At 41.9% G+C, this 230,686-nt stretch carries 238 protein-coding genes, 3 tRNA genes, 1 other RNA gene and 4 pseudogenes (2 of these 246 only partly in view); 146 read left to right on the top strand and 100 right to left on the bottom strand.

The features are described from left to right. Positions 1–267: the 3' portion of an alternative ribosome-rescue factor A gene (locus EL144_RS05945; RefSeq protein ID WP_005704427.1), read on the top strand. It extends 30 nt beyond the left edge of the window; 267 of the gene's 297 nt are visible here — the last part of the coding sequence; its start codon lies beyond the left edge, outside the window; the stop codon is at positions 265–267. A 2-nt stretch (positions 268–269) separates the two neighbouring features. Then, positions 270–566, top strand: a complete 297-nt coding sequence (locus EL144_RS05940) for a DUF5377 family protein (RefSeq protein WP_005701900.1) — start codon at positions 270–272, stop codon at positions 564–566. Between the two features lie 26 nt (positions 567–592). On the opposite strand, the gene arsC is transcribed toward EL144_RS05940, so the two are convergent. Next, a complete protein-coding gene (gene arsC, locus EL144_RS05935) occupies positions 593–943 on the bottom strand; it encodes an arsenate reductase (glutaredoxin) (protein WP_005704429.1) in 351 nt (116 codons plus the stop codon). 73 nt (positions 944–1,016) lie between these two features. Between arsC and EL144_RS05930 the strand changes: the two genes are divergently transcribed. After that, a complete protein-coding gene (locus tag EL144_RS05930) occupies positions 1,017–2,075 on the top strand; it encodes an AI-2E family transporter (protein ID WP_005704430.1) in 1,059 nt (352 codons plus the stop codon). Positions 2,076–2,149: 74 nt separating this feature from the next. Here EL144_RS05930 and udp read toward each other — a convergent pair whose 3' ends face one another. Both udp and asnC read right to left on the bottom strand, forming a co-directional pair. Continuing rightward, positions 2,150–2,908 carry a uridine phosphorylase gene (udp, locus tag EL144_RS05925; RefSeq protein ID WP_005704431.1) on the bottom strand — a complete coding sequence of 253 codons (759 nt, stop codon included), beginning with the start codon at positions 2,906–2,908 and terminating at the stop codon, positions 2,150–2,152. 18 nt (positions 2,909–2,926) lie between these two features. Continuing rightward, positions 2,927–3,379 (bottom strand): transcriptional regulator AsnC, encoded by a 453-nt coding sequence (gene asnC, locus EL144_RS05920; RefSeq protein ID WP_005701896.1) that lies wholly within the window; start codon positions 3,377–3,379, stop codon positions 2,927–2,929. Positions 3,380–3,549: 170 nt separating this feature from the next. On the opposite strand from asnC, the gene asnA reads away from it, so the two are divergent. After that, positions 3,550–4,542 carry an aspartate--ammonia ligase gene (gene asnA, locus EL144_RS05915; protein ID WP_005704432.1) on the top strand — a complete coding sequence of 331 codons (993 nt, stop codon included), beginning with the start codon at positions 3,550–3,552 and terminating at the stop codon, positions 4,540–4,542. 56 nt (positions 4,543–4,598) lie between these two features. Here asnA and dusA read toward each other — a convergent pair whose 3' ends face one another. Both dusA and EL144_RS05905 read right to left on the bottom strand, forming a co-directional pair. Further along, positions 4,599–5,582, bottom strand: coding sequence for a tRNA dihydrouridine(20/20a) synthase DusA (gene dusA / locus EL144_RS05910; protein WP_005704433.1), 984 nt, complete (start codon positions 5,580–5,582; stop codon positions 4,599–4,601). Between the two features lie 3 nt (positions 5,583–5,585). After that, positions 5,586–6,977, bottom strand: coding sequence for a chloride channel protein (locus EL144_RS05905; RefSeq protein WP_005704435.1), 1,392 nt, complete (start codon positions 6,975–6,977; stop codon positions 5,586–5,588). A 229-nt stretch (positions 6,978–7,206) separates the two neighbouring features. Between EL144_RS05905 and EL144_RS05900 the strand changes: the two genes are divergently transcribed. The 32 genes from EL144_RS05900 to rplQ all read left to right on the top strand — a co-directional run bounded on the left by EL144_RS05900 (position 7,207) and on the right by rplQ (position 25,440). Next, the gene (locus EL144_RS05900) at positions 7,207–8,211 is read left to right on the top strand and encodes an ornithine carbamoyltransferase (protein WP_005704436.1); all 1,005 of its coding nucleotides are present in this window, start codon (positions 7,207–7,209) and stop codon (positions 8,209–8,211) included. 10 nt (positions 8,212–8,221) lie between these two features. Further along, positions 8,222–9,154, top strand: coding sequence for a carbamate kinase (arcC, locus tag EL144_RS05895; protein ID WP_005704437.1), 933 nt, complete (start codon positions 8,222–8,224; stop codon positions 9,152–9,154). 129 nt (positions 9,155–9,283) lie between these two features. Then, positions 9,284–10,813 (top strand): YfcC family protein, encoded by a 1,530-nt coding sequence (locus EL144_RS05890; RefSeq protein ID WP_005704438.1) that lies wholly within the window; start codon positions 9,284–9,286, stop codon positions 10,811–10,813. Positions 10,814–10,905: 92 nt separating this feature from the next. Continuing rightward, on the top strand, positions 10,906–11,373 hold the full coding sequence (locus EL144_RS05885; RefSeq protein WP_005704439.1) for an Lrp/AsnC family transcriptional regulator: 468 nt from the start codon (positions 10,906–10,908) through the stop codon (positions 11,371–11,373). Between the two features lie 310 nt (positions 11,374–11,683). Next, positions 11,684–11,995: a 30S ribosomal protein S10 gene (gene rpsJ, locus EL144_RS05880; protein WP_001181005.1), complete on the top strand. Its 312-nt coding sequence runs from the start codon at positions 11,684–11,686 to the stop codon at positions 11,993–11,995. Positions 11,996–12,011: 16 nt separating this feature from the next. Beyond that, positions 12,012–12,638: a 50S ribosomal protein L3 gene (rplC, locus tag EL144_RS05875; RefSeq protein ID WP_005704440.1), complete on the top strand. Its 627-nt coding sequence runs from the start codon at positions 12,012–12,014 to the stop codon at positions 12,636–12,638. 15 nt (positions 12,639–12,653) lie between these two features. Then, positions 12,654–13,256, top strand: coding sequence for a 50S ribosomal protein L4 (gene rplD, locus EL144_RS05870; RefSeq protein ID WP_005556240.1), 603 nt, complete (start codon positions 12,654–12,656; stop codon positions 13,254–13,256). After that, complete coding sequence (rplW, locus tag EL144_RS05865; protein WP_005704441.1) at positions 13,253–13,555, top strand: 50S ribosomal protein L23; 303 nt, start codon at positions 13,253–13,255, stop codon at positions 13,553–13,555. Before rplD ends, rplW begins: the two co-directional genes overlap by 4 nt. Before the next feature lie 20 nt (positions 13,556–13,575). Further along, positions 13,576–14,397, top strand: a complete 822-nt coding sequence (rplB, locus tag EL144_RS05860; RefSeq protein ID WP_005704442.1) for a 50S ribosomal protein L2 — start codon at positions 13,576–13,578, stop codon at positions 14,395–14,397. A gap of 25 nt (positions 14,398–14,422) precedes the next feature. Beyond that, entirely contained in the window at positions 14,423–14,698 is a 276-nt protein-coding gene (rpsS, locus tag EL144_RS05855; protein WP_005539416.1) for a 30S ribosomal protein S19, read from the top strand. A gap of 10 nt (positions 14,699–14,708) precedes the next feature. Beyond that, positions 14,709–15,041 (top strand): 50S ribosomal protein L22, encoded by a 333-nt coding sequence (rplV, locus tag EL144_RS05850; protein ID WP_005539363.1) that lies wholly within the window; start codon positions 14,709–14,711, stop codon positions 15,039–15,041. A gap of 16 nt (positions 15,042–15,057) precedes the next feature. Next, on the top strand, positions 15,058–15,765 hold the full coding sequence (gene rpsC / locus EL144_RS05845) for a 30S ribosomal protein S3 (RefSeq protein WP_005701881.1): 708 nt from the start codon (positions 15,058–15,060) through the stop codon (positions 15,763–15,765). A 13-nt stretch (positions 15,766–15,778) separates the two neighbouring features. Further along, positions 15,779–16,189, top strand: a complete 411-nt coding sequence (gene rplP, locus EL144_RS05840; protein ID WP_005539359.1) for a 50S ribosomal protein L16 — start codon at positions 15,779–15,781, stop codon at positions 16,187–16,189. Continuing rightward, positions 16,189–16,380 (top strand): 50S ribosomal protein L29, encoded by a 192-nt coding sequence (rpmC, locus tag EL144_RS05835; protein ID WP_005701880.1) that lies wholly within the window; start codon positions 16,189–16,191, stop codon positions 16,378–16,380. The genes rplP and rpmC overlap by 1 nt, the downstream gene beginning before the upstream one ends. After that, positions 16,380–16,637, top strand: coding sequence for a 30S ribosomal protein S17 (gene rpsQ, locus EL144_RS05830; protein ID WP_005539352.1), 258 nt, complete (start codon positions 16,380–16,382; stop codon positions 16,635–16,637). Before rpmC ends, rpsQ begins: the two co-directional genes overlap by 1 nt. A gap of 282 nt (positions 16,638–16,919) precedes the next feature. Beyond that, the gene (gene rplN, locus EL144_RS05825; RefSeq protein ID WP_005619403.1) at positions 16,920–17,291 is read left to right on the top strand and encodes a 50S ribosomal protein L14; all 372 of its coding nucleotides are present in this window, start codon (positions 16,920–16,922) and stop codon (positions 17,289–17,291) included. Between the two features lie 10 nt (positions 17,292–17,301). Further along, positions 17,302–17,613, top strand: coding sequence for a 50S ribosomal protein L24 (gene rplX, locus EL144_RS05820; protein WP_005704443.1), 312 nt, complete (start codon positions 17,302–17,304; stop codon positions 17,611–17,613). Positions 17,614–17,630: 17 nt separating this feature from the next. Continuing rightward, positions 17,631–18,170, top strand: a complete 540-nt coding sequence (rplE, locus tag EL144_RS05815) for a 50S ribosomal protein L5 (protein WP_005548784.1) — start codon at positions 17,631–17,633, stop codon at positions 18,168–18,170. 12 nt (positions 18,171–18,182) lie between these two features. Beyond that, positions 18,183–18,488: a 30S ribosomal protein S14 gene (gene rpsN, locus EL144_RS05810; protein WP_005701877.1), complete on the top strand. Its 306-nt coding sequence runs from the start codon at positions 18,183–18,185 to the stop codon at positions 18,486–18,488. A gap of 36 nt (positions 18,489–18,524) precedes the next feature. Beyond that, complete coding sequence (rpsH, locus tag EL144_RS05805) at positions 18,525–18,917, top strand: 30S ribosomal protein S8 (RefSeq protein WP_005701876.1); 393 nt, start codon at positions 18,525–18,527, stop codon at positions 18,915–18,917. A 15-nt stretch (positions 18,918–18,932) separates the two neighbouring features. Next, positions 18,933–19,466, top strand: coding sequence for a 50S ribosomal protein L6 (gene rplF / locus EL144_RS05800; RefSeq protein ID WP_005701875.1), 534 nt, complete (start codon positions 18,933–18,935; stop codon positions 19,464–19,466). Positions 19,467–19,479: 13 nt separating this feature from the next. Further along, a complete protein-coding gene (rplR, locus tag EL144_RS05795) occupies positions 19,480–19,833 on the top strand; it encodes a 50S ribosomal protein L18 (RefSeq protein WP_005701874.1) in 354 nt (117 codons plus the stop codon). A 15-nt stretch (positions 19,834–19,848) separates the two neighbouring features. Continuing rightward, the gene (gene rpsE, locus EL144_RS05790) at positions 19,849–20,349 is read left to right on the top strand and encodes a 30S ribosomal protein S5 (protein ID WP_005701873.1); all 501 of its coding nucleotides are present in this window, start codon (positions 19,849–19,851) and stop codon (positions 20,347–20,349) included. Positions 20,350–20,355: 6 nt separating this feature from the next. Further along, complete coding sequence (gene rpmD / locus EL144_RS05785) at positions 20,356–20,535, top strand: 50S ribosomal protein L30 (protein WP_005701872.1); 180 nt, start codon at positions 20,356–20,358, stop codon at positions 20,533–20,535. Positions 20,536–20,538: 3 nt separating this feature from the next. Next, entirely contained in the window at positions 20,539–20,973 is a 435-nt protein-coding gene (rplO, locus tag EL144_RS05780) for a 50S ribosomal protein L15 (RefSeq protein ID WP_005701871.1), read from the top strand. 3 nt (positions 20,974–20,976) lie between these two features. Further along, a complete protein-coding gene (secY, locus tag EL144_RS05775) occupies positions 20,977–22,302 on the top strand; it encodes a preprotein translocase subunit SecY (protein WP_005704446.1) in 1,326 nt (441 codons plus the stop codon). Between the two features lie 24 nt (positions 22,303–22,326). Continuing rightward, on the top strand, positions 22,327–22,440 hold the full coding sequence (rpmJ, locus tag EL144_RS05770) for a 50S ribosomal protein L36 (protein WP_005543607.1): 114 nt from the start codon (positions 22,327–22,329) through the stop codon (positions 22,438–22,440). 139 nt (positions 22,441–22,579) lie between these two features. After that, the gene (rpsM, locus tag EL144_RS05765) at positions 22,580–22,936 is read left to right on the top strand and encodes a 30S ribosomal protein S13 (RefSeq protein ID WP_005701869.1); all 357 of its coding nucleotides are present in this window, start codon (positions 22,580–22,582) and stop codon (positions 22,934–22,936) included. 15 nt (positions 22,937–22,951) lie between these two features. Next, positions 22,952–23,341, top strand: coding sequence for a 30S ribosomal protein S11 (gene rpsK, locus EL144_RS05760; RefSeq protein WP_005701868.1), 390 nt, complete (start codon positions 22,952–22,954; stop codon positions 23,339–23,341). A 29-nt stretch (positions 23,342–23,370) separates the two neighbouring features. Continuing rightward, positions 23,371–23,991: a 30S ribosomal protein S4 gene (rpsD, locus tag EL144_RS05755; protein ID WP_005701866.1), complete on the top strand. Its 621-nt coding sequence runs from the start codon at positions 23,371–23,373 to the stop codon at positions 23,989–23,991. 28 nt (positions 23,992–24,019) lie between these two features. After that, positions 24,020–25,009, top strand: coding sequence for a DNA-directed RNA polymerase subunit alpha (locus tag EL144_RS05750; protein WP_005701864.1), 990 nt, complete (start codon positions 24,020–24,022; stop codon positions 25,007–25,009). A gap of 41 nt (positions 25,010–25,050) precedes the next feature. Then, on the top strand, positions 25,051–25,440 hold the full coding sequence (rplQ, locus tag EL144_RS05745; RefSeq protein WP_005704447.1) for a 50S ribosomal protein L17: 390 nt from the start codon (positions 25,051–25,053) through the stop codon (positions 25,438–25,440). Between the two features lie 89 nt (positions 25,441–25,529). Here rplQ and EL144_RS05740 read toward each other — a convergent pair whose 3' ends face one another. Continuing rightward, positions 25,530–26,291: a glycosyltransferase family 2 protein gene (locus EL144_RS05740; protein WP_005701862.1), complete on the bottom strand. Its 762-nt coding sequence runs from the start codon at positions 26,289–26,291 to the stop codon at positions 25,530–25,532. A 98-nt stretch (positions 26,292–26,389) separates the two neighbouring features. Here EL144_RS05740 and waaA point away from each other — a divergent pair, with 98 nt between their 5' ends. The 12 genes from waaA (at position 26,390) to EL144_RS05680 (ending at position 37,411) form a co-directional block, all read left to right on the top strand. After that, complete coding sequence (gene waaA / locus EL144_RS05735) at positions 26,390–27,664, top strand: lipid IV(A) 3-deoxy-D-manno-octulosonic acid transferase (protein ID WP_032995299.1); 1,275 nt, start codon at positions 26,390–26,392, stop codon at positions 27,662–27,664. A 9-nt stretch (positions 27,665–27,673) separates the two neighbouring features. Next, on the top strand, positions 27,674–28,150 hold the full coding sequence (gene coaD / locus EL144_RS05730; RefSeq protein WP_005704449.1) for a pantetheine-phosphate adenylyltransferase: 477 nt from the start codon (positions 27,674–27,676) through the stop codon (positions 28,148–28,150). An 84-nt stretch (positions 28,151–28,234) separates the two neighbouring features. Then, positions 28,235–28,771, top strand: a complete 537-nt coding sequence (gene pyrR / locus EL144_RS05725) for a bifunctional pyr operon transcriptional regulator/uracil phosphoribosyltransferase PyrR (RefSeq protein WP_005704450.1) — start codon at positions 28,235–28,237, stop codon at positions 28,769–28,771. A 71-nt stretch (positions 28,772–28,842) separates the two neighbouring features. Then, complete coding sequence (locus EL144_RS05720; protein WP_005704452.1) at positions 28,843–29,769, top strand: peptidylprolyl isomerase; 927 nt, start codon at positions 28,843–28,845, stop codon at positions 29,767–29,769. A gap of 75 nt (positions 29,770–29,844) precedes the next feature. Further along, positions 29,845–30,708 (top strand): 16S rRNA (adenine(1518)-N(6)/adenine(1519)-N(6))-dimethyltransferase RsmA, encoded by an 864-nt coding sequence (gene rsmA, locus EL144_RS05715; RefSeq protein ID WP_005704453.1) that lies wholly within the window; start codon positions 29,845–29,847, stop codon positions 30,706–30,708. Between the two features lie 15 nt (positions 30,709–30,723). Next, on the top strand, positions 30,724–31,551 hold the full coding sequence (gene apaH / locus EL144_RS05710) for a bis(5'-nucleosyl)-tetraphosphatase (symmetrical) ApaH (protein WP_005704454.1): 828 nt from the start codon (positions 30,724–30,726) through the stop codon (positions 31,549–31,551). Positions 31,552–31,562: 11 nt separating this feature from the next. Further along, a complete protein-coding gene (locus EL144_RS05705; RefSeq protein ID WP_197718131.1) occupies positions 31,563–32,093 on the top strand; it encodes a GNAT family N-acetyltransferase in 531 nt (176 codons plus the stop codon). Beyond that, positions 32,090–32,728 carry a glucose-6-phosphate 1-dehydrogenase family protein gene (locus tag EL144_RS05700; protein ID WP_032995300.1) on the top strand — a complete coding sequence of 213 codons (639 nt, stop codon included), beginning with the start codon at positions 32,090–32,092 and terminating at the stop codon, positions 32,726–32,728. The genes EL144_RS05705 and EL144_RS05700 overlap by 4 nt, the downstream gene beginning before the upstream one ends. 123 nt (positions 32,729–32,851) lie before the next feature. Beyond that, entirely contained in the window at positions 32,852–35,440 is a 2,589-nt protein-coding gene (gene leuS, locus EL144_RS05695) for a leucine--tRNA ligase (RefSeq protein ID WP_005704457.1), read from the top strand. Positions 35,441–35,502: 62 nt separating this feature from the next. After that, positions 35,503–36,006 (top strand): LPS-assembly lipoprotein LptE, encoded by a 504-nt coding sequence (locus EL144_RS05690; RefSeq protein WP_005701850.1) that lies wholly within the window; start codon positions 35,503–35,505, stop codon positions 36,004–36,006. Further along, on the top strand, positions 36,006–37,040 hold the full coding sequence (holA, locus tag EL144_RS05685; RefSeq protein WP_005704458.1) for a DNA polymerase III subunit delta: 1,035 nt from the start codon (positions 36,006–36,008) through the stop codon (positions 37,038–37,040). The genes EL144_RS05690 and holA overlap by 1 nt, the downstream gene beginning before the upstream one ends. A 101-nt stretch (positions 37,041–37,141) precedes the next feature. Then, the gene (locus EL144_RS05680) at positions 37,142–37,411 is read left to right on the top strand and encodes a DUF5339 family protein (protein WP_032995301.1); all 270 of its coding nucleotides are present in this window, start codon (positions 37,142–37,144) and stop codon (positions 37,409–37,411) included. 48 nt (positions 37,412–37,459) lie between these two features. On the opposite strand, the gene mutT is transcribed toward EL144_RS05680, so the two are convergent. The 3 genes from mutT to secM form a co-directional block, all read right to left on the bottom strand. Continuing rightward, on the bottom strand, positions 37,460–37,864 hold the full coding sequence (mutT, locus tag EL144_RS05675; protein WP_005704461.1) for an 8-oxo-dGTP diphosphatase MutT: 405 nt from the start codon (positions 37,862–37,864) through the stop codon (positions 37,460–37,462). Positions 37,865–37,947: 83 nt separating this feature from the next. After that, entirely contained in the window at positions 37,948–40,647 is a 2,700-nt protein-coding gene (gene secA / locus EL144_RS05670) for a preprotein translocase subunit SecA (RefSeq protein WP_032995311.1), read from the bottom strand. Positions 40,648–40,725: 78 nt separating this feature from the next. Then, positions 40,726–41,043: a secA translation cis-regulator SecM gene (gene secM, locus EL144_RS05665; protein ID WP_005704463.1), complete on the bottom strand. Its 318-nt coding sequence runs from the start codon at positions 41,041–41,043 to the stop codon at positions 40,726–40,728. A gap of 91 nt (positions 41,044–41,134) precedes the next feature. Here secM and EL144_RS05660 point away from each other — a divergent pair, with 91 nt between their 5' ends. Together EL144_RS05660 and EL144_RS05655 are read left to right on the top strand one after the other, a co-directional pair. Continuing rightward, the gene (locus EL144_RS05660) at positions 41,135–41,446 is read left to right on the top strand and encodes a DciA family protein (protein WP_005704464.1); all 312 of its coding nucleotides are present in this window, start codon (positions 41,135–41,137) and stop codon (positions 41,444–41,446) included. A 38-nt stretch (positions 41,447–41,484) separates the two neighbouring features. Continuing rightward, positions 41,485–41,901: a MerR family transcriptional regulator gene (locus EL144_RS05655; protein WP_005704465.1), complete on the top strand. Its 417-nt coding sequence runs from the start codon at positions 41,485–41,487 to the stop codon at positions 41,899–41,901. A gap of 68 nt (positions 41,902–41,969) precedes the next feature. On the opposite strand, the gene uvrA is transcribed toward EL144_RS05655, so the two are convergent. Then, positions 41,970–44,801 carry an excinuclease ABC subunit UvrA gene (uvrA, locus tag EL144_RS05650; RefSeq protein WP_005704466.1) on the bottom strand — a complete coding sequence of 944 codons (2,832 nt, stop codon included), beginning with the start codon at positions 44,799–44,801 and terminating at the stop codon, positions 41,970–41,972. Between the two features lie 169 nt (positions 44,802–44,970). On the opposite strand from uvrA, the gene EL144_RS05645 reads away from it, so the two are divergent. After that, entirely contained in the window at positions 44,971–45,447 is a 477-nt protein-coding gene (locus tag EL144_RS05645) for a single-stranded DNA-binding protein (RefSeq protein WP_032995303.1), read from the top strand. A gap of 495 nt (positions 45,448–45,942) precedes the next feature. Here the strand turns inward: EL144_RS05645 and qatD are convergent, their stop codons facing one another. The 4 genes from qatD to EL144_RS05620 are packed head-to-tail and all read right to left on the bottom strand — an operon-like array spanning position 45,943 to position 50,497. Beyond that, positions 45,943–46,674, bottom strand: coding sequence for a Qat anti-phage system TatD family nuclease QatD (gene qatD, locus EL144_RS05635; protein ID WP_005704470.1), 732 nt, complete (start codon positions 46,672–46,674; stop codon positions 45,943–45,945). Beyond that, a complete protein-coding gene (qatC, locus tag EL144_RS05630; RefSeq protein ID WP_032995304.1) occupies positions 46,671–47,987 on the bottom strand; it encodes a Qat anti-phage system QueC-like protein QatC in 1,317 nt (438 codons plus the stop codon). The genes qatD and qatC overlap by 4 nt, the downstream gene beginning before the upstream one ends. Next, positions 47,987–48,727: a hypothetical protein gene (locus EL144_RS05625; RefSeq protein ID WP_005704472.1), complete on the bottom strand. Its 741-nt coding sequence runs from the start codon at positions 48,725–48,727 to the stop codon at positions 47,987–47,989. Before EL144_RS05625 ends, qatC begins: the two co-directional genes overlap by 1 nt. Before the next feature lie 3 nt (positions 48,728–48,730). Then, positions 48,731–50,497 carry a KAP family P-loop NTPase fold protein gene (locus EL144_RS05620; protein WP_005704473.1) on the bottom strand — a complete coding sequence of 589 codons (1,767 nt, stop codon included), beginning with the start codon at positions 50,495–50,497 and terminating at the stop codon, positions 48,731–48,733. Between the two features lie 505 nt (positions 50,498–51,002). On the opposite strand from EL144_RS05620, the gene EL144_RS05610 reads away from it, so the two are divergent. Together EL144_RS05610 and ygiD are read left to right on the top strand one after the other, a co-directional pair. After that, entirely contained in the window at positions 51,003–51,155 is a 153-nt protein-coding gene (locus EL144_RS05610; protein WP_005704475.1) for a hypothetical protein, read from the top strand. Between the two features lie 596 nt (positions 51,156–51,751). Next, the gene (gene ygiD / locus EL144_RS05605) at positions 51,752–52,537 is read left to right on the top strand and encodes a 4,5-DOPA-extradiol-dioxygenase (protein ID WP_032995305.1); all 786 of its coding nucleotides are present in this window, start codon (positions 51,752–51,754) and stop codon (positions 52,535–52,537) included. A gap of 278 nt (positions 52,538–52,815) precedes the next feature. On the opposite strand, the gene EL144_RS05600 is transcribed toward ygiD, so the two are convergent. From EL144_RS05600 to EL144_RS05560, 9 genes are all read right to left on the bottom strand, one after another. Then, entirely contained in the window at positions 52,816–53,184 is a 369-nt protein-coding gene (locus EL144_RS05600; RefSeq protein ID WP_005704478.1) for a rhodanese-like domain-containing protein, read from the bottom strand. A 305-nt stretch (positions 53,185–53,489) separates the two neighbouring features. After that, complete coding sequence (locus tag EL144_RS05595; protein WP_050332891.1) at positions 53,490–54,344, bottom strand: Dam family site-specific DNA-(adenine-N6)-methyltransferase; 855 nt, start codon at positions 54,342–54,344, stop codon at positions 53,490–53,492. 5 nt (positions 54,345–54,349) lie between these two features. Continuing rightward, a complete protein-coding gene (gene aroB / locus EL144_RS05590; protein WP_005704480.1) occupies positions 54,350–55,438 on the bottom strand; it encodes a 3-dehydroquinate synthase in 1,089 nt (362 codons plus the stop codon). 21 nt (positions 55,439–55,459) lie between these two features. Beyond that, positions 55,460–55,987 (bottom strand): shikimate kinase AroK, encoded by a 528-nt coding sequence (gene aroK / locus EL144_RS05585; RefSeq protein ID WP_005704481.1) that lies wholly within the window; start codon positions 55,985–55,987, stop codon positions 55,460–55,462. A 214-nt stretch (positions 55,988–56,201) separates the two neighbouring features. After that, entirely contained in the window at positions 56,202–57,626 is a 1,425-nt protein-coding gene (locus EL144_RS05580; protein WP_032995306.1) for a type IV pilus secretin PilQ, read from the bottom strand. Between the two features lie 9 nt (positions 57,627–57,635). After that, a complete protein-coding gene (locus EL144_RS05575; protein ID WP_032995307.1) occupies positions 57,636–58,031 on the bottom strand; it encodes a hypothetical protein in 396 nt (131 codons plus the stop codon). Beyond that, on the bottom strand, positions 58,031–58,564 hold the full coding sequence (locus EL144_RS05570) for a competence protein (protein ID WP_005704484.1): 534 nt from the start codon (positions 58,562–58,564) through the stop codon (positions 58,031–58,033). The genes EL144_RS05575 and EL144_RS05570 overlap by 1 nt, the downstream gene beginning before the upstream one ends. Then, positions 58,561–59,079 carry a PilN domain-containing protein gene (locus EL144_RS05565; RefSeq protein ID WP_032995314.1) on the bottom strand — a complete coding sequence of 173 codons (519 nt, stop codon included), beginning with the start codon at positions 59,077–59,079 and terminating at the stop codon, positions 58,561–58,563. The genes EL144_RS05570 and EL144_RS05565 overlap by 4 nt, the downstream gene beginning before the upstream one ends. A gap of 13 nt (positions 59,080–59,092) precedes the next feature. Continuing rightward, on the bottom strand, positions 59,093–59,896 hold the full coding sequence (locus EL144_RS05560; protein ID WP_005701812.1) for a type IV pilus biogenesis protein PilM: 804 nt from the start codon (positions 59,894–59,896) through the stop codon (positions 59,093–59,095). Positions 59,897–60,022: 126 nt separating this feature from the next. Between EL144_RS05560 and EL144_RS05555 the strand changes: the two genes are divergently transcribed. The 3 genes from EL144_RS05555 to gorA all read left to right on the top strand — a co-directional run bounded on the left by EL144_RS05555 (position 60,023) and on the right by gorA (position 65,015). Next, complete coding sequence (locus EL144_RS05555) at positions 60,023–62,584, top strand: penicillin-binding protein 1A (RefSeq protein ID WP_050332893.1); 2,562 nt, start codon at positions 60,023–60,025, stop codon at positions 62,582–62,584. Positions 62,585–62,691: 107 nt separating this feature from the next. Further along, the gene (locus tag EL144_RS05550; protein ID WP_005704490.1) at positions 62,692–63,537 is read left to right on the top strand and encodes a 23S rRNA (adenine(2030)-N(6))-methyltransferase RlmJ; all 846 of its coding nucleotides are present in this window, start codon (positions 62,692–62,694) and stop codon (positions 63,535–63,537) included. Between the two features lie 107 nt (positions 63,538–63,644). Next, entirely contained in the window at positions 63,645–65,015 is a 1,371-nt protein-coding gene (gene gorA, locus EL144_RS05545) for a glutathione-disulfide reductase (RefSeq protein WP_005704492.1), read from the top strand. A 120-nt stretch (positions 65,016–65,135) separates the two neighbouring features. Here gorA and crp read toward each other — a convergent pair whose 3' ends face one another. The 5 genes and pseudogenes from crp to coaBC form a co-directional block, all read right to left on the bottom strand. Continuing rightward, positions 65,136–65,780, bottom strand: coding sequence for a cAMP-activated global transcriptional regulator CRP (gene crp, locus EL144_RS05540; RefSeq protein WP_005701806.1), 645 nt, complete (start codon positions 65,778–65,780; stop codon positions 65,136–65,138). Positions 65,781–65,817: 37 nt separating this feature from the next. After that, positions 65,818–66,036 (bottom strand): YheU family protein, encoded by a 219-nt coding sequence (locus EL144_RS05535; protein ID WP_005701805.1) that lies wholly within the window; start codon positions 66,034–66,036, stop codon positions 65,818–65,820. 23 nt (positions 66,037–66,059) lie between these two features. Beyond that, a pseudogene (gene slmA, locus EL144_RS05530) lies at positions 66,060–66,644 on the bottom strand (nucleoid occlusion factor SlmA); the annotation flags it as partial. A 14-nt stretch (positions 66,645–66,658) separates the two neighbouring features. Further along, positions 66,659–67,114 carry a dUTP diphosphatase gene (gene dut / locus EL144_RS05525; protein ID WP_005701802.1) on the bottom strand — a complete coding sequence of 152 codons (456 nt, stop codon included), beginning with the start codon at positions 67,112–67,114 and terminating at the stop codon, positions 66,659–66,661. Between the two features lie 48 nt (positions 67,115–67,162). Continuing rightward, positions 67,163–68,362, bottom strand: coding sequence for a bifunctional phosphopantothenoylcysteine decarboxylase/phosphopantothenate--cysteine ligase CoaBC (gene coaBC / locus EL144_RS05520; protein ID WP_005704496.1), 1,200 nt, complete (start codon positions 68,360–68,362; stop codon positions 67,163–67,165). Between the two features lie 177 nt (positions 68,363–68,539). Between coaBC and radC the strand changes: the two genes are divergently transcribed. The 4 genes from radC (at position 68,540) to mutM (ending at position 70,713) form a co-directional block, all read left to right on the top strand. After that, positions 68,540–69,199 (top strand): RadC family protein, encoded by a 660-nt coding sequence (radC, locus tag EL144_RS05510; protein WP_005704497.1) that lies wholly within the window; start codon positions 68,540–68,542, stop codon positions 69,197–69,199. Between the two features lie 210 nt (positions 69,200–69,409). Further along, on the top strand, positions 69,410–69,646 hold the full coding sequence (rpmB, locus tag EL144_RS05505) for a 50S ribosomal protein L28 (RefSeq protein ID WP_005542826.1): 237 nt from the start codon (positions 69,410–69,412) through the stop codon (positions 69,644–69,646). 11 nt (positions 69,647–69,657) lie between these two features. Beyond that, on the top strand, positions 69,658–69,828 hold the full coding sequence (rpmG, locus tag EL144_RS05500) for a 50S ribosomal protein L33 (RefSeq protein WP_005704498.1): 171 nt from the start codon (positions 69,658–69,660) through the stop codon (positions 69,826–69,828). Positions 69,829–69,897: 69 nt separating this feature from the next. Beyond that, positions 69,898–70,713 (top strand): DNA-formamidopyrimidine glycosylase, encoded by an 816-nt coding sequence (gene mutM / locus EL144_RS05495; protein ID WP_005701798.1) that lies wholly within the window; start codon positions 69,898–69,900, stop codon positions 70,711–70,713. Here the strand turns inward: mutM and EL144_RS05490 are convergent. The 5 genes from EL144_RS05490 to rpmE are packed head-to-tail and all read right to left on the bottom strand — an operon-like array spanning position 70,710 to position 73,746. After that, positions 70,710–71,396, bottom strand: a complete 687-nt coding sequence (locus EL144_RS05490) for a glycosyltransferase family 9 protein (protein WP_050332896.1) — start codon at positions 71,394–71,396, stop codon at positions 70,710–70,712. The two genes, mutM and EL144_RS05490, sit on opposite strands and share 4 nt — an antisense overlap. Continuing rightward, positions 71,329–71,757 carry a glycosyltransferase family protein gene (locus EL144_RS11555; RefSeq protein WP_005704500.1) on the bottom strand — a complete coding sequence of 143 codons (429 nt, stop codon included), beginning with the start codon at positions 71,755–71,757 and terminating at the stop codon, positions 71,329–71,331. Before EL144_RS11555 ends, EL144_RS05490 begins: the two co-directional genes overlap by 68 nt. Positions 71,758–71,761: 4 nt before the next feature. Next, positions 71,762–72,790 (bottom strand): glycosyltransferase family 9 protein, encoded by a 1,029-nt coding sequence (locus tag EL144_RS05485; protein WP_005704502.1) that lies wholly within the window; start codon positions 72,788–72,790, stop codon positions 71,762–71,764. Further along, positions 72,787–73,473 (bottom strand): glycosyltransferase family 25 protein, encoded by a 687-nt coding sequence (locus EL144_RS05480; protein ID WP_005701794.1) that lies wholly within the window; start codon positions 73,471–73,473, stop codon positions 72,787–72,789. The genes EL144_RS05485 and EL144_RS05480 overlap by 4 nt, the downstream gene beginning before the upstream one ends. Positions 73,474–73,533: 60 nt before the next feature. After that, positions 73,534–73,746 (bottom strand): 50S ribosomal protein L31, encoded by a 213-nt coding sequence (gene rpmE, locus EL144_RS05475; RefSeq protein WP_005701793.1) that lies wholly within the window; start codon positions 73,744–73,746, stop codon positions 73,534–73,536. A gap of 257 nt (positions 73,747–74,003) precedes the next feature. Between rpmE and EL144_RS05470 the strand changes: the two genes are divergently transcribed. Then, complete coding sequence (locus tag EL144_RS05470) at positions 74,004–74,852, top strand: glycosyltransferase family 25 protein (protein WP_005701792.1); 849 nt, start codon at positions 74,004–74,006, stop codon at positions 74,850–74,852. Between the two features lie 26 nt (positions 74,853–74,878). Beyond that, the gene (locus EL144_RS05465; RefSeq protein WP_005704503.1) at positions 74,879–75,808 is read left to right on the top strand and encodes a capsular polysaccharide synthesis protein; all 930 of its coding nucleotides are present in this window, start codon (positions 74,879–74,881) and stop codon (positions 75,806–75,808) included. A gap of 125 nt (positions 75,809–75,933) precedes the next feature. Here the strand turns inward: EL144_RS05465 and EL144_RS05460 are convergent, their stop codons facing one another. The 4 genes from EL144_RS05460 to EL144_RS05445 form a co-directional block, all read right to left on the bottom strand. Next, positions 75,934–76,632, bottom strand: a complete 699-nt coding sequence (locus tag EL144_RS05460) for a CTP--phosphocholine cytidylyltransferase (RefSeq protein WP_005704504.1) — start codon at positions 76,630–76,632, stop codon at positions 75,934–75,936. Then, positions 76,629–77,045: an EamA family transporter gene (locus EL144_RS11550; protein WP_232010651.1), complete on the bottom strand. Its 417-nt coding sequence runs from the start codon at positions 77,043–77,045 to the stop codon at positions 76,629–76,631. Before EL144_RS11550 ends, EL144_RS05460 begins: the two co-directional genes overlap by 4 nt. A 468-nt stretch (positions 77,046–77,513) precedes the next feature. After that, positions 77,514–78,431 carry a choline kinase family protein gene (locus tag EL144_RS05450; RefSeq protein ID WP_005701787.1) on the bottom strand — a complete coding sequence of 306 codons (918 nt, stop codon included), beginning with the start codon at positions 78,429–78,431 and terminating at the stop codon, positions 77,514–77,516. Positions 78,432–78,447: 16 nt separating this feature from the next. Continuing rightward, complete coding sequence (locus EL144_RS05445) at positions 78,448–79,158, bottom strand: hypothetical protein (RefSeq protein WP_050332897.1); 711 nt, start codon at positions 79,156–79,158, stop codon at positions 78,448–78,450. A 309-nt stretch (positions 79,159–79,467) separates the two neighbouring features. Between EL144_RS05445 and priA the strand changes: the two genes are divergently transcribed. From priA to EL144_RS11545, 13 genes are all read left to right on the top strand, one after another. After that, positions 79,468–81,666, top strand: a complete 2,199-nt coding sequence (priA, locus tag EL144_RS05440; protein ID WP_050332899.1) for a primosomal protein N' — start codon at positions 79,468–79,470, stop codon at positions 81,664–81,666. 103 nt (positions 81,667–81,769) lie between these two features. Next, positions 81,770–82,624, top strand: a complete 855-nt coding sequence (ftsN, locus tag EL144_RS05435; RefSeq protein ID WP_050332900.1) for a cell division protein FtsN — start codon at positions 81,770–81,772, stop codon at positions 82,622–82,624. Positions 82,625–82,828: 204 nt separating this feature from the next. Beyond that, positions 82,829–83,395, top strand: a complete 567-nt coding sequence (locus EL144_RS05430; RefSeq protein WP_032995308.1) for a TetR/AcrR family transcriptional regulator — start codon at positions 82,829–82,831, stop codon at positions 83,393–83,395. A 37-nt stretch (positions 83,396–83,432) separates the two neighbouring features. Further along, on the top strand, positions 83,433–84,629 hold the full coding sequence (gene acrA / locus EL144_RS05425) for a multidrug efflux RND transporter periplasmic adaptor subunit AcrA (RefSeq protein ID WP_005704512.1): 1,197 nt from the start codon (positions 83,433–83,435) through the stop codon (positions 84,627–84,629). A gap of 13 nt (positions 84,630–84,642) precedes the next feature. Beyond that, a complete protein-coding gene (acrB, locus tag EL144_RS05420; RefSeq protein ID WP_032995309.1) occupies positions 84,643–87,741 on the top strand; it encodes a multidrug efflux RND transporter permease subunit AcrB in 3,099 nt (1,032 codons plus the stop codon). 42 nt (positions 87,742–87,783) lie between these two features. Beyond that, a complete protein-coding gene (locus EL144_RS05415) occupies positions 87,784–88,584 on the top strand; it encodes a class I SAM-dependent methyltransferase (protein ID WP_032995316.1) in 801 nt (266 codons plus the stop codon). A 421-nt stretch (positions 88,585–89,005) separates the two neighbouring features. After that, entirely contained in the window at positions 89,006–89,953 is a 948-nt protein-coding gene (gene corA, locus EL144_RS05410) for a magnesium/cobalt transporter CorA (protein WP_005704515.1), read from the top strand. A 14-nt stretch (positions 89,954–89,967) separates the two neighbouring features. Further along, positions 89,968–90,528 (top strand): YggT family protein, encoded by a 561-nt coding sequence (locus tag EL144_RS05405; protein WP_005704516.1) that lies wholly within the window; start codon positions 89,968–89,970, stop codon positions 90,526–90,528. Between the two features lie 9 nt (positions 90,529–90,537). Then, positions 90,538–90,831: a DUF167 family protein YggU gene (gene yggU, locus EL144_RS05400; protein WP_005704517.1), complete on the top strand. Its 294-nt coding sequence runs from the start codon at positions 90,538–90,540 to the stop codon at positions 90,829–90,831. Positions 90,832–91,007: 176 nt separating this feature from the next. Further along, positions 91,008–91,667 carry an NAD(P)H-dependent oxidoreductase gene (locus tag EL144_RS05390; protein ID WP_005704520.1) on the top strand — a complete coding sequence of 220 codons (660 nt, stop codon included), beginning with the start codon at positions 91,008–91,010 and terminating at the stop codon, positions 91,665–91,667. A gap of 69 nt (positions 91,668–91,736) precedes the next feature. Beyond that, positions 91,737–93,710: an LTA synthase family protein gene (locus tag EL144_RS05385; RefSeq protein WP_005704521.1), complete on the top strand. Its 1,974-nt coding sequence runs from the start codon at positions 91,737–91,739 to the stop codon at positions 93,708–93,710. A 205-nt stretch (positions 93,711–93,915) separates the two neighbouring features. Continuing rightward, complete coding sequence (locus EL144_RS05380) at positions 93,916–94,824, top strand: IS4 family transposase (RefSeq protein WP_232010649.1); 909 nt, start codon at positions 93,916–93,918, stop codon at positions 94,822–94,824. Between the two features lie 64 nt (positions 94,825–94,888). Then, a complete protein-coding gene (locus EL144_RS11545; protein ID WP_232010648.1) occupies positions 94,889–95,065 on the top strand; it encodes a hypothetical protein in 177 nt (58 codons plus the stop codon). Positions 95,066–95,160: 95 nt separating this feature from the next. Here EL144_RS11545 and EL144_RS05375 read toward each other — a convergent pair whose 3' ends face one another. From EL144_RS05375 to rluD, 3 genes are all read right to left on the bottom strand, one after another. Continuing rightward, positions 95,161–95,760 carry an NAD(P)H-dependent oxidoreductase gene (locus EL144_RS05375; protein ID WP_005704953.1) on the bottom strand — a complete coding sequence of 200 codons (600 nt, stop codon included), beginning with the start codon at positions 95,758–95,760 and terminating at the stop codon, positions 95,161–95,163. A 187-nt stretch (positions 95,761–95,947) separates the two neighbouring features. After that, a complete protein-coding gene (pgeF, locus tag EL144_RS05370; RefSeq protein ID WP_005704954.1) occupies positions 95,948–96,685 on the bottom strand; it encodes a peptidoglycan editing factor PgeF in 738 nt (245 codons plus the stop codon). Between the two features lies 1 nt (position 96,686). Further along, positions 96,687–97,661 carry a 23S rRNA pseudouridine(1911/1915/1917) synthase RluD gene (gene rluD, locus EL144_RS05365; protein WP_005704956.1) on the bottom strand — a complete coding sequence of 325 codons (975 nt, stop codon included), beginning with the start codon at positions 97,659–97,661 and terminating at the stop codon, positions 96,687–96,689. A gap of 106 nt (positions 97,662–97,767) precedes the next feature. On the opposite strand from rluD, the gene EL144_RS05360 reads away from it, so the two are divergent. Beyond that, on the top strand, positions 97,768–98,562 hold the full coding sequence (locus EL144_RS05360; RefSeq protein WP_005704957.1) for an outer membrane protein assembly factor BamD: 795 nt from the start codon (positions 97,768–97,770) through the stop codon (positions 98,560–98,562). A 40-nt stretch (positions 98,563–98,602) separates the two neighbouring features. Here the strand turns inward: EL144_RS05360 and EL144_RS05355 are convergent, their stop codons facing one another. The 3 genes from EL144_RS05355 to EL144_RS05345 form a co-directional block, all read right to left on the bottom strand. Then, entirely contained in the window at positions 98,603–99,181 is a 579-nt protein-coding gene (locus tag EL144_RS05355; RefSeq protein ID WP_005704958.1) for a 5-formyltetrahydrofolate cyclo-ligase, read from the bottom strand. Between the two features lie 15 nt (positions 99,182–99,196). Beyond that, positions 99,197–99,380: non-coding RNA, 6S RNA (gene ssrS, locus EL144_RS05350), on the bottom strand. Positions 99,381–99,471: 91 nt separating this feature from the next. Then, positions 99,472–99,780 (bottom strand): cell division protein ZapA, encoded by a 309-nt coding sequence (locus EL144_RS05345; protein WP_005701766.1) that lies wholly within the window; start codon positions 99,778–99,780, stop codon positions 99,472–99,474. A gap of 130 nt (positions 99,781–99,910) precedes the next feature. Between EL144_RS05345 and EL144_RS05340 the strand changes: the two genes are divergently transcribed. The 8 genes from EL144_RS05340 to rplS all read left to right on the top strand — a co-directional run bounded on the left by EL144_RS05340 (position 99,911) and on the right by rplS (position 106,552). After that, positions 99,911–100,459: a YecA/YgfB family protein gene (locus EL144_RS05340; RefSeq protein ID WP_005704959.1), complete on the top strand. Its 549-nt coding sequence runs from the start codon at positions 99,911–99,913 to the stop codon at positions 100,457–100,459. 12 nt (positions 100,460–100,471) lie between these two features. Continuing rightward, on the top strand, positions 100,472–101,773 hold the full coding sequence (gene pepP / locus EL144_RS05335) for a Xaa-Pro aminopeptidase (protein ID WP_032995420.1): 1,302 nt from the start codon (positions 100,472–100,474) through the stop codon (positions 101,771–101,773). Positions 101,774–101,787: 14 nt separating this feature from the next. Continuing rightward, positions 101,788–102,993 (top strand): 2-octaprenyl-6-methoxyphenyl hydroxylase, encoded by a 1,206-nt coding sequence (ubiH, locus tag EL144_RS05330; protein WP_005704961.1) that lies wholly within the window; start codon positions 101,788–101,790, stop codon positions 102,991–102,993. Between the two features lies 1 nt (position 102,994). Beyond that, complete coding sequence (locus EL144_RS05325) at positions 102,995–104,239, top strand: FAD-dependent monooxygenase (RefSeq protein ID WP_005704962.1); 1,245 nt, start codon at positions 102,995–102,997, stop codon at positions 104,237–104,239. A 219-nt stretch (positions 104,240–104,458) separates the two neighbouring features. Continuing rightward, positions 104,459–104,707 carry a 30S ribosomal protein S16 gene (gene rpsP / locus EL144_RS05320; RefSeq protein WP_005704963.1) on the top strand — a complete coding sequence of 83 codons (249 nt, stop codon included), beginning with the start codon at positions 104,459–104,461 and terminating at the stop codon, positions 104,705–104,707. A 24-nt stretch (positions 104,708–104,731) separates the two neighbouring features. Continuing rightward, positions 104,732–105,259: a ribosome maturation factor RimM gene (rimM, locus tag EL144_RS05315; RefSeq protein ID WP_032995421.1), complete on the top strand. Its 528-nt coding sequence runs from the start codon at positions 104,732–104,734 to the stop codon at positions 105,257–105,259. Between the two features lie 64 nt (positions 105,260–105,323). Next, positions 105,324–106,076, top strand: a complete 753-nt coding sequence (gene trmD, locus EL144_RS05310) for a tRNA (guanosine(37)-N1)-methyltransferase TrmD (protein ID WP_032995424.1) — start codon at positions 105,324–105,326, stop codon at positions 106,074–106,076. Between the two features lie 125 nt (positions 106,077–106,201). Further along, the gene (gene rplS, locus EL144_RS05305; RefSeq protein WP_005701755.1) at positions 106,202–106,552 is read left to right on the top strand and encodes a 50S ribosomal protein L19; all 351 of its coding nucleotides are present in this window, start codon (positions 106,202–106,204) and stop codon (positions 106,550–106,552) included. Positions 106,553–106,706: 154 nt separating this feature from the next. Here the strand turns inward: rplS and mreD are convergent, their stop codons facing one another. From mreD to EL144_RS05290, 3 genes are all read right to left on the bottom strand, one after another. Next, on the bottom strand, positions 106,707–107,198 hold the full coding sequence (gene mreD, locus EL144_RS05300; RefSeq protein WP_005701754.1) for a rod shape-determining protein MreD: 492 nt from the start codon (positions 107,196–107,198) through the stop codon (positions 106,707–106,709). Beyond that, a complete protein-coding gene (gene mreC / locus EL144_RS05295) occupies positions 107,198–108,259 on the bottom strand; it encodes a rod shape-determining protein MreC (protein WP_005704966.1) in 1,062 nt (353 codons plus the stop codon). Before mreC ends, mreD begins: the two co-directional genes overlap by 1 nt. Before the next feature lie 64 nt (positions 108,260–108,323). Then, a complete protein-coding gene (locus EL144_RS05290; RefSeq protein WP_005701752.1) occupies positions 108,324–109,379 on the bottom strand; it encodes a rod shape-determining protein in 1,056 nt (351 codons plus the stop codon). A 258-nt stretch (positions 109,380–109,637) separates the two neighbouring features. Here EL144_RS05290 and rnr point away from each other — a divergent pair, with 258 nt between their 5' ends. The 4 genes from rnr to glpQ all read left to right on the top strand — a co-directional run bounded on the left by rnr (position 109,638) and on the right by glpQ (position 115,872). Further along, positions 109,638–112,049 (top strand): ribonuclease R, encoded by a 2,412-nt coding sequence (gene rnr / locus EL144_RS05285; RefSeq protein ID WP_050332946.1) that lies wholly within the window; start codon positions 109,638–109,640, stop codon positions 112,047–112,049. After that, positions 112,046–112,783, top strand: a complete 738-nt coding sequence (gene rlmB / locus EL144_RS05280) for a 23S rRNA (guanosine(2251)-2'-O)-methyltransferase RlmB (protein WP_005564538.1) — start codon at positions 112,046–112,048, stop codon at positions 112,781–112,783. Before rnr ends, rlmB begins: the two co-directional genes overlap by 4 nt. A 332-nt stretch (positions 112,784–113,115) precedes the next feature. Continuing rightward, entirely contained in the window at positions 113,116–114,558 is a 1,443-nt protein-coding gene (gene glpT / locus EL144_RS05275) for a glycerol-3-phosphate transporter (RefSeq protein ID WP_005704972.1), read from the top strand. Positions 114,559–114,789: 231 nt separating this feature from the next. Beyond that, a complete protein-coding gene (glpQ, locus tag EL144_RS05270) occupies positions 114,790–115,872 on the top strand; it encodes a glycerophosphodiester phosphodiesterase (RefSeq protein ID WP_005704973.1) in 1,083 nt (360 codons plus the stop codon). 143 nt (positions 115,873–116,015) lie between these two features. Here glpQ and ilvC read toward each other — a convergent pair whose 3' ends face one another. Continuing rightward, positions 116,016–117,494, bottom strand: a complete 1,479-nt coding sequence (gene ilvC / locus EL144_RS05265; protein WP_005704974.1) for a ketol-acid reductoisomerase — start codon at positions 117,492–117,494, stop codon at positions 116,016–116,018. A 610-nt stretch (positions 117,495–118,104) separates the two neighbouring features. On the opposite strand from ilvC, the gene ilvY reads away from it, so the two are divergent. Next, positions 118,105–119,754, top strand: coding sequence for an HTH-type transcriptional activator IlvY (gene ilvY / locus EL144_RS11770; RefSeq protein ID WP_407923676.1), 1,650 nt, complete (start codon positions 118,105–118,107; stop codon positions 119,752–119,754). On the opposite strand, the gene aroE is transcribed toward ilvY, so the two are convergent. The 3 genes from aroE to EL144_RS05245 are packed head-to-tail and all read right to left on the bottom strand — an operon-like array spanning position 119,749 to position 121,657. Further along, positions 119,749–120,549, bottom strand: coding sequence for a shikimate dehydrogenase (aroE, locus tag EL144_RS05255; RefSeq protein ID WP_005704977.1), 801 nt, complete (start codon positions 120,547–120,549; stop codon positions 119,749–119,751). The genes ilvY and aroE overlap by 6 nt on opposite strands. Before the next feature lie 3 nt (positions 120,550–120,552). After that, positions 120,553–121,104: a Sua5/YciO/YrdC/YwlC family protein gene (locus EL144_RS05250; RefSeq protein WP_005704979.1), complete on the bottom strand. Its 552-nt coding sequence runs from the start codon at positions 121,102–121,104 to the stop codon at positions 120,553–120,555. 4 nt (positions 121,105–121,108) lie between these two features. Next, positions 121,109–121,657 (bottom strand): DNA topoisomerase family protein, encoded by a 549-nt coding sequence (locus EL144_RS05245; RefSeq protein WP_032995449.1) that lies wholly within the window; start codon positions 121,655–121,657, stop codon positions 121,109–121,111. Positions 121,658–121,822: 165 nt separating this feature from the next. Here EL144_RS05245 and rmuC point away from each other — a divergent pair, with 165 nt between their 5' ends. Together rmuC and glpE are read left to right on the top strand one after the other, a co-directional pair. Continuing rightward, a complete protein-coding gene (gene rmuC, locus EL144_RS05240) occupies positions 121,823–123,439 on the top strand; it encodes a DNA recombination protein RmuC (protein ID WP_005704981.1) in 1,617 nt (538 codons plus the stop codon). Positions 123,440–123,688: 249 nt separating this feature from the next. Further along, a complete protein-coding gene (glpE, locus tag EL144_RS05235; RefSeq protein WP_005704982.1) occupies positions 123,689–124,015 on the top strand; it encodes a thiosulfate sulfurtransferase GlpE in 327 nt (108 codons plus the stop codon). Here glpE and EL144_RS05230 read toward each other — a convergent pair. After that, positions 124,012–124,326, bottom strand: a complete 315-nt coding sequence (locus EL144_RS05230) for a DUF5389 domain-containing protein (protein ID WP_032995425.1) — start codon at positions 124,324–124,326, stop codon at positions 124,012–124,014. The genes glpE and EL144_RS05230 overlap by 4 nt on opposite strands. 41 nt (positions 124,327–124,367) lie before the next feature. Here EL144_RS05230 and EL144_RS05225 point away from each other — a divergent pair, with 41 nt between their 5' ends. The 4 genes from EL144_RS05225 to EL144_RS05210 all read left to right on the top strand — a co-directional run bounded on the left by EL144_RS05225 (position 124,368) and on the right by EL144_RS05210 (position 130,284). Further along, positions 124,368–125,237 carry a rhomboid family intramembrane serine protease gene (locus EL144_RS05225; protein WP_005704984.1) on the top strand — a complete coding sequence of 290 codons (870 nt, stop codon included), beginning with the start codon at positions 124,368–124,370 and terminating at the stop codon, positions 125,235–125,237. 63 nt (positions 125,238–125,300) lie between these two features. Continuing rightward, complete coding sequence (locus EL144_RS05220; protein ID WP_032995427.1) at positions 125,301–126,056, top strand: DeoR/GlpR family transcriptional regulator; 756 nt, start codon at positions 125,301–125,303, stop codon at positions 126,054–126,056. A 309-nt stretch (positions 126,057–126,365) separates the two neighbouring features. Further along, positions 126,366–129,140, top strand: a complete 2,775-nt coding sequence (locus EL144_RS05215; RefSeq protein ID WP_005701732.1) for a TonB-dependent receptor domain-containing protein — start codon at positions 126,366–126,368, stop codon at positions 129,138–129,140. 28 nt (positions 129,141–129,168) lie between these two features. Further along, positions 129,169–130,284 (top strand): DNA primase family protein, encoded by a 1,116-nt coding sequence (locus EL144_RS05210; protein ID WP_005704988.1) that lies wholly within the window; start codon positions 129,169–129,171, stop codon positions 130,282–130,284. Positions 130,285–130,448: 164 nt separating this feature from the next. On the opposite strand, the gene EL144_RS05205 is transcribed toward EL144_RS05210, so the two are convergent. From EL144_RS05205 to EL144_RS05165, 10 genes and pseudogenes are all read right to left on the bottom strand, one after another. Further along, positions 130,449–131,237, bottom strand: coding sequence for a tyrosine-type recombinase/integrase (locus tag EL144_RS05205; RefSeq protein ID WP_407923677.1), 789 nt, complete (start codon positions 131,235–131,237; stop codon positions 130,449–130,451). Between the two features lie 287 nt (positions 131,238–131,524). Next, the gene (locus EL144_RS05200; protein WP_005704990.1) at positions 131,525–132,466 is read right to left on the bottom strand and encodes a hypothetical protein; all 942 of its coding nucleotides are present in this window, start codon (positions 132,464–132,466) and stop codon (positions 131,525–131,527) included. Positions 132,467–132,469: 3 nt separating this feature from the next. After that, positions 132,470–132,919 (bottom strand): hypothetical protein, encoded by a 450-nt coding sequence (locus EL144_RS05195; protein WP_005704991.1) that lies wholly within the window; start codon positions 132,917–132,919, stop codon positions 132,470–132,472. Continuing rightward, entirely contained in the window at positions 132,900–133,502 is a 603-nt protein-coding gene (locus EL144_RS05190) for a hypothetical protein (protein ID WP_005704992.1), read from the bottom strand. The genes EL144_RS05195 and EL144_RS05190 overlap by 20 nt, the downstream gene beginning before the upstream one ends. Positions 133,503–133,802: 300 nt before the next feature. Beyond that, a complete protein-coding gene (locus EL144_RS05185) occupies positions 133,803–135,626 on the bottom strand; it encodes a DNA primase family protein (protein WP_005704995.1) in 1,824 nt (607 codons plus the stop codon). Beyond that, positions 135,616–135,936, bottom strand: coding sequence for a hypothetical protein (locus EL144_RS05180; RefSeq protein WP_005704996.1), 321 nt, complete (start codon positions 135,934–135,936; stop codon positions 135,616–135,618). Before EL144_RS05180 ends, EL144_RS05185 begins: the two co-directional genes overlap by 11 nt. Next, positions 135,929–136,123, bottom strand: a complete 195-nt coding sequence (locus tag EL144_RS11535) for a host cell division inhibitor Icd-like protein (protein ID WP_032995428.1) — start codon at positions 136,121–136,123, stop codon at positions 135,929–135,931. The genes EL144_RS05180 and EL144_RS11535 overlap by 8 nt, the downstream gene beginning before the upstream one ends. A 45-nt stretch (positions 136,124–136,168) precedes the next feature. Further along, positions 136,169–136,306: pseudogene (locus EL144_RS11530) on the bottom strand (host cell division inhibitor Icd-like protein); the annotation flags it as partial. Between the two features lie 247 nt (positions 136,307–136,553). Then, positions 136,554–136,745: a helix-turn-helix domain-containing protein gene (locus EL144_RS05170; protein ID WP_005704999.1), complete on the bottom strand. Its 192-nt coding sequence runs from the start codon at positions 136,743–136,745 to the stop codon at positions 136,554–136,556. 410 nt (positions 136,746–137,155) lie between these two features. Further along, complete coding sequence (locus EL144_RS05165) at positions 137,156–137,518, bottom strand: Mor transcription activator family protein (RefSeq protein WP_005705000.1); 363 nt, start codon at positions 137,516–137,518, stop codon at positions 137,156–137,158. A 356-nt stretch (positions 137,519–137,874) separates the two neighbouring features. Here EL144_RS05165 and EL144_RS11260 point away from each other — a divergent pair. After that, positions 137,875–137,944: transfer RNA gene (locus EL144_RS11260), tRNA-Cys, on the top strand. A gap of 49 nt (positions 137,945–137,993) precedes the next feature. On the opposite strand, the gene EL144_RS05160 is transcribed toward EL144_RS11260, so the two are convergent. The 5 genes from EL144_RS05160 to rpsU form a co-directional block, all read right to left on the bottom strand. Continuing rightward, positions 137,994–139,235 (bottom strand): tyrosine-type recombinase/integrase, encoded by a 1,242-nt coding sequence (locus EL144_RS05160; protein WP_032995430.1) that lies wholly within the window; start codon positions 139,233–139,235, stop codon positions 137,994–137,996. Positions 139,236–139,424: 189 nt separating this feature from the next. Further along, positions 139,425–139,501 (bottom strand) — tRNA-Ile (locus EL144_RS05155). A 142-nt stretch (positions 139,502–139,643) separates the two neighbouring features. Beyond that, complete coding sequence (gene rpoD, locus EL144_RS05150) at positions 139,644–141,515, bottom strand: RNA polymerase sigma factor RpoD (protein WP_005705002.1); 1,872 nt, start codon at positions 141,513–141,515, stop codon at positions 139,644–139,646. Between the two features lie 71 nt (positions 141,516–141,586). Then, positions 141,587–143,365 carry a DNA primase gene (gene dnaG / locus EL144_RS05145; RefSeq protein ID WP_050332949.1) on the bottom strand — a complete coding sequence of 593 codons (1,779 nt, stop codon included), beginning with the start codon at positions 143,363–143,365 and terminating at the stop codon, positions 141,587–141,589. A gap of 122 nt (positions 143,366–143,487) precedes the next feature. Further along, positions 143,488–143,703, bottom strand: coding sequence for a 30S ribosomal protein S21 (gene rpsU, locus EL144_RS05140; RefSeq protein WP_005701713.1), 216 nt, complete (start codon positions 143,701–143,703; stop codon positions 143,488–143,490). Between the two features lie 224 nt (positions 143,704–143,927). Between rpsU and tsaD the strand changes: the two genes are divergently transcribed. The 3 genes from tsaD to EL144_RS05125 all read left to right on the top strand — a co-directional run bounded on the left by tsaD (position 143,928) and on the right by EL144_RS05125 (position 145,842). Beyond that, positions 143,928–144,956, top strand: coding sequence for a tRNA (adenosine(37)-N6)-threonylcarbamoyltransferase complex transferase subunit TsaD (gene tsaD, locus EL144_RS05135; protein ID WP_005705005.1), 1,029 nt, complete (start codon positions 143,928–143,930; stop codon positions 144,954–144,956). Between the two features lie 71 nt (positions 144,957–145,027). Beyond that, positions 145,028–145,261 carry a hypothetical protein gene (locus tag EL144_RS05130; RefSeq protein WP_032995431.1) on the top strand — a complete coding sequence of 78 codons (234 nt, stop codon included), beginning with the start codon at positions 145,028–145,030 and terminating at the stop codon, positions 145,259–145,261. 2 nt (positions 145,262–145,263) lie between these two features. Further along, positions 145,264–145,842: a thymidine kinase gene (locus EL144_RS05125; RefSeq protein ID WP_005705008.1), complete on the top strand. Its 579-nt coding sequence runs from the start codon at positions 145,264–145,266 to the stop codon at positions 145,840–145,842. 185 nt (positions 145,843–146,027) lie between these two features. Here the strand turns inward: EL144_RS05125 and ligA are convergent, their stop codons facing one another. Together ligA and zipA are read right to left on the bottom strand one after the other, a co-directional pair. Continuing rightward, positions 146,028–148,043: an NAD-dependent DNA ligase LigA gene (gene ligA, locus EL144_RS05120; protein ID WP_005705009.1), complete on the bottom strand. Its 2,016-nt coding sequence runs from the start codon at positions 148,041–148,043 to the stop codon at positions 146,028–146,030. A 104-nt stretch (positions 148,044–148,147) separates the two neighbouring features. After that, a complete protein-coding gene (gene zipA / locus EL144_RS05115) occupies positions 148,148–149,167 on the bottom strand; it encodes a cell division protein ZipA (RefSeq protein ID WP_032995432.1) in 1,020 nt (339 codons plus the stop codon). Positions 149,168–149,311: 144 nt separating this feature from the next. Here zipA and cysZ point away from each other — a divergent pair, with 144 nt between their 5' ends. Together cysZ and cysK are read left to right on the top strand one after the other, a co-directional pair. After that, positions 149,312–150,142, top strand: coding sequence for a sulfate transporter CysZ (gene cysZ, locus EL144_RS05110; protein WP_005705011.1), 831 nt, complete (start codon positions 149,312–149,314; stop codon positions 150,140–150,142). 117 nt (positions 150,143–150,259) lie between these two features. After that, positions 150,260–151,207: a cysteine synthase A gene (gene cysK / locus EL144_RS05105; RefSeq protein ID WP_032995433.1), complete on the top strand. Its 948-nt coding sequence runs from the start codon at positions 150,260–150,262 to the stop codon at positions 151,205–151,207. A 73-nt stretch (positions 151,208–151,280) separates the two neighbouring features. Here the strand turns inward: cysK and EL144_RS05100 are convergent, their stop codons facing one another. The 6 genes from EL144_RS05100 to serB all read right to left on the bottom strand — a co-directional run bounded on the left by EL144_RS05100 (position 151,281) and on the right by serB (position 155,931). Further along, positions 151,281–151,862, bottom strand: coding sequence for a uracil-DNA glycosylase family protein (locus EL144_RS05100; RefSeq protein WP_005705013.1), 582 nt, complete (start codon positions 151,860–151,862; stop codon positions 151,281–151,283). Between the two features lie 196 nt (positions 151,863–152,058). Next, complete coding sequence (gene ychF / locus EL144_RS05095; protein ID WP_005705014.1) at positions 152,059–153,150, bottom strand: redox-regulated ATPase YchF; 1,092 nt, start codon at positions 153,148–153,150, stop codon at positions 152,059–152,061. Positions 153,151–153,175: 25 nt separating this feature from the next. Next, entirely contained in the window at positions 153,176–153,769 is a 594-nt protein-coding gene (locus EL144_RS05090) for a hypothetical protein (protein ID WP_005705015.1), read from the bottom strand. A gap of 10 nt (positions 153,770–153,779) precedes the next feature. Then, complete coding sequence (gene pth, locus EL144_RS05085; protein WP_005705016.1) at positions 153,780–154,364, bottom strand: aminoacyl-tRNA hydrolase; 585 nt, start codon at positions 154,362–154,364, stop codon at positions 153,780–153,782. Between the two features lie 120 nt (positions 154,365–154,484). Beyond that, positions 154,485–154,976 carry a YajQ family cyclic di-GMP-binding protein gene (locus EL144_RS05080; RefSeq protein WP_005701698.1) on the bottom strand — a complete coding sequence of 164 codons (492 nt, stop codon included), beginning with the start codon at positions 154,974–154,976 and terminating at the stop codon, positions 154,485–154,487. Between the two features lie 10 nt (positions 154,977–154,986). Beyond that, on the bottom strand, positions 154,987–155,931 hold the full coding sequence (gene serB / locus EL144_RS05075) for a phosphoserine phosphatase (protein WP_005705019.1): 945 nt from the start codon (positions 155,929–155,931) through the stop codon (positions 154,987–154,989). Positions 155,932–156,007: 76 nt separating this feature from the next. Here serB and EL144_RS05070 point away from each other — a divergent pair, with 76 nt between their 5' ends. Continuing rightward, positions 156,008–156,685 carry a YtjB family periplasmic protein gene (locus tag EL144_RS05070; protein ID WP_005705020.1) on the top strand — a complete coding sequence of 226 codons (678 nt, stop codon included), beginning with the start codon at positions 156,008–156,010 and terminating at the stop codon, positions 156,683–156,685. Between the two features lie 96 nt (positions 156,686–156,781). On the opposite strand, the gene rpsT is transcribed toward EL144_RS05070, so the two are convergent. Further along, positions 156,782–157,045 carry a 30S ribosomal protein S20 gene (rpsT, locus tag EL144_RS05065; RefSeq protein ID WP_032995439.1) on the bottom strand — a complete coding sequence of 88 codons (264 nt, stop codon included), beginning with the start codon at positions 157,043–157,045 and terminating at the stop codon, positions 156,782–156,784. A gap of 268 nt (positions 157,046–157,313) precedes the next feature. Here rpsT and murJ point away from each other — a divergent pair, with 268 nt between their 5' ends. From murJ to serA, 11 genes are all read left to right on the top strand, one after another. Continuing rightward, complete coding sequence (murJ, locus tag EL144_RS05060; RefSeq protein ID WP_032995440.1) at positions 157,314–158,885, top strand: murein biosynthesis integral membrane protein MurJ; 1,572 nt, start codon at positions 157,314–157,316, stop codon at positions 158,883–158,885. A gap of 83 nt (positions 158,886–158,968) precedes the next feature. Continuing rightward, entirely contained in the window at positions 158,969–159,907 is a 939-nt protein-coding gene (gene ribF, locus EL144_RS05055; RefSeq protein ID WP_005705024.1) for a bifunctional riboflavin kinase/FAD synthetase, read from the top strand. Between the two features lie 39 nt (positions 159,908–159,946). Then, a complete protein-coding gene (gene ileS / locus EL144_RS05050; protein WP_050332951.1) occupies positions 159,947–162,769 on the top strand; it encodes an isoleucine--tRNA ligase in 2,823 nt (940 codons plus the stop codon). Positions 162,770–162,854: 85 nt separating this feature from the next. Continuing rightward, positions 162,855–163,349 (top strand): signal peptidase II, encoded by a 495-nt coding sequence (gene lspA / locus EL144_RS05045; RefSeq protein WP_005705028.1) that lies wholly within the window; start codon positions 162,855–162,857, stop codon positions 163,347–163,349. Further along, positions 163,349–164,293 (top strand): 4-hydroxy-3-methylbut-2-enyl diphosphate reductase, encoded by a 945-nt coding sequence (ispH, locus tag EL144_RS05040; protein WP_005705029.1) that lies wholly within the window; start codon positions 163,349–163,351, stop codon positions 164,291–164,293. Before lspA ends, ispH begins: the two co-directional genes overlap by 1 nt. Before the next feature lie 286 nt (positions 164,294–164,579). After that, on the top strand, positions 164,580–164,906 hold the full coding sequence (locus EL144_RS05035) for a helix-hairpin-helix domain-containing protein (RefSeq protein ID WP_005705031.1): 327 nt from the start codon (positions 164,580–164,582) through the stop codon (positions 164,904–164,906). A gap of 109 nt (positions 164,907–165,015) precedes the next feature. Beyond that, complete coding sequence (gene rdgB, locus EL144_RS05030; protein ID WP_032995441.1) at positions 165,016–165,615, top strand: RdgB/HAM1 family non-canonical purine NTP pyrophosphatase; 600 nt, start codon at positions 165,016–165,018, stop codon at positions 165,613–165,615. 40 nt (positions 165,616–165,655) lie between these two features. Further along, positions 165,656–165,979 (top strand): YbjQ family protein, encoded by a 324-nt coding sequence (locus tag EL144_RS05025; protein ID WP_005705034.1) that lies wholly within the window; start codon positions 165,656–165,658, stop codon positions 165,977–165,979. Positions 165,980–165,992: 13 nt separating this feature from the next. Then, a complete protein-coding gene (gene hemW / locus EL144_RS05020) occupies positions 165,993–167,147 on the top strand; it encodes a radical SAM family heme chaperone HemW (RefSeq protein ID WP_032995442.1) in 1,155 nt (384 codons plus the stop codon). 112 nt (positions 167,148–167,259) lie between these two features. Then, the gene (gene rpiA, locus EL144_RS05015; RefSeq protein ID WP_005701681.1) at positions 167,260–167,916 is read left to right on the top strand and encodes a ribose-5-phosphate isomerase RpiA; all 657 of its coding nucleotides are present in this window, start codon (positions 167,260–167,262) and stop codon (positions 167,914–167,916) included. Positions 167,917–167,939: 23 nt separating this feature from the next. After that, positions 167,940–169,172 carry a phosphoglycerate dehydrogenase gene (serA, locus tag EL144_RS05010; RefSeq protein ID WP_005705037.1) on the top strand — a complete coding sequence of 411 codons (1,233 nt, stop codon included), beginning with the start codon at positions 167,940–167,942 and terminating at the stop codon, positions 169,170–169,172. A gap of 55 nt (positions 169,173–169,227) precedes the next feature. Here serA and ypfJ read toward each other — a convergent pair whose 3' ends face one another. After that, a complete protein-coding gene (gene ypfJ, locus EL144_RS05005; RefSeq protein ID WP_005705038.1) occupies positions 169,228–170,055 on the bottom strand; it encodes a KPN_02809 family neutral zinc metallopeptidase in 828 nt (275 codons plus the stop codon). Positions 170,056–170,193: 138 nt separating this feature from the next. Between ypfJ and lysM the strand changes: the two genes are divergently transcribed. Next, on the top strand, positions 170,194–170,637 hold the full coding sequence (gene lysM, locus EL144_RS05000; protein ID WP_005701678.1) for a peptidoglycan-binding protein LysM: 444 nt from the start codon (positions 170,194–170,196) through the stop codon (positions 170,635–170,637). Positions 170,638–170,718: 81 nt separating this feature from the next. Here the strand turns inward: lysM and plsY are convergent, their stop codons facing one another. Continuing rightward, the gene (gene plsY, locus EL144_RS04995; protein ID WP_005705042.1) at positions 170,719–171,315 is read right to left on the bottom strand and encodes a glycerol-3-phosphate 1-O-acyltransferase PlsY; all 597 of its coding nucleotides are present in this window, start codon (positions 171,313–171,315) and stop codon (positions 170,719–170,721) included. Between the two features lie 99 nt (positions 171,316–171,414). Here plsY and folB point away from each other — a divergent pair, with 99 nt between their 5' ends. From folB to EL144_RS11345, 3 genes are read left to right on the top strand one after another with little or no spacing between them, the layout of a single operon-like run. Beyond that, on the top strand, positions 171,415–171,774 hold the full coding sequence (gene folB / locus EL144_RS04990; protein ID WP_005705043.1) for a dihydroneopterin aldolase: 360 nt from the start codon (positions 171,415–171,417) through the stop codon (positions 171,772–171,774). A 14-nt stretch (positions 171,775–171,788) separates the two neighbouring features. Beyond that, complete coding sequence (gene mltF / locus EL144_RS04985) at positions 171,789–173,252, top strand: membrane-bound lytic murein transglycosylase MltF (protein WP_005705045.1); 1,464 nt, start codon at positions 171,789–171,791, stop codon at positions 173,250–173,252. After that, complete coding sequence (locus tag EL144_RS11345; protein WP_005705047.1) at positions 173,221–173,367, top strand: hypothetical protein; 147 nt, start codon at positions 173,221–173,223, stop codon at positions 173,365–173,367. The genes mltF and EL144_RS11345 overlap by 32 nt, the downstream gene beginning before the upstream one ends. A 51-nt stretch (positions 173,368–173,418) precedes the next feature. Here EL144_RS11345 and dsbB read toward each other — a convergent pair whose 3' ends face one another. Together dsbB and nhaB are read right to left on the bottom strand one after the other, a co-directional pair. Beyond that, positions 173,419–173,958: a disulfide bond formation protein DsbB gene (dsbB, locus tag EL144_RS04980; protein ID WP_005705048.1), complete on the bottom strand. Its 540-nt coding sequence runs from the start codon at positions 173,956–173,958 to the stop codon at positions 173,419–173,421. 42 nt (positions 173,959–174,000) lie between these two features. Beyond that, a complete protein-coding gene (nhaB, locus tag EL144_RS04975) occupies positions 174,001–175,551 on the bottom strand; it encodes a Na(+)/H(+) antiporter NhaB (protein WP_005705049.1) in 1,551 nt (516 codons plus the stop codon). A 204-nt stretch (positions 175,552–175,755) separates the two neighbouring features. On the opposite strand from nhaB, the gene fadR reads away from it, so the two are divergent. Beyond that, entirely contained in the window at positions 175,756–176,481 is a 726-nt protein-coding gene (gene fadR, locus EL144_RS04970) for a fatty acid metabolism transcriptional regulator FadR (RefSeq protein ID WP_005705050.1), read from the top strand. A 101-nt stretch (positions 176,482–176,582) separates the two neighbouring features. Here fadR and EL144_RS04965 read toward each other — a convergent pair whose 3' ends face one another. Beyond that, a complete protein-coding gene (locus tag EL144_RS04965) occupies positions 176,583–177,797 on the bottom strand; it encodes a pyridoxal phosphate-dependent aminotransferase (protein WP_005705051.1) in 1,215 nt (404 codons plus the stop codon). A gap of 116 nt (positions 177,798–177,913) precedes the next feature. On the opposite strand from EL144_RS04965, the gene EL144_RS04960 reads away from it, so the two are divergent. The 8 genes from EL144_RS04960 (at position 177,914) to EL144_RS04925 (ending at position 186,873) form a co-directional block, all read left to right on the top strand. Then, positions 177,914–179,221 (top strand): isochorismate synthase, encoded by a 1,308-nt coding sequence (locus EL144_RS04960; protein ID WP_050332953.1) that lies wholly within the window; start codon positions 177,914–177,916, stop codon positions 179,219–179,221. Further along, positions 179,212–180,918: a 2-succinyl-5-enolpyruvyl-6-hydroxy-3-cyclohexene-1-carboxylic-acid synthase gene (menD, locus tag EL144_RS04955; RefSeq protein ID WP_005705055.1), complete on the top strand. Its 1,707-nt coding sequence runs from the start codon at positions 179,212–179,214 to the stop codon at positions 180,916–180,918. Before EL144_RS04960 ends, menD begins: the two co-directional genes overlap by 10 nt. A 51-nt stretch (positions 180,919–180,969) precedes the next feature. After that, positions 180,970–181,719 (top strand): 2-succinyl-6-hydroxy-2,4-cyclohexadiene-1-carboxylate synthase, encoded by a 750-nt coding sequence (menH, locus tag EL144_RS04950; protein WP_005705056.1) that lies wholly within the window; start codon positions 180,970–180,972, stop codon positions 181,717–181,719. Positions 181,720–181,815: 96 nt separating this feature from the next. Continuing rightward, a complete protein-coding gene (rpsO, locus tag EL144_RS04945) occupies positions 181,816–182,085 on the top strand; it encodes a 30S ribosomal protein S15 (protein WP_005540508.1) in 270 nt (89 codons plus the stop codon). Positions 182,086–182,301: 216 nt separating this feature from the next. After that, the gene (metK, locus tag EL144_RS04940) at positions 182,302–183,456 is read left to right on the top strand and encodes a methionine adenosyltransferase (RefSeq protein ID WP_005705057.1); all 1,155 of its coding nucleotides are present in this window, start codon (positions 182,302–182,304) and stop codon (positions 183,454–183,456) included. A 64-nt stretch (positions 183,457–183,520) separates the two neighbouring features. Next, the gene (locus EL144_RS04935; RefSeq protein ID WP_032995453.1) at positions 183,521–184,021 is read left to right on the top strand and encodes a SprT family zinc-dependent metalloprotease; all 501 of its coding nucleotides are present in this window, start codon (positions 183,521–183,523) and stop codon (positions 184,019–184,021) included. A gap of 160 nt (positions 184,022–184,181) precedes the next feature. After that, a complete protein-coding gene (locus EL144_RS04930; protein ID WP_050332955.1) occupies positions 184,182–185,420 on the top strand; it encodes an HAAAP family serine/threonine permease in 1,239 nt (412 codons plus the stop codon). An 88-nt stretch (positions 185,421–185,508) separates the two neighbouring features. Further along, on the top strand, positions 185,509–186,873 hold the full coding sequence (locus tag EL144_RS04925; protein ID WP_005705061.1) for an L-serine ammonia-lyase: 1,365 nt from the start codon (positions 185,509–185,511) through the stop codon (positions 186,871–186,873). A 69-nt stretch (positions 186,874–186,942) separates the two neighbouring features. On the opposite strand, the gene EL144_RS04920 is transcribed toward EL144_RS04925, so the two are convergent. From EL144_RS04920 to ansB, 12 genes and pseudogenes are all read right to left on the bottom strand, one after another. Beyond that, the gene (locus tag EL144_RS04920) at positions 186,943–187,650 is read right to left on the bottom strand and encodes a membrane protein (RefSeq protein WP_012772000.1); all 708 of its coding nucleotides are present in this window, start codon (positions 187,648–187,650) and stop codon (positions 186,943–186,945) included. 150 nt (positions 187,651–187,800) lie between these two features. Beyond that, positions 187,801–188,187: a hypothetical protein gene (locus EL144_RS04915; RefSeq protein WP_005705063.1), complete on the bottom strand. Its 387-nt coding sequence runs from the start codon at positions 188,185–188,187 to the stop codon at positions 187,801–187,803. Between the two features lie 30 nt (positions 188,188–188,217). After that, the gene (locus EL144_RS04910) at positions 188,218–189,348 is read right to left on the bottom strand and encodes a WD40 repeat domain-containing protein (protein ID WP_032995443.1); all 1,131 of its coding nucleotides are present in this window, start codon (positions 189,346–189,348) and stop codon (positions 188,218–188,220) included. Between the two features lie 83 nt (positions 189,349–189,431). Further along, a pseudogene (locus EL144_RS04905) lies at positions 189,432–190,577 on the bottom strand (WD40 repeat domain-containing protein). 64 nt (positions 190,578–190,641) lie between these two features. Next, on the bottom strand, positions 190,642–191,853 hold the full coding sequence (locus tag EL144_RS04900; RefSeq protein WP_005705069.1) for a WD40 repeat domain-containing protein: 1,212 nt from the start codon (positions 191,851–191,853) through the stop codon (positions 190,642–190,644). Between the two features lie 3 nt (positions 191,854–191,856). Continuing rightward, complete coding sequence (locus EL144_RS04895; protein ID WP_032995444.1) at positions 191,857–193,926, bottom strand: alpha/beta hydrolase; 2,070 nt, start codon at positions 193,924–193,926, stop codon at positions 191,857–191,859. After that, positions 193,919–195,244, bottom strand: coding sequence for a DUF4123 domain-containing protein (locus EL144_RS04890; protein WP_126379403.1), 1,326 nt, complete (start codon positions 195,242–195,244; stop codon positions 193,919–193,921). Before EL144_RS04890 ends, EL144_RS04895 begins: the two co-directional genes overlap by 8 nt. Positions 195,245–195,771: 527 nt before the next feature. After that, positions 195,772–195,972 carry a hypothetical protein gene (locus tag EL144_RS04885; protein ID WP_032995376.1) on the bottom strand — a complete coding sequence of 67 codons (201 nt, stop codon included), beginning with the start codon at positions 195,970–195,972 and terminating at the stop codon, positions 195,772–195,774. Between the two features lie 146 nt (positions 195,973–196,118). Next, positions 196,119–197,315 carry a WD40 repeat domain-containing protein gene (locus EL144_RS04880; protein ID WP_005704780.1) on the bottom strand — a complete coding sequence of 399 codons (1,197 nt, stop codon included), beginning with the start codon at positions 197,313–197,315 and terminating at the stop codon, positions 196,119–196,121. Next, positions 197,315–199,480, bottom strand: coding sequence for an alpha/beta hydrolase (locus EL144_RS04875; protein ID WP_005704779.1), 2,166 nt, complete (start codon positions 199,478–199,480; stop codon positions 197,315–197,317). Before EL144_RS04875 ends, EL144_RS04880 begins: the two co-directional genes overlap by 1 nt. Continuing rightward, positions 199,473–200,798 carry a DUF4123 domain-containing protein gene (locus tag EL144_RS04870; RefSeq protein WP_111297438.1) on the bottom strand — a complete coding sequence of 442 codons (1,326 nt, stop codon included), beginning with the start codon at positions 200,796–200,798 and terminating at the stop codon, positions 199,473–199,475. The genes EL144_RS04875 and EL144_RS04870 overlap by 8 nt, the downstream gene beginning before the upstream one ends. A gap of 164 nt (positions 200,799–200,962) precedes the next feature. Next, positions 200,963–202,012, bottom strand: a complete 1,050-nt coding sequence (gene ansB / locus EL144_RS04865; protein WP_005701650.1) for an L-asparaginase 2 — start codon at positions 202,010–202,012, stop codon at positions 200,963–200,965. Between the two features lie 297 nt (positions 202,013–202,309). Between ansB and EL144_RS04860 the strand changes: the two genes are divergently transcribed. The 7 genes from EL144_RS04860 to EL144_RS04830 all read left to right on the top strand — a co-directional run bounded on the left by EL144_RS04860 (position 202,310) and on the right by EL144_RS04830 (position 208,878). Next, the gene (locus EL144_RS04860; protein WP_005703463.1) at positions 202,310–203,464 is read left to right on the top strand and encodes a bifunctional tRNA (adenosine(37)-C2)-methyltransferase TrmG/ribosomal RNA large subunit methyltransferase RlmN; all 1,155 of its coding nucleotides are present in this window, start codon (positions 202,310–202,312) and stop codon (positions 203,462–203,464) included. Between the two features lie 21 nt (positions 203,465–203,485). Next, positions 203,486–204,040 carry a type IV pilus biogenesis/stability protein PilW gene (gene pilW / locus EL144_RS04855; protein WP_005703462.1) on the top strand — a complete coding sequence of 185 codons (555 nt, stop codon included), beginning with the start codon at positions 203,486–203,488 and terminating at the stop codon, positions 204,038–204,040. A 218-nt stretch (positions 204,041–204,258) separates the two neighbouring features. Beyond that, positions 204,259–205,329, top strand: a complete 1,071-nt coding sequence (locus EL144_RS04850; protein WP_032994995.1) for a RodZ domain-containing protein — start codon at positions 204,259–204,261, stop codon at positions 205,327–205,329. 10 nt (positions 205,330–205,339) lie between these two features. Beyond that, the gene (gene ispG, locus EL144_RS04845) at positions 205,340–206,443 is read left to right on the top strand and encodes a flavodoxin-dependent (E)-4-hydroxy-3-methylbut-2-enyl-diphosphate synthase (protein ID WP_005703458.1); all 1,104 of its coding nucleotides are present in this window, start codon (positions 205,340–205,342) and stop codon (positions 206,441–206,443) included. 24 nt (positions 206,444–206,467) lie between these two features. Further along, positions 206,468–207,745 (top strand): histidine--tRNA ligase, encoded by a 1,278-nt coding sequence (gene hisS / locus EL144_RS04840; protein ID WP_005703457.1) that lies wholly within the window; start codon positions 206,468–206,470, stop codon positions 207,743–207,745. Between the two features lie 10 nt (positions 207,746–207,755). After that, positions 207,756–208,370, top strand: coding sequence for a YfgM family protein (locus tag EL144_RS04835; protein WP_005701643.1), 615 nt, complete (start codon positions 207,756–207,758; stop codon positions 208,368–208,370). A gap of 55 nt (positions 208,371–208,425) precedes the next feature. Continuing rightward, positions 208,426–208,878 (top strand): methyltransferase family protein, encoded by a 453-nt coding sequence (locus EL144_RS04830; protein ID WP_005701641.1) that lies wholly within the window; start codon positions 208,426–208,428, stop codon positions 208,876–208,878. 9 nt (positions 208,879–208,887) lie between these two features. Here the strand turns inward: EL144_RS04830 and hda are convergent, their stop codons facing one another. From hda to EL144_RS04800, 6 genes are all read right to left on the bottom strand, one after another. After that, complete coding sequence (gene hda / locus EL144_RS04825) at positions 208,888–209,592, bottom strand: DnaA inactivator Hda (protein ID WP_005701639.1); 705 nt, start codon at positions 209,590–209,592, stop codon at positions 208,888–208,890. 115 nt (positions 209,593–209,707) lie between these two features. Continuing rightward, positions 209,708–210,955, bottom strand: a complete 1,248-nt coding sequence (locus tag EL144_RS04820) for a nucleobase:cation symporter-2 family protein (protein ID WP_005703455.1) — start codon at positions 210,953–210,955, stop codon at positions 209,708–209,710. 125 nt (positions 210,956–211,080) lie between these two features. Further along, positions 211,081–211,707: a uracil phosphoribosyltransferase gene (upp, locus tag EL144_RS04815; protein ID WP_050332721.1), complete on the bottom strand. Its 627-nt coding sequence runs from the start codon at positions 211,705–211,707 to the stop codon at positions 211,081–211,083. A 108-nt stretch (positions 211,708–211,815) separates the two neighbouring features. Then, complete coding sequence (gene ppiD / locus EL144_RS04810; RefSeq protein ID WP_005703452.1) at positions 211,816–213,663, bottom strand: peptidylprolyl isomerase; 1,848 nt, start codon at positions 213,661–213,663, stop codon at positions 211,816–211,818. A gap of 127 nt (positions 213,664–213,790) precedes the next feature. Next, positions 213,791–216,208 carry an endopeptidase La gene (lon, locus tag EL144_RS04805; protein ID WP_005703451.1) on the bottom strand — a complete coding sequence of 806 codons (2,418 nt, stop codon included), beginning with the start codon at positions 216,206–216,208 and terminating at the stop codon, positions 213,791–213,793. A gap of 205 nt (positions 216,209–216,413) precedes the next feature. After that, a tRNA-Ser gene (locus EL144_RS04800) sits at positions 216,414–216,503 on the bottom strand. Positions 216,504–216,670: 167 nt separating this feature from the next. Between EL144_RS04800 and dauA the strand changes: the two genes are divergently transcribed. Both dauA and EL144_RS04790 read left to right on the top strand, forming a co-directional pair. Further along, positions 216,671–218,416, top strand: coding sequence for a C4-dicarboxylic acid transporter DauA (gene dauA / locus EL144_RS04795; RefSeq protein WP_005703450.1), 1,746 nt, complete (start codon positions 216,671–216,673; stop codon positions 218,414–218,416). Between the two features lie 36 nt (positions 218,417–218,452). After that, positions 218,453–219,088: a bifunctional 4-hydroxy-2-oxoglutarate aldolase/2-dehydro-3-deoxy-phosphogluconate aldolase gene (locus EL144_RS04790; RefSeq protein WP_005703449.1), complete on the top strand. Its 636-nt coding sequence runs from the start codon at positions 218,453–218,455 to the stop codon at positions 219,086–219,088. Positions 219,089–219,152: 64 nt separating this feature from the next. Here EL144_RS04790 and EL144_RS04785 read toward each other — a convergent pair whose 3' ends face one another. After that, on the bottom strand, positions 219,153–219,800 hold the full coding sequence (locus EL144_RS04785) for a Fe-Mn family superoxide dismutase (RefSeq protein WP_005703448.1): 648 nt from the start codon (positions 219,798–219,800) through the stop codon (positions 219,153–219,155). Between the two features lie 147 nt (positions 219,801–219,947). Continuing rightward, complete coding sequence (locus tag EL144_RS04780; RefSeq protein ID WP_032994983.1) at positions 219,948–222,212, bottom strand: NADP-dependent malic enzyme; 2,265 nt, start codon at positions 222,210–222,212, stop codon at positions 219,948–219,950. A 225-nt stretch (positions 222,213–222,437) separates the two neighbouring features. Between EL144_RS04780 and rsuA the strand changes: the two genes are divergently transcribed. The 11 genes and pseudogenes from rsuA to ccmI all read left to right on the top strand — a co-directional run. Continuing rightward, on the top strand, positions 222,438–223,139 hold the full coding sequence (rsuA, locus tag EL144_RS04775) for a 16S rRNA pseudouridine(516) synthase RsuA (RefSeq protein ID WP_005703446.1): 702 nt from the start codon (positions 222,438–222,440) through the stop codon (positions 223,137–223,139). A gap of 4 nt (positions 223,140–223,143) precedes the next feature. Then, the gene (locus tag EL144_RS04770) at positions 223,144–224,337 is read left to right on the top strand and encodes a Bcr/CflA family multidrug efflux MFS transporter (protein WP_005701626.1); all 1,194 of its coding nucleotides are present in this window, start codon (positions 223,144–223,146) and stop codon (positions 224,335–224,337) included. Positions 224,338–224,545: 208 nt separating this feature from the next. After that, positions 224,546–225,181, top strand: a complete 636-nt coding sequence (gene ccmA / locus EL144_RS04765) for a cytochrome c biogenesis heme-transporting ATPase CcmA (protein ID WP_005701625.1) — start codon at positions 224,546–224,548, stop codon at positions 225,179–225,181. A gap of 4 nt (positions 225,182–225,185) precedes the next feature. Further along, a complete protein-coding gene (gene ccmB / locus EL144_RS04760; RefSeq protein WP_005701623.1) occupies positions 225,186–225,851 on the top strand; it encodes a heme exporter protein CcmB in 666 nt (221 codons plus the stop codon). Between the two features lie 10 nt (positions 225,852–225,861). Next, positions 225,862–226,602, top strand: a complete 741-nt coding sequence (locus EL144_RS04755; RefSeq protein ID WP_005701621.1) for a heme ABC transporter permease — start codon at positions 225,862–225,864, stop codon at positions 226,600–226,602. Between the two features lie 15 nt (positions 226,603–226,617). Then, positions 226,618–226,824, top strand: coding sequence for a heme exporter protein CcmD (ccmD, locus tag EL144_RS04750; RefSeq protein WP_005701619.1), 207 nt, complete (start codon positions 226,618–226,620; stop codon positions 226,822–226,824). After that, the gene (ccmE, locus tag EL144_RS04745; RefSeq protein WP_005703442.1) at positions 226,821–227,336 is read left to right on the top strand and encodes a cytochrome c maturation protein CcmE; all 516 of its coding nucleotides are present in this window, start codon (positions 226,821–226,823) and stop codon (positions 227,334–227,336) included. The genes ccmD and ccmE overlap by 4 nt, the downstream gene beginning before the upstream one ends. Continuing rightward, a pseudogene (locus EL144_RS04740) lies at positions 227,221–228,951 on the top strand (heme lyase CcmF/NrfE family subunit); the annotation flags it as partial. The gene ccmE and the pseudogene EL144_RS04740, both read left to right, overlap by 116 nt. 31 nt (positions 228,952–228,982) lie before the next feature. Next, positions 228,983–229,528, top strand: coding sequence for a DsbE family thiol:disulfide interchange protein (locus EL144_RS04735; protein ID WP_005703440.1), 546 nt, complete (start codon positions 228,983–228,985; stop codon positions 229,526–229,528). Continuing rightward, complete coding sequence (locus EL144_RS04730; RefSeq protein WP_005703439.1) at positions 229,528–230,013, top strand: cytochrome c-type biogenesis protein; 486 nt, start codon at positions 229,528–229,530, stop codon at positions 230,011–230,013. The genes EL144_RS04735 and EL144_RS04730 overlap by 1 nt, the downstream gene beginning before the upstream one ends. Then, a protein-coding gene (ccmI, locus tag EL144_RS04725) for a c-type cytochrome biogenesis protein CcmI (RefSeq protein ID WP_005703437.1) crosses the window boundary here: on the top strand, positions 230,010–230,686 show its 5' portion. The gene runs 244 nt beyond the window's last position; the window shows 677 of its 921 coding nt (coding positions 1–677); the start codon lies at positions 230,010–230,012; its stop codon lies off the right edge, out of view. The genes EL144_RS04730 and ccmI overlap by 4 nt, the downstream gene beginning before the upstream one ends.

The following is a 230,686-nucleotide window of genomic DNA, read 5'->3' as shown; positions in this document are numbered from 1 at the left end:
CCGTCTCAACATGTGCAAGGGACGCTGACCTATCAGCATCAACGCGGTGTCATTAAAGATAACGCGATCCAAGCGTTATTACATGATAAATTATTCCGCCAGCGTGTAGAGCGCAATAAAAAAGGCAAAGGCAGTTATCAACGTAAAGCAAAACATATCAATCGTTGGTACGAAAAGCCCGATAATAAGATTTCTTCTATAAGAGATTTTATTATCGGGTTTTTTCATTCATTTAGCTTATGCAACATATTGATATTTGTGAGGTAGTTATGACAGCAAAAACAGAAATTCTATTTAATAACACATGGAATGTGCGAATTAGTGATCCGGGCGAAGAAGGGGCCCAAAGTCATTTCTTTGAGACCATTTATATTACCTTGGAAGCACATATTGACGGCGATGATGTGCAATATGAATTTACCCGCAAAGTGGAAGATCAAATTAAAATTAAAAAAGTCTTTACCGATTTAGATGAATTATTTATTTACCTTAGTGAACAGATTTCCCCCGTGGCAATTGGGCATTTAGGCATTAAAATTGGCAATTTAGGCATTGCCAAAGAGTAAAAGTGCGGTTGTTTTTCCAAATGTTTTTATAAAATCGTCAACACGGATTCCGGTGGGCGCCCGATTTTGGCCTTGTTGCCATGAATGACAATCGGACGTTCCAACAACGCAGAATGTTGGGAAATGGCTAGTAGTAAATTTTTTGCGCTAAGTGTCGGGTTGTCTAAATCAAGTGATTGATATAACTCGTCTTTGGTGCGCATCATTTGACGAATATCAGTGATGCCTAATTTATCGGCAATTTCTTGTAATTTTTCTACGCTATAATGCTGTTGTAAATAAAGCTCAACTTGCGGTTGAATATGGTGGCTTTCCAGTAATGCCAAGGTTTCACGGCTTTTGGAACAGCGTGGGTTGTGATAGATAATAACAGACATACAAATTCCTCTTGGTGTGTGATTTAAGCTAATTTTACCTTATAATCAGCCAAGTTTTATAGAGGTATTCATTATGATTGAAATGTTAAAAAATTGGTATAACCGACGCTTTAGTGATCCGCAAGCCATGGGGTTGGCGGCGATTTTGCTATTCGGATTTATTGCCATTTATTTTTTTAGCGATCTAATTGCGCCCCTATTGGTGGCGATTGTGCTGGCGTATTTGTTGGAATGGCCGGTGCGTTTATTAAATGAGAAGCTGAAATGCCCGCGTTTATTGGCAACGACTTTAGTTATTGGTACGTTTACCGGTTTGGTGTTTTTAGTGGTGTTGGTGTTGCTCCCAAACTTATGGACACAGATGGTCAATTTATTAAGTGATTTGCCACACATGTTTAATAAATTTAATGAATGGTTGTTATCCCTACCGGAACGCTATCCTGACCTTATCGATACAAAAACCGTGGAATCGATTTTCGGCTCGGTGAAAGAGAAAATTCTAGGGTTGGGTGAGTCCGCATTGAAGCTGTCTTTGGCCTCTCTCATGAACTTGGTAACGCTTGGGATTTACGCGTTTTTGGTACCTTTGATGGTGTTTTTTCTGTTGAAAGATAAACGTCAGTTAATGGATGGTGTAAGTCGTTTCCTGCCTCGCAACCGTACTTTGGCATCGGCTGTTTGGGTGGAAATGCAACAACAAATTTCTAATTATATTCGAGGTAAGTTAGTGGAGATTTTTGTTGTGGCGGCAGTGACTTATATGATTTTCCTGATTTTTGGTCTAAATTACCCGTTATTACTGGCTGTTGCGGTTGGGATTTCCGTGTTGGTACCTTACATCGGCGCTGTGTTGGTCGCTATTCCCGTGGTGTTGGTAGCGATTTTTCAATTTGGTGATACCCACACATTTTGGTATATCGTTATTGCCTTTGTGGTGAGTCAATTATTAGACGGAAATTTACTCGTGCCGTTTTTGTTCTCTGAGGCAGTTAACTTACATCCTTTAGTGATCATTATTGCCGTACTCATCTTTGGCGGTTTGTGGGGGTTTTGGGGCGTGTTTTTCGCCATTCCATTGGCAACGTTAGTTAAGGCGGTGGTCAACGCATGGCCTTCTAATGAAACCACCTGATAAAAACATCATAGAAAATGACCGTACTTTGAATGAGAAAAGCAAAGTGCGGTCATTTTTTTAGGTATTTTTTGTTAAACCAACAATCCTGCTGCTTTCACTACGGCGTGGATAGCTTTTTCTTCCGTTGATTTAATGGTTTCTTCATTCGGAATTTCCTGTTGGGTGCGATTTACAATAGCGCCCGCAATCATACCTGCGCGTAAGCCAATGGCTGAGCACATGGTAAATAAGGTAGCGGATTCCATTTCATAATTCATTACATGAAGTTCTTGCCATTGTTTGAGAGAGCCTTGGAAGTGGCGATAGATTTTACCGGTGAACGTGTCATAGCGTTCTTGTCCTGGATAGAATGTGTCGGATGAAGCGGTGATGCCTACATGAACTTTATTACTTGCGTCTTCTGTAGCCACTTTATAGAGCGCATTGGTACATTCAAAGTTCGCTACTGCCGGGTATTCCAACGGTGCAAAATGGCGGCTTGCGCCATCTAAGCGCACCGCGCCGGTGGTAATCAATAAATCACCCACATTAATGTGCGGTTGAATAGCACCGGTAGTGCCAATACGTAAGAATGTGCGTACGCCGAGTTGTGCCAATTCCTCTACCGCAATAGAGACGGATGGGCCACCGATACCGGTAGAGCAAACAACGACGGCGTGTTCATCAATATAACCGAGCCAAGAGGTAAATTCACGGGTAGAGGCAAGGAATTTTGGACGATCCAACAAACGTGCAATACGTTCAACCCGCTCAGGTGCTCCTGGGACAATGGCCAATTTGGCTCCATCTAACATGGCTTTGGTTAGACCAAGGTGAAATACTTCAGACATACTATTCTCCTTTATACTTTAAGGTTTGATACCACGCAAAATTGGATTTTGCATGGAAATTAAGGTTTCGGTGGATTGAATTTCATCAATCAATTGAATCTTGGCTGACAGCACCAAATGCAATTCAGCAATGGTATGCGTCATGACTTTAATGAAAATTGAGTAATTACCCGTAGTGTAATAGGCCTCGACTACTTCATCAATGGCCTCTAGCTTCTTAATGACTTTCTCGTAATCTTTGGCGGATTTCAAAATAATGCCGATAAAACCGCATACGTCGTAGCCCAACTTACGTTCGTTAATTTTGACTTTTGTCCCTTCAATGACGCCCGATTGACGCATTTTTTCCACTCGAACATGAATTGTACCGGGGCTGACGCCGAAGTTCTTCGCCATTTCAGCATAAGGTGTACGTGCATCTTTAGTAAGTACACGCAATATTTGCTGGTCTAAATTATCGATATTATGCATAACATGCTCCCTTTTTGAAAATTTTTAATAAACATTATTGATTTTTGTTTATTTTATAAATTATATCGAATTTTATTTGAGTCGTGTCGAATATTGTTGCCTTAAATTTAAGGAGGATGCAGAATTTAGTGAATTCAAGTCAAAATATTAAATAATATAGGATTAAAACAATGAAAAAGACATTTATTTTGCAACAACAAGAGATTAGTTTTGTAAAAAATACATTTACCCAAAACCTTATCGAACAACTTGGCATCATCGAAGTTCAAGGTCCAATCTTAAGCCAAGTGGGCAATGGTATGCAAGATAACTTATCAGGTATCGAAAAAGCGGTACAAGTTCATGTAAAACAAATTCCAAATGCTGTGTTTGAAGTCGTGCATTCTTTAGCCAAATGGAAACGTCACACTTTAGCGCGTTTCCACTTTAAAGAAGGCGAGGGCTTGTTTGTCCATATGAAAGCGTTGCGTCCGGATGAGGACTCTCTTGACCCAACCCATTCTGTGTACGTGGATCAATGGGACTGGGAAAAAGTGATTCCGGAAGGACGTCGCAACTTTGCTTATTTAAAAGAAACCGTTAATTCCATTTATCGCGCCATTCGTTTAACCGAATTAGCTGTCGAAGCGCGTTTTGACATTCCTTCCGCGTTGCCAAAACAAATTACCCTCGTACATAGTGAAGATTTGGTAACACGCTATCCTGATTTAAGCAGCAAAGAGCGTGAAAACGCTATTTGTAAAGAATACGGCGCGGTGTTCTTAATTGGTATCGGTGGCAAGTTGTCTGACGGCAAACCGCATGATGGTCGTGCACCGGATTACGATGACTGGACAACCGAGTCGGAAAACGGCTACAAAGGCTTGAACGGTGATATCTTGGTTTGGAACGACCAACTCGGCAAAGCCTTTGAGCTTTCTTCTATGGGTATTCGCGTTGATGAAGCCGCATTACGTTTACAAGTTGGTTTAACTGGTGATGAAGATCGTTTAAAAATGGATTGGCACCAAGAATTGTTGCAAGGCAAATTACCGTTAAGTATTGGTGGTGGCATTGGTCAATCCCGTATGGCAATGTTCTTGTTACACAAGCGTCATATTGGCGAAGTGCAATCCAGTGTCTGGCCGAAAGAAATGTTAGAAGAATATCAAAACATTCTTTAATCTAAAATGAACAAGTGCGGTGGGTTTTGGAAACGTTTTTAAAACCCACCGCACTTTTACTCTTCCACAAAGCCTAATGCGGTTTCTACCACCTCAATTCCTGCGCCTTCTTTATAAGCATTTTCACTCAAATACCGGCGCCATTGACGGGCGCCTTTGCAGTTTTGGAAAGCCCCGAGCATGTGACGGACGATGTGGTTGAGATAGACGCCCTGGCTGAGTTGGCTTTCAATGTAAGGCAACATACTTTCTACGGCTTGGCGCGGCGTAATTATCGGCGCGTTAGGATCAAACAGTGCCTGATCGATATGACCTAGTAACGATGGGTTTTGATAGGCTTCGCGTCCCACCATGACACCGTCCACGTGCTGCAAGTGCCGTTGTATTTCCTCAATCGTTTTGATTCCACCGTTAATGCTGATGAGTAAATCGGGGAAATCCCGTTTTAGTTGATACACCCGTTCGTAATCCAACGGTGGAATTTCGCGGTTTTGTTTTGGGCTGAGACCGGAAAGCCAGGCTTTACGCGCATGGACAATGAATTCTTGGCAACCGGCCTGTTTGACGGTTTGCACAAAATTATAAAGAAAATCATAGCTGTCAAAATCGTCAATACCGATACGGGTTTTCACGGTGACGGGAATTTGCACCGCACTTTGCATTTGTTGTACGCATTCGGCAACTAAATCTGCTTTTGCCATTAAGCAAGCGCCGAACATGCCGTTTTGTACACGGTCGGAAGGACAACCGACATTCAGGTTGATTTCTTGATAGCCGCGCTGTTCCGCTAATTGGGCACAATGTTTCAGTTGTGCAGGGTCGCTACCACCGAGTTGTAATGCCACAGGATGTTCTGCTGCATCAAAATCAAGGTGATCATATTTGGCGTGAATGATCGCCTGTGCAGTCACCATTTCCGTGTAAAGTAAGGCGTGGCGGGAAAATTGGCGATGAAAATAACGGCAATGGCGCGTTGTCCAATCCAACATGGGGGCGACGGCAAAGCGGCCGCGATAAAAGTGCGGTTGATTTTGAGGCATTTTTTATGAACTTTCCTTCCTGTTTTTTTGTATTTCTTCTTGAATCCGATGGCGAAAACGCCCCGCCGCAAAATGGTAGAACGGCTTTGGACTAAATTGGCGTGAAATAATGGAGGAAATCAGACAGCAAATCAATAGCCAAATAAGCACCGGTTGACAGCCCGTCATTTCCATCACGATGACGCTGGCGGTGACCGGTGATTGGGTGACACCGGCTAAAAAAGCTGCCATGCAAAGCAACACGAGCAACCGTTGGTCTATTAAGCCGTCGCTGAAGGAGGCCACTTTTACGCCTAAGCCTGCACCGATGGTTAAGGAAGGGGTGAAAATCCCCCCTGCGATACCCGTCCAATAAGAGCCTACCGTGGCGAATAATTTCATGATACCGATATCTGGTTGTAGCGCTTCTCCGTCCAAAGCTTGGGTAACAACATGATAGCCTGTGCCGTAGGTTTGTCCTTGAGTGTAAACACCAAGTGCGGTCAAAATCAGACCTAAAATAAAAGCGGTAATAATTGGGTGGCGATGAACTCCATGACGGAAAATAGCAGGCAATGTGTCGGCAATGCCTTTTGCCAATAAACGGGCGAAGATACCGCCGGAAACACCGCCGACTAAGCCGCACAGCAAGACCCATAAATATAGGTAAGGAATATCGGTGGCACCGTGATATTTCGGAAAGTAAGGGTTGTTGCCGTCGATGGCTACTAAAATAAAGCCTGCCGCCAGCACGCCTAATAATACGCGCCGTTCCCAGCGTAGTAATACACCACGTCCCAGTTCTTCAATTGCAAAAATGACACCGGCCAGGGGCGCGTTAAATGCAGCAGCCAAACCGCCGGCAGCTCCCGTTGCCATGAGCTCGTTGGCCGTTAATCCGTTAAATGCGATACCGTATCGACGACAAATATTACCCCACCATAACATTACTGCCGCACCCACTTGTACAGACGGCCCTTCCCGCCCAACAGACGCACCAATGAGCATGGCAAGAAAAGTTAGGGGAATTTTCCACAGGGTTTGTCCGAAGGCGACCAAGCGATGTTTATCGGCATGATTGGGCAAGCTGATAGAGGCGATGACTTGCGGGATGCCGCTGCCACCTACATAGGGCGTGTATTTCGCTACAAACCATGTCAACAATGCCAAGCCGCTTGGCAAAATGAACCACACAGCAGTCGGGTAGCGCTGTGTCCAATAGGCGTTCCATGCCAACCCTAAATCAGCCAATTTGGCAAAACCTAAGGAAAATAAGGAGACGAGCGCCGCGCCGATTAGTAGGCAGGAAAATTCAACGGTTTTGTGAGAGATTCGGTAACTTTGGCGTAATTTCTTGTGTAAAACATACCGCACTTTGGCGGTTGTATGGCGTAAAAAGGTGATGAAAGCGTCCATTACGTTCGATCTTTCCTCATTGAGGATTTTTGTTGCTTATAAATTGCTAAAGCAGAATTTTATACCAATAAAAAGGGAGTTGTTAGTTATAAATTCAAAATCTTTACACTTGAGTAGAAAATTAGCAACTATATTTCTTGGGGCTTCTCTTAAAATAATGGCATTCGCAATGCTATAGGTCGTATGTCGAATAAACATCAATAAATTCATCACATTCAAGGAGATTATTATGGCTTTCAATCTTAAAAATAGACACTTATTAAGTCTTGTCAATCACTCAGAACGTGAAATCAAATATTTGTTAGATTTATCCCGTGATTTAAAACGGGCGAAATATGCCGGCGCTGAACAACAAAAATTAAAAGGTAAAAATATTGCGTTAATTTTTGAAAAAACTTCCACGAGAACCCGCTGCGCTTTTGAAGTTGCTGCTTATGACCAAGGCGCGCAAGTGACCTACATCGATCCAAACTCTTCTCAAATCGGCCATAAAGAAAGTATGAAAGACACTGCCCGAGTGTTAGGCAGAATGTACGACGCCATTGAATATCGTGGTTTCAAACAAGAAATTGTGGACGAATTGGCCGAATATGCCGGTGTGCCGGTATTTAATGGCTTAACTGACGAATTCCACCCAACCCAAATGTTGGCAGACGTGTTAACCATGATTGAAAACTGCGATAAACCATTAAGTGAAATCAAGTATGTGTATATCGGTGATGCGCGTAATAACATGGGAAATTCCTTATTATTAATCGGCGCCAAATTAGGCATGGATGTACGCATTTGCGGGCCAAAAGCCTTGTTGCCTGACGCCGAATTGGTAGAAATGTGTGAAGGCTTTGCAAAACAAAGTGGCGCACGTATTACCGTCACCGATGATATTGATAAAGCAGTGAAAGGTGTAGATTTTGTGCACACCGACGTATGGGTTTCCATGGGCGAACCGCTAGAAACGTGGGGCGAACGCATTAAATTATTATTGCCATATCAAGTGACACCTGAATTGATGAAACGCACAGGTAATCCGCGCGTCAAATTTATGCACTGCTTACCGGCATTCCATAACAGCGAAACCAAAGTGGGTCGTCAAATTGCAGAAAAATACCCTGAATTGGCAAACGGTATTGAAGTCACCGAAGATGTCTTTGAATCTCCGATGAATGTGGCATTTGAACAAGCGGAAAACCGCATGCACACCATTAAAGCCGTGCTTTATTCTAGCTTAATTTAAGAGGTGGCATATGAGAATTGTTATTGCATTAGGCGGAAATGCCTTATTGCGTCGCGGCGAGCCGCTGACTGCTGAAAACCAGCGATTAAATGTGCGTATTGCTTGTGAACAAATCGCCAAAATTTACCCTAATAATGAATTAGTCATTGCGCACGGTAACGGCCCTCAAGTAGGCCTGTTAGCGCTACAAGGGGCAGCTTATAAAGATGTTCCGACTTATCCGTTAGACGTGTTGGGCGCGGAGTCCGTGGGCATGATTGGTTATATGATTCAACAAGAACTGGGGAATTTGGTGCCTTTTGAAGTGCCGTTTGCTACTTTGCTTTCACAAGTAGAAGTAGATATTAACGATCTGGCTTTTAAAAATCCAACCAAACCGATAGGCCCGGTATATTCCAAAGACGAGGCAGAACGGTTGGCGAAAGAGAAAAACTGGAGCATCGCACAAGACGGCGACAAGTATCGTCGCGTTGTACCAAGTCCATTGCCAAAACGGATTTTTGAGATTCGTCCGGTTAAATGGTTGTTGGAAAAAGGCAGTATTGTTATCTGCGCCGGTGGTGGCGGTATTCCGACTTATTATGATGAACAACATAATCTGCAAGGCGTAGAGGCGGTTATTGATAAAGATTTGTGTTCCGCATTGTTAGCCGAAAATTTGGAGGCAGATTTATTCATTATCGCCACCGACGTGTCAGCAACCTTTGTGGATTGGGGTAAACCAACACAAAAAGCTATTGCATTAGCACCACCGGATGAGATTGAAAAAATGGGCTTTGCTGCCGGTTCTATGGGACCGAAGGTACAAGCTGCAGTGAATTTTGCTCGTAATACCGGTAAAGATGCGGTGATTGGCTCGCTTTCTGATATTGTGGATATTGTCAAAGGCAAGGCGGGTACCCGTATTACTAAGAAAGCAACGGAAATTTCCTACTATTCATAATGATGTACACAATAAGAAAAACACTTTGAGAATATCAGCAGTTCAAAGTGGAATGTGCGGTCGGTATAGCGATTAAGACGTTATGCCGACTCGCCAAACAAAAACTGTTGTATTGACGAGGAGTCTGTTATGGAAGCGTCTAATCAAAAAAAGACCTTTAATTTCCCATCAGCGTTTACTATTTTATTCTTTATTTTAATCCTTGCTGTGGGATTAACATGGGTTATCCCATCAGGTTCATATTCTAAATTGACTTATAATATGACCGATAAAGTATTTGTGGTAAAAACCTACGGCGAGCAAGACAAAACTTATCCGGCTACTGAAGAAACCCTCAATAATCTTAATATCAAAATTAAACTGACGAATTTCACCGAGGGGGTAATCAAAAAACCTATTGCTATTCCGGGCACTTATCAACGTATTGAACAACATTACAAAGGTATCAAAGATATTCCTATCAGCATGGTGGAAGGAACCATAGAAGCGGTGGATGTGATGGTGTTCATTTTCGTGCTGGGCGGTATGATTGGTGTCATTAACAGAACGGGCTCGTTTAACGCGGGGTTAATGGCTTTAGCTCGGCGCACGAAAGGCAATGAATTTATGATTGTATTCAGTGTTTCCGTGTTGATGGTGTTAGGGGGGACCACTTGTGGTATCGAAGAAGAAGCGGTTGCATTTTACCCTATTCTGGTGCCGGTATTTTTAGCCCTGGGGTATGATGCCATTATTTGTGTTGGGGCCATCTTCTTGGCTTCCTCCATGGGAACGGCGTTTTCCACAATTAACCCATTCTCTGTGGTTATCGCTTCCAATGCTGCCGGTATTCAATTTACCGAAGGGATTGGGTTCCGTGCCATTGGGTTAGTATTAGGGGCAACTTGCGTTATTGCTTATTTATATTGGTATGCTAAGAAAGTGAAAGCGGATCCGAGTTTTTCCTATACTTATGAGGATAGAGAAGAGTTTTATCATCGTTATATGAAAAACTTTGATCCAAATACGGTACTTGAGTTTACCTTAAGAAGAAAACTGATCTTAATTCTCTTCTGTATTGCCTTCCCAATCATGATTTGGGGGGTAATGGCAGGTGGTTGGTGGTTCCCGCAAATGGCGGCTTCATTCTTGTCTATCGCCATTATCATCATGTTTATCAGTGGGTTGAAAGAAAAAGACATTGTGGAATCCTTTACCGAGGGGGCTTCTGAATTAGTTGGCGTATCCTTAATTATTGGTTTGGCACGTGGTGTTAACTTAGTGCTTGAACAAGGCATGATTTCCGACACCATTTTGGACTATATGTCTAACTTGGTCAGTGGCATGCCGGGTAGCGTCTTTATTCTCGGTCAATTGGTAGTCTTTATATTCTTAGGTCTTATCGTGCCGTCTTCCTCCGGTTTGGCAGTGCTTTCCATGCCGATTATGGCTCCGCTTGCCGATGCTGTAGGCATTCCGCGTGATATAGTGGTTTCTGCCTATAACTGGGGACAATACGCCATGTTATTCTTGGCACCAACAGGTTTGGTATTGGTCACATTACAAATGTTACACATACCATTTAATAAATGGGTCAAGTTTGTTATGCCAATGATTGGTTGTTTGTTGGTGATTGGAGCAATCTTATTGGTTATTCAAGTGTCCTTGTATAGCGTTTAAAAGTAATTTTCATAAAGGCCACCGATATCACAGTTTTTAATCGGTGGCCTTGTTATAATGCGCACGCTTTTCTTTTCTAAAAAGGATTTTTTATGTTTAAGAAATTATTCGATAACATTGATACGCGCATTCTAAAAGCTTTGCAACGCAATGGACGCTTGCAGAATAATGAATTAGCCAAAGAAGTTGGGCTCTCTAACTCGGCCTGTTTACGTCGTGTGAATAATTTAGAAGAAAACGGTGTGATTGATGGCTATGTTGCTTTATTAAATCCGAAGAAAGTAAATTGCAATTTAATTGTTTATGTTCAAGGCACATTTTTTGAAGAGGATCCGGAACTAAAAGAGCGGTTCATTTTTGAGATAAAATTAATCCCACAAGTATTGGAGTGTCATTTAATGGCGGGGAGTTACGATTTTCTGCTAAAAATGTGTGTTGCTGATTTAGACCAATTCAATACCATCAAAAACACCTATCTCACCAAAAATATCGGAATCAAAACCCTCAAATCCGAAGTCACCCTAAAAACCATCAAAAACACCACTGAGCTATCCTTATAAGACGCTAAAAGTGCAGTTGTTTTTGGGCGTGTTTTTATTGAGCAAACTGACCGCACTTTTAGGTAATGATAAATATAGAGAAAATACTTGCAAAGCGTGGTGAGTTTGGGTAGAATTTGCGGGCTTTTTATAGAAGCCGTTTAGTGTAATCATTTATTAAACGGGTGTTGCGATAGGTAACACTAACAATGTTCTCGATTTGGGAACTATATAAACAGGTAGCTTGCACCTCCTTTTCTTGTTGTTTTGATGTAAGAATTGTGATGGTGTTAGTTTTTTTATTAGCTAAATTTATTGGAGCTCTGGTCTCATGCAGAACCAAAGAATCCGTATCCGCCTTAAAGCATTTGATCATCGTTTGATCGATCAATCTACAGCGGAGATCGTTGAAACAGCTAAACGTACTGGTGCACAAGTTCGTGGCCCGATTCCTTTACCAACTCGTAAAGAGCGTTTCACAGTATTGATTTCTCCACACGTAAATAAAGATGCGCGTGATCAATATGAAATCCGTACTCACAAACGTTTAGTTGATATTGTTGAGCCAACAGAAAAAACTGTTGATGCTTTAATGCGTTTAGACTTGGCTGCCGGCGTTGACGTGCAGATCAGCCTAGGTTAATTAAGAGGTTATTACAATGATTGGTTTAGTCGGTCGTAAAGTCGGTATGACCCGTATCTTCAATGAAGATGGCGTGTCTGTACCGGTTACCGTTATCGAAATCGAAGCCAACCGCGTAACTCAAGTTAAAACTCTTGAAAACGATGGCTATACTGCAGTTCAAGTTACCACTGGCTCTAAAAAAGCAAGTCGTGTAACGAAGCCTGAAGCGGGTCATTTCGTGAAAGCTGGCGTTGAAGCTGGTCGCGGTTTATGGGAATTTCGTACTGAAGGTGAAGAATTCACTTTAGGTCAAGAAATTAACGTTGACATCTTTGCAGATGTTAAAAAAGTTGATGTTACCGGTACTTCTAAAGGTAAAGGTTTCCAAGGTGGTGTTAAACGTTGGAACTTCCGTACTCAAGATGCTACCCACGGTAACTCTTTATCACATCGTGTTCTCGGTTCTATTGGTCAAAACCAAACTCCGGGTCGTGTGTTTAAAGGTAAAAAAATGGCAGGACACTTAGGTGCTGAGCGTGTAACCGTTCAATCCCTTGAAGTTGTTCGTGTAGATGCTGAGCGTAAATTGCTATTAGTAAAAGGTGCCGTTCCGGGTGCTACTGGTAGTGATGTTATCGTTAAGCCGGCAGTTAAAGCATAGGTCTAGGAGATAGAGATGGAATTACAAGTTGTTGGTGCTAATGCACTCACTGTTTCTGAAACTACCTTCGGCCGTGAGTTTAACGAAGCGTTGATTCACCAAGTTGTTGTTGCTTATGCAGCAGGTGCTCGTCAAGGTTCTCGTGCACAAAAAACTCGTGCTGAAGTGTCTGGTTCAGGTAAAAAACCTTGGCGTCAAAAAGGTACAGGTCGTGCTCGTTCCGGTGATATTAAATCACCAATTTGGCGTTCTGGTGGTGTCACTTTCGCAGCGAAACCACAAGATCACAGTCAAAAGGTGAACAAGAAGATGTACCGCGGTGCAATCAAAAGCATTCTTTCTGAGCTTGTTCGTCAAGATCGTTTAGTTGTTGTTGATAAATTTGAAATTGATGCACCAAAAACCAAAGTATTAGTACAAAAATTAAAAGAATTAGCACTTGAAGATGTGTTAATCATCACAGCAAGTTTAGATGAAAATCTATTCTTGGCAGCACGCAACTTATACAAAGTAGATGTTCGTGATGCTCAAGGTATCGATCCGGTAAGTTTAATTGCTTTCGATAAAGTAGTTGTAACTGTGGATGCTGTGAAGCAAATTGAGGAGATGTTAGCATGAGTCAAGAACGTTTGCTAAAAGTGCTTAAAGCACCACATGTCTCTGAGAAAGCAACAAATAACGCTGAGAAGTCAAACACAATCGTTTTCAAAGTCGCTTTAGATGCGAATAAAGTAGAAATTGCTAATGCAGTAGAGCAACTTTTTGACGTGAAAGTGGATTCTGTTCGTACCGTTGTGGTGAAAGGTAAAACTAAACGCCGTGGTGCTAAGATGGGACGTCGCAGTGACTGGAAAAAAGCTTATGTTACACTTCAAGAAGGACAATCTTTGGACTTCGTTGAAGGCGCAGCAGAGTAATTACGGAGGAGTAGAAGATAATGGCTATCGTTAAATGTAAGCCGACCTCCGCTGGTCGTCGTCATGTTGTTAAAGTTGTTAACCCTGAGTTGCATAAAGGTAAACCTTTTGCTGCGCTTTTAGATACTAAATCTAAAACCGGTGGTCGTAACAACTATGGTCGTATTACTACTCGTCACATTGGTGGCGGTCACAAACAACACTATCGTTTAATTGATTTTAAACGTAATAAATTAGACATTCCTGGTGTTGTTGAACGTTTAGAATACGATCCGAATCGTTCTGCAAATATTGCTTTAGTGCTTTATAAAGACGGTGAACGTCGTTATATCTTAGCACCAAAAGGTTTGGCTGCAGGTGATCAAATCCAAGCGGGTGCACATGCGCCAATTAAAGTTGGTAACTCATTACCAATGCGTAATATTCCGGTTGGTTCTACCGTACATAATGTTGAATTAAAACCAGGCAAAGGCGGTCAAATTGCTCGTTCAGCTGGTGCTTATGTACAGATCATTGCCCGTGAAGGTAATTATGTGACTTTACGTCTCCGTTCTGGCGAGATGCGTAAAGTGTTAGCTGAATGTTCTGCCACCATTGGTGAAGTAGGCAACTCAGAGCATATGCTTCGCGTATTGGGGAAAGCTGGTGCTAATCGCTGGAGAGGTGTACGCCCTACAGTTCGTGGTACTGCAATGAACCCAGTAGATCACCCACACGGTGGTGGTGAAGGTCGTAACTTTGGTAAACACCCAGTAACACCTTGGGGCGTTCAAACTAAAGGTAAGAAAACTCGCCATAACAAACGTACTGATAAATATATCGTACGTCATCGTGGTAAATAATTTTAATTAAATAAGAGGATAAGCCATGCCACGTTCTCTCAAGAAAGGTCCTTTCCTTGACCTACACTTGTTGAAGAAGGTAGAGAAGGCGGTGGAAAGCGGGGATAAAAAACCAATTAAAACTTGGTCCCGTCGTTCAATGATCATTCCATCAATGATTGGATTGACCATCGCAGTCCATAATGGTCGTCAGCATGTTCCTGTTTATGTTTCTGATGAAATGATCGGTCATAAATTAGGCGAATTTGCACCGACTCGTACTTACCGCGGTCACGCTGCGGACAAGAAAGCTAAGAAGTAAGGGGTAAAAGATGGAAACTATTGCAAAACATCGTTACGCTCGCACTTCAGCGCAAAAAGCTCGCTTAGTTGCGGATTTAATCCGTGGCAAGAAAGTGGCTCAAGCATTAGAAATTCTTACTTACACGAATAAAAAAGCATCTGCTTTAGTGAAGAAAGTTCTTGAGTCAGCGATTGCTAATGCTGAGCACAATGACGGTGCAGATATCGATGATCTTAAAGTTGCGAAGATTTTCGTAGATGAAGGTCCAAGCATGAAACGTGTTATGCCACGTGCTAAAGGTCGTGCAGATCGTATTTTAAAACGTACAAGCCACATTACTGTGGTTGTGTCAGATCGTTAATCGTAGAGGAATAACAATGGGTCAAAAAGTACATCCACATGGTATTCGCCTAGGTATTGTAAAACCTTGGAGCTCTACTTGGTTTGCGAATACACAAGATTTCGCCAACAATCTTGAAGGCGATTTCAAAGTACGTCAATTCTTAAATAAAGAATTAGCGAATGCTTCAGTTTCACGTATCACTATTGAGCGTCCTGCAAAAAGTATTCGTGTTACTATTCACACAGCTCGCCCGGGTATCGTAATTGGTAAGAAAGGTGAAGATGTTGAGAAATTGCGTAATGCAGTGGCAAAAATTGCCGGTGTTCCTGCTCAAATCAACATCGCTGAAGTGAAAAAACCTGAATTAGATGCAAAATTAGTTGCAGATAGTATTGCTTCACAATTAGAACGTCGTGTAATGTTCCGTCGTGCTATGAAGAAAGCGGTACAAAATGCAATGCGTTTAGGCGCTAAAGGTATCAAAGTTGAAGTTAGCGGTCGTTTAGGCGGTGCTGAAATTGCTCGTTCTGAATGGTATCGTGAAGGTCGTGTACCTCTACATACATTGCGTGCGGACATCGACTATAACACTGCAGAAGCTCATACTACATACGGCGTAATCGGCGTTAAAGTATGGATCTTCAAAGGTGAGATTCTTGGTGGAATGGCTGCGCTAGCGCAACCGGAACAACAACCTGCCGACAAGCCTAAAAAGGCTCCGCGCGGTAAAGGTCGTAAGTAAGGAGAATCGCTAAATGTTGCAACCAAAACGTACAAAATTCCGTAAAGTTCACAAAGGCCGTAACCGTGGTATCGCGGGCGGTACAGAAGTTAGCTTCGGTACTTTCGGTTTAAAAGCAGTTGGTCGTGGTCGTTTAACTGCACGTCAAATTGAAGCCGCTCGTCGAGCGATGACTCGTGCAGTAAAACGTCAAGGTAAAATCTGGATTCGTGTATTCCCGGATAAACCAATTACTGAAAAACCATTAGAAGTCCGTATGGGTAAAGGTAAAGGTAACGTTGAGTACTGGGTAGCCTTAATCCAACCGGGTAAAGTTCTCTATGAAATGGATGGTGTGTCTGAAGAGATCGCGAGAGAAGCGTTTGCATTAGCAGCTGCTAAATTGCCGGTTAAGACCACTTTCGTAACTAAGACGGTGATGTAATGAAAGCTCAAGAATTACGTACAAAAAGTGTTGAAGAGCTGAATGCTGAATTAGTAAACCTTTTAGGTGAACAATTCAAGTTGCGTATGCAAGCAGCCACCGGTCAGCTTCAACAAACCCATCAGTTAAAACAAGTGCGTCGTAGCATTGCACTAGTAAAAACTGTTCTAACCGAAAAGGCGGGTGAGTAATGACTGATAAAATTCGTAGCGTGCAAGGTCGTGTAGTAAGCGACAAGATGGAAAAATCTTTCGTTGTTGCGATTGAACGTAAGGTTAAACACCCACTTTATGGTAAGTTTATCCGTCGTACAACCAAGTTACATGTGCACGATGAAAATAACGAGGCTAAATTAGGTGATTTAGTGGAAGTTCGCGAATGTCGCCCAATTTCTAAAACTAAGTCATGGACTTTAGTTCGTGTAGTTGAAAAAGCAGTAATTGCTTAATTGATTACAAAGAATAAATTAAAAGCCAATAGTGCAAACTGTTGGCTTTTTGTTTTCTAAAATAATTTAAATTTTGACCGCACTTTCCTCTTAAGGAAGTTGTTATAAAATCATTCATAAGAATTTTAATCTTATTAAGATAAGCTCTCTTGTTATAAGCAAATTTTCATTGCTTTTCATTTATAATTTTGCTAAACTCCGCCACCTCTCCGTCATACACTTTATGTGTTACGGATAGGTTCGTCCCGTAAGGGTGGTTTTTTAATTTAACGGAGCACTAATATGATCCAAGAACAGACTATGCTGGATGTTGCTGATAATTCAGGCGCTCGCAGCGTAATGTGTATCAAGGTTCTAGGTGGATCGCATCGTCGTTATGCTGCTATTGGCGACATCATCAAAGTTACTGTAAAAGAAGCAATTCCGCGCGGTAAAGTAAAAAAAGGTGATGTACTAAAAGCAGTTGTTGTGCGCACCAAGAAGGGTGTTCGTCGCCCAGATGGATCAGTTATTCGTTTCGATGGTAACGCTTGTGTGATTTTAAACAATAACACTGAGCAACCAATCGGTACCCGTATTTTTGGACCAGTGACTCGTGAACTTCGTTCTGAGAAATTCATGAAGATCATTTCTTTAGCTCCAGAAGTACTGTAAGGAGAATGTAATGGCTGCAAAAATCCGTCAAAATGATGAAGTAATTGTGCTTACTGGCAAAAGCAAAGGTAAGCGCGGCAAGGTAACAAAAGTGTTATCTAATGGTAAAGTGATTGTTGAAGGTGTAAATATCATCACTAAACATGAAAAACCGGTACCTGCTTTAGGTAAAGAAGGTGGTTTAGTGAAAAAAGAATCTGCGATTGATGTTTCAAACGTTGCTATCTTTAACCCAACAACAAATAAAGCTGACCGTGTAGGTTTTAGATTCGAAGATGGTAAAAAAGTACGCTTCTTCAAGTCTAATAATGAAATTATTTAATAAACTGGAGTAATGCGATGGCGAAACTGCATGATTACTACAGAGATCAAGTAGTAAATGAATTGAAAACTAAATTCAACTACTCATCTGTCATGCAAGTCCCACGAATCGAAAAGATAACCCTAAATATGGGTGTGGGTGAAGCATTGACCGATAAAAAATTGCTAGATAATGCAGTTGCTGATCTAGCAGCGATTAGCGGTCAAAAACCTTTAATTACTAAGGCCCGTAAATCTGTTGCTGGCTTTAAAATCCGTCAGGGATATCCAATCGGTTGTAAAGTAACACTACGTGGTGAACGTATGTGGGAGTTCTTAGAACGTTTAATTACAATTGCTGTTCCACGTATTCGTGACTTCCGCGGTTTAAGTGCGAAATCATTTGATGGTCGTGGAAATTACAGTATGGGTGTGCGTGAGCAAATCATCTTCCCTGAAATCGACTATGATAAAGTAGATCGTGTACGTGGTTTAGATATTACTATTACCACTACGGCTAAGAATGATGAAGAAGGTCGAGCACTGTTAGCTGCCTTTAATTTCCCATTCCGTAAGTAAGGCAGGTTACAAATGGCTAAACAATCAATGAAAGCACGCGATGTAAAACGCGTGAAATTGGCTGAAAAATTCTATGCTAAACGTGTGGAATTGAAAAAGATTATTTCTGACGTTAATGCCTCTGACGAAGATCGTTGGAATGCGGTGTTAAAGTTACAAACTTTACCACGTGATTCTAGCCCTAGTCGTCAACGTAACCGTTGTCGTCAAACTGGGCGTCCTCATGGCGTTCTTCGTAAGTTTGGTTTAAGCCGTATTAAGGTTCGCGAAGCCGCTATGCGCGGTGAGATACCGGGTCTTAAGAAGGCAAGTTGGTAATTTACCACTTTAATTTGGAATCGGAGTAAAAGCACAATGAGTATGCAAGATCCTATCGCAGATATGTTGACCCGTATTCGTAACGGTCAAGCTGCGAATAAAGTTGCGATCAGTATGCCTTCATCCAAGCTAAAAGTGGCAATTGCCAATGTATTAGCTGACGAAGGTTATATCGAGAGCGTTAAAGTAATTGCAGGTGTAAAACCTGAACTGGAAATTACATTAAAATATTTCCAAGGAAAACCGGTTGTAGAAAGTATTCAGCGTATCAGTCGCCCTGGTTTACGTATTTATAAGCGTAAAGACGAATTACCAAAAGTAATGGGTGGTTTGGGTATTGCCGTTGTATCTACATCCAAAGGTGTAATGACTGACCGTGCAGCTCGCCAAGCGGGTTTAGGCGGTGAGATCATTTGTTATGTAGCTTAATAGAGAGGTAGGAAAATGTCTCGTGTTGCAAAAGCACCTGTTAGTATTCCTGCCGGTGTTGAGGTAAAACTTAACGGACAGTTACTAACAATTAAAGGTAAAAATGGTGAGTTATCTCGCTCTATTCATCATTCAGTAGAAGTCAAACATGAAAACAATGAATTAACATTTTCACCACGTGAAGGAGTTGAAGGTAGTAATGCTCAGTCAGGTACTGCCAGAGCACTAGTTAATTCTATGGTTATTGGTGTTACTGAAGGGTTTACAAGAAAACTACAATTAGTAGGTGTAGGTTATAGAGCTCAAATTAAAGGAAATGCTGTTGCTTTAAGTCTTGGATTTTCTCACCCTGTTGAGCATGTTTTACCTGCAGGGATTACTGCTGAGTGTCCTTCTCAAACTGAAATTATTTTGAAAGGTTCAGATAAACAGCTAATCGGTCAAGTTGCTGCAGATATTCGTGCTTATCGTCGCCCAGAACCGTATAAAGGTAAAGGGGTACGTTACGCTGATGAAGTGGTGCGTATGAAAGAAGCTAAGAAGAAATAATTAAGGTAACACTATGGATAAGAAATCAGCTCGTATCCGTCGTGCAGCTCGTGCGCGTCACATGATGAGAGAGCAAGGTGTAACTCGTTTAGTTGTTCACCGTACTCCACGTCATATTTATGCACAAGTAATCGCACCAAACGGTTCAGAAGTGCTTGCTGCTGCTTCAACTGTTGAAAAAGCAATTAGTGAGCAAGTGAAATATACCGGTAATAAAGATGCCGCAGCTGTTGTAGGTAAGATTGTAGCAGAGAGAGCATTGGCAAAAGGCATTAAAGATGTCGCTTTTGATCGTTCCGGTTTTAAATATCATGGCCGTATCCAGTCTTTAGCGGATGCTGCTCGTGAAGCTGGTCTACAGTTCTAATTGAGGTAATTTGAGATGGCAAACATCGAAAAACAAGCTGGTGAACTGCAAGAAAAGCTAATTGCGGTAAACCGCGTATCTAAGACTGTAAAAGGTGGTCGTATCATGAGCTTTACTGCGTTAACTGTAGTAGGCGATGGTAATGGTCGTGTAGGTTTTGGATATGGTAAAGCACGTGAAGTTCCAGCAGCTATTCAAAAAGCAATGGAAAAAGCACGTCGTAACATGGTTAATGTGGCTTTAACCGAAGGTACATTACAACATCCTGTTAAAGGTACTCACACTGGTTCTCGTGTTTTTATGCAACCAGCTAGTGAAGGTACTGGTATCATCGCCGGTGGTGCAATGCGTGCAGTGCTAGAAGTAGCAGGTGTCCGTAATGTACTATCAAAAGCGTATGGTTCAACTAATCCAATCAACGTTGTTCGTGCTACGATTGATGCTTTAGCAAATATGAAATCACCAGAAATGGTTGCTGCTAAACGTGGTAAATCTGTTGATGAAATTTTGGGGTAATTGATAATGGCTAAAACTATTAAAGTAACGCAAGTTCGTAGTTCTATTGCTCGTTTACCAAAGCATAAAGCTACACTACGTGGTCTTGGTCTTCGCCATATGCATCATACTGTTGAGTTGGTTGATACTCCAGCGGTACGTGGAATGATTAACCAGGTTTCATATATGGTTAAAGTGGAGGAGTAATAGATGCGTTTAAATACTCTATCTCCGGCTGAGGGGGCTAAGCATAGTGCTAAACGTCTTGGTCGTGGTATAGGCTCTGGTTTAGGTAAAACTGGTGGGCGTGGTCATAAGGGGCAAAAATCTCGTACTGGTGGCGGTGTTCGTCGCGGTTTCGAAGGCGGTCAAATGCCTTTATATCGTCGTTTGCCTAAATTTGGTTTTACTTCAATGAAAGCGGCAGTTACAGCAGAAGTTCGTTTAGACGATTTGAATAAAATTGAAAATGGCATTGTAACTTTAGAAACATTAAAAGAAGCGAATCTTCTAACTAAGGATATTCAGTTTGTTAAAGTTATTTTAGCAGGTGAAGTGAAAACTAAACTAGTTATTCGCGGTTTACGTGTTACTAAAGGTGCACGTGCAGCAATTGAAGCTGCCGGCGGTTCAATCGAGGAATAGTTAATGGCTAAACAACCAGGTTATCAAGCTAGAAGTACTCAGGGCGGTACAAGTGAACTTAAGCGTAGATTGCTATTTGTTTTAGGTGCACTTATTGTTTTCCGAATTGGGTCATTCATTCCGGTTCCTGGTATAGATGCTGCTGTATTAGCTCAATTAATTGAACAGCAAAAAGGCACCATCATTGATATGTTTAATATGTTTTCTGGTGGTGCGTTGAGCCGAGCCTCAATTTTTGCGTTGGGGATTATGCCTTATATTTCGGCATCAATTATTATTCAATTGTTAGCAACAGTTCATCCGGCACTTGCAGAATTGAGAAAAGAAGGTGAGTCTGGTCGTCGCAAAATCAGCAAATATACACGTTATTCAACAGTTGTACTTGCTACTTTACAGGCGGTAGGGATTTCAACTGGATTACCTAATATGTTACCTGGTCTTGTTCCAAATTTAGGATTCGGGTTTTACTTTACGGCGGTAATTAGTTTAGTAACTGGAACTATGTTCTTAATGTGGCTAGGCGAGCAAATTACTGAACGAGGTATAGGCAACGGTATTTCTTTAATCATTTTTGCAGGCATTGTAGCAGGATTGCCTGCTGCAATTGGTCAAACAATTGAGCAAGCGCGTCTTGGTCAGATGCATGTACTTGTTCTTCTTTTAATCGCTGTTATTGTGTTTGCGGTAACTTACTTTGTTGTCTTTGTTGAGAGAGGACAGAGAAGGATTAAAGTTGAATATGCAAAGCGTCAGCAGGGTAGACAAATTTTAGGTGGTCATTCAACTCACTTACCATTAAAAGTTAATATGGCAGGCGTTATACCGGCAATTTTTGCATCTAGTATAATTCTTTTTCCTGCAACATTAACTCAATGGGGTGGGCAAGGTTCTAGCTTGGAATGGCTAACTGATTTATCAATGCTACTACATCCGGGTCAACCTTTGTACTTGGTTGTATATGCTGCAGCAATTATCTTCTTTAGTTTCTTTTATACTGCAATGCAATATAATCCTAGAGATACAGCAGATAATTTGAAAAAATCTGGTGCATTTATACCTGGAATTAGACCAGGGGAGCAAACATCTCGATATATTGATAAAATTATGACTAGACTTACGCTAATTGGTGGTCTTTATGTCACATTCGTGTGTTTGGTTCCTTATGTTATGACATCAGCTTGGAATGTGCAGTTTTATTTTGGCGGCACATCTTTACTGATTGTTGTAGTGGTAATTATGGATTTCATCGTTCAGATTCAAAGTCATTTAATGTCGACTAAATATGAATCTGCGCTGAAAAAAGCAAACCTTAGAGGTTTTGGGCAATAGCCCATTTATATAAAAGGATAAGCAATGAAAGTTCGTGCGTCCGTTAAGAAATTATGTCGTAACTGTAAAGTTGTGAAGCGCGAAGGGGTTGTTCGTGTACTTTGTAGCGATCCTAAGCATAAACAACGTCAAGGTTAATTGATATTTTTTCTTGCAAAGAACCGGTTGAGTAATTATACTACTCAGCTCATTTATTTCCTTGGCACTCTGTTTGAGTATCCTGAAAACGGGCTTTTCAAGATCAGAGTGTCAAACTACTTAACAATAGGAGTGCATAGTGGCCCGTATTGCAGGCATTAACATTCCTGATCACAAACACGCTGTGATTGCTTTAACTGCAATTTATGGTATTGGTAAGACTCGTTCAAAAAGCATTTGTGCTTCTGCGGGTATTGCTGAAGATGTTAAGATCAGCGAATTGTCTGAAGAGCAGATTGATAAACTGCGTGACGAAGTTGGTAAATTTACCGTTGAAGGTGACTTACGTCGTGAAGTAACACTTAACATTAAACGTCTATTAGACTTAGGTTGTTATCGTGGTTTACGTCATCGTCGTAGTTTGCCGGTACGTGGTCAACGTACTAAAACTAATGCGCGCACCCGTAAGGGTCCTCGTAAGCCGATCAAAAAATAGTCGGGGTAAATTAAGATGGCAAAAACACCAGTTCGTGCACGTAAACGTGTAAAAAAACAAGTTGTAGATGGCGTTGCACACATTCACGCATCTTTCAATAATACAATCGTTACTATTACTGACCGTCAAGGTAATGCCTTAGCATGGGCAACTGCCGGTGGTTCAGGTTTCCGTGGTTCTCGTAAATCTACTCCGTTTGCTGCACAAGTTGCTGCAGAACGTTGTGCCGAAGTTGTAAAAGAATTCGGCTTAAAGAACTTGGAAGTTATGGTAAAAGGACCGGGTCCTGGTCGTGAGTCAACCATCCGCGCATTAAATGCGGCTGGTTTCCGTATCACGAATATCACTGATGTGACTCCGATTCCTCATAACGGTTGTCGTCCACCGAAAAAACGTCGTGTTTAATGACGTCATAGGATAGTTGGAGAAAGAAAATGGCAAGATATTTGGGTCCTAAACTCAAGCTCAGCCGTCGTGAAGGTACTGATTTATTTCTTAAATCAGGCGTTCGTGCGATTGATTCAAAATGTAAAATTGATACTGCACCAGGTCAACATGGTGCCCGTAAACCACGTTTGTCTGACTATGGTAGTCAGTTACGTGAGAAACAAAAAGTTCGCCGTATGTACGGTATTTTAGAACGTCAATTCCGTAACTATTACAAGGAAGCTAACCGCCTAAAAGGTAATACTGGTGAGAATTTGTTAGTATTATTAGAAGGTCGATTGGATAATGTTGTTTATCGTATGGGATTTGCAGCAACTCGTGCTGAAGCTCGTCAGTTAGTGAGTCATAAAGCAATTGTTGTAAATGGTCGTGTGGTAAATATTCCATCTTTTCAAGTTTCAGTTGATGATGTAGTTGCTGTTCGTGAAAAATCTAAAAAACAAGCACGTATTAAAGCATCATTGGAATTAGCAGAGCAAAGAGAAAAGCCAACTTGGTTGGAAGTTGATGCTGCTAAAATGGAAGGTGTATTCAAACGTGTTCCTGAACGTTCTGATTTATCAGCAGACATTAATGAACATCTGATCGTTGAGCTTTATTCTAAATAATAGAGCTTAGAAGCAAAGAGAGGATAAAATGCAGGGTTCTGTTACAGAATTTTTAAAACCACGCTTAGTTGACATTGAACAAATTAGTTCTACACAAGCTAAGGTAGTCTTAGAGCCATTAGAGCGTGGTTTCGGTCATACTCTAGGAAATGCATTGCGCCGTATTCTTCTATCTTCAATGCCTGGTTGTGCTGTAACTGAAGTAGAAATTGATGGTGTGTTGCACGAATATAGTAGTAAAGAAGGTGTTCAAGAAGATATTCTTGAAGTGCTTTTAAATCTAAAAGGTTTAGCTGTAAAAGTACAAAATAAAGATGATGTTCTTCTAACGCTTAACAAATCTGGAATTGGCCCTGTTGTTGCTGCAGATATTACCCACGATGGTGATGTTGAAATTGTAAATCCGGAGCATGTAATTTGCCACTTAACTGACGAAAATGCATCCATTAATATGCGTATTCGTGTACAGCGTGGTAGAGGATATGTGCCTGCATCAGCTCGTGCTCAAAATCAAGATGAAGATCGTCCGATTGGTCGTTTATTAGTAGACGCTTGTTATAGTCCTGTTGACCGTATTGCTTACAATGTTGAAGCAGCACGTGTTGAACAACGTACTGATTTAGATAAATTGGTTATTGAACTAGAGACAAACGGGACTATTGATCCTGAAGATGCAATTCGTCGTGCTGCAACAATTTTAGCAGAACAACTAGATGCATTCGTTGATTTGCGAGATGTTCGTCAACCTGAAATTAAGGAAGAAAAACCAGAATTCGATCCGATTCTGCTTCGTCCTGTTGATGATTTAGAGTTGACAGTTCGTTCTGCTAACTGTTTGAAAGCAGAAACAATTCACTATATCGGTGATTTAGTACAACGTACAGAAGTTGAGTTATTAAAAACGCCTAATCTAGGTAAGAAATCACTTACTGAAATTAAGGATGTACTCGCTTCAAGAGGCTTATCACTAGGTATGCGCCTTGAAAATTGGCCACCAGCAAGTATTGCTGAAGACTAGTTTGGTCGTAGGTTTAAGATTTTTCTGAGAAGGATAAGGTTATGCGCCATCGTAAGAGTGGTCGTCAACTCAACCGTAATAGCAGTCATCGTCAAGCGATGTTCCGTAATATGGCAAGTTCTTTGATTGGTCACGAGATCATTAAAACGACTTTGCCAAAAGCAAAAGAATTACGTCGAGTAGTTGAACCGTTAATTACTTTAGCAAAAGTTGATAGTGTGGCAAATCGCCGCTTAGCTTTTGCTCGTACACGCAACACTGAAACTGTTGCTAAATTATTTAATGAATTAGGTCCACGTTTTGCACAGCGTGCTGGTGGTTACACCCGCATCCTTAAATGTGGTTTCCGTGCAGGCGACAATGCACCAATGGCTTACATTGAATTAGTTGATCGTCCGGAAGTTTCTTTTGAAGAAGCAACAGCGGAATAATCGTTAATTTAGTTAAACTTAAAAAGGCTGAATATTTTCACATTCAGCCTTTTTGTTATCAATACTAAGAGAATTCTTATTAAATAAAATTATCTATTTCTTGTTCTGACCCATAAGTCAGCATATTTTACAAAAGTAGAATGTGCTGAAAGTATAGCCAGTAATAAGCCTGCTTTACCATCTAAGAATCCCAAACGAATAAAATACATTTTTACAAAACAGCCTATAGCATGGCTGATTCCTTGCCATAATGTCGCTTTTTTACCTGCTTTTTCTCGTTGGTCCGCCCACGCTTTGGCATATCCGGCAGATTTAACTAAGTAATGATGAATATTTTGGTAAGTATAATGTAATAAATCACCATTCAGTTTTTGAATATTGGTGTTTATAGGCAGTTCTACTTTCTCATGAACCAGTTGATCGCCATACTGAGTAAAGTCCTTACGATATAAACGAATAACATAATCGGGATACCAGCCGGAGTAGCGAATTTTACTTCCAAAAATTTCACTTAATCGCGGAATTTTGTAGACGGTATTGGGCGTATCTTGAGAAATTGCTGTCAGAATGGATTGACGTAGCTCAGGGGTTACCCGTTCGTCGGCATCTAGCCATAAAACATAGTCAGAGGTCACATGCTGTTGTGCTAATTGCCGCTGTTTGCCGAATCCAGGCCAATCGGTATTTTGGTAGAATTTTGCGCCGTATTGTTCGGCAATTTGTTGGGTTGCATCGGTGCTACCGGAATCTAAAATAACAATTTCATCCACCCAATCTTTTACAGTATCCAAACATTGTGCAAGGTAGTGCGCCTCGTTTTTAACAATCATCGCAACGCTGAGAGTAGGCATATTTTTATCCTTTGTGAATCAGTGACAAACGCTTATACTAGGCGCTTGTTTGTCTTTATTAATTTTTTGCAATTCTAACATAAGCCGACACATTTTCTATGTTACGTTTTTTCTATACCTGCTTGATGTATTTTGTTCAGCCAATGCTATGGCTTTCAGTGTTTTTACGTGGTTTTAAAGCTCCAAATTATCGCAAGCGTCTAGCTGAGCGCTATGGCTTTTATGGCAATATCCGACCTCCGCGGCCCAATGGTGTCTTAATTCATGCAGCATCCGTTGGTGAGGTGATTGCTGCTATTCCTTTAATTAGGCGGATTCAGCAAGATTATTCGCAACTGGCTATTACGGTAACAACGATGACTCCTACCGGTTCCGATCGCGTAAAAGCTGTTTTTGGCGACAGTGTGACACATGTGTATTTGCCTTATGATTTGCCGGATGCCGTCTCCCGTTTTATTGGATTTGTACAACCGCGCTTAAGCATTGTCATCGAAACTGAAATTTGGTTTAACCTGATCCATCAATTCGCGCATCGAAATATTCCGTTTATCATTGTGAATGCCCGCTTATCTGTACGTTCTGCTACGCGTTATGGTTGGTTTAAAGAACAGTTAAAACCGGTATTGGATAACATTACGTTAATTGCCCCACAAGATGAGGTAAGTTGGCAACGTTATGCGCAATTAGGCATTGCGCCCGAACGATTAATATTAACCGGTAATATTAAATATGACTTAAATGTGACTGATGGATTACTTCATAACATTGCAACATTAAAAGCACAATGGAATACACAACGACCTATCTGGATTGCCGCCAGCACACACGAAGGCGAAGATGAAATCATCTTAAAAAGTCACCGCACTTTATTACAGCAATATCCTGATTTGTTGCTGATTTTGGTGCCGCGTCATCCGGAACGTTTCAATTCAGCGGCTCAACTGATTGAACAAGAAGGCTTTTGTTTTATCCGGCGTAGTAGCCATGAGATACCTGCAGAAGAAACACAAGTCTTGCTTGGAGATACTATGGGAGAACTCATGTTGTTATACGGTATGGCAAATGTGGCGTTGGTCGGTGGCAGTTTAGTGGCGCACGGTGGGCATAATCCATTAGAACCTTTGGCATTCAAATTGCCGGTTATTAGTGGGAAACATACATTTAACTTTCCTGAGATTTTCGTTAAATTAATTAAGCGGCAAGGTGTGTTAATTACGGAAGAAACTCCACAAGCAGTGGCCAAAGCCGTAGCAACCTTTTTACAGTCACCTAAGCTTGGTGAACGTTATGGCCAGGCCGGTTATGTCGTGTTAAATGAAAATCGCGGCGCGTTACAACGCGTAATGGATTTATTAAAACCTTATTTGAACTAGGATGAAGTAATGACAACGGTAATCTATCCCGGTACATTTGATCCGCTTACGAACGGGCATTTGAATATTATTGAGCGAAGTGCGGTGATTTTTTCAAATGTTTTAGTAGCGGTGGCCGAAAGCCCAAGTAAAAAGCCTTTATTTACTTTAGACGAACGTGTTGAATTGGTACGTCAATCGGCGGAGCATTTGTCGAATGTTAAGGTTATTGGGTTTAATAATTTGCTTGCGCATACCATCGCTGAATATGATGTCAAAGCGATTATTCGAGGGGTACGTAGTACGACGGATTTTGAATATGAAGTGCAGTTAGCCCATCTTAACCGACTCCTCACCCATGGCGTGGAAAGCATGTTTTTCCCTCCGGTGGAACAGTGGTCTTATGTCTCTTCCACCATGATCCGCGAAATTTATCTACACAACGGTGACATGAGTCAACTTGTCCCGCCAGTCGTGTTAAAAGCGTTGCAAGAGAAACGGAAATAGCATTCCTTAGCAGAGAACAGTAACAACAATAGGGCATTTATGCTATTTTAATCCTACTTTTCCTTAACCCGAGAGCCACAACGTATGGAAAAAATCATTATTGACGAGAATCAGTTTTTAAGAACGATTTCCCGCATTTCTCATGAAATTATTGAAAAACACCAAACCTTGGATAATTTAGTCATTGTTGGTATTAAACGTCGAGGTGCAGAAATTGCCGAGCTGATTAAAAATAAAATTAAAGCCCTAACGCAGACGGATATTCCGGCGTTTGATTTAGACATTACGTTTTATCGCGATGATTTACAACCGGCACAGGCGGCACAAGCGCCGGTTTATAGTGGTGCTTCTGATTTTATTAATATTCAGCATAAAGAAGTCATTTTGGTGGATGATGTGTTGTTTACCGGCCGGACAATTCGGGCTGCCTTGGATGCGTTGGTGGATTTTGGACGGGCGGCAAAAGTGGAGTTGGTGATTTTTGTGGATCGTGGGCATCGCGAGTTGCCTATTCGTGCTGATTATGTGGGTAAAAATGTGCCGACCAGCCGTAGCGAAAACATTCAAGTGCGCACAATGAAGTTTGACCAATGTTATGAAGTGGCTTTACTGTCCAAATAAAGTTTGTGAACTTTTGTCAAAATTGATAATCTAACCAGTAATTTCAATCTTATAACGGAATATTAACGAATATGAATTTGAAGTCAGTTTTCTTTTCCGCAGTAGGTATTTTAGCGCTTGTTGCAAATGTGCAAGCTGAGGAAAAAGTGGTTGCGACAGTGAATGGCATTCCTGTGTTGGAAAGTCAGGTGCAAAGCGCGTTAAATAAGAAAACCAACAATCGACAAGCAGCATTAAATAAAGTTATTGATGATATTTTGGTTGATCAGGCTGTGCAAGAATCCGGAGTGAAAGTCAACAACGCCCAAGTGGATAAAATCATTGAAGGCATTGCGGCGCAAAATGGCTTAACCTTTGGTCAGTTATTGGATGCGCTCGATTATCAAGGCATTAGTTATCGTGCTTATCGTCAACAAATTGCACAGCAAGTGATGATGTCTGAAGTACGTAATCATGCGATTAGTCAAAGTGTGGATATTTCTCGTGAGCAAGTGGAAGCATTGGCGAAGAAAATGTTGGATGAGGCTAAAGCGAAAGGTTCTGTGGCGAAAGTCTCTGATACACAATATGAAGTTCGTCATATCTTATTGAAATTAAATCCATTATTAAATGATGCTCAGGCTAAAGCACAGCTTGAACAAATTCGTGCGGATATTATAGCCGGTAAAACGACCTTTGCCGATGCTGCATTGAAATATTCCAAAGATTACTTGTCCGGCGCCAATGGTGGTAGCTTGGGGTATGCCTTCCCGGAAATGTATGTCGGCCCGTTTAATCAAGCCATTCGTACTACCAAACCGGGCGTTATTAGCGCTCCGTTTAAAACAGAATTCGGTTGGCATATTTTAGAGGTGACGAATACTCGCCAAGGGGATCGTACGGAAGATGCTTATCGCCAAAAAGCTTATGAGCAAATCGTGAACCAACAATTGCAAGATTCTGCCCGCGATTGGGTGCAAGCGTTGCGTAAACGAGCAGATATTAAATACTTAAATTAATCATCATCCCGGCCCAATGGTCGGGATTTTGCTTTATAATACGACCGCACTTTTTATTTTTATAAGACAGCATCAATGAATTCAAAAAAACACTTGGGCCATACGGCGCGTAAACGGTTCGGGCAAAATTTCTTGCACGACAACAATGTTATTCAAAATATCGTGGCGGCAATTTACCCACAATCTAACCAATTTTTAGTGGAAATCGGCCCGGGCTTGGGCGCGTTGACCGAACCGGTGGCGGAGCAGGTTGAGCGCCTGACCGTATTAGAGCTTGACCGTGATTTGGCGGAGCGTTTACGCCATCATCCGTTTTTACATCAGAAACTTAGCGTCATTGAAACCGATGCCATGCAGTTTGATTTTTCCGGCCTTTATGAACAAGAACATCTGGCCGAGAAAGGCCAAAAAATGCGTGTGTTCGGTAACTTGCCGTATAATATTTCCACGCCGTTAATGTTCCACTTGTTTAAATATCACCACATTATTCAAGACATGCACTTCATGTTGCAAAAAGAAGTGGTGAAACGCTTGTGTGCAGCCCCGAACAGCAAGGCGTACGGAAGATTGACCATTATGGCGCAATATTTCTGTCAAGTGATGCCGGTATTGGAAGTGCCACCGAGTGCCTTCAAACCTGCACCGAAAGTGGATTCTGCCGTGGTTCGGTTAATTCCACATGCCACATTGCCACACCCGGTGAAAGATTTATATTGGCTGAATCGCGTCTGTTCGCAGGCATTTAATCAGCGCCGCAAAACACTACGTAATGCTTTGTCGGGTTTATTTTTATCGGAAAATCTGACCGCACTTAACATCGATTTAAACGCGCGTGCGGAAAATCTCAGTATCTCCGATTATGCGCGTTTGGCGAATTGGTTGGCAGATAATCCGCCAGCAGATGTGAACAAAGATGATGTGATGGATTCGGAGGCATAAAAAGAGCGGTCAAAAATGGCGACATATTTAGTGGGAGACCTACAAGGTTGTTATGACGAGTTACAAATATTATTGGATCGAGTGAACTTCGATCCTGCGCAGGATAAACTTTATTTAACCGGTGATTTAGTGGCGCGCGGCGATAAATCGTTGGAATGTCTGCGTTTCGTCAAATCCTTAGGACATGCTGCATACACGGTATTGGGCAACCATGATTTACACTTAATTTCCACTGCACTTGGGATTAAAAAAATCAAGCCTCGCGATCGTGTTGCACCGATTTTTTCCGCGCCTGATTTTTTTGAATTGATTAATTGGTTACGTGAACAGCCTTTACTTATCCATAATGAACAGCTGAATTTCGTCATGACGCACGCCGGTATCTCGCCCGATTGGGATTTAGCAACCGCCAAAGCCTGTGCTAATGAAGTGGAAAATGTGCTACGCCATGGCAATTATCTCTATCTCATTGAAAATATGTATTCGGAACAGCCCGATCGTTGGTCGCCAAATTTACAAGGACTCGATCGCCTACGCTACATTGTCAATGCTTTTACCCGTATGCGTTTTTGCTATTGGGATCATCGTTTAGATTTCGCGTGTAAACTGCCTATCAAGGATGCTCCGAAGAACCTTGCACCCTGGTTCTCCTTGGATAATCCGCTGTATCAAACCGAAAATCTCGTTTTTGGCCATTGGGCAAGTTTAGTGGATGAAACCACCCCACCGAATATTTATGCCCTCGATACAGGTTGCGTTTGGAACAACCGTCTCACTATGTTGCGTTGGGAAGATAAGCAATATTTCACCCAAAGTGCGGTCAAAAATTACAGTGATTTTTAAAGGTGGTTATCATGCCGGATGAATCCTTCCTCACAAAAGAGAAACTGATTTTACGCCGTCCAAATTTAATGGATAAAATGGCTATTCTTGAAATGATTAAAGAATTTCAGCTTGATAAGAGTGAAATGGATGGTTGTTTTATTGATGAAAAACTTGATTACGAGCATTGGTTGGAGAGTAATCTGAAGTCGGAACAAGGAGTTGACTTACCGGAAGGTTTTGTCTCTGCGGTTCAATTTGTTAGTTTTGATGAAAAGGGGCATGCAATAGGCTTTCTTCACCTGCGTTTATCCTTAAATGAATTCTTGAGACAGTTTGGCGGACATATTGGTTATAGCATTCGACCGTCTGTTAGAAATAAAGGATATGCGAAGGAGCAATTAAGGTTAGGACTTCAGCGGGCAAAAGAGATGTCAATTTTTGATGTACTTTTGACTTGCCATACAACAAATATTGCAAGTCAGAAGGTTATCTTGGCTAATGGTGGTATTTATCAGGATACTCTTCATGAAACACAACGTTACTGGATCAAAAATAAATGAATCAATCTAAACTGACTTCTCAATCTTGCGATCTCTTCAATATTCCCTTCTTTCAATTCGCCCAAATGAAGAAATTTTGTCCGCAGGACATTCCTCGTATTAAGGCCGATTACAAGGCCCATTGGGATACGTGGAAAGCCACGATTTTACAGGTTGCCGCCGAGTTAGGTACGCCATTTGCCAAGCCGCATATTGAAAGTTGGACGAATGGTTGGCAGGTGCGCGGGCATTTCTTTGCCTATTTTAAATATGAATATAACCTCAATTCCGCGGCGATTTTGTCGGTGTTGTTAAATCGCCGTCGTTTATCCGTAAGTTTGGATTGGCATTGTTATCGTGCCGATCGGTCGCAAATTAACGTGCAACAATATAACCAATGGTTGGAGAATTTTGATTTTGCGCGTTTTGCCGAGCTGGATATTTGGCGAGGTGATGAAAGTGAATACGATGATTTCCGTAAAGTCAGTGAACTTAGGCAACAGGATTTAACGTTGCGTTCGGACGACAATTTTTGGTGTATTGGACGAAACGCGGAAAAAAACGAGTTGGATAAGCTGGATGCCACCCAATTTATTGCGGAGAGTATTCGTGGCTTATTGCCGTTATATGAGACTTGCCATCAGGTTAAGCCGTAAAAAAATATCCGAAATTCCCACCGCACTTTCTGTTATTTTTCCCCATTTTACGCTATTCTATGCCGTATTTTCTAAGCTAAAAACCCGCTATAAAGTGCGGTCTATTTTTAAGGTGATTTTTTTATGCAAGAACAATATCGTCCTGATTTACTTGAACCGGAAGTGCAAAAATTCTGGCAGGACAATAAAACTTTTAAAGCAGTACAAGATAACAACAAAGAAAAATACTATTGTCTTTCAATGTTCCCTTATCCGTCAGGCCGTTTGCATATGGGGCATGTGCGTAATTACACCATCGGCGATGTGGTTTCCCGCTATCAACGTATGAAAGGAAAAAATGTGTTGCAACCTTTTGGTTGGGACGCTTTCGGTTTGCCGGCAGAAGGGGCAGCAGTGAAAAATAACACGGCTCCGGCTAAGTGGACGTATGAAAATATTGCCTATATGAAGAAACAACTTCAGATTTTAGGCTTTGGTTTCGACTGGGATCGTGAAATTGCTACGTGTAAACCGGAATATTATAAATGGGAACAATGGTTTTTCACGGAGCTTTATAAAAAAGGCTTGGTGTATAAAAAAACCTCTACCGTGAACTGGTGTCCAAATGATGAAACGGTGTTGGCGAACGAACAGGTGCACGAAGGTTGCTGCTGGCGTTGTGATACCCCGGTGGAACAAAAAGAAATTCCACAATGGTTTATTAAAATCACTGATTACGCTGAGCAGTTGCTAAATTGCTTAGATGATTTACCACAATGGCCGGATCAAGTAAAAACCATGCAACGCAACTGGATCGGCCGTTCCGAAGGGGTAGAAATCACTTTTGATATTAAAGACACCAACAAGAAATTAGCGGTTTACACTACCCGTCCGGATACGTTCTACGGCGTGAGTTATGTAGCGGTGGCGGCTGCTCATCCACTGGCAACACTTGCGGCGCAAAATAATCCTGAACTAGCAGAGTTCATTCAAGAAGCGAAAAACACTAAAGTTGCGGAAGCGGACATTGCCACCATGGAGAAAAAAGGCATGCCGACAGGGCTTTATGCCATTCATCCGTTAACCGGTGAACAAGTGCCGGTGTGGGTGGCGAACTTTGTGTTAATGCACTATGGTACTGGCGCGGTGATGGCAGTACCGGCTCACGATCAACGTGATTTTGAGTTCGCACAAAAATATCATTTACCGATTAAACAGGTTATCGAACCGATTAACGGCGAAGCGATCGATTTAACCAAACAAGCTTTTACCGAACATGGCAAACTGGTTCACTCCGGCGAATTTGATGGCTTGGCATTTGATGCCGCGTTTAATGGCATCGCCAATAAATTGGAGTCCATGGGCAAAGGCAAACGCCAAGTAAATTACCGCTTACGCGACTGGGGCGTTTCCCGTCAACGTTATTGGGGCGCTCCAATTCCGATGCTAACCTTGGAAAATGGCGATGTAGTGCCGGTTCCAATGGAAGATTTGCCGATTATTCTGCCGGAAGACGTGGTGATGAATGGCGTGAACAGCCCGATTAAAGCGGATCCTGAATGGGCGAAAACGACCTATCAAGGCAAACCGGCATTAAAAGAAACCGATACCTTCGATACTTTCATGGAATCTTCTTGGTACTACGCCCGCTATACCTGTCCGCAATATCAACAAGGCATGTTAAACAGCGAAGAGGCGAACTATTGGCTACCGGTGGATCAATATATCGGCGGTATCGAGCATGCGACCATGCACTTATTGTATTTCCGCTTCTTCCATAAATTATTGCGTGATGCAGGCTTGGTAAATAGCGATGAACCGGCGGATAAATTATTGTGTCAAGGCATGGTGTTAGCGGATGCTTTCTATTACACCAGCCCGACCAACGAGCGTATCTGGGTCTCACCGACCAAAGTCACATTGGAACGTGATGACAAAGGTCGTATCGTGAAAGCCGTAGATGATGAAGACCATGAATTGGTACATGCCGGCATGACCAAAATGTCAAAATCCAAAAACAACGGTATTGACCCGCAAGAAATGGTGGAAAAATATGGCGCAGACACGGTACGTTTATTTATGATGTTCGCCTCCCCGGCAGAAATGACCTTAGAATGGCAGGAGTCCGGTGTTGAAGGGGCAAAACGTTTCTTGGCTCGGGTGTGGAATTTGGTGTTTGAATACAACAAAAATCCGACAAAAACAGCTGTAAATCCGACTGCACTTTCAATCTCACAAAAAGCCTTGCGCCGCGATGTGCACAAAACCATTGCGAAAGTGAGTGATGACATCGGTCGCCGCCAAACCTTCAATACCGCCATCGCTGCGGTCATGGAATTAATGAACAAATTGACTCGTGCGCCGTTGGATGACGAGCAAGATCGCGCCATTATGGCGGAAGCGTTGAGCGCGGTAGTCAGAATGTTATATCCAATTACGCCGCATATTTGTTTCCGTTTGTGGCAGGAATTGGGTAATCAAGATGCCATTGATTTTGCCCCATGGGTAGAAGCCGATGAGCAGGCCATGGTGGACGATGAAAAACTGATTGTGGTGCAAGTCAACGGCAAAGTGCGTGGCAAGGTCACCGTGGCGGCAGATGCTGATGAAGATACGGTGAAAACCATGGCCTTCGCCGATGAGAATGTAAAACGCTTCCTCGACGGTATGCAAGTGGTGAAAGTGATTTATGTGGCTGGTAAATTACTCAATGTTGTGGTGAAACCACAGTAATTTAATGGAGAAAATGACCGCACTTTGGTGTAAAAGTGCGGTCGGTTTTTAAGGTGAATTTTATGCTAAAACCCATCAAAACCTTATTGTTGACCGCCGGTGTGTTGGCGCTTTCCGCGTGTGGATTTCATTTCCAAAACGGCGAACTGATTCCTCAAGAATTACAAACGTTAAAATTGGAAAGTAGTGACCCTTATAGTGATATGGCTTTATCCATGCGTCGTCAGTTACAGCTCAATAACGTGAATTTAGTGGAAGATAAGACGGATGTCCCGGTATTGCGCTTAAATAAAATTTCGACCAAAGATCAAGTGGTATCGATTTTCAAACAAGGCCGTGAGGCGGAAAAACAGCTGATTTTAGAAGTGGAAGCCAGCGTGAAATTGCCAAATAAAGACAGCTTCCCAATCAGTACCAAAGTTAATCGCACATTCTTTGATAACTCCCGTGCAGCATTGGCAAAATCGGCAGAAAAAGACGTGATTTGGCAGGATATGCGTGAGCAGGCTGCGCGTCAGTTAATTAACAAAATGGTTGCCTTACAGCACCAAATTCATGGCAACTAATGAATCGTATTTTTCCTGAACAGCTTTCTCTCTCGTTAGCGCGTCAACCCGCGGCGCTTTATTTTCTAGCGGGAGAGGATCCGTTATTACTTGAAGAAAGTCAGGATGCTATTCAACAGGCCGCGTTTAAACAAGGATTCGACGAAAAATGGGTGCTGGAAATTAATTCCTCCACCGACTGGAATGTGTTGTTTGAACGTGTGCAATCTATGGGCTTATTTTTCAATAAGCAACTCATTATCTTAGATTTACCGGAAAATCTAACCGCACTTTTGCAGAAAAATCTGTTGGAATTCGTTTCCTTGTTACACCCTGATGTGTTGCCGATTTTTCGCCTAGCCAAACTGACTAAAACCGCTGAAAATCAACCATGGTTTATCGCTGCTAATCAATATGCTCCCGAAGCCGTATTGGTGAATTGTCAAACGCCGAATGTGGAACAGTTGCCACGTTGGGTGAGTAATCGGGCAAAAAGTTTGGGTTTAAGCATTGACGAAGATGCGGTGCAACTTTTGTGCTACAGCTATGAAAATAATTTACTGGCGCTGAAACAAGCTTTGCAATTATTGGACTTGCTTTATGCCGACCGTAAATTGAGTTTTGCCCGCGTGAATGCGGTGGTGGAGCAGTCTTCCGTATTTACCCCGTTTCAGTGGGTTGATGCGATTCTTTCCGGCAAAGGCAACCGCGCCCGTCGCATTTTAATCGGATTAAAAGATGAAGATGTGCAACCGATTATTTTGTTACGCACCTTACAGCGGGATTTGATGACATTGTTAGAGATCAGCAAACCGGAACAACCGGCCAAACTTGATGATCCTTTGCCGACAGCGCAACTACGAGAGCAATTTGATCGTCTTAAAGTGTGGCAAAACCGTCGTCTGTTATTTAGCCAAATCATACAACGTTTAACCTATCGTAAACTTTATCTCTTTTTCCAACAGCTTGCTGATGTCGAGCGCAGCGCTAAGCAAGAATTTAGTGATGACATCTGGCAGCAATTAGAGGCATTGTCTGTGAGATTTTGCATCTGAAATAACTAGCAAGCATTTAATTGTGTTTTTTTAGAGCAAAATGAGTATAATAAACCGTCACTTAATCCGAAGTGGCGTTTAACCAGACAATGGAGAAACACATGAAAAAAGTATTATTAGCAGTATTATTATCCGGTTTTGCACTATCAGCTTCTGCCGCAACATCCCCAACCTGCGAAAAATATTTTGCCGATTTAGATGATTTTGTGAAAATGGCGCCAGCAGATCAACAGGCGGCATTGAAACAACAAAATGAAGAGACCAAGAAAAAATTTGAAATGATTCCGGAAGCTGCCCGCGATCAGGCTTGTACCCAGGCTGCTGACGCGCTTAAACAAGCTAAGGCTGCAATGAGCTCTGCAGGTAAATAATTTTTATTGCCCAATAAAAAGACCCGATAATTTCGGGTCTTTTACTATCTAATGCTCAGATTCCGCTAATAATCGTTGAATTAATTTTGCATTTGCCGGTGGAAATTGTCCCGCATCCAATTCATTTTGAGGCAGCCAAAAACCTGCTTGACCTTCCCGCCCAAAGGGTTCGCCCACCCATTCATTAACTAGATAAAAATAGAATGAAATCACTTTCGTCGGGTATTCAAATTCAAAGCGTTCAAATAGCTCTGCTTGCAACACCATAATACCGATTTCTTCTTCTAGTTCACGTTTTAGCGCCTGTTCGGGCGTTTCGTTTTTATCGACTTTACCGCCCGGAAATTCCAAGGCTTGCGCGAAATCTTGTCCTTCCAAACGTTGGGTTAAGTAAAGTTGTCCGAATTCATTACGAATAATCCCTGCTGCGACTTGTACAAGCGGTTTCTTCATTTTGTGTCCTTTTAGCGACGTTGAATAGCAAAAGTGCGGTCGAAAAACGAATAATTTTCTGACCGCACTTAGGTTACCTCGGATTAGTGTTTGGCACGACTGCCGTGGCAATGTTTATATTTCTTGCCTGAACCGCATGGACAAGGCTCGTTACGGCCGATCTTATGATGTCCTTCCGTATTGCTTTGATTGCCCTGAGATTCCTCATTATTATATTGCATGGTAGCGGCTTCCCGTTGCGCCAGCTCCTGACGGATTCTTTCCGCTTCTTCCATTTCCTCTTGGGTGCGGACTTGAACACGACTCAAGGTGGTAATCACGCTTAATTTCAAGGCATCCAACATTTCTGTGAACATTTGGAAGGATTCTTTTTTGTATTCCTGTTTCGGATCTTTTTGTGCATAACCGCGTAAATGAATACCACGACGTAAGTGATCCATTGCGGATAAATGTTCTTTCCAGAGTTCGTCCAAGGTTTGCAACATCACACCTTTTTCGAAATTACGCATGGTTTGCGCACCGGCCAGTTCTTCTTTACGTTTATATTCATCAGTTGCCGATTGAATAATGCGTTCACGTAAGGTTTCTTCGTGCAGATGATTGTCTTCATCCAACCATTTGGTAATTGGCAAATCTAACGCAAAATCTTGTCTTAAGCGTTGTTCCAATCCCGGTACATCCCATTGTTCTTCAAGAGATTGCGGCGGAATGTATTGATCGATAATGCTGTTGAATACGTCTTGACGAATGACTTCGATAGTGTCTGAAATATCATCGTTTTCCAATAATTCATTACGTTGTTCGTAAATGGCATGACGTTGATCATTTGCCACATCATCGAATTCAAGCAAGCTCTTACGACCATCAAAGTTATGGGCTTCCACTTTCGCTTGGGCGGAGGCAATCACTTTGGCCAATAATTTGGATTCCATGGCCTCACCGGGTTGGCTGAAGGCTTTGCGCATCATATTTAATTTGCCTTCGTTGAGGTAAATACGCATTAAAGCATCGTCTAAAGACAAATAGAAGCGGGACGAACCCGGGTCACCTTGACGGCCGGAACGACCGCGCAATTGGTTGTCGATACGACGGGACTCGTGGCGTTCGGTACCGATAATGTGCAAGCCACCGGCTTGTTTTACAATGTCATGACGTTCTTGCCATGCCGCTTTGATGGCATCAATTTGTTCCTGTGTCGGATTTTCTAATTTATCTATTTCCGCTTTCCAGTTGCCGCCCAACACAATGTCGGTACCACGGCCCGCCATGTTGGTGGCGATGGTAACGGCGCCCGGGTAGCCTGCGTTGGCCACAATTTCCGCTTCCTGTGCGTGGAATTTAGCGTTCAACACGTTGTGCTTGATACCGGCGCGCTCTAAGGCTTTAGAGAGTAGCTCGGATTTTTCAATGGAGATTGTCCCGACCAAAACAGGTTGGTTCCGTGCCACGCAATCTTTGATGTCGTCAATAATGGCGTTGAATTTGTATTCTTCCGTTTCAAACATCACATCGGTACGATCATCACGAATCATCGGACGGTTGGTTGGAATTACTACGGTTTCTAATCCGTAGATTTTTTGGAATTCAAAGGCCTCCGTATCCGCCGTACCGGTCATTCCTGCTAATTTTTCGTATAAACGGAAATAGTTTTGGTAAGTGATGGATGCCACAGTTTGGTTTTCGCTTTGAATACGCACGCCTTCTTTGGCTTCGATAGCTTGGTGTAAGCCGTCGGACCAGCGACGACCTGCCATCGTACGGCCGGTGTGTTCGTCCACAATGACGATTTCGCCGTCTTTTACAATGTAATCCACATCACGTTCAAATAAGGTATGGGCGCGCAATGCCGCCATCACATGGTGTAACAAGGTAATTTTAGATGGTGAATAAAGGGATTCGGTGTCTTTCATGAAACCGTGTTGAATCAACCATTGCTCGCATTTTTCTTGACCACGCTCGGTTAAGTGCGCTTGTTTGGTTTTGAGATCTAAAGTGTAATCACCGGTGCCCTGATATTCTTCGGTGTCTTCCTTATCTTGCTTAATCAGATTCGGAATGAGCTTATCAATGGCAATATAAAGCTCGGAACTGTCTTCCGCCTGACCGGAAATAATTAACGGCGTACGCGCTTCGTCGATTAAAATGGAGTCCACCTCATCCACCAAGGCATAGTAAAGATCTTTTTGGAAACGTTCTTGCGGTGCGTGCGCCAAGTTGTCACGCAAATAGTCAAATCCCAACTCACTGTTGGTGGCATAAGTAATGTCAGCTGCGTAAGCCGCGCGTTTTTCCTCCGGTGACATGCCCGGCACATTGACACCGACAGTCATGCCTAAAAATTCAAATAACGGACGATTGGTTTCCGCATCGCGGCGGGCAAGGTAGTCATTCACGGTAACCACGTGCACCGCTTTGCTCGGTAGAGCGTTTAAGTAACATGGCAAGGTGGCGGTTAAGGTTTTCCCTTCACCGGTACGCATCTCGGCAATACAACGACTGTTTAACACCATCCCGCCGACTAACTGTACGTCAAAGTGACGCATACCAAGCACACGCTTACTGGCTTCACGCACCGTGGCGAAGGCTTCCGGAATTAGGCTTTCTAAGGTTTCGCCTTGCGCCAAACGCGCACGGAATTCTGCGGTTTTTGCTTTTAATTCATCATCACTCAAAGCTTCAAATGTCGGTTCTAATTTATTGATTTTTGAGACGGTTTTGTTTAAACGACGTAAGATACGATCATTACGACTACCAAAAATTTTGGTTGCAATAGTTCTAAGCATAATTTCTTCTTTTTTAAAAACGGATAAAAGGGAATCGTTTAACATTCATTAAACGACGATAGCTATAAGGTTGTGAAATTAAATGAGCTCAGGGCCGGCGCGGATTGGCGCGTTAATGATGAAATACGAACGCACAAAGTGCGGTTCGTTTTTCGTAAGAATTTCAGCCTCAATCGGCGCATTTTGCGGTTGGAATTGTTGCTGTTGGGTTTGTTTGAGTAAGGAGACCGCGGTTAAAATCTGCGGCACATTTTGTTGTTGGGCGTTTTGATAATTTTCGTTAGCCACGTTTGCTTGGTATTGCCATGCCTGTGAGGCAGGTAAAGCAAAAATCGCAATCATACTGAGTAAGAGTTGCGACCAAAAACTGTGTTTGCTTTTATTTGAAATCATCATAACGGAATTGAATTTAAAAAATTGTCGGTATTGTAGCGGAAATTCGCTACAATGTCATAAATATTAGGGCGAAAAGGCGGAAAACAAGGCGATGCAATACAATCGGGCAGTGAATATCAGCGAATTGTTACAAGATTCTGCACTTGCGAAAGTGATGCAAAAAGGCATTTGGTTGAATGAATTAAATCAGCAATTCAAGCGTCTTTTCCCGTCACAATTTGAGGGATTGTATGGCATTGCGAATATCGACCAAACTACCTTGAGCATTGAAGTCGCCAATTCAGCTGTACGCCAAGGGCTACTTTTCAAACAGCGGGAATTGCTTAAATTAGTTCAACGACAACTGCCGCAAGTGACACAATTAAAGATTTACGTTAACCCGGAATTTAGCGCAAAACGTTAAAAGTGCGGTCATTTTTTGGGGGCGTTTAGGGAGAACACATGAAAATAGGGAAGTTAGCTGACGCAGTAGGGTGTAGCGTAGAAGCCATTCGGTTTTATGAGCAAAAAGGACTGATGCCTCGCCCGTCACGTTCCCTTGGGGGCTTTCGCTTATATAACGATGACCACTTGCAACGCTTGTCTTTCATTTGTTATTGCCGATCGTTGGATATGTCCCTTGAGGAAATTAAATTACTGTTAAGTTTGGAAAGTGCAGGCGTTCAACAAAAAATCGAAATTAACGCTCTTATTGATCGTCATATTCAAGATATCGCCAAGCGAATCCACCGCTTACAGCATTTGCGCATGAATCTGTTGCAATTGAAACAGCAATGCGGTGAAATCAACCCACAACAAAGTTTGTTCCAGATTTTGCAACGTAGCCATGCCAAATTCAGACCGATAAAAACGTCATAAAAAAACACCGCACTTTAGATTCACGTTTAAAGTGCGGTGTTTTTTCTAGGTGTTTTCCTTGTGGCTTTTTAACCTTTCGCCAGAATACCTTTTAGGAAGCGCGCGGTATGCGAACCTTCGACTTTAGCGACCTGCTCCGGCGTACCGGTGGCGATAATTTGTCCGCCACCGCTACCGCCTTCCGGGCCGAGATCCACAATCCAGTCAGCGGTTTTAATCACGTCTAAATTGTGCTCAATGACCACGATGGTATTGCCTTGATCGCGCAAGCGGTGCAACACGGAAAGCAGTTGTTTGATGTCGGCAAAGTGTAACCCGGTAGTCGGTTCGTCCAGAATATACAGGGTTTTACCCGTATCCCGCTTGGAGAGTTCTGTCGCCAATTTCACCCGTTGCGCTTCACCACCGGACAGGGTAGTGGAGGATTGCCCTAAGCGAATGTAAGATAAACCCACGTCCATTAGAGTTTGCAGTTTGCGCGCAATCATCGGAATCGCATCGAAAAATTCCCGCGCCTCTTCCACGGTCATATCCAACACTTGATGAATGGTTTTGCCTTTGTAGCGAATTTCTAAAGTTTCGCGGTTGTAGCGTTTACCCTTACATTGGTCGCATGGCACGTACACATCCGGCAGGAAGTGCATTTCCACTTTGATTACGCCATCGCCCTGACAGGCTTCGCAACGTCCACCGCGTACGTTAAAACTGAAACGTCCCGGGTTGTAGCCGCGTGCTCGGGCTTCCGGTACGCCGGCGAACAGCTCACGAATCGGGGTGAACACGCCCGTGTAGGTTGCTGGGTTAGAGCGCGGTGTACGGCCAATCGGGCTTTGGTCAATATCAATAACTTTGTCGAAAAATTCCAAACCTTCGATAGATTTATACGGCGCTGCTTCCGCATTTTCCGCACGGTTTAACGCGTTTTGGGCAATCGGGAACAAGGTGTCGTTTATCAACGTGGATTTGCCTGAACCGGAGACGCCGGTGATACAGGTAAATAAGCCGACCGGAATCTCTAAGTTGACATTTTTCAGGTTATTGCCTGATGCGCCGAATAGCTTGAGCGTTTTTTTCTTATCAAGTGCGGTACGTTTTTTCGGTATTTCGATTTTTTCTGCGCCGGATAAGAATTTGCCCGTAAGCGAGTTTGGATTTTGCATGATGTGTTGCGCCGTACCTTCGGCAATGACATTGCCACCATGTACCCCTGCGCCCGGGCCGATGTCGATAATATGGTCGGCGCTTAAAATCGCATCTTCATCGTGTTCCACCACAATCACAGTGTTGCCGAGATTTCGTAAGTGAATCAAGGTGTTGAGCAAGCGTTCGTTATCCCGTTGATGTAACCCGATAGACGGTTCATCCAACACATACATCACGCCGACCAAGCCTGCGCCGATTTGGCTGGCAAGACGAATGCGTTGTGCTTCACCGCCTGAAAGGGTTTCGGCGGAGCGGGAAAGGGAAAGATAATTCAAGCCCACATTTACCAAAAATTGTAACCGCTCTTTGATTTCTTTCAGAATCTTCTCGGCGATTTGCGCTTTTTGTCCGCTCAGTTGTAGCTCTCCAAAAAAGCTCAAGGCTTCTCCGATGCTTTTCTCCGATACATCAGGCAGATTGGTTTGCTCAATATAAACGTTGCGTGCCTCTGGGCGCAGGCGCGAACCGCCACAATCGGCACAAGGGCGATTGCTGATGTGTTTGGCAAGTTCTTCCCGCACAGACATGGATTCCGTTTCTTTATAACGGCGCGCCATGTTGTTTAAAATGCCTTCGAATACATGGCGACGCAACACGACATCGCCGCGATCGTTCATGTATTGGAATTCGATTTCTTCCTTGCCGGAACCGTGCAAAATAATCTGTTGGATTTTTTTCGGCAGTTCTTCAAAAGGCGTTTCAATATCGAAATGGTAGTGCTTCGCCAATGACGTGAGCATTTGGTAATAATAGAAATTGCGACGATCCCAGCCTTTGATAGCACCATTAGCAAGGGAAATGCTTGGATTTTGCACCACGCGTTTTTCATCGAAATATTGTTGTACGCCCAAACCGTCACAAGTCGGGCACGCACCGGCGGGGTTATTAAAGGAGAAGAGACGAGGTTCCAGTTCCGGTACGGAATAGCCACAGTGCGGACAGGCAAAGTTAGCAGAGAACACCAGTTCTTCTGCCTTCGGATCGTCCATATACGCGACGACCGCCGTGCCACCGGAAAGCTCGAGCGTGGTTTCAAAGGATTCCGCTAATCTTGTAGCTAAATCCGACCGCACTTTAAAGCGATCCATCACCACTTCGATAGTGTGTTTTTTCTGTAATTCCAGTTTCGGTGGATCGGATAAATCACAAATCTCACCGTCAATACGGGCGCGAATGTAGCCTTGCGCAGCAATTTGTTGCAATAATTTAACGTGTTCGCCTTTGCGCTCTTTTACTACCGGCGCCAACAACATCATTTTGCTTTCCTCAGGCAGGGAAAGCACTTTATCCACCATTTGGCTGATCGTTTGCGCTGTGAGTGGCACATCGTGATGAGGACAGCGCGGCTCGCCCACGCGAGCAAACAACAAGCGCAGGTAATCGTGAATTTCGGTAATGGTACCCACTGTTGAACGGGGGTTGTGCGAGGTGGATTTTTGCTCAATAGAAATGGCCGGTGAAAGCCCTTCAATATGGTCTACATCGGGTTTTTCCATTAATGACAAAAATTGACGCGCATAGGCAGACAAGGATTCTACATAACGGCGTTGCCCTTCGGCATACAGCGTGTCAAAAGCTAAAGAAGATTTGCCTGAGCCGGATAACCCGGTAATGACGATTAATTTATCACGAGGAATGGTTAAGTTAATATTTTTCAGATTGTGGGTTCTTGCCCCACGAATATCGATGGTATCCATAATAGATTTTATAAATGAAAGAAGTGTAAATTTGCGACAATTATCGCATATTCCTAAATAACTGTGCAAATATCCAGTTAATTTTGTTGAAGGCGTGGATTTATTCCGAATTTTCAGGCAGAATAGAGCAAATTTTTTTACAGCAAAATTGAATAAAGAAGAGGATATTATGGCTGGAGTAAATAAAGTCATTATTGTTGGTAACTTAGGTAACGATCCTGAAATTCGTACCATGCCGAACGGCGAAGCGGTTGCCAACATTACCGTTGCCACCAGTGAAAGCTGGAATGATAAAAACACCGGCGAACGTCGTGAAGTGACCGAATGGCATCGCATTGTGTTCTATCGCCGTCAGGCGGAAGTGGCGGGCGAATACCTACGAAAAGGCTCTAAAGTTTATGTTGAAGGGCGTTTAAGAACCCGCAAATGGCAAGATCAAAACGGCCAAGATCGCTACACCACGGAAATTCAAGGCGACGTTTTACAAATGTTAGACAGCCGCTCTGATCGTCAATCCGGCGGATACGCGCCGGCAGCACAACCAAGCTACCCAAGCCAATCACAAAGCGCGCCACGTTCCACCCCGGCAAGTAAACCGGTAGCCGAAGCACCGATGGATAACTTTGATGATGATATTCCGTTCTAAGGAACGAAGTACAAAAATGATAAAGGGTCTGATGTTATGTCAGACCCTTTGTTTTTTGTGGCATAAAGTCGGTGTATTTTTAACGTAAAAGTGTGGTCATTTTTCTGTGTGTTTTTCCAACTTAAATATCGTAAGTTTTGAACGCATAAATAAACGGTTGCAAGGAATCTTTGAACAACAGCACCAACAATGTCATTACCATGCCAGTCTCCATAGCAAAAACAACATAATAATCAGAATGGGATTACGAATTGCCCGTTTTTATAATATGGTAAATGAGCAAAACGACTCTCATCAGGTAAAACACCCAAGTGGCTAGAGTGAATTTTAGTTTTTTCAAAAAATGTCTCATTGTTGATTAAATAAATCAAATCATTAGGAGAAGTGTCCCAATGGTTTTGAGGTTGAATATAAAGGATATTATAAGAGGGGATAAGGGATTAAGGTTATTTGGGGAAAGGGAGAGTTTTTATGGGGATAAGAAGAGGTTGTGGTTTATATATATTTTGAAATTGATCTAAATAGATTTTGTCTCAACATACTTTCAGCTTCTGAAATATTCATCCCCCACATATCTGCTAATATTGCAATGGCAATATTGGCATTCCAGGGGAATAAAGCTTGTGTTTTAAAATTCCCAAAAGGTCCATCAGTTTCAACTAATATTTTTTCTATTGGCATGATTTGGACCAACTCATAACCCTTTTTACTGCTTAACATTGCGGGTCCTACAGAAAAATAGCAGCCCATTTCAATCGCTCGTTTTAACTGTTGCTTTGTGCCTGAAAACCAATGAAGGATTGGCAAGTTATCATTTACTTGACTTAATTCATCTAGTACAGCATTTGCACTCATCTTAGAATGTATACTTAATATTTTTCCGCCAGATTTTGCTGAGCTTCTTAAAATATGGCGAAAGACCTTTAATTGTGTTTCCCAATGTGTTTTAAACTCTTTTCCGCCATCCAAACCAATTTCACCCACATAGCGAGTTTGGTTTAATAATGCATCAAACAATTCCAATTCTTGCCAACGTTCATGAGCCAGTTGGGGATGCAATCCCAAGGCGGTACGAATACGAGGACAATCTTTTGCTAATGAACTTGTTCCATACCACGCTTTTGGTGTGGTTGTAACAGATAAGACATAAATATTTTCATCTTTACATCGTTTTGCAACGTATTGTGGATTGGTATATAAATCCAAATGGCAATGCATATCCATCATAATATTTGGTTCTCTATTAAAAGTTGCTCCACTTCATCCAACCCAGTCATAAAAACATTTGCAAACTGATTTAATTGTTGAGTGGGTAGTGAGCCACTTTGTAAAACCCATTGATTGATGTTGCGATGATTTTTTTGACGAATAGCACTTATTAAAGCAAATAAATCATCTCTTCTGTCCTGATTTATTAAAATTTGCCGAATATCATTAAATTCATATTGGGCATCATTGGTAATACCAGCATAATGCAATGACGCTCTACGAATCAGGCATGGAACACAAACCCCGCATTGTTGATTTTTGCGTTTCCAATGGCTACACGAAACAGTATCAGGGATAATTTGCTGTAATAATGGTAAATTTTTGCATTCTGCTATCATTTGCCCTTTAGTTTTAAATTGATAAGGATTTCTTAAAGTGAAAGGAATATTGACCGCAGTGAAAAATTTTTGTATTTCTTGGATAAAATAAGGGTGAGTGGTACGGGTACTTAAAGCGCCTACTCTGCGTACTGTTAAAGGTGCATTGATTGAAATTACCCCATTTTCAGGCACTAAAATATCAATCTTTTTTTGCGCGACTTCCTGTAATGCATAAGCTGATACAATAGCAAATGCCAAAAAATTTAAACTTCTGGTTAGCATTGTGATTTCAGTGCTTTTTCCATTATTTGAATGTGGTTGTGCAATCGCATTAAATTGGGAAAATTGATTAATATAACCATTTTGGTTAAGTTGCTGAATAATGGCTTGCTGACGTGATTTATCACCTTTATAAGAATGACTAACTAAAACCGGTGAATGTCCCTGCTCCAATAAATCAATTACCCCAATTGCTGAATCCAACCCACCTGAAAATAAACAAACGCAGTCTTTATTTCTTAAATCTACCAATTTGGTTCTGCCACTTAATTTATAGGGCTGTGGAGGTAATTGTCCGCCTGCCTGAAAATCAAATTGCCAAATATCACCACTTAAAAAGTGTAAAATCTGTTCTAAATGAACTTTGTTTGCTTGCCAAATATCTGGCTGGCACAATGGTAAAGTGATAGAAAAGGAACGACACCAGCCATTTGCAGTATCTTTTCGCAAAATAAAAGTATCTGCTGCTGTAACTGCCATAGCAATAGTTAGAAAATCCATTACTTGATTATTGAGTTCAACACCTAATCTTCTTACTCTATCCAAAACCATATTACCAATATGAGCAATTTGTAGACTTTTATCGCCCATACCATAAAGACGAATAGGTAAAACACCATTAGGCAAATTTTTTAATTGCTCAATATCGTGATGAAAAAATAATTGATTCATCAATAATCCTCCCATTCTTCCCAAATTTCCAAAATAGCTTGGTTTTGAATTTCTTGCATTTGTTCGGTTGTTAATTGACAAACATCATCCGTAAATTTAGGGGCAAGTGTAATATCCACCACCTCATGAACTAATTGTCTCAAATCATTTTCAACGTTTGAAATTTGAACAAGATCGTCACCTTTATTCCACGCCTTACCAGCATCGTGTACAATTTGCAGAAAAATACTTTCAGTTAAATAACAAATCATCATCTTAGCAATAACTTCAACTGAAATACTGTGTTCATCAAAAGTAGTCATCCCTTCCAATGCTTCTGATAAAGCAATATTCATCGCGGAACGAATTTTGTCTGAATCACCGTGATGATCAACCAAAAGTTCGGTAATTTGATTGATGACCTCATCGCAAGACTGACCATTTAAACTATTTAAATTAACTGAATATTGTTGTTGCAGGCTGTCTGAAAAAATCTCAAACAAACCCGCACCTGCCTGGGTAATTTTCCCTAGTCTTTGTACGGAAGTATGCTTACCACCGCTGGCTTTTCGGGCATAATGACCAAGTGCTTTACGCACATCCTCACGCCCGCCTCCTCCTATAGCCCTACCGATTGCTTGACGCAATCCCTTTAATCTCTGTGGATCTGGCGTTTGAGTCGTTGCTTGGCTGTCATCAACCCAAGCCGGTAACAAAGGTGAACGACCATTTGGTCCTACACTAGATTGTGAAGTACCCATTGTTTACTCCTGATACCAAGTTTCGTTTTTTAATCTTGTATTAAACCACGGATAATTAAAACCTTTATTTTTCAATTCAATAATAAAACGATTTAAAATTTTTGCACCGCCTTCTGAAAACTTAGCTAATAAACAAGCCCCCATAAAACCATTTGGACTTTTAGCCCAGTTATCCACTTTTCTTAATTGTTCCACTAACGCGTCCATAACAGAGATTTGTTCATCCATTGTTAGTTGTTGAATGGCATCTTTGGTACCTTGTGAGCCTGTTCTTGATGTGGTTGTAAGTAAAATGTTTAAAGCATCTTGGGCTTTTTGAGAAAGTTGAGCGGTATAAGTATTTAGCGGTATGGTTTCTCTGGATAAATAGATCGCCGCGCGCAAATCAACATTGGATAATTTTGGCTCTAATTTTGCCCATTCTTTGATAAATGTTTGAATGGGCTTATTTTCAGAGAGTTTTGATAAATTTTGCTCATTGTTATTTTCCAGCTCTTTTAATAATTCAGGTTTACCCTCTTCTTCATTAATACGCTGATAAAAATTTGTTACCACATCAGAATCCACACATCGCTCAAAAATCACCAATTTGGTAATAATCGCTTCCTCTAACGGTATTTGACGCTTGTTTGCGATTTTGGCACGCATTTTAATAGTATTTAAAATACGTTTTACAATTCTAGGATTACCGTGAATATTAGGTGAATTTGCTAATAGAGGAGCTATTCTGTTTGCGCGTTCAAAATCTGACAATAGAGCTTGATTATGTCGCTCTTCAATAGTTTTGGCCACTTCTTCTGGATTTAAAGATTGACTTTTCCAAGATTGTTGCAAATGAGTTTCTAAAAATTGGCGTAAGCTTGCTAATTTTTTGGTTGGTATTTTTTGATGAATGGCGTACAGCATATATAAATATGCACGAATTTCAAGCACACCTGCTTTGGGTACACGAATAGGAATCTGAATGAGCTTGTCCAAATAATCAATTTGATGACGATACGACAAATCTTTGTAATGTTCGGCAACTGAATGGCGAATCATTTCCTCGTCAGCCGCGATAATAAAAGCTGTACGATTTAAGAATAAGAATAAACGAATTGCCTCTAATGTTTGAATAGCATTAGCAGGTAGACAACGGTCAAGGTTATCAATCACAATAACCAACTTTTTACCTAAATCCCGTAATATCTCACCATATTCTTTTCTAAACTCATCGATTTGTTGTGGTGGAGTTTGCTGTTTTAGGGGTTTTATAAGTTTTTTTCCTGAATCAACAATTTCTTTTCCTATTTCTACAACTTGCTTACTTTCTATTTCATCTTGAATTCCATCCAAGGCATTTTGAGCCGTTCCAAATATTTTGGAAACCAAACCAAAAGTAGGAAAACCTGCAGCTAAAGCAGCCCCCTCCGCAAGAAAACCAGCCAAACGTAGACCATTAATTCTGACTAATAAATTTTGGGATTTTTTCAAGATGGTTTCTTCATCTTTGGCAGCTTGAATTAAATGGTTTGCAATAGTTTCCAAAAGAGCTGTTCTGGCATCATCAAATCCCTGATAGAGCCAAGCATCAAATTTAATTATAATCCACTCATCAGGCTTGATTTGTTGCTCAATCAAATTTAACAAAGAGGACTTACCTGCTCCCCAGTTACCAAAAATACCTATTGAAACTGGTAGCATAGCCTCAGATTCCAATATTTCAGTAACAATTTGGGATACCTCACCAAAATTGAGATAGTCTTCTTTAGATTCAGTATCTGACCACATTAAATTACCCTCATTTATAAAATATAATTTTTTACATTCTACACATTTTTAACAAACATTTTTAATGTTTTTTATAATGATAAAGTATGTAGGAAGTTAGAGTAAAAAACACTGTTTGCTATGTACTGCGCCCAAATTTTGAGCTTGTAAAGTGCCTGGCAAATTCAGATTCGGAAGGTGACAAATGATTTTAATATTTGCCTGTTTAAGTTTAGGGTAAGTTTACTCGTCCAACAAATTACCCAGCGCTACAGGCACTTGCTTTTCAATCAACAAATCCATCATCAGTGGAATGAGCAAAAATCATAAGACAAGATAAATGGAACCCCAAGAGTCTCATCTTTCAAGGCTTTGACTTTACGAATGTCGGTGCGCATACGCTTGAAGTAGATTTGTAATGAATTGTTGTTGCCTAAACAGCCGTTGTTTAACCTTGGTAAGGAATGTAAGGGAAAAGGCTGGATTGAGTTTAGCGAAAGTGCGGTGGGTGAATGGGAAAAAAATTATGCATTTAACCGCCGAGGGTAAAGAGAAAGCCAAACCTGTTTGGCTAGTGACACAGTTGTTTGAGGATAAAACCTTTGCAAAATTTGGCGAGAAAATGGCCGCTCACCTGTTTACCTTGTTGGCGGAGTTTTGCACGGTTTGCCGTAAATAAATTGATAAAATGGATATGATGGTGTGATGTCTCTAGAAAACCTTGAAACCACCTTTGAACCAATAATGTTTCGTTCGCTCAACCCCCTTGCCTTGCAACATAAAAAAACAGCTGTTCGTCATATTTGGCTTGGAAACAGAGTAAAATCAAAAAGGGTCTGATGTTATGTCAGACCCTTTGTTTTTTGTGGTATAACGTCGGTGTATTTTTAGCGCAAAAGTGCGGTCATTTTCTATGTGTTTTTCCAACTTAAATATCGTAAGTTTTGACCGCACTTTTTTATTGTAATAAGAAAATAGGGCATTTTAGGACGCAAGTACGCAATCACCGGATACTACGATATTTCCAACGTAAGAGGGTTTTGTAAGGTGTTTGATCATTGATTAATCCTTAGGAAAATTGGCATAAGCGTGGACGCTTGCGCCATCGGAGGTCGTCTGAAACTTACTTTCAGACGACCTCTTTTTTAATTTTGTAGTAAATCCAAAGACTATTTCATTGTTTCCTATTTGGAAAATATGTTGTTCATGAAGTGAGATTTATTGCTGAATAATTTATCCGTACAATCCGCCTCATTAGATATTGAGGAGAAAATGATGAAAAAAATGCCTGTATTGTTTGTTGGGCATGGTAGCCCGATGAATGTGTTGGATAAGGAAAATCCTTTCAACCAAAATCTTAGCCTGATTACACAAAAATTTGCCAAGCCAAAAGCGATTTTGATGATTTCGGCGCATTGGTACAGCAGCCGTTTGCAGGTGACATCGGGCGAATATCCAGAAATGATTTACGATTTCTACGGATTTCCTGAAGAACTCAGCCAAGTGCAATATCCGGCACCCGGTTCGCCTGAGTTGGCGGAACAAGTGCGGTCATTATTACAGCCGGAAAATGTCGAACTGAATCCGATGCGTGGTTTTGATCATGGTGCATGGGCAGTGTTGAAGTTTCTGTATCCTGATGCCGATATCCCTGTGGTGCAACTTAGTCTTAACCGTTTACAACCGGCAGAGTGGCATTTCAATTTAGTGAAAAAGTTATCTACTTTACGCGAACAAGGCGTGTTAATTATCGGCAGCGGCAACATTGTGCATAATTTAAGAGCGATAAGCTGGGAACATATAGATCAAATCGGTGCGGGCTATGATTGGGCGTATGCATTCCGTGATCAAATTAATCACGCAATGACCACGCAAAATGACGATGAATTGGTGCATTATGAGCAATTTGGCGAAAATGCGGCACTTTCTGTACCAACGCCTGATCATTATTTGCCGCTCTTGTATGTGATGGCACTGCGCGAGCATGATGAAAAGGTGGAATTTTTCAATGATAATTTGATTGCAGGTTCATTGAGTATGACTTCACTTTTAGTGGGATAAAAAGTCAAAATCACAGTGATTCAAAAATGCTTTCGAATCTGACCGCACTTTATTGTTCAAAAGGCCTAGGAATTTGATATAAAAGGCTATCTGACTTTTTCATGGCTATGGTGTACAGTTTTGGGGATTATAGTCTTCCGCATCGCTATGAAAATATTGTGTTTACCCGGTATGTAGCGGTTTATTGAAAGAAAGTATATATGAAAAATCCCCTAAATATTCCGATTGGAGATTTAGGGGATTTTACAAAAGTCTAGAGTTTTTAGATTAGGTAATGTTTATTTCAACCCTTTTTTGAGCAAGTCTTCATAACCGCCATGGTTGGTGACATTAGTGTAGCCCGCTTTTTTCAGCTCGGTCAGAGCAACTTCTGCACGGCGACCGCTACGGCAATAAAGGTTGATCGGAGCATCTTTGTCTGGGCTAACCGCTTTGATTCGTTCAACAATTTGGTCGTGCGGAATATTGATTGAATCTTGTAAATGGCCATCGTTAAATTCTTCGGCAGAACGTACATCAATCCAAATACCTTTTGCTTTTTGCGCTTGAACCGCACTTTGTTCAGCCTTAGGCGTAGAGTCCGCAGAAGCAACCAAGGGCGCCGTAATAGCAACAGCGGAAAGGACAGTAGTTAATAATTTTTTCATTATTTAATTTCCTATTAGATAGTAATGAGTTTAAGGGTTGTATTCGATTGGCGGTTATATTACTCATAAACATGAAGATAATAAACTGTAAATTAAGCAAAAAGTGAGAAATCCTGATGGCGCGCCTTTCCTAACCCTAAAACATCAATTTCGTTTAATTTAGATTGTCACTATTTTTATGAATAACTTCAGTTTGTTTATTTTTTAGCCAGATACAAGCACGCGTTAGGAAGCGCGCACTATCTGGGAGAGTAGTTAAATAAGACCAGTGTATTTTTAACGTAAAAGTGCGGTCGATTTTCGGATTATTTTTTTGTTTTAAACAACGCAATTAATTCTCTCACCTTAATTCGCTTATGCGGCGATTGGCTGATAGAGCGTTGTACTTTTAGGCGACGGATTTTGGCACCTTGGTAGATTTCGCGGGTGAAAGGGGTGTCGTGGTTGGAGATCAGCACTTGAATGTTGCGCTGTTCCGTGGTGTGTTTGGCAAGCGTGGCAAGTTCCTGTTGGTGATTGATGGAAAATAGCTTGCCGGAATAATTGGTAAAGTTGCTGTCTTGTGAGAGTGGGGCGTAGGGTGGGTCGCAGTAGATGACGGAATTTTCATCCGCCATTTGAAAGGTTTGTTGAAAATCGGCGCAAATAAAGACCGCACTTTGCGCTTTAGCGGCAAAGAAACGTAATTCTTCTTCCGGAAAATAATGGGTTTTGTAATCACCGAAAGGCACGTTAAATTCGTTTTTAGAGTTGTAGCGACATAAGCCGTTAAAGCCGAAACGGTTTAAATACAGAAACAAGACGGAACGTTGGAAAATATTCGTGCTTTGATTAAATTCATCCCGTTTGGCGTAGTAGTAGTTTTCCGTGTTGGCTTCAGGGTGAAAAAAAATCGGCTTGGCTGCCAAAATATAGGCATCAACGTCTTGTTTTACGATGTTAAACAAATTGATTAAATCGGGGTTGATATCCGCCAGAATATAACGTTTGAAATTGCTGTTGAGAAATACCGCTCCGGCTCCCACAAAAGGTTCTACCAAGCATTGTTTTCTTTTGGGAAATAATCGGTTGATCTCATCGGTGAGCCGAAATTTTCCCCCCGCCCATTTTAGGAAAGGGCGGCTTTTAGTTTTTACAACGGGTTTAGCGGGTTCAGGCATGTTGATTAGTCAAATTGGGAACAACAATGAATGGCGTCAACCACAAGATCTTGGTCTATTTCGGTGGCAACGTAGGCCTGTCCAAGGGCTTTTAGTAAGACGAAACGAAGTTTGCCGTTCAATACTTTTTTATCACGCATCATAAGCGGTAAATAATCCTGTGCGGTCATGCCATCCGGTGAAACGGTAGGTAAATTGGCGCGCGCTAAGAGCTTTTCTAAACGTGCCACATCAGCCGACGTTAAATCACCTAATTTTTCCGATAACACTGCGGCCATCATGCAACCTGCCGCCACCGCTTCACCGTGTAACCAGTTTCCATAACCTAGGTGGGTTTCAATGGCATGGCCGAAAGTGTGGCCAAGATTTAGTAAGGCGCGATCGCCTTTTTCCGTTTCATCTCGGGCGACAATATCGGCTTTTAGTTGGCAACAACGGGCAATACATTGTTTTAAGGCTGTTTGGTCTAAAGCTACCAGTTCATCAATGTGTTGTTCCAGCCAGTCAAAGAACGGTAAATCTAAGATTGCGCCGTATTTAATCACTTCCGCCAACCCGGCATTGACTTCCCGTTTCGGCAATGTGTTTAGGGTTAGCGTATCCACGATGACGGCCGTTGGTTGATAAAACGCACCGATCATATTTTTGCCGAGTTCATGGTTTACGGCAGTTTTGCCACCGACGGAGGAATCCACTTGTGCCAATAAGGTAGTCGGGATTTGAATGAAGCGCACACCGCGTTGATAGCTTGCCGCCGCAAATCCGGCCACGTCTCCGATTACGCCGCCGCCTAGGGCGACAATAGTGGTATCGCGGCCGTGATTCGCTTTTAAAAGTGCGGTGAAAATGAGGTTTAAAGAGTCGAGAGTTTTGTATTGCTCGCCATCGGGTAAGAGAACATGTTCAACGATACAACCGATTTTTTCTAATGTTTCGGTGACGGTGGTTAAATAGTAGTGTGCAACGGTAGGATTGCTGACGATCATTACCTTATTGCCTTGTTTTAGCGGATAACAATCGGTGTTTGTTAATAAACCGGCACCGATATAAATCGGGTAGCGACGTTCTTTCAATTCAACATTTACACACAGCATTTGATAGGCCTTTTACGTTATTTAACCGTTGTAGTTATCAATAAGATCGATGATTTGAGTTGCCATCACTTTAGCGCTTTGTTCATCTGTCGGGAGAGTAATGTCGGCTACTTCTTCATAGAGCGGATTGCGGACTTTCGCCAAGTCTTCCAACACCTGGCGCGGGTCTTCAACATCTTGCAATAATGGGCGTTTTTTGTCCCGTTGAGTGCGTTGATATTGTTTTTCTACCGTGGTTTCCAAATACACGACAATGCCACGTGCGGAGAGGTGATTGCGGCTTTCCTTAGATAAAATCGCGCCACCGCCGGTGGACAGAACGATGCCTTGACGCAGGGTTAATTCGTTGATGATGCGTTCTTCTCTTTTCCGGAAACCGGCTTCACCTTCAACATCGAAAATCCAGCCGATATCTGCGCCGGCGCGTTCTTCAATTTCGGCGTCGGTATCAACGAAATCCATGCTTAATAATTGTGCTAACTGGCGACCTATAGTGCTTTTTCCTGCACCCATTGGTCCCACCAAAAAAATATTACGTTTTTCTGCCATTGTTATCGTCTTAAACTTATATGGTCGGAAAGAATGTGATCTTTTATAAAATAAGAAACGACCGCAAATAATACAATGTGGCCGCATGAGAGTTTTTTTTGAATAGAGTTGAAAAGATCACCCCAAAATTGCCGAGATTATCTCAATAAACGCCCCTCTTTTTCAACCTAAACAGGATATTTATTTCGCCTATTAATAGGAAATGCCAAATTAACTACGATTTTGTTGGATTTTTATGCGTGTTTTGTGTGGGGAGCATTTTAGTTTGCTGTGTTATGCCTTGCTTTTGTTTAAAGGATTCTAAGGTTTCTCCTTGACGTAAAATATGCGGTGTGACAAAAATCACCAATTCCCGTTTTTGATGACGTTCGCTTTCTTTGCTAAACAAGTGTTTTACGCCCGGAATGTCTCCCAACAAGGGCACTTTGTCCACGTTTTTAGTGATGGTATCGTGAAATACGCCACCTAACACGATGGTTTCTCCGTCTTTAGCAAAGACTTGGGTGTTGATTTCCTGTTTATCAATGGAGACGACTTCGCCCAAACCATGTGCTACTCGGCTACCGGGCGCATTTTGACTGACCACTAAATCCAACAGAATTTGTTTATCTTGTGAAATATGCGGTGTTACTTCCAAGCCTAATACAGCCTCACGAAATTCCACGCTTTGTGAGCCGCTTTTTTCATTCACCAAAATATACGGCAATTCCGTCCCTTGCTTGATGCTGGCGGCTTTTTTATTGGTTGTGAGCAATCGCGGGCTGGCAATAATTTCTACATTGTTTTCCCGTTCAAGTGCGGTCAATTCTAAGTCCAAAAGTCGTCCGTTTATTTTCGCCACCTGTAGTGCGACGGAGCCGGCGGGGGTGGTGGCTGTAGGGAAGTTGACGTTTAATTGATTGGTGATATTGTCAAAGCCGTTACCCGCCAAACTTCCGCCGATACGATGCGCATTTTCGGTGGGGTTAAAAATGCCCCAGCGTACGCCTAATTCTTTTAGACTTTCGCCGTTCATGGTGACAATTCTGGCTTCAATGGCGATTTGTTCAATGGGCTTATCTAATTCTTTAATCAGTTTTTTCAGGTTAGCGATGGATTTCGGTTCGTCTTGAATTAATAACAAGTTACTGCGATCGTCAAAAGTGAGGCTACCGTTTGGGGAAAGTAACGAACCGCTACCGCCGGTGAGCGATTTCATCACTTCCGAGGCTTTGGCAAAATGCAATTTAATGGTGGCGGTGGTGAGTCGCGTCGGTTCTTCCGTCATCACGGCAGGAAGGATAAAGGGTTCGTCCATTTTGGTGGCAAATTTAGCGGAAGTATCGGGTTTGCTTAAATAATAAATCCCATTTTCCTGCCACAAATCCAACTGCTTAATTTTAGCAACGGAGCGAAACAGCTGATCCAAATCGACGTTTTCCAGTTGGAGCGAAACCGTGCCTTGCAATTCATCATCAATAATCAAATTGACATTTTGCGCCAACGCCAATTGTTGCAAAGTGGGTACCAAGGGCGCTTGTTTCAGCCGAATGGAAAATACCTGATTTTGTTCTGCATGAACGGAAAGGCTCATGGCAAAACTCAAAAAACAACTGAAAAACAGACCGCACTTTACGCGGTAGGGCAGAGGTAATTTCATAAGGATTCCTTAAAATTTAAGCTGAAATGGGGTGGTCGCTTTGCAATGGGGATCATTGTCCCAACGTAAAAAATCGATGTGTTGTTTGCCGATGTTTTCAATTTGAATGTGTTCTGATGAGATGATATCGCCCGCTTTGGCTAGGCTGACTTGATTTTCGGAAAATAACATGAGCTGCCAATCGGTTTTGTGTTGTAGCACGCCGATGACTTGAATTTGTGCAAATGCGGTTTGCGGAAAAATCGTTGAATGTGTGGGGTGACACGTTTGGCTTGGCGCACGGTCTTGTTTTTCCACAGATGTTTGGGGGATAGCCTGACGGCGGGCTTTATCAAAGGGATCATTGGCGATGCCCGAATGACTTAATATCAGTCCCATCAGTAACCATAAAATTCGTCTTAACATTAGTTTTCCTTGGTATTTAATTGCAATAAAAGTTCGCTGGAAATGGTGTTGCCGTTGTTTTGTCCGCTGAGTTTTTGAATTTGCCATTCCACCAATTCCAGTTCGTCGTTAGCGTTTAAAAGTGCGGTCAAAAATTGGCGTAAATCGTTAAAATGTCCTTCTAGGTGCAGTGCCAACAAGGGTTTTTGGCGAAAGTCCCATTGGCTATGTTCAATATGTAATTGTTGGGCAAGTTGTTGTATTTGTTGGTTTATGGGGGGGAGTTTGCCCGCCAATTGCGGCGTGAGTAACTGCTTAGCCGCTTTTTCTTTCAGCGCCGCTAAGATTTTTTGTTGATGACTTAACGTTGCCTGCTGCGTTTGCTGTTGTGTCATCAGATGTTCTAATTGTGAGCGCTGTTGCCAATAATGTTGCGCGGGAAGATAAAGCAACAATGCACCTAGAGCGCATAGCAACGCCATTTGCTGTCGGGGCGAAAGTTGGTACCAATGGTTCAACGCATTGGCTACTGCGGTTTTATCAATTAATTTCATGGCTGTGCCTGCAATGTGAGATCAAACTGAAACCGCATTTCTTGTTGTTGCGGTTTAAATTCTGTGAGTTTCACCTCTCGAAACAAGGCTTGGTCACTGAGAAAGCGGTTAAGCCGGGAAAATTCCTCTTGGTTGACGCTGTGACCGGTAAGCGTTAAATGCTGTTCCGAGAGGGATAATGCAGATAATTCACCTTGTGTGAGTGGTAACTCAGCTAATTGATTTAACAGTGAAAAAACGATTTCCTTAGCTATGGGCTGAGATTCCTTGTCGCTGTTTTGATGATCTCTTGCCTGCTGAATGTGTTGCTGTGTAAGTTGTAGCTCACGTTGCAACGCACGGTGTTCAAGTTGCAATTTTTCCGCTTGTTCTGCGTACTGTTCGGCGACATGGTGTAGCGTTAACCACCCACCGGTGCAAATTACTGCACCTACGGCAAGTATTGTGAATAACGCCTGAGTTTGTCGGCGGCGTTGTTGAACCCGCCACGGCAGTAAATTAATGTCTTTTTTCATTCGTAAGTCCGCACTAAGAAAACGAACGAAAAAGTTCATCATCTTCTTTATGTATTTCTTGTTGCCACAAGGCATTGCCGAGCGCAATTAACGGCAAATGGGTTTCCACCGGGCGCCAATGTTTTGGGACCACAGAATCATTTCGGACCATTTGATAATAGAAAATCTGTTCCGGCTGTTCGTCATAACGTTGGCAATATTGCGCTAAAAGTGCGGTCAAATTTTTGTCCGTTTGGAACAGGGTTTGGGTTTGTTGCAATTTATGTTGCACCGCCAATGCACCTAGTGCGTCCTGATATAACAGCACGGCGTTTGCCGGGAACGGCTTGCCCAGCACATATTCCGTTGCACGCAATATCGCCTTGGCGGTGTTGTCCAACACGTCAATTTGTAAAGGCGCAAATTGATGTAAATAATCTTTCGCGATTTGTTGTCTAATGGCAAAAATCTCTAGCCGAAAACCTTGTTTTAACGGCGTGGCAGCGTAGTCATACCAAATTTCATTAATGGGAATCGGTAGTTCGTTGGTTAAGGTGAAATGACATTGTTGTTCACATTCCGCCGGCGTGAGATTATGCGGCAGAATTAACGTTTTCTGCCAAATTTGGTGTGGCATGATAGATGTTATGTATTTATACGATGCACTTCTGCGTAAATAATTTGAGTGACGATTTAAGGCGCTGGGTAAATCCAGCAGATCTATGTCGTCGAGATGTAAACATTGTGCTTGGTTTTGCTTGTCGAACCACACGAGATCCACATTTTGGTTGTGATACCACAAGCCTATTTGAATAGAAGGTGTATGTTTTATGAACATAATTTTTATCCTAATTTACAATATTTCCGAGTTTTCGCTTTTGATTTGATTGAGTAATCTTTATACTTATGAACTAACTCTATTTTTAATTCCCTTAATTACCTTAAAATAAGTGAGAAATTTTCGATGCGGATCGCAAAATTAATATTAAGTACCCTATTAACTTTATTCATTTTGGGTTGCATTGCCGTGGGGGTAGTGTATATCCAACTCAAATCTGACTTGCCTGATGTAGAGAGTTTGAAAACTGTAGAATTGCAACAGCCAATGCAAATTTATACGTCAGATGGCAAATTAATTGGCGAAGTGGGAGAACAACGTCGCATTCCGGTGAAACTGGAAAATATTCCTGAAAAATTGATTCAAGCCGTGTTGGCAACGGAAGATAGCCGTTTTTATGAACACCATGGTCTCGACCCGATTGGGATTATCCGTGCATTGATGGTCACGATTAATAAAGGTGGCGCGTCCCAAGGGGCGAGTACTATTACTCAACAATTGGCGCGTAACTTCTTTTTAACGCCGGAAAAAACGTTGATTCGTAAGGCGAAAGAAGCCATTTTAGCGATTGAAATTGAAAACGCGTTAAACAAACAAGAAATTTTAGAGTTGTATTTAAATAAAATTTATCTTGGCTACCGTTCTTACGGCGTGGCCGCAGCGGCAAAAACCTATTTTGGCAAAGAATTAAACCAATTGACCTTATCTGAGATAGCCGTCATTGCCGGCTTGCCAAAAGCGCCTTCCACGATGAACCCGCTATTCTCACCAAAACGAGCGCTAGAGCGTCGTAATATCGTATTAGCCCGTATGTTGGATCAGAAACACATTACCAAAGAAGAATATGATGCGGCGCTTAAAGAGCCTATCGTCGCCAGCTATCATGGTGCACAAATGGATTTTCGTGCGGATTATGTGACAGAAATGGTGCGTCAGGAAATGGTGAAACGCTTTGGTGAAGAAAATGCGTATACCAAAGGCTATAAAGTATATACCACAGTGCTTTCTAAAGATCAGGAAACTGCGCAAAAAGCGGTGCGTGACAATTTAATCGCTTACGATATGCGCCATGGTTATCGTGGTGGTGCGCCATTATGGAAAAAAGATGAAACCCCTTGGGATAATGAAACTATTATTGGTTTTTTGAAAAAATTACCGAATTCCGAACCTTTTATTCCGGCGGGTGCTGTAGCGGTGAGTAAAAGTGGTGCTGAGTTATTATTAGCCTCCGGCGAAAAAATGACATTGCCAAGTAGCGCTATGCGCTGGACGGGGCAAGCCAATCCGGTAAAAGTAGGTGACCAAATTTGGATTCGTAAAAATGATAAAGATGAATGGGTTTTAGGGCAGATTCCTCAAGCCAACTCCGCTTTGGTGTCGTTAAACAGTGACAATGGTGCTATTGAAGCGATTGTCGGTGGTTTTAGTTTTGAACAAAGTAAATTTAATCGAGCCACCCAATCTTTGGTACAAGTAGGTTCTTCCATTAAACCGTTTATTTATGCAGCGGCCTTAGAAAAAGGCTTAACCCTATCTAGCGTACTGCAAGATACACCGATTGTATTGAAAAAACCGGGGCAAAAAGAATGGCGCCCGAAAAACTCACCTGATCGTTATGATGGTCCGTTACGTTTACGCGTGGGATTAGGTCAATCAAAAAATATGATTGCGATTCGTTCCATGCAAATGGCCGGAGTAGACTTCGTGGCGGATTTCTTGCAACGTTTCGGCTTCAAACGGGATCAATATTTCGCCAGTGAGGCTTTGGCGCTTGGCGCTGCTTCTTTCACACCGCTTGAAATGGCGCGTGGCTATGCGGTGTTTGATAACGGCGGTTATTTAATCGATCCTTATATTATCAATAAGATCTTAGATAATGCCGGTAAAGAAATTTTTGTGGCGAACCCGAAACTGGCTTGCCCGAGTTGTGATAACGTTCCGGTAATTTACGGTGAAACGGAAAAATTAGACGGCTTTAAAAATACCGATTTGACGCCGGCTGATGAGTTTGCCAAAACCGATGATTCTACCAATGGTGAGGAAACTGACCAAGGTGAGAGCGTGCCGGATATTCCAGAATTACAGCCGCGAGTGGATGCTGTAAAAGAAGATAATCTGAATCTTATGGCTGACGCGAAAACCAATTCTTCCGAAACTCAATATGCGCCTCGCGTGATTAGTGGTGAGTTGGCGTTCTTGATTCGCAGCGCACTAAACACGGCCATTTATGGTGAACAAGGCCTTGGCTGGAAAGGAACCAGTTGGCGTATGGCAAATGAGATCAAACGTAAAGATATCGGTGGTAAAACCGGTACAACCAATAACTCCAAGGTGGCGTGGTATGCCGGTTTTGGCGCGAATTTAACCACTGCCGTTTATATTGGTTTCGATGATAATAAATTCAGTTTAGGCCGTGGCGAAGCCGGTGCAAAAAGTGCGATGCCAGCGTGGATTAGCTACATGAAAACCATCTTAAAAGATATGCCTGAACGTGAATTACCAACCCCGACGAATATCGTTGAGAAACATATTGACTTGCGTTCCGGTCTATTGGCCAACGGTGGACGGGTGGAATACTTTATCAAGGGCACCGAACCGACCCGTGCTTATGTAGAAGAACGCGGCTATTATGTGCCAAGCGAGTTATTGGACGGTTCAACAGGCGGACAACCAGAAGAATTATTCTAGTCCGATTCATTACCACTAGGCCCGGCAAGCGTCGGGCTTAGTCTTTTTCCGCTAAAAGTGCGGTGCTTTTTACCAACGTTTTTTTAAGACTGTTATAAGTAGGATTTATGCTAAGTTATCGTCATAGTTTTCATGCCGGCAACCATGCGGATGTATTGAAACATATCGTGTTAATGCTGATTATTGAAAGTTTACAACAAAAAGAAAAAGGCTTTTATTATTTGGATACGCACGCCGGTGCGGGGCTTTATCGCCTATTTAGTCAAGAGGCGGAGAAGACTGCCGAATATGCGGAAGGCATTGGGCGTTTATGGCAGCGCGATGATTTGCCGACAGAAGTTGACCGTTATGTTAAGCTGATTCGAAAGCTTAATTATGGTGGGAAAGAATTGCGCTATTATGCAGGCTCACCGTTATTGGCCGCCAATTTGTTGCGCCCACAGGATCGAGCGTTGATGATGGAATTGCATCCAAGCGATTTTCCTTTGTTACGCAATAATTTCAAAGCGTTTGAGAATGTCACTGTGAAAATTGGCGATGGTTTTCAGCAAGTCAAAGCCACATTGCCACCGAAAGAGCGTCGTGGCTTGGTGCTGATTGATCCGCCTTATGAATTGAAAGAAGACTATGATTTGGTCGTGAAGGCCATTGAAGAAGGCTATAAGCGATTTGCTACGGGCGTTTATGCCATTTGGTATCCGGTGGTGCTACGACAACAAACTAAACGAATGATTAAGGGTTTGGAAGCCACTGGTATTCGTAAGATTTTGCAAATTGAACTGGCGGTGCGTCCTGATTCTGATCAACGTGGCATGACAGCGAGTGGCATGATTGTGATTAACCCGCCGTGGACGTTGGAAAAACAAATGAAATCCATTTTGCCTTATTTATCCACCGTACTTGCCCCCCAAGGTACGGACAGTTGGTCGGTGAATTGGATTACTCCGGAATAATTCCGTTGATTGAGATAATACCGATTAAACCGATTTATTTATTCAGTTTGCGTGAAAAACGCGGTTTATTAGAGAATAAGCCGCATTTTGTTGATTAAGGACAGACTATGACAAAACATTATGACTATATTGCCATCGGTGGTGGCAGCGGCGGTATCGCTTCCGTTAACCGTGCCGCAAGTTATGGCAAAAAATGTGCCATTATTGAAGCAAAACATTTAGGTGGAACCTGTGTCAACGTGGGCTGCGTACCGAAAAAAGTGATGTTTTATGGCGCGCAAATTGCTGAAGCTATCAATCATTATGCGCCGGATTATGGCTTTGATGTGGATGTGAAAGAATTTGATTTCGCTAAGTTGGTGGAAAGCCGACAAGCCTATATTTCCCGCATTCATACTTCATACGATAACGTGTTGGCAAAAAATAACGTAGATGTGATTCGTGGTTTTGCCAAATTTGTCAATAAAAATACCCTTGAAGTGACTTTCGCTGATGGCACCACCGAACAGGTAACGGCAGATCATATCTTGATTGCTACAGGTGGACGTCCAAGTATTCCAGCGGTCAAAGGCGCGAAATACGGTATTGATTCTAACGGCGTTTTTGCTTTAACCGAACTTCCAAAACGTGCAGCTGTTGTCGGCGCAGGTTATATTGCCGTCGAGTTGGCCGGCGTCTTGAACAGCCTCGGTGTGGAAACCCATTTATTTGTGCGTAAACATGCGCCGTTGCGTAATTTTGATCCAATGATGGCAGAAACTTTGATTGAATCCATGCAACAAGAAGGCATTACATTACACACCCATGCAATTCCAAAAGAGGTAGTGAAAAATACGGATGGCTCGGTGACGCTTAATTTAGAGGATGGTCGTGCGCAAAGGGTAGATTGCCTGATTTGGGCTATTGGACGTGAGCCGGCTACCGATAAAATTAATTTACAAGCGGTTGGTGTAGAAACCAATGAGCGCGGTTTCATTAAAGTGGATAAATACCAAAACACCAATGTGCCGGGCATTTACGCTGTAGGCGATATTATTGAAGGCGGTATTGAACTCACACCGGTGGCGGTCGCAGCAGGACGTCGTTTATCCGAACGCCTGTTTAACAATAAACCGAACGAACATTTGGATTATCGTTTGGTGCCATCCGTGGTATTCAGCCACCCGCCAATCGGCACCGTCGGATTAACCGAACCGCAAGCCATTGCGCAATATGGCGCGGAAAACGTGAAAGTGTATAAATCTTCCTTTACCTCCATGTACACTGCGGTTACTCAACATCGTCAGGCTTGCCGCATGAAATTGGTATGTGTTGGCAAAGAGGAAAAAATCGTAGGCTTACATGGTATCGGTTTTGGCGTAGACGAAATGATCCAAGGTTTTGCTGTTGCTATTAAAATGGGCGCGACAAAAGCCGATTTCGACAACACCGTTGCCATCCACCCGACCGGTTCGGAAGAATTCGTCACAATGCGTTAATTGATGCTTATTAAATAAAAAAGGTCTGAATTTTCAGACCTTTTTTGTATTCTTAGATTGGTATTTTTAGTACAAACTTCAGTGAGTTAACTAAAGTGCGGTCATTTCTAACCACGTTTTTTAACGGGTGCCGTAAACGACAATAGTCTTGCCGTGAGCGGATATAAGATGTTGATCTTCCAACATTTTTAAAATTCGGCCAACGGTTTCGCGTGAGCAGCCTACCATTTGGCCAATTTCCTGACGGGTGATTTTAATTTGCATCCCATCCGGGTGTGTCATGGCTTCCGGCATTTTGGCTAAGTTTAATAAGGTTTGCGCAATGCGACCGGTGACATCTAAGAATGCCAAATTGCTCACTTGGCGCGAGGTGTTTTGTAAGCGTCTGGCAAGTTGCGCAGTTAAATACATTAAAATTTCAGGGTTAGCCTGAATGAGTTGGCGGAATTTGCGATACGAGATTTCAGCCACTTCACAGGCGCTTTTGGCTTTGATCCATGCAGAACGAAGCTGACCTTCTTCAAATAAGCCTGCTTCACCAAAGAAATCCCCTTGGCCTAAATAAGTGAGAATCATCTCTTTTCCATCTTCGTCTTTCACCATAACGGAGACGGAGCCTTGGATTAAATAATAAAGTGTTTCGGCTTTTTCGCCGGCGTTGATTAATGTGCTTTTAGATGGATATTTATGAATATGGCAATGTGATAAAAACCAGTCCAACGTTGGATCTGTGGGTTGTGTAGCTTGTGCGTTTTGTTCCTGCACGTGAAACCTCCATCTAAATAGGGAAAAACTAAAAAGCTTATTTGAAAAAGTCCGTTTTGTCTTTTATATCAATAGATTTGTGTAGTTCCGACCAAACAATCACCGCGCTTCCTTGGCGGATTCTGTTTAGTAATGCTTTCTTTTTTTGTTCGAAAGTCTGTTCATGTAAACCGTAATCAGTTCCCTCGCGCAAGATAACACTTTCCACAATATTGATTAAAGTTTGTTCTTCCAGTTCTTGCCAAGGAATAATCACGCCATCTTACCTAAATAAATAAATTATGCAAATAAGCTTTCAATAAGCTGCCATTGTTGATTAAAACCTTGATTTGGTGAGTGTCGGAAATTTGAACGTACATAACGCATAAATTGCCCTTCGCATAAGGTCACCAAGTGGGCTGCGATGATGCGTTCGTCAATGTCAAAACCACGCCCCTCACGCAATTTTCGCATTTGCAGAATATTCACGAATTGCAATTCCAAACGGTCGAAAAATTTTGCCACGCGTACCTGCAGTTGCGCATCTTCAAACATTAAGGCGTGGCCGGTTAATACGCGGGTTAAGCCGGGGTTTTTACGGGCAAAATCCAAGATCATTTGCAGAATATCTTTCACCCGTTGTATGGTGTTGGTTTCGTTTTTCATGGATTGTGAAATACGATTAAGCAGGGTGCTTTCAATGTTGTCGATTAAGGCTTCAAAGATCTTAGTTTTGCTCGGGTAATAACGGTACAGTGCTGCTTCTGACACACCCACTTCCGCGGCCAGCCGTGCAGTGGTCATGCGCTCCATACCGCGTTCGGAATGCAACATATGCGTGAGTACCGTCAACACTTGTTGGCGACGTTCTTTGATGCTGCGTTTGTTTGCCTGTTCCATTAGTGTTTACCTGAATGGCCAAAACCACCCTCGCCACGGTCGGTGGCGTTAAACTCGCTAACGATATTGAATTCTGCTTGCACCACTGGCACAAAAACCAGTTGAGCAATGCGATCACCCACTTCAATTTTGAACGGTTCGGTACCACGATTCCACACAGAAACCATGAGCGGACCTTGATAATCGGAGTCGATTAATCCCACCAAATTGCCCAACACAATACCGTGTTTATGCCCTAAACCGGAACGTGGCAAAATTACAGCCGCTAAATTCGGATCGGCAATATAAATGGAAAGCCCCGTTGGAATTAATTGAGTTTCACCCGGTTGAATTTCAATACCTTTATCAAGTAATGCGCGTAAATCCAAACCTGCAGAGCCTTCGGTGGCATAAGTTGGAAGCGGAAATTCTGTGCCGATACGGTTATCTAAAATTTTTACGTCAATTTTTTTCATGTGTCATGTTTTCCTTTAAAGAAATCTGTCATTTTTTTGCTGCACTTTTTATTGGCGATAACGCGCAACAATTTCACTCACCAACGCATCCGCTAATGTGTTTTTTTCTGCAAGCGGTAAGGTCTTCTCACCATTTTGCCAAAAGAGTTGCAACGCATTGTGATCCTGCCCGAACACTTGCCCGCCGGAGACATCATTGGCGCAAATCATATCTAAATTTTTGCGTTTAAGTTTGTCCTTGGCGTAATCGGCAACATTCTGTGTTTCGGCGGCGAAACCAACGGTGAATGGGCGATTTTCCGTTAAATGACCGACATCGGAAATAATGTCGGGATTTTTAATGAGTGTTAACGTCATTTCCTCGCCGGATTTTTTGATTTTTTGCTCGGCGACTTCCGCTACACGGTAATCTGCCACGGCCGCGCAGCCAATAAAAATATGATTTTTAACCGCACTTTCTAAGGCAGTTTGCCACATTTCTTGCGTGGAAGTGACATCAACGCGGTTGACATTGTTAGGTGTGGCAAGGTTTACCGGGCCGGCAATCAAGGTGACATTTGCCCCGCGTTTTACGAAGGCATCCGCAATGGCAACGCCCATTTTGCCGGAACTGTGATTGGAGATGTAGCGCACCGGGTCAATGGCTTCGCGGGTCGGACCTGCCGTGATAGCGACATTCAGGCCGACTAAATCTTGTTGAGTAGAAAAATGGTGGCAAAGTGCGGTGAAAATTTCCGATGGTTCGGACATTCGTCCGGCGCCCACATCGCCACACGCCTGTTCGCCGCTATTCGGCCCGATGGTTTGAATACCTCGGGATAAAAGTGCGGTCAGATTTTGCTGCGTTATGGTTTGGCGATACATTTGTTGGTTCATCGCCGGTGCCAGCAAAATCGGCGCGTTGGTGGCAAGGCAAATCGTAGAAAGTAAATCGTTCGCCATGCCGACAGTTAAACGGGCAATAAAATCGGCACTTGCAGGAGCAATAAGTACCGCATCCGCCCATTTCGCCAATTCAATATGCCCCATCGCGAGTTCGGCTTGCGGATCTAACAGGGATTGCGCCACGGCATTGCCGGAAATGGCTTGCAAGGTGAGCGGTGTGACAAATTCCGCTGCGGCAGGGGTGAGAACCACTCTGACTTGCGCCTGGGCTTTGCGTAATAAACGGATTAATTCGATTGTTTTATAAGCGGCAATACCACCTGTAATGCCTACTACAATACGCTTATTTTCTAGGTTAAACATAATGAAATCCCATGATTTGACCAAGTCGGAGATGAACCGGGCTATTTTACTTGAATTATTATTTAATAAAAAATCTTATTTTGCGATCCGTCTTCCAACTTTAGCGTGTTATTTCACTATGACGTTTAACATTATGAATTAATTGTCAATCCATAGGTTATGAGACGAAATAAAAAGATGAATGAACCATTAATGCCAAGAGAAAAATTGTTACAATACGGCGCGGCGGCGTTAAGCGATGAGGAGCTATTGGCCATTTTTTTACGTACGGGCATTAAGGATTGCCCCGTCATGCAATTGTCCCACAATGTGTTGCAACATTTTGGCTCTTTACGTGGCTTAATTACGGCAAGTCAAAAGCAATTTTGTGCCGTAAAAGGCATTGGTGTTACCCAGTTTATTCAGTTACAGGCTTGTACCGAAATGACTAGGCGTTATTTGCTGGCGGAATTAAAGGAAGAACATTGTTTCACTTCAAGTGATGCGGTGAAAATGTATTTGCAAACCGAGCTGGAGGGTTTGGAACGAGAAGTCTTTTTAGTGTTGTTTTTGGATACGCAACATCGTTTAATCAAGCAGGAAAACCTTTTCCTTGGCACCATCAATCAGGCCATGGTGTATCCGCGGGAGATCATTAAAGAAGCCTTAGCCTGCAATGCAGCGGCGCTTATTTTGGCGCATAATCATCCTTCAGGTGTGGCTGAACCGAGCTTTTCCGATCGAAATATTACACAAAAAATCAAGCAGGCGGCTGAGTTAATGGAGATTCGGGTATTGGATCATTTTGTGATTGGTCGCGGCTGTTATTTTTCCTTTGCGGAACAAAATCTTCTCTAAAACCGACCGCACTTTTGGATAAATTTTGGATTTAATACAAGCAAATTCAGTATTTAGGCTTGAGAATACAAGATAAAGTGAGTATAATGCACGACCTTTAATATAGTATGCGGGTCGGGTTATGCGACCTGACGAGGTCATTCAAAAAGTTTATTTTTGAAGTATTCCGAACCGTAAGCTCGAGCTTATATTTCATTATTGGAGATTAATATGTCTAGAGTCTGTCAAGTAACAGGCAAGCGTCCGGCAGTGGGTAACAACCGCTCACACGCAATGAATGCGACTCGTCGTCGTTTTCTTCCTAACCTTCACACTCACCGTTTCTGGGTTGAGAGTGAGAACCGTTTTGTAACATTACGCTTAACCGCAAAAGGTATGCGTATTATCGATAAAAAAGGCATTGATGCAGTTTTAGCTGAAATCCGTGCTCGTGGCGAGAAAATCTAAGGAGCTAACAAATGGCAGCAAAAGGTGCTCGTGAGAAAATCCGTTTAGTTTCTACCGCAGAAACAGGTCATTTCTACACAACAACAAAAAACAAACGTAATATGCCTGAAAAAATGGAAATCAAAAAATTTGATCCGATTGTGCGTAAACACGTTGTTTACAAAGAAGCAAAAATCAAATAATTTTGCACGAATTGAAAAGCCCGACATTGCTCGGGTTTTTTTGTATCCTGAAAATACTGGAGGAAGATAATGCCCGAACTACCCGAAGTTGAAACCGCTCTACGTGGTGTGAGTCCTTATTTAAAAGATTATATTATTGAAAAAATTGTGGTACGTCAGCCAAAACTTCGTTGGGCGGTGTCGCCTGAATTAACGGAATTTCATCATGTAAAAATTTTAGATCTCACTCGTCGCGCCAAATACCTCATCATTCATAGCGAACAAGGTTATATCATCGGCCACTTAGGGATGTCGGGGACTGTGAGAATCGTACCGCATGACAGCCCTATTGATAAACACGATCATTTAGATATTGTAATGAACAACGGCAAATTACTACGCTATAACGATCCGCGTCGTTTTGGTGCTTGGTTGTGGACGAAGAAATTGGACGAATTCCATTTATTTCTAAAGCTCGGTCCTGAGCCATTATCTGATGAATTTAACGCAGACTATCTTTTCAAAAAATCACGCAAAAAAATGACCGCACTTAAAACCTTTTTAATGGATAATGCCGTGGTGGTTGGTGTTGGCAATATTTACGCCAATGAAAGTTTATTTTTATGTAGCCTGCATCCTATGAAGCTTGTTGCCAATCTGACGCGCAATCAATGTGAACGCTTGGTAGATACCATCAAATCCGTGTTAGCTAAAGCCATAGAACAAGGTGGAACCACACTAAAAGATTTTCTACAACCTGATGGCAGACCGGGTTACTTTGCTCAAGAATTGTTGGTTTACGGTAATAAAGACAAACCTTGTCCAAGGTGCGGTACAAAAATTGAAAGTTTAATCATCGGACAACGAAATAGCTTTTATTGCCCGATGTGTCAGAAGAAAAGTTAGGGGATATTATTTTCCATATTTTGGAATAAGCCATTTACCCATTCTGCTGCTTTATCCATGGGAAAATCACAGGTGTGATTATTTGAATTACTTTCTGTGTTGCTTAGAATGGCTTTGTAAGGAATATGGCTATTTCCTCGTGGTTGCCAACGGAAAAAATTCTGCATATTTCGTGCATAGAACGCTAACACTTTTTTCTGTAACGCTGTTGCAATATGAATGCTTCCTCCATCAACTCCGATAATTAAATCTGCGGATGACGCGAGTTGAATATATTCTTGAATTGATGTCTTAGGTGATAGCTTAATTTTAATCTTATCTGAACAATAGGATATTAATTCTTCAAAATAAATATTACGATCCACTGTATTTGTTAATACAAAAATAGCTCGTTCTAATAGATCCGGAGCCAGTTGATTAAGGATCTCAGCAAGTTCTTTTGCCGGAATTTGTCTAGTACTTCCCTGTGGGGCCAGTAAAATTCGGGGTTTATCTCCCCCCCACAGAACATCAAATCTTATGCTTTCTTTGTTTTCTAATACATATTCCGCTTTCTTGGGATCTAAGTAATCGGAAAGAATTGTATTGTTTAAATAATCAGAAATGTGCGTTGTATCATTTTGCGTAGTTTTTAACTGTTTCTGTATTATAGTGTTTTTTGTCTTTTTTATTGAAGATAACAATATATTTAGGTGACAGTAACTTCTCTAAAATAACAGATTTAGTTGTATATGTTGGCTGAAAATCTAAATATAAATCCCATTTATTACATTGAGTAATATAAGTAGAGGGTTTATCTTCAAGCAATTTATCCACTAAACCGGAATAAGCAAAAATATCTCTATTTCTCTCTGTTACAATGGCACCAATCACCAGATCTGGATTTGCTGATTTTAGTTGATTTAAATGAGCAGTATGTGCAACAGCGCAGCCTATAGTATCACCAATCGGTTTTAGCAAAACCGATTTGATTACTGTTAAATCAATTTTTGCTTCTTTTCGTTTTCCTGCTAATTTAGCAATGAATTTTCTTGTTATTAACATGAAATTAATTTAACCATTCTGCTTTAATTTCTTCCGGATTCAATTCATTAATGTTTTCTTTATAGAAAAGAATATGGGTCTCATTACTGCAATTAGGATTCCAGTGCTTAAATGCGATAGGATCTTTTTTGTACATTGCAATAATAGGCTTATTGAAACCGGAGGCAATATGTACGGTTGATGTATCTGTTGATATTAATTGAACCGAGTGACGAATTAACTCAATAGTATGGAAAATTGTTGTTGTATAATGAATATAAATATTTTTATATCCTTGAGTAAGTTCTTTCAATAAAGGGGTTACTTCCGGATAGCTTAATAATATGAATTGTTTATCTTTTTTGGTTTCTGTAAGATAGCGTAAATAGCGTTTAATATTTTCATTGTTTACTTTCTTAGCTCTATATGCCCCAAAGAAATTTACAGTAATATAGTTAGAGATATTATTTTCTTGTAAAAAATTATGAATTTCAACCGCACTTTTTTCATCATAAGGAATATCATAAGTGGTATCTACATTTGTTATTCCTGCTAATTCTAAAGATTGTTGATAGATTTTAGAAAAATGTTCATCATTTTCTAAACTGTGAGTAAAGATTTTATAATTTGATTTTTTATAACCAATATAATTTTTAGCATTAATTAATCTTAGTAAAAGGAGATCTCGGTTTTTTATTGCTAGTGTTGGGTCAATTACTACATCATATTTTTCTTTTGCAAGGACTAAACCGGATTTAATATAGTCAAGAATACTGCGTTTCTTTACAAAGTAAAGTTGATCAATATGAGGATTTTGTTTAAATAAGTAGGCATCTTTTGTTGTACAAACTACGCCAATTTTTATTTCAGAGTTGAATTTCTTAATTTCTCTGAAAATAAAAGAGCTCACAATGTAATCGCCAATTTTCCCGTCTTGACGTAAGAAAAGAATTTTCTTCGGAGAAAGTGCGGTAGAATTTTTAGGCGTTTTTTTATCTAAGATAAGTTTTCCTATCGTTAGACGTATAGTTTGGAGCATGAGTTTAATGTTCATTGGTTATATCTATTTTTAATTTGATCAATTTCTGAATCCGTATCAAGACCTCTAAAAATACATGGAGGCTCTACCCCATAAGCATTCACTTTAGTTTTTTGTATTAGTCCGGTTAGATAATCAGCCGGCATTCTTATTGGATAAGCATAATTCAGTAGCTTTTGGGCACCGGAAAGGGTTATTAAGTAGGCTGTTGCGTATATTATGCATCGTTTAGAGTTTTTAGAAGGGCTACGGTAATGCGCTAATCGGTATCCTTCAATTAATTTCTTTTTAAAGGGATATGATTTGACTTTACCATGATCTAAGAAAACAAGTTCGTAGCTGTGATGAATTTTAGAGATAATATCTTTAATAATTTCCTTAAAGAATTGAGAAACAATAGCGTCATCTTCAAGGATAATTGCAGATGATATATTATTCTTCGCCATATGCTCATAAATCTTGATATGGCTAGTAGCACAACCGATTTCTCCAAGGGTTAATGGATGAGGATTATAAGTTTTATAAAAACTATAATCCACCTTAGAAAGTGCTTCTTCACTTAATTCTTTTCCATAAACCGCATCAAAAAATTCAAATTGCAATCCAAGCCCATTTAAGCGCTTTGCCATGAATTCACGACGGGGAGAGTTTTTTAAACTGATAATGAAGATTGGTGGGAGATTGTATGCGCTATTCATAACACATTACCTTAAGTTGAATAGAAGTAACCCCCGCAATTGCGAGGGCTAAAATTCAGATTATTTTGTGCCTGGAATTTTGAAACGGCTGTTAAAGCGTTCAACACGACCACCGGTATCAACAACGCGTTGTTTACCTGTATAGAACGGGTGGCAGTTACCACACACATCAAGATTGATGTTTTTACCTAAAGTTGAACGTGTTTTAATTACGTTACCGCAAGAACAAGTTGCAGTAACTTCTTTATATTCAGGATGAATACCTTGTTTCATAGAAAACCTCAAATTTGAAGCCATGCCGCTATCAAGCCAATCGCAGAAGCAATCCTTGACACCGCATGAGATTAATATTTATGCCATTACAAAATGACACCCTTGTGTGTAGGGTTGCAAATTTTACAGAAAAAATTAGTGTAGTTCAAGTTGTGAACTGACTCACAACTTTGGTTTTTTGTGTATATTAAGATTCATTTTATTACCCCCAATATAGTAAGATAACCCACAATCTAAGACTAACTTAATACCTCTGTATGCATTTTATTGAAAATAAAAACTTTGTTATCAGCATTCCCACTGCGGATAAACGTCGAAATCACATCATCCAACAATTTGGTCAGAAGAAAATTCCCTTTGAATTTTTTGACGCGTTTACCCCTTCTGAGCGACTCAATGACCATTTACAGCGCTATCTCCCAAATGTTGCTGCCACACCTAGGCTTACCATGGGAGAAAAAGGCTGTCTAATGAGCCATTTCATGTTGTGGAAAAAGTGTGTTGATGATGGTTTAGATTACATTACGCTTTTTGAGGACGATATTTTGCTTGGTGAGAATGCCGAACAGTTTCTTGCTGAAGATGAATGGCTTAAAGTGCGGTTCAATTTTCAAGAGATTTTTGTCTTGCGTTTAGAAACCTTTTTGATGCCCGTTAAGATTGAAAAACAGCAAGGAATTTTACCTTTTCAACAGAGAGAAATTGATATTTTGAAATCAAAACATTTTGGTACGGCGGGATATGTGATTTCTCATGGTGCAGCTAAGTATCTAATTGAAGTGTTTGAAAAATTTTCCTCAGAAGAAGTTAAACCCATTGACGAAATTATGTTTAATCAACTGATTGATATTTCTGGGTATCAGGTATATCAACTTAATCCGGCGATTTGTGTGCAAGAATTGCAGTTAAATCAAGAAAATAGTGTATTAGAGAGCGGGCTTCAGAAAGAGCGCAAAAAGAATACAGTCAGCCATACAAAGAAAACGTTAAAATACCGCTTAACTCGGATGAAAGAAAATATTCTAAGAGCGTTGAATAAGAAGAAATGGGAAGAGCGGCAGTATATTAAAGGACTGCAGGGTAAAAACATTATTTTGTTTATATAGATGATTACTAAAACTAGGTGTTGCTTATGTATATTTTAAAAAAAATACTTTTAGAGTTTATTTCTTTGTTTGGGATCTCTAAAGCTAATAGAAAGGCAATTAGGAAATATATGTCAATTTTATTAAGCCTTGAGCAGGAGAAAATTCGTAGAAATAAAAGATATTTAAATAAGTATATAAATATAAAAATTAATAAAAATTTAGACTATTTTAAAGGAGATCTTCCAGTTTGGCAGCTTTGGTTGCAAGGTTATGATAACTCGCCTCAGATAGTAAAAAATTGTATTAATTCAGTAAGATTTTTCTGTAAAAATAGAAAAATAATTCTTTTAACTAAAGATAACTTAAATCAATATGTATCTTTGCCTGGATGTATAATTAAAAAATATAATTTAGGAATTATAACCCATACCCATTTCTCTGATCTTGTTAGGGTTGCATTGCTTTGTGAGCATGGTGGGACTTGGATAGATAGTACAGTTTTATTGACAGGTGAAATACCTAAAAAAATTTTAGAAGCTCCTTTATTTATGTTTTCATCACCAAAGGGTGATTTTTATTATAAGACACATTTGATTTCAAGTTGGTTTATTCATTCTTCTAAGAAAAACAATCTGTTAATTAGTTTAAGGGATAGCTTATTTTCTTATTGGGAACATGAGAATAACTTAAGAGACTATTATCTTGTACATTTGATTTTTAGAAATATCATTGATTTTTCAGATGATCTGAAGAAGGAATGGAATAGTCTTTATCACTTGCCCAATAATAACCCACATACATTACAGTTAAAATTAGGAGATTGCTTTAATATGAAGGAATATTTAGAAATAAAAGAATTAACATTTATTCATAAATTAACTTATAAATTTAAACCTTTATCTATAAAATTAGATGATAACTTAACGTATTGGGACCTTTTATCTTCAGATAGAACATTTAGCAAGATTTTTTAATAAATTACCTGATTTCTATTTTTAAAGTAAATTTGTCAGTTAATTAAATTAATTTACATCTACTCTCCTTTTCTATTTGGGTATTGAAATTAAAATAATAATTTTCCATGGTGTTTCTCCAAAATTTATCTTTTAATTATTTCTTTTATTTTCTCATAATCTGAAATATCATCTATTTCCACTGCTTTATTTATTGGTAATAAATTAACTTCTACTTTTATCTTGCCTTCGTTAATCAACTTTAATGGGATGTTATCCCAGTATAACTTTTTATCTTGTAATATTTCATCATTTAAATAATTATTTATCTGATTTTTTATAGTGTTACAATCTTCTTTATTCCAATATGATATCCCTAATAGTGAAGGGAGTTCGAGATCACTAATAGCAATAGTCTTAATAAATCTGTTATTGCTATCAAGAAGCGGTATCCATTCCTTGTTTGATGATTTGTCTCTTAAGATAGTATAGTATGTGCTATTTTTTAAATAGCAAAACGGATTTTCTAATAATACTACATCGGCATCAATTACAAAGGTATTATTAAAATGATTTATTGCTAAGTAAAATGAATAAATACTGTTATATTTTTTGTAGTATATATTATGTATTAGGTTACAATTATATTTGTCAGATAAATAAGAGAATAGATTAGCCTGATGGCCTGTTACTATATGTATTTCGTTAATCCCAATATCTTGTAAATATTTAATTGTTTTCTCAATATTTGGGGTTTCATTTATTTTAAATAATGCCTTATGATTATTTTTTGTTAATTCTTTAAATCTAGAACCGAGTCCTGCTGCAAGAATAATTGCATTCATTTTTTTTGATCCTTTATGCATAAAAGTGTTCCTATAAATATTAGTGTGGAGCAAATTATATATTTTAATTCATAATTTCCATTTAATATATTTAGGATGGTAATAGAAAAAATAGCAGCGCTTATGTTTAGAGACATTGATTTTACAGCGCCTATCTTAGATATAGATATATAATAAAATAGGTATGATATTAAACCAATAATAGAAAGAAATATGATTGGATAACTATTATTCAGATGGTTAACTATTGATAGATTATTTTGTGAGTTAAATTTAGATATCAGAAAAAAGGCAATAAAAAGAAAGGTGGTTGATGTTATTTGTCTAATCATCAGTGCCTCTTCTGGGTTGCGATAATTCTTTACCCCATATTCACAGATTATTCCTTCTATAGCCCAGCATAATGCACACATCAATGCGGGCAACCATATGTAACCTCTTTCATTGCTTAATATTAATATTGCAATGCATAGGAGAATAAATGTTATCATATCTTTTGTAGTATATTTTTTATTTACTAATATAACTGAAAATCTAGCTACTATTGGATATGACATTGTTAATATAGTGGTTATTTCTACAGAAGAAAGAAGAATAGATAATATATAAAAAATAAACCTAATGATGCTCCAATTATAGATGACAAAACAAATAATAAGTCAGTTCTTCTTGGTTTAAAATTAATAGCCGATTTTTTATCGTAAAAGATTAGAAAAATAATAAGTAGCCAAATAACCGAACTAGAATCATTATATAGAGCACTGATTATAGTAAATATTATAATATTATTTCCTTCAGGTTGAATTAGTATAGAGAAAAGCAATGTGTTTAATGACCAAAGCAATCCAGATAATAAGGCAAGAAGCACTCCCAGATTAACTTTATTTTTCATAAATATACTTAACCTTATATTCTTTAATTAAATGTTTTGCATTTTTTAGTCTATTTTTTGCATAATTAGGAAAAGACTCGCCATTATTTTCTTTAATAATAGTCCACAAATACCATAGTAAGCATTGGCTAATTTTATACATTAATATTCTTTGTAAGAAATTTTTATTTTCAGGTGGATGACTAATTCTAGATAAGTAATAATTAAGGAAATCTATTTCATCTTTGCAGTTGAAATTGGCTTCATAGAAGATAGATGCGATATCCCAAGCAGGATCGTTCATGCCGGAGTATTCCCAGTCAATAATATAAAGTTGATTAGATTGTTTATTTAATACAAAATTCTCTGGGACTAAGTCGTTATGACATGGGCATAACTTAGTGTTTAAATATTCTACCTCATCCAAAAATGCTAAAAATGAATCTTTTATTTGTAAGAATGATTCGTCTAATTTATAGTTATTTTGATTTATTAAGTTCAAATATTTTAAAAACTCGCTCTTAACGATAAATGTATTTTTAAACTTAATATCTGAGGTATGTAATTCTGCAACTTTATCAGCTATTAAATAAAAATTTCTTCTTGTGGTTTTGGGAGATAATGTTTCAGCATTATTAATATATTTACTTATTTTTATACCAGATTTATTATCAAAATATATTATATCTGGACTGATAAATTTTCGAGCTGTTATAGTGCTATTGTAAATTTCATTATCTCTATTAATAAATAACTCGGTTGCTTTTCCAGAAATTCTTGCAACAAATTTCCCCTTTCTTGTATTTAGGAAGAAGTTAGTATTGGTCATGCCTCCAATAAGGGAAAATTCTATGACTTCGTTTTCTTTAATTTTTAAGGATTCTAGTAAAAGATTATATTCTTTTATAAACTTCTTTTTGGTATTCATACATGTATTTATTATTTTAAGATACTTTTATTCCTACTGTATTTTGATCTAATGGTATTTCTCGATCTTTAGGTCTATCTTCATAGCTATAGGATTTGGGGATCATAAAGTCATCCCCATAGTAGGAACTTAAGTGTTTTTGTATATTATTAGGTCGATAAAATTCCTGATTCAAAAAAGTTGTTTTCTCTAACTCAAAATTATCATATTCTATATAGCTTACATTATATGAACTTTTATTATTTTCATCAAAACAATAACAGGTTTTTTTATTTTTTATACTCTTGAATATAAAAAAATCAATAGAGACACTATCTTTGTATTGTATAGTGTATTCTGCAGTGAAATTGTTTAAGTATGAAATATTGCTATTAATAATAAATTTTCGTAAAAGTTTGAATCCTCTTTTTTCTAGGTATTGAATAAAATCCTCAATTAAATTATTTTCTTCTATACCAAAGTCAATATCTGTATCATTTTGTAAAATATTATTTTCTCTGTAATAACCAAGAAGGGTTCCAAATTCTAGCCATATTTTGATCGGTTTTTTATATTCTGATATTACTTCAGATAATATCTTTAATGCTTCAGGGGCATAGTATAAGAAACGTTTACTTTCTAGGTTTTTTTTATTTTCTCTGATTTTATTTCTTATTTCTTTTCTTTTTTGAGAGTTGAATGGGTGACACATAGATATAAAAAAGGTCGAATTGAAAAAATTTTTCATTTTAGTGAGTTAACCTATTTCTTGAGTTAAGTTTTTTTGCATGGATAAGATATTTAATTAACATATTAATATGGTTTAGCAAATGACACTATTTTGCTCTTCCGAGGAAGAACATTAAAAATATGTAATTGGATAAACTGAACTTAAGTAACATACCATTTTTACTTATATTTGTCTATTTTTGAACATATGGTAAATGGTGGCAATAGAATCATCTTTGCAAGTACTATGTACTTTTTAATATAATTTGTCTCATCTACCTATATAATATCCTTAATAAATTTTACATTCTCTGTGAACAAAGATCTTATGCCATTTGCCCGAATCGCACTTCCGGTGCCGCTACATCGCTATTTTGACTATGTCTTCCCTGCGTCAATGAAGGTTGTTGTTGGGGGGCGGGTGCTTGTGCCGTTTGGGACGCAGAAGCGGGTTGGCGTTGTAGTTGACGTAGTGGAACAGACGGAAGTGCCTGAAGAACAGTTGAAGCCTGTGTTAGCCTCTCTGGATGAAACTTCGCTGTTTTCACCGGAAATTTGGCTGTTCTTAAATTGGGCAGCAAATTATTATCATGCGCCTTTGGGAGAAGTGTTATCCCAAGCATTGCCGGTGAAGCTACGTCAAGGTGAAAGTGCGGTGGAAAAACAAATAATTTTTTGGAAACCGACCGCACTTGGTGAACAAGCGTTGGTGCAAGGTTTGCTAAAACGCTCGAAAAAACAGCTTGAAGCATTGCAGGCGGCAAATGATGGGATGGAAAAAGGCAACAACCCATTTGGTAGCGGCATTTGGTCGGCGTTGAAAGCTAAAGAATACATTACCGAAATCGCTCAAGAACTGGAAATTCAAACCTGGCAACAACAATTAGCCGGTGAACCAATCGTGAATAAAGCCGATCGATTAACACTCAACAAACAACAAGCGTTGGTGTTTAGCCAATTGAAATTTACCCAAGGGTTTGCAGCATGGTTGTTGGACGGCGTGACAGGTTCTGGCAAAACAGAAATCTATCTGCAATTTATTGAAGAGATTTTAAATCAAGGCAAACAAGTGTTGGTCTTGGTGCCGGAAATCGGGCTAACGCCACAAACGGTAAGTCGTTTCCAAGCCCGTTTTAACGTGGTGATTGATGTGTTGCATTCCAATTTAAATGACACGCAACGATTACACGTGTGGCAACGTGCGCGTAGCGGGCAAAGTGCGGTCATTATTGGTACGCGATCAGCGCTGTTTACGCAATTTGCCGATTTAGGCGCGATTATTATCGATGAAGAACATGACGCTTCTTTTAAGCAGCAAGACGGTTGGCGTTATCATGCTCGCGATTTGGCGGTGGTGTATGCAAAACAACTGAATATCCCCGTTTTAATGGGGTCGGCAACACCCAGTTTGGAAAGTCTGAATAATGTGCAACAGGGAAAATATCAGCGTTTATGTCTGTCAGAAAAAGCCAATCATTCCACCGCACTTCAACAGCAAATTATTGATTTAAAACATCAGTCAATGCGCAACGGTTTATCGGAAATCCTGTTAAAACGCATGCAGGCGCATTTAGAAAAAGGCAATCAAGTCTTGTTATTTCTAAATCGACGCGGTTTTGCACCGGTGTTGCTGTGTCATGAATGCGGTTGGATGGCGGAATGTCGCCATTGTGATAAGCCTTACACATATCATCAACAACATAATGTCTTGCGTTGTCATCATTGCAGTGCGCAAAAGCCGATTCCGCGCCAATGCGGCAATTGTGGTTCTACCCAATTAATCACCACCGGCTTAGGCACGGAGCAGTTAGAAGACACCTTAAAAGCGGTTTTCCCAAATTACGGCATTGCCCGTATTGACCGTGACACAACGGCGCGCAAAGGAAAATTAGAAGGTTATTTAGCGGATATTCAACAGGGCAAAAGCCAAATTCTTATCGGGACGCAAATGTTGGCGAAAGGACACCATTTCCCAAATGTCACCTTAGTCGCATTGGTAAATGTGGATAGTGCTTTGTTTTCATTGGATTTCCGTGCGGAAGAACGGCTAGCTCAACTTTATATGCAGGTGGCAGGCCGTGCGGGGCGAGGGGCGCAGCAGGGGGAAGTGTTATTGCAAACCCATTATCCCGAGCATCCGCTATTACAAAGTTTATTGAAGCATGGCTATGATAATTTTGCCCAACAAGCATTGGCGTTGCGTCATAAAATGGGATTGCCGCCTTTTAGTTCGCAAGCATTATTTAAAGCCCAAAGTCGCCATAGCGAGGATGCGGAACAGCTATTGGCGCAGTTTGCCGAGTATTTTTATGGCGTTAAGCAACATACTGCACCTGAGTTACAAATTCTCGGTCCTATCACTGCGCCGTTCAGCAAAAAAGCGGGGCAATATCGTTGGCAATTATTGTTGCAACATCCTTCCCGCCCGATTTTGCAGCAAGTGTTAAATGAATTTCAGACAAGCGAGTTAAATAAACCTGCTCAAGTGCGGTGGATTTTAGACGTGGATCCGCTAGATTTAGGCTAGTTTGGGCTTTGTTGTAGTCAATAAGACAATTTTTCAGTAGAATTAGCGGAATTTTTTATTGTCATATAGTTAATTATTTTAGTTAGATTAAACAGGTTTTATTGTGGCTCAACGTGATTACGCCACCCGTAGCGGTGCAAAGAAAAAGAAGAAACAGAAAAAAAGTAACAAATCCTTGCTATTTATTATTGCTGCCATTGTGGTAGCTGCTTTTGGTCTTGGGCTTTATTTATTAAAAGAAAAAGCGCCGGAGCCTGTTGTTCAACCTGTTGAAACGACAGAAAAAACACAACCGAAAAGTGTGTTGCCAAATCGTCCGGAAGAAGTGTGGAGCTACATTAAAGCCTTAGAAACCCGCACTGTGCCTATTGATGATAATCCGAAGTCATTAGATAAAAATATGCGTCTAACAGAAGAACAACGCAAGATTTTACTAGCCATGGAAGAAGAACAAAAACAAGCGGAATTGGCGCGTAGCAAAGCAGCTGAAACCCAGGCAACAACAACGCAACAAGCGGTACAACAGCCAACTCAACCACCTCAACAAGTCGCACAGCAGGTGGTTCAACCACAAGTGAAACCGCAAGTGGTAGAAGCTAAAAAAACAACATCGCCAAAAGAAGAGAAAAAAGCGGAGCAAATCGTAAAAAGCGAGCCCCAGAAGAAACCTGAACCGGCACCACAGCCTCAGCCGCAGCCACAGACTTCACAACCGACATCACAACAAACCTCGAATAACGGGGAACGACGCTACGGCTTGCAATGCGGTGCATTTAAAAATAAAGCGCAAGCCGATGCATTACAGGCTAAATTAAGTGCACTTGGCTTAAATGCCCGAGTCAATGCAAGTGCCGATTGGAACCGGGTCGTGGTCGGCCCTGCAGGTGACCGAAATGCAGCAGTGAAAATGCAGGAAAAAGCCAAAAGCGTGATTAACTGTGTTGTCATAGGAATGTGATGAATAAGATTGCGATAAAAGTGCGGTGATTTTTCACCGCACTTTTTTATTTTTAGCTTGCTAAAAAATAAAAAATCAATAAAATGAACGAACGTTCATTCAGTGCTATTGTATTTACTGTATGTGACCTACCTAAATGTGCGAATTAAACGAAATTTTAACCGCACTTCTAACGATTAACCCAAATTATAGTAGTTAATTTATATGCCTCAGTCAGAAACAGATATGATCGAGCGAATTTTTACCGCCACGAATGATCTGATGGCGACAGTTGGTTTGCCAAACTTGTCCATGCACAAGATTGCCAAAGAAGCCAAGATTTCGCCGGGAACAATTTATATTTATTTCAAGAATAAAGATGAATTATTGGCACAGTTCGCACGATATATTTTTAAATCTTTCCAAGAAACCTTGGGAAAAGATTACGATGAAAGCCAATCGTTTTTCCATCGCTATCGGCGAATGTGGTGGAATATTTGGCATTCTTTGGAACAAGATCCAACGATTGTTGCCAATATGGGACAATACGAATTTCTGCCCGGATTTTATGAAATTTGCAAAGAGTGGGAGCACCAAGGCATTTGGCATGATTTTTGTACAAAAGCTGCAGAGGCGGATGAGATCTGTGATTTGCCGCCTCACTTACTGTTTGCCATCTCGTTGGAAAGCGCGCTCAATATTGCATTTAAATGCAAACAATTTGCTCAACGGGTTTCAATGGATATGCTGGAGTCGGTTATCGAACGTACTTGGCGTGCCATTCAAAAATAATAACTTTAGTTACAGATAATATTCACGGAGTTTTTTTATGAGTCAAACTCAAACCAATAGACCAAAGCGTTCTCACGTTTTTTTGTTGAAACTGACTTTAGGTATATTTGTACTCATTTTTATCGCAATGATTGTGATGAATTATATGAAATCAAAAGGCATTGCGGATTTCTTGGCAAATCAAGGTGAAACTCCCTCACCGGTAACGGCAATGACCATTACTACTCAACAATGGACGCCTGTGATTGAAACCACCGGTTTGGTTCGTCCGAATCAAGGTGCGATGTTAAGTGCGCAAAGTGCGGGTACAATTTCAAAAGTTTTGGTGACAAATGGCCAAAATGTGAAAAAAGGCGATTTGTTGGTTGAGTTGGATAGTTCCGTAGAACGTGCCAGTTTACAAGCTGCCGAAGCGCAAGTGATTTCATTGCGCCAAACTTACCAACGTTATGCCAATCTGGCGAAAAGCGGTGGTGTTTCCCGTCAAGAGTTAGACAATGCGAAAGCGGCCTATGATGCGCAAGCGGCTAACGTGGAATCCTTAAAGGCTACCATTGAACGTCGTCAAATTGTTGCGCCCTTTGATGGTAAAGCCGGTATTGTGAAAGTTAATGTCGGTCAGTATGTGTCAAACGGCACAGAAATTGTACGTGTAGAAGATCGTAGCTCCATGAAAGTAGATTTTTCTATTGCACAGAATTTATTGGATGAGCTGCGTATTGGTCAAAAAGTTACTGCGACCGCAGATGCCCGTTTAGGGGAAACTTTTGCAGCGAAAGTCACGGCCATTGAACCTGCTATCAGCTCTTCAACCGGCTTGGTGGATATTCAAGCGACGTTTGAGCCGGAAGATGGTGCAAAATTATTGTCCGGTATGTTCACCCGTTTGAATGTGGCATTGTCGACGGAATATGACCAAATCGTCGTGCCGCAAGTGGCGGTGAGCTATAACATGTATGGCGAATCACTTTATATTTTGACCGCACTTTCTGATGAGGAAAAAGAGAAATTTGCTAAACAAGGCGATGTGAACAAAATGTATCGCGCCAAACAAATTACTGTATTTACGAAAGACCGCCAAGGTATTTACGCCCAGTTAAAAGGCGATGAAGTGAAAATCGGCGATAAAATCATCACCGGCGGTCAGCAAAACTTAAGTAATGGTGCACTCGTTATTGTGAGTGATAAAGAGGGCGTTGGCACCACGCAACCGGCAAGTAAAACCAATCTCTAATTAGGAATAGCGAATGAAATTTACCGATATATTTATTCGACGTCCTGTTCTCGCAGTTTCGATTAGCTTGTTAATCATTATTTTAGGATTACAGGCAATTTCGAAACTGGCAGTGCGTGAATATCCTAAAATGACCACAACCGTAATTAAGGTTTCAACTGTTTATCCCGGTGCCGATGCAAACTTGATTCAGGCGTTCGTGACATCCAAAATCGAGGAAGCGGTGGCTCAAGCGGACAACGTGGACTATATGTCTTCCAGTAGTAGCCCAAGTAGTTCAATCGTGACGGTAAAAATGAAATTAAATACTGACCCGAATGCGGCACTTGCCGACGTGTTGGCGAAAGTGAACTCTGTGCGTTCTGAGTTACCGAGTGGAATTGAAGATCCGGCGGTGACCTCTTCCACCGGCGGTTCGGGGATTATGTACATTAGTTTCCGTTCCAATAAATTGGATGCCAGCCAGGTGACCGACTATATTCAACGTGTGGTGAAACCGCAGTTCTTTACCGTTGAAGGGGTGGCAAGCGTGGATATTTTCGGTGCGTCCGAATATGCCTTACGCATTTGGTTGGATCCGAAAAAGATGGCAGCACAAAACTTATCTGCCGCCACTGTTAGGTCTGCTTTATCCGCTAATAACGTACAAACGGCGGCAGGGAATGACAATGGTTTTTATGTGGTATATAAAAACAAAGTGGACACCACCACAAAATCAGTGAATGAGCTCGGTAATCTGATTGTTTCTTCCGATGGCGATAAACTCGTACGATTACGTGATGTCGCGGATGTCGAGCTAAATAAATCGAGCGATGCTGCCCGTGCGGTAGCCAATGGTTCTGATTCCGTGGTGTTGGCGGTGAACCCTACTTCTTCTGCAAACCCGTTAACCGTGGCGGAAAAAATCCTTCCGTTATATGAAAGCATCAAAAATAACTTACCGGATGCTATTCAAACAGATATTTTATATAACAGTACCATCGCCATTAATAACTCCATTAATGAAGTGGTGAAAACGATTATGGAAGCAACCCTGATCGTATTGGTCGTGATCACTATGTTTATCGGTTCCTTCCGTGCGATTTTGATTCCGGTGATTACCATTCCGATTTCCCTTATCGGGGTAATCATGATGTTGCAATCCTTGGATTTCTCTATCAATTTAATGACCTTGTTGGCCTTGATTTTGGCGATCGGGTTGGTGGTGGATGATGCTATTGTGGTATTGGAAAACGTTGACCGCCATATTAAACTCGGTGAAACCCCATTCCGTGCAGCAATTATTGGTACCCGCGAAATTGCCGTACCGGTTATTTCCATGACTATCGCCTTGATTGCGGTCTATTCTCCGATGGCGTTAATGGGCGGGATTACCGGTACGTTATTTAAAGAATTTGCGTTAACGCTCGCCGGTGCGGTATTCATTTCCGGTATCGTAGCATTAACTCTTTCTCCGATGATGACCAGTAAGTTGCTGAAAGAACATGATAAACCAAGTAAATTGGAAGAACGTGTTAACAGTACATTAACCAAAGTCAACAACGCTTATTCTTATGTCTTGGATTTGGTGATGGCGAATCGTAAATGTATGTTGGCATTTGCGGGCGTTATTTTTGCCACATTGCCGGTGTTGTTTAATTCACTTTCCAGTGAACTGACACCGACAGAAGACAAAGGTGCATTCTTAGCCATCGGTTCTGCACCGTCTAACGTGAACGTAGATTATGTACAAGCAGCTATGGCGCCGTATCAAAAAATCTTAACGGATACGGAGGAAGTACAATTTGCGATGACCATTTCGGGTGTGCCGAGCACAAGCCAATCCCTAAACGTGGTCACGTTAAAAGATTGGAACGAGCGTTCCAGAAGTCAAGCGGAAGTGTTGCAAGAGTTAAACAACAAAGCCAAGGCCATTCCGGAAGTGTCCGTCAGTGGTTTCGCCTTCCCTGAAATTGATACCGGAGAACAAGGGCCTCCGATTGGTTTTGTCATCAGCACCTCAAAAGGTTATGCAGATTTGGCTAATGTTGCCGGCAAGTTTTTAGATGCTATGCAAAAGTCAGGCAAATTCGTTTATACGGATTTGGATTTGAAATTTGATACGGCACAAATGCATATCAAAATTGATCGTGAAAAAGCAGGATCTTACGGTATTACCATGCAACAAATTAGTGCCACGTTAGGAAGCTTCTTATCTGCTGCTACCGTTGAACGTGTGGATATTGAAGGTCGTGCTTATAAAATTATTTCACAGGTGAAACGTGAAAACCGTTTATCACCTGAAAGCTGGAATAGTTACTATATTTCTGCTTCTAATGGAACCTCTGTGCCGCTCAGTAGCTTAGTGACTATGACATTGGAACCGCAACCAAGCTCCTTACCGCGTTTTAGCCAGTTGAATTCTGCGGTGATTAGCGCTGTGCCGATGCCGGGTTCTTCCATCGGGGACGCTATCCAATGGCTACAAGACAATTCAAAAGAATTGTTACTGCAAGGTTATAACTACGACTTCAAAGGTGAAGCTCGTCAGTTGGTACAAGAAGGTAATGCGTTAGCGGTGACTTTCGTGTTGGCAGTGGTTATCATCTTCTTAGTGTTGGCGATTCAGTTTGAATCCATCCGTGACCCGATGGTAATTATGATTTCCGTGCCACTAGCGATCAGTGGCGCATTATTGGCGTTAAACGCATTCGGTTTTGTCGGCAAAGCCGGCGCTACACTGAATATTTACTCTCAAGTAGGCTTGATTACACTGGTCGGCTTAATCACCAAGCACGGTATTTTAATGTGTGAAGTGGCAAAAGAAGCACAGCTCAATCACGGTAAAAACCGTATTGAAGCTATTACCGAAGCGGCCAAAGTGCGTTTGCGTCCGATTTTAATGACCACTGCTGCGATGATTGCCGGTCTGGTTCCGTTACTTTACGCCACCGGTGCCGGAGCAGTCTCCCGTTTCAGTATGGGGATCGTGATTGTTTCAGGCCTGGCTGTTGGTACGTTGTTTACTCTGTTCGTGTTGCCGGTGATTTATTCTTATGTTGCAAGCGAACACAAACCACTACCGGAATTTGATGAAAACATTAAACCGATTGAAGGTGAAATTAACCATTAATCCCGAATGTTTGTAGAACTTACCGCACTTTTAGAATATGCCATGACCATTTACGACATTGATTTCAACCAGCTTTACAAACAACATCTCATTGCCTGTAACCATTACAATTTGCCACCTGAAAAATGGGACAAGAAAGCAGTCAAGATGGCGGAAAATCTGGTGGGGAAAGCCAGCCGTTATAATCAACAATTACTGGAAGCTATGCAGGTGCAACCTGATGAAACCGTGCTCGATATCGGTTGTGGCCCGGGTACGTTCGCCATTCCTTTGGCACAGCAAGGCAGCCAAGTATATGCCTTGGATTACAGCACGGGGATGTTGGATGTATTGGCGGAATATAAACAAAAACTGCAACTGGCGAATTTAAAACTGATTCGTCGTTCTTGGGCCGAGGATTGGAACGATGTGCCGCAAGTGGATGTAATTTTGGCATCGCGCTCTACGTTAGTGGATGATTTAGACGACATGATCGAGAAACTCTGTGCCAAAGCGAAAAAACGGGTGTATCTCACTTCCGTGACGCAACGCCATTTTTTGGATGAGGGTGTATTTGACGCTATTGGACGTGAAGACATCGGTTTCCCGACTTATATTTATTTGCTGAATCGGCTTTATCAAAAAGGCATTCAAGCGAACCTGAGCTTCATTGAAACAGAATCCGGTCGCTTTATGGGAGAAACCTACGAGGATTTGCTCGGTTCCGTAGAATTTTCTCTTGGACCGTTAAATGAAAAAGAAAAGCAGGGCTTAACGGCATTTTATCGCCAAAAACAACAGAACAACGAATCTATCAAACACGGCCAGCGCAAATGGGCGTTGATTTGGTGGAATGTCGCGTAAAAGTGCGGTGAGATTTTGCGGTGTTTTTTGAACCTGAACGTGTTATTCGGCGAAGGTGATTTTTTCTCCTTCGCCTTGACGAAGCAGCCTTTCAGGCGTAACATTGCGCGCGATTTAGTAACAAGAGGACACACACTTTGGACAGTCACAGTCGATACCGAATAGAGTTTTCACTGTAACTATCGCCCGTCTCACTTATCGGCGATGGTTTCGTTGGTAAGTTTCGTTTACCTTTCTCTTTTTCGGCATCTTTTCCGTCAGACGAAAATTTGCAACACCTTCATCATTACCGCTTTCTTTTTAGTCGTTGAAAAACACGCGTAAAAACGACCGCACTTTTGATCGCCAAACTTGGTAATGATTTATTCGTTTGATTGTTTGTTCATTGCGTTGTGCGTAGTCCAATCCGGAGTATGACAAAATGATAAATGCCTTTGCCCTTGAAGATGCTCGCTTAGTTCGTATCGACGAATCCACCGAGCCGTTAAACACCGCCATTTGGCTTGATTTAATTGAACCGACCGTAGAAGAACGGGAAACCTTGCAGGAAAGTTTGGGCCAAAGTTTGGCATCTTTCTTGGAGTTAGAAGACATCGAAGCATCCGCGCGTTTTTTTGAAGACGAAGACGGTTTGCACTTGCACTCTTTCTTTTATTGTGAAGATGAAAACGATTATGCGGATTTGGCCAGCGTGGCGTTTACCGTGCGTGACGGTCGTCTGTTCACTTTACGTGATCGTGAATTACCGGCGTTTCGTTTGTATCGTATGCGTTCCCGCAATCAGCGTTTAATTGAATGTAATTCCTATGAATTATTGTTGGATTTGTTTGAAACCAAAATCGAGCAGTTGGCGGATGTGATTGAAAACGTGTATGCGGATTTGGAAAAATTAAGCCGCGTGGTGTTAAACGGAACCCAAGGAGAAGCCTTTGATGAAGCCTTGGCAACCTTAACGGAACAAGAAGATACCAGTTCCAAAGTGCGTTTGTGTTTGATGGATACGCAACGCGCGCTCAGTTTCTTGGTACGTAAAACCCGTTTGCCGGCTAATCAGTTGGAACAAGCGCGTGAAATTTTACGAGACATTGAATCTTTGCAGCCGCATAATGAATCCTTGTTCCAAAAAGTGAACTTCTTGCTTCAAGCGGCCATGGGTTTTATTAATATTGAGCAGAACCGAATCATCAAAATTTTCTCCGTTGTGTCGGTAATTTTCCTACCGCCGACTTTGGTGGCCTCTAACTACGGTATGAACTTTGCCGATATGCCTGAACTTGGGTTAAAATTCGGTTATCCGATGGCGCTGGGGTTAATGGCGCTGGCGGCGTTTGCGCCGTACTGGTATTTCAAACGTAAAGGTTGGTTATAATTTAAGGAAACATAATGAATTCAATCCAATTTCTGATTTCTACCGCAATTAGCGTGTATAGCTTTATTTTAATTTTACGTGTGTGGTTTCAAGTGGCTAAAGTGGATTTTTACAATCCGTTATCGCAAGCCTTGGTGAAGGCGACACAGCCGGTGGTTAGCCCATTAAGTAAATTTGCCCCGACCATAAAAGGCATTAATACTGCCGCGTTATTGGCGTGTTTTATTTTAGGCGTAGTGAAATTCCCACTATTAAATTTCTTTGGTACGATTGGTGGCGCTTCCTTGTTTGAATACGCCGTTATAGGCGTGTTAAGCGTGCTGCATAGCATTGGTGAAGCAGTCTTTTACGTGTTGTTGGTGGGGGCAATTTTAAGTTGGTTTAACCGTGGTGCAGGGCAGGCACAATATATTTTGTATCAACTGAGTGAGCCCGTATTACGTCCTATCCGTAAAATTTTGCCAAACACCGGCATGATTGATTTCTCACCAATGGTTGTTGTTTTTGTGCTGTATTTACTCAATCGTGTGTTGTATGACATTTTCAATGGGCTTTGGGTTGCCGCAGCCTTTTAAGGAAACATCATGGCGGCAGTGGAACAAATTGGCGCGGATTTGCGCCTGAGAATTTTTTTACAACCGAAAGCCGCCAAAGATCATATTGTCGGTTTGCATGATGACGAATTAAAAATCAGCATTACCGCCCCGCCTATTGATGGGCAGGCCAACGCCCATCTTCTCAAATTTTTAAGTAAACTCTTCAAAGTGCCGAAAAGCAGCATTGTGTTAGAAAAAGGCGAACTTAATCGCCATAAACAGGTTCTAATTCCTAATCCTAAAATAATTCCGCCTCCAATTGAACCTTATTTGAAGCCGTAAGTGCGGTGACAAAATCCAACGGATTTTGAACGTTGGCTTTGCCAACAGCCCCATAGGAACGAACAAGCGAACTTGATTGGATTGTGCGTAATTTTCCAAACGTTTTTACTGGACAAAATAATAAATAAGCGGAAAATTTAGCCATTCATTTTTACATTGATTACAAGGAGAATTCAATGCACGTCACCAAACAACAAGTATTAGATGCCTTCCATTTTCGTTGTGCCACAAGGTATTACGACCCCACCCGTAAAATCAGCAAAGAAGATTTTGACTATATTTTAGAACTTGGTCGTCTATCACCAAGTTCCGTAGGTTCCGAACCTTGGCAATTTTTAGTTATTCAGAATCCTGAATTGCGCCAAGCCTTAAAACCCGTCAGCTGGGGCATGGCAACGCAGTTGGACAATGCTAGCCATGTAGTGGTGATTTTGGCCAATAAAAATATGCGTTACGATTCCGAGGATTTTCGTGCCAACCTTGTACGTCGCGGTTTAACGGAAGAACAAATTCAAACTAATATGGCGATTTATCAACGTTTCCAAACAGAACACATAAACGTTTTAGAAAACGACCGCACTTTATTTGATTGGGCAAGCAAACAAACCTATATCGCCCTTGCCAACATGATGACGGGGGCTGCCTTGATCGGCATTGATAGCTGCCCAATCGAAGGCTTTAATTATGCGGAAGTCAACCGTATTTTGGCGCAAACCGGTGCTTACGATGCCGAAAAATACGCAGTATCTGTGGCCGTAACATTTGGCTATCGCGCTAAGGATATTCGTCCGAAAGGCCGCAAGCCGCTTAATGAAATCGTTCATTGGATCGAATAATCTTTCATCAAATCCGCTCGTCACTTTAGTAGCCTAAAAGAGCGGATTTTTTACATTTTGGAGACTGAAATGTCACGACATTTATTTACGACAGGTAAACCTCGTTCGCTGCTGTTCCCGATTTTTTTCTTTTCTTTGATTAACCTTATTGTGTTCACCTTGTCCCGTCTTGGTCTGTCTTTATGGCAACTGAATCGCGTCAATGCGGTTGGCGGCTGGGGCCAGTTATTCTTGCAAGGCTTGCGCATGGATGTGGTATCCCTGTGTTATTTATTTGGTGTGCCGGCATTATTGACTGTATTGCTTTATCATCAAAACGCGTTAGGGCGCATTTGGCAGAGCATTTTACGCTTCTGGTTGACGGCTGGCAGTGTATTCATTTTGTTTATGGAACTGGCCACACCGGCGTTTATTGAAACCTATGATTATCGCCCGAATCGCCTGTTCATTGAATATTTGATTTACCCGAAAGAAGTGTTCTCCATGCTGATGGAAGGACATTTAAGTGCGGTCATTTTTAGCCTCGTTTTTACGTTTATTGCGGTGGTGGTGTATTGGAAACTGGCCGGTTGGGCGGTACGCAATATCACGCCAATGCGTTGGACGTGGCGCCCTGTGGTGGCGTTATTGGTGATTGCCTTGAGTTTTCTCGGTGCGCGTTCCAGTTTTCAACACCGGGGAATCAACCCGGCCATGGTGGCGTTTTCCTCTGATGCCATGGTGAACTCTTTGGTGCTGAATTCAGGCTATTCTGTGATTTATGCGGCACAACAGTTTAAAGACGAAGGTACCTCTTCCGAAGCCTACGGCAAAATGGATGTAGAAGAAATGCTCTCCATTGTAAAAAACAGCGGAAGCCGTCCGGCAGAGGCCTATGTTTCCAAGGAAATTCCAACCTTGACCCGTAACCAGGCCACCTACCAAGGCAAACCGAAAAATATCGTGATTATTTTGGAAGAAAGTTTTGGGGCACAATTTATCGGCACGCTAGGTGGTTTGCCACTGTCGCCGGAATTTGACAAGTTGGCACAGCAAGGCTGGTTGTTTGATAATTTATACGCCACCGGCACCCGTTCTGTACGCGGTATTGAAGCGGTTACCGCTGGTTTCACTCCAACGCCGGCACGTGCTGTGGTTAAACTCAACAACAGTCAACGCGGTTTCTTCACCTTGGCGCAATTATTAAGTCAACGGGGTTACGATACTTCCTTTATTTACGGTGGGGAAAAGCATTTCGATAACATGGCGGGCTTTTTCTACGGAAACGGCTTTAAGCGCATTATCGACCAAATGGACTATCAAAATCCGACCTTTACCGGTACTTGGGGCGTGAGCGACGAAGACTTGTTCACCAAAGCCAATGAGACTTTCACGCAATTACACAAAGAAGGCAAACCATTCTTCAGCTTGGTATTCAGCTCCAGCAACCATGATCCATTTGAGTTCCCGGACGGCAAAATCGAGCTGTACGAACAGCCTAAAGCCACTCGCAACAATGCGGCAAAATATGCGGATTATGCGATTGGACATTTCTTCAAATTGGCGAAGGCATCCAATTATTGGCAAGACACTATTTTCTTGGTGATTGCCGACCACGACTCCCGTGTTGCTGGCGCCAGCTTGATGCCGATTAAGCATTTCCACATTCCGGCATTGATTTTGGGTGAAGGCATCGAACCGCGTCGTGATAACCGTTTGGTTAGCCAATTTGATATGCCGACTACCTTGCTTTCCTTGGCAGGGATTAGTGGCGATTACCCGATGATCGGTTATGACCTCACCAAACCGAACGATCCAAACCGCGCCATTATGCAGTACGACCAAGTACAGGCACTTATGCGCGGCAATGATGTGGTGATTCAATTTCCGAAAGTGGGCGCCAAAACCTACCGCTACGACAAAGCCACTGAAACCTTAACGGAAGCGGAAGTGCCGCAAAGCATGGTCAAAGAAGCCTTAGCTCACGCGCTGTTGGGTAGCTATTTGTATAAGCACCGCTTATACACAACGCCGGAAATTAAACAGGCGGAAAGCAAGCGCTAATTTTGAAATGAAAAGTGCGGTTGAAATTCACGATGGATTTTAACCGCACTTTTTTCTCGGTTATGGTTTAGGTGTGTTTTTTGGGGCTGCGTGAATCATCTAATGTGTGTTTTTATGGTTATTAATCTGCACCCGTTGGGAAACCACAACTGTTCGAAACCTGAGAAAAAGGTAAAATCACCTTATTAACAGAGAGAGGTGAGCGATGAAACTCAGAGAAATCTTAAGCTATATTCCGAAAGAACAGTTAAGAATGTTTGCATTGGAATATCAAGTTGACCGTCAAGTGAAAAAATTAAGCGGTGAAGTGATGTTTTATTTACTGCTATTTTCATCATTAAATGTACGACATAACAGCTTAAGAACATTAGAGCAATTTTACAGTTCTCCGACCTTTACCGGATTATTTGATAAACCGATAAAGCATGCAAAATATAATTCGATTGGCGACCGATTAAGAACCATTAATGCGGATTATTTTAAAGCAATTTTCGAGTCAGTATTAAGTCGATATAGTGACAGTTATTTAAAACCGAAAGATAACATTATCGCTTTTGATTCCACAATCGTGACGCTTTCAAGTAAGTTATTAAAAACGGGAATGAAAGTGGGGAGCTATCAGGGAGTAAACGGAATCAAGTTCAGTGTGGCGTTTTCGAGCGTACCGGTAAAATCAAAACTGTTTACGCAACGGGTTTATTCCTCGGAAGATGTTGCGCTCAAAGAGCTGATTGTAGAATGTCCGTTGAGCCGGGACAATATCTTATTGTTTGATATGGGAATTCAGTCAAGAAATACGTTTGATGAATTTACCGATAAACATTTTACCTTTGTGACCCGGATTCGTGAGATAGCGCGTTATCGGGTCATGAGTGAAAATCCGGTAGAAATCCGGGAGACGGCAAGTATGGTTATACAATCGGATTATAATGTCAGATTATTTAATAAGGAAAATAAAGAAACCCGACATATTTTTCGATTAATTATCGCGAGATTAAAAGAGAAGGATGAAGAGATTTACTTTCTGACAAACCATGCGGATTATTCGGCAACGGAAATAGCTGAGTTATATAAGAGACGTTGGGAAATCGAAGTTTTTTTTCAAATTTATTAAGCAACATTTAGACTTCAGCCATTTACTTTCACGTAATGAAAATGGCATGAAAGTGGAGATGTATATGACGTTAATTACGGCGATTTTATTAATTGTTTATAAGAAAGAGAACGGTTTATCCGGTTATAAGATGGCGAAGTTAAAATTAGCCATTGAAATTGAAAGTCTTTTAATTAAAGAGATAGTTTTAATTTGTGGCGGAGACCCAAGCGGGGTTGACCGTCTTTGGGTTCCAAGTTAAGGTTTCGAACAGCTGTGGTTAGGAGACGCGCGCCATCAACAGGATGGTTCAAGTGTCCATGCTTAGTTCAAAAAGCACCAGCGTGGACGCTGGCACTATTGGAGGTAAAATTTTGAGAGGTATAGCTTGTCGCTTAGCTTGTCTAAAAATGACTGACGCGCTTGGGCGGTGGATTTATCCATGCCACCAAAGTTGATCCAACGACCACTGCCCACACCTATGCCTTTTAGCGTATGGCCGATCATTGTTTTACCAATGACATTGCCACAGAAGAATTTTAGATACCACGTCGGTGCGGTGGAAGTGGTGATAACCACTGCTTCGCGAATTTGCGTCAGACACCCTTTTATGCCTGTTGGTGTAGGGTTATAAGCAAGCGTTTTCAGAAATACTTTGTCTTCAAAACCTTTAACAATGGCAGGCATATCCGCCCACCAAATCGGAAAAATGAATATCAAGCGGTCGGTTTTTTTGAGAATTTCCTGATAGTGCAGTACCAGTGGGTCGAGGGCTTTACCTTGATTAAATAGGGCGAGTTCTTCTTTAGTGTAGGCGGGGTTGAAGCCGTCGGCGTAGAGATCAATGAGTTTGTATGCTTCGCCTTTGCTTTCCAGTAACTCGCGTACGCGTTGCAATATGGCGTGGTTGAAACTCTGTTCGTAAGGATGGGCGTAGATGATAGTGGTAAAGGACATAGTTGCTCTCCTGTCGAATTTTTGGATATGGATTTTCCCTCTTTTGACATTTGACTCAGGGGATAAAATCCTTCATATTTCTGTTTAACCTCTCTGATAGCGCGCATTTCCTAGTGTGTGCAGTGATGAATTTATTGATATAAAAGGCATGCGTTGGAAAACGTGCACCACCTTGATGCCTGATCTGTTAATCCTCAATCCAAATCACTGACGCCATTCTTCCAGTGGCATTATCTCTTCGATAAGAAAAGAAGTTCTCCGTTTCAAGATAAGTGCAGTGTTCGCCGCCACTGATTTGGGTAATACCGAGAGCGTTGAGACGTTGCATAGCGATTTGGTAAAGGTTGCCGAGGAATTTGTCTTTCGCTTTCGGATCTGCGATAAAGGCGGATGTGGCTTGGGGATCTTGGGCAACAAATTGATCGATAACGTCTTGCCCCACTTGGAATGCCGTTGGGCCAATAGCCGGTCCGAACCACGCTAAGATGTCTTCATGCGGGCATTCAAATTTAGCGACGGTTTGTTCCAATACGCCATCGCATAATCCACGCCAACCGGCATGGGCAGCGGCCACTTCCGTGCCTTGTTTATTAGTGAATAACACGGGCAGACAATCGGCAGTCATCACCAAACACACTTGATTTGGTTGGTTGGTGTAAACCGCATCGGCATTGATATCTTCTCCGTCATAAGGCAGGGTTAATACGCGCGTGCTATGAGTTTGCTTTAAGAACAACGGCATTTGCGGCAAATGGAATTTCTCCACCAATAAAGTGCGGTTGATTTTCACGGCGTTTTTATCATCCCCTACATGATCACCCAAATTAAAACTGTCATAAGGCGCAAGGCTCACACCGCCATGGCGCAGGGTAGTGAATGCCTGAATCTGTTGAGGTGCGTTCCAGTTCGGTTTGATGGCTTGCATATTAATAATCCAATTCGTCTTTGTGTAACACGTAATCCGCTTTCAGCGCGGTGATTAATGCCACAAAATCTTCCGGTAACGGCGCGTACCATTCCATCATTTCACCACTGATCGGGTGTTGTAAACGTAACATTATAGCGTGCAACGCCTGACGCTTGAAATTTCGCAGGACGTTCATCAACTCCTCGCTTGCATTTTTCGGTGGGCGGGGACGGCCGCCGTAGGTTTGATCGCCTAATAACGGGTGGGCAAGATGCGCCATATGTACACGGATTTGGTGGGTACGTCCGGTTTCTAAACGTAAACGTAGGCGGGTGTAATCGCGGAAGCGTTCCATAATACGATAGTGGGTGACGGCAGGTTTACCCATAGGATGTACCGCCATGTGCGTGCGTTTGGTAGGGTGGCGTGCCATAGGCTCATCTACGGTACCGCCTTTGGTCATAATGCCGCAGGCAACGGCTTCATATTCGCGGGTGATTTTGCGTTTTTGCAGATCACGTACTAACTGGGTTTGCGCGGGAATGGTTTTGGCGACGACCATTAAGCCCGTGGTGTCTTTATCTAAGCGATGTACAATGCCAGCGCGCGGCACTTCGGCAATTTGCGGGTAATGATAAAGCAGAGCGTTGAGCACCGTACCTTTGGGGTTGCCTGCGCCGGGGTGAACCACCAGATCTTTCGGTTTGTTAATGACGAGAATATCATCATCTTCATAAACGATATTTAACGGAATATTTTCCGGCTCGAAACGGGTTTCATCTTCAATTTCTACGGTAATCTCGATGTGTTCATCGCCGTAAACTTTGGTACGCGGCACATTTTGCACGACCCCATTGACCAGCACTAAATCGTCCTCGATCCAAGTCTTCAAACGGGAGCGGGAGTAGTCGGGGAACAATTCCGCCAAGGTTTGGTCTAAGCGTTGCCCCATTTGTTGTGGTTGCACGGTTGCCGAGAGAGTAATTTGTGCCATAAATAAAAAATCCGTTAATCAAGTTTGCTTATTTAGCAATGTTCTATACAATATCGGGCAATTGTAACTCATTTCTCATTTTTCGTAAAAATAAGGATTCTATTCAATGCGTAAACTTAAATCCTTTGCATTGCTTACCGCTATGGCGTTGGCGGTGACCGCATGTTCCGGTTCAAAGCAAGATGTAGAACAAGCGCCGGAGCAAACCTTATACAGTATCGGGCAAAACTATTTGCAAGAAGGGGATTATAGTCAAGCAATCCGTTATTTAACGGCAGTAAACAATCGTTTCCCGGGTAGCTCTTATAGTGAACAGGTGCAATTAAATTTGATTTATGCTTACTATAAATCACAAGATTACACCGAAACGTTAGTTACCGTTGACCGCTTTATTCAACGTTTTCCTAACAGCCGCCATTTAGATTATGCCTTGTATATGGCGGGGTTAACCAATTCCGCGTTGGGTGATAATTTCTTCCAAGATTTCTTCGGTGTGGATCGTGCAACCCGTGAGAATACGTCCATTAAAACCGCATTTGCCAATTTCCAAACCTTGGTGCAACACTTCCCGAATAGCCCTTACACGCCTGATGCGTTGGCACGTATGGCATATATTAAAGCTAGCCTTGCGCGTCATGAACTAGATATTGCGAAGTTTTATTTCAAACGGGATGCTTACGTGGCGACAGCCAACCGCGTGGTTTCTATGTTGAAGCTGTATCCGGACACACAAGCCACATTAGATGCGTTGCCGTTAATGAAAGAATCTTATGAAAGAATGAATTTAAAACAGTTGGCGGATCAAACAGCGCAAATCATTGCCGCCAATGAAGGCAAAAAATTTGATGAGCCGGAAAAACCAAAAGAGCCGGAACTCAAAGCCCCTAGCGCAACGCAATAACCGAACAAAAAAACCTCCGACAAGTCGGAGGTTTTATTTTTTAGCCCACAAAGATTCGCTCTAACGGCATATCCCAGCTTTCAACGGGTAAAGCATCCACCTGCTGACATTGATGCGCTAAACCTACTGGAATGAAACGTTGCTGTTGCCAATGTTGCAACGTACGATCGTAAAATCCCCCTCCCATGCCTAGACGGTTTCCCTGCTTATCAAAGGCGACCAACGGCGTGAAGATCACATCCAATTGCTCAAGCGGAAGCACATTTTGTACATTTAAGTGCGGTTCAAAAATCCCGTATTTATTTTGTTTCATAGGCGTGTCGGGCAAATAACGCAAAAATAGCAAATGCCCTTTACGAAATGGGTGCAACACCGGTAAATAAACGTTTTTGCCCTGTTGCCATAATTGTTCAATGAGCGGTTGTGTAGCAATTTCGCCATCCACGGCAAGATACAGGGCAATATTGCGCGCTTGATGTTGTTTAATGAACGAAAGGGCTTGTTGGGTAATGCGTTGGGCGGCTTGTTGTTGCTGAAGTGCGGTCAAATTTTGGCGCGTTTTTCGAATGTGTTGGCGAAGTTGCTGACGCAGTTCAGCGGTTGAGGGCAGTGTTTGCATAGATATTGTATCGGAGAGGAACCCGAGGTGCCGTTGTAGGTGGTCGGTCCTTGAACCCTACGGTTCAAGGGAATTGGTTGAAATCATTTTTAGGCTTCTTAGTCGAGCTAAGCCTGCACACCAATGACAGGAAACCAATTCATAAAATTAAAAGTATCGGCTCAGGGACGTAACCCACTGGCGAACACCTCAGGAAATTCTTTTATTTAATACTACTCGAAATTACACTTAATGACTAGCAATAATTCATTTTGTCACATTACTTTTAGTTATCCGAAATGCCTATAAAATCAATAGGAATTGAGCTTTTGACCGGTGATATTTTCAAGTGAATGATCGAGTGGTCGGAGGATTTTATTTTTCAAGACATCTTCAATTAAATGCGTTTTTTGTTGCTCTTGCATCAACTCAAAACTTAAATTTAAGGCAACGATGGAAAGCACTTTGTCAACTTGCAAAATTCCGGTACGTTCTTTCATTTCTGACACGCGTTGATCTAATTCGCGGGCGGCATTACGCAATGCTTCGTGTTGTTCTTCCGGACAATTTAAGCGTAACAACTGTCCCAATACGGATAATTCAATACTTTTAGATGACATTTTTTGCCCCAAACTCGTTAATTAAAACTGTGCGCATTATGCCATAGGCGGGAAAACTTGCCAATTTCTAAACTGGTTGCCTACCGTGAAGAGTGATAAACTAAGGGCAATTTCAACAAGGATAATTTCAATGACAACAATTTCTTATCAAAATCTGAATCAACAACTCCAACAAGCCGGCATCCCGCTTTCTGCTGCTGAATTACACGGTTTTTTAAGCGGCTTAATTTGCGGTGGGATTCAAGATCAAAGTTGGCAACCGTTGCTTTATCAATTCACGAATGATAACCACGCCTATCCAACCACACTTTTAACGCAAATTACCGACATTTATCAGCAAACCCGCCGAGATTTGGCTGATAACGAAAGTTTTGATTTCGAACTTTGCCTGCTGGAAACGGATAATGTGTTTGAATTGGCGGATGGCTTGGCGGAATGGTCGAACCACTTTTTGCTCGGTTTAGGATTGGCACAACCGCATTTGGATAAAGAAAAAGGCGACATTGGTGAAGCGGTGGACGATTTACATGACATTTGCCAGTTAGGATACGAAGAAGATGATGATCCGGAGGAACTGGCACAAGCGGTGGAAGAGATCGTGGAATATGTGCGTACCATCGCCACCTTGTTTTTTACCCATTTCACCAAACAAGAAGACAAACAACCGACGTTACATTAATAAGGACACAATATGGATCTCGCATACATGGCGGCGTTACCTAAGGAAGAATTTGCTCAACGCCGTGCCAAGGTTTTTGAACAAATGCAGGACGATTCCCTGTTTTTAGTATTTTCCGATATTGAACGCCGCCGCAATGACGGCTGTGATTATCCTTTCCGTCAAGACAGCTATTTCTGGTATTTAACCGGTTTTAATGAGCCGAATTCGGCATTGTTATTGCGTAAACAGCAGGGTGAACAGCAGGCGATCATTTTTGTACGCCTGTCCGATAAATTACTGGAAATTTGGAATGGACGCCGTCTTGGCGTGGACAATGCACCGCAAACCTTGTTGGTGGATGCCGCTTACGCCATCGACGAGTTTGTACCGCAGTTTAAAAATTTAGCGCAAAAACAGACCGTACTTTATTATGCACCGAAGCAACAGCCTTGGGGCGATGCCTTCCTGGAACAAAGTGCGGTGGATTTTTTGAGTGTTTTTAATTGGAAGCCGATGCTCGGTGAAATGCGCCTGTTCAAATCGGAAAATGAAATTGCGCTGATGCAACAAGCGGGGCAAATCAGCGCGCTTGCACACATTAAGGCCATGCAACAAACCCGCCCGAACCGTTTGGAATATGAGGTGGAAAACGATATTCTGCATGAATTTAATCGCTTCGGCGCGCGTTATCCTTCCTATAACAGCATTATTGCCGGTGGTGAAAACGCCTGTATTTTGCATTATTCGGAAAATGATATGCCGTTGCGCGACGGCGATTTGGTGCTTATTGATGCGGGCTGCGAATTTGCCATGTATGCAGGCGATATTACCCGTACTTTTCCAGTGAATGGCAAATTTAGCGAGGCGCAAAAAGCGATCTATGAGATTGTGCTACAAGCGCAAAAACGTGCCATTGAATTGTTGGTACCAGGCAGTTCCATTGCGAAAGCGAACGAAGAAGTCATTCGTATTAAAACCGAAGGTTTAGTGCGTTTAGGCATTCTGAAAGGCGACGTAGATGAATTAATCGAACAAAAAGCGTATCGTGAATTTTATATGCACGGTTTAGGGCATTGGCTTGGCTTGGATGTACATGATGTGGGCGAATATGGTGAAAATCGTAACCGCACTTTGGAGCCGGGCATGGTGATCACCGTAGAGCCGGGATTGTATTTATCTAAAGGCGCTGATATTCCGGAGCAATACAAAGGCATTGGCATTCGTATTGAAGACGATTTGTTGATCACTGACTACGGCAACAAAAATCTCACCTCTGCGGTGCCGAAAGAAATTGCCGACATTGAAAAATTAATGGCGGATGCGCAGGCTTAAGGAAGGAAGAGGCGATGAAGTATGATGTGGTGATTGTTGGCGGGGCGATGTCCGGTGCAACTTTAGCATTGGCGTTGGCATCACTGACGCGAGGTCGAATGCACATTGCGGTGATTGAAAAACAGCCACTACAGTCTCCGTCACAAAACGGACAAAAAAACGGTTTTGATGCCCGTCATATCGCCTTATCTGCCGGTAGTTGTCGTCATTTCAGCCATATTCAATTACCGTCCCAACATTCTCTGTGGGATTACATTCAACCTATTACCACGCCTATTAAGCAGATTCACATTTCCGACAAAGGCCATAGCGGCATCGTAGAATTTAACGCGTCGGAATTCCACCTTGAACAGTTGGGCGCCACGATTGCTTTAAATCAAGTGGGGCAATATCTACTCAATGCCATTGGACAATATGCCAACATTGACTATTTTGCGCCACATTCCGTACAGCAGATTGAACGTTGTGCGGAGCAGGTTGAGATCACCTTGGATAACCATCAAAAATTAAGTACGAAATTAGTTGTTGGTGCAGACGGAAGTCGTTCGGCGGTGGCAAGTGCGGTCAATATTTCACAAGAAATTTTGCATGACTATGGTCAAACCGCCATTATTGCCAATGTGGAAACGCAACAACCTCATCACCATCGCGCTTTTGAACGTTTTACTGCCGAAGGCCCCATTGCATTGTTGCCGATTGGCGATAATTTGATGTCATTGGTATGGTGCGTCCGTGATCCGGAGCCTTTATTGGCACTCGATGACAAGGCATTTTTAAATGCCGTACAACGTACGTTTGGATGGCGCTTAGGTAAATTTACCCGTTGTAGCCGCCGTTTTAGTTATCCGCTGAGTTTATCGCGCGCTTCGCAACACATTCAGGAGCGTGTTGCCTTGGTGGGCAATGCCGCGCAGACGCTTCATCCGGTGGCGGGACAAGGGTTTAATTTGGGTATTCGCGATATTATGCAGTTGGCCAATATGCTAAGTGGCGCCTTTATAGCGGAACAAGACCTGGGGGCCTATTCGGTTTTGCAAGCCTATGAACAACATCGTCAACAGGATCAGCGTCAAATGATTCATTTCACTGATAATCTATTATCAATTTTTGCCAATAACTTATTGCCGTTACAAATTGCGCGTAATTTGGGGTTAATGGCGCTTGCTCAATCTTCTTGGTTACGTCAGGCCTTTGCAAAACCGACGCTAGGGTGGATTTAATATGAAAACATTTGATGTGGTGATTATTGGCGGTGGCATGACAGGCTTGGCGCTTGCTGCCGCGTTGCAATCAAGCGGGTTAAGTATCGCAATTATTGAGTCTAATCCGCCAAAAGGGTTTTCCCTTGAGCAATTCAGCCCGCGTGTCAGTGCGTTAAATCTTGCCAGCAGCCAATGGTTGGAGGAATTGGGCGCATGGCAACGTATCGCACAACAACGGGTTGCGCCTTATGATGCTATGTATGTGTGGGAACGGGATAGTTTCGCCAAAATTGAATTCAATACACAGGGTTTAGGTGTACCACAACTGGGACATATCGTAGAAAACGAGTTAATTCGTCAGGCGTTATGGGAACGGGTGGCACAACAAAAAACACATGAAATTTTACTCAGAACCGAATCCGGTTCGGTTGTTCGCTCCGTTAGCCGCGCTGACGTTCAAAATCCGGTGGATTTTGTGACTGCACTTCCGCGCAGTTTAGGCGTCACTGATCGTAATGCTATTCTGACCTTGGAAGATGGACAAATGTTGTCGGCAAAATTAGTGGTGGGCGCAGATGGTGCGAATTCTTGGGTACGCAAGCAAGCGGATATTCCGCTGACGTTTCGTGATTATGGGCATTCTGCGTTGGTGTGTCATGTGCAAACGGAGCAACCGCACACGCATTGCGCGCGCCAAGTGTTTAGCTCGGATGGTGTGTTGGCATTTCTGCCTTTGGCTCAGGAGCATTATTGTTCTATCGTATGGTCTTTGCCACCGGAACAGGCGGATTATTTGCTACATTGTGAGACATCCGAATTTAATAAAAAACTCACTGTCGCTTTCGATCATAAATTGGGTTTGTGTCAGCTACAAAGTAAGCGCTACACGTTTAAATTAACCGCTCGCTATGCCCGTAACTTCGCGCAAAATCGGATAGCATTAATTGGCGATGCCGCCCATACCATTCATCCATTGGCGGGGCTTGGCGTAAATTTAGGTTTTCAAGATGCGAAAATGTTGGCGCAAGCTATTTTAGCCAATGAACAATTAGGCGTGGATTTTGGCGAATACCGTTATTTACGCCATTATGAGCGTAACCGAAAGGTTGAAGCGGCCAAGATGTTGCTTGTTATGCAAGGCTTAAAAGACTTATTTAGCGGCGATCATCCGCTGAAAAAATGGGTTCGCGGTTTAGGGTTGAGTGCGACCGATAAAATGGGATTGGTAAAAGAGCAGTTGATTAAGCAAGCATTGGGTCTGTAAAAACGTCATAAAAAATGACCGCACTTTATCGCCGATTTGCTTTAAAAATTCCTTTCTAATAAAGCCCGAACATGGATTTCATCTTGCTTTTTACAGGGAAAAGAGTACAATCCACAGGCTTTTTGTCTATATATACAGAGAAAAAAGTAAGTTTAACTCTCATTTAACTTTCGATATTTGAGGGTTTTCTTTTTGTAATCAAATTATTAGAGGAAGGTTATGGTAACCATTCGTTTATCTCGTGGCGGAGCTAAAAAACGCCCATTTTACCAAATCGTAGTTGCTGACAGCCGTTCACCACGTGACGGTCGTTTCATTGAGCGTATTGGTTTCTTCAATCCAATCGCACAAGGCAATGCAGAACGTGTTCGTATCAATTTAGACCGTGTTAACCACTGGGTTAGCCAAGGTGCTTCATTGTCCGATCGCGTTGCGAGTTTAGTAAAAGAAGCGCAAAAAGCCGCGTAATTTTACTTTTTTGAGGTGATGAATATGCAACAACAAAGAATCGAAACTGTCGGCAAATTAGGTTCGACTTATGGTATTCGTGGTTGGTTACGTATTTACTCATCCACAGAACAAGCTGAAAGTATCTTTGATTATCAACCTTGGTTTTTAAAAATCAAAGGGCAGTGGCAGCAGACCGAACTGGAAAACTGGCGTCATCATAATCACGAACTGATCGTTAAATTAAAAGGCGTGGATGATCGTGAAGCAGCGCAAGTCCTGGGCAATGTGGAAATCGGTGTCGATTTATCGGTATTTCCACAACTGGAAGAAGAGGATTACTACTGGCACGATTTAATCGGTTGTGCGGTGGTGAATTTGGAAGGTTATGCCATGGGAACCGTAACCGAAATGATGGAAACCGGTTCCAATGATGTATTGGTGGTAAAAGCCAACGTAAAAGATGCTTTCGGAAAACAAGAGCGGTTAATTCCGTTTTTGTATGAACAAGTAGTTAAAAGAGTCGATCTCGCCACTAAGACAATTACAGTGGATTGGGACGCTGGTTTCTAATCTCAGGTATGCCGTAGCGCTTTGCGGTAACATTAACATAAGGCTCAAAAGTTAAGGCTAAATTATGTGGATTGGGGTAATAAGTCTGTTCCCTGAAATGTTTAAAGCAATTACGGAATACGGGGTAACCGGCAGGGCTGTTAAGCAAAGTCTGTTGCAAGTGCAGTGCTGGAATCCAAGAGATTTCACACACGATAAGCACAAAACCGTGGATGACCGTCCTTATGGCGGAGGCCCGGGAATGCTGATGATGGTGCAACCGTTAAAGGATGCTATTGATTCGGCGAAGGCTGCGGCAGGCGAAGGTGCAAAAGTGATTTATCTCTCGCCACAAGGTCGTAAACTCGATCAGCAAGGCGTAGAGCAATTAGCGCAGAATCAGAAATTGATTTTGTTATGCGGCCGATATGAAGGCATTGACGAGCGTTTGATTGAAACGGTTGTTGATGAAGAATGGTCGGTAGGTGATTATGTCCTCACCGGCGGTGAATTACCGGCAATGACGTTAATTGACGCAGTTGCCCGTTTTATCCCCGGAGTGCTTGGTAAACAAGCTTCCGCAGAGGAAGATTCGTTTGCTGACGGGTTACTGGATTGCCCGCATTATACGCGCCCTGAAGTGCTTGACGGATTAACCGTGCCACCCGTGCTGATGTCGGGACACCATGAGGAAATTCGCAAATGGCGGTTAAAACAATCGTTATTGAGAACATGGTTACGACGCCCTGAGCTACTGGAAGGCCTAGCTCTGACTGACGAACAACGTAAGCTGTTAAAACAGGCGCAAGCCGAATATCGGCAGTCTTTTGCAAAATAGTTTAATCAAGATACAAGTGGCAAACTGAAGGCAGTACATCTAGTACGACGAAGCGTAGTCACGCGGTAAATTGATTAAAATATGAAGCAAGATATCAGTTAATTCTAGGATTAAGGATTATTAAAATGTCTAACATCATTAAACAACTTGAACAAGAACAATTAAAACAAAACGTACCTAGCTTCCGTCCGGGCGACACATTAGAAGTTAAAGTATGGGTTGTTGAAGGTAGCAAACGTCGTTTGCAAGCGTTCGAAGGCGTGGTTATTGCAATTCGTAACCGTGGCTTGCATTCCGCATTTACTGTGCGCAAAATCTCCAACGGTGTTGGCGTTGAGCGTGTATTCCAAACCCACTCTCCGGTTGTAGAGAGCATCGTAGTGAAACGTAAAGGTGCTGTACGTAAAGCAAAACTTTACTACTTACGCGCGCTTTCCGGTAAAGCGGCTCGTATTAAAGAGCGTTTGGGTGAATAATTTCGCAAACCAAAAGAAAAGGCTTGGGTTTCCAAGCCTTTTTTGTTTGTAAATAAAAGCTACCTTAAGGAGCGTGATTAGGAAAGTCTGATTGGGGATAAAGTGCGGTCAAAAAATTAATTGGATTTCAAAAAATGCTAAGCCGGGACAGGGCTTATTCGCCTAAATTCAATTGACGGCGGACTTTTCTCAGCAATAAGAAAACCCAAGGCCATAACACACCGCTAGCCAGTGAACCAAAGATTTCCTGCCAGTTAAAAGTAGCACTATGAAGCAGAAATTCGATGAAGAAGATACTTAAGCGAATGGCAAAGACGAAAGCGACAATCAATAAACTTTGCATCCATAAAGACATATTACGCAAAATTAAGTGGCCGGCAGTGATTAAGTAAGCAAACATGGACATCACTAGGGCGTGTACACCAAGCGTGGAGCCGAGTACCATATCCCAAATAATACCGATAATAAATGCCCAACCAATACTAACTTTATGGGGAATGGATAATGCCCAGTAAGTAAAAACCAGTACGATCCATGCCGGTTTGAAACTTTGGAATCCCACTGGCCAAGGGGCAATTTCCATAACCAAGGCGATAATAAAAATAGAGCTAAGAACTAAGCATTGAAAGATAAAACGACCTTGCATTAGTCTTCCTCTTTATGTTGTTCATTAGACATGACGGGCGCCGGTACATTTATCTCACCGGACGTGTCTGCTGGCGGATCTTGTGGTGTATCATCTGTTGGCGGAGGATTGTTATTATCATTGTCTTCCGGTACCACAGTCTTTTTCACTTTATTGGCTTCATTTCCTTGATTATCAAGGCGTTGTTTTACTGTTTTGCGCACATCTTCCGGTGTGAGGGATTTCACTTTACGCATATCTTCATTGGTTGGCCATAATAAGAGCACATAACGTAATTTATCAATAGATGCCAATGGCTTGGCGGTGACGGTGGCAAAATAATTCTGACCATCTCGAGAAACAGATTCTACGATGGCAACAGGGTAACCTTCTAAAAAACGCCCTCCTAGCCCGGAAGTGACCAGCAAGTCACCTTTGATGATGTCCACAGAACGAGGCACGTTATCTAACGTCAATTCATCACTGTGTCCTGTTCCATTGGCAATTAAACGTACATCGTTGCGTAATACCTGTACTGGAATGGCATGGGTAACATCGGTAATTAATAGAATGCGGCTGGTATTTTCACCTACGGAAATAATTTGTCCTACTACACCTTTTTCATCAATTACAGGCTGACCGACATAAGCGCCGTCTTTTTGACCTTGGTTAATGACCACTTGTTGACGATAAACATCTGTTTCTGCAGTGAGAATTTCGGCAATTTTTTTATATTCATCAATGCGCAATGGTGAATTTAGTAAAAGACGTAGGCGTTGATTTTCAACTTTAAGTTGATCTAATAACAACAAATCTGCATTTTTTTCCCGTAATTGTTCTTTTAATACCTTATTTTCGATTTGCAGTTTGTTAGTGTCCACCAAGTTATCAGAAACCTCATCAAGTACGGTACGAGGTGTGTTGGCAAGATAATAAAGGCTCCCCACCGCAGTTTCTAGAAAACCGCGGGTTTGGATCATTGTGTTGGTCTGACCGTCAGATAGGATTAAACCGATGGATGCGATGATTGCAAGAAAGAGTTTTAATCCTAGAGGGGGGGGGGTACCAAAAATAGGTTTCATTATCGACAATTCCAACGAAATAAAAGTGCGGTAAAAATTGACCGCACTTTTATATTTAGCTTAATTAGATTTCATCGCTGAAAATATCACCGCCGTGCATATCGATCATGTCGAGAGCTTCACCGCCCCCACGAGCCACGCAGATTAACGGATCTTCCGCAACAATGGCCGGTACGCCGGATTCTTTCGTTAATAGTACGTCAATATTACGTAATAATGCACCACCGCCGGTTAATACCATACCGCGCTCGAAAATATCAGCGGCGTGTTCAGGTTGACATTCTTCTAATGCGGTGCGAACAGCCGCGACAATGCCGCTTAATGGCTGTTGGATGGCTTCTAAGATATCACGGGAGGTTAAGGTGATAGAACGTGGCGCACCTTCCGCAATATTAGAACCGTGAATTTCCATTTCTTTGATTTCATCGCCTTCTTGAATGTAGGCGATACCGATTTCTTGTTTAATACGTTCGGCAGTCGGTTCACCGATAATGGAACCAAAGTTTTTACGTACATAAGACACGATGGCTTCATCGAAACTGTCACCACCGATGCGTACGGAAGAAGAATACACAATGCCGTTTAAGGAAATCACCGCGACTTCTGTCGTACCACCACCGATGTCGATAACCATGGAACCTATGGCGGTGGAAACCGGTAATCTCGCACCGATTGCCGCGGCCATCGGTTCTTCAATTAAATACACTTCGCGAGCGCCAGCACCGATTGCAGATTCTTTAATAGCACGACGTTCCACTTGGGTGGCTCCGGCAGGAACGCAAATTAATACGCGCGGGCTAGGGCGCATGAAGTTACCACTGTGTACTTGTTTGATGAAATATTGCAACATTTTTTCGGTAACGAAGAAGTCGGCGATAACACCGTCTTTCATTGGACGAATAGCCTCAATGCTTTTCGGTGTACGCCCTAACATTTGTTTAGCCTCTTTACCTACGGCAGCAATGCTTTTGAGGGAGCCGCTGCGATCGCGACGAATAGCCACAACGGAAGGTTCATCAAGTACAATGCCTTGGCCTTTTACATAAATTAGCGTGTTTGCCGTACCAAGGTCGATGGAAAGATCATTAGAAAATAAACCGCGAATTTTTTTAAATAACATAGGAATTCCGTTAAACTGAATTGAAAAAAGAATGCTCACTTTTGAGCGTCAAAAAATTGTGCTAAATGTACCAAAAAATGAGAGGTTATAACAGAAAATTTTGCCTGAATACGGCAAAAAATCTGCTTGGTAAGGTTGAAATAATATTGAATCTGCAGATTTTTACCTTTGATATACATGAGTTGCTACATCATTTCCCTTGCTTTAGTCAAAACAGGGTGTAAACTGACCGCACTTTAATGTTAATGATCAAAAAATATGGCGAGAAAAACTCGAAAATCCCCCCCAAAAGATCCGAATTACGCAAAAGAATTAGCGAAATATGACAATCCGATTCCAAGTCGTGAATTTATTTTGCAGATTATCCGTGAGCAAAATTCTCCTATGAGTAGAGAGGAAATTTTTGCTGCCTTGGGCATTTCCGAAGGAGAACAACAAGAAGCCATGCGTCGTCGTTTACGCGCCATGGAAAACGACGGGCAGTTGGTGTTCACCAAACGCAAATGCTATGCCCTACCGGAAAAGCTAGATTTGCTTAAAGGCATGGTGATTGGGCATCGAGAAGGTTTTGGTTTTTTACACGTTGAAGGAAAAAAAGAAGACTTTTTTATTCCCAACGTACAAATGCAAAAAGTCATGCACGGCGATTATGTGTTGGCACAACCAAATGGCTTTGACCGCAAAGGTCGTCCGGAAGTGCGTATTGTGCGCGTATTGGAAGCCAATAAAAAACAAATTGTCGGCCACTTTTTCTTCGAACAAGGCATCGGTTATGTGGTGCCGGACGACAGTCGTATTACTCGCGATATTTTAATCCCTGATAACGCTCGTCTTGGTGCTCGCATGGGGCAAGTTGTTGTGGTGGAACTCCATCCGCGCACAGCGCCGTTCTTCCAGCCTATCGGCAAAATCACCGAAGTGCTCGGTGACAATATGGCTAAAGGCATGGAAGTAGAAATTGCCATTCGCAAGCATGACATTCCTCATGTATTCCCAAGTGCGGTGGAAAAACAACTTAAAAAATGGGCTGAAGACGTGCCTGAAGAGGCTAAGCGTGGCCGTGTAGATTTGCGTGACTTGCCCTTAGTGACCATTGACGGCGAAGATGCATGTGATTTTGACGATGCGGTATTTTGCCAAAAACAAAAACAAGGCAAAAGTTGGAAGCTTTGGGTGGCTATTGCTGATGTAAGCTATTACGTTCGACCGAAAAGCGTATTGAACACGGAGGCCTATAATCGAGGCAATTCCGTCTATTTCCCAAATCGCGTCGTGCCGATGTTACCGGAGAAACTCTCCAACGGCTTATGCTCGTTAAATCCACAAGTGGATCGCCTATGCATGGTGTGTGAAATCACGCTCTCTGATAAAGGCAAAATGACAGATTACCAATTTTACGAAGCGGTGATGAATTCCCATGCCCGTTTAACTTATAACAAAGTGGCAAAAATACTGGAAAAAGACACCGCACTTTGTGAACGTTACGCCTCGTTAGTGCCTCATTTGCAAGATCTGCACGATATGTATCAGACGTTGGTGAAAGCCCGCCAACAGCGCGGCGCCATCGAATTTGAAACCATTGAAAGCAAATTTATTTTCAATGCTTTAGGTCGCATTGAGCGGATTGAGCCGGTCGTGCGTAACGATGCCCATAAAATCATTGAAGAATGTATGATTTTGGCAAATATTGCGTCTGCTAACTTCATGGAGAAACATCAAGAACCGGCGCTATACCGCATTCATGCCGTACCAAGTGAAGAAAAACTCACGGCATTTCGCAGTTTCTTGGCGGAATGTGGCTTGAGTCTATCCGGTGGGAATAAACCGACACCGACGGATTATGCGCAGCTACTTGAACAGATTAAACCACGCCCGGATCACGAATTGATTCAAACCATGTTGCTACGTTCTATGAGTCAAGCGATTTATAGCGCCGACAACATCGGGCACTTCGGTTTGGCGCTAGAAGAATATGCCCATTTCACCTCGCCGATTCGTCGTTATCCCGATTTGACGTTACATCGTGGCATCAAATATTTATTGGCGAAACAAAAGGGCTCTAAACGTAAAACTACCGACACCGGTGGGTATCATTATCAACTTGATGAAATGGATGTCTTTGGCGCGCATTGCTCTTCGACGGAGCGCCGTGCCGATGATGCCACCCGTGAAGTCGCCGATTGGCTAAAATGCGAATACATGCAAGACCATGTGGGTGAAGAATTTGAAGGCGTCATTTCTTCCGTCACCGGTTTCGGCTTTTTTGTCCGTTTAAATGATTTGTTTATTGATGGATTAGTGCATATTTCCGGTTTGGCTAATGATTACTACTTATTCGATATGCCGAAACAACGCCTTATCGGCGAAAACAGCGGCATGATTTTCCGTATCGGTGATGCCGTGAAAGTACGGGTGGACGCGGTGAATCTGGAACAAAAACAAATTGATTTTGCCCTGATTGACAGTGAACGTAAACCAAGACGCAGTGGCAAAACGGCGAGAACCAAAGCGAAGAAAGCCGAAACCGAAGCCTCTAAAAAGTCACCGAAAAAGCAACCCGTTGAAAAGAAAAAAACGAAACCACAGAAAAGTGCGGTCAAAAATAATGGCGTTTCTAAAACGAACCCGCAAGCCGCAGCTAAGAATAAGAAGGCGAAGAACAAAGCATGAGTGAAACCATTTATGGTATCCACGCCGTTAAGGCGTTTGTGACCCATTATCCGGAGCGTTTAATTGAAGTCTGGGTGCTAAAAGGGCGCGATGATCAACGTTTGCAACCGTTAATTAATGAAATTCAGCGGTTGGGGATTTCCGTTCAATTTTTAAACCGTCAAACTTTGGATAAAAAAGCCGAAGGCGAAGTGCATCAAGGCATTATTGCGCGCGTGCATTCCTTACCGGAATTAAACGAGCATGATTTGGATCGTTTGCTGGAACAGCAAAAAGCACCTTTATTGTTGGTATTGGACGGCGTGACGGATCCGCATAACTTGGGTGCCTGTCTGCGTACTGCCGATGCAGCGGGCGTGAATGCGGTGATTGTGCCGAAAGATAAATCGGCGCAATTGAATTCCACCGCGCGTAAAGTGGCGTGCGGTGCGGCGGAAAATGTGCCGCTTATTCGTGTGACCAACCTTGCCCGCACCTTGCGTGAATTGCAGAAACGGCATAATGTGTGGGTTGTCGGCACCGCGGGCGAAACTACGGAAACTCTGTATCAAACCAAACTGACCGGCGCATTAGCCCTGGTGATGGGCGCGGAAGGCGAGGGAATGCGTCGTTTAACCCGCGAACACTGCGACCAATTAATCAGCATTCCAATGATGGGTTCCGTTTCTTCTCTCAATGTTTCCGTTGCCACCGGCGTATGTTTATTTGAAATCGTGCGGCAGCGCTTAAAATAATGCCATCCAGCATGAATAAGACGGAAACCTTTTCGTCTTATCGTTTCATATTCTCCTCAAAAAACACCTTGAAAAACAACCGCACTTTTTCTTTGCCAAAAAACTAAAACTAATTATTTATTCCCATATTCCCCTACATTTTATGCGCAAAAAGGAATATTTCTTTTGGGTTTTTGCGCTTTATCATTTCGCATACAATCAAATGACAGGTATTTTTGTGATACTTCTCACAAAATCCCATAAATATTCTTTTCTGTTTTTGGATTTCTTTTATTATTCCATCGTGCTCTTCATAAAAGACAATTTGACTTAATGAACATTTGGAGAATTTTATGTTTGGTCCATTTAAACCGGCTCCACACATTGCGGAGTTGCCGGCAGACAAAATTGATTCCACCTATAAACGTCTTCGTTGGCAGGTATTTGCCGGGATCTTTTTTGGCTACGCTGCTTATTATTTTGTGCGTGCAAACTTTGACTTGGCGCAACCGGGCTTAATTCAAGCCGGTTTATACACAAAAGCTGAGTTAGGTGTTATCGGTTCTGCGGCAGGTTTAGCCTATGGTTTATCAAAATTCGTGATGGCGGGGATGTCAGACCGTTCTAACCCGCGTGTATTCTTACCGTTCGGTTTATTACTCTCCGGTTTATGTATGACCTTAATGGGCGTGTTCCCATGGGCAACTTCCGGCATCGCCATTATGTGGGTGATGATCTTCTTAAACGGTTGGTTCCAAGGAATGGGCTGGCCTCCATGTGGTCGTACCATGGTGCACTGGTGGTCTAAATCCGAACGAGGCACTATCGTGTCCATTTGGAATACTGCGCACAACATCGGCGGTATGATGCCGGGTGCGATGGTGTTATTGGCAAGTGCGATTTTCTTCAGTACACACGGTGTGGAAGCGCAAGCCAAAGACGTATGGCAACAATCCTTATACTATCCTGGTATTGCTGCCATGATCTGTGCAATTCCGGTGTATTTCATTATGCGTGATACCCCACAATCTTGTGGTTTACCCTCCATCGAAAAATGGCGCAACGACTACCCGGATGACTATAACGAAAAAACTTACGAAAATGACTTAACCGCAAAAGAAATCTTCGTAACTTATGTATTGAAAAACAAATTGTTATGGTACATCGCCATTGCGAACGTGTTCGTTTACTTAATCCGCTACGGCGTATTGAAATGGTCTCCGGTTTACTTGAGTGAAGTCAAACACTTCAACATCAAAGGTACCGCATGGGCATACACCATTTATGAATTGGCGGCCGTTCCGGGTACATTACTTTGCGGTTGGGTATCTGACCATGTATTCAAAGGTAAACGTGGCTTAACCGGTTTCATCTTCATGATTTTAACCACCGCAGCGGTAGCCGCATACTGGATGAACCCTGCAACACCGGAAGCTGAGCTTGCAAACTACAGCGCATGGTATGAAAACCCATACCAATTAACCGACTTTATTTTGATGACCTTAATCGGTTTCTTAATCTACGGCCCCGTAATGCTAATCGGCTTGCACGCCCTTGAACTTGCACCGAAAAAAGCGGCAGGTACCGCAGCAGGGTTCACCGGTTTATTCGGTTACTTAGGCGGTACCGTGTCTGCATCAGCAGTTATCGGTTGGGCAGCCCAACACTACGGCTGGGACGGCGGTTTTTACGTGATGATCGGCGGTGGTATCTTAGCGGTTATCTTACTCTTCATCGTGATGATTGAAGAAGGCAAACACAAAGCGAAATTAGGCGATACCTACGGTACTAAATAATTAGCAAAATAAGGCGACAGGCAAAAATGATTGGTCGCCTTTTTTGTAACTAAAATTCAACTACAGGAGTTTTAAACCTACCAAATTAACTTGCCTTCCCCTGCTTGCGGGGGAAGGTGGTGCCAAGCGACGTAAGGGGGCCACATCCCCTTCGGCACTTCCCTCCGTAAACGGAGGGAGGGATATAAAAAACAAGCCCAAAATCAACCGCATCTTCAAGGAGAAATGCTTATGAAACTTAAAACGTTAGCCCTTAGCTTAATTGCAGCAACCGTTTTAGCCGGTTGTAGCGCAAATTATCACAAAGGTTATGATATGGATAAAATTATTATTGCCCATCGTGGCGCCAGCGGCTATTTGCCGGAGCATACACTGGAATCAAAAGCCCTTGCCTTTGCCCAACACGCGGATTATTTGGAGCAAGATTTAGCGATGACAAAAGACGGTCGTTTAGTGGTAATTCATGATCACTTCTTAGACGGATTAACTGATGTGGCGAAAAAATTCCCGAATCGTCACCGTAAAGATAGTCGCTACTATGTGATCGACTTTACACTGAAAGAAATTCAAAGTTTGAATATGACAGAAAACTTTGAAACCAAAGATGGCAAACAAGTTACCGTTTATCCGGGACGTTTCCCGCTTTGGAAATCCCACTTCAAAATTCATACCTTTGAAGATGAGCTTGAATTTATTCAAGGGTTAGAAAAATCGACAGGCAAAAAAGTGGGGATTTATCCTGAAATTAAAGCGCCTTGGTTCCACCACAAAAATGGTAAAGACATTGCCGCAGCAACCCTTAATGTGTTGAAAAAATACGGTTATGACAAGAAAACCGACAAGGTTTATTTGCAAACTTTCGATTTCAATGAGTTAAAACGCATTAAAACCGAATTGTTGCCGAAAATGGGCATGGATTTGAAATTGGTTCAATTAGTGGCCTACACCGATTGGCATGAAACCGAAGAAAAAGATGCGAAAGGCAAATGGGTGAACTACGATTACGATTGGATGTTCAAACCGGGCGCCATGGCGGAAGTGGTGAAATATGCCGATGGTGTTGGGCCGGGCTGGTATATGTTAATTGACAAAGAAAAATCCAAACCGGGCAAAATTGAATATACACCTTTAGTGAAAGAATTGGCGCAATATAAGGTTGAATTGCACCCATACACCGTGCGTAAAGATGCATTGCCTGAATTCTTTACTGATGTGAATCAAATGTATGACGCGTTGCTCAATAAATCCGGCGCTACCGGTGTGTTTACCGACTTCCCGGATACCGGCGTGGAATTTTTGAAAAAACATAAATAATTCAAGATTGAATGAAACAATAAAAAGAACGGATCCATAAGATTCGTTCTTTTTTTTATAAGAAAAACCGACCGCACTTTTATCGAATCAAAGGTATAAAAAAGCCGACAATGCTGTCGGCTTTCGTGTGATGAATATCTTAATTAACCTTGTAATGAAACGCGTTTCATATCTTTCATGTAACCACGCAATTCTTGACCGATTAATTCTACCGGATGATTGCGGATTTCATCGTTCACATCGCGTAAAGTGATGTTGTCTATTTCCACGGTTGGTGTCGGTTCACCGATGTCGCCTTTGCGTAAAGTTGGCACCAATGCTTTTTGCATAATCGGGCCGGCAACGTTAGCGAATAAGTAGTTACCGTATTCTGCGGTGTCGGAAATCACCACGTTCATTTCATATAAACGTTTACGCGCAATCGTGTTGGCGATTAACGGCAATTCGTGTAAGGACTCGTAGTAAGCGGATTCTTCGTAAATGCCGCTGGCCACCATGGTATCGAATGCCAATTCAACACCGGCTTTAACCATCGCAATCATTAACACGCCATGGTCGAAATATTCTTGCTCGCTGATTTTGCCATCGTATTTCGGTGCGTTTTCAAAAGCGGTTTTGCCGGTTTCTTCACGCCATTTTAATAGGTTGGCATCACCGTTTGCCCAGTCTTCCATCATCACACGGGAGAATTCACCGCTGATGATATCGTCCATGTGTTTGGCAAATAAGAACGCCAATTCTTCTTTGATTTGTTCCGCTAACTCGAACGCACGCAATTTTGCGCTGTTGGATAAGCGATCCATCATCAACGTGATACCGCCTTGTTTTAAGGCTTCGGTGATGGTTTCCCAACCGTATTGCACTAATTTGCCTGCATAGGCCGGATCTTTGCCGTCAGCCACTAATTTGTCGTAGCAAATGATAGAACCCGCTTGCAACATACCGCAAAGGATGGTTTGCTCACCCATTAAGTCGGATTTGACTTCCGCCACGAAAGAAGATTCCAACACGCCTGCACGATGACCACCGGTTGCCGCCGCCCAAGCTTTGGCAATTTCTAAACCTTCGCCTTGTGGGTCATTTTCAGGGTGCACGGCGATCAACGTCGGCACGCCAAAACCACGTTTGTACTCTTCACGTACTTCTGTACCCGGGCATTTTGGTGCCACCATCACGACGGTGATGTCGGGACGGATTTGTTCGCCCACTTCAACAATGTTTAAACCGTGGGAATAGCCCAATGCCGCGCCTTTTTTCATTAACGGCATAACATCAGCAACCACTTTGGAGTGTTGTTTGTCCGGGGTGAGGTTAATGACTAAATCGGCTGTTGGAATAAGTTCTTCATAAGTGCCCACTTTAAAGCCATTTTCACTGGCACGTTGGAATGACGCACGTTTTTCTGCGATGGCTTCCGGACGTAATGCGTAGCTGATGTCTAGACCTGAATCACGCATATTTAACCCTTGGTTTAACCCTTGTGCACCGCAACCGACGATAACGATTTTCTTGCCTTTCAAGAAATCCGCTTCAGTTGCGAACTCACTGCGATCCATAAAACGGCAACGACCTAATTGATCTAATTGTTGGCGTAAGTTTAAAGTATTGAAATAATTAGCCATGATGTTTTCCTTTTGTGTGGGAGTATTTGTTTAGGTTTGGGTGATTATAGGGTGTTTTGGTGTTGCGTAAAGTGATATTATTGGGATTGTGTGTTGCGGTTTTTGCAATTACATATGATGAGAGGGATTTCGCCCTAGGGCGACCTACTTTTTCTTTGCTTGTGCAAAGTAAAAGTAGGCAAAAAGAAAGCACACCCCAGCTTCACCGCTGTTCTTCGCTTGATTGTAATTTTTTTAACGGAAATTTTCGAACTCGCCGCAAGCGGCTCAAACAGGCGAAAATTTCCTAAAAATTACAAGTCGCTCAGGCGGTTCAGATGGGGCCCTAAATTTGTCCGAGTATTATTAACGTTAAAGTGCGGTTAATTTTTTAAGTGTTTTTATTTGAAATAACGATTTTAAAATCGATCGTATTTTTAGAATGATGCTCGGAAAAATGGGTCCCCGTGTAAGACGCCCTTATGGAAAGGCAATTTTTAGCTAAATTTCGCTTTGTTTGAGCGAAGCGAGTTCGAAATTTAGCGTCAAGAAAATTGCGTTGAAATAAGGACAAGCGGCTTATCCGGGGTGCCCTTTCTTTTGGTTCGTTTTCTTTGGGCAAGCAAAGAAAATGAACTCATACTCGACGACGTTGAGTACGAAACCCAAATCAAACTTAAGTAAAACAAATATTATGAATTTTAACGATCTCAAAATCTTCATCACCCTCACCCAAACCCAAAACTTCGCCAAAACGGCGGCGTTGCACCATATGTCGCCGTCAACCTTGTCCCGCCAAATTCAAAAAATCGAAGAGGAATTGGGGCAGCAGCTTTTGTGGCGGGATAATCGTCAGGTGTCGTTAACACCGAATGGTGAGGTGTTTTTGGCGTTTGCACAGCAGCAATGGCAGAATTGGCTGTTGTTTCAGCAGCAGTTGCATAGCCAAGAGGAAGAGCTTAGCGGGGAGCTCAAGCTGTATTGCTCGGTGACAGCGGCGTATAGCCATTTGCCGGGGATTTTGGATAAATTCCGTGCGCATTATCCGAAAGTGGAAATTCAACTGACCACAGGCGATCCGGCGCAGGCGGTACATTTGGTGCAGGCGCAACAGGTGGATTTGGCGTTGGCAGGGAAACCGCCGATATTGCCGAGTGCGGTGACGTTTCATTATATCAATGATATTGCGTTGTCGATGATTGCGCCTCGTGTGGCATGTTCGGCGACACAGTTATTGCAGCAAGATCCTATCAATTGGCAGCAAGTTCCCTTCATTTTGCCGTTAGATGGCATGGCTCGGCAGCGGATCGAAGAATGGTTTAAACAAAAAGGCATTAAACACCCGAAAATCTATGCCACCGTGGCGGGGCATGAAGGCATTGTGTCCATGGTGGCGCTGGGCTGCGGCTTGGCGATGTTGCCGGATGTGGTGATTAAAAATAGCCCGTTGAACAGCCAAATTTCTACCTTGCTGTTGCCTTTGAGCGGAACGGATATTTTCGGCTATCGCATTGTTTTTACCTTGCCTTTTGTCGCGGCTGCCGTAGCGTTATTTAAGCAGAAAGCGGCGATCATCGCCCATTTAAAACGCATTCAAGAACGACCGCTCTTTGTCTTGGCGTTTATCTTCACCAGTACCTTAATGGGCTTTCAAATGTGGTTGTTTCTGTGGGCGCCGAATAACGGCAGTTCGATTAGCGTTTCCTTTGGCTATTTATTGTTGCCGTTGGTGATGGTGGCAGCTGCGCGGATTATCTTTAAAGAACGCATTTCCCGCATTAAATTTTTGGCGGTGTTGATCGCTGCGGTCGGGGTGATTTCCAATATTGTCTTGAAAGGGGAAATTTCCTGGGAGGCCTCGGTGATTTGCGTGGGTTACACGACTTACTTTGTGGTACGTCGAATTCTGAATATGACCGATCTCGCCGCGTTTTTCTTAGAAATGTTGCTACTTTTGCCTTTTTGCATCTATTTTGCGTGGCAGGTGGATATTGCGCAAGTGCAACAAAGCAATCCGAATATTTTGGTTTTATTACTGATTCTTGGTTTAATCAGCGGTACGGCACTCAATTCCTATATTCTCGCTAGTAACCATTTGCCGATGAACCTGTTGGGGTTGCTAGGCTATGTGGAGCCTTGTTTGATGGTGGGTGTTTCCTTTTTAATCGGCGAAGAAATCGATGCGCAAAGTTACCCGTTGTTTATTTGTTTGGTCATCGCCATGTTATTGATTATCGCCGATGGTGTGTGGCACACTAAACATAGTCCGACCCGCTTATAAGGCTTCAAATAACGGCGCAATGTTCGGCATCACGCCACGCCATAAATGGAAAGCATGCGCCGCCTGCGCCAATAACATCCCAAACCCGTCGCTTCGGTTTTGTACGCCTAACGCACCACAGCGTGCCAAAAACGGCGTGTCTTTTTGTCGATCATATTGCATGTCGTAAACCGCTTTTGCTGCACGTAGAATCTCATCGTTAATTTGTATCGTACCGCCGTGCAGACCTGAGGAGGTCGCATTGATAATCACATCAAAGGATTGCGCGGGAAGTTGACCAAGTTCTACGGCACGAATATTGCCGTAAGGCGAAAATTTCTCTGCCAGTTGTTGCGCTTTGGCTAAAGTGCGGTTGGCAATCACAATGTTTTGCTGTGCATGTAAAAGCGGTAACAATACGCCTTTTGTGGCACCGCCTGCGCCTAAAATGAGTAGGGTTTGATTCGGCTTAAGCCAATTTAACCGTTGTAAATCCGTCACTAATCCTGTGCCGTCAGTATTGTCCGCATACAGTGTGCCGTCGTCTAATTTTTTCAACGTATTGCAGGCTTCCGCCATCAGACAACGCTCACTGTGTGCATCTGCCAGCTTGAACGCCCGTTCTTTGAAAGGCGAGGTGATATTACATCCCGCCGCACCCTGCGCAAAAAACGCCGATAATTGCCGTTCAAAATCCTGTTCATCGCCTAACATGGCATCGTATTGCACGTCTTGTGCGGTTTGTTCGGCGAAAATGCGGTGAATTTGCGGCGACTTGCTTTGAGCGATAGGGTTGCCCCAAACGGCATATAACATGATTTATCCTTGACGAAAAACTTGGTTGGTGAAAATGTCGCGAATTTCTGATGGATTCACTGCATCGCCCACAGGCATATCCAGCACCGGGAAATCCGTGCCGAATTGCTGTGTCACTTCTTGTGCCGTGCGGCAGGGGGGCCGTCCGGTTAAATTCGCGCTGGTGGAGGTGAGTGCAAAGCCCGCCTGTTCGCATAACAGCTTAACGGCAGGGTGTTGGCTGATGCGCACTGCAATGCTGTCAAAATCGCCGGTAAGAAATTTAGGTGTCGTTGTTTTTGCCGGTACGACCCATGTCGTTGGCCGATCATATTGCGTGGTTAAGCGTTGCCAATGTTCTTCCATCAAACGGCTTTCATCTATAAAAGGCAACAGAAAATCCAAGCTCGGCGCAATTAAAATTAGCCCTTTTGACATGGGGCGCTGTTTTAAAACCAGTAAATTTTCCACCGCACTTTGGCTGTTTGGATTACAACCTAAGCCAAAAACCGCTTCGGTAGGGTAGGCAACGACTTGCTGATTTTTTAAATGGTTAACAATCTCTTGTAAATTCATGAGGTTACTCGGTTGTAAAAATATGGCGGCAGGTTTTATTCACACATTGCCAAGTGCGTTGTTCGCCCTGTTGTTTTTTTAATAAGGCTAAATTGCCGTGGCATTGCGGGCAATCCACTAAATAAGGTTTAGTTGGCACGGAAAACTTACAATGCGGAAAACGGTTGCAGGCGTAAAATAGCTTGCCGGCACGTCCACGCCGCGCCACTAACTGCCCTTCTTTACATTCCGGGCAAAGTACGTGTTCTTCCGTTTCGTCTTCTGTTTCTTCATGCACCACAAAATGACACTCAGGATAATTGCTACAACCGATAAACATGCCGAAATGCCCTTGTTTTAACGCCAATAAATGGCCACATTGGGGGCAGGTTTGTTCCAATATTTTAAGGGTTTTTACTTCGTTTGAAGCCTGTAACGGTTTTAAGTAATCACATTGCGGATAGGCAGAACACCCGAGAAACAGCCCTTTTTTGCCTTGTTTTATTTGCAACAACGCACCGCACTGCGGGCAGTGTTCCTCGTGTTTGGTAGGCTGAAATAAAGGTTGGTTCATGGCATGCCCTAAAAGTGCGGTGATTTTTCTCGACAAATATTCAAACGGTTCGCGCGCCATTCTACCGTAAGTTTTGCGCCTTTTGCCACCCATGAAATGAAAAAGCAAAAGGTCGGCAAAGGCCACGGATTTCCTTTATACTAACGCCCAATATTAGGAGGGAACATGTTTGCATTGGATATTGATTTAAATGTGTTATTGGGCGTCTGTGTCGCATTGGGCGTGCTTTGCCTTATCTTGCTTTTTGTCAACGCGCGCCGGAAACGGGATAGCCTGGAATTACAACAGGATTTAAATAAAAACATTGAGGATTTTAATCGCTTATTAGAAAAATTTGATGCCGTTACTGCCCGTAAAAATCAATTAGAACAAGAGGTAGTGAAAGCGCAAACCACGGCGGATGGGCTACAAATTCGCTTAAACGAACGGGATGAAAAAGTACAGTATTTGCAAACGGAACTGAACGAAGAACAGGCGCGCCATTCCGCCATCGCAGAACAAATGACGACGCTGAAAGAACGTTTTGGTGTGGCATCGGCACAGGCGGATAGCTTGCGCGGGCAACTTGCGCAAAGCCAAGCACAGATTGTCCGCAAAGAAGAATTGCTGACAAATTTAACGGAAAAACACACCGCACTTTCCCAGGAACTGGCGGAACTCAAAACCACGTTAACGGAAAAAGAAAAACATTTTGTCGAGCAGCAACAACATGTTGAACAAACCAAACAGCAGCTCAATACGGAATTTCAAAATCTCGCCAATCGTATTTTGGAAGAAAAAAGCCAGCGTTTTCAGCAAACGAACCAAGCGTCAATGGACAGCCTGTTAAAGCCGTTTCGTGAGCAAATTGAGAGCTTCCAAAAACGGGTGAATGAAATTCATTCGGAATCTCTTAAGGACAACGCGGGCTTGGAAGCGGAAATTAAGAAAGTGTTGGAAATTGGTTTGAGTATGTCGCAACAAGCGAACAATCTCACTTCCGCTCTGAAAGGGGAAAAGAAAACCCTTGGTAACTGGGGGGAAATGCAGTTGGAGCGGGCGTTGCAATCTGCCGGCTTAGTGGAAGATGAACATTACACGGCACAGGCGCATTTCAAAAACGAAGAGGGTAAACGCAATTATCCAGACTTTATTCTTAACCTACCGGATGAGAAACATTTGATTATCGACAGCAAAATGTCGCTTAACGCCTATCAAAGTGCAGTCAGTGCTGAAGATGAAATAGAGCGTCAGGCGTTTCTGCGAGAGCACATTAAGGCGTTGCGTAATCACATCGACGACTTATCCCGTAAAGATTACAGCAACCTTATCGGGGTACGTAGTCCGAATTTCGTGTTGATGTTTATTGCCGTGGAACCGGCTTACATTGAAGCCTTAAAAATGGATCCGAGCTTGTTCGGTTATGGTTATGACAAAAACGTCATTATGGTGTCACATACCACGCTGATGCCGATTTTACGCACGGTGGCGAACCTGTGGCGGGTGGAGCGCGGTAATGCGGAAGCGCGTGAAATCAGCGAAAAAGCCGGCGACATTTACAACCAAATCTGCTTACTCGCAGAGCGTTTGGCGAAAGTGGGGAATAGCCTTTCTACCGTCAGTTCGCACTACAACAGCGCTGTTACCGCACTAGTGGGGCAACAAGGTCTCATGGGTAAAGTGGAACGCTTCAAAGATCTCTCAGCCAAAGCCATGAAAACCATGCCCGATGTTGAACCGCTATACCATGATTTTGAAGTGGAACGCTTGTTGGCACATCAAGAGAATAGCGAAGAAGAGTAAGTGCGGTCAGTTTTTTCCATGTTTTTTTGTATTTTATGAATAGTATAAAAAAACGTTGAAATTTCAGCGGGAAATGGTTAATTTTGCATCCCTTTTTAGCTATTTATTTTTATCTCTCTTTGGAAAAAACTATGATGTGGCAGTTCTCGTTGCACTGGTGTTTCTTGGCATCGGCGATTGCCATAGCATATGCAGATAAATATTTTTATAGTGTCGGGCATAAAGCCCACTAAGTTTACTGAATAAAAAATGACAGAATTTATTGAAATTACACCGCAACAAGCATGGGAAATGCTTCAAAATGATGAAGATGCTGTGTTGGCGGACGTGCGTTATGCACAAACCTTTAGTTATGCCCATCCCAAAGGTGCGTTTAATTTAACGGAGCTCAGTTGGCCGAATTTTGAGGCCTCGTATAACTATGATCAGCCGATTATTCTTAGCTGCTATCACGGCATTAGTAGCCGTAATGTGGCAGCGTTTTTATTGCGCCATGGCTATGAAAAGGTTTATAGCCTGCAAGGTGGCTTTGCGGCTTGGGAAAAGGCAAAGCTGCCGTTGGATACAGGGTATTAGTTAAATCCAACGGTGGCTACGTAGTATAAAACGCCGTAAAAAATGACCGCACTTAGGGCTAAACCCTTGCGAGCCAGAGCGGGGCGGCGTTGATGGAGTTTATAGAAAATGCGCGCCACGATGCCTAGCACGAAGGGATAGCCCCAAAGAAAGACTGACATGGCGGTAATTTGATTGTCGCTTAGGTTTGGATTGTTCAATAAATTAGGTGAAATTAACAGCGCCAACGGCCACAATAATACCGGTAAGCAAAAGCCGGCAATCGCCCAAGTGAAAGGGCTGAAGCCCGATGGCAAATTTTGATTTCTCATTTTTTCTCCGTGCATGAAATTTTGGAAAAGGAATATAACAAATGCAGCATTTGTTTGGTAGTGAAATCCCGTTGTTAGCGCAGCATTTTCGTGATTATGTTGCTGAAAAATACCAAGTTGAGTTGGTGATTCAGGAAAATCAAAATGCACAAAATAATGTGGTTTATGATATTTTTCTTCCGGAAAATTCACCGCACTTTGACGAAATTATGGCGGAAAGAGAAAGTTTCTTACAGGCGTGGTTGGAACAACAAAACGCCCGTGCGTGGCAACAAGGTCCCCGTGGTATTCAGGCTCAATCTACAGCGCGCACGTCCTCTCATGTGAATAAGGCTTCCGTTTTTTCTCATATTCAACAGCAAAAAATTACTGTCATCGTGACCGCACTTTGTGTTGTAGTTTATCTTCTCATGCTTTTCGGTTTTGACGAGCCGATTTTTTTGGCAGCACATTTCCCTGAAGATAGCGCCCAGGAAGGTGAAATTTGGCGTTATTTAACACATACTTTGGTGCATTTATCCAATATGCATATTCTATTTAATCTGACTTGGTGGTGGGTTTTTGGTGGTGCTATCGAGCGCCAATTGGGTTCTTTAAAACTCCTGCAAATTTATTTGTTCGCCGGGGTAATAAGCGGCATTGCGCAGAATATTGTCAGCGGCCCCGCATTTTTCGGTTTATCCGGCGTTGTCTATGCCGTGCTGGGCTATGTGTTCGTGTTGGATAAAGTCAATAAGCAAACCCATTTTGAATTACCGGATGGTTTCTTCAATATGTTGGTTATCGGGATTTTGCTTGGATTTGCCGGCCCCTTAATAGACATTCAAATCGGCAATACCGCCCATATTTCAGGTTTATTGGTAGGGATGTTACTGGCATTGATAGATCGAAAAATTCGCGTTAAATCGTGATTTCATTAATAAAATGCGCTACATTAGCAAGCAAAAGTCTTGTTAAAAGAAGGAAAAGTCGTTATGAAACAATCTATTCGTCATCAAAAAATTGTTGAATTAGTAAAACAAAAAGGCTATTTGAGTACGGATGAATTGGTTGCTTTATTTGGAGTGAGTCCGCAAACCATTCGGCGCGATTTAAACGAACTGGCAGAAACCAACTTTATTCGCCGTCACCACGGTGGCGCAGCATCGCCTTCCACGGCAGAAAATAGCGATTATCACGATCGAAAACACTTTTTTTCTCAAGAAAAAAATTGTATCGCAAAACAGGTAGTTCAGTTCATCCCGCACGGTGCTTCGTTGTTTATTGACATCGGCACCACCGCTGAGGCAGTTGCCTTCGCGTTATTAGGACATCAACGATTACGCATCGTCACTAACAATCTCAATGCTGCGCACATTCTTATGCAAAATGATTCCTTTGATATCACCATGGCGAGCGGTTCCTTGCGCCGAGATGGGGGCATCATCGGCGAATCAACCGTCGAATTTTTATCGCAATTTCGTTTAGATTTTGGGGTGTTGGGAATTAGTGCCATTGATTTGGACGGCACTTTACTCGACTACGATTATCATGAAGTGCAAGTCAAACGTGCCATTATCGATAATTCCCGTAATACGTTGTTAGTGACGGATCATTCCAAATTTAGTCGCCGCGCAATGGTAAAACTGGGTTCCATTACAGATGTGGAATATGTCTTCACCGATTCGGATGTTCCGCCAAGTATTGATGATTTACTAAAAAATAAGAATGTAAACCTTGTGGTTTGCTAGATCTTAAACACCTTTTCCCTTCATTTTGGGCATAAAAGTGCGGTGATTTTTCACCGCACTTTTTTTTGTCTTCTACTTTTTTATTTGATTAAAACTTATTTTTTATCATAAAATAAGTAATCTTATTAAATAGATGAATATGTACATTTATTAATCATTTATGCATTTAGAAAATTTATCTTTTTGATTTTATTGAGAAGGCGTTTCAGCAAAAATCTAATATGACAGTGTTGTATTCGTTTATAAATAGATCGATAATAAGAATAATTCTTATTTAATAAAAATACTAACTAAAAGTCTGAGGAGAAAATGCGTAAAACTATCAAGTTAAACTTGATAACATTTTGTCTTTTAAATGTTATCAATATTACCTATGCAGAAGAACAATTAAATCAAATTGATGTGGTTGAAAAAATCATTGCCAACGAGAAAAAACCGTTTACCGAAGCGAAAGCGAAAAGCACAAGGGAACACGTTTTTAAAGAAACTCAAAGTATTGATAATGTAGTACGGAGTATACCAGGTGCCTTTACCCAACAAGATAAAGGTTCTGGTGTGTTGTCGTTAAATATTCGAGGAGAAACGGGATTCGGCCGGGCAAACACGATGGTGGATGGCATTACACAAACATTTTATTCCACATCGATGGATTCCGGGCAAGCCGGCGGTAACTCTCAATTTGGAGCGTCATTAGATCCGAATTTTATTGCTGGAATTGATTTAACGAAGGGGAATTTTAGTGGGACAAACGGCGTGAACTCCTTGTACGGTTCGGCGAATTTCAGAACGTTGGGTGTCAACGATGTGATTTTGGGTGATAAGAACCTAGGTTTTATTATCAAGGGGATGACCGGTACCAATGCAACGAAATCTAACTATATGGCAATGGCGGCTACCAGAAAATGGTTGGATAATGGCGGTTATGTAGGCATGTTATATGGATATAGCCGTCGAGAAGTGTCGCAAGATTATAAAATTGGCGGAGGTGGTAAGAAAATTGCTGATGTTGGTGATGACTTTTTGCAACAACAAAAAAATAAACAATTTACTGAAGCAGGATTTGTTTTTGATCGGGCTAAAGGAAGATGGATGCCTGATTTAAATAAGAACCTATGGGCTTGTAATGCACCAGTTCCATCGCAGCCAGAACCATATGATTGTAAATATTATAAAAATGCAGAGCGTAAAAGAATTCTTGAGGATCCTGATAATTCTCCTGAATTACAGAAACAAATTGATGAAACCAATGCAGCTTTTGAACGCAATAACGAGCAATATCGTTTGGCTCCATTAGATCCAAGCAGTGTTCGCCAAAGCTCTCATAGTCATTTGGTCAAATTGGAGTATGGGGATGATCGCCATACGTTGAATCTGCAATTACGTGCTCTAGATAACGCTATTGGTACCCGTAAAATTGAAAATCGTAACTATCAACTTAACTATAATTTCAATAATAATGGTTATATTGATATGAATTTGTTGTTGGCGCATAACGTGGGTAAATCAAAATATCCTAAAGGTTCACGTTTTACTGGCTGGGAAGTATTGAAATATTTAGAAACGAAGAATGCCGCCGATATTTTTGATATAAGCAATAGTTATACTTTTACGTTGCCGAAAGAAGTGGACTTAAAAACCACGTTAGGTTTTAACTTTTTCAAAAATGAATATAGCAAAAATCGATTCCCTGAAGAGCTAAGTCTGTTTTATGACGGTTCTTCACAGCGGGGTGGTTTATACGATTTTCTAGGGCGTTATAAAGGTTCAAAAGGGCTATTGCCACAAAAATCGAGTATTTTGCACCCTTCCGGCGAACAAAAATTTCATACGTTTTATTTAGATACTTCACTGACTCGCGATATCTATCGACTGGATTACAGCGTAAACTTTATTAAGTATAAATTTAACGGTGAATATGCAGGCTACTACAATTCTCCGGAAGATTTTGAAAAAGCCTTTGGCAAGGATTCTCAAATTTATAAAAAATATTGCAAGCCTAATGGCGGCTGTCAAATTTATGAACCTCTAGAAAGAAAAACTGGCCATAAAACAGCGGTCAACCATTCTGCGATCTTCAGTGCTCATCTTCATGACTACTTTATGCCTTTTATGGGATATGCTAGAACGCACCGTATGCCAAACATTCAAGAAATGTATTTTTCTCAAGTCTCTGATGCTGGCGTTAATACTGATTTAAAACCAGAGCGCGCTTCGACTTATCAATTAGGCTTTAATACTTTTAAAGAAGGTATTTGGAAAAATGATGATGTGTTGGGAATAAAAGTTGTCGGATATCGTAGTTACATCAAAAATTATATTCATAATGTTTGGGGCGAATGGTGGCAAGGCGGTGCGCCTACTTGGGCAGAAAGCAACGGTTTTCAATTTACCATTGCACACCGTAATTATGCTAAAACGGTGAAAAAGAGTGGCGTGGAATTAGAGTTAAATTATGATATGGGCAGATTCTTTACGAATTTATCTTACGCTTATCAAAGAACCAATCAGCCGACCAATTATAGTGATGCTAGCCCTCGTCCGAATAATGCTTCAAAAGAAGATGTTTTAAAACAAGGTTACGGTTTGACTCGAATTTCAGCTCTACCAAGAGATTATGGTCGCCTTGAACTTGGTAGCCGTTGGTTTGACCGAAAATTAACGGTTGGCGGAGCGGTTCGTTATTATGGTGAAAGCAAACGGGCTTCCATTGAGGAAAAATATATTGATGGTACAAAGTTTGAGAAGAATGCCTTAAGACGTCATCATCATGCAATTAAAGAAACGGAAACCATTGAAAAGCAACCGTTAATTTTTGACTTATATGTTAGCTATGAACCGATTGAAAACTTGATTTTGAAAACAGAAGTTCAGAACCTGTTTGATAAGAAGTATATTGATCCGTTGGATGCTGGTAACGATGCGGCAACGCAACGTTATTACAGCAGCATAAGTAGCGCGCCGTCACAGCCTTGTGCACCGGGAGAATTGTGTCATAAGGATGGCCATAGCGGAAAAACACAGTCTATTTTAAATAACTATGCCAGAGGGCGAACCATTGTGTTTAGCTTGAGTTATAAATTTTAACCATACAGCAAAGATTCAAGCGGCCAAAATGGGGGAACAATCCAAGGAGCTATTAGCCTTTAAAAATGGCGTATTAAATCGTTCTATTTTGGAATTTAGCCCACATTGTCGGGAAAACTGGCTCACTTCCTTTATTCCGCACGATTACACAAATCAGGAAGAAAATACACCACACTTTGATAGTTGGTTGAATTTTGTTGCTGATGGTAAGGAAGATAAAAAGCAAGCAATCTTGGGCGCACTTTACGCAATTTTAACGAATCGCCATAACTGGCAGTTATTCTTTGAAGTAACCGGTGATGGTGGCAGCGGAAAATCGGTATTTGCGCAAATTGCCACAATGTTAGCCGGCGAACAAAACACGGAAAGTGGGCGATTAGTCGATTTAGACGAACCGCGCGGCCGTGAAAACTTTGTGAATAAAACGCTCATTCTATGCCCGGAACAATCCCGCTATGGTGGTGATGGTGGTGATGGTGGTGGACTAAAAAGCATTAGTGCGGGTGATTTAGTCAATATCGATCCGAAGCACAAAAGCAAGTTTAAAGCAGTCATTCCCGCGATTGTGCTAATCGTAAACAATGAGCCGACACGCTTCACAGAAAGAAACGGAGGTATTGAACGCCGCAGAGTGATTTTCCACTTCGATAAGGTGGTGCCTGAAAGTAAACGCGATCCGCACTTAATGGATAAGATAGAAGCCGAAGCCGGAGGAATTATTTATAAACTGATTCAGGCTTTTAAAAATCCGCTAGACGCGAAGAAAGCGTTAATTCAACAACAGGAAAGTGCCGAAGCGTTAGAAATAAAAATGAACTCAGATCATTTAACGGTGTTTTGTAGTTATTTCCTAACCTCCCAAGAAAGTAACGGGCTAGGAATTGGCAACGCGAAAACCGGACTTCCAAGAACGCACCTTTACCCTGCTTACTTGGTATTTACTGAAGCCAATAATATTCAAAATGCTTTAACAAAGAATAACTTTACCGAATCATTAAGACAAGGATTGGCACAACATAAAAATAAATATCCATACACCCGCAGGCGAATTACTTCCGGCACGGAAAAAGGAAGATATATCACCAATGTACACTTTAAAGACTTTGACGAGTTTTATAATGAGTACATAAAATCAAATAGATAGTGAAAGGCGCGGCATAAAAACCGCGCTTTTTTTATCTAAAAAGGTGAATACCTAGGTGAATAACTTCGATTTCGTCTTCACCTTATAAGTATTTGAAAAATAAAAGAAAGTAAACGAGTGAACGAGTGAGCGCACTTTTTAAATATTTTCCACGCACATCACTTTTAACGTTCACATTGTTCTACATAATCTCCCCAAAGTTGCATCACCGGCTTGCGTTGTTCAAGGAAATCAGCCCTATCGTAAATCTTGCCTGTTTGCGTACCCGTCTTGTGAGAAATACACATTTCAGCCACTTCATAATCAATACGCTGATCTGCTAAATAAGTGCGTCCGATTGTTCTTAATCCATGAGCTGTTTGTTTATTCTTGTAGCCTAAATCGACTAGCATTTTATTGATTGTTTGACTGCTCATTGGTTGGTTAGACTTAATCCAACTTTGAAAAACATATTCGCTTTTCACAGATATACTTTTCATTTTGTTTAGAATTGCCATAGCTTGGGAAGAAAGAGGAATTACAAAAGGATGCCTTTTCTTCATTCTGTTAGCCGGGATAGTCCATAAAGATTTTTTAAAATCAATTTCAGACCATGTAGCGTTACTTGCTTCAGCAGGGCGTACCATAGTTAATAACTGAAATTTGAATAATAATTTTGTTTGAATGGCCGCACTGGAATACATCACGGCTTTTATTAATTCCGGTAGTTCTTTTGGTGTTATTGCCGGGTTGTTGGAGGATTTTCCAAAGTTAAATACTTCATTGATTCGTAAGCAAGGATTAAAGGCAATTAGACCGTAGTTTACAGCGAAGTTAAGTACTTCATTCAATAGCCGAATAGTGCGCTTTAATGTATCGCCCTTGCCTTGGTTATAGAGTGATTCTAATGCTTCTATAACAACCTTTGGCAGAATTTCATTTATCGGCATATCACCAATAAAAGGACCTGACAGGACTAAATAAATTTTAGTAACTTATTGATATGCTTAAATAATAAATTTTGGCCATTGTTGTCTGGGTACTTTATAGGGTACTAAAAAACAAAATCAATACAATTTATTATGCATTATCCTGCGCTATTTGTTCCGCTTATGGTGGGATATTTGGAATAATTTAAGTTAGTCCGCCAAATTCAACATAATTTAACCTGATTCCGTATTATTCTTAGAAAAGGGTATAAACCTGCCTGCCTTTGGCAAAAAATAAAAATAGCCCCATTTAGGGGCTATTCTGAACGATTTTAACCGGCAAGACAATCCTTGATTAGATAACCGGCTGATTTACCCAATAAGTGCGGTTTGTAAATATCTGTACAGCGAACAATTTGAACTTTCCCGCCGTGCTCAAAACAGGTATCAACAAACAGTCCTTTATTGCGTCTTACTGTATAACCGAAAGAAGGGTCAAAAATATTACCTTTCTTATTTTTGGCTTTATCTGATACATAGGCAAGAATAATGCAATTAGACCAAATTTTTTCTAATTTTCCGCCGACCTGTTGTACCGCTTCACCGACTTTTACTGTTTCAATGCCGATTAGCTCTGCAAATATCTCAGGTGTTAAAATACCAGTACGGGTGTATTTGATACGCTCTAAGATAACTTCATTTTCTTTTAAAACTTTCCAGACGTCTCCCGCAATCACACAAACATTCGGTTTCATACCTATGGATGAAGAAATTGCATAAATACCACTTTCAATAACTTCTAATGGATTGGATTTTTTATTGCTAATTTTGCTGTTCGTATTTAAAGAAATAACATTTTCAGTGCTGTAATTATCGCTATTTTGAGCTAGTTTTGCTGTTTCTACCTCTCGCCCTAGTGCGATGATGTCTTGGGTAACCGATAACGCATATTGTTTTAAAGGATAACTTGCTTCATTGTCTTCTCGGTAGTCAATCGGGTATTCAATATCATGCTCTTCTAATTGCACGTCTAGTGTTGAAATATCTTCCGGGGTTAGTCTATTAGAAGCCCCACGCAATTCGCGTACAGTTCGTGGTTGCGTAAATGCTTGTCGTCCGAATTGTGGGATTTTCCCCGCTTCTTTGCCAATTTCTACCACCGGCATTAAAACTTCACATACTAATTCATTGTTGTAATAACCTTGTGCTAGATTGGTTAATACTGGGTCTTGAATTCGGGCCGTTTGAAGTGTTTGTTGAGTTTGGTTTGTCATTATCTATTCTCCTGATGAAATGATTTCGTTGAAAGCGGTTCTATAATTTACATTATAGGTTCGCATATAATTTTTTATTCTTTCGTCCAACTGATGGGGGGTAAATGGTTCTCCTTCTTGTCGCCAAACAGTAGGCTTTTTATATAAATTTAAATCTATGCTTTCAGTTTGCATTGCTAGATTTACAGGTTGTTGTTTTGCTAAAAAATCTTTGATTTTATCGGTTAGGCATTCCCCTTCGCTAAAGGCGACAAATTCGCCGTTATCGTAGTTTGAAGCAATATCTAACAGTTCTATTGCAAAATCCTGTTGCCGTGGAAGCAATACTCCTTTCTTTAGCAATTCTTCTACATAGTTTGTGTTATTGGCATTTGCCACAATTTTCTTGTTTTCGCTTAATTCGGTAATCAAGCGTTCATTTTCTTTTTTGAGTTCATCTAAATCGTTGGTCATAATTTTTACCTATTGACTGATAATATCTAACGCCGTGCCATAATCTACGCCTAGGGCGTTTTGGAAATACTGTGCTTTTTGATTTAATTCGCCTATTTGGGCGATTGTAGGAATATCCTCCATCACTAAGAAATACAATGTCATTATCTGCACTTAGGTTGGCGATATGTAAGCTAATTTCAGGGTTTAACATCCCCTTAACTGCCGGTTCGTCTTTACCTTTTTCAAGGAATCCAACATGCTTTAAGTAACTGCCCAAGCCTTTCACCGGATTGCCTTTAGATTCAGAAAAATAGACCGCCGAAGAAATTCCGCTGATTTCGCCATTTTTAACTTTGCTAATTAGCTCTTCATTAATTTCTGCTTCGGCAAACAAATGCCCTTCATGATGATAAAGTTTTGTGACGTTTCCATATTGTGGGTTATCGTTTTCAGGGTGTCCGATAACTAAAGGTGCCTTCTTCACATCTGCTGAATAAAATTTAGCAATGCCTTTTATATCCTCCTGACTAAATGTAAATCTACCGTTTCTAGCTCTATGCGTTCCGGTGCGTAAAATCTCAAAAATTGCTTTTCCCATCATACTCTTTACCTTTTTTACTGATGAATCTCACACAATTAAAAGATAAAAAGCTCCCTTTGTGGGTTTGTTATTTCTCAATCAAAATAGAAAGAAAAAAGAATGCAAAAAAAGAAAAAAAAGTTTTGAAAAATTTTTCCACTTAACCACTCAAAACACTCTCAAGCCTTTTTGAATAAGGTTTTATTCAAGTGGTTTAGCTACACTTATGAACACTTTGTAAAGTGGAATTCTAGAAAAATGGTAGATTTCAGACGAAAAAAAGGCGATTTTGTCGCCTTTTCTGAAATTAGTCGTTTAATACTATCCTTCCCACTGTCGAATAGAAAGAACTCTATTCTTCCAATATGCGTTAGTTGTCTCGTTTCCATATAGCATTTTTATTTCAAAAGGTATTTTTTCTCCCGCCTCTTTGAATGCGCCACTTAATGCATTATTAAAGGAAAAGCGATTAATTGGAGATAGGCCATTACATTCACAGTAGAACAAATAGGCGGAGTATAGGCTATCCGGTTTGCCTAATCTGTCACCATAGGGAATAAATCCACCCCTTGCATTCCCTATTCTTAGGGCTTTTTCGTTTCGGTGTTCCCTCAATTCAAAATGCCCTAAAAAGTCAATCAGGTGATTAGATTCGCGTTTTATGTGTCTGCCTTCGTCTAAATCCCGGTATTCTTCCAAAATCGCTCTAGCCGTATCAGAATTTGGGAAAAGGGCTAATAACTTATTCACTATGCCGTAAACTTCCTTTTGTACTTTCTCGGTGAAATGCACGTCCTTTTTCTCTTTCGGAATGGCCCGGTCAAAAGGAATGATTATGCGCCGGCGGGCTATACCCCCGTTTCGGTCGGTGAATAGTAAAGGGTAGTTTGTTACTAACATAAACACTGGCGTGAGTTTTACGGCAAAATCATCAACATAAACCAATTTTACGGTAACGTTATCGCCCCCGGTAATTGCCTTCAATTCGTCCGCGCTTCCCTTGTAGGGCTTTTGGTCGGGCGATATAGCAAGGCTTTTTCCGATTAGCATTGCCCGCTTGCGGTCTATTTCCAATTCTTGAAGGTTGATATAGCCCGTGTTGCTTTCGCCGTTGATAATTGAAACTATTCGGCTGAATACTGATTTTCCCGCGCCGGCGGTGCCGGTGGCTTCTAAAAATAGCCCCCATTCGTGCCGGTTGGTGAGCACCATATAAAGCCCGGCTAAAATCGCGTTCTTTTTGTTTTGGTTGCCGTTACTGACAAATTCAATCCAATCATCAAAGTGCGGTATATTTTGGCTTCGAGTATCACAATCAAATTTTTCTATTGAGCGCAAAAAGTGGTCAATTTTGTGCGGCATGAATTCGCCTGTTTTCTTGCTTAATACCCCGTTTTGAAAGCCGATAAAATCGGGGTTTTGTGTTGGGATTTCATCCGCCTTGATTGCGACTAGGTCGGCAATGGCTTTCAGGCTTCTCACAGTGTATTTGTTATAGCCTTGTTCATGATAGAACGCCATAATCTTGCGTTGAAGGATTGTCTCCGGTAACGCCTGCCAATATAGCCCATTATATTCTAAGGTTTTCCCTATGGTGCTATCTTGGCGGATAGGTTTATCCGTCCATTGTAAAAACGCCTCTGTGATTTCCGGTTGTGTCGGCTTCTCGCTTTCAAAATCAATCATGGGGGATTTTCGGCTCACGCTTTCTGCTACCATTTCTGCCACACTTTCGCCGTTTTGTTCGCGCGTGCGTTTAAGCCATGCTGACAAATTGCCGTCTTCCTGTAGGTGCCCTAAGCTATCGCATAGCGTTAGATTTTGAACATTCGTATTCTTTGCCAAGTTTGCCACCACAGCCGGCAATTCTTCGGAATGTGAAAACTTCCCGAATTGGCAAAGGCGAATAAAAGTGCGGTCGTTTTCGGCAAGGTTTAGAACGTTAATTTCCTCTAACTGGTTTGGGCCTAAAATCACGGGCTTTTGTTTTGGATCTGTTTTTATCGCTTGCGCTAATAAACTCCATTCTAGCCCGTTGCCTTTATCCCATGCCTGCCATGCTTTGGATCCGATTAAAATAATCAATTCCACCCCATCTTGTACTTGGTCGGCTAAATGCGGGGCATTTTTGCGTTTAGCTGTCATGATTACCACCTTGTTCCAGTGTATTCAGATTAGTGTCTGTTTGTTCTCTGCCAGACCGAGCAAGGTCTAATTCGGCACAAAGGTGTTTTAAGGTTGAGCCAATGCCAACCAAAATTGAGCCGTCAATATTTTCTTGTAAAGCATCTAACTCAATGCCATAACTAAAAACAAGATCCGAATACATTTTCAAGGCTTGTGTAGAGTCTTGTTCCGCCTGTTTAAATTGGTTGTAATATTCGGCCATTCTTTCTTGATTGTCGGCGTGTTGGTGTAAATGCTCAAGTAGTGCAATCTGAATAATATTACGCATAAATCCCCCCTAAAGTGCGGTTGTTTTTCACAGTATTTTTAAGGTTGATTTTGCCGGCAAGGATTAAAATAAACTCTTTAGCGAACGCTTTGCGGGCGGTGTGCTCATTGTCGGCGGTAATGCGGATTTTTTGAATGCGGTTTGTAAGATCGGTTCGGCGTATGCCGGCAAAAATGAATTGATACATTTGCGTAACTCCACTGAAAAATTGATTGGAAGTTACCGCTAAAGTTCTCAGGCTTGGGCGGTAACGTGTAACGGGCTGAGAAACTGTCATCAGTGGAAAACAGCAAAGGGCGAAACCTTTCCCGCTACACGCTACCATAGATGGACGCGCTAGGCGTTCTTGGGGTGCGTGTGCGCTACGCATAAAAAACACGCAATAGGCGTGTTCTGCGCCACTGATAAATGATTCGAGTTCTCAGGCTCGGCGGTTGATTTTGTAAGCACGGCAAAATAATGCCAAAAGCCACCGCACTTTGTAAAGCGTTTTTTGGCAAATTGGTGAAATATTTTGCTAAAATGTGAATTAGTCATTGTTTTGCTCGCTTGGCTAAATGATGATAAGGGGCTTTTTGGTGTTGGCGCACTGAAAAGCCCTGCCTGTTTCTGCGTCCTCATTGGTTGATACTCGCTAAATAACGTTGAATTTCAGTCGCTTTATAAAGCGTAGTTGCACCAAATTTGGTTTTCTTGATTTTCCCTTCTCTCACCAAACGGTCTAACTTGCTCCGTGATACGCCAAAAAGCTCACCCATTTCGCGCACGGTGTAGTGTTTGTCATTGGTTAGGTATTGTTGTTCGTTCATGATGAATCCTCATAACTTGTTTTGGATTAAATTGAACGGCATAAATAGGCTATAAAATTTGTGAAGGGGCGTCAATATCCGATTGTTTTATAAAGATTTTCCTCATTTTGATACCTGTTTTTAAAAACGGTTATCAAAATGAGGATGTTGTTTAAGGTCGTTTAAATACATAAACTTGCAAAGAAAATCGTTTAACTTGCTGTTATCGTGTTTTAAAAAAGTGACAAAACTGGCTTTTTTATGTCACTTTTTTAAATATCTTTAAATTTTTAAACGATATTTAAAGGCCTCTTAAACACGGTTTAAAGATTTGGCGTTTAAAAACTTGGAAAATTGAATCATTTTATAGTGAATTATTTGCTTAATAATTGAGCAATATTTACAATTCCTTACATTATTACTTTACTGATTCATTTTTTCGCAATTTCTGTTGCTTTCTTAGAATGGCATAAATATGGGGGGGAGGAAAGGCTATACTTTCTTGTTAGTTCATTCATATTGTCACCTTTGAATTCTTTAAAAATTCGATTAGCTCTAATTTGTGCCTTCAATCTTGTTCCGTTTGGAAGGTAAAAACTGCGCCCACCAAAATAATTAGCTATTGTTAAAACGGTACTTTCTGCCAGTGCTAACGCTTCATTCTTAGTTTTCGAATTTTTTTCAAACTCATTGATTAAAACATCGAACATTTCCCCAATTAAGCCTTCATACTTTCCTTTGATTTTTTCGCTTGGAAGGGCTTCTTCTTGTGTAGATTTTGCTTGTAAGGTCATTTTGTTGCTCCTGTTTGTTATGTCTCAATCAAATATATAAAAACAGGTAATTTGTTTGGGTTTATTGCGTATCGCAAAAAAATAGCGGTTTATATTTTCCACTTAACCACTTATTTCTCACTTGCATTTTCACTTAATCTTTTCTTATTATTTTCTTTTTATTTCAGTATGATATAAAAATAAAGAATTGGTTAAGTGGTAAAGTGGAAAAATTTTTGAAAACTTTTACAAAACAAAAATGAGTAATGAAGGATGGGCAAAAAAATAGGGCGATTACTCGCCCTTGTGGTATTGATAGAGATTAAGAAATGCATTTGACTTTGTTTTAGTTGGTATATAGAGTGGTGCACAGTAATGCGTTGTGTAGGCTAATGGTAAGTCAGCGAGCAATCGCGGCATTGTGGGTTCAACCCCCACCACAGCGCGTTACAACCTTTGTTTCAATATAATTTTGCCAATAGTCTTTTCTTTATCTCTAGCTTTTACTAGAAGTGCGTTCCGCACACTGTTCTACAAAATCCCCCCATGCTTGCATAATTGGGATTCGTTGTTCAAAGAAGTCTGCTTTATCGTAGATTTTGCCGGTGCTTGTGCCGACTTTATGGGCAATACACATTTCTAGCACTTCGTAACCGTCCATTTGTTTCTCGCCAATGTAGGTTCTTCCTATGGAGCGCAATCCGTGCGCGTCTTGTTTGCCCTTATAGCTCATATCAACAAGGGCTTTATTGACGCTTTGGGAATTCATCGGCTCATTTATTTTATTTCTACTGGCAAATACAAAACGCTTGTGCCCTGTTTGCGATTGTAAGTGTTGAAGCAGTCTAATTGTTTGACTAGAAAGCGGGACTTTGTGCGGGTGCTTCATTTTCATTTTTTCGGCGGGTATCGTCCAAACCTTGTTTTCTAAATCAAACTCGGCCCATTCTGCGTTACTCGCTTCTGATGGGCGCACCATGGTTAAAAGTTGAAACAAGATTAAATCCTTTGTTCTTGGTTGTGCCTTTGATTCGCTTATATCCGTTAGCAATAGGGGCAATTCTGCCGGCTCAATGTGCGGATGACTTTCCGCCGGGGCGAAACTGTAAATATCTTTTGCGCTTAAGCACGGATTAAAAGGAATTGCCCCGGCGTTCATTGCATAGGTTAGAATTTCATTGGCTAAGCGGATAACTCGCTTCAAGGTGTCGCTATCTGCCGTGCCTGTTCTGCGGTCTTTCATGGCTTCCAAGGGGGGAAGGGCCTGAATCAGTAGGGGAGGAAGCACTTTATCAATAGGGATTTGCCCCAGTGATTCTAACAGGTACATTTCAATCCGTCGCCAATCTTTCCTTAAGGTATCCGCTTTGACTTTCTTTTCTTTATTTTCTTTCCAACGTTCCGCCCATTTGAGAAAGGTATTTTCTAACTGAAACTGTAAGGCTTGGTGTTTCTGTTTGGCGTGTTCTTGCGGGTCTATCCCTTGCGCTAATAAAGCATTGTATTCGTCCCTTTTGGCGCGTGCTTGGGCTAGTGTTATAGAGGGGTGATCGCCTATATTAAATTTGGTGCGCGCTTTGGTGATTGGTCTTTCATAGCGGAAGCGCCATTTCTTCGCCCCAGTTGGATACATTTGAAGAAATAGCCCTTTGCCATCGTTTAATTCATTTGTTCCATTAGGTGTGTATTTTGCTCGTTCAACCTGTGTATTGGTTAAACCCTTCACTATTCTTGCCATGATTTTGCCTTGTTTTTAGTACCCAAAAAACTAGTAAATTTGTGCCAGGGTACTATATCGGGTACGAAAAAGCAAAATCAAAATGAATCAGAATGGAGCATAATGCGCTATTGAATCAATTAAAATTGTTGATTTTTAAGTGTTTTTGAATTGAAATGAATCAGAATGGAGCAGTATGAATTATTAAGTTGGTGCCCCCAACAGGACTTGAACCTGTGACCAATCGATTATGAGTCGACTGCTCTGACCGACTGAGCTATGGGGGCGTATGGGGGCGGTGAGCATTGATTTGAGGTGCAGATTATAGGGAAATATTACGCTAAAGTCTAGCTATTATGATAATTATGTGTAAACAAAAAGGATAAGTCATTATGACTTATCCTTTTTGTACTATTAGGGTTTGTTTCACTACTCATCTAAGAAGCTACGCAACGTTTCTGAGCGACTTGGATGACGCAATTTGCGTAATGCTTTGGCTTCAATCTGACGAATACGTTCACGGGTAACGTCAAATTGTTTGCCAACCTCTTCTAACGTGTGGTCGGTGTTCATGTCGATACCGAAACGCATACGAAGAACTTTCGCTTCACGTGACGTTAAACCTTCCAGCACTTCATGTGTGGCCGCTTTTAAGCTTTGTGCGGTGGCGGAATCTAACGGAAGCTCTAAGGTGGAGTCTTCAATGAAATCACCTAAATGGGAATCATCGTCATCTCCGATAGGGGTTTCCATAGAGATTGGTTCTTTCGCAATTTTCAGTACTTTACGGATTTTATCTTCAGGCATACCCATACGCTCCGCCAATTCTTCTGGTGAGGCTTCACGTCCCATTTCTTGTAACATTTGGCGGGAAATACGATTTAGCTTGTTAATCGTTTCAATCATGTGTACCGGGATACGGATTGTCCGTGCTTGATCCGCAATAGAACGGGTAATCGCCTGACGAATCCACCAAGTGGCATAAGTGGAGAATTTGTAACCACGACGGTATTCAAATTTATCTACTGCTTTCATTAAGCCGATATTACCTTCTTGAATTAAATCAAGGAATTGCAATCCACGATTGGTATATTTTTTTGCAATGGAAATCACCAAACGCAAGTTGGCTTCCACCATTTCTTTCTTTGCACGACGTGCTTTTAACTCACCTTGTGCAATGCGTTCGCAGATTTCTCTAATTTGCTGAATAGTGAGATGAGTGTCTTGCTCAATTTGTACTAAATTTGCGATGGCTTGACGCAAATCATTTTCATATTGTACTAGTTTTTCAGACCATGCTTTGCCAGCGCCCAAGGCTTTAATCAACCAAGTATCGGTAGTTTCATGTCCGATGAAACTCTTTTGGAAACTGGATTTAGGCATTTTGGCATTATCGACCACGATTCGCTGAATAAAGCGTTCTTGCGCACGCATGCGTTTCATTATGTCACGCATGGATAGCACAAGAATATCGAACTGTTTTGGCACTAAACGGAATTGAGTGAAAATATCTGACAAGGCTTGAATTTCATCTTTGGTTTTTTTCGATGTGCGACCATGTTTTTCAATGCTTGCCAAGGTTTTTTGATGTTGTTCTTTAAGTGCGGTGAATTTTTCGCGTGCAACTTCGGGATCGATGCTGTTATCGCTATCACCATCGTCGCTACTGTTTTCCTCTCTATCTTCTTCATCTTCGCTTTCATCATCTAACCTATTATCGCCGACATCTTCTTCATTTTCTTCATCGGAATCAAAATTTTCATCTAAGTGGGTGTTATCAGATTCGCTCAATACGTTTGGATCGACAAAACCGGTAATTAAATCAGCCAAGCGAACACCGCCATTTTCTACTGATTCGTATTGTTCAATTAAATAAGTGATCGCTTCAGGATAAGCGGCAACAGCACTTTGTACTTCATTGATACCTTCTTCAATACGTTTGGCAATATCAATTTCGCCCTCGCGGGTAAGCAATTCCACACTGCCCATCTCACGCATATACATGCGCACAGGGTCGGTTGTACGGCCTAACTCGGCCTCAACGCTGGATAACACCTGTGTGGCTTCTTCAACGACATCTTCATCAGTAATCGTTTCATTGAGCATCAGATCATCGGCATCCGGTGCAGTCTCCAACACCTGAATCCCCATGTCGTTGATCATTTGAATGATATCTTCAATTTGATCGGCATCGACGAGTTCTTCGGGCAGGCTGTCATTGACTTCGGCATACGTTAAATAGCCTTGCTCTTTCCCTTGGGCGATGAGTAGTTTCAATTGAGATTGTGGATTGTGATCCATATTTGATATCCGCCTTGCTTACTTAATTTAGTGAAGATAAAACGCCAAGATTTTAGCATTCTTCCTTCGGTTTAACTATTTCTTTCGTGTTCTTTTTCGCGTTTTTTTACCAACAACAACGTTGAAAGTTCTTTTTTCTCATCAAGATTTAATCCTTCGCTACGATCCTTAGCGATTAGCCAATTTATTCGTTTATCAATGATCTGTAGATAAAGATAACGTAATGTTTCGCGGAAGGTATCTTCAATCTTGTCTTCTTCAACCAAATGGTTCCATGTGGCCAGTTTTTCAAGCGTATTTTGTTGAGGTGTATCGCGCCAGTGTTCCAACAGTTGCCCGGAACTAATACCCACTTTTTCACGGCAAAGTGCGGTCATTTCTGCAAACAAATCGTAGCCCGGCTCATTTAACGAACGAAAAGATTCCAAATCGGGTACAAATTTCACCAATTCCGGATTTTGTAACAACAATGCGATCAGCACACGCATTGGGGTTCGCTTAAATTGTATCGGTTGGGCTGTCGGTGTGTTTTCTGTTTTCTGTTGATTTGGAATAAGGCTTTCCAGCTGCGTCGGATCGAGAATCCCTAGTTTTTTGGCTAACGTGTTACGCAAATTCAAACGTAGTACATCGCCCGGAATTTGTTTAATTAACGGTATTGCTAATGCCGCCAGTTTGTTTTTCCCTTCTTTGCTGGAGAAATCCACTTGTGGCGTCAAATGAGCAAATAAAAATTCACTTAAAGATTGTGCGTTATTGAGATATTCCTCGAATCCCTCTTTGCCAAATTGGCGAATAAAGGTATCGGGATCCTCGCCGTCAGGTAAAAAGATAAATTTGAGTTGATGGCCGTCTTCCAAATAAGGCAGTGCATTTTCTAAGGCTCGCCATGCCGCATCACGCCCCGCGTGATCGCCGTCATAACAGCAAATCACTTGTTCTGTTGAGCGAAAGAGTAATTGAATTTGCTCCGAGGTTGTTGATGTGCCAAGAGAGGCCACGGCATAATCTACACCGAATTGGGCCAACGCCACCACATCCATATAACCTTCAACAACCAGTAATTTTTGTGGTGAATCGTCAGCTTGTAGGGCTTCAAATAAACCGTACAATTCACTGCCTTTGTGATAGGTCACGGTTTCCGGAGAGTTCAAATATTTCGGTTTCTCATCGGTTAACACGCGTCCGCCGAAAGCCACGGTGCGGCCTCGACGATCGCGAATCGGAAACATAATCCGATTGCGAAATTTGTCATAAATATTGCCACGATCATTGCGTGATAGCATGCCTAAATCGAACAGTTTTTGTTGCTCTTCTCGGGTTTTACCGAATTGGCGATAAACGGTATCCATGGCATTCGGCACATAACCGATTTGAAAACGTTCGATAATTTCCGCTGATAAACCACGTTGTTGCAGATAACTTTGCGCAGGAATATTTAACGGCAATTGTTGCTGATAAAATGTGGCGATTTCCTGCATTAATTCATACAGATTACGCTTGGTTTGATAGCCGACTTGCTTGCCACTCTCGTTAAAGTGCGGTCGTTTTTCGTAGAGAATTTCCAACCCAAGAAAACCGGCCAGTTCTTCCACCGCTTCCACAAATTCCAGTTTGTCATACTCCATCAAAAAGGAAATGGCATTGCCGTGCGCGCCACAACCGAAGCAATGATAAAACTGTTTTTTGTCACTGACGGTAAAAGAGGGGGTTTTTTCATGATGAAACGGACAGCACGCCTGATAATCTCGGCCGGCTTTTTTCAGTTTTACTCTGGAATTGATCAGATCAACGATATTAACTTTAGTTAATATATCGTCTATAAATGTACGTGGAATGGTGCCTTTCATCGAGTATTCTGCCTCTTATTGTGAACGAAATATGAGCCTAACTGATGAGATTGAGAGAAAATAAAACCGTGAGCCTTGGAAGATTCACGGTTTTTATAACTCGAGTTAAAAAATACTGTTAATTAGTATAAACGTGTGTTGCGTGCGTTTTCACGAGCTACGCGTTTAGCGTGACGTTTTGCGCGGGTTGCATTTTCACGTTTACGAATCGTTGTTGGTTTTTCGTAGAATTCACGAGCACGAACTTCTGCTAAGATACCAGCTTTTTCGCAAGAGCGTTTGAAACGACGTAATGCTACGTCAAAGGATTCATTTTCACGAACTTTAATTACAGGCATAAGCCAATCACCTCAATGAGTTTAATTAATTTAATTGCAATTTAAATTTTTATTTGTTGCCGCGCCTGCGGCAGATTCAATAAAGGTCGCAATTTTAATCCAAATTCAGTACGAAAGTAAAGGAAAGATTCGCCTTTTCCGCAAATCCCCGTTTGAAAACTGGTTAAATCCTTGTAAAAAAGGTAAAATTCAGCCTCATTGAACAGAATAAAAAGAGATTCAAAATGCGAATTTTAGGCATTGAAACGTCCTGTGATGAAACGGGTGTTGCCATTTATGATGAAGAAAAAGGCTTGATTGCCAATCAGTTACACACTCAAATTGCGTTGCATGCCGATTATGGCGGTGTTGTGCCGGAGCTAGCATCACGTGATCATATCCGGAAATTAGCGCCATTATTACAAGCCGCCTTACAAGAAGCCAATCTTACCGCCAAAGACATTGACGGCGTAGCTTATACCTGCGGTCCGGGTTTAGTCGGCGCGTTGTTAGTTGGCTCTACGGTGGCGCGATCCTTGGCTTATGCGTGGAATGTACCGGCAATCGGCATACATCACATGGAAGGGCATTTACTGGCCCCCATGCTGGAAGAAAATCCACCGCACTTTCCTTTTGTGGCGTTGTTGGTGTCCGGCGGGCATACTCAATTGGTGCGTGTGGACGGCGTCGGACGCTACGAATTATTAGGCGAATCCATTGATGATGCCGCAGGGGAAGCGTTTGACAAAACGGCAAAATTACTCGGATTGGATTATCCCGGCGGGGCGGCACTAGCCCGTTTAGCTTCAAATGGCACGCCGAATCGTTTTGCTTTTCCACGTCCGATGACTGATCGTCCAGGTTTGGATTTCAGCTTTTCCGGCTTAAAAACCTTTGCCGCCAATACGCTTCATCAAGTCATGCAAGAAGAAGGGAAATTAACCGAGCAAAGCAAGTCGGATATTGCTTATGCGTTCCAAGAGGCTGTGGTGGATACGCTAGCAATCAAATGCAAGCGTGCGTTAAAACAAACGGGCTTGAAGCGTTTAGTGATTGCCGGCGGTGTAAGTGCCAATAAACAGTTGCGCCAAACCTTGGCGGAACTGATGCAACAATTAGGTGGTGAAGTGTTTTACCCGCAACCGCAATTTTGTACCGATAACGGCGCCATGATTGCCTATGCCGGTTTTCTACGTTTAAAACAAGGACAGCAGCAAGATCTTGCCATCGAAGTGCGTCCGCGTTGGGCAATGACCGAATTAACCGCCATTTAACCCGATGCTAAATCAAAGTGCGGTCAAAAATTTAAACGTTTTTTTGACCGCACTTCATTCAAGGAAACATTATGGACAACATTAAATTCAGAGCAATGCGTGCCGCCGGAATTGGCTGCTTCGTTATGTTGGCAATTATCGGCTTTTTTGTGTTTACCACGCCGACAGACGTCCTCATCGATTTCTTAACGGAGGTAGGGAAGATGGTTGGTGCACGCACCACTATAGGTGTTTTTATTCTCGCCTCGTTACCGCCGTTAACCGGTTTTATCTGCTATTACTTTTGGAAATGGGCGCTTAAATAATTATGGCCAAGCTGTATTTTTATTATTCCACCATGAATGCGGGAAAATCGACAACTTTGCTGCAATCTTCCTATAACTACCGTGAACGCAATATGAACACACTCGTTTATACGGCTGCCATTGATGATCGTTTTGGCGCCGGACGCGTTACTTCCCGTATTGGTATCAGTGAACAGGCGAACACCTTCGCACGTGACACGGATTTATTTGCAGAAATTCAACAACACTTAACGAAAGAGCCGTTGCATTGTATTTTGGTGGATGAAGCACAATTTTTAACCAAAGCACAAGTGTATCAACTGAGCGATGTGGTGGATAAACTGAAAATTCCTGTTTTATGTTATGGCTTACGCACTGACTTCCAAGCAGAACTTTTTGAAGGGAGTCGCTATTTGTTGGCATGGGCGGATCAGTTGGAAGAACTTAAAACCATTTGCTATTGCGGACGTAAAGCCAATTTCGTATTGCGTTTAAATGAACAAGGCGAGGTCGTCAAACAAGGGAATCAAATTCAAATTGGTGGCAACGACAGTTATTTATCGGTCTGCCGATTGCATTATAAAGAACGGATTGCCGAATAGGGTCACTGAAAGTGCGGTCACAAAATCCAACGGGTTTTGAACGTTAGCTTTGCCAACGGCCCCTTCGGGGCGAACAACCGAACTTGATTCGATTGGGAGTAATTTTTCAAGTGTTTTTGTAGGGACAGGCTTTATGCCTGTCCTTATTTTTTGCTTTGGGATAAATGGATTTCTGTCTTTACACTTTATCCATTAACCCACGCTAAAAACTCCTCTTCACTCAACACCTGCACGCCTAATTCTGCCGCTTTACTGAGTTTGGAACCTGCTGCTTCACCGGCGATAACATAATCGGTTTTTGCCGAAACACTGCCGCTGACTTTGGCACCGAGTTGTTGTAACAGCGCTTTGGCATCGTTGCGTCCCATTTGGGAAAGTGTACCGGTGAGCAACACAGTTTTGTCTTTGAATGGATTTTCTTTCACGTCCTGTACTTCGACGGTTTCCCAATGCACGCCTTGGGCGATGAGATCATTCACCACCGCAACATTATGCTCTTCGCGCCAGAACACAAAAATGCGATTCGCAACCACTTCGCCCACATCAGACACTTGTTGTAGCTGTTCTAAATCGGCATTTTGTAACGCTTCTAAGGTTTTGAAATGGTTTGCCAGATTTAATGCCGTGGCTTCACCCACATCACGAATACCCAACGCAAAGATAAAACGGGCGAGGGTCGTGTGTTTTGCTTTTTCTAAGCTGACTAACGCATTTTCAGCCGATTTCGACCCCATGCGTTCCAAGCGGGTGAGTGTGGCTAAATCCAACTTGAACAAATCTGCCGGGGTATGAACCAATTCGCGATCCACCAGTTGCTCAATCAGTTTGGCACCTACACCGTCAATGTCCATGGCTTTGCGTGAGACGAAATGTTTTAGCGCTTCTTTGCGTTGTGCCGCACAGAATAACCCGCCGGTGCAACGTGCCACCGCTTCGCCTTCAATGCGTACGATTAAGGAATCGCATACCGGACAGTGCGTTGGAAAGACAATTTGGCGCGCGTTGGCCGGGCGGCGATCATGTACGACACCAATAATTTGTGGAATCACATCGCCGGCACGACGAATAATCACCGTGTCGCCGATAGCAATGTTGAGACGCTCGATCTCGTCGCCATTATGTAAGGTTGCGTTACTTACCGTTACGCCGGCAACGAACACCGGTTGTAACTTGGCTACAGGCGTGATGGCACCGGTTCGACCGACTTGGAATTCCACGTCATTTAATACCGTCAGTTCTTCTTGTGCTGGGAATTTGTAAGCGATTGCCCAACGCGGTGCTTTGGAAATAAAGCCCAGTCTTTGTTGCAATTCAATGTCATTGACTTTTAACACGGTACCGTCAATGTCATAACCCAAGGAACTGCGTTTTTCCATCATAGTGCGGTAGAAATTCAGCACGTTTTCAATGCCATCGCATAAACGGATCTCGCTATTTACCGGCACGCCGATGGATTTCAACCATTGTAGGCGTTCAAAATGAGTAGGCGGTAAGTCTATCCTTTGGGCGACGCCGATGCTGTAAGCATTGAACACGAGCGGGCGCTGACTGGTGATTTTCGGATCCAATTGGCGTAAGGAACCTGCCGCCGCATTACGCGGATTAGCAAAGGTTTTTTCGCCCTGTTCCAAGGCTCGTTCGTTTAAGCGCTCGAAACCGTCGTGCGGCATAAACACTTCACCACGCACTTCCAAGCGTGCCGGCGGATTATCTGTTAGTAGTTGCAAGGGAATGTTGCGAATGGTACGAATGTTTTGCGTAATGTCTTCGCCCGTTGTGCCATCGCCGCGCGTTGCCGCTTGGGTCAGCACACCATTCACATACAAAATACTGACTGCCAATCCGTCCAATTTAGGTTCGCAACAAAATGTCAATGGTTCTGGCACAAGTCCTAAACGATCTTGAATACGTTTCACGAAGGCCAGAAACTCCTCATCAGAAAAGGCGTTATCTAACGAGAGCATCGGAAGTTCATGTTTAATTTGCGCAAACTCCGATAATGGCCGCGCACCCACGCGTTGGGTCGGCGAATCGGTGGTGATCAGCGCGGGATGTTGTTGTTCTAAGGCTTTGAGCTGATGAAACAAGCGATCGTATTCACTGTCGGGAATCTGTGGCTCGTCTAACACATGATATTGATATTCGTGATAACGCAGGGTTTTTCTGAGGTCGTCAATTTGTTGTTGAATTGAAGTTGTCATTGTTATTCCATAAAAATAATCGAAAAAACGACCGCACTTTTTAGGTGCTCAGCGAGCCAAAAGTGCGGTCGTTTTTAAAAACGTTTTTAAGCCGCTGTGATGGATTAAGCCACTTTGGCCAAATATTCTTGTTCGGCGTGATCGTTAAAGATTTCTTGTTTATCCGTTAGCACGAAGCCGCCCAGTTCATCCGCTAAATTGCGGGCGGCACGAATCATGGTTTTCAAGTTCACGGTGTCATTGCCCGGAGACGGCAGCTCCATAAATAGCACAATGCCGACGGTAAAGAAGTTTTCCATATCATAAGGATTAAAGGTGTTTGGTTGGCGTAAATTTGCCAAACTAAACAACACCGGACTGGAAGGGGTTAAATCTAAGTGACGATGGTAAATGTGACGATCACCGAAAATAAAACCAAGACCTTCCAACGCTTGTGCTAAGTGAGCACCGTGAAATTCACGGTTTTCCGGCGCCACCACATACAACATAATAAATGGCGGTTTATCGCCTTTCGGGGCTTTGTTTTCCGTCTCTTCATCTGTACTGTTTTGTGGTGCTTCCTCATGAGATGGTTCTGTTTCGACCGGCGTTAAAGATACGGTCGGTGTTTGATATTCTTCTTCCATTTGTGTCATGGAAACACGGTTTGTGTCCGTATAAGATTGGAATTGCACGCCACTTTGCGCCGTTGCGCTTGATGTTTCTGACGGTTGTTCAGATGATTGGGTAAAGGCTGTTGGTTGCGTCGGCTGTGGGGCTTGGTATTGGGTTTCAATACTGTTGGATGCGCCGTTTGGCAAAGTAATTTTGATTTCATCTACCGCACGTTCAATGGATTGGCTTTCTGTGTTGCTTGGCGCTGTTGCGTCGAAATCTAAGTTTTGTTGTTGTGGTGGGTTTTCTTCCACAAAGCTGTGCGCGGGTTTATTGGCAATCGGTGGCTCTGCTGAAGGTTTGGCCGCTTGATTCGGCGCCGTGAAACGATTCGGTTGGCGATTTTGTGAGAACGTATTGGCATTTTTAAAGTATTGGGATTTTTCACGGCGATTTGACCAAATGCCGTGCGCAACTAAGGCGAGCAGGGCAATTACCCCTAAAATAATCAAAATTGTATTTAAATCCATTGCCGATTCTCCAATCATACAAAATTAACGCAATTGGGCGTAAGTTTATCATGTTTTTACGAAATTGATGATAGGGTCTGCTTATTTATTGATTTTTTCTACCGCACTTTGTATTCTGAGCCTCTTTTCTGTGAGGGGAAATTTATGTTAAATCAACAGGAAATCAAATTGGGTTTTGAATATTTTGTGACCGGTTGGCATTTGATTCAGCAAAAAGGCTTGCGTCGTTTTGCCGTCATGCCGGTGTTGTTAAATGTCCTATTGTTAGGCGGCTTGTTTGTCGCTTTTGTCTTCCAAATTAAAGACGTTGTCAGCAATCTTATGGATTATGTGCCTTCTTGGCTAAGTTGGTTGGGAAGTATTTTGCCGATACTCATTATTGGCATGATTTTGGTGCTGTATTATTTCATTTTTGCCACTTTATCCGGTTTTATCGCCGCGCCGTTTAACGGCTTATTAGCTGAAAAAGTCGAAAAAATGATGACCGGTGAAGAGATTTCCAATGATTCCTTGTGGGATTTTGTGAAGGACACGCCGCGTATGTTGGCACGGGAATGGCAAAAATTGGTTTATAGTCTGCCAAAAATTATTGCTTTGTTTTTATTAAGTTTTATTCCGTTAATCGGGCAGACGGTGATTCCTGTGGTCACTTTTTTATTTTCTGCATGGATGATGGCCATTCAATATTGCGACTACCCTTTTGATAACCATAAAATTCCTTTCGGATTAATGAAAAACGAGCTGGCGATGAAACGCAATATGACGGTGACTTTCGGGGGCTTGGTGTCTTTATGTATGTTAGTACCGATTGTTAACTTGGTAGTGATTCCCGTGGCGGCATGCGGGGCAACGGCTATGTGGGTGAAAGAATATCGCCATTTGTTTAAATTTGCACAAGCGCCACAAAGCGGTGCGGGAGCGAATATGCCGTTGGAGAAACCGTCTAAAAGCAGCGGACAGATCGTGTCTAAATAGCTTTTGGTTATTAAATAGAATAATTCGGTATTTTTTGAGAACAAAATCTTGTGATAAAAATACCACCACTTTCGGCCTTAAACTACTTAAGTAAGATCATTGGGAGAACAAAATAATATGACGATTCATAACGATAACTCTTATTCTATCGGTAATACGCCATTAGTGCGTTTAAAACATTTCGGTAACGGCAACATCGTTGTCAAAATCGAAGGTCGCAACCCAAGTTACAGCGTGAAATGCCGTATCGGTGCCAACATGGTATGGCAAGCGGAAAAAGACGGGGTTTTAACCCAAGATAAAGAAATCGTGGATGCGACCAGCGGCAACACCGGAATCGCTTTGGCGTATGTGGCGGCTGCTCGTGGGTATAAAATCACCTTAACCATGCCTGAAACCATGAGCACCGAACGTAAACGTTTATTGCGCGGCTTGGGTGTAAATTTGGTGTTAACCGAAGGCGCTAAAGGTATGAAAGGCGCCATTGCCAAGGCGGAAGAAATTGTGGCATCCAACCCGAATCGTTATGTGATGTTAAAACAATTTGAAAATCCGGCAAACCCTGACATTCATCGCAAAACAACCGGTCAAGAAATTTGGAAAGATACCGAAGGCAAAGTTGATGTTGTCGTTGCTGGTGTTGGCACAGGCGGTACTATTACCGGTATTTCCCGCGCCATTAAATTGGATCACGGCAAACAAATTACCTCTGTTGCGGTTGAACCCGCCGAATCCCCGGTGATCACACAAACCCTTGCCGGTCAAGAAGTTAAACCGGGTCCGCATAAAATCCAAGGGATCGGCGCCGGCTTTATTCCGAAAAATCTCGATCTTTCATTAATTGACCGCGTGGAGACCGTTGATAGCGACACCGCCATTGCAACAGCCCGCCGTTTAATGGCAGAAGAAGGCATTTTAGCGGGGATTTCCTCCGGTGCTGCGGTAGCCGCAGCAGATCGTTTGGCAAAATTATCTGAATTTAAGGACAAATTAATTGTCGTAGTTTTACCATCTGCATCAGAACGGTATTTGAGTACCGCATTGTTTGACGGTATCGAGATCTAATCGAATTGTTCCAAATTTGGCCTGTCGTGTGACAGGCTTTTTTTGTTTCTTAGAAAATGATGTGAAATTACAATTAGCGGGATAAGATTTCTTTTACCCGTTGTTGTAATCTTGGCACGACTTCTTGCTCAAACCACGGATTTTTCGCCAACCAAAGCTGATTACGCGACGAAGGGTGAACTAACGGCAAAAAGTGCGGTAGAAATTTTATGTAATTTTTTACGGTTTCCGTTACGTTTAGCGTGTTTTCCGGTAAGTAATATTTTTGCGCATAGTGGCCGATCAAAATAGTCAGCTCGATATTCGGTAAGTCTGCCAAAATGTGCGGATGCCATTTCTCCGCAAAACCTTTGCGTGGTGGCAAATCTCCCGATTTACCTTTGCCAGGATAGTAAAAATCCATCGGAATTACGGCAAATAAATCGGAATGATAGAAGATTTCACGATCCACACCTAACCACTCACGCAGGCGGTCGCCACTTTTGTCGTTCCAATATAAACGGGTTTGTTCTGCTTTTACGCCAGGCGCTTGCCCCACAATGTTGATTCTGGCACTCGTTGGCGCAGCAAAGAGCGGTTCTATACCACGTTCGGTGAAGGTTCGATTTTGCGGATCCGCCATAATGGCGTTTTTTATTTGGGAGAGGGTAGGCATGGGACATCCTTATATTTCTAGGGAGGCTAGCGGGCATTTGCATTTTTCATCATTATTTCAACGCTTCTGTCAACCGATTGGCTACATCCGCTAGACTTGTATTGCTCGTATGAAAGCGTTGCTTGATATCGAATGCTTTTTTAATCACATAAAAAAATACCGCACTTAAAAAGTGCGGTCAATTTTTTGAATGTTTTTATACATTAAATCTAAAGTGCATGACATCGCCGTCTTGTACGATGTAATCTTTCCCTTCTAAACGCCATTTACCGGCATCTTTGGCACCGTTTTCACCTTTGTATTGGATGAAATCGTCGTAGGCAATGACTTCAGCGCGGATAAAGCCTTTTTCAAAGTCGGTATGGATGACGGCCGCGGCTTTCGGTGCGGTGGCGCCAACAGAAACCGTCCATGCACGTACTTCTTTCACGCCGGCAGTGAAGTAGGTTTGTAGATTGAGAAGAGCATAACCGGCACGAATGACACGGTTTAAGCCCGGCTCTTCAATGCCGAGATCTTGTAAGAACTCGAGCTTTTCATCATCATCCAATTCAGCGATTTCCGCTTCAATTGCGGCACACACCGGCACCACGACAGAGCCTTCTTTTTCGGCAAATTCGCGGACTTTATCGAGGTATGGGTTATTTTCAAAACCGTCTTCGTTCACGTTAGCGATGTACATGGTCGGTTTTAAGGTTAAGAAATTGTAGCTTTTGATTGCCAATAACTCGTCTTTGTCTAACGGCACAGAACGAATCATGCCCGCTTCAGAAAGTACCGGTAAGATTTTTTCCATCACGGAAAGCTCGAATTTCGCGTCTTTATCGCCGCCTTTAGCACGTTTTTGTAAACGTTGAATGGCGCGTTCACAGCTGTCTAAATCGGCTAACGCCAGTTCGGTGTTGATGGTTTCAATATCATTTAACGGATCGATCTTGCCCGCAACGTGTACGATGTCATCGTTTTCAAAACAACGTACGACATGGCCGATGGCGTCCGTTTCACGGATATTGGCTAAGAATTTGTTGCCCAAACCTTCGCCTTTACTTGCACCGGCCACCAAACCTGCAATATCCACAAATTCCATGGTGGTTGGCAATACGCGTTCAGGTTTGACGATTTCTGCTAAGGCGTCTAAACGCGGATCCGGCATTGGCACCACGCCGGTATTTGGCTCAATGGTGCAAAACGGATAGTTTGCCGCTTCAATGCCGGCTTTGGTTAAGGCGTTGAAAAGTGTGGATTTGCCCACATTCGGCAGGCCCACGATACCACATTTGAATCCCATAATTTTTCCTATTTTGACTTAAATATTAGTGAAGATCGCATTTTTTGTATCGAACTTCTTTTCCTAGATGTGCTTGAATTTTTGTATCTTTTTGATTTGATAATGGCTCGATCTCATGAATAAACATTCTGCAATATTTGCTGTCAGAACCGTATTGAATTTCATAGTCTTTTCCCGCTTGAGGAGTGAATTCTCCAATAATTTGACAGCTGGCGACGAAATACTCGCTTCCTCGTATAATGGTGGGCACGTTGGCAGGAATGACTTGCTCAATAAAAGAATCCGTCTCAAAATAGCTTGAACGTTCTAGTGCTTTTGCGCTTTGTTCTGTGAGGGGAATGCCTACACTCACGCTTTTTAAGGTTCTTTTTGGTAAACCATTATGTCTATTGTCACGATGGAAAGGGTTTTGGCTGACGGCTTTTTTTCTATCGTTTTGTACATCTTTGCACGTTAGATCACTAACAACTTTGGTTGTTCCATTTCCATTAGATTGATATACACGAACTCGAGCTTCTTCTTTCGGGTTGTAATTAACCTTTTTCTGAACAAGTACCGCTTTGGCAGAACATCCTGATATAACAATGCTTGCGATGATGACTAAAGTACTTTTTTTCATGGTTTTTCCCCTAAATTTTAAAACTATTCAGTCGATTAGTGGCTTTGACGATGCCGTCTTTGAAAAGCAGTTCCACGCAATTTGCGGCTTCATCCAAGGCTTTTTCAAGTGCTTCGCGCTCACTGGGGGACGGTTTGTTTAACACATAACCCGCCACCAAATCACGATGTCCCGGGTGACCAATCCCAATGCGCAGACGATAAAAATTATTGTTATTGCCCAATGCGGCGACAATATCTTTTAAGCCGTTGTGTCCGCCATGTCCGCCGCCTAATTTCAGTTTAACGCTACCGGGCGGTAAATCTAACTCATCATGCAGGACTAAAATTTCTTCCGGCTTGATACGATAAAAATTCGCCAATGCGCCTACCGCTTTGCCGCTTAAATTCATAAATGTCATCGGCACCAAAAAGCGGATTTCTTTGCTATTAATCAGTGTTTTTCCCACATAACCGGAAAACTTATTCTCCGCATTTAATGTGACATCAAACCGCCGTGCTAAGCGTGCAATTAACCATTCTCCGGCATTGTGGCGGGTGTCTGCGTATTTATCGCCGGGATTGCCAAGCCCAACGATTAACTTAATTTCTGACATAGTCTGTTTACGTGAATAAAAATAGTGGCGTATTGTAGCGGAAAGTCGGTTTTTTCTCAATGAAGGGAAGAGGAAACCGCACTTTAATTATCTAAAGTGCGGTCGTTTTTGAACGCGTTTTTAATCGCGGAAATTATTGAATTGGAATGGTTGTCCCAGTTCGGCGGTTTTGACGAGTTGAATCACGGCTTGTAAATCATCGCGGGATTTACCGGTAACACGGACTTGCTCGCCTTGGATTTGGCTTTGGACTTTGATTTTGGAATCTTTGATCAGCTTGGTGATCTTTTTCGCCATGTCGGTTTCAATGCCTTGTTTCAGCTTGATTTCTTTGCTGTACGTTTTGCCGCTGTGTTCATAGTCGGCAGGAATATCCAAGGAAGTGGATTCGATGTTACGTTTAATACACGCGTTACGTAAGATGTCGATGAGTTGCTCCACTTGGAAATCCGATTCGCTGCTCACTTTAATGCTTTCATTTTTTTCGTTAAATTCAATTGCGGCTTGTACGTTACGGAAGTCCCAACGGTTGGTGAGTTCGCGGTTGGCGTTTTCCACGGCGTTGCGGATTTCGTGTCCGCTGATTTCGGAAACAATGTCGAATGATGGCATGGTTTTCTCCTTATTTAATTTTGTCGTTTGCACTTAAAATACATAAAAGTGCGGTTAAATCGGTGAAATTGACGATAACTTGCGCCAATTGTTGTACTTTTGGTTTAGCGTGATAAGCCACGCCGACATCGGCAACTTGCATCATGGCGAGATCATTGGCGCCGTCGCCGATGGCAACGGTGTTTTCTATGGCAATGTTAAATTGTTGTGCCAACTGTTGTAAGGTTTGCGCTTTGTATTGCGCATCCACAATGGTGCCTTGTACGTTGCCTGTAAGTTTGCCGTCAATAATCTCGAATTGATTGGCGGCAATAAAATCTAAGCCGAGTTTTTGTTGTAATACTTCGGCAAAATAGGTAAATCCACCGGAAGCAATGGCTACTTTCCAGCCGTGATTTTTGAGTTCTTTGACCGTTTCGACCAATCCCGGCATCAGCGGTAAATGTTGTTTGACCTCTTGCAAAATGCCTTCCGGTGCATCTTTTAAGGTAGCAACCCGTTGGCGCAGGCTTTGACTAAAATCGAGTTCACCACGCATGGCGCGTTCCGTAATGGCGGAAACCATATCGCCGGTGCCGGCAAGTTTGGCGATTTCATCGATACATTCAATTTGGATGGCGGTGGAATCCATGTCCATCACCAATAATCCCGCTTGCTTCAAACTGGCGTAAAAGTTTAGCGGCGCAATATCCAGTGCTAATTCATGGGCAATACCAATCCATTCCGATTTCCACTCGCCTTTGAGCAACACCACGGTGTTATGCAACACATTCCAAGCGGCAAAACACAAAAAATTTTCACCGCACTTTTGCTGAAAAGTCTGTAACTTTGAGAGATTTAGGTTGTCGGAGTAGAGAATAAACGCCTGCGCCGACTCACAAGGTTGGTCGGCAAGCAATGGTGCCGGGAGAGATGGAAAGTGATTGAGGATGTCTGTCAGATTTTGTGTTTGCATAAAAATCCTGTAAATTGTAGCGGTTTTCAAAAGGCGGTTTATTCTAGCTTACTTATTCACTTTTGGGGAAAATAACTTGCATTTAGTAAAAGAAAAAATGATTAAATTTATGATGTTCTTCGGCATTGTTTTGTTATGCGCGGGCATCATGGCAGTCATTTTATTTGGCGTAAAACAGTTCAAAATCGGTTCACAACTTTCTAGCGTAAACCAAGTGGCGAATGTATCCCATTTACTGACGCGTCAACAAGCCAGTTTGTTCTCGATGTTATTGGTCAATAACGCGAAAACCGAACGACTGGTGGAAAATTTGGATAACTTTGTAAAAGAAGAATTTGTGTTGGATGCCGCACTTTATGCGCGTAATGGTGAATTATTGGCGCAAAGTACGAATTCCCCTGATATGCGAAGTTTATTGGGACTAGATAAACAGGAAGACAAAGAGGCAGACTCACAACAAATCGTCGAACCGATTTATTCGTCTAACGGTGTAGAAGGCTTTCTACGCATGACTTTTGATGCTAAATACGGGCAATCGACAAAAAGCAAAATTAATCAGATTTTTCATCGTTTATATGGTGAAATTATTATTGTGTTTTTAGTGGGCGTGTTGTTTGCCAGCAGTCTGCATTATTTCCTCAGCCACTACCGCCGTAGCCGTATTCATGTGGTAGAAAAAACGCCTGTATTGAGAAATAAGACCACGCAATCGAGAAGTAAATTATTTCATCAGCGGCGTAGGAGAGTGAGATAGGCAAAGTGCGGTGATTTTTACCGACATTTTTACCATTTCAATGAAAACAAAAAACCGCTCATTTGAGCGGTTTCTCTTTAAATAATAAGGCAAAAATTAGGCTAATTTTTTGATTTGTGCAGCTAATTTAGATTTGTGGTTGGCTGCTTTGTTAGCGTGGATTAAGCCTTTAGAAGCCATGCGGTCAACAACTTTTTGCATTTCAACGAATGCTGCTTCAGCTGCTACTTTCTCGCCCGCTGCTACTTGAGCATAAACTTTTTTGATGTAAGTACGCATCATAGAGCGTTGGCTTGCGTTGTGTTGACGGCGTTTTTCAGATTGAACCGCACGTTTTTTTGCTGACTTGATATTAGCCAAGGTCAAACTCCTAAAAATTTCTGTTAGTTAATAGTGACAAAATAGGGGCGTAAATATGCCGATTTCTTATACATTTGTCAACGGGAATTTTGTGTTGATTTCGGTGAGACACAACCGAAGTAGGCATCGTTATTCTTAACAAGCTCTTTCTAAATAGGCTCACCAAACGATGTGCGCGGGATTTTAACAGTTTTTTCCCTTAGAATATAGCGTAAAAACGAAATTTCTATACAATTAGGCAAATTTTATTTTTATAGAGTGCAGTATTTTGAGTAAGAGGTTATTAAAATCGGGCATTATCGTGAGCGCCATGACGTTGGTATCCCGTGTATTGGGGTTAGTTCGCGATGTAGTGATTGCCAATTTAATCGGTGCCGGTGCAGCGGCGGATGTGTTTTTGTTCGCTAATCGTATTCCTAATTTTCTCCGTCGATTATTCGCCGAAGGGGCGTTTTCACAAGCGTTTGTGCCGGTATTGGCGGAGTATCAAAAATCCGGTGATTTATCCAAAACCCGTGAATTTATCGGCAAAGTGTCGGGCACCTTAGGAGGCTTGGTCACGGTCGTTACGTTATTAGCGATGATCGGCTCGCCGGTGGTTGCGGCCATTTTCGGAACAGGTTGGTTTGTGGATTGGTTGAATGACGGGCCAAATGCGGAAAAATTCACGCAAGCCTCGTTGTTGCTCAAAATCACCTTTCCTTATTTATGGTTCGTGACCTTCGTTGCGCTGTCCGGTGCGATTCTCAATACCATCGGCAAATTCGGCGTGATGTCGTTCTCGCCGGTGTTACTCAATATTGCCATGATTGCCACCGCACTTTGGCTGGCACCGCAGTTGGAAAATCCGGATTTAGGCTTGGCTATCGGGATCTTTCTCGGCGGTTTATTACAATTTTTGTTTCAACTGCCTTTCTTATATCAAGCCAAATTATTAGTAAAACCCAAATGGGCGTGGCATGACGAAGGCGTGAAGAAAATCCGCACACTGATGATTCCCGCCTTATTCGGTGTTTCCGTGAGCCAAATCAACTTGCTGCTTGATACCTTTATCGCCAGTTTCTTAATGACGGGCTCCATCAGCTGGCTGTATTATTCCGACCGCTTGTTAGAGTTTCCTCTTGGGTTGTTCGGTATCGCCATTTCTACGGTGATTTTGCCGACCCTTGCCCGCCACCATGTGAACCGTGACGATAATGCCAAAAGTGCGGTGGATTTTCGCAACACAATGGACTGGGGCGTACGCATGATTTTATTGCTCGGCGTGCCTGCCATGATCGGCATTGCCGTGTTGGCGCAACCGATGTTGCTCGTGCTGTTTATGCGCGGTAGCTTTACCTTTAACGATGTTCAGGCCGCCTCTTATTCCCTGTGGGGCTTTAACGCAGGGCTTCTGAGCTTCATGTTAATCAAGATTTTGGCCAACGGTTATTACGCCCGCCAAGATACCAAAACGCCGGTGAAAATCGGCATCATCGCCATGGTGAGCAACATGGCATTCAATCTGTTAGCAATTCCTTTCAGCTACGTGGGCTTGGCAATTGCCTCTGCCATGTCGGCGACGTTAAACGCTTTCTTGCTTTATCGTGGCTTGGCGAAAGCGGATATCTATCATTTCAGCCGTCAAAGTGCGGTGTTTTTTCTAAAAGTTTTTTGCGCTGCTGCCATGATGGGGTTGTTGGTTTGGTATAACAGCCCAAGCTTGATCGAATGGAATGCCATGAGCTTTTTCAACCGGGTATATTGGTTGGCTTGGTTGATTGTTTTAGCCGCGATAGTTTACGGTGGAATGTTGCTGTTGTTGGGTATTCGGAAACAGCATTTAAGCGGGGCTAATTAGCCGCAAATTAGTTTTTGTGGCGCATGGATTTATGCGTATAATACCGAAATATTTTTTGATTGAAATTTAATGGAACAGATGTAATGCAACTCTTTCGTGGCTTGGGAAATTTACCGCACAATTTGCAAGGTTGCACATTGACAATTGGCAATTTTGACGGGGTGCATTTAGGGCATCAGGCGATTTTGCGCCATTTACGCCAAAAAGCGGACGAGCTGAACTTGCCTATGGCGGTTATGTTGTTTGAACCCCAGCCGCGAGAATATTTTCTGAGTGACAAAGCCCCCGCGCGCTTAATGCGTTTGCGTGACAAATTGTATTATCTCAAACAAGCGGGCGTGAACATTGTCATCGTGGCAAAATTCGACCGCACTTTTGCGGGCATGCCGGCTGAGCAATTTATAGAAGATTGGTTGGTGCGCAAATTAAACGTTAAGTTTTTGAGTATCGGCGATGATTTCAAATTCGGTGCCAAACGCCAAGGCAATTTTGCTATGTTGCAACAAGCCGGTGAAAAGTTTGGTTTTACCGTCGAAGATAACCGTAGCTTTTGCTTGGATGAGCTGCGAATCAGCAGTACAGCGATTCGCGAAGCGTTGGCAAATGATGATTTAACGTTAGCGGAAAAATTACTTGGGCGTCCTTATCGTATTTTAGGTCGCGTGATTCATGGCAATCAGCTTGGTCGCACCATCGGCTTTCCTACTGCGAACATTCGCTTGCATCGTCAGGTGAATCCGGTGAAAGGGGTTTACGCGGTTAGAGTGCGGTTAAAATCCGGCGCGTTTTTTAATGGGGTCGCGAACATCGGCACCCGCCCGACCATCAACGGTGTGAATCAATTACTAGAAGCGCATTTGTTTGATTTTCAAGGCGATATTTATGGACAATGGTTGGAAGTCGAGCTATGCCATAAAATCCGCAATGAAATGAAATTTGCGTCTTTTGACGATTTAAAAGATCAAATTGCGAAGGATGTGGAAACGGCGAAAAACATCTTTAAAACCGACCGCACTTTTTAGAATACAAATTTTAATTTTTACATAACACTGGAATATAAAATGACTGATTATAAAAATACCCTTAACCTTCCCGAAACGGGCTTTCCGATGCGTGGTGATTTAGCCAAACGCGAGCCTGTGATGTTAAAAAACTGGTACGAAAAACAGTTGTATCAAAAAATTCGTGAAGCCTCAAAAGGCAAAAAGTCCTTTATTTTACACGATGGCCCTCCGTATGCGAACGGTAGCATTCATATCGGCCATGCGGTGAATAAAATTCTGAAAGATATTATTGTTAAATCCAAAACCGCATTAGGTTTTGATTCTCCTTATATTCCGGGTTGGGACTGCCACGGCTTGCCGATTGAATTGAAAGTAGAAGGCTTAGTGGGCAAACCGAACGAGAAAATTTCAGCGGCGGAATTTCGTCAAAAATGCCGTGAATATGCGGCAGAACAGGTGGAAGGTCAGAAAAAAGACTTCGTGCGCCTCGGCGTGTTGGGCGATTGGGATAATCCGTATCTGACCATGAATTTCAACACTGAAGCCAACATTATCCGCACTCTGGGCAAAGTGATCGCCAACGGGCATTTATATAAAGGCTCCAAGCCGGTGCATTGGTGCTTGGATTGCGGTTCGTCTTTGGCGGAAGCGGAAGTGGAATATGAAGACCGCGTGTCGCCGTCCATTTATGTGCGTTTCCCGGCGGAAAGTGCGGTGGAAATTGAGGGTAAATTTAACGCCGTCGGCAAAGGCAGCGGCAAGCTGTCTGCCGTGATTTGGACCACAACCCCTTGGACCATGCCGTCCAACCGTGCCATTTCCGTGAATGCGGAGTTGGAATATCAGCTTGTGCAATTAGGCGACGAGCGCGTGATTTTAGCTGCCGATTTGGTGGACGATGTGGCGAAAGCGATTGGCGTGGAGAAGGTGAAAATCTTAGGTTCCGCAAAAGGCAAAGATCTCGAGTTATTACGCTTTCATCACCCGTTCTACAATTTCACCGTGCCGATTATTTTAGGCGATCATGTGACTACCGACGGCGGTACCGGTTTAGTACATACCGCACCGGATCACGGTTTAGACGACTTTATCGTGGGTAAACAATATGACTTACCGATGGCTGGCCTTGTGTCTAATGACGGTAAATTTATTTCCACTACCGAATTCTTTGCCGGCAAAGGCGTATTTGAAGCCAATCCATTAGTGGTTGAAAAATTACAAGAAACAGGCAATTTATTAAAAGTTGAGAAAATCAAACACAGCTACCCACACTGCTGGCGCCATAAAACCCCGATTATTTTCCGTGCAACACCACAATGGTTTATCGGTATGGAAACGCAAGGTTTACGCCAACAAGCCTTAGGTGAAATCAAACAAGTTCGTTGGATTCCGGATTGGGGTCAAGCACGTATCGAAAAAATGGTGGAAAACCGCCCTGACTGGTGTATTTCCCGTCAACGTACTTGGGGCGTGCCGATGACCTTATTCGTGCACAAAGAAACCGAAGAACTTCATCCGCGTACCTTAGAGCTACTTGAAGAAGTGGCGAAACGTGTAGAGAAAGCCGGTATTCAAGCATGGTGGGATTTAGATGAAAAAGAATTATTAGGTGCGGATGCAGAAACCTATCGCAAAGTGCCTGATACCCTTGACGTATGGTTTGACTCAGGATCAACCTATTCTTCTGTGGTGGCGAATCGCCCGGAATTTAACGGTCAAGATATTGATATGTATTTAGAAGGTTCCGACCAACACCGTGGTTGGTTTATGTCTTCTTTAATGCTTTCTACCGCAACAGACAGCAAAGCGCCATACAAACAAGTATTAACTCACGGCTTCACCGTGGATGGTCAAGGCCGTAAGATGTCAAAATCTATCGGTAACATCGTGACGCCACAAGAAGTGATGGATAAATTCGGTGGCGACATTTTACGTTTATGGGTGGCTTCTACCGACTATACCGGTGAAATGACCGTTTCCGATGAAATCTTAAAACGTGCGGCAGACAGCTATCGTCGTATTCGTAACACGGCACGTTTCTTGTTAGCGAACTTAAACGGTTTTGACCCACAACGTGATGCGGTGAAACCGGAAGAGATGATTAGCTTGGATCGTTGGGCGGTGGCTTGTGCATTAGAAGCACAAAACGAAATCAAAGACGCTTATGATAACTATCAATTCCACGCCGTGGTGCAACGCTTAATGCGTTTCTGTTCGGTGGAAATGGGCTCGTTCTACCTTGATATTATCAAAGACCGTCAATACACCACCAAAGCGGACAGCCTTGCGCGCCGTAGTTGCCAAACAGCATTATGGCACATTGCCGAAGCGTTGGTACGTTGGATGGCACCAATTCTTTCCTTTACGGCGGATGAAGTTTGGGGCTACTTGCCACAAACGGCGACGACACGTGCAGAATTCGTCTTCACTGAAGAATTCTACGAAGGCTTATTTGGTTTAGGCGAGAACGAAAAATTAGATGATGCTTACTGGCAACAACTGATTAAAGTACGTTCCGAAGTAAACCGCGTATTAGAAATTGCCCGTAACGACAAAGTGATCGGTGGCGGTTTAGAAGCGGAAGTCACCGTTTACGCTAACGATGAATATCGTACCTTGTTGGAACAATTAGGCGATGAATTACGTTTCGTATTAATTACCTCAAAAGCGGAAGTGAAAGCATTGGCGGATAAACCGGCGGATGTGGCGGCAGGCGAGTTAGAGGGGATTGCGGTAAGCGTAGCACGTTCTCACGGCGAAAAATGCCCACGTTGCTGGCATTATTCCGACAAAATCGGCGTGAATCCGGAACATCCGACACTTTGCCCGCGTTGCGTAGAAAACGTTGCAGGTAACGGCGAAGTGAGACATTTCGCTTAATCATGCAGTAACGCATAAGGAAAAGTGCGGTTAAAATCAACCGCACTTTTATTATTTTTTATAATAAAGATTATTTAACGAACTTATGACGAAAACACCAAAATCCGGACTTTCCTTTTTATGGCTTAGCCTACTGGCTTTTGTGCTTGATTTGCTGACGAAATATATCGTAGTACAAAAATTTGATTTGTATGAAAGCGTGAACATTCTGCCTGTCTTTAATCTTACTTATGTGCGAAATTATGGCGCGGCATTCAGTTTTCTGGCAGAGCATGACGGCTGGCAAAAATTCTTTTTTATCGGTTTGGCTGTCGTGATTTCCTGTATGTTGCTTTATTTTATGGCGAAAAGTGAGGTCGGTCAGAAATTGCAAAATGCGGCTTATGCGCTGATTATCGGCGGCGCGTTGGCGAATGCGGTAGATCGTGCTTACAACGGTTATGTAATCGATTTCTTCGATTTTTATTGGCGGGATTGGCATTATCCCGTGTTTAACGTGGCAGATATTGCCATTTGTGTGGGGGCCGCGTTGATTGCTTTAGACGCATTCAAGCAGGGTAAAAAACAGGAACAGAAATAATGAAAATTATTTTAGCTAATCCGCGCGGTTTCTGCGCCGGCGTTGATCGTGCGATCAGTATTGTGGAATTAGCGTTAGAAATTCACGGGGCACCTATTTATGTGCGTCATGAAGTGGTGCATAACCGTTTTGTTGTGAACGGCTTGCGTGAGCGCGGCGCCATTTTTGTGGAAGAATTAAACGAAGTGCCGGACGGCGCCATTGTGATTTTCTCCGCCCACGGCGTGTCCCAAGCGGTGCGTCAAGAAGCCAAAGACCGCAATCTCAAAGTATTTGACGCCACTTGCCCATTGGTGACGAAAGTGCATATGCAAGTGGCCCGCGCCAGTCGAAAAGGCACTAAGGCGATTTTAATCGGGCATAAAGGCCACCCTGAGGTGGAAGGCACTATGGGGCAATATGGCAACCAAGAGGGCGGCATTTATTTAATCGAAAGCGTGGAAGACATTGCGCATTTGCCGGTGCAGCAGGATGATGATTTAACTTTTATGACGCAAACCACGCTGTCTTTAGATGACGCGGCGGAGACTATCACCGCTTTAAAAGAAAAATATCCTGCGATTCAAGGTCCGCATAAAAATGACATTTGCTACGCCACAACCAACCGTCAACAGGCGGTGCGCGAATTGGCGAAACAATCGGATTTGGTTGTCGTGGTCGGCTCTAAAAATTCCTCGAACTCTAACCGATTGGCAGAACTGGCTTCGCGCATGGGTGTGGCATCAAAATTGATTGATGACCCGAATGACATTCAAGCCAACTGGTTTGACGGCGTGCAAACTATTGGCGTCACAGCCGGCGCCTCCGCCCCCGAAGAACTGGTGCAATCGGTTATTTCCCGCCTAAAAGAATTCGGCGTCACCACCGTGGAAGAACTGCAAGGTCTTGAAGAAAATATGTTCTTTGAAGTGCCGAAAGAGTTGCGGGTGAAAGAGATGAACTGAGTTCGTCCTAATGTTCGTTTGTAGGAAGGAGCACTCTTCTGTCTAATATCTCAATGGCGCGCGTTTCCCAACGCGTGCCTTTTTGTTTCTATCTGCACGTTATGACGCGTGCGCTATCAAAAAAAATCCTCTCAAAAACATCCCAAATTTCCACCGCACTTTTCTTTATTTTGCGATCCGGTTCCCAAAAGTGCGGTCATTTTCTCGTGCGTTTTTTTCTTTTCGGCAAAATACGCCCGTTGATTGATTCAACGCGTGTTTAACTTTAGTTAGAAAAGGAATCATTATGAAAGCAATGAAGCATCTTTTAGCCACCGCTTTTGTGTTCGGTTCGGTGTTTGCAGGTTCTGCGGTTGCCGCAGAAAAAACGGCTGAGCCGGTACAACTTGAACAACCGGCGGTGCAAAACAGTGTTGGTGATAAAGTGAATATTAACACCGCTACAGCAGCAGAAATTCAGAAAGCGCTTGTAGGCATTGGTGCGAAAAAAGCGGAGGCGGTTGTGCAATATCGTGAAAAACACGGTAATTTCAGCGCAGTGGAACAATTATTGGAAGTACAGGGGATTGGTAAAGCGACATTAGAGAAGAATCGCGATCGTATCGCATTATAATTTTTTCTTTTAGGTTAGTTTATGTGAAGACGAGGCAATGTTCCTCGTCTTTTTTATTGGGCATGGTTATAATATTCGGCATTTTTCCACCGCACTTAAGAGAGCAAAAATGAAACAAAAAATTGTATTGGCGACGGGCAACAAAGGCAAAGTCAAAGAAATGGCGGATGTATTGTCCGATTTCGGCTTTGAGGTTGTCGCCCAAACGGATTTAGGCATCGACAGCCCGGAAGAAACGGGGTTAACCTTTGTGGAAAATGCCATTCTCAAAGCGCGTTATGCCGCCGAAAAATCCGGGTTACCGGCGATTGCCGATGATTCGGGCTTGGTGGTTGACCTGTTAAACAGCGCTCCGGGGCTGTATTCTGCCCGTTATGCAGGTGTGGATGGTGAACAAGCCGATGCTAAAAATCGTGAGAAATTATTAGCAGAATTGGCTAATGTGCCGACCGAACAGCGCAAAGCCAAATTCGTCAGCACTATCGTGTTATTGCAACACTCGGCCGATCCGTCACCGATTATTGCTCAAGGCGAATGCCACGGCGTGATTGCTTTTGAAGAAAAAGGCGATAACGGCTTTGGTTATGATTCGCTCTTTTTCAGCCCGGAGACAGGTTGCACCTTTGCCGAGCTGGAAACCGTTGAGAAAAAGAAAATTTCCCACCGCGCCCGTGCATTAGCGATGCTTAAAACGAAATTAGGCGCATAAAAGTGCGGTCAGTTTTTACAGAGAATTTTAAGGACACAACGTGATTATTACCACAACCAACACCATTGAAGGCAAGCAAATCATTGAATATAAACAGTTAGTTTTTGGCGAAGTGGTTGCCGGCTCAAACTTTATTCGTGATTTCTTCGCGGGGATTACCGACATCATCGGCGGCCGTTCAGGCATGTATGAATCGCGCATTACGAAAGCGCGCAAAGAGGCTTTGGAAGAGTTGGAGAAAAATGCCGCCGCGTTGGGCGCCAACGCCGTTGTGGGGGTAGAGGTGAATTACACTACCATCACTTCCGATTCTAAAAGCATGTTTATGATTGTGGCCAGCGGCACGGCTGTCGTTGCTCGCTAATGTCGAGGATATTTTGAATCCGTTGGTTTTGCCTCCCCTGAGTTTATACATTCACATTCCGTGGTGCGTACAGAAATGCCCGTATTGCGATTTTAATTCGCATGCGCAAAAAGGCGCGATTCCCGAACAGGATTATGTGCGCCATTTAATTGCCGACTTAATGGCGGATTTAGCGCATTATCAAGAAAGCGTGCAACAACGCCCACTCCATTCGATTTTTATTGGCGGCGGCACGCCAAGCCTGTTTTCAGCAGATACCATCGCTTATTTATTACAGCAAATCGAACAGCGCATTCCCTTTGCGCCCAATATTGAAATTACCTTGGAAGCTAATCCCGGCACCGTAGAAGCCGAGCGTTTTTTAGGTTATGCCCAAGCGGGTGTGAATCGAATTTCTATGGGCATTCAAAGTTTTTCGGATGAAAAATTGCAAAAGTTAGGGCGGATTCATAACGCGGCCGAGGCCAAAAGTGCGGTCAAATTGGCGAGCGTTTCTCCTCTACGTAGTTTTAATCTGGATTTAATGCACGGCTTGCCGAATCAAACCTTAAACGAAGCCTTAGAGGATTTACGTCAAGCAATTGAACTCGCACCGCCACATTTGTCTTGGTATCAGCTCACGATCGAACCGAATACCATGTTTGCTTATCGCCCGCCGAAACTGCCCGACGACGATGAATTGTGGGATATTTTCGAGCAAGGACATCAATTATTAACAGCGGCAGGTTATCAACAATACGAAACGTCTGCTTATGCCAAACCGGGGTTTCAATGTCAACATAACTTGAATTATTGGCGTTTTGGCGATTATCTGGCCATTGGGTGTGGGGCACATGGGAAACTCAGTTTTCAGAATGGCAACATTTTGCGTTACAGCAAAACGAAGCATCCGAAAGGTTATATGCGCGGGGAGTATAGGTATGAAGAGCGGGAGGTTAGCGTGCAAGATCGCCCTTTTGAATTCTTCATGAATCGCCTACGTTTATTGGAAGCCGTGCCGAAAATCGAATTTGAACAATTCACCGGTTTGCCGTTGAGTACGGTATCCAATACTATGGATTGGGCGCTAGGGCAAAAATATATTATTGAAAGCGACCGCACTTGGCAGATTACCGAACACGGCAAATTATTTTTAAATGAGTTGCTTGAACAATTCTTGCCGGAGTAATAAGGCGAGCGCTTTTGCCTCTTGTTAATCAACGGAAAACTCATTAAAGTAAATAGCGCAAACGTTTACATTAAGGGCAGCCTCTGCCGCGTAGCAATAAAAGGAGTAAAAAATGGATCAACTTGAAATGAAAAAAATCGCCGCACAAGCGGCTTTGCAATTTGTGAAGCCGGAGATGATCGTAGGCGTGGGAAGCGGTTCCACTGTGAACTGTTTTATTGAAGCGCTTGGTTCAATGAAAGATGAAATCAAAGGTGCTGTAGCAGCTTCCAAAAATTCGGAAGAATTACTGAAAAAACATGGTATTGAAGTATTTAGCGCAAATGATGTGACGAGCTTAGATATTTATGTTGATGGCGCTGACGAAATTAATCCACAAAAAATGATGATTAAAGGCGGCGGGGCGGCGTTGACACGTGAAAAAATTGTGGCGGCACTTGCAAAAAATTTCATCTGCATTGTGGATAGTAGCAAGCAAGTTGATGTGTTAGGCTCTACATTCCCTCTGCCGGTAGAAGTGATCCCGATGGCGCGTTCACAAGTGGCGCGTAAATTGGTGGCACTCGGCGGAGCGCCGGAATATCGTGAAGGTGTAGTGACCGATAACGGCAACATTATTTTAGATGTGCATAATTTTGAAATTCTTAACCCGGTAGAAATGGAAAAAGAATTAAATAACATCGCGGGCGTCGTGACTAACGGCATTTTTGCCTTACGTCCTGCCAATACGGTGATTGTCGGTACGCCAAATGGTGCAAAAATAATCTAAAAAATAATAAATGGAGAGCAAACATGACATCAAAAGTTTCATTAGATAAGTCCAAAATTAAATTTGTGTTATTGGAAGGTGTACACCAAAGCGCCTTAGATACCTTACACGCCGCTGGTTACACCAATATTGATTACTACGAAAAAGCGTTGGATGGCGACGATTTAAAAGAGGCTATTAAAGAAGCCCATTTTGTCGGTTTGCGTTCCCGCACTCATTTGACTGCAGAAATGATTGCTGCAGCACCGAAACTTATTGCGATTGGCTGTTTCTGTATTGGTACAAACCAAGTGGATTTAAACGCTGCCAAAGCGCGCGGTATTCCGGTGTTTAATGCACCATTCTCCAATACCCGTTCTGTCGCGGAATTGGTATTAGGTGAAATCCTGTTATTAATGCGTAACATTCCACAAGCTAATGCGGACGTGCATCGCGGTTTATGGAATAAATCTGCCGTAGGGTCACACGAAGTGCGTGGCAAAAAATTGGGTATTGTTGGTTATGGCCATATCGGTTCGCAGCTCAGTATTATTGCGGAATCATTGGGTATGGATGTGCATTTTTATGATATTGAAAACAAACTTCCTCTTGGTAACGCCAAGCAAGTACGTAGCTTAGAAGAATTACTCGGTTCTTGTGATGTGATTTCCTTGCATGTACCGGATTTGCCTTCCACCCGTAATTTAATCAGTGCAGAACGTATTGCCCAATTAAAACAGAATTCTATTTTAATTAATGCGGCGCGTGGTACTGTGGTGGATATTGATGCTCTGGCAAATGCCTTGGAAGAAGGAAAACTGCGCGGTGTAGCTATCGACGTGTTTCCGAAAGAACCAGCGTCCATTAAAGAAGAATTTGTTTCACCGTTGCGTAAGTTTGACAATGTGTTGTTGACACCGCATATCGGTGGTTCAACGACAGAGGCGCAAGAAAACATCGGTTTTGAAGTGGCGGGTAAATTCGTTAAATATTCTGATAATGGTTCAACCCTGTCTTCCGTCAATTTCCCGGAAGTCTCTTTACCGGAAAACGAAGGTTCTAAACGTTTATTACATATTCATGAAAACCGTCCTGGCGTGTTGAATAAAATCAACCAAATTTTTGTAGAGGCCAACGTTAATATTGCGGCGCAATATCTACAAACCGATCCGAAAATCGGTTATGTGGTGATTGATGTGGAAACGGATGACGCCACGCCATTATTGGCAAAATTGCGTGAAATCGACGGCACGATCCGCACAAGAGTGTTATTTTAATGTTGTAAACAAAAAGTGCGGTCAATTTTGACCGCACTTTTATTTCTTTCAATCGTTAAAATGTATTACATTGGGCCGGATTAGCGCTAGTTAAACCCACTTTAAACCATTGCGAACGCTGCTCTGAAGTGCCATGAGTGAAACTGTCTGGAACCACATAACCTTGACTGCGTTTTTGCAAGCGGTCATCACCTACTGATTCTGCCGCATTAAAGGCTTTTTCAATATCGCCACTTTCAAATAAACCGCTTTTCACCGCTTGCGATGCCCACACGCCGGCATAGCAATCCGCTTGTAGTTCCAATTTCACCGAGAGCTGATTAGCTTCTGCTCGAGAGGCACGGCTTTGCAGACGATGCACTTGTGTCAGCGTGCCCAATAAATTCTGTACGTGATGTCCCACTTCATGGGCGATAACATAAGCAAAGGCGGATTCGCCCGCGGCGCCGAGTTTATTTTTCATATCGTTATAAAATGAAAGATCCAAATAGACCCGTTGATCGTTCGGACAGTAGAAGGGTCCCATGGCAGATTGTCCTGTACCGCAAGCTGTCGGCGTTGCTCCGTTATAGATGACCATTCGAGGCTTCACATATTGTCTATTATTTTTGGAAAAATACGCCGTCCAAACCTCTTCAGTGTCGCCCAGAACCACTTTGGAAAGTTTAAATAATTGATCTTCTTGCTGTGATTGCAATGGTAAACTTTGCGTAGTTCCCACATCCACTTCGCCGACTAGGCCCGATAAATCCACGCCATAGTAAGCGCCCACCAAAATAATAATTAACCCTAAAATACCAGTGGGTCTGCCTCCGCCGAAACCGCCTCCGGATGAGCGTCTGTCTTCCACATTTGAACTTTCCCTACGACCTTGCCAACGCATAATATTTCCTATCTTTAAGTTAAATTCGCGCTATTCTAATCTATAACCATTTTTTTCGTCTAACATTTTATTTCTAGACTTATATGGCTGAATTGGGTATGTTGTTGGCTCCCTAAATGAATCAATAAGGAGATGAAAATGGGATTATTTGATTTTGTCGGCGATATCGGCAAAAAAATCTTTAACAAAGAAGAAGAGGCTTCTGCTGCAGTGACCAAGCACATTAACGAAGACAACCCAGGTGTTGCGGATGTTGATGTAAAAGTTGAAAACGGTGTTGCTAAAATTTCCGGTGTGGCGAGTTCTGCCGGTGCTTTAGAAAAAGCCGTATTAATGGCGGGTAATATCATTGGTATCAGTAATGTAAACATTGATGACGTTACCGTGCAAAACGGCGAAAGCCTTGCCGGCGATGATGAATTTTATGTGATTCAAAAAGGCGATACTCTTTGGAAAATCGCCGAAAAACATTACGGTAACGGCAGCAAATATACTGCAATCGTGGCCGCGAATAAGGAAGTGATTAAAGACGCAGATAAAATCTTCCCGGGACAAAAAATTCGTTTGCCGAAAGGGCTATAGTTTTGCCTTAAAAAATGTTTAGAAAAATGACCGTACTTTGGGTTGAAGTGCGGTCATTTTTTTCGGTATTTTTTAAGCGGGTTACTTTTTAAATTTACTCCACATTTTATCTTCTTGTCCGCGCCAGAGACGTTGGATGTTTTCATGGTGGCGGTAGATGAGCAGGCAACAAACTAAAGCGACGGGGAAAGTGAATTCGGGTTTGAACCACCAGACATAAAGCGGCACTAACAAGGCAGTGACGACGGCGCTGAGAGAAGAGTAGCCGCTGATCAAGAAAACCACAAGCCATGTGCCTAACATGGAAAAGAGTACGCCCCAAGCAATAGGCGCAATGGCACCAAACGCTGTGGCAACGCCTTTGCCGCCTTTAAATTTAAAGAAAATTGGGAAGATATGACCTAGACAAGCACCGAGTGCCACCATACCTAATTCAAATTGGGTTAAGCCGAGATAATAACCAAACCAGACGGGCAATGTACCTTTTAACATATCGCAAAGTAACACGGCTAATGCTACCCAACGCCCACCGATGCGTAGTACGTTGGTTGCTCCGGGGTTATTTGAGCCAGAGGTTCGAGGGTCGGGCAAGCCGGCAAGTCGGCATAATAAAATCGCACTGGAAACTGAGCCGAGTAAGTAGCTCAATAGCATGTAAAATAGGGCGAAAAGGCTCATGGGATTTCCTATGGCTTAACAAAAATAGTTCGTCTATTGTACCCAAAGTTGGTAGTATAAGCCCACAAAAATTTTAGCCATTAACTACATAGGAACCCCATGCAAGATTTGATTTTTATTGAAGGTTTGACGGTATTCGCGCAAATCGGCGTGTATGACTGGGAACAACAAATTAAACAAAAACTTATTTTTGATGTCGAAATGGCGTGGGATACCCGCCAAGCGGCTGCTGCCGATGATGTAAAATTGACGCTAAATTATGCGCAGGTTAGTGAATTTATCATTGATTACGTGCATTCTAAACCCTTTCTATTGATTGAACGGGTCGCAAATGAAGTGGCGGAACAATTACAACAACGATTTAAAATAACATGGCTTCGACTCAAATTAAATAAACCGAAAGCAGTGGCACAAGCGACCAATGTAGGTGTCATTATTGAGCGAGGTCGTGATAAGTAAGAGAAAAAGACGATTTGAAAGGTTTATTTTTACGCATTATTGCGGGCTTATGTTTATTGCTTTGGGCAATTGATATGGTGTTTCCATGGCGCCAAATTATGCACTCGGAAGAAAACCCTTATCACGCAATTCAAGAGCGTGGCAAATTGGTGGTCGGCACGATTAATCATCCTATTTCTTATTTTATTAATGGAGAAGGTGAATCAGGCTTGGAATATGAATTAAGCAAAGCCTTTGCCAACTATTTGAATGTGGAGCTTGAAATGCAGCCAATGGAGAGTACTGATGCTCTGTTTACTGCGTTAGATGAACACAAAATCGACATTGCGGCAGCCAATCTTTTCTATCATACGAGTAAAGCAGAACATTTCCAGCTAGGTCCTTCCTATTATTCTGCTTCTTGGCAACTTGCTTATCGCAAAGGTGAAAACCGTCCTCGTTCTTTGGCGCAAATTAATGACACATTAGTGATTCCTGATAGCTCCGAATTGGAGCAAATTTTAAAAGAAGCTCAACTTAAACATCCGAAGCTCAGTTGGACGGTAGATAAAAAACTCACGCAGGAAGAATTATTATTGCAAGTGGCAGAAGGTAAAATTGCTTATACTATTGCCAATTCTTTGGATATTTCTGCCACCCAACAAATCAAACCTCAAGTTGCTGTAGCTTTTGATTTAACTGATGAGATGAGCGTACACTGGTATTTACCGAATAATTCTTCCAGCGAATTGCAATCGGCCTTACTGGATTTTATGAATACCTCTATTGATTCCGGATTAATTGCCAGTATTGAAGAGAAGTATTTTAATCATTTTCGTCAGTTTGATTATGTGGATACCAAATCTTATTTGAAGTCTATTGAGACGATTCTCCCGAAATTTGAACCGCTCTTTACTAAACATAAAGGCAATTTGGATTGGCGTTTGTTGGCGGCCATTGCATATCAAGAGTCTCACTGGAACCCTGACGCAACTTCACCCACGGGCGTGCGTGGCATGATGATGTTGACTAAAGACACTGCCGAAAGAATGAAAATCAGCGATCGAACCGACCCCGAACAAAGCATTAAAGCCGGTTCTGAATATTTACATTGGTTGATTGAGCAAATCCCCGATAGTATCAATAGTGAAGATCGCATTTGGTTTGCCTTGGCAGCTTATAATATGGGACTAGGACATTTATTAGATGCGCGTCGTTTAACCAAAAGTTTAGGGGGAAATCCGGATAATTGGCTGGACGTGAAAAAGAACTTACCGTTATTGGCGGAAAAGCGTTACTATTCTAACTTGAAATATGGCTATGCGCGGGGTTACGAAGCCTTTCAATATGTCGAGAATATTCGTCGTTACATGAATAGCATTATGAATTATTACCGCGTGCAACAAAATCAAAATGATAAAAATGATGAAGTGAGTAATAATAATTTATCAATGGAGAGAAATAATCATGCACAAGAGAAGATTCTTAAAACCAACTAAAAAGAAATTCTTCCACCAACAACAAGCTCGTTCCTTACGTTTAAAACATTTAAAACAGCGCAAGGCCAAATTTTTTGCTCGTCACGCCTTGCAGTTTGTGGTGCAGGATATTTAAATTAAGAAATGGTGTAGTCTTTCAACTACACCATTTTTGTTTTATCTATACCTAGTTAAATAATCGTCTTCTGCCGCGGGTTTCAACACGTTTAAATTGGCTAATTAATACCAATGCCAACACCAGCAAATACACCGCAAACATTACTACAATCCACTGTGCCATAGAAAGTCCTAGCCAAGACCAAACTTCATCACTGCAAGAACCTGTCGGGTGAAACAGCACCGGAAACCATTTATCTAATGGCAGAGTTTGAGGAAATTCAGGTAGATAAGAACATTGGTTCCACGGTGCTGGGTGTAACTGATAGTCAACGTGTTTGATAGAAATAAATAACCCTTTGACTGCACTTACGAAAGCAATGAACAATGCCAACAAGCGCATTATTAAAAAACGTGGAGCAATCAAGCCAATTAAGCCCGCAAAGGCGATACCGAATAATGCCACGCGTTCATAAATACACATTACGCAGGGTTGCAAATCCATGCCATACTGAAAATAAAGTGCCGAGCCTTCTAGCGCTAATGCTGAAATCAACAACAATAACCAACCGGAGCGTTGGATGGAAAGTGTTTTGAAAAAATGTAGCATAGCGTTTGATTCCTCTCTATTGTTGATTAATCTTCAAGTCCATTAAATTGGCATAATTAAGCCTAAGTTTGCTAACCAAATGGTCATTGGTGGCAAAATATATTCCACGGCGAACAAACCTACCAAAGACAACACAATAGTATAAGGCAATGCCATGTAAACCATTCTACCATAAGATAGGTTAATTAGGGGGGCGAGCGATGATGTCAACAAGAACAAGAAAGCAGCTTGGCCGTTTGGTGTCGCGACAGAAGGCAAGTTAGTTCCGGTATTAATCGCCACTGCTAACAATTCAAATTGATGTGGTGGGATAATATTCGCTGCTAAGGCACTTTTCGCTTCGTTAATGTATACCGTTGCCACGAATACATTATCGGAAATGGCAGAAAGCAAGCCGTTGAAGGCGTAGAAGAGAGTGAGTTGAGTGCTTTCTTCTGCAGACAATACATAATGAATAATCGGTGCGAAAAGTTTTTGATCGATAATTACTGCAACAATCGTGAAGAACACCACTAAAAGTGCGGTAAACGGTAAGGATTCTTGGAAGGCTTTGCCTAACGTATGTTCGCTGGTGATGCCGCAAAGTGACGTACATAAGATGATGATACTTAACCCGATTATACCCACAGACGCTAAATGAAATGCCAAGCCAATAATTAACCAAACTCCAACTATCGCCTGGGCGATGAGTTTCAAACGTTCTTGTTTGGTGAGTTTTTTCATGTTGGCTTTATCGAATTCGGCTAAAACCGTCCATACTTTGTTTGGTAATTTTGCACCGTAACCAAAGAGATGAAATTTTTCTACCAATGCGCAGGTTAACATACCGAATAGAAAGACCGGAATAGTTACCGGCGCCATTCTGAAAAAGAATTCCACAAAATTCCAACCTGATTGTTCGGCAATAATCAAGTTTTGCGGCTCCCCGACCATGGTCATTACGCCACCTAATGCAGTTCCGACTCCTGCATGCATCATTAAACTGCGTAAAAAGGCGCGGAATTCTTCTAAGGTTTCATGATGACTACCAATTTTTTCATCGTTAGTGATATCAGTGGAGTCATAGAACGTCCCGCCAGAAGCTACTTTATGGTATACGCCATAAAACCCCATTGCTACGCTGATAATTACTGCTACTACGGTTAATGCATCCAAAAACGCCGATAAGAAGGCTGCACTGAAACAAAAGGCCAAGGAAAGTACTAGCTTAGAATGGATGTTAAGAAGAAGCTTAGTGAAGACAAAAAGTAATAATTGCTTCATGAAGTAAATACCAGCCACCATAAACATTAATAGCAAAATTACTTCAAAGTTAGCCAATACTTCCGTTTTAATATGGTCGGGGCTTGTCATGCCGATAATGGTCGCCTCAATAGCAAGCAACCCGCCAGGTTGTAATGGGTAGCATTTTAACGCCATAGCTAAGGTAAAAATAAATTCGATAACCAATAACCAACCTGCACAAAAGGGGGTGATGAAAAATAAGATAGGGTTAAGGATAAGAAATGCGACGATGGTAATTTTGTACCAATCTGGACTGGAGCCCAAAAAGTTTTTAAGAAATGCTTGTGTATAATTACTATTATTGTCCATAAAAGATGCCCCTTACGTTTAACTCCAAACAATTCTAAGTTACTCTATTTTAGGTAACTTAAGGTTAAACTGTGTCAAAAATCATAAATGATGTCAATCTCGATTTAAAAATAATTATGTAATTGTAATGCATAGCCGTTTCAACGATAATAGACCAGTTATATTATTGGATACTTACTAAATTTATATAAAAACGCTATTACTATGAATAATGATTCAACCCTTCTGAAAGCGCAAAGCCCGGCAGCTTTGGCGGAAGAATATATTGTCAAAAGTATTTGGAATAATCATTTCCCGCCGGGATCAGACTTGCCGGCAGAACGAGAATTGGCCGATAAAATCGGGGTTACCCGCACCACATTGCGCGAAGTATTACAACGTTTGGCACGGGATGGTTGGTTAAATATTCAACACGGCAAACCCACTAAAGTGAATGATATTTGGGAAACATCCGGCCTCAATATCTTGGAAACAATGATTCAATTAGATGGCACTCGTCTACCTTCACTCATTGCGAATATGCGCTCAGCGCGTACCGATATTTCCATGATCTACATTCCGAAAGCGTTTAAACGCGCACCAGAACAATCTTTGGGTATTTTACAGCCGTTAGATCAATTAAAAGATACTGCCGAAGATTACACCAAGTTTGACTATGACGTTTTCCGTAATCTTGCCTTTGCGTCTGATAATCCTGTATACGGTTTAATTCTGAACAGCTTTAAAAGTTTATATGCCCGGATTGGGATGTTTTACTTCCAAAATGCTGAAGCGCGTGTCCTTGCTAAGCATTTTTATGTTAATTTGATTGATATTTGCCAACGCCAAGCGATTGATGAAGTGGTACCTTGTGTATTGCAGTATGGGAAAGAAAGCGGTGCTATTTGGGCAAGCATGCAGGATCTTTTTCCGAAAGATTTTAGTGAATAAAAAATCATAATAGAAATAAAGTGCGGTCATAAAATTCAAAGGATTTTATGACCGCACTTTTTATAAGCAAAAGACCCCAATAATTGGGGCCTTTTATTATTTTATTGATGATAATGAGATAAGAATCTGGCGAATTTATTCAAACCTTCTTCAATTTGGTGGACATATGGTAGGGTCACGATACGGAAGTGATCCGGTGAATGCCAGTTGAAACCTCGTCCATGCACTAACAACACTTTTTCCTGCGCCAATAGATCAAACACCATTTTTTCATCGTCATAAATATTGAATTTTTTAATGTTGATTTTGGGGAACATATACAACGCCCCCATCGGCTTCGTACAACTAATTCCCGGAATTTGGTTGAGCAATTCATAGGCTTTATTGCGTTGTTCTAACAAGCGTCCGCCAGGTAAAATGAATTCGTTGATACTTTGATAGCCACCAAGTGCGGTCTGAATCGCATGTTGCATTGGCACATTGGCACACAAACGCATAGACGCCAACATATCCAAACCTTCGATGTAACCTTTTGCGTGTTTTTTCGGGCCATTGAGAATCATCCAACCTTGACGGAAACCGGCTACTCGATAGGCTTTAGACAGACCATTGAATGTCACGGTCAATAAGTCCGGTGCTAAGGCCGCAATGTGATGATGCACGGCTCCGTCATATAAAATCTTGTCGTAAATTTCATCGGCAAAAATAATCAAATTATGTTGACGTGCCACTTCCACAATATCTAGCAGTAATTCTTTGCTATATACCGCGCCAGTCGGGTTATTCGGGTTAATAATCACAATGGCTTTCGTGCGAGAGGTAACTTTGCTTTTAATATCTTCCACATCAGGGAACCAACCCGCCTGTTCATCACATAAATAATGCACGGCTTTGCCTCCTGCCAAAGTTGCAGCGGCTGTCCATAGCGGGTAATCCGGCATTGGAATCAGCACTTCGTCGCCGTCATTAAGTAATGCTTGCATGGACATCGTAATTAATTCAGAGACGCCGTTGCCGATGTAAACATCATTAACTGTGACATTACGAATATCTTTCGATTGATAATATTGCACGATAGCCTTACGGGCAGAATAAAGCCCTTTGGAATCACAATAACCTTGCGCAGAAGGAAGATTGCGTAATACATCGACGAGAATTTCATCAGGCGCTTCAAAACCAAAAGGCGCGGGGTTACCGATATTCAGTTTTAAAATTTTATGCCCTTCTTCTTCAAGGCGCAGTGCCTCTTTGTGCACGGGTCCGCGAATATCGTAACAAACGTGCTCTAATTTATCTGATTTTGGAAAGCGTTCCATAGTTTTGACCTTAGTGATTAAGACGTGAAATATTTTATGAAAAATTCCCGCAAAGTGCGGTAGAATTGCAACTTATTTTTAACTTATTTTCCCGCTAAAGACAATGCTTTTTCAAAATGGATAGTTTGCAATCAATAAAAGCGCAATTAATCAATCAAATTAATGCATTACAATTCGATCAAAATCAGAAGATTGCGGTTTGTTCGGCGCAAGTTAAGTGCCACATGAATGTGTTGGGCTGGCTAAAGGCACAACAACACTATCCTCAATTCTATTTCAAGCTACAAGACACCGAGCGCTCTTTCGTCGGTGTGGGGGCGGTTCGTACATTTACACAGTTAGACGCCGCGCAAGCATTTGTCAATCAATATCAATTGCCGTTATTCGGCGGGATGAAATTTTACGGTGAAACCTATTTTTTCCTACCACAAATATTATTGGAACTGGATGCGCAGCAACTTACCGTAACGGTTTTTATTGATCAAGCCGATTCGGCCAACAGTCAATTACGCGCCTTGGAAGGTTTAAAAACATTTGAAAAAATGACCGCACTTTTAGATGTGCAAGTGCCGCTGACTTTAGTTAATCAACAGGCTGATGAGTCTCTATGGTGCAATTGGGTAACTCGGGCGTTAGCGGAAATTCGGCAAAAACAGGTCAGCAAATTGGTTTTAGCCAATGCGGTCACTTTCAGCGCACCGCACCGACTAAATGGTAAAGATTTTTTAGCGAAAAGCGAAAGTTATCACACAGGCTGTTATCATTTTTTATTGGCGGAAGATGAACAGGGTTGTTTCCTTGGTTCTACGCCGGAGCGCTTATATGCCCGTCAGGCGCGCCAACTAAACACCGAGGCCTTGGCCGGTACCGCCTTGGTTAGCGATAATCCGGAACACAATCGCGCACAGGCGGATTGGTTGCTTCAAGATGAAAAGAATATTTATGAAAATCAGCTTGTTGCTGATGGTATTTGCACCAATTTGCAACCTTTTGTCGACAAGATTTCAGTGGGGAATGTCGGGCTCAAACCGTTACGCCAGGTACAACATTTGCGTCGGGAAATTACCGCACTTTTAAAAGCGGAGTGCAGTGACAAAGATTGTTTGCTGGCTATTCATCCTACCGCAGCGGTGGCGGGCTTGCCGCAACAAAAAGCCAAGGTGTTGTTACGTCAAATTGAAAACTATGATCGTGGTTGGTATGCAGGTACGTTAGGTTTCTTTGATCATCAACAAGCAGAATTTTGTGTGACCATCCGTTCAGCCCAATTGGAAGAGAACAAAATTCGTATTTTTGCCGGCGCTGGTATTGTTGAAGGGTCTGTTCCCTTGCTAGAATGGCACGAAATTGAGCGCAAAGCCGCCGGTTTAATCTCATTGTTACAAATAACAGAATCTAAAAACGGAGAGAAAAAATGTCAGTAAGCGTATTTAATCGTTGTTGGTCAAAAGTGATTTTGGAAACCCTTGTGCGTCAAGGCGTTGCTCACTTTTGTATCGCACCCGGTTCACGTTCTACGCCGTTGACATTAGAAGCTGTCCGTTTACAAGATACCGGTCGGGCGACTTGTCACACGCATTTTGATGAACGTGGTCTCGGTTTTTTTGCCTTAGGTTTGGCAAAATCCACGAAAAAACCGGTGGCGATTATTGTCACGTCAGGTACCGCTGCTGCCAATTTGTATCCTGCTATTGTTGAAGCCCGCCAAAGTCATATTAATTTAATTGTACTCACCGCCGATCGTCCGCCTGAATTATTGGAATGTGGCGCTAATCAGGCCATTTTGCAAGAAAATATGTTCGGCGTATATCCGTTAGCCAATATTAATTTGCCACGCCCAAGTCAAGATTATTCCGCGCCATGGTTGATTTCTAAAATTGAACAGGCCTGTCATAAGCAAACGGAAGTCGCCGGTGTCGTGCATATTAACGTCCCTTTTGCCGAGCCGTTGTACGACGCCAATATAGAAGAAATCGATGCACACCCTTGGTTAGCGCAGGTTCAACGTTGGTTAAGCCAAAATAAGAGTTGGACAAATTATCCCAAGCTACATCAAGAAGTGTTAATTCATGAGCACTGGGATCATTGGCGTACTAAGCGCGGGATTATTGTGGCGGGCAGAATGCCTGCCGAACAGGCAATGGGTATTGCCGCATGGGCAAATACCATGGGGTGGGTGTTGCTGACCGATATTCAATCCGGCGTTGAGGCAGCATTGCCTTATGCGGATATTTGGCTTGCCAATCAAACGGTGAAACAAAAAATGTTGCAGGCGGACATTGTCATTCAACTTGGCAACCGCTTTATTAGCAAACGTATTAATCAATTCTTAGCAGAATTTAAAAACGAATTTTGGATTGTGGATGAAAGCCCACAAGCAGTGGATCCTTATCATCACTTACATACCCGTTTTACGGCGAAAATCCATCATTGGTTGCGTGCACATCCGCCGTTGAGACAAAAACCATGGTTGCTGGAAGCTTTAGCACTTTCTAAATTCTGTGCCACCTTTATTGAACAACAAGTGGGCGGTAATTTGAACGAAGCCTCTTTAGCCCACCACATTGAACGTTTATTGCCAAATAACGGTGCGCTTTTCCTTGGTAACAGTTTATTTGTGCGTTTAGTTGATGCTTTAACCAAATTGCCGGAAGGTTACCCGATTTACACTAACCGTGGGGCCAGCGGTATTGATGGCTTACTTGCTACTATTGCAGGTATCGGTATTGGTTCTAACCAACCTGTCGTTGCGCTAGTGGGCGACACTTCTGCGCTCTATGATTTAAATTCGTTAGCGTTATTTAAAAAACTCAATCAGCCGACCATTTTATTCATTATTAATAATAACGGCGGCGCGATTTTTGATATGTTGCCGGTCGACTCAGAAGTCAAAGATAAGTTCTATCGCATGCCACACCACACGGAGTTCTCTCAAGTGGCGTCTATGTTTGATCTTAAATATGCCCGCCCTTACACTTGGGCTGACTTAAGTTCCGTATTAAAACAAGCCTATTTACGCCGCGAAGCAACGATTATCGAAATTAAAGTGGCGCCGAATGACGGCAGCAATATCTACAAACGCCTGATTGAACAAATCAGCTATGCGGTGGTAGGCGAATAAACCGAAATATCAAAAGCAAATTATTTCACGATAGTTTGCTTTTTTAATGCTATGAAACCCACACTCGTCTTTTTACACGGTCTATTAGGCACTCAAGCCGATTGGCAAAAACTCTCGGAAAATCTACCGCACTTTCATTGTGTCGCCTTGGATTTACCCTGGCACGGCAGCGCAAAAAATTACCCGGTGCAGGATTTCGATGAAACCTGCGCTTATGTGGCAAAACAAATTCAAAGTGCGGTGGAAAATCAACCTTATTTTTTAATTGGTTACTCCCTTGGAGGACGGATTGCCCTGTATTACGCCCTTTACAGCCAACAAGAGAAATACAATCTGCAAGGCTTGATCATTGAAGGCGGCAATCTTGGTTTAATCAATGAAACAGAAAAAGAAGTGCGGTGGAAAAATGATGTATTTTGGGCGCAACGTTTTAGTCATGAAAAGGCAGAATCCGTACTGAATGACTGGTATCAACAAGCGGTGTTCGCCCATTTAACGGAAGGCCAACGCAAGGCATTAATCGAAAAACGTCAAACTAACTGTGGCGATAATATCGCTCAAATGTTATTGGCTACCTCCCTTGCCAAGCAACCGGATTTACGTCCTTACGTCAAAAATAGCCCTTATCCGATTTATTATTTCTGCGGTGAACGGGATCATAAGTTCAAACAAATGGCGTTGGATAATCAGCTCAACCTAAGCGTTATTCCCAATGCAGGTCATAATGCGCATCAAGAAAATCCAATGGTATTTGCCGCGCAATTAAATGCGTTGTTAAGGGATAAATTCATTGCTTTTTAGTCTCACAAGGGCTAGAATCTGCACTCCTTAATTGTCGTCGCTGAATTAGAGATCGGCTAACGATGTATCATTAACCACTTCATATTAGGAGTTATTATGTCTCTAAGTACTGAACAAAAAGCAAAAATTGTTGCTGAATATGGTCGTGATGGTAAAGATACCGGTTCTTCCGAAGTGCAAATTGCTTTATTGACTGCACAAATTAACCATTTACAAGCTCACTTTGCAGAGCACAAAAAAGACCACCATGGTCGTCGCGGTTTATTACGCATGGTTTCCCGTCGTCGTAAACTTTTAGATTACTTAAAACGTACTAATCTTGAACTTTACAGCAGCTTAATCGCTCGTTTAGGTTTACGTCGCTAATCTTTTTCCTTTTAGGTTTTTGTGAAGAAGTCGGCCCTCAATGTTTATTGAGGGCTTTTCTTTTTTATTCATTTCGTTATTTACACCAAACTGACAAAATTCCCCGTCTTAGTAACTTGCATTTTAGGGCTAAAAGCGTATGATTAGCCGTCTAGATGGAAATACTTCCAAATATCCTTACATTTACTCTGTATTAAAATTATTCCGGAGAATAACATGAGCCAGTATTTATTTACGTCCGAGTCCGTTTCTGAAGGGCATCCGGACAAAATCGCCGATCAAATTTCCGATGCGGTGTTAGATGAAATCATCAAACAAGACCCTAAAGCCCGCGTTGCTTGCGAAACCTATGTGAAAACGGGGATGGCATTAGTAGGCGGTGAAATTACCACATCTGCATGGGTGGATATTGAAAATTTAGCACGTGAAGTGATTTGCGAAATCGGCTATACCAGTTCCGAAATGGGCTTTGATGGTCGTTCTTGTGCGGTGTTAAACGCCATCGGTAAACAATCTTCCGACATCAATCAAGGCGTGGATCGTGAAAATCCGCTCGATCAAGGCGCGGGCGACCAAGGCATTATGTTCGGTTATGCTACCAATGAAACTGAAGTATTTATGCCGGCAGCCATCACTTACGCGCATCGTTTAATGGAACGCCAAGCGCAGGTACGTAAAAGCGGAAAACTAGATTGGTTACGCCCTGACGCGAAAAGCCAGCTTACCTTTAAATATGAAGACAACAAGATCATCGGCATTGATGCCGTGGTGCTTTCCACCCAACATGCTGAAAGCATTAGCCAAAAAGATTTGCATGAAGGCGTGATGGAAGAAATCATCAAGCCGGTATTGCCGGCGCAATGGTTGTCTAAAGACACGAAATACTTCATTAACCCAACCGGTCGTTTCGTTATCGGTGGCCCTATGGGGGACTGCGGTTTAACCGGTCGTAAAATTATCGTGGATACTTACGGCGGTGCGGCACGTCACGGAGGCGGTGCGTTCTCCGGTAAAGATCCGTCTAAAGTTGACCGTTCTGCCGCTTATGCAGCCCGTTATGTGGCGAAAAATATTGTTGCCGCCGGCCTTGCAGATCGTTGCGAAATCCAGCTTTCTTACGCTATCGGTGTTGCCGAACCGACATCTATCATGATTGAAACCTTCGGTACAGGCAAAGTGGCGAATGAATTGTTGGTAAACTTGGTACGTGAATTCTTTGATTTACGTCCGTACGGGTTAATTAAAATGTTAGATTTAATCCAACCGATTTATCGTCAAACCGCCGCCTACGGTCACTTCGGTCGTGAACAATTCCCTTGGGAAAAAATTGATCGTGCAGCAGAGTTACGCGCTGCAGCGGGATTAAAATAATTCTTTAAATCATCAATTTGTGATAAAGTGCGGTTAAAAAATAAAGCGTTTTTTGACCGCACTTATGCAAACAGAAAATAATTTTCGCATTGTAAAAATGCAGCTTCTCCGTCGCATTCATTACGGCTTGCAACTGGCAGAAGAACACTTCAAACACTCCTTTAATCTTCCACAAATTAATTACGAGTTAAAAGGCATTAAGGCTGGCGTTGCCTATTTACAAAGAAACGTTATCAGTTTTAACCGCACTTTAATGTTGGAAAATAGCGAAGAGTTTATTCATCAGGTATCCTTACACGAACTGGCTCATATTATTGTTTATCAACAGTTTGGTCATGTTCAACCACACGGCAGAGAGTGGCAATTTGTTATGAAAGAGATCTTTCATTTGCCCGCCGATACCTGTCATCAATTCGATCTTTCCTCGGTACAAGGTAAAACCTTTACTTACCGTTGTGCCTGCCAAACCCACCAATTAAGTATTCGTCGGCACAATAAAATACAGCATGAAGGCGCGGTGTATTTTTGTCGCAAATGTAAAACCCAGCTCAACTTGGTCGTGTAAATATTAACAAACTATATTAAAAACTTGTTACAAAAATCACATTTATCAAGGAAAAAGTTGTACATCGATCACAAATCTACAAAATTCTCTTTGAAAGCCTTTTATAACGCATTTACTATGCGCGCGGAATAAATATGACTTTTTTATAAAAGGAGACAACATGTCTAATCAAAATAATAAGTGGCGTAAATTTGATATTGTTTGGATGTTAAATCTGTTTGGAACTGCAGTCGGTGCCGGTGTGTTATTTTTGCCGATTAATGCCGGGATGGGAGGATTTTGGCCATTAGTTGTGATGGCGTTTTTAGTGGGACCGATGACTTATTTAGCGCACCGTGGGCTTTCTCGCTTTGTCCTATCTTCCGCTAAACCGGGTAGTGATATTACCGAAGTAGTAGAAGAGCATTTTGGTAAAACTGCCGGTAAATTAATCACTTTATTGTATTTCTTTGCGATTTTCCCGATTTTATTAATTTATGGCAACGGTATTACTAACACTGTAGATTCGTTTATCGTACACCAATTAGGTATGCCGTCACCGAACCGGGTGTTGCTATCATTTGTGCTGATTGCCACATTAATTTCCATTATGTTGATGAATGAGAAAGTCATGTTGAAAATCACTGAATTATTGGTTTATCCATTAGTGTTGATTTTATTTGTACTTTCCATTTATTTAATTCCACATTGGAATATGTCAGTATTGCAAGAAGCGCCAACGGCGAAAGGCTTTATTGTTACATTATGGCTGACGATTCCGGTATTGGTGTTTTCATTTAACCACTCTCCGGCGATTTCCGCTTTTTCATTATCCCAACAACGGGAATATAAAGATCCTGAATTAGCAGAAAAACATGCGAGTAAGACCTTAAAAGGTACCGCTACGATTCTGTTGTTGTTTGTTATGTTGTTCGTGTTCAGTTGTGTGTTGACCTTAACACCGGCGGAGCTTGCAGAAGCAAAAGCGCAAAATATCAGTATCTTGTCTTATCTTGCCAATAAATTTGACAATCCGTACATTTCTTACTTCGGTCCGTTGGTAGCATTTTTGGCGATTACCAGTTCATTCTTCGGTCACTATTTAGGTGCTCGTGAAGGTTTGGAAGGGTTATATTTAAAAATGACGGATAACAAAACCATTAACCGTAAAAAATTAAATTATGGCACCGCACTTTTCTTCTTATTAACCCTTTGGGCGGTGGCCGTCATCAATCCAAGTATTTTAGGTTTGATTGAATCCCTTGGCGGTCCAATCATTGCGATGATCCTATTTATCATGCCAATGTATGCTATTCATAACGTTCCTGCTATGCGTCGTTATAAAGGCAAATTAAGTAATATTTTTGTCGTGGTAATGGGCTCCATTGCAATTTCTGCTGTGGTCTATGGATTATTTTAAAAATAAGCGTAGAATGCGCTTCCTTTGTCCTGATTCTAACGAATGTGCCTTATGCCTTTGAGGCGTAAGGCACGGTAGTGAGTAAAATATGATTAGCGTTTTTGATATGTTTAAAATCGGTATCGGTCCATCCAGTTCGCATACCGTTGGGCCGATGAAAGCCGGCAAACAATTTATTGATGATTTAATTGAACGTGAGCTACTGGAAAAAGTCACTCAAATTCATGTGGATGTTTACGGTTCATTATCCATGACCGGTCACGGTCACGGTACCGATATTGCGATTATCATGGGTTTAGCCGGTTACTTACCACATAACGTTGATATTGAAGGCATTCCAGGGTTTATTGCCAATGTAAATGAAACTGCCAAATTGGCGCTGGCCGAAGGGAAACATGTTGCCAAGTTTGATCCGGCAACAGATATGATTTTCCATCAAACTTTCTTGCCATTACATGAAAACGGGATGAGTATTACCGCATTGGACGACAAAGAAGTATTGTACAAGCAAACGTACTATTCCATTGGCGGCGGTTTTATTGTTGATGAAGCGCATTTCAACCAACAAGAAGAAAATAAAATCGAAGTGCCTTATCCTTATGAGCACGCGGCGGATATTTTGCGTCATTGTCAAGAAAGCGGGCTTTCCTTGTCCAGTTTGATGATGAAAAATGAACTGGCTTTACACAGTAAAGCAGAATTGGAAGCGCATTTACATCAAGTATGGAAAACCATGAAAGATTGTATTAATCATGGTTTGCATACGGAAGGGGTGTTGCCGGGGCCATTGAAAGTCGCCCGACGTGCCGCTACCTTATATCGAATGCTAAAAGCGAACAACGAGTTATCTAACGATCCGATGCGGGTTATCGACTGGGTTAATATGTTTGCCTTAGCGGTGAATGAAGAAAATGCAGCTGGCGGACGAGTGGTCACTGCGCCGACGAATGGAGCCTGTGGCATTGTTCCGGCAGTGTTGGCTTATTACGAAAAGTTTGTCGGTCCATTGACTAACGAAATTGTTGAACGTTATTTATTAACCTGCGGCATGATCGGGTCTTTATATAAAATGAACGCTTCCATTTCCGGTGCGGAAGTGGGATGTCAGGGCGAAGTCGGTGTAGCTTGCTCCATGGCGGCAGCCGGTTTATCAGAAATTCTTGGAGGAAGCCCGGAACAAGTGTGTATCGCCGCAGAGATTGCCATGGAGCATAACCTTGGTCTCACCTGTGACCCGGTAGGAGGGCAAGTTCAAGTGCCTTGTATCGAACGTAACGCTATTGCCTCAGTTAAAGCCATTAACGCCAGCCGCATGGCCTTACGTCGTACTACCACTCCGCGCGTGACCCTTGATAAAGTTATCGAAACCATGTACGAAACGGGTAAGGACATGAACGCCAAATACCGCGAAACCTCCCAAGGCGGTTTAGCGATTAAGGTGGTGTGTTCATAAGAAGTAACAGTAAAAAGTGCGGTCAAAAAACACGAAGAATTTTGACCGCATTTTTCTATTTCTAACTTATTAATTCCAATTTTCCATATTGAAATAAATGGGTAATAGAAATATTCCTCCTGCTGCATCAAATGCTAATGTGAAAGGCGTTAATAAAATATTACCGGCTACTTTAGCTACGTTAAGGCCTTTTTTAGTCGTAATATAATAAATATTGACGGGTATAGGTTGTTTAAATTGATAATCTGACACTATTTTTTGTGGTGTACTATAATATTTTCCGCTCGCATTAACGCAACGGGTATAAGCATTTTTGTTATTTATATCATTGGCTTCGAATTCAAGCTTTTTTAACTTAGTAATTTCTTCCTCATTAGAGGAATCATAGCGCAAACATAAACTTGATTTAAAATCAGGACTATCAAGAGAAGTGAGTGTAACGGGCAATGCTTTGTTATGAGTGTTTTCTGAAGGGTTCGCCATTTCTGTTATCTGAAATGGTTTATCTAACTTAATATTTAAAATATTGATTAATTGAGCTGAGTCATTAGGGTTGATTACAAACCAATATTTTTCTCCAATCATCACTAAGCTACCTTCCGGAAGCTGGCTATTATTTTTATTCACTACAGCAAATGAATAGATTTTATCTTTAGCGACTGTTTGTTGTACCTCTTTAGATTCATTTGGATTATTTCCATGCCAAAACATAGCTGTTGCGCATCCACTTAGGGTTGCTACGGTAAGTAATGTGGTTATAAATCGGTAAAATTTCATAATTTTTTTTCCTTTGTGTTGATAGTGATTTATTAAGATTTAGTACTGCCTAAAGGATGAAAAAGTGCGGTCAATTTTCAGATTGTTTTCCAATCCAAAAACATTTGGAATTCTGACCATACTGTCATCTTTTAATAGTATAAATCATGTTTAATTATTAATTCTTGAGACTAATGACTCTAGAAATGCTTGAAATACAAAAAGTAACAAAAGAGCTATGGCTATTATAATAAGGATTTTTTTTAATATTCTTTCTGTTGCACCTTGCAGAGTGTTTATTTGGTGATTGTTTATAAAATAATCAAACAAATAATTATCTTGTTCATTATCTTTGCAACTAATTTCAATTTGACTATCACCCACGATAATATTGAGAACAAATGGTAGAGCCTTAACGCCTTCAATATCAACTTTTTGAGAATCATTAAATGAAATATATAAACTCCATAATTTAAGTTTAATTCCTTTTATATTATTTTCACCACCAATTATGTTGATTAATCGCTTTATTTCATCGTCTGGAATTAGTGTTTTCATAGTAACTTTATCCTTGCATTAGATTATTGATTAATCCGCCACCCAGATTTTTTCTAATTCTTTGGTTGCAGGGTGATAACGATATACGTTAATACCGCCTTTTCCACCTTGTCCCGTGACTAAAATATGTGCTTTAGGTGATGAGGCAATACTTAGATTTCCTGTTGAAATAGGTGGATTTCGTCCGATTTCGACATAACCCTGTATTTCCTCAGATCCAGCTTTATAAAGTAAAGCTAACTCATCTTTATTATTACGAGGAAATAAGATGAAGTCTTTATCGCTAACAAATGCAACAGCTGAGGTATTTGATAGAGTAATTTGTTTATTTTTAAATTTCTCAGGTTTTGGTGGGACATTACTATTATCTAGGTAACCTGTTTTCTCATTATAAATACCATCAAGATCAATTAACATGTATAGTCGGTTCAAATTATTTATTTCCCACATAAGTTTGACGTGATTATCACTTCCTGTAACAACCCATTTTCCGTCTGGACTAATTCTTCCAGTCGTACGCCCCGAATTTCCCCATAATCTAGCGATGGGTTTCAGAGTCGTTTTATCCCATAAAGTCACACCGGCATAACTGCTTTTTTTGTGTATATCGGGATTGACCGGATTAGCAGTTAGATTCGTTTCAGCAGGCGGATCATTTCTACCTGTAATCGTGTCATAAGTAGATAAAATATAATTGCCATGAATGGATAAAGTATAAGGTTGACTAGGGGCAATCGGTTCATCAGTATAAACAGGAACTAAATTATCGCCATACCCTTTATACAATTTTCCCCACGTATCTGCGGAAAGATAAAAACGTTTATCCGCTGTAATAATATGACCTTCCGTTTCAAAATGAGGGAATTGTTTAACTTCCTGTCCACTTACGTTCTGAATATGCACTATGTTATTGGTGTCCTGCCACATAAATTCATGGCTGTCAGGAATAAAATAAGCACTATAAGGGTTGGCGTTTTTAGCCAGCAGTTTTTTCTCCTTTTTAGCAACGTCCCATAACACTAATTCATCTCTACCGTGTGCTGTAATGATATATTGTCCGTCACTAGAGACTCCTAGAGAGGCCACCCCACTTGTTGCATTGCAACCGACAGTTGATATTAATAAGCCGAATAAGAAAAACAGTTTTAGTAATGTTATCATTTATTTCCTCAATAATCCCTTCGGTAATCCGGAAAAAAAGTGCGGTCGAAAAACACCGAGAATTCTGACCGCACTTTTAACTCTTAATCTGCCACCCAGATTTTCTCTAATTCCATTTTCTCAGGGTGATATTTATACACATTAATTCCACCACCGGTCGCTTGCCCGGTGACGAGAATATGAGCTTTTGGTGAAGAGGAGATGCTGAGGTTTCTCTGATAGTAATTTGTTGAGATACTCGGGTCGTTGCCGATTTCTACATATCCTTTAATTTGAGGTTCGCCTACACTATAGACAGCAGCAATTTCATCGCCATAACCGTCATAATTACCACTTTGTCTCACTGCAACAAATTCTGTATCTGTAACAAAAGCATAAGCAATGACACTGATTTTCGTAATTTGTTTTTCTTGCAATTTTTCGGGAATATTATCAAACTTTAATGATAGACGTTGTCTATTCATAATGTTATGAATTTCCCACATATAATTCCCAAAATTTTCGCCGCCCGTCACTACCCAATCACCATTAGGGCTAATTAACCCCGTAGTATATCCACAATTTCCATAAAGACGGGCTACCGGTTTCAAGGTATATCTGTCCCATAAAGTCACTCCGGTATAGCTGCTTTTTTTACTGCTATCAGGATTTACCGGATTGATCGTCAAATTTGTATCTGCCACAGGATCAGGTGATGTTGTACATGTTTCAGTAGCTGATAAAAAATAATCTTTACTCATTGACAAAGTTAATGGGAAAGGGAAACTTCCATCGGTATAAACTGGTATTAAATCTTTTCCATACCCTTTATAAAGCTGCCCGTTATCTTCCATATTAGAGGAAAGATAAAATTGTTTATCTGCTGACATAATATGAGTTTTAACTTGAAAATGTGGGAAATTTTCTATTTCTTTTCCTTCAACATTTTGAATATGCACAATATTTTTATTATCCTGTCACATAAACTGATGGCTATCAGGAATAAAAAAGGCACTAAACGCATTGGCATTTCGGGCAAGTATTGTCTTTTCCTTTTTCTCAATATCCCATAACACCAACTGACCAATAGGTTTATGTCTATCGGCATCTTCCGTAACATGAGCACTAATGACATAACGTCCATCGGTTGAAACACTTAACGAAATAACAGGATCCGTATGCTGACGAAAAAATACTAGTAATATTGTAGTAGCAACGATAAAGCTAATAATTGTTAATTTACTTTTCATGCAATCTCTCAATAATAAAAAGTGCGGTCAATCCCCCCAAAAATTTGAACCGCACTTTTAACATTTAATCTGCCACCCAGATTTTCTCTAATTCCATTTTCTCAGGATGATATTTATACACATTAATTCCGCCGCCGGTGGCTTGCCCGGTGACGAGAATATGGGCTTTCGGGGAAGAGGAGACGCTGAGGTTTCTCTGATAGTAATTTGTTGAGATACTCGGGTCGTTGCCGATTTCTACATAAGCTTTAAACCAAGGATCACCGACAGTAAATAAACGGGCTAATTCATCGCCAAATCCATCATCACTGCTACTTTCGCCTAATAAAATAAAATCTTTCTCGGTTACGAATGCAATAGCAACCGTATGATTTAAAGTAATTTGTTTATCTTTAAATTTATGCGGTTTAGGTAAAGCTTTTCTTTTATATTCTTGTAATTTTTTTTCATTACTTCTATAGAAAACATCATTAACATGAGCTAGATTTTGCCGGTTATTAAGATTATTGACTTCCCACATAAAATTCCCAAAATTCTCTCCACCAGTTACTACCCAATCACCATTAGGGCTAATTAAACCTGTAGTCTTTCCACAATTTCCATTTAATTTAGCGACTGGCTTTAGAGTATGCCTATTCCATAAAGTAATTTCATCATAACTTCCTTTTTTACTGCTGTTAGGATTAATTGGGTTTTCTGTTAGGTTAGTTTCCGCAACAGGATAATCGCCAACTGAACAAGCTGCAGTTGCAGATAAAAAATAGTCTTTACTCATTGATAAAGTTAATGGGAAAGGGAAACTTCCATCGGTATAAACTGGTACTAAATCTTTTCCATAACCTTTGTATAGTTGTCCGTTATCTTCCATATTGGAGGAAAGATAAAATTGCTTATCTGCCGACATAATATGAGTCTTAACCTGAAAATGTGGAAAACTTTCTATTTCTTTTCCTTCAACATTTTGAATATGTACGATATTTTTTCTGTCTTGCCACATAAATTCGTGACTATCGGGAATAAACGCTGCACTAAAAGCATTAGCATCCCTGGCAAGTATTGTCTTTTCCTTTCTCTCAATATCCCATAATACTAGCTGACCAATAGGCTTATGACGATCTGCATCTTGCGCAGCATGAGCACTAATAACATAACGCCCGTCGCTGGAAACGCTTAACGAAAGTACCGGCGCAGTGCTGAAATATTTATATATAGCAAATAAAATAACGAATAGAATAACAGCTAATACAATAACTCTTAATTTTAGCCTAGTACTCATTTTTTAGTATCTCCCAAAATTTGAATTCTTTTTAATCCATCTATCAATAATTTGGTTTTTATAACTTTCTTTATAAATATCAGGGAAAACTTTTTGGCTATCTAATGCTTTCCACTCCCATTCCCGCATTGCCGAGTGCGAAATGAAATAATTACTCTGATCCCAAAACCAGAATTTTTTATTTTCTCCATTATTGCTAGTGTTATCGGCAATAAATTTATCAAACCCTTCCTCTTGTTGACGCTTTGATAATTCTTTATTTTTAAACCCTATTCCCCTAACTGACAACCGGTTCCCCTGATGTCCCAACGCAGAGCGTACCCACATATTTTTTATATAAATCGTCCAATTGTTAAACACCTGGTAAGTCAGCACATCAATAATATGTTTAAAATACTCATCCTCAGGACGGAAACGACGATAATGGCTCCAAGGTTTCAAATAGTTTAATGGCTTCTCTAAATCGGAAGATACTTTATTGGCTTCTTCCACCAGTAATTTTTCAATCTTCTGTTTTATTTCCCGTCCTTTCGCTGTGTTTTCTATATTGTTATATTCCGCAATGTCATCCTGGTTTAGGCTTCCCCGATGTATTAGGACGTTCCGTCGGAGTTGTTCTACAGTTTCATAATACTTGCCAATTAAATTTAACTTATAGTAATAATCTTTTAAGGCACCGGTGGTGTTTGCTAGAGAGGAATATTTCATTGGATAAGCCCCGCCAATTAAACCGGTATATTCCTGATCTCCACCACGACTATCACCATCCAACACTCCATCTTCTTGTGAATACAATACTCGAATGTATTTCACTGTTTTATGTGCATAAGGAAATAGCTCCATTGCCACCGGATTTTTCACGCGAGTATATTTATTGGTGATTGAATTATCGGCTACCGCTGCTTCCCACATAATCAGATTATCAATTTTCTCATCATAGGCTCCGTCAAAATCGCCTAAAATATTCAATGCACTTAATGCAACTCGGGCACCTAACGAGTGGGTAATAATATTGACTTTAATGCCTTTATTAAATAATTCTATCAACACCTTTGCTAGTTCTCGGCCTGCCTCATTAGCATACATTTCGGCCCTGAAAAACACCATGGAAGGATCGACGCTACCAGACCAAGTAACGCCGATAATCCGGTGATACTTCTCCCAATCGGTAAACGGTTCATCCGAATTGAGCTTGCCCGACGCAGCTAAATTCAAATAATATTCCACATGTGGAAACCATCCCAGGGCTTTATGGCTGTTTACTTTTAAATCGATTTCATTATAGATCCGTTCGAGATGAATCTCTTCGTCTTCTTTCGCTTGTTCAAGGATTACTTTTCTTACCAACTGACCAATAGCCTCGTTGTCATAATGTAGATAAGGACGCTGAACTTGCTCAGCAGGCGGTAGATTAGAATATTCCGGAAGATTACCAAAATCTTTCGCTTGAGGAAATTTTCCGATATGGCCAAGAGAAACATTGTAGCCATGAATAAACAAAGTGGCTGTTTTACCATCCTTTTCAATCTGTTGAAGTTGTTTGCTTGATAACCCCGCCTTACTGTTTTGACGAAAACGCAAATTCAATAGAATCGGCGGGGGAAGATAAATTGCCTTCACTTTTGTTATATTTACCGAAACAAACACTTTTAGCGGTTTAGCAAGTTGTAATCGCGGGTCTTTAGTTTTTTCATCATTTGCTTTGATGAGGACATAGCCGTCTGAATCATTAAAAAATGCTTGTTCATCTTTATCAGTAAGCTGTCTGCCGTCTTTTTTATGACGGTCGTATTTTGGTGCTGTATCAGGACCTCTCATTAATTGCCATGAAATCAGACCGCACTTTACGCTCAAATGGTGACTATCTCCATTTTTATCAATTTCACCGTAAGAAACACCACCATCTTGGTCATAAACTTTGACCATAATTCCTGCAGGTAAAGGACGATCAAGTGTATCTTTATGATGAATAATGATATTAGTACGACAAGCTGCAGTGCCCGTCTTGGTTGATTCAGAACGGTGGGCTTCTTCGAATTGATGATAGAATGGTTGTGTAGTGGTATTAGCCATGTAAATTTGCTCCCAATTTATTACGGATAATATTTTTATTTTCTAGAACGCTTATCCGTTGTTTTATAAGGTATCGTTTTTTTTGTTCAGTGATGTCACTTTGTAAAATTTGATTAATTTTCTTTTCCGGATCTAATCTGTCAATCACAGTACCATAGGCTAAACTTAGCAAGGCTAGCAGGCCAATATCAATAGTTTGATACAAAGCATGAGTTTTGCAAAGACGATAACAATGTTGAACGACTTTTTCAATGGTCTCTCTTTCATAGTAATCGTTTAGAATAGGTGTGGTTTCTAGCAGTTCATTGACTAAATCTGTTAGCAGAGAAGCATTTCTTTCATCGACAATGACGTTCATCTCGAACCTATCAAACTGCTTCTTAACTGGTGTTATTTTAGCAAAATCCATTGTTGGCGCATAATGCACAACATGATGGCCTTTAGGTAAACTAATTGAGTCTATTAACCCGCCTCCCCAAAACGTTGCGACCTTTTTAGGGTAATACATTAAACGGTCAAAATAGTCTTCCAATACTGTCGGGTCATAAAAGCGAAAATAGAGCAAGCGTCCGTCATAGGTCGGCATATAGATAAATTTTCTGAAATGGTGTAACAGCTCATCAAATGTGGCATGAGAGCGAAAGAAAAAGCCAAACGGCTTATTCCATTGCTGAAACCCGTCTTCTTGCTCCTTTCCTGTCGGGCTTTCACTGCACAGTTCTTCAACAAAAGAGTGATTTTCCGGTAAGTGCAACAAATAAGGCGCAGTCTTTTTTCTCTTTTCTCCTTCTTCACCCTTAAATAAACAAGCGTAATGAATATCATCCAACTCAAAACGCTGTGGAAACCAAAAGCTCACTTCGGCATTAATGATGGCATAACATTGTCCGGTGGAATTATCTTCCGGCCATAGGTAAGGCTTAATGGTGTCAGGAATAGGCTGAAATAAGAAAGGCGTACGTTCATCTTCTCGTCTGAGCAGGAATTCGGTTTTAGTTAAACAGGCCGTTGTGCTTTTTTCATTTTCTCGATATTGGTTAGGGTTGAAAATGATAACCGGATGCTGTTCCGATAACTCTTGTGCTGTTGTTTTTAATTGCGCAATCAATGTTTCATCGGCGTGGCGTTGAAAATAGGTATTAAGGGGTAGGGGAAGAAAAGAATACTGTAATCGAATTTGGTTCTGTTGTTGGTAAACTGTAATGTGATTTTTGGCGATTTCGGCACTGGCGGCATAAATTAGGATAATAATATTTTCTTGTTCGTTATTGGAGAGTTGGTGAGCATTGACGGCATAGATTAGATTTTCATGTGGCATGGAATTCTCCTTGGTTAGCGAACAAATATTATAGTGAATTTAGGGTTAAAAGCTAACTTTGAGATTGCTGTGTAGAAAAAAAGTGCGGTCGAAAAACACCGAGAATTTCGACCGCACTTTACACAATTAATCTGAACCCAAATTTTTTTCTAATTCCATTTTATCAGGGGTATATTTGTAAATAGTAATTTCACTACCGGTAGTTTACCTTGTAACAAGAATGCGCGCTTTAAGAAGAGGGTATGCTGATATGTTGGAAGTAGTTAGTGGAAACGTCTCGAATATTGCCTGTTTCTACGTGGCTTTTTATTAATCGTTCGCCCACAACAAATAAGTGAGAAGGTTCATCTCCCTTTCTCTTATGGTTTCTGCTATAACTAGGACTAATTTTTCCCTATTATATTTTTTAATAACCTCAGCTAATAATCATTTTTTAATGAAATGGGTAAGAGCAGAGCATAATCTATATCTTAAATTTGGCGTCCGGTCTTTTGGAGAGAATCGTGTTGAGCCAAGTCAGATCAAGTTTATGTTTTATACTTTGCGTAAAGTGTTACGATCACATAGGTAGTAACGCCGGACAGTGCCGTAGTAAGCGCCAAAAATCCTTCTGCAGGTTTCGTACTAAATAAGCCGTAGCCACAGATATTAAATGCAAAAATAAGAAAGCCAAAAAGGAAAAATAATAAAATAAACAGCATAATAGTTACAATGAACTTTAACATCATACATCTCCTCTTGATATGATATTGCCTGCAAAAGTTGGACGGTTTAATGACTTAAATATTGAACTTTATAATCATATTATAAATCATGTTATTTTATCATTAGAAATTAGTGTACTCATTTTTTTCCTCTTATATTAGATTTATTATTAATCTGCCACCCAGATTTTCTCTAACTCCATTTTCTCAGGATGATATTTATACACATTAATTCCACCACCGGTGGCTTGACCTGTAACTAAAATGTGAGCTTTAGGAGAAGAAGAGACACTGAGATTTCGTTGATAGTAATTAGTGGAAATAGTAGGGCTATTATCAATTTCTAAAAAATCTTTTATTAAATTATCCCCGACCACATAAAGAGGGATTACATTATAATTATCTTCATTGATATATGTTTTACCAATAGCAATAAAATCCTTTTCGTTAATAAATGCAATAGCTACAGCATTTTGGCCTAAATAAATAATTTTATCCTTAAATTTTTCAGCTATAGGAGATGAATCAATAGCATCATAGTAATTTACTCCATCATGAGAGTTACCATTATGAATTTTAATTGGATTTAGCCGATGATTTACATTATTGATTTCCCACATATAAATTCCAACATTCTCTCCACCGGTAATCACCCATTTGCCATCCGGGCTAATTAGACCGCTGGTTGAACCACAATTTCCATTAAGTTTAGCGACTGGTTTTAAGGTATTTTTGTCCCATAGAGTGACGCCATCATAACTACTTTTTTTATACTCGCTTGGATTGATAGGGTTTGCAGTTAGATTGGTTTCGGCTACAGGATCATTTGGTCCGTAGCAAGTAGGCGTAACAGATAAAAAATAATCGCCTACAATGGATAAATCAACCGGTTTACTGGTAGCTGCACCGTCCGTATAAACCGGCTTTAGAGCGTCCTCCTGTCCTAGGTATAAATGGTTATACATATCAGCGGACAAATAAAAGGACTTATTCGCCGTTATACGGTGATTTTGTAAGGTGAAAGGGTGCTGAAAACTTTTAATCACTTGCCTATCCGTATTTTGCATATAGATAATATCTTTGTCATCTTGCCACATAAATTCGTGGCTATCCGGAATAAACATGGCACTGAAGGCGTTAGCATTTTTTGATAAGACGGTCTTAGTTTTCTTTTCAATATCCCACAACACTAACTGCCCTATAGGTTTCGATGGGTGGGCTTTTCTATCCGCATGCCCGCTCACAACATAACGCCCGTCGGTGGAAACGCTTAGCGAAATTACGGGGGCGGTTTGCTGGCGAAGCCATATAAATAAAGTAATCATGATAACGATCACTAAAACAACTATTTTCCATTTTCTTTCCATTAGTATCTCCCAAATTTTGACTCACTTCTTATGATGTATCTATCTATGATTTGTTCTTTATAAGTTTCCCGATAAATTCGGGAAAAACGGGTTTCCGGCATAGTTTTGCGCTGTGCATCCGTTCGTGTCATTTCCTCCCAAATTAAGTCTTTAATTGCTGAATGGGAAGTAAAATAACTACTTTGATCATGGTAAAAAAATTGTTTTTCTTTCAATCCTGAAATGAAATTGTCAGGCGGGTTTTCTTTTAACAATTTAGGATTTTTTTGTACTGGTGCAGTAAATTTATCCCCTACATGTCCCAAAGCTGGACGAATTTCCAACTCTTTTGAGGAAAGTTTCCATGTGTTACGAAAAACCATAGTCATCAAAATATCAGTGATGTGCTTAACGTAATCCTCATTTTCTGGGAACCGACGAAAGTGACTCCATGGTCTTAAAATCTTTAATTCTGTTTGCCAATCGGCATTAACCATCTTCATCTCATTCTGTATTAGTGCCTTAAGTTCATTTTCTATTTGTGCTTTACTTATACTAGGTTGGTTCTTGAGGATATAATCACAAACTTCTTTAAACCGTTGATCTTTATTTTTTATATAAGATTTACATTGTGCTTGAACGGATTCTGACTGTGCATTTGCCCGTTGGTTATTTATGGCACTACCATGGGGGTAATAATCACCAAACGCATTTGTTTTACCTGCTATTACTCCGTATTTTAGTGGGTAAGCCCCACGGCTAATGTCTGAAGCAAGGCCATCATCTAAATCCAATAAAGAATTATCAGGACCTAATACTCCATCTTCTTGAGAATACATAACACGAACATATTCTGCCGCTTTATGAGCGAAAGGGAATAACTCCATCGCTACCGGATTTTTTTCTCGAGTGTAATTGGCCGTAATAGCATTATCCGCGACAGCTGCTTCCAGCATGATAAGATTCTTTATCTTTTTAGGTTGATTTGCATCCCCTAAGATATTCAGTGCGGCGAGTGCAACACGAGCACCTAAAGAGTGTGTAATAATATTAACTTGAATATTATTCTCAAGTAGTATTGAAATATCTTTGGCTAACTTTCTTCCAGCCTCATTTGCATATATTTCTGCTCTAAAAAACGTTCGAGATGGATCAACACTTCCGGACCAAGTGACCCCAATGATTCGACTGTATTTTGTCCAATCACTAAGCTTTACGTTAACACTTGTTGCGCCAGAGGCTGCCAAATTTAAATAATACTCTACAGAAGGGAACCAAGCTAAAGCATCTTTTCCGTTAAATTTTGTATCCATACTATTAAAAATAATTTGAGTTTCAGACTTAAGTTGAGCATCAATATCTCTCCCTCCGCCCCCCGTAGTTCTATTACTATATTCATAAAAATTTCGACGTTCAGCAATTACATTTCTAACACGCTGACCAATAATATCTCCATAATATAAATAAGGTGCTTGAATGCCACGACTATCTTTTAAAGAATCGTAAGCTGGATTTTCCCCCAGCTCTGTAGGATTTGGAAAACGACCAATAGCACCAAGAGGAACATTAAAACCATGGATAAATAACGTAGCCGATTTACCATCAGCTTTTACTTGCTGAACGATTTTATTTATTTCTTCTTTTCTTTTTTTGCTACTAAGTTTTTGTTTAAATCGTAAATTTAATAGCATTGGCGGAGGTAGATAAATGGCGGTGACATTGGATTTACCATCCTGCCCCCTTGATACTGAAATTTTAAGCGGTTTAATAAATTGTTCTCTTGGATCTTTGTTTTTAACGCCATTGGCTTCAACTAGAACGTAGCCGTCACTTCTCCCAAATTGAAAAGATTCATCTTTGTCGGTTAATTGACGTTTTATGTTAGATTTGTCAAAAGATTCAGTGCCTACAGCATCATACGGACCTCTGACTAACTGCCAAGAAATCTTGCCGCAACGTACATTGGGGTGAATGCTGTACCCCGATTTATCTATTGCCGCTGGAATTGGCTTACCCGACTCGTCATAAAGTATTACTACGATATTTACAGGGAGTTTTCTATTTTTATCCAAGGTGTCTCTATGATAAATAACAACTGTTGTTCGGCAAGCATCAGTGCCCGTACCGATCTTCTCTGATTGATGTTTATTGGTAAATGATTTGGCAGTTCCCGTTATGCTAGTCATTGTGAGGTTCCTCAAATTTATTTTGTATAACACCTTGTTGTTCTAGTAAATTGACTCTTTCTTGAATGTAATAAAGCTTTTCCATTTCGGCTATTTCACTCTCTAAAATGCTTGGGATTTTTCGCTCGGGATCTAGAATATCAATCATTTTTCCACAAGCCAAACTGTATATTGTCAGTATTCCTATACTTCTAGTTTCAATAATATTATTTTGTTTACAGATTTCATAGCATCGAGAAACTGCTTTATGGATAATGTCTCGACTATAATAATCGGAGATAATTGGTGTTGTTTCTAAAATTTCATCGGTTAACTGACTTAGTAATTTTTGATCTTTTTGTGCAATCATTTCTCTCATTTCAAACTGATCAAATTGTTTTTTAGATGATTCTATTTGAGAAAAATCTATATTTGATGTGTAGCAAATCACATTTTTTCCCTTGGGCATAATGAATGCATTAATTAACCCGCCTCCCCAAAACGTTGCAACTTTTTTAGGGTAATACATTAAACGGTCAAAATAGTCTTCCAATACTGTCGGGTCATAAAAGCGAAAATAGAGCAAGCGTCCGTCATAGGTCGGCATATAGATAAATTTTCTGAAATGGTGTAACAGCTCATCAAATGTGGCATGAGAGCGAAAGAAAAAGCCAAACGGCTTATTCCATTGCTGAAACCCGTCTTCTTGCTCCTTTCCTGTCGGGCTTTCACTGCACAGTTCTTCAACAAAAGAGTGATTTTCCGGTAAGTGCAACAAATAAGGCGCAGTCTTTTTTCTCTTTTCTCCTTCTTCACCCTTAAATAAACAAGCGTAATGAATATCATCCAACTCAAAACGCTGTGGAAACCAAAAGCTCACTTCGGCATTAATGATGGCATAACATTGTCCGGTGGAATTATCTTCCGGCCATAGGTAAGGCTTAATGGTGTCAGGAATAGGCTGAAATAAGAAAGGCGTACGTTCATCTTCTCGTCTGAGCAGGAATTCGGTTTTAGTTAAACAGGCCGTTGTGCTTTTTTCATTTTCTCGATATTGGTTAGGGTTGAAAATGATAACCGGATGCTGTTCCGATAACTCTTGTGCTGTTGTTTTTAATTGCGCAATCAATGTTTCATCGGCGTGGCGTTGAAAATAGGTATTAAGGGGTAGGGGAAGAAAAGAATACTGTAATCGAATTTGGTTCTGTTGTTGGTAAACTGTAATGTGATTTTTGGCGATTTCGGCACTGGCGGCATAAATTAGGATAATAATATTTTCTTGTTCGTTATTGGAGAGTTGGTGAGCATTGACGGCATAGATTAGATTTTCATGTGGCATGGAATTCTCCTTGGTTAGCGAACAAATATTATAGTGAATTTAGGGTTAAAAGCTAACTTTGAGATTGCTGTGTAGAAAAAAAGTGCGGTCATTTTTACAAATGTTTTTTAACCCCATACAAATTTGTATGGGGTTGTTTTATTTGTGATGATAGAGGGCTGGTTTTAGAAATCCTCAAAATACTGCTGAATTTCCTTCACGTCTTTGGTTTTGGTTAACGCGAGTTGCAACAGCACGCGAGCCTTTTGCGGGTTTAAAGTGCCGGATGTGACAAAACCGTATTTGCTGTCATCCACTTCTGCGTCGCGAGTGGTGTAACCTGTTGGTACGCGGGAAGAGCGAACTACTGTTACTCCGTCTTTAGCGGCTTTTTCCAATAATTCTAAATTCGCTTTATTGACATTGCCGTTGCCTACGCCAGCACTAATAATGCCTTGATAATCTGCGTCTAATAAGGCTTTTAAAGGTTCGGTCGGCATATTGGAATAAGCATACACAATACCGACTTTTGGTAAAGCCTCTAAATTAGTGACATCAAACGGTGTGTTCGTGGTGTGTTTGCTTTCCGGCGAGCGTTCATAATCCACTTTACTGTTATGGATGTAACCTAACGCACCAAAATTTGGTGAAACAAAGGTTTGTACAGCGGTTGTGCTCATTTTGGTAACATCACGCGCGCCGAGCACTTGATCGTTCATTGCGACCAATACGCCACGGCCGGCTGATTTTTTATCTACGGCAACGACCACTGCGTTGTATAGATTCATCGGGCCATCAGCACTTTTTTCTGTTGCCGGACGCATGGCGCCCACTAATACCACCGGTTTTTCACATTTTACGGTTAAATCCAGAAAATAGGCGGTTTCTTCCATCGTATCCGTGCCGTGAGTAATAACGAAGCCATCCGTGTCGGCACATTGCTTATTAATGGTTTTTGCTAATGTTAACCACACTTCATCATTCATGTCTTGTGAACCGATATTTACCACCTGCTCGCCGCTAATGTTAGCAATATCTTTCATTTCAGGCACAGCCTCAATTAAGCGCTCAACCGTAAGTTGACCGGCTTTATAGGCCGAACTGACGGAGGTTTCCCCACCACCGGCAATGGTTCCGCCGGTAGCCAAAATAGTAATATTTGGCAAGTCTGACGCATAAGCAGAAGACATTGCTAAGCTCAAAACGGTTAATGCAGTTAATTTTTTTAATGTCATAATAACTCCTTGTGTGAATGCCAAAATCATTTGGCAGTAAAATAAAAGCCTAAAGTTAGACGCATGATTTATGTATCTATTGCAAAAAAGAATACTTTTTTTACGGTTATTCGATCGGGATCACAAAAAAGTGCGGTCATTTTTCCAAACGTTTGTGAGATAACCGCGAAATTGCTAGATTAATGAAACCGAAATCAGTACAATCGCAGCCTATTTCTATCCGGTCGTCGCTTCCAATTAAATGACCACAACCTAAAAATTTCGGTTTTTGCCGTAATGTGTAATAACGAGGCTCCCATGTTAGAACAACCTATTGCCAATGCTGCCGGTGCAGATGTAGCAAAAAAAGTCAATTTAATGAATTTAACCCGTGCGCAAATGCGTGAATTTTTTGCCGAATTGGGCGAAAAACCGTTCCGCGCCGATCAATTGGTGAAATGGATTTATCATTTTGGTGAAGACAATTTCGATAATATGACCAATTTAAACAAAAAGTTACGGGAAAAATTAAAATCTGTGGCAGAAATTAAAGCCCCGGAAGTGGCGGTGGAACAACGTTCTGCCGATGGTACGATTAAATGGGCGATGCAGGTAGGCGATCAACAAGTGGAAACCGTATATATTCCGGAAGCGGATCGTGCCACGTTATGCGTTTCTTCGCAGGTTGGTTGCGCGTTGGCCTGTACTTTTTGTTCTACCGCTCAACAAGGGTTTAACCGCAATTTAACGGTGTCGGAAATTATTGGGCAAGTGTGGCGCGCATCGAAAATTATCGGCAATTTTGGTGTCACTGGCGTGCGCCCGATTACTAATGTAGTGATGATGGGCATGGGCGAACCGTTGCTGAATGTGGCGAATGTGGTGCCGGCCATGGAAATTATGTTGGACGATTTTGCCTACGGACTATCTAAACGTCGCGTGACTTTATCCACTTCAGGTGTTGTGCCTGCGTTAGATAACTTGAGCAAAATGATTGACGTGGCATTAGCAATTTCCTTGCACGCGCCAAATGATGAATTGCGTGACGAAATTGTGCCATTAAACAAAAAATATAATATTAAAACGCTGATTGATTCGGTGAATCGCTATTTAAGTGTTTCCAATGCAAACCACGGCAAAGTGACTATCGAATATGTCATGTTAAATCATGTGAATGATCATGTGGAACATGCTCATCAATTAGCGGAAGTGTTAAAAAATACGCCGTGTAAAATCAATTTGATTCCATGGAACCCATTCCCGGAAGCGCCTTACGCGAAAAGTTCCAACACGCGTATTGACCGTTTCCAAAAAACCTTAATGGAGTACGGTTTAACCGTGATTGTGCGTAAAACCCGTGGCGATGACATTGATGCCGCTTGCGGACAATTAGCCGGTGATGTCATTGATCGTACCAAACGTACTGCACAGAAAAAACGTTTCGGGCAAGGTATCGCCGTTCAAGTACAATAATTCAATAACAGAGGAAAAATTATGGTCAATATTCAGTTTATTTTTTACCGTTTTGTACCATTTATTTTTCCTTTTCTGTTTTCTGCCTGTGTTGTCCATTCCGATGCTCCGGATTTTGATAAACAAGCGGCGGCAAAAGCCCGTGTGGAGTTGGCATTGGGCTATTTACAGCAGCAAGATGGCAGCCAGGCCAAGTTGAATTTGGATAAAGCCCTTTCTTATGCCCCAAAATATTATTTGGTACATGCCGCGTTAGCCTATTTTTATCAGCAACAAGGGGATGTTGAACACGCCAAACAATCGTATTTAACGGCGATTAAACTGGATGATAAACAAGGGGATGTATTCAATAATTTCGGTGCGTTTCTTTGCTCACAAGGGGAATATCAGGCCGCGTATGAACAATTTAAACAGGCATTAAAAAGCCTGAATTATTATCATCAAGCTGACACCTACGAAAACCTTGCACTGTGTGCGTTATCGGCAAAAGAGCAGAAAATTTATCAAGAGAACCTTGCTGCTCTTGAAAAGATTGAACCGGTACGAGCCAAGAAATTAACTCAGTTCGTCAAATAGCCCAACCAATCACATGAAAAGTGCGGTCGATTTTTCTAACGTTTTTTTGACTCTCGTGAATTCGTCAATCTATCTGAGTATTTTCAGCATTTATTTTTATTTAAAAACGTTTAACAATTTCACCAAAGGCGCAGAATAACGCCATATAACAGTTGCAAAACACGTCTGACAACCTTAAACTTTACCACTCAATTTTTAGCGAAAAATACCATCCGTTTATGAATACACAAACAACTTCACAAGAACCGCAGACAAACACTCGAGAAACCACATTAGGCGATAAATTTCGTCAGGCACGAGAAGCCTTAAATCTTACCGTTGAACAAGTCTCTAAAGAGATTTCATTACGTCCCGCCGTACTAAGAAGCATTGAAAATAACCAATTTATTAGTGATTCCATTCCATCAACCTTTATGCGTGGTTATGTGCGCAGTTATGCCAAGTTTTTAAAAATTCCAGATAGCGATTGGGTGAATACCATTAATTTCGGTCATATGCAGAAAAATGACTTAGGCAAAAACGCCCGTGCGACCCGTTCGGTTAATCAGTATTCATCACATAATAATTGGGTGGGGTATTTAAGCGTAATCGTTGTGTTAATCGTAGTTGGCATGACCGGTATGTGGTGGTGGGAAAGTCATCAACAATCCAATGTGGAACGGGATATTTTAGTTAATGCTTACACCAATAGTGTTGCTGAAACCACAACCGCCAAGCAAGCAAATAATGAAGTTGCGGTGCCACAATCGACGAAAATCGAAAACACCTTAACGGATACTGCGCCGAAAGGCACAAACATTGAAATTGAAACAAAGCCGTTAGTTGAGCCTCAAACAGTGAGTTCAACTACTCCAAGCACTCCTGAAAGTACAGCGGTTGTTACTCAACCAAGTGAACCGGTTCAAGGTTCTAGTTCTAGCAATGTGTTGCAGTCAGAAATGAACAAAATCAGCGGCAATGAGCAGTTGAGCATGACGCAAACTGAAACGCAAGTTGCGGCGGCAGAACAACAAAGTGCGGTGGCAAATTCAAACGTTTCGACTGCTGATGCGTCGAAAGATAATTTACACATTGAAGTTATCGGTAATTGTTGGATTAGCGTGAAAGATAAAAATCGTAAAGTTTTAGCGCAAAAAGAATATAAACAAGGCGATGTATTAAGTTTTAACGAAGAAGAACCTTATTCTTTAATTATCGGTGCACCAGGCAATGTCAGAATCACGTACAAAGGCGAAGCCTTCCCGTTAACTGTTGATGGCCGTGTAGCGAAATTTAAATTACCTCAATAATGAGCAAATAATGTTAGAAAGACCAAAGATTCAGCGTAGAGAATCGATTAAAATTTATGTAGGAAAAGTGCCGGTGGGGGGCGATGCACCAATTTCAGTGCAGTCGATGACCAATACACGTACCACCGATGTGGAAGCTACGGTTGCCCAAATTAAAGCCTTGGAGCGCGTGGGGGCCGATATTGTGCGTGTTTCCGTGCCAACCATGGATGCGGCAGAAGCCTTTAAACTCATTAAACAACAAGTGGATGTGCCATTGGTAGCCGACATTCACTTCGACTATCGTATCGCTTTAAAAGTAGCGGAATATGGGGTAGATTGTTTGCGTATTAATCCGGGGAACATCGGGCGGGAAGATCGTATTCGTGCGGTGGTGGATTGTGCCAAAGATAAAAATATCCCGATTCGTATCGGGGTAAATGCCGGCTCACTGGAAAAAGACATTCAGGAAAAATACGGCGAACCGACACCTCAGGCGCTGTTAGAGTCTGCATTGCGTCATGTTGAAATTTTGGATCGACTCAACTTTGATCAATTTAAAGTGAGCGTGAAAGCCTCCGACGTCTATTTGGCGGTAGAGTCTTACCGTTTACTCGCTAAAGCCATTAAACAGCCGTTACATTTAGGCATTACCGAAGCCGGAGGTGCTCGCTCCGGAGCGGTGAAATCTGCTATTGGCTTAGGCATGTTATTATCGGAGGGGATCGGTGATACGTTACGTGTTTCTTTAGCGGCCGATCCGGTAGAGGAAATCAAAGTCGGTTTCGATATTCTAAAATCTCTACGCATTCGTTCCCGTGGCATTAATTTTATTGCTTGCCCGACCTGTTCCCGTCAAGAATTTGATGTTATCGGCACAGTAAACGCTCTTGAACAGCGCTTGGAAGATATTATTACGCCGATGGACGTGTCTATTATCGGTTGTGTCGTCAATGGCCCCGGTGAGGCGTTGGTTTCTGATTTAGGTGTGACCGGCGGCAACAAGAAAAGCGGTTATTATCTTGCCGGTGAACGCCAGAAAGAACGTTTTGATAACGAAGATTTAATCAATCAATTAGAAGCTAAAATTCGCGCCCGCGTGGCACAACAAGATCCGAAAAATCGTATTCTTTAATTTTTATAAACACAGGAATTTATTGTGGCAAAAACAATTCAAGCAATTCGTGGTATGAATGATTGCTTACCGACAGACACCCCGTTGTGGCAATGGGTCGAGAGCAAAGTGCGGTCAGTTTTGAGCGCGTATGGTTATGCCGAGATCCGTATGCCGATCGTAGAAAGTACACCGCTTTTTGCGCGTGCGATTGGGGAAGTCACTGACGTTGTCGAAAAAGAAATGTTTACTTTCGACGACCGTGATGAAGAAAGTTTAACTCTTCGTCCGGAAGGCACGGCAGGTTGTGTGCGTGCTGGTATTGAACACGGTTTGCTGTATAATCAGGAACAGCGTTTGTGGTACATGGGACCGATGTTTCGTTATGAACGTCCGCAAAAAGGCCGCTATCGCCAGTTTCATCAAGTGGGTGTAGAGATTTTCGGTATTCCAAACCCGGAAATTGATGCAGAACTGATCGCATTGACTGCACGTTTATGGAAAGATTTAGGCATTTTTGACCACGTTACTCTTCAGCTGAACTCTATCGGTTCGTTAGACGCTCGTAAAAATTACCGTCAAGCGTTAGTCGATTTTCTGCAAAACCACATCGATATTTTAGATGAAGACAGCAAGCGCCGCTTAACCACCAATCCGTTACGGATTTTAGACAGTAAAGATCAACGGGTACAAGAGGTGTTAAACGATGCGCCTAAATTACATGATTACCTGGATGACGAGTCCCGTGAACATTTTGCCCAATTATGTGCTTTATTAGACAACCTCGGCATTCAGTACGAAATCAATCAAAAACTGGTGCGTGGTTTGGATTATTACAATAAAACCGTTTTTGAATGGGTGACTTCCGCATTGGGTGCGCAAGGCACGGTGTGCGGTGGCGGCCGTTATGATGGTTTGGTAGAACAGTTGGGCGGTCATACCACTAGCGGCGTTGGCTTTGCCATGGGCTTGGAACGTTTGGTGTTGTTGGTACAAGAAGTGAATCCGCACATCGAATTACCAAGAGCGGTGGATCTTTATGTTGTTTATCAAGGTGAAGACACAACTATTGCCGCATTTAACTTGGCTGAAAAACTTCGCTCAGAATTACCGCACTTACGCACGATGTTGCATTGCAGTGGCGGTAACTTTAAGAAACAGTTTAAACGTGCCGATAAAACCGGTGCGAAGTTGGCTTTAGTGATTGGTGAAGAAGAAGTGAAGAACCAACAAGTGGTGGTGAAAGACTTGTTGCAACAGGGTGAGCAAACCGCCGTTGCATTCGCCGATATTACATCACATATTAAAAATACACTTAAATAAGGAAAGAAAAATGGCTTATACCATTGAAGAAGAACAAGAACTGAGTGCTATCAAAGCATGGTGGAACGAAAATTATAAATTTATTATTGTTTGTTTTGTCATTGCCTTTGGCGGTGTATTCGGTTGGAATTATTGGCAGTCGCATCAAATCCAAAAAATACATTCAGCTTCTGCAGAGTACGAACAGGCGTTATTTAATTACGCAAAAGATCCGAAAGCACAAGCGGAACAGTTTAGTCAGTTCATTAAAAATCATGAAAAAACGAGTTATGCGGTGTTGGCTTTGTTAGATAAGGCTAAAATTGCTGTAGAGAACAATGATTTCACTCTGGCAGAAGACGCTTTAAAACAAGCTATGGCGCAATCCACTGATGATATTTTATCTTCCATTACAGCGTTGCGTTTGGCTTCCGTGCAATTCCAATTAGGACAGTTCGATCCGGCGTTGGATAGCCTGAAATTGGTGAAAGAGCAGGCTTGGAGCGGGGCGAAAAACATCTTAGCCGGTGACATTCAATTGGCCAAAGGCGATAAAGAGGCAGCCAAGGCGAGTTATCAACAAGCACAACAACACGCCTCTCCGTTAGAACAGCAACTTATTCAAGTGCGGTTAAATAATTTATAGTTTTTAAGGCTTGGTTCTCCAAGCCTTTCTTTTAATAATTTCAACGAGGAACATCATGGCTACTCATCAACGCAAAATCCCTATTCCGCCTCCATTAATTTTTGTCTTCTGTGCTTTGTTAATGAAAATTCTCCCACCTATTTGGCAATTTTCGATGCCGTGGTGGTTGGTAATTCTCTTAGGCGGGATTGGTTGTGTTATCGGCATGGCGAGCGTCTTACAATTTTTATTAGCCAAAACCACAGTTGATCCGCTAAAAGTCGAAAATGCTTCACAATTAGTGACTAATGGAATTTATAAATATAGCCGTAATCCGATGTATTTAGGCTTGGTGTTTGTTTTATTGGCGTGGAATTGTTACCTTGGTTCGTTGTCAGCAATATTAGGTGTGTTGCTATTTGTGTGGTATATCACCGAGTTTCAAATTAAGCGGGAAGAGGAAAGTTTGCGAAAGATTTTCGGTGATGCATTTACGGCGTACTGCCAAGATACCCGCAGATGGTTGTAACATTGGCTGTTATAACGCCAAAATTTCTTTGACGAAAGGGATGGTTAATTTGCGTTGTGCTTGTAACGAGGCTTGATCGAGTTTTTCCAACGCATTAAACAAGGTTTTCATATCCCGTTCCAAGCGCTTAAACAAAAAATTAGCCGTTTCATCAGGCAATTCGATACCGCGCTGATAAGCGGCTTTTTGTAACACGTCTATTTTTTGCTTATCGTTTAACGGCGCAAGCTGATACACCTCTCCCCAGGTTAATCGGGAAGCCAAATCCGGTAGTTGCACCGGTAAATTGGCGGGGGATTGATCGGCGCTCATTATTAACAATGTTCTGCCGGTTTCCCGCACGCGATTAATTAAATCAAAAATGGCGACTTCCCATTCGGCATTGCCGATGACTGCCTGCAAATCATCCAAACAAACCAAGGCTTGCTGTTCAAGGTTCTCTAATACGGCAGGAGAGAAATATTGGGCTTTGTTTAACGGGACATATAATGCCGGACGCTGTTGCGCAAGATAATGCTGACAAACGCCTTTTAGTAGGTGGCTTTTTCCGCTCCCTTTATTACCCCAAAGATAGAAAAATTGCTGATGAAGTTGTAAGAAATTTTTTTGTAGTGAATTAAGGAGTAGCAGATTATTTTCTGCATAGAAGTTTTCTAACGTTTCATCATCCGATTGATGAATAGGCAAAGGAAGTTGAAAATGCGGTTCGGCCAAATCAGACACCTAAGGTGTGGTTATCAAAGTGCGGTAAGAATAAACGAAATTTTTCAATTTAGAAAGTCATTAGCGGATATTTTTCCTATCCGCTAATGACGGTTAAGTATTTATGCTATGCAATTTCGTTTTTGGCTTTTGGTAACACCAAATTCAAAATGATGGCAACAACGGCACATAAGCTGATGCCTTTTAAGGAAACGCCACCCACATCCACGAACATATTGCCGATCCCAAACGTCATCACAACTGCGATGATACATAAGTTTCGGGCTTCGGTGACATCCACTTTCGCACGAATGAGTGTGCTCATGCCCACAACAGCAATAGAGCCGAACACCAACATCATAATCCCACCCATGACAATGGTCGGAATGGTAGAAAGAAATGCGCCGACTTTTCCACAGAAAGAAATAGCAATTGCCCAAACAGCTGCCCATGTCATGATATTTGGATTAAAGTTGCGGGTCAGCATGACTGCGCCGGTCACTTCAGCATAGGTGGTGTTTGGTGGTCCGCCTAACAAAGATGCTGCGCTGGTGGCAATGCCGTCACCGAGTAAGGTGCGGTGTAATCCGGGTTTTTTAAGAAAATCTTTGCCGGTGACAGAACTAATGGCCATAATGCCGCCAACGTGTTCTACTGCTGGTGCAATGGCGATCGGTAGCAAATATAAAATGGCTTCCAGTTTAAATTCAGGCGCGGTTAGATTTGGTAAACTAAACCATGGAGCATCTAAAACAAGTTGGAAATTAATCAATCCCATGAAAAGGCATAGAATATAACCCACAGTGATGCCGAACATGATTGGAATTAATTTCATTATGCCTTTTGAGAAAACGGCTACGCACAGGGTGGTCACCAGGGTCACCATAGAGACCAATACCGCGTCGTTATATTGATAAGCGCTATTTTTACCTAATGCCATATCCACGGCCACAGGGGCTAATCCCATACCGATGATGATAATGACCGGACCGACGACCACCGGTGGAAAAATACGTTCTAATGCTGCTGCGCCACGAATTTTCACTAACGCGCTCAAGGCGACATAAAGCAAACCCGCAAAGACCAAACCGCCCATGGTGACAGGAATGCCCCACGTGGTTACGCCATATTGAATAGGTGCGATAAATGCAAAAGAAGAAGCGAGGAAAATCGGCACTTGCTTGCCTGTACAAAGTTGGAATAACAGGGTGCCGACACCAGCAGTAAGCAGGGCGGTATTTGCATCAAGGCCGGTAATCAACGGTACTAAAACTAAAGCGCCAAACGCTACAAAAAGCATTTGTAGTCCTACGAAAGCTTGTTTAACGTGGCTTTGTTGTTCCTCAATAGGAAAATTTTGTGTTGTATTTGTCATGTAAGTTTCAACTCTCTGTCTGAATTAACTTAAAAAGTGCGGTCAAAATTTCAAGTGTTTTTTCTTTTCATTTTTCCGCAAAAGAGGCGGATAAAATCCGCCTTACCTTGTGAAAAAGCGAACGATTACTTGGTACCGAAAATTTTATCGCCTGCGTCACCTAACCCAGGGATGATATAACCATTTTCATTTAAGTGATCGTCAATGGAGGCCGTGTAAAGCTCAATGTCCGGATGGGCTTTTTCTAACGCGGCCAAGCCTTCCGGGGCTGCTACCAATACCAAGACTTTGATATGCTTACAACCTTTTTGTTTTAACAAGTTAATGGTTGCAACCATAGAGCCACCGGTGGCTAACATTGGGTCAACCACAATGGCTAAACGCTCTTCTAAATCGCTGGCTAATTTTTGGAAATACGGTACAGGTTCTAACGTTTCTTCGTTTCGATACATCCCTACCACACTAATCCGCGCACTCGGAACGTGCTCCAAAACACCGTCCATCATGCCTAGACCTGCACGCAGAATTGGCACAACGGTAACTTTTTTGCCTTTAATTTGGTCAATTTCAACAGGACCACACCAACCGTCGATAATGACTTTTTCTGTTTCCAAATCGGAGGTGGCTTCATAAGTTAATAGACTTCCCACTTCTGTCGCTAACTCACGGAATTTTTTAGTATCGACATCTGCAGCACGCATTAAACCTAATTTATGTTTGACTAATGGATGCTTAACTTCAACTAATTTCATCTTAATCTCCTTTGTTAGATGTTGGCTGCGAACATTAAATCGCAGAGTGACAAACCACGCTCCCGCGGGCAAAAATAATGCCTATGGGGTCATAGGCATTATGCTTAATTATTGTTCCTGATTAATAAACGATTCGTTTATTTCAATTTTGGCTTTTGCGCGTAAGGCATTCAATAAGCTACCTTGCAAGCCAATTTGAGTAGCTTGTTCAATTTGAACGGCAAACTGTTTTTGTTCTGCTTCGCTCAATTTGCCATCGGTCACTTTATCCAATGCGATGATAACCACATCGCCGTTGGTGTCTTTGGCTGCTTTATAGGTAGTTTTACTTTCTGCTGGTTTCGCCATCGAAAACACTTGATTATTTAAAGCAGGATTTTTATTTTCAGTAAATACCCAAGTTTGCTCCGCTCCGAATTTCACACCGTCAACGGTTTTACCTGAAGCCAATTCTTGTACGAATTTATCAGCTTGGGCTAACACAATGGTTTCTGCTTTTTGCTGTTTTAGCATTGCAGTAATTTCTGCCTTCGCTTCTTCTAAAGATTTTGTTGATTGGGCTTTATGTTCAAGTACACGCACCACTAAAGAGTGTTGTTCTCCTACGCTCATCGGCTCAGAATTGCTGCCGCCTTGGGATATTTCGGAATCAAAAATGGCTGATGCCACATTCGGGTAATTTAGTGCGGCAGGAATGTTATTACGGGAGAAATAACCGGTTTCTTGCACTTTAACACCGGCTTCATCTGCAGCCGCTTTTAATGAAGAAGGGTCCTCAAAGGCTTTTTCTGCTATACGTTTTTCAACAGAGAAGAATTGGTTGTTGACTAAGTTTTGACGAATTTGTTCAACAATTTGCGCTTTCACATTTTCTAATGGCAATACGCCTGCATCTTTGCGTTCTTTTACCAAAATAATGTGATAGTTATTATCCAGTTTGACCGGTTGGCTGTATTGACCCACAGCTAAAGCATTCGCTGCATCTTCAAAAACTTTCGGAAATTCACCCGCACTTACCCAACTTAAATCACCACCTTTCTCTGCACTGGTAGGATCGATAGAGTGATTTTTGGCTAAGTCGGCAAATGCCGCACCATTTTGTAATTGATTGTATAGATCTTGTGCCTGTTGTTCGGTTTTTACCTGAATATGGGCTAAACGTTGTTGCCCCTGCGTAGTGAATTGGGCTTTATTGTCTTGGTAGTACTGTGCAATTTCCACATCGGTAATATTGATGTTTTTTTCCATATTTGCACCGGATAAATCAAGATATTGCACTTTCACGGATTCAGGAATAGTAAAGTCAGCCTTGTGGGCATCGTAGTAAGCTTGGATTTCGGCGTCAGTGACAGTTTGTTTCGCAATTTCATCGGCTAAAGATAAATTTGCCAAGCGAATATTGCGGCGTTGGAAGAATAATTTTGCCAAAGCATCCCGTTGCGCCGGTACGCTGAATGCGGTAATTGCCAAACCGCCTTGAAGTTGTTCTAAGCGTAATGCTTCACGCACATAACTCGCATAGGTTTCGGCAGAGATACCATTAGTTTGTAATACTTGTTGGTATAACGCATTATCAAATTTGCCGTTGTTTTGGAAATTCGGGCTGGTAACAATTTCTTGTTTAATTCGTTCATCACTCACGCCTAATTTCAATTCATTGGTGTATTGGCGTAGTAATTCCTGATCAATTAGGGATGATAAAATTTGTCTTTTGAGATTAGCGACTTGAGCCGGGGAATCAGCTTCTTGCGGGCTTAAATTGCGGGAGGCTATGTTGTATTGATTTTGGAAAGCGTGCTGTGAGATTTCTTCTCCATTCACTTTCGCGGCAGAATTGTCTGTTCGGGTGTAAAGATAGCCTGCCATAGAACTGATAACAAAGGTTACCGAAATAAAACCAAAAAGAAACTTAGAAGCCCAATTGTTTGAGGCTCCGTTCAGTTTTTCCATTACCATTAAAATTTATCCTATAAAAATGATACAAAAATTTGCACGATTATAATCTAAAGCGCCTGAGGACGCACTATCAAAATAAAAATAAGCCAAATTATGTTGGATAATTTGGCTTATTAAAAACACTTAATTAATTGACCGCACTTCTGGATACGGTTTTTTTACGACGGGGCGCTTTTACTGCAGAAACCGGATCAAGTTTTACAAATTCAACGCCGGTAGGCGGATTTTCCAATGCAATGGTTAGCACTTCATCGATAGTTTCCACGGCATGGATAATAAGATCTCGTTTTACATTTTCCGGGATGTCTTCCAAATCTTTCACGTTTTCTTTCGGAATAACCACGGTTTTAATACCACCTCGATGTGCGGCTAACAATTTCTCTTTTAACCCGCCAATTGGCAACACTTTGCCACGCAAGCTGATTTCTCCCGTCATGGCTACTTCTGATTTCACCGGATTACCGGTTAGACAGGAAACCAAAGCTGTACACATAGCAATCCCTGCACTTGGGCCATCTTTTGGTGTCGCTCCATCCGGAACGTGAATATGAATATCCCGTTTTTCATGGAAATCAGAATTGATGCCTAATTTTTCCGCGCGGGAGCGTACTACGGTCATTGCTGCTTGGATGGATTCTTTCATCACATCGCCAAGAGAACCGGTATAGCTGAGTTTGCCTTTGCCTGGCACAGAAGCCGTTTCAATGGTGAGTAAATCACCACCTACTTCTGTCCATGCCAAACCGGTCACTTCGCCGACACGATTTTGTGTATCCGCACGACCAAATTCAAAGCGTTTTACACCAAGATAGTCATGCAAGTTTTTCGCGTTGACTTTAATGGACTTCACTTTCTTGTCTAACAGCAATGTTTTGACTGCCTTACGACAGATTTTTGAAATTTCACGCTCTAAGTTACGCACCCCAGCCTCACGGGTGTAATAGCGAATAATATCCACGATCGCGCTATCATCAATGGTTAATTCACCGGCTTTTAGTCCGTTACGTTCCATTTGTTTGTTGATCAAATGGCGAGTGGCGATATTCAGTTTCTCATCTTCCGTATATCCGGATAAACGAATCACTTCCATACGATCCAATAACGGTGTTGGAATATGCATGGAGTTGGAGGTCGCGACAAACATCACATCCGATAAATCGTAATCTACTTCCAAATAATGATCGTTGAAATGAGCATTCTGTTCGGGATCCAACACTTCTAATAATGCAGAGGCAGGATCGCCTCGCATATCAGATGTCATTTTGTCGATTTCGTCTAATAAGAAAAGCGGATTTTTCACGCCTACTTTCGCCATTTTTTGAATCAATTTACCCGGCAACGAACCAATATAGGTTTTACGGTGACCGCGAATTTCTGCTTCATCACGCACGCCACCTAACGCCATACGCACATATTTACGACCGGTCGCATTGGCGATAGATTGCCCTAATGACGTTTTACCTACCCCCGGTGGTCCCACTAAACAGAGAATAGAGCCTTTGATTTGGTTTAAACGGGTTTGTACGGCAAGGTATTCCAGAATACGTTCTTTCACGCGTTCTAAACCGTAATGATCCGCATCTAAAATTTCTTGTGCTTTGGTCAGATCTTTTCTCACTTTGGTGCGTTTATGCCAAGGCACTTGAATCATCCAATCAATATAGCTACGCACAACAGTTGCTTCCGCTGACATCGGGGACATCATTTTCAGTTTTTGTAGCTCAGATTCTGTTTTCTCACGGGCTTCCTGTGGCATTTTGGCATCTTCAATTTTTTGGCGTAATTGCTCAATTTCACTTACGGTATTTTCTGTTTCACCAAGTTCTTTTTGAATTGCCTTGATTTGTTCATTCAAATAGTAATCACGCTGGCTTTTTTCCATTTGTTTTTTCACGCGACCACGAATGCGTTTTTCCACTTGTAACAGATCTGCTTCTGATTGCATTAAACCCAGTAAATATTCAAAACGCTCAACCACATTGGTCATCTCTAATACAGCTTGTTTCTGCACGACAGAAACCGGTAGATGAGACGCCATAGTATCGCTTAACTGTTCCAGATTATCGATTTGTTGTAAGGCAGAGAGAATGTCGGGCTGTACTTTTTTATTCAAGTTTATGTAGCTTTGAAACTCATTTAAGACAGCTTTATGAGCCACCTGTAATTCTTTTTCATTGCCTAATGTGGTTAGTAGTGGTTCGGCAACAGCCCATAAATATTCACCGGTATCTTCAATTTTTCTGATTTTGGCACGTTGCTGACCTTCCACCAATACTTTCACTGTACCGTCAGGCAATTTTAATAATTGAATAATATTGGCAATGGTTCCAACATCATATAAGTCATCAATAGACGGTTCTTCCAAATCTGCCTGTTTTTGTGACACTAATAATAATTTTTTGTTGTTTTGCATCGCGTCATCAAGGCTGCTAATTGATTTAGGACGACCGACAAATAATGGCATTACCATATAAGGAAATACAACAACATCGCGCAGTGGCAATACCGGTATTATTTGTAATTCTGGTTTTTTTGATCTCATCATATACTCTCTTAATCTAAAATCCGATGATTGCCTGTATATTGGGGTAGTTTATTTAAATTCAAGACTTAAAAAACTCCGCCAACAGGCTGAAAGTGCGGTGGGTTTTTCACGTGTTTTTGATACAATTTTTCTTGTAAGAATAGAAATTAGTATAACTGAATTAGGCTGTGGCAAGACAGAAAATAAAAAGAAAATTCGTTAAGAATGGCGGTGAGAGGGGGATTCGAACCCCCGATGCAGTTTCCCACATACACGCTTTCCAGGCGTGCTCCTTCAACCACTCGGACATCTCACCGTGATTAGGACGTGCGAACTATAAGGATTTCATTGAGCTTCGTCAAGTATTTTTGTAATTTCGTTGTTCGTAAGATAAAAAATTCACCAAAAATCAGGTAAAATAACCACCAGCTATAAGGCTATTCATTTCAATTACACATCTCATCTCATCTTATTTATATTTTTATGTTAAAAAAATGGTTTCTTAATAAAAATGTCTTTCTGTCAGTTAAACCTTTCAGTGCATTAAAAGACAGCTTCAGAGACGGCTATACTTCCCGTCATTTGGTAAAAGATATTATTGCCGGATTAACTGTCGGTATTATCGCTATCCCGCTTTCCATGGCGCTTGCTATTGCCACCGGCGTACCACCGCAGCACGGTTTATACACTGCCATTGTTGCGGGGATTATCATCGCGTTAACGGGAGGTTCACGCTTTAATATTTCCGGTCCAACGGCCGCCTTCGTGGTGATTTTATTCCCTGTTACTCAGCAATTCGGCTTAAGTGGCCTGCTTATGGCCACATTGCTTTCCGGTGTTATTTTGGTGCTTATGGCGTTGTTCCGTTTGGGGCGACTTATTGAATATATTCCGCTACCTGTCACGCTAGGTTTTACATCAGGTATCGGCATCGTTATAGCTACCTTACAAATTAAAGATTTTATTGGTTTGAGTATTGAACAGATGCCGTCTCATTATCTTGAAAAAGTGCAAGTAATTTTGACTGCACTTCCAAGTATAAACTGGGCAGATGCTGGTGTTGGTATCATTACCCTCATTATCTTAACCCAATGGCATAAGTTACGTCTGCCCATTCCCGGTCATTTGCCGGCAGTGATTGTCGCAACATTGTTATCTTTATTGCTGACCCACTTCAGCTATTCTGTCGCGACTATTGGTACCGAATTCCAATATACACTTTCTGATGGTACGACCGGCTACGGTATTCCCAGTGTCTTGCCTGAATTTTCCTTGCCATGGAATATTCCTGATCCGCAAGGCAATCTGATTAACTGGAATTTTGACACCATTCAGCGCCTATTGCCGGCCGCTTTTTCCATGGCAGTCTTGGGCGCGATCGAATCTTTATTGTGTGCGGTCATTTTAGACAATATCACCGACACCAAACACCATTCCAATAATGAATTATTAGCACAAGGCCTTGGTAACATTGCCTCTCCGTTTTTTGGCGGTATCACTGCCACCGCTGCCATCGCGCGTTCTGCGGTAAATGTTAAATCCGGTGGTGTATCACCGATTTCAAGTGTCGTACACGCCTTACTAGTGCTTTTTGCCTTATTGTTTTTTGCCCCGGCGCTGTCTTATTTGCCGTTATCTTCTATGGCTGCGCTCTTGCTGGTCGTGGCTTGGCATATGGCGGATTTACCACAAATTATTCAGCTTACCCGTCGTTCCGGACGTAACGAAATTGCCGTATTACTGGTTTGTTTAATCCTTACAGTGTTATTTGACATGGTGATTGCTATTTCTGTGGGTGTGTTATTGGCCAGTTTGCTGTTTATCCGCACCATCGCCGAAATGACCAAATCCATCAATATTGCTGTGCCGGAAGATTTGGATGATGTGTTAATTTATCGTATTAGCGGACCGCTCTTTTTCGCTGCGGCAGATAATCTCTTTGCCGACTTGCACGATAAAACCGTCCACACCGATCACGAAATCAAACACATTGTTTTACAATGCGACGCCGTGACCGTGCTTGACACAGGGGGCATTCATGCACTTACCCGCTTCGTACAACATATGCTGCCTCATCAACAACTTTATATGTGTAACATGCAGTTCCAACCACTACGAACTATCGTTAAATCCGGTTCACTGCCTGAAATCAAAAAAATTACTTTCACCTCTGATTTAACCGAAGCATTGAATAAAATTCGGGAATTTGAGGGGATTGAGGCGAAATAATTCATTTGCGATATTAACGGGTTAAAAGGAGAAACTATGCTGAATCTAACGACAATCACAACACAACTTCATCAACTCAAAGTCGTTCCTGTTATCGCGTTGGATCATGCCGAGGATATTTTACCGTTGGCAGATATGCTGGCACAAAATGGGTTGTCGGTGGCGGAGATTACTTTTCGTTCTCCGGCGGCTGAAGAGGCGATTCGGTTGTTGCGCCAACAGCGACCTGATTTTCTGATTGCGGCGGGTACGGTTTTAACCTCAGAACAGGTTTTTCAAGCGAAAAATGCCGGTGCGGATTTTGTCGTGACGCCGGGGTTTAACCCTAAAATTGTGCAATTATGCCAAGACTTAGGTTTACCGATTACACCGGGAGTGAATAATCCGATGGCTATTGAAGCGGCGTTAGAGTTAGGCATTGAAACAGTGAAATTCTTCCCGGCGGAAGCCTCCGGTGGCGTGAAAATGATTAAAGCGTTGTTAGGCCCTTACGCGCAATTAAAAATCATGCCAACGGGTGGGATTGGGTTGCAAAATATTCAAGATTATTTAGCCATTCCAAATGTGGTGGCCTGTGGTGGATCTTGGTTTGTCGAGAAAAAACTGATTAATGACAAAAACTGGTCAGAAATCGGTCGACTAACGAAAGAAGTGGTAGAACTGGTTAAGTAGGTTTTGAATATAAAAGTGCGATCAAAAAAAGCAGTGTTTTTTGACCGCACTTTTCAATGGAAGATTAGTGGTGGTGTGCGCCGGCTAACACTTTCTCAAAGCGTTCATTAGCGAAATCCCAGTTCAGCACGTTCCAGAATTCTTTAATATAGTCCGGACGGCGGTTTTGGAATTTTAAGTAATAAGCGTGTTCCCAAACGTCTAAACCGAAGATTGGGGTTCCGGAACAATCGGCAAATTCTTTGCCCATAATTGGGTTGTCTTGGTTAGCTGTAGAGGCTACGGAGAGTTTTCCGTTTTCTAATACTAACCATGCCCAACCGGAACCAAAACGGGTGGCAGCGGCTTTTTCAAATTCTGCTTTGAAGTTTTCAACGGAACCAAAATCACGCAGGATAGCGTCTTTCAATGGACCTTGTAAGGTTGTGCCTTTTTTCAAACTTTTCCAAAATAAGCTATGGTTTAAGTGACCGCCTGCATTGTTGCGTAGCGCAGGGCGTTTTTCAGGTGCAACTTCATGTAAGTGCGCCAATAATTTACCCGGGCAACCGCTGGCAAATTCTTGTAATTCAGGAGCGTTTTCTAATGCAGCGTTAGCGTTGTTTACATATGCTTGGTGATGTTTGCTGTGGTGGATTTCCATGGTTTGCGCATCGAAATGGGGTTCTAATGCGTCATAGGCGTAGCCTAATTCAGGTAAAGTATAAGCCATAATTTTTTCCTTTTGTTAGAGTCAATCACGTTTAAAAAACGGTGTAAATCATAGCACGAAAATTGATTAAGATTATTAAACGCTGTGATTGGTTAATAAAAAAGAAGATGACAACTAGCCATCTTCTTTATTTTCTGCTAAGGGCAATTATTGTGCTTTTACTGCGGCAATAGCTACCATATTAATGATACGGCGAACTGAAGCGACAGAAGTCAAAATATGCGCCGATTTATTCAAGCCCATTAAGATTGGGCCGACGGTGATTGGCGTTGTGGTGCCTTGTAATAGATTTAAGCTAATGCGCGCCGCTTCCATATTTGGCATCACCAACACGTTTGCTGCGCCCTTTAACGGGCTGTCAGGCATAACGTCATCACGTAAGCGCTGGGATAAGGCAACGTCGCAGTGCATTTCGCCATCAATGGAGAGTTCCGGTGCTTTTTCTTTTACTAAAGTTAAAACGTTGCGCATTTTGACCGCACTTAGGCTGTTGTTACTGCCATAGTTTGAGTGTGAAATTAACGCAATTTGCGGTTCAATACCAAATAGGCTGACTTCTTTCGCCGTCATTAGCGTAATTTCCGCTAATTCTTCCGCTGTTGGATCGTTGTTCACGAAGGTATCGGCAAGGAATAGGTTGCCGACCGGTAGCACTAGGCCGTTAACGGTGGCGGCAGTATGTACTCCCTCTTGCAAGCCAATCACGTTTTTCAGGGTTTTTAAGTGACTGGCGTAGTGTCCCACTAAACCACACAACATGGCATCGGCGTGACCTAAATGCAACAACACGGCACCGATAGCGGTTGGGTTGTTAAACATTTCGCGTTTGGCAATATCCGGCGTTACGCCCGCGCGTTTAAGCATGTCGTAGTAAGTTTTGCAACATTCTTGGTAACGGGGATCGTTTTCGATGTTAATTAGCTCGAAATCACGGCCTTCTTTAATGTGTAATCCTAGTTTTTTAATGCGCTGTTCAATTACGCTTGGACGACCGAGTAAAATTGGATAAGCGATGCCTAAGGTCGAGATTTCTTGTACGGCGTGTAAAATTCGGGTTTCTTCACCGTCGGTTAATAATACACGTTTCTTGTCTTGTTTCGCTTGTGCAAACACCGGTTTCATAAACAAGTTAGTTTTATATACGAACTGGGTGAGTTGCTCGATATAAGCATCAAAATCTTCGATCGGACGGGTTGCTACGCCGGAATCCATCGCCGCTCTCGCCACGGCAGGGGCGATACGCACAATCAAACGCGGATCGAATGGTTTTGGAATAATGTATTCCGGGCCGAAAGACAATTCGCTGTCACCGTAAGCGGAGGTAACGACATCGCTTTGCTCTGCCAAGGCTAAGTCGGCAATAGCGCGCACCGCAGCAAGTTTCATTTCTTCGTTAATGGTGGTAGCGCTGACATCCAATGCACCACGGAAAATGAACGGGAAGCAAAGTACGTTGTTGACTTGGTTTGGGTAGTCGGAGCGACCGGTACATACAATAGCATCCGGACGGGCTTCTTTTGCCAATGGCGGTAAGATTTCCGGTTCCGGGTTGGCGAGTGCCAAAATTAACGGATGTACTGCCATGGTTTTAACCATGTCTTGCGTCAACGTGCCGGCAGCAGAACAACCTAAGAAAATATCCGCATTCGGAATGACTTCAGCTAACGTACGCTTGCCGTTATCGTCAATCGCATACAGCTTTTTGGTTTCATCCATGCGATCATCACGATTTTTGTAGATTACGCCTTTTGAATCACATACGGTAATATTTTCCCGTTTCATGCCAAGGGAAACCAACAAATTCAAACAAGCGATAGAAGCTGCACCGGCGCCGGAGGCAACGAGTTTTACGTTTTCAATTTTTTTATCAACAATGCGTAAGCCGTTTAGCACCGCTGCGGCAGAAATAATCGCTGTACCGTGTTGGTCATCGTGGAAGACCGGAATTTTCATTCTTTCGCGCAATTTTTGTTCAATGTAAAAACATTCCGGTGCCTTGATATCTTCTAAGTTAATCCCACCGAAAGTCGGTTCCAATGAGGCGATAATTTCTACTAATTTGTCAGGGTCATGTTCATTAATTTCAATATCGAATACGTTTACGCCGGCAAATTTCTTAAATAAAACGCCTTTTCCTTCCATGACCGGTTTTCCGGCAAGCGCACCGATATTCCCTAAACCAAGCACCGCTGTACCGTTAGAAATTACCGCAACTAAATTGCCGCGAGAGGTATATTTATAGGAGTCGGCCGGGTCTGCCTGAATGGCTAAACATGGCGCCGCAACGCCCGGCGAGTAAGCTAAGGCTAAATCGCGTTGCGTGGCAAGCGATTTGGTTGGGGTAACTTCAATTTTTCCCGGAATCGGAAATTCGTGGAAATCGAGAGCTGCTTTTTTAAGTTGTTCATCCATAAAAATATCCTCTTTTGAATAACTAAATTGAGAAAAGTGGCGAGCATTATAATTAAAATTAAAAAGAATTCTGTGACATTTCACACATTATTAACAATTTTTTGCAGTATAAAAAAGTTCTTTGATTACGTTCTATAAAGTGTGGCTATTTCTTGCTGTGTTTTTCCGCGGGTAGAGCAGCAAAATTAGCGGTATAATGCCCTATGATTTTTATAAGGGATTTCTATGCGCTTAGATAAATTTTTAGCGGAAATGACCGATTTAACCCGTTCACAGGCAACAAAAGTGTTGCGTCAAAGTGCGGTCACTATTAATGGTAAAATTGAGAAGAGCGGGGCGGCGAAAGTCGGCCCGAATGATGAGATTTGTTATGATGGTGAGCGGTTGGCTTGGGTGGCGGAAGGACAGTATATTATGCTGAACAAGCCACAAGGTTATATTTGTTCCCATGAAGATGGCGATCATCCGACTATTTATCAATTTTTTGGTTATCCTTTATCTGCTCGTTTGCACAGTGCTGGGCGGCTAGATGTGGATACTACAGGGTTAGTATTGTTGACTGATGACGGGCAGTGGTCACATCGCATTACTTCACCAAAACATCATCAGCCAAAAACTTATTTGGTGACTTTGGCGGATCCTGTTGAAGCTAATTATGTGCAGGCTTGTACCGAAGGTATTTTATTGCGTGGTGAGAAAGATCCGACCAAACCTGCTACACTTGAAATTTTAGATGATTACAACGTCAATTTAACCATCAGTGAAGGACGTTACCATCAGGTTAAACGGATGTTTGCCGCGTTGGGTAATAAAGTTGTCGGATTGCATCGTTGGAAAATCGGTGCATTGGTGCTTGATGATAGCTTGGAGGAAGGCGAATATCGTGCCTTAACGGCAGCAGAAGTCGCTTATTTTAACGGAGAATAATCTATTGAAGACTGATAAAACGAGACAGACCGGTTTTATTTTTGTCGTTGCGTTAGGCATTTTGTCTATGTTGCCTCCGCTGGCGGTGGACATGTACTTGCCGGCATTTTTGAATATTGCGCAGGATTTTCAAGTAACGAACGATCAGGTGCAGCATACGTTAACGTCGTTTGCGTATGGCTTGGCGCTAGGGCAATTATTTTGGGGACCGTTCGGTGACAGTTTTGGGCGTAAGCCGATTATTTTGTTAGGCGTGGTAATTGCTGCTTTTGCCGCGTTGATTTTGACGCAAATCCATTCAATTGGAAATTTCACCGCACTTCGTTTTATCCAGGGCTTTTTTGGTGCATCGCCGGTAGTGTTGGTAGGCGCGTTGTTGCGTGATTTGTTTGATAAAAATGAACTCTCCAAAATCATGTCAACCATCAGCTTGGTGTTTATGGTTGCACCGTTGGTGGCGCCGATTATCGGCGGTTACGTTGTCTATTTTTTCCATTGGCACGCCATTTTTTATGTGATTGCGGGAATGGGATTTCTCAGTATTTTATTAGTCTTTTTTATCGTACCGGAAACCCATCGTAAAGAAAAACGTATTCCTTTACGATTAAATATCATTGCCCGTAATTTTATGGCGTTATGGAAGCAAAAACCGGTGTTGGGCTATATGTTTTCCACGTCCTTTGCCTTTGGCGGGTTGTTTGCTTTCGTCACGGCAGGTTCCATTGTGTATATCGGGATTTATGGCATTAAGCCTGAAAATTTTGGTTACTTCTTTATGTTGAACATTGGGATTATGACCTTAAGTTCGTTTCTAAACAGGCGGTTAGTTGCCAAACTAGGCGCGGAAACCATGTTGCGTTGTGGGTTAGGCGTCCAATTTTTGGCGGCAGTTTGGTTGTTACTGGTGGTGTTATTCGATTTAGGCTTTTGGCCGATAGCCTTGGGGGTTGCCATTTTTGTGGGACAAAATCCGTTGATTTCCTCTAATTCCATGGCGTCTATTTTGGAAAAATTCCCTAATGCTGCCGGTTCGGCGAATTCCATGGTGGGTAGCGTGCGATTTAGTATTGGTGCTAGCATAGGTTCCTTGGTTTCTTTATTGCCGACAAATTCGGCTGTACCGATGTTATTAGCTATGGTGATTTGTTCCGTTATTGCCGTGGTTTGCTACTACTTTTTAACGGTTAAAAATCGCTAATAACTGATGGATTAACTCAGTTATATCAAGGATTTTGCCAATTTATAAGGGTTATTCGTATTTGTAACGAATGGCTAAATTTGTTCTAAGTCAAAAAGAGGTTAAACTACTGCTAAAGAGTTATGTGATTTAACCCCTTCTTAACTACTTCATTCAGTTTCCTTATGATAGAATGCCCCGCAAAAAATAAGTCTTTCTTCATTTAGTTATGCATCATCAATTAATTATCGAAAATCTGGCCTGCCAACGTGGCGATAAAGTACTATTTCATCACTTGAATTTACAAATTCAGGCGGGCGATTTTGTGCAAATTGAAGGACATAACGGCATTGGGAAAACCAGTTTGCTACGTATTGTTGCCGGGCTTGCGATACCGTTAGAGGGCAAAGTGCGGTGGAATTCTGAAGAGATTTTTAAGCAGCGCGAAGCCTTTAATTATGATTTGTTATATTTAGGGCATCAGAGCGGAATTAAACCGGAATTAAACGCGTGGGAGAATCTGTGTTTTTATCAGCAAATCAGTCATTGCCATCAAGGGGACGAGATTCTGTGGAATGTGTTGCAAACCGTTGGGTTGTTGGGGCGTGAAGACATCCCTGCCGCACAGCTTTCTGCCGGACAGCAAAAACGCATTGCCTTGGCGCGTTTGTGGTTATCGGAAGCTCCGTTGTGGATTTTAGATGAACCTTTTAACGCCATTGATAAAAAAGGCGTGGCGGTTTTAACCGCACTTTTTGAGCAACACGCACAACGAGGCGGCATTGTGATCTTAACCAGCCACCAAGAAGTGCCGAGTGCACAATTGAAAAAAATTAATTTAGAACAGTTTAAATGTGCAGAGTGACGGCATGATCTTTTGGAATATTATTAAACGCGAATTACAAATTGCTATGCGCAAACAGGCGGAAATTTTAAATCCGCTCTGGTTTTTCCTTATTGTAATTACGTTATTCCCGTTGGTGATTGGGCCGGATCCGAAATTGCTATCACGTATTGCGCCCGGCGTGGCTTGGGTAGCGGCATTGTTGTCGGCGTTGCTGTCCTTTGAACGATTATTTCGTGACGATTATATCGATGGTTCTTTAGAGCAGTTAATGCTCACCTCACAACCCTTGGTTTTAACGGCACTGGCCAAAGTATTGGCACATTGGCTATTGACGGGGTTGCCACTGATTTTGTTGTCACCAATTGCTGCATTATTGCTGTCATTGGAAATATCAATTTGGTGGGCGTTGGTGTTGACATTATTATTAGGCACGCCGGTGTTGAGTTGCCTTGGCGCCATTGGGGTGGCGTTAACGGTGGGCTTGCGCAAAGGCGGTGTATTGTTGAGTTTATTAGTCGTGCCGTTGTTTATTCCTGTGCTGATTTTCTCTGCTTCCGTGTTGGATGCGGCAGGATTAAACCTGCCTTATAGCGGGCAATTGGCTATTTTAGGCGCTATTTTGGCAGGCGTGATGACATTATCGCCGTTTGCCATCGCCACGGCATTACGCATTAGTTTAGATCAATAGAGGATTATTTATGTGGAAGTGGTTGCATCCTTATGCAAAATCAGAAACACAATATCAATTATGCGGTAAGTTCAGCCCTTCTTTTGCGATTCTGACCGCACTTTTATTAGGTGTAGGCATCGTTTGGGGGCTTGCTTTTGCGCCTGCTGATTATCAACAGGGCAATAGCTTCCGCATTATGTATGTGCATGTACCGACGGCCATTTGGTCTATGGGGATTTATGGTTCCATGGCGGTAGCTGCATTGGTTGCCTTAGTATGGCAAATTAAACATGCTCAGTTAGCCATGATTGCCATGGCACCAATAGGCGCATTATTTACCTTTTTGGCATTGATTACCGGTGCCATTTGGGGCAAGCCAATGTGGGGGACTTGGTGGGTTTGGGATGCCCGTTTAACGGCTGAATTAATTCTATTTTTCTTATATTTAGGCGTATTAGCCATTTATTCCGCTTTTCAAGATCGTAATGTGGGGGCAAAAGCGGCGAGCGTGTTATGCGTGGTTGGCGTGGTAAATCTACCGATTATCCATTTCTCGGTGGAATGGTGGAATACCCTGCATCAAGGGGCAAGTATTACCAAATTGGAACGCCCGTCAATTGCTACACCAATGTTGATTCCGCTAATTTTATGTATCTTTGGTTTTATGACTTTATATATTTGGCTAACCTTAGTGCGTTATCGTACAGAGTTATTAAAAGAAGATAGTAAACGCCCTTGGGTTAAGGCGTTGGCGGAAAAAATTAATTAATTGGGGAGAGAGAATATGTTCTTTCAAAGCTGGAGTGATTTAATTCATATGGGTGGCTACGGTTTTTATGTGTGGCTGTCTTATGGTTTAAGTTTTATAGCCATCGTGGCGTTAATCATTCAAAGTCTAATGGGGAAAAGTGCGGTGTTAAAATCCGTTAAACGTGAGCAACAGCGAGAATCCCGCCTACAACAAGTACAACAAAAAGGAGAGACGCTATGAATCCAAGACGTAAATCCCGTTTATCTATTATTATTTTAGTATTGGCAGGCGTGGTGATTGCAACAACATTGGTATTATATGCGTTGCGCCAAAATATCGATTTATTTTATACCCCATCAGAAGTGGTTTACGGCAAAGAGGATAAAGCTGATTTAAAACCGGAAGTGGGCCAGCGTATTCGTGTCGGCGGCATGGTGGTGGCCGGTACGGTACAACGCGATCCGAAAAGTTTGAAAGTGCGGTTTGATTTAAATGATATCGGTCCGTCTATCAGTGTTGAATATGAAGGCATCTTGCCGGATCTATTCCGCGAAGGACAAGGCATTGTGGCACAAGGCGTGTTAAAAGAACCGACATTATTGGAAGCCACCGAAGTGTTGGCAAAACATGATGAAAACTATGTACCCGATTTATTACCGCTTATCCGCAGTTTGGGGTTCTCACGAAGGCTCTTTGCTGTTATGGATTTGGTTGCTTTCGTTGTGGGGCGCGGCAGTTGCATTATTCAGTAAGCGTTTACCGCAAGAAGCTGCCGCCCGTGTACTGGGCATCATGGGCATTATCAGCATCGGTTTCCTGCTTTTCGTCTTATTTACTTCGAATCCGTTTGCCCGTACTTTCCCTGATTTTCCGGTGGATGGCAAAGAACTGAATCCGTTATTGCAAGATGTCGGCTTAATTTTCCACCCGCCGTTGTTATATATGGGGTATGTAGGTTTTTCCGTAGCGTTTGCTTTTTCCATCGCCTCTTTAATGACCGGTAAGTTAGATACTGCTTGGGCGCGTTGGTCTCGCCCTTGGACGATGGCTGCGTGGATCTTCCTCACCTTAGGTATCGTTTTGGGGTCTTGGTGGGCATATTACGAATTAGGCTGGGGCGGCTGGTGGTTCTGGGATCCGGTAGAAAATGCCTCTTTCATGCCGTGGTTAGCGGGAACCGCATTATTGCATTCTTTGGCTGTAACGGAAAAACGCGGATCCTTTAAAGCTTGGACGGTGCTTCTCGCTATCTTGGCTTTTTCCTTGTGTTTGCTCGGTACCTTTTTGGTGCGTTCGGGGATTTTGGTTTCCGTGCACGCGTTTGCTTCCGATCCAACCCGCGGCTTATATGTCTTAGCCTACTTAATCGTGGTGATTGGTGGCTCACTAACTTTATATGCTTACAAAGGCAGTCAAATTCGTTCACGCGATAATGCGGAACGTTATTCCCGCGAAAGCCTATTGTTGCTAAATAATATTTTATTAATGACCGCACTTTGTGTGGTTTTGCTCGGCACATTGTTGCCGCTTGTGCATAAGCAATTGGGGTTAGGGTCAATTTCTATTGGTGCGCCGTTCTTTGATCAAATGTTCCTGATTATTATGACGCCGTTTGCCTTGTTATTGGGAATTGGGCCATTAGTGAAATGGCGCCGTGATCAGTTCTCTGCTATTCGCACTCCGGTTGTGGTGAGTGTCATTATCATGTTAATTGCAGGCTTTGCTTTGCCGTATTTATTACAAGACAAGATTACTGTCAGCGCGGTATTAGGTACCATGATGACAGTAATTATTGTATTGCTTAGTCTTTATGAAATGCACCAACGAGCAACGCACCGCGACAGTTTCTTACAAGGTATCACGAAATTGTCCCGCTCCCACTGGGGCATGGTCTTGGCGCATTTGGGTGTTGCTATGACAGTTTGGGGCATTGCCTTTAGCCAAAATTACAGCGTTGAACGTGATGTACGAATGAATGTGGGGGATTCGGTGCAAATTGCCGATTATGATTTCACGTTCAAGGGCATTAGCGATGCTAACGGGCCTAACTATATCGGCGGTAAAGCGCAAATTGATATTACCCGTCATGGTAAACCGGAAGCAACGTTGTTTGCCGAGAAACGTCTTTATACCGTTAGTAAAATGCCGATGACCGAAGCGGCCATTGATTGGGGCTTTACCCGTGATTTATATGTCGCCCTAGGTGAAAAATTAGATAACAATGCTTGGGCGTTACGCTTATATTACAAACCGTTTATCCGTTGGATTTGGCTGGGTGGTCTGTTTATGGCGCTGGGTGGTTTATTGTGTATGTTCGACCGTCGTTATCGGTTTAGCAAAATCTTAGAGAAAAAAGAGACTGCGTAGTAAATCTGCGTAGGCTGAGTAGAGTATTTCAATGAAAAAGAAATTATATCTTCCGTTAATTATTTTTTTAGCATTAGTTGCTGCTTTTCTGGTGCAATTACAACGCAATGCACAAGGCGATGATCCAAAAAACTTGGAGTCCGCTTTGGTAGGTAAACCGGTACCCGCGAAAACGTTGACGGATTTATTATCAACGAAAACATTTGACGAAAGCTTGTTTAAACAAGGTAAACCACTTCTGCTGAATGTGTGGGCAACATGGTGTCCGACCTGTTATGCGGAACATCAATATTTGAATCATCTCGCCAAACAAGGCGTGCCGATTATTGGTTTAGATTATAAAGATAACAGTGAAAAAGCCGTTAAATGGTTACATGATTTAGGAAATCCTTATCAAGTGGTGTTGAAAGATGAAAAAGGATCTTTTGCCTTAGATTTAGGCGTGTATGGCGCACCGGAAACCTTTATTGTGGACGGCAAAGGTGTAATTCATTATCGCTATGCCGGTGATGTAAACGAGCGGGTTTGGCAGGAAAAACTACAACCGATTTATCAAAAATTAGTTGGGGCGCAGTGATGAAAAAAACACTTTTATTTTCTACCGCACTTTTATTTAGCGTTACCGCATCCGGCGCTATTGACGCGTTGAATTTTAGTTCGCCGCAGCAGGAAGACGACTATCATTCTTTAACCCAAGAGTTACGTTGCCCACAATGTCAAAATAATAATATTGCCGATTCTAATGCGACTATCGCGGTAGATATGCGTGGCAAAGTATTCGAATTACTCCAAGAGGGCAGGTCCAGAGAAGATGTGGTGCAGTATATGATTGATCGATACGGTAATTTTGTGACCTACGATCCGCCACTAACGCCGGCAACAGTGATTCTTTGGGGCGCGCCGATTGTCTTAATTTTGTTAGGCATGTTATTGGTTTTTCGTCGTAAGCACCCGCAACCTATTTCTACGACAACAAAACATGAAAGTCTCACCACAACATCGTTAAGCGAAGAGGAACAGCAGCGTTTAAACGACTTATTAAACAAGGAGAATGACAAATGAGTTTATGGTTAAGCATTCTCTCCTTAACGCTCATCGCTGCCTTGGTTTGCTTCTTTCCGTTGTTGAAAAAAAATGTGCAAAAACCATCGGTGCAACGAGATACTTTAAACAAAGCCTTTTATTTTGAACGTTTAAAAGAAATTGAGCGTGATGAAAAACAAGGTTTGTTAGAAAATGCCGAACAGCTCAAAGTGGAACTACAACAATCTTTATTGGAGGACATCCCCCAACAAGCAGCCGAGCAAATCAACGAGGGCAAAAATTACGGCAAATTGTGGTTTGTATCCGGTTTATTGGCTTTAGGTATTATCGCCGTTCCCGCCTATTTTTCGGTGGGCGCTTGGCAGACGGAAATCATGTTAGAAAAATCCGTTGAAAAATTACCGAACTTTTTTGAACGTATGCAAACGGAGGAGACCAATCCGTTAAGCGAAAGCGAAATGCAACAGTTTGCTACGGCGTTACGCTTAGATTTACAAAAAGATCCGAATAATGCAAAAAATTGGTGGTTGTTAGGACAAATCGGTTTGAATTTGGATAAACCGCAAATGTCCTTAGATAGCTTTGCCCGTGCCAATAAATTAGATCCGAAAAATAATTTATATAAGTTGGCCTATGCCCGTATTTTGATGTTCTCTGAAGATACAACAGATAAATTAAAAGGGAGTAATTT

The organism is Aggregatibacter aphrophilus ATCC 33389, assembly GCF_900636915.1.
Lineage (GTDB): Bacteria > Pseudomonadota > Gammaproteobacteria > Enterobacterales > Pasteurellaceae > Aggregatibacter > Aggregatibacter aphrophilus.
This window is presented reverse-complemented; position numbering and strand designations above follow the sequence as displayed.

Bases quoted from the DNA above. Each gene is read 5' to 3' on its own strand.
- EL144_RS05940 (WP_005701900.1), top strand. From the start codon at position 270: ATGACAGCAAAAACAGAAATTCTATTTAATAACACATGGAATGTGCGA.
- arsC (WP_005704429.1), bottom strand. From the start codon at position 943: ATGTCTGTTATTATCTATCACAACCCACGCTGTTCCAAAAGCCGTGAA.
- EL144_RS05930 (WP_005704430.1), top strand. From the start codon at position 1,017: ATGATTGAAATGTTAAAAAATTGGTATAACCGACGCTTTAGTGATCCG.
- udp (WP_005704431.1), bottom strand. From the start codon at position 2,908: ATGTCTGAAGTATTTCACCTTGGTCTAACCAAAGCCATGTTAGATGGA.
- asnC (WP_005701896.1), bottom strand. From the start codon at position 3,379: ATGCATAATATCGATAATTTAGACCAGCAAATATTGCGTGTACTTACT.
- asnA (WP_005704432.1), top strand. From the start codon at position 3,550: ATGAAAAAGACATTTATTTTGCAACAACAAGAGATTAGTTTTGTAAAA.
- dusA (WP_005704433.1), bottom strand. From the start codon at position 5,582: ATGCCTCAAAATCAACCGCACTTTTATCGCGGCCGCTTTGCCGTCGCC.
- EL144_RS05905 (WP_005704435.1), bottom strand. From the start codon at position 6,977: ATGGACGCTTTCATCACCTTTTTACGCCATACAACCGCCAAAGTGCGG.
- EL144_RS05900 (WP_005704436.1), top strand. From the start codon at position 7,207: ATGGCTTTCAATCTTAAAAATAGACACTTATTAAGTCTTGTCAATCAC.
- arcC (WP_005704437.1), top strand. From the start codon at position 8,222: ATGAGAATTGTTATTGCATTAGGCGGAAATGCCTTATTGCGTCGCGGC.
- EL144_RS05890 (WP_005704438.1), top strand. From the start codon at position 9,284: ATGGAAGCGTCTAATCAAAAAAAGACCTTTAATTTCCCATCAGCGTTT.
- EL144_RS05885 (WP_005704439.1), top strand. From the start codon at position 10,906: ATGTTTAAGAAATTATTCGATAACATTGATACGCGCATTCTAAAAGCT.
- rpsJ (WP_001181005.1), top strand. From the start codon at position 11,684: ATGCAGAACCAAAGAATCCGTATCCGCCTTAAAGCATTTGATCATCGT.
- rplC (WP_005704440.1), top strand. From the start codon at position 12,012: ATGATTGGTTTAGTCGGTCGTAAAGTCGGTATGACCCGTATCTTCAAT.
- rplD (WP_005556240.1), top strand. From the start codon at position 12,654: ATGGAATTACAAGTTGTTGGTGCTAATGCACTCACTGTTTCTGAAACT.
- rplW (WP_005704441.1), top strand. From the start codon at position 13,253: ATGAGTCAAGAACGTTTGCTAAAAGTGCTTAAAGCACCACATGTCTCT.
- rplB (WP_005704442.1), top strand. From the start codon at position 13,576: ATGGCTATCGTTAAATGTAAGCCGACCTCCGCTGGTCGTCGTCATGTT.
- rpsS (WP_005539416.1), top strand. From the start codon at position 14,423: ATGCCACGTTCTCTCAAGAAAGGTCCTTTCCTTGACCTACACTTGTTG.
- rplV (WP_005539363.1), top strand. From the start codon at position 14,709: ATGGAAACTATTGCAAAACATCGTTACGCTCGCACTTCAGCGCAAAAA.
- rpsC (WP_005701881.1), top strand. From the start codon at position 15,058: ATGGGTCAAAAAGTACATCCACATGGTATTCGCCTAGGTATTGTAAAA.
- rplP (WP_005539359.1), top strand. From the start codon at position 15,779: ATGTTGCAACCAAAACGTACAAAATTCCGTAAAGTTCACAAAGGCCGT.
- rpmC (WP_005701880.1), top strand. From the start codon at position 16,189: ATGAAAGCTCAAGAATTACGTACAAAAAGTGTTGAAGAGCTGAATGCT.
- rpsQ (WP_005539352.1), top strand. From the start codon at position 16,380: ATGACTGATAAAATTCGTAGCGTGCAAGGTCGTGTAGTAAGCGACAAG.
- rplN (WP_005619403.1), top strand. From the start codon at position 16,920: ATGATCCAAGAACAGACTATGCTGGATGTTGCTGATAATTCAGGCGCT.
- rplX (WP_005704443.1), top strand. From the start codon at position 17,302: ATGGCTGCAAAAATCCGTCAAAATGATGAAGTAATTGTGCTTACTGGC.
- rplE (WP_005548784.1), top strand. From the start codon at position 17,631: ATGGCGAAACTGCATGATTACTACAGAGATCAAGTAGTAAATGAATTG.
- rpsN (WP_005701877.1), top strand. From the start codon at position 18,183: ATGGCTAAACAATCAATGAAAGCACGCGATGTAAAACGCGTGAAATTG.
- rpsH (WP_005701876.1), top strand. From the start codon at position 18,525: ATGAGTATGCAAGATCCTATCGCAGATATGTTGACCCGTATTCGTAAC.
- rplF (WP_005701875.1), top strand. From the start codon at position 18,933: ATGTCTCGTGTTGCAAAAGCACCTGTTAGTATTCCTGCCGGTGTTGAG.
- rplR (WP_005701874.1), top strand. From the start codon at position 19,480: ATGGATAAGAAATCAGCTCGTATCCGTCGTGCAGCTCGTGCGCGTCAC.
- rpsE (WP_005701873.1), top strand. From the start codon at position 19,849: ATGGCAAACATCGAAAAACAAGCTGGTGAACTGCAAGAAAAGCTAATT.
- rpmD (WP_005701872.1), top strand. From the start codon at position 20,356: ATGGCTAAAACTATTAAAGTAACGCAAGTTCGTAGTTCTATTGCTCGT.
- rplO (WP_005701871.1), top strand. From the start codon at position 20,539: ATGCGTTTAAATACTCTATCTCCGGCTGAGGGGGCTAAGCATAGTGCT.
- secY (WP_005704446.1), top strand. From the start codon at position 20,977: ATGGCTAAACAACCAGGTTATCAAGCTAGAAGTACTCAGGGCGGTACA.
- rpmJ (WP_005543607.1), top strand. From the start codon at position 22,327: ATGAAAGTTCGTGCGTCCGTTAAGAAATTATGTCGTAACTGTAAAGTT.
- rpsK (WP_005701868.1), top strand. From the start codon at position 22,952: ATGGCAAAAACACCAGTTCGTGCACGTAAACGTGTAAAAAAACAAGTT.
- rpsD (WP_005701866.1), top strand. From the start codon at position 23,371: ATGGCAAGATATTTGGGTCCTAAACTCAAGCTCAGCCGTCGTGAAGGT.
- EL144_RS05750 (WP_005701864.1), top strand. From the start codon at position 24,020: ATGCAGGGTTCTGTTACAGAATTTTTAAAACCACGCTTAGTTGACATT.
- rplQ (WP_005704447.1), top strand. From the start codon at position 25,051: ATGCGCCATCGTAAGAGTGGTCGTCAACTCAACCGTAATAGCAGTCAT.
- EL144_RS05740 (WP_005701862.1), bottom strand. From the start codon at position 26,291: ATGCCTACTCTCAGCGTTGCGATGATTGTTAAAAACGAGGCGCACTAC.
- waaA (WP_032995299.1), top strand. From the start codon at position 26,390: ATGTTACGTTTTTTCTATACCTGCTTGATGTATTTTGTTCAGCCAATG.
- coaD (WP_005704449.1), top strand. From the start codon at position 27,674: ATGACAACGGTAATCTATCCCGGTACATTTGATCCGCTTACGAACGGG.
- pyrR (WP_005704450.1), top strand. From the start codon at position 28,235: ATGGAAAAAATCATTATTGACGAGAATCAGTTTTTAAGAACGATTTCC.
- EL144_RS05720 (WP_005704452.1), top strand. From the start codon at position 28,843: ATGAATTTGAAGTCAGTTTTCTTTTCCGCAGTAGGTATTTTAGCGCTT.
- rsmA (WP_005704453.1), top strand. From the start codon at position 29,845: ATGAATTCAAAAAAACACTTGGGCCATACGGCGCGTAAACGGTTCGGG.
- apaH (WP_005704454.1), top strand. From the start codon at position 30,724: ATGGCGACATATTTAGTGGGAGACCTACAAGGTTGTTATGACGAGTTA.
- EL144_RS05705 (WP_197718131.1), top strand. From the start codon at position 31,563: ATGCCGGATGAATCCTTCCTCACAAAAGAGAAACTGATTTTACGCCGT.
- EL144_RS05700 (WP_032995300.1), top strand. From the start codon at position 32,090: ATGAATCAATCTAAACTGACTTCTCAATCTTGCGATCTCTTCAATATT.
- leuS (WP_005704457.1), top strand. From the start codon at position 32,852: ATGCAAGAACAATATCGTCCTGATTTACTTGAACCGGAAGTGCAAAAA.
- EL144_RS05690 (WP_005701850.1), top strand. From the start codon at position 35,503: ATGCTAAAACCCATCAAAACCTTATTGTTGACCGCCGGTGTGTTGGCG.
- holA (WP_005704458.1), top strand. From the start codon at position 36,006: ATGAATCGTATTTTTCCTGAACAGCTTTCTCTCTCGTTAGCGCGTCAA.
- EL144_RS05680 (WP_032995301.1), top strand. From the start codon at position 37,142: ATGAAAAAAGTATTATTAGCAGTATTATTATCCGGTTTTGCACTATCA.
- mutT (WP_005704461.1), bottom strand. From the start codon at position 37,864: ATGAAGAAACCGCTTGTACAAGTCGCAGCAGGGATTATTCGTAATGAA.
- secA (WP_032995311.1), bottom strand. From the start codon at position 40,647: ATGCTTAGAACTATTGCAACCAAAATTTTTGGTAGTCGTAATGATCGT.
- secM (WP_005704463.1), bottom strand. From the start codon at position 41,043: ATGATGATTTCAAATAAAAGCAAACACAGTTTTTGGTCGCAACTCTTA.
- EL144_RS05660 (WP_005704464.1), top strand. From the start codon at position 41,135: ATGCAATACAATCGGGCAGTGAATATCAGCGAATTGTTACAAGATTCT.
- EL144_RS05655 (WP_005704465.1), top strand. From the start codon at position 41,485: ATGAAAATAGGGAAGTTAGCTGACGCAGTAGGGTGTAGCGTAGAAGCC.
- uvrA (WP_005704466.1), bottom strand. From the start codon at position 44,801: ATGGATACCATCGATATTCGTGGGGCAAGAACCCACAATCTGAAAAAT.
- EL144_RS05645 (WP_032995303.1), top strand. From the start codon at position 44,971: ATGGCTGGAGTAAATAAAGTCATTATTGTTGGTAACTTAGGTAACGAT.
- qatD (WP_005704470.1), bottom strand. From the start codon at position 46,674: ATGATGGATATGCATTGCCATTTGGATTTATATACCAATCCACAATAC.
- qatC (WP_032995304.1), bottom strand. From the start codon at position 47,987: ATGAATCAATTATTTTTTCATCACGATATTGAGCAATTAAAAAATTTG.
- EL144_RS05625 (WP_005704472.1), bottom strand. From the start codon at position 48,727: ATGGGTACTTCACAATCTAGTGTAGGACCAAATGGTCGTTCACCTTTG.
- EL144_RS05620 (WP_005704473.1), bottom strand. From the start codon at position 50,497: ATGTGGTCAGATACTGAATCTAAAGAAGACTATCTCAATTTTGGTGAG.
- EL144_RS05610 (WP_005704475.1), top strand. From the start codon at position 51,003: ATGCATTTAACCGCCGAGGGTAAAGAGAAAGCCAAACCTGTTTGGCTA.
- ygiD (WP_032995305.1), top strand. From the start codon at position 51,752: ATGAAAAAAATGCCTGTATTGTTTGTTGGGCATGGTAGCCCGATGAAT.
- EL144_RS05600 (WP_005704478.1), bottom strand. From the start codon at position 53,184: ATGAAAAAATTATTAACTACTGTCCTTTCCGCTGTTGCTATTACGGCG.
- EL144_RS05595 (WP_050332891.1), bottom strand. From the start codon at position 54,344: ATGCCTGAACCCGCTAAACCCGTTGTAAAAACTAAAAGCCGCCCTTTC.
- aroB (WP_005704480.1), bottom strand. From the start codon at position 55,438: ATGCTGTGTGTAAATGTTGAATTGAAAGAACGTCGCTACCCGATTTAT.
- aroK (WP_005704481.1), bottom strand. From the start codon at position 55,987: ATGGCAGAAAAACGTAATATTTTTTTGGTGGGACCAATGGGTGCAGGA.
- EL144_RS05580 (WP_032995306.1), bottom strand. From the start codon at position 57,626: ATGAAATTACCTCTGCCCTACCGCGTAAAGTGCGGTCTGTTTTTCAGT.
- EL144_RS05575 (WP_032995307.1), bottom strand. From the start codon at position 58,031: ATGTTAAGACGAATTTTATGGTTACTGATGGGACTGATATTAAGTCAT.
- EL144_RS05570 (WP_005704484.1), bottom strand. From the start codon at position 58,564: ATGAAATTAATTGATAAAACCGCAGTAGCCAATGCGTTGAACCATTGG.
- EL144_RS05565 (WP_032995314.1), bottom strand. From the start codon at position 59,079: ATGAAAAAAGACATTAATTTACTGCCGTGGCGGGTTCAACAACGCCGC.
- EL144_RS05560 (WP_005701812.1), bottom strand. From the start codon at position 59,896: ATGTTCATAAAACATACACCTTCTATTCAAATAGGCTTGTGGTATCAC.
- EL144_RS05555 (WP_050332893.1), top strand. From the start codon at position 60,023: ATGCGGATCGCAAAATTAATATTAAGTACCCTATTAACTTTATTCATT.
- EL144_RS05550 (WP_005704490.1), top strand. From the start codon at position 62,692: ATGCTAAGTTATCGTCATAGTTTTCATGCCGGCAACCATGCGGATGTA.
- gorA (WP_005704492.1), top strand. From the start codon at position 63,645: ATGACAAAACATTATGACTATATTGCCATCGGTGGTGGCAGCGGCGGT.
- dut (WP_005701802.1), bottom strand. From the start codon at position 67,114: ATGAAAAAAATTGACGTAAAAATTTTAGATAACCGTATCGGCACAGAA.
- coaBC (WP_005704496.1), bottom strand. From the start codon at position 68,362: ATGTTTAACCTAGAAAATAAGCGTATTGTAGTAGGCATTACAGGTGGT.
- radC (WP_005704497.1), top strand. From the start codon at position 68,540: ATGAATGAACCATTAATGCCAAGAGAAAAATTGTTACAATACGGCGCG.
- rpmB (WP_005542826.1), top strand. From the start codon at position 69,410: ATGTCTAGAGTCTGTCAAGTAACAGGCAAGCGTCCGGCAGTGGGTAAC.
- rpmG (WP_005704498.1), top strand. From the start codon at position 69,658: ATGGCAGCAAAAGGTGCTCGTGAGAAAATCCGTTTAGTTTCTACCGCA.
- mutM (WP_005701798.1), top strand. From the start codon at position 69,898: ATGCCCGAACTACCCGAAGTTGAAACCGCTCTACGTGGTGTGAGTCCT.
- EL144_RS11555 (WP_005704500.1), bottom strand. From the start codon at position 71,757: ATGTTAATAACAAGAAAATTCATTGCTAAATTAGCAGGAAAACGAAAA.
- EL144_RS05485 (WP_005704502.1), bottom strand. From the start codon at position 72,790: ATGAACATTAAACTCATGCTCCAAACTATACGTCTAACGATAGGAAAA.
- EL144_RS05480 (WP_005701794.1), bottom strand. From the start codon at position 73,473: ATGAATAGCGCATACAATCTCCCACCAATCTTCATTATCAGTTTAAAA.
- rpmE (WP_005701793.1), bottom strand. From the start codon at position 73,746: ATGAAACAAGGTATTCATCCTGAATATAAAGAAGTTACTGCAACTTGT.
- EL144_RS05470 (WP_005701792.1), top strand. From the start codon at position 74,004: ATGCATTTTATTGAAAATAAAAACTTTGTTATCAGCATTCCCACTGCG.
- EL144_RS05465 (WP_005704503.1), top strand. From the start codon at position 74,879: ATGTATATTTTAAAAAAAATACTTTTAGAGTTTATTTCTTTGTTTGGG.
- EL144_RS05460 (WP_005704504.1), bottom strand. From the start codon at position 76,632: ATGAATGCAATTATTCTTGCAGCAGGACTCGGTTCTAGATTTAAAGAA.
- EL144_RS11550 (WP_232010651.1), bottom strand. From the start codon at position 77,045: ATGTGTGCATTATGCTGGGCTATAGAAGGAATAATCTGTGAATATGGG.
- EL144_RS05450 (WP_005701787.1), bottom strand. From the start codon at position 78,431: ATGAATACCAAAAAGAAGTTTATAAAAGAATATAATCTTTTACTAGAA.
- EL144_RS05445 (WP_050332897.1), bottom strand. From the start codon at position 79,158: ATGAAAAATTTTTTCAATTCGACCTTTTTTATATCTATGTGTCACCCA.
- priA (WP_050332899.1), top strand. From the start codon at position 79,468: ATGCCATTTGCCCGAATCGCACTTCCGGTGCCGCTACATCGCTATTTT.
- EL144_RS05430 (WP_032995308.1), top strand. From the start codon at position 82,829: ATGCCTCAGTCAGAAACAGATATGATCGAGCGAATTTTTACCGCCACG.
- acrA (WP_005704512.1), top strand. From the start codon at position 83,433: ATGAGTCAAACTCAAACCAATAGACCAAAGCGTTCTCACGTTTTTTTG.
- acrB (WP_032995309.1), top strand. From the start codon at position 84,643: ATGAAATTTACCGATATATTTATTCGACGTCCTGTTCTCGCAGTTTCG.
- EL144_RS05415 (WP_032995316.1), top strand. From the start codon at position 87,784: ATGACCATTTACGACATTGATTTCAACCAGCTTTACAAACAACATCTC.
- corA (WP_005704515.1), top strand. From the start codon at position 89,006: ATGATAAATGCCTTTGCCCTTGAAGATGCTCGCTTAGTTCGTATCGAC.
- EL144_RS05405 (WP_005704516.1), top strand. From the start codon at position 89,968: ATGAATTCAATCCAATTTCTGATTTCTACCGCAATTAGCGTGTATAGC.
- yggU (WP_005704517.1), top strand. From the start codon at position 90,538: ATGGCGGCAGTGGAACAAATTGGCGCGGATTTGCGCCTGAGAATTTTT.
- EL144_RS05390 (WP_005704520.1), top strand. From the start codon at position 91,008: ATGCACGTCACCAAACAACAAGTATTAGATGCCTTCCATTTTCGTTGT.
- EL144_RS05385 (WP_005704521.1), top strand. From the start codon at position 91,737: ATGTCACGACATTTATTTACGACAGGTAAACCTCGTTCGCTGCTGTTC.
- EL144_RS05380 (WP_232010649.1), top strand. From the start codon at position 93,916: ATGAAACTCAGAGAAATCTTAAGCTATATTCCGAAAGAACAGTTAAGA.
- EL144_RS11545 (WP_232010648.1), top strand. From the start codon at position 94,889: ATGACGTTAATTACGGCGATTTTATTAATTGTTTATAAGAAAGAGAAC.
- EL144_RS05375 (WP_005704953.1), bottom strand. From the start codon at position 95,760: ATGTCCTTTACCACTATCATCTACGCCCATCCTTACGAACAGAGTTTC.
- pgeF (WP_005704954.1), bottom strand. From the start codon at position 96,685: ATGCAAGCCATCAAACCGAACTGGAACGCACCTCAACAGATTCAGGCA.
- rluD (WP_005704956.1), bottom strand. From the start codon at position 97,661: ATGGCACAAATTACTCTCTCGGCAACCGTGCAACCACAACAAATGGGG.
- EL144_RS05360 (WP_005704957.1), top strand. From the start codon at position 97,768: ATGCGTAAACTTAAATCCTTTGCATTGCTTACCGCTATGGCGTTGGCG.
- EL144_RS05355 (WP_005704958.1), bottom strand. From the start codon at position 99,181: ATGCAAACACTGCCCTCAACCGCTGAACTGCGTCAGCAACTTCGCCAA.
- EL144_RS05345 (WP_005701766.1), bottom strand. From the start codon at position 99,780: ATGTCATCTAAAAGTATTGAATTATCCGTATTGGGACAGTTGTTACGC.
- EL144_RS05340 (WP_005704959.1), top strand. From the start codon at position 99,911: ATGACAACAATTTCTTATCAAAATCTGAATCAACAACTCCAACAAGCC.
- pepP (WP_032995420.1), top strand. From the start codon at position 100,472: ATGGATCTCGCATACATGGCGGCGTTACCTAAGGAAGAATTTGCTCAA.
- ubiH (WP_005704961.1), top strand. From the start codon at position 101,788: ATGAAGTATGATGTGGTGATTGTTGGCGGGGCGATGTCCGGTGCAACT.
- EL144_RS05325 (WP_005704962.1), top strand. From the start codon at position 102,995: ATGAAAACATTTGATGTGGTGATTATTGGCGGTGGCATGACAGGCTTG.
- rpsP (WP_005704963.1), top strand. From the start codon at position 104,459: ATGGTAACCATTCGTTTATCTCGTGGCGGAGCTAAAAAACGCCCATTT.
- rimM (WP_032995421.1), top strand. From the start codon at position 104,732: ATGCAACAACAAAGAATCGAAACTGTCGGCAAATTAGGTTCGACTTAT.
- trmD (WP_032995424.1), top strand. From the start codon at position 105,324: ATGTGGATTGGGGTAATAAGTCTGTTCCCTGAAATGTTTAAAGCAATT.
- rplS (WP_005701755.1), top strand. From the start codon at position 106,202: ATGTCTAACATCATTAAACAACTTGAACAAGAACAATTAAAACAAAAC.
- mreD (WP_005701754.1), bottom strand. From the start codon at position 107,198: ATGCAAGGTCGTTTTATCTTTCAATGCTTAGTTCTTAGCTCTATTTTT.
- mreC (WP_005704966.1), bottom strand. From the start codon at position 108,259: ATGAAACCTATTTTTGGTACCCCCCCCCCTCTAGGATTAAAACTCTTT.
- EL144_RS05290 (WP_005701752.1), bottom strand. From the start codon at position 109,379: ATGTTATTTAAAAAAATTCGCGGTTTATTTTCTAATGATCTTTCCATC.
- rnr (WP_050332946.1), top strand. From the start codon at position 109,638: ATGGCGAGAAAAACTCGAAAATCCCCCCCAAAAGATCCGAATTACGCA.
- rlmB (WP_005564538.1), top strand. From the start codon at position 112,046: ATGAGTGAAACCATTTATGGTATCCACGCCGTTAAGGCGTTTGTGACC.
- glpT (WP_005704972.1), top strand. From the start codon at position 113,116: ATGTTTGGTCCATTTAAACCGGCTCCACACATTGCGGAGTTGCCGGCA.
- glpQ (WP_005704973.1), top strand. From the start codon at position 114,790: ATGAAACTTAAAACGTTAGCCCTTAGCTTAATTGCAGCAACCGTTTTA.
- ilvC (WP_005704974.1), bottom strand. From the start codon at position 117,494: ATGGCTAATTATTTCAATACTTTAAACTTACGCCAACAATTAGATCAA.
- ilvY (WP_407923676.1), top strand. From the start codon at position 118,105: ATGAACTCATACTCGACGACGTTGAGTACGAAACCCAAATCAAACTTA.
- aroE (WP_005704977.1), bottom strand. From the start codon at position 120,549: ATGTTATATGCCGTTTGGGGCAACCCTATCGCTCAAAGCAAGTCGCCG.
- EL144_RS05250 (WP_005704979.1), bottom strand. From the start codon at position 121,104: ATGAATTTACAAGAGATTGTTAACCATTTAAAAAATCAGCAAGTCGTT.
- EL144_RS05245 (WP_032995449.1), bottom strand. From the start codon at position 121,657: ATGAACCAACCTTTATTTCAGCCTACCAAACACGAGGAACACTGCCCG.
- rmuC (WP_005704981.1), top strand. From the start codon at position 121,823: ATGTTTGCATTGGATATTGATTTAAATGTGTTATTGGGCGTCTGTGTC.
- glpE (WP_005704982.1), top strand. From the start codon at position 123,689: ATGACAGAATTTATTGAAATTACACCGCAACAAGCATGGGAAATGCTT.
- EL144_RS05230 (WP_032995425.1), bottom strand. From the start codon at position 124,326: ATGAGAAATCAAAATTTGCCATCGGGCTTCAGCCCTTTCACTTGGGCG.
- EL144_RS05225 (WP_005704984.1), top strand. From the start codon at position 124,368: ATGCAGCATTTGTTTGGTAGTGAAATCCCGTTGTTAGCGCAGCATTTT.
- EL144_RS05220 (WP_032995427.1), top strand. From the start codon at position 125,301: ATGAAACAATCTATTCGTCATCAAAAAATTGTTGAATTAGTAAAACAA.
- EL144_RS05215 (WP_005701732.1), top strand. From the start codon at position 126,366: ATGCGTAAAACTATCAAGTTAAACTTGATAACATTTTGTCTTTTAAAT.
- EL144_RS05210 (WP_005704988.1), top strand. From the start codon at position 129,169: ATGGGGGAACAATCCAAGGAGCTATTAGCCTTTAAAAATGGCGTATTA.
- EL144_RS05200 (WP_005704990.1), bottom strand. From the start codon at position 132,466: ATGACAAACCAAACTCAACAAACACTTCAAACGGCCCGAATTCAAGAC.
- EL144_RS05195 (WP_005704991.1), bottom strand. From the start codon at position 132,919: ATGACCAACGATTTAGATGAACTCAAAAAAGAAAATGAACGCTTGATT.
- EL144_RS05190 (WP_005704992.1), bottom strand. From the start codon at position 133,502: ATGATGGGAAAAGCAATTTTTGAGATTTTACGCACCGGAACGCATAGA.
- EL144_RS05185 (WP_005704995.1), bottom strand. From the start codon at position 135,626: ATGACAGCTAAACGCAAAAATGCCCCGCATTTAGCCGACCAAGTACAA.
- EL144_RS05180 (WP_005704996.1), bottom strand. From the start codon at position 135,936: ATGCGTAATATTATTCAGATTGCACTACTTGAGCATTTACACCAACAC.
- EL144_RS11535 (WP_032995428.1), bottom strand. From the start codon at position 136,123: ATGTATCAATTCATTTTTGCCGGCATACGCCGAACCGATCTTACAAAC.
- EL144_RS05170 (WP_005704999.1), bottom strand. From the start codon at position 136,745: ATGAACGAACAACAATACCTAACCAATGACAAACACTACACCGTGCGC.
- EL144_RS05165 (WP_005705000.1), bottom strand. From the start codon at position 137,518: ATGACCTTACAAGCAAAATCTACACAAGAAGAAGCCCTTCCAAGCGAA.
- EL144_RS05160 (WP_032995430.1), bottom strand. From the start codon at position 139,235: ATGGCAAGAATAGTGAAGGGTTTAACCAATACACAGGTTGAACGAGCA.
- rpoD (WP_005705002.1), bottom strand. From the start codon at position 141,515: ATGGATCACAATCCACAATCTCAATTGAAACTACTCATCGCCCAAGGG.
- dnaG (WP_050332949.1), bottom strand. From the start codon at position 143,365: ATGAAAGGCACCATTCCACGTACATTTATAGACGATATATTAACTAAA.
- rpsU (WP_005701713.1), bottom strand. From the start codon at position 143,703: ATGCCTGTAATTAAAGTTCGTGAAAATGAATCCTTTGACGTAGCATTA.
- tsaD (WP_005705005.1), top strand. From the start codon at position 143,928: ATGCGAATTTTAGGCATTGAAACGTCCTGTGATGAAACGGGTGTTGCC.
- EL144_RS05130 (WP_032995431.1), top strand. From the start codon at position 145,028: ATGGACAACATTAAATTCAGAGCAATGCGTGCCGCCGGAATTGGCTGC.
- EL144_RS05125 (WP_005705008.1), top strand. From the start codon at position 145,264: ATGGCCAAGCTGTATTTTTATTATTCCACCATGAATGCGGGAAAATCG.
- ligA (WP_005705009.1), bottom strand. From the start codon at position 148,043: ATGACAACTTCAATTCAACAACAAATTGACGACCTCAGAAAAACCCTG.
- zipA (WP_032995432.1), bottom strand. From the start codon at position 149,167: ATGGATTTAAATACAATTTTGATTATTTTAGGGGTAATTGCCCTGCTC.
- cysZ (WP_005705011.1), top strand. From the start codon at position 149,312: ATGTTAAATCAACAGGAAATCAAATTGGGTTTTGAATATTTTGTGACC.
- cysK (WP_032995433.1), top strand. From the start codon at position 150,260: ATGACGATTCATAACGATAACTCTTATTCTATCGGTAATACGCCATTA.
- EL144_RS05100 (WP_005705013.1), bottom strand. From the start codon at position 151,862: ATGCCTACCCTCTCCCAAATAAAAAACGCCATTATGGCGGATCCGCAA.
- ychF (WP_005705014.1), bottom strand. From the start codon at position 153,150: ATGGGATTCAAATGTGGTATCGTGGGCCTGCCGAATGTGGGCAAATCC.
- EL144_RS05090 (WP_005705015.1), bottom strand. From the start codon at position 153,769: ATGAAAAAAAGTACTTTAGTCATCATCGCAAGCATTGTTATATCAGGA.
- pth (WP_005705016.1), bottom strand. From the start codon at position 154,364: ATGTCAGAAATTAAGTTAATCGTTGGGCTTGGCAATCCCGGCGATAAA.
- EL144_RS05080 (WP_005701698.1), bottom strand. From the start codon at position 154,976: ATGCCATCATTCGACATTGTTTCCGAAATCAGCGGACACGAAATCCGC.
- serB (WP_005705019.1), bottom strand. From the start codon at position 155,931: ATGCAAACACAAAATCTGACAGACATCCTCAATCACTTTCCATCTCTC.
- ribF (WP_005705024.1), top strand. From the start codon at position 158,969: ATGCAACTCTTTCGTGGCTTGGGAAATTTACCGCACAATTTGCAAGGT.
- ileS (WP_050332951.1), top strand. From the start codon at position 159,947: ATGACTGATTATAAAAATACCCTTAACCTTCCCGAAACGGGCTTTCCG.
- lspA (WP_005705028.1), top strand. From the start codon at position 162,855: ATGACGAAAACACCAAAATCCGGACTTTCCTTTTTATGGCTTAGCCTA.
- ispH (WP_005705029.1), top strand. From the start codon at position 163,349: ATGAAAATTATTTTAGCTAATCCGCGCGGTTTCTGCGCCGGCGTTGAT.
- EL144_RS05035 (WP_005705031.1), top strand. From the start codon at position 164,580: ATGAAAGCAATGAAGCATCTTTTAGCCACCGCTTTTGTGTTCGGTTCG.
- rdgB (WP_032995441.1), top strand. From the start codon at position 165,016: ATGAAACAAAAAATTGTATTGGCGACGGGCAACAAAGGCAAAGTCAAA.
- rpiA (WP_005701681.1), top strand. From the start codon at position 167,260: ATGGATCAACTTGAAATGAAAAAAATCGCCGCACAAGCGGCTTTGCAA.
- serA (WP_005705037.1), top strand. From the start codon at position 167,940: ATGACATCAAAAGTTTCATTAGATAAGTCCAAAATTAAATTTGTGTTA.
- ypfJ (WP_005705038.1), bottom strand. From the start codon at position 170,055: ATGCGTTGGCAAGGTCGTAGGGAAAGTTCAAATGTGGAAGACAGACGC.
- lysM (WP_005701678.1), top strand. From the start codon at position 170,194: ATGGGATTATTTGATTTTGTCGGCGATATCGGCAAAAAAATCTTTAAC.
- plsY (WP_005705042.1), bottom strand. From the start codon at position 171,315: ATGAGCCTTTTCGCCCTATTTTACATGCTATTGAGCTACTTACTCGGC.
- folB (WP_005705043.1), top strand. From the start codon at position 171,415: ATGCAAGATTTGATTTTTATTGAAGGTTTGACGGTATTCGCGCAAATC.
- EL144_RS11345 (WP_005705047.1), top strand. From the start codon at position 173,221: ATGCACAAGAGAAGATTCTTAAAACCAACTAAAAAGAAATTCTTCCAC.
- dsbB (WP_005705048.1), bottom strand. From the start codon at position 173,958: ATGCTACATTTTTTCAAAACACTTTCCATCCAACGCTCCGGTTGGTTA.
- nhaB (WP_005705049.1), bottom strand. From the start codon at position 175,551: ATGGACAATAATAGTAATTATACACAAGCATTTCTTAAAAACTTTTTG.
- fadR (WP_005705050.1), top strand. From the start codon at position 175,756: ATGAATAATGATTCAACCCTTCTGAAAGCGCAAAGCCCGGCAGCTTTG.
- EL144_RS04965 (WP_005705051.1), bottom strand. From the start codon at position 177,797: ATGGAACGCTTTCCAAAATCAGATAAATTAGAGCACGTTTGTTACGAT.
- EL144_RS04960 (WP_050332953.1), top strand. From the start codon at position 177,914: ATGGATAGTTTGCAATCAATAAAAGCGCAATTAATCAATCAAATTAAT.
- menD (WP_005705055.1), top strand. From the start codon at position 179,212: ATGTCAGTAAGCGTATTTAATCGTTGTTGGTCAAAAGTGATTTTGGAA.
- menH (WP_005705056.1), top strand. From the start codon at position 180,970: ATGAAACCCACACTCGTCTTTTTACACGGTCTATTAGGCACTCAAGCC.
- rpsO (WP_005540508.1), top strand. From the start codon at position 181,816: ATGTCTCTAAGTACTGAACAAAAAGCAAAAATTGTTGCTGAATATGGT.
- metK (WP_005705057.1), top strand. From the start codon at position 182,302: ATGAGCCAGTATTTATTTACGTCCGAGTCCGTTTCTGAAGGGCATCCG.
- EL144_RS04935 (WP_032995453.1), top strand. From the start codon at position 183,521: ATGCAAACAGAAAATAATTTTCGCATTGTAAAAATGCAGCTTCTCCGT.
- EL144_RS04930 (WP_050332955.1), top strand. From the start codon at position 184,182: ATGTCTAATCAAAATAATAAGTGGCGTAAATTTGATATTGTTTGGATG.
- EL144_RS04925 (WP_005705061.1), top strand. From the start codon at position 185,509: ATGATTAGCGTTTTTGATATGTTTAAAATCGGTATCGGTCCATCCAGT.
- EL144_RS04920 (WP_012772000.1), bottom strand. From the start codon at position 187,650: ATGAAATTTTACCGATTTATAACCACATTACTTACCGTAGCAACCCTA.
- EL144_RS04915 (WP_005705063.1), bottom strand. From the start codon at position 188,187: ATGAAAACACTAATTCCAGACGATGAAATAAAGCGATTAATCAACATA.
- EL144_RS04910 (WP_032995443.1), bottom strand. From the start codon at position 189,348: ATGATAACATTACTAAAACTGTTTTTCTTATTCGGCTTATTAATATCA.
- EL144_RS04900 (WP_005705069.1), bottom strand. From the start codon at position 191,853: ATGAGTACTAGGCTAAAATTAAGAGTTATTGTATTAGCTGTTATTCTA.
- EL144_RS04895 (WP_032995444.1), bottom strand. From the start codon at position 193,926: ATGGCTAATACCACTACACAACCATTCTATCATCAATTCGAAGAAGCC.
- EL144_RS04890 (WP_126379403.1), bottom strand. From the start codon at position 195,244: ATGCCACATGAAAATCTAATCTATGCCGTCAATGCTCACCAACTCTCC.
- EL144_RS04885 (WP_032995376.1), bottom strand. From the start codon at position 195,972: ATGATGTTAAAGTTCATTGTAACTATTATGCTGTTTATTTTATTATTT.
- EL144_RS04880 (WP_005704780.1), bottom strand. From the start codon at position 197,315: ATGGAAAGAAAATGGAAAATAGTTGTTTTAGTGATCGTTATCATGATT.
- EL144_RS04875 (WP_005704779.1), bottom strand. From the start codon at position 199,480: ATGACTAGCATAACGGGAACTGCCAAATCATTTACCAATAAACATCAA.
- EL144_RS04870 (WP_111297438.1), bottom strand. From the start codon at position 200,798: ATGCCACATGAAAATCTAATCTATGCCGTCAATGCTCACCAACTCTCC.
- ansB (WP_005701650.1), bottom strand. From the start codon at position 202,012: ATGACATTAAAAAAATTAACTGCATTAACCGTTTTGAGCTTAGCAATG.
- EL144_RS04860 (WP_005703463.1), top strand. From the start codon at position 202,310: ATGTTAGAACAACCTATTGCCAATGCTGCCGGTGCAGATGTAGCAAAA.
- pilW (WP_005703462.1), top strand. From the start codon at position 203,486: ATGGTCAATATTCAGTTTATTTTTTACCGTTTTGTACCATTTATTTTT.
- EL144_RS04850 (WP_032994995.1), top strand. From the start codon at position 204,259: ATGAATACACAAACAACTTCACAAGAACCGCAGACAAACACTCGAGAA.
- ispG (WP_005703458.1), top strand. From the start codon at position 205,340: ATGTTAGAAAGACCAAAGATTCAGCGTAGAGAATCGATTAAAATTTAT.
- EL144_RS04835 (WP_005701643.1), top strand. From the start codon at position 207,756: ATGGCTTATACCATTGAAGAAGAACAAGAACTGAGTGCTATCAAAGCA.
- EL144_RS04830 (WP_005701641.1), top strand. From the start codon at position 208,426: ATGGCTACTCATCAACGCAAAATCCCTATTCCGCCTCCATTAATTTTT.
- EL144_RS04820 (WP_005703455.1), bottom strand. From the start codon at position 210,955: ATGACAAATACAACACAAAATTTTCCTATTGAGGAACAACAAAGCCAC.
- upp (WP_050332721.1), bottom strand. From the start codon at position 211,707: ATGAAATTAGTTGAAGTTAAGCATCCATTAGTCAAACATAAATTAGGT.
- ppiD (WP_005703452.1), bottom strand. From the start codon at position 213,663: ATGGTAATGGAAAAACTGAACGGAGCCTCAAACAATTGGGCTTCTAAG.
- lon (WP_005703451.1), bottom strand. From the start codon at position 216,208: ATGATGAGATCAAAAAAACCAGAATTACAAATAATACCGGTATTGCCA.
- dauA (WP_005703450.1), top strand. From the start codon at position 216,671: ATGTTAAAAAAATGGTTTCTTAATAAAAATGTCTTTCTGTCAGTTAAA.
- EL144_RS04790 (WP_005703449.1), top strand. From the start codon at position 218,453: ATGCTGAATCTAACGACAATCACAACACAACTTCATCAACTCAAAGTC.
- EL144_RS04785 (WP_005703448.1), bottom strand. From the start codon at position 219,800: ATGGCTTATACTTTACCTGAATTAGGCTACGCCTATGACGCATTAGAA.
- EL144_RS04780 (WP_032994983.1), bottom strand. From the start codon at position 222,212: ATGGATGAACAACTTAAAAAAGCAGCTCTCGATTTCCACGAATTTCCG.
- rsuA (WP_005703446.1), top strand. From the start codon at position 222,438: ATGCGCTTAGATAAATTTTTAGCGGAAATGACCGATTTAACCCGTTCA.
- ccmA (WP_005701625.1), top strand. From the start codon at position 224,546: ATGCATCATCAATTAATTATCGAAAATCTGGCCTGCCAACGTGGCGAT.
- ccmB (WP_005701623.1), top strand. From the start codon at position 225,186: ATGATCTTTTGGAATATTATTAAACGCGAATTACAAATTGCTATGCGC.
- EL144_RS04755 (WP_005701621.1), top strand. From the start codon at position 225,862: ATGTGGAAGTGGTTGCATCCTTATGCAAAATCAGAAACACAATATCAA.
- ccmD (WP_005701619.1), top strand. From the start codon at position 226,618: ATGTTCTTTCAAAGCTGGAGTGATTTAATTCATATGGGTGGCTACGGT.
- ccmE (WP_005703442.1), top strand. From the start codon at position 226,821: ATGAATCCAAGACGTAAATCCCGTTTATCTATTATTATTTTAGTATTG.
- EL144_RS04735 (WP_005703440.1), top strand. From the start codon at position 228,983: ATGAAAAAGAAATTATATCTTCCGTTAATTATTTTTTTAGCATTAGTT.
- EL144_RS04730 (WP_005703439.1), top strand. From the start codon at position 229,528: ATGAAAAAAACACTTTTATTTTCTACCGCACTTTTATTTAGCGTTACC.